The following is a 230,686-nucleotide window of genomic DNA, read 5'->3' as shown; positions in this document are numbered from 1 at the left end:
ACGGATGTTTTTTTCAAAGTCATATTTTTGATACAAATAGTCTAATAGAGCAATGAACAATAAAGCCACGGCAGCATAAAATCCTGCTTTAATCGTAATATCCGCCAATGTTGCCATCGCTGCTTCCACAGAAATCTGTGATAACATCATAATCTCGCCCATGCGCTGCCATAGTACATAAAAGGCAACAAAACCAACAAAAGATATTTTGAGAATGGATTTTAATAATTCAACAATGGCCCGCATTGAAAAAATACGTTTGAACCCTTTAATGGGATCCAATTTTTCAAGTTTAAACTGAATGGATTCAGTCGAAAACAAAAAACCAATTTGCATGACATTAGCCAATACCCCAGCCACTATCGCGGCAGCAAAAACGGGTCCAAGGACGAGACCCATCTCCTTTAAAACCTCAATCATGATAATTTGTACATTCTCCTCGCTGAATCCAGTCAATGTAAAATGTTGCAGATATTCTTTCATTAGACCCAGCAAATGATTATACATGTACGGCCCCATCAGCAATAGCACTGAAAACACTGCAATTAAATTCACAGAGGTATTTACATCCTGACTCTTTGCCACCTGACCCTTTTTCTTCGAATCCTGACGTTTTTTTGGAGTCGCCTTTTCGGTCTTCTCACCAGCGAAAAACTGTAAATCCAGCTGAAACCTCTCCATATCAAACGCCTCCCATCAACTGCATTAGATGACGCATCGTCAAAAGCAAAAAATTGAAAAGTTGGGTGACAGCCGTCATCATCATCCCCATCACCAGTACTATAACCGCTAACCCGGCTATGATTTTCACTGGAATTCCGACCACGAACACATTTAATTGAGGGACTGTCCTAGCAAGGATTCCTAGCGTGACATCCACTAAGAAAATACTTCCCACTACTGGTATGGACATTTGAAAAGCAATCATGAAAGCTTTACTGAATGCTTTCGCCAAATATTCCATTAGTGTATGATCTCCGAATGGCACAAATAATTGGTCAATCGGGATGAACTGATAGCTATAAAAGATTCCATCCAAAAGCAAATGATGGCCGTTAGTACTCAATAGGAATAATAAGGCGATTGTATAAAGGTATTGTCCCATCAACGGGCTTTGAGCCCCAGTTTGGGGATCGATGACATTGGCAATTGAAAAGCCCATTTGAAAATCAATCAATCCACCAGCGATTTGAACGGCCGATAAAATCATATAGGCTGCAAACCCAATGAAAAGCCCAACAAGCGCTTCCTTTATGATTAATAAATAAAATGTGACATCCAAGTCCAGAACCGGGGCTTCAATGGTATAGTACATGATCCAGGCAAGGAAGATTCCTAGCCCCACTCGATGTTGTACCGGTATAGAACGGTAAGAAAAAATCGGCATGGCCACGAAAAACGTAGTGACCCTTACTACAATTAATAAAAAGGCGGGAAAGTGCGGAAATATTTCCTCCATGCCCTACCCTACAAATCGATTCAGATTACCGAATATTTCATTTGCGTATGATAATAGATGGCTCAGCATCCATGGAGCCAATAATATGAGTCCCAATAAGACTGCCACGATTTTTGGAACGAATGCCAAGGTTTGTTCCTGAATCTGTGTAGTCGCCTGAAAGATGCTTACTAATAGCCCTACAATAAGAGCAATTACCATCAATGGACCAGCGATAATCAAAACTGTATAAATTCCTTTTTCTGCTACATCAATAACAAACTCTGCACTCACTTTTTCTCACCTGCTTAAAAACTCTGTAATAATGACTTCACTACTAAATACCATCCGTCAACAAGAATGAAAAGGAGGATTTTAAATGGAAGGGAAATCATGACTGGCGGCAGCATCATCATCCCCATCGACATCAGGACACTTGCAACGACCATATCAATAACCAAAAATGGAATGAAAATCATAAAACCTATTTGAAAAGCCGTTTTGATTTCACTGATTGCAAAAGCTGGTACAAAGGCAGTCAAAGGAATGTCCTGTATCGTTTCCGGTTTATCCATCTTGGCATACTCCAAGAATAACGCCAGATCCTTTTGCCTTGTATGGGCACTCATGAATTCCTTAAAAGGTATCGAGGCCTGTACATATGCCTCTTCTAAATCTATTTCCTCATTAAATAACGGAGTTAATGCCTTTTCATTCACCTCCTGAAAAGTCGGTGCCATTATGAAGAATGTCATGAAAAGAGCCAGGCCGACTAGCACCTGATTCGGCGGCATCTGCTGTGTAGCTAGCGATGTTCTCACAAAGCTCAGGACAATGATGATTCTTGTAAAACAGGTCATCAAAATCAATATGCTAGGGGCCAGTGATAAAACGGTCATTAGTAGAACAAGTTTGACGGAAGTAGAGACATTGGCGGGGTCACTGTTATTAAAAAACTCCATGAACTCATTCATTCATTGCCTCTTCCTTTCCTATCAAGCTCGTTCAACAGCTTCTTCCTGCTATCAGACATTTGATCGAGTTGATTTTTGAACTCTGCAGGGAAACTGGCGGTTTCGGATTCTCTTTTATTCAACCACTTATTTTTCAACTTCATTGCAAATTCCCCAGGCTGGATCATTTGATCGATCTTATCGTTGTGATCTCTCAAAAGCTGTTCATATTCCTCAGGATTATCTATTTCTTTCAAGAGTTGAATATTTTCGCCAACCCCAATCACCAATATTCGCCCGCCGACTTTAACAAGCTGGACAGAACGGTTTGCACCAAGGCTCGTACCGCCTAAATTCTCAACTGAATTTGCTTTTTGATACGATTTACTTTTTTTATTGATGAACTTTAATAGGATATATAGAAGAGACACTACAAAAATAGTAGCAAATATCATCCTAAGAAACTCCCAAACGGTTATCCCAACTTTATCCGGATTCGAAGCCTGTTTGGTAGATTGCAAGTCTTTTGATTCACCCTTATCCACTTTTAAATCATCAGGCTTTTTATAAACATCCTTCACTGTTTTTTCAAGATCTTCCGCATAGGCCTGTATGGCCCCAGAGAAGAATACTGCAATCATCAGTGAGACCTGAAGCCATTTTTTAATAAAAAACAATATGAAGACACCCTCTTAACTTAATGCTTTATTTATGGCTTCCAATACCCGGTCTGCCTGGAATGGCTTCACGATAAAGTCTTTTGCGCCCGCCTGGATTGCATCAATGACCATGGCTTGTTGCCCCATCGCTGAACACATAATGACCTTAGCTTGAGGATTTACCTTTTTAATTTCCTTTAATGCAGTAATTCCATCCATTTCAGGCATGGTAATATCCATCGTTACAAGATCAGGAAGCGTTTCTTTATATTTGTCCACTGCTTGGGCTCCATCTGCTGCTTCCCCTACAATTTCAAACCCATTTTTAGAAAGGATATCCTTTATCATCATTCTCATAAATGCTGCATCGTCCACAATTAAAATTCTATTAGCCATTATTTTCGTCCCCCAAATTATCTGATTTTATTTAATCGGTCACTTTGACTCATGATATCCGTAACACGTACGCCAAAGTTTTCATCAATCACCACAACCTCACCTTTTGCTATCAAGCGACTGTTTACCAGGATATCCACTGGCTCGCCGGCTAATTTATCCAATTCGATGATAGATCCGGAGGACAGCTCCAGAATATCCTTGACAGAGCGCTTCGTTCTCCCAAGCTCCACAGTTACCTGTAGAGGGATATCCATCAGCATGCTGAGATTTTTCGTTTCAGCCTCTTGAAGCTGAAAGGGCTGAAAACTAGTGAAACTAGCAGGCTGAACATTTACCGGCTGCCCTGTTGGAACGGATGAAACTCCAAAATGTTGCGGCATATTCGGTATTTGGTTCGTAGGGTGGGTTTGGTAACCGCCTTGCCCAAAAGATTCATTTGCCGATTGATTAGACCCGGCGTCTTGGAATGGGACCGGCTCCCGAGGTGGAATGTTCGTTACTGGATCACTTAGTACTTTTTCCATTTTCATATCGGTCGGTTCACTATCGCCCGTTCCATTCAATAATTCAGAGACTAACCCTTTAGCAAACTCTAAAGGCAACAATTGCATAATACTGGAATCAATTAAATTACCGACACGGAGACGGAACGAGATTTTTGCAAATAAATCTTCGTCCGGTATCGCATTTTCCCCTTCACCATTTAAAAAGTTAAGTAAATCTATGCTAGGAGGGGAAATATCCACTTTTTTACTGAAAATGGTCGACATCGATGTAGCAGCAGAACCCATCATTTGGTTCATGGCTTCCTGGACTGCACTCAATTGAATTTCTCCCAGCATGTCAGAAGGATTCTCCCCATCACCGCCAAGCATCAAATCTGCAATGATTGCAGCATCGCTCTGCTTGATGACCAGCATATTAACACCTGAGAAACCCTCGGTATATTGCACTTGAATCGCTACATACGGATGCGGAAACTCTTCCGCAATCTGTCCCCTTTCAATTAAGGTAACCGTCGGGGTGGTGATCTCCACTTTCTGATTCAACAAAGTGGATAAGGCAGTGGCCGAACTTCCGAAAGAGATATTACCAATTTCCCCGAGCGCGTCGAGTTCCATAATTGATAAATAATCGTCAATCATATGAGACTTCATCTCATCTTCTATATCACTTGTACCTTTTAAAAGGGCATCTATTTCGTCCTGTGAAAGCATTTGATCACTTACCATCTTCGTCTCCCCCTTTCAAAATATCAAGAATCTGGATGGCGTGTTTTTTTCCTACTTTTCCTGGCTGCCCATTGAATTTTGGGACCCCTCCAATTTTAATTGTCAAAGGTTCATCGATTGCCTTATTTAAATCGATGACATCACCAACATCTAACAGTAAAAAATCCTGGATGGTGATATCCGTAGAACCAAGTTCGGAAATAATGGGAAGGTCTGCATTTCGAATACGCTTTTCCAAAATCATGATTTCCTCTGGAATTTTTTCCTTTTGGGAATTTTCCAACCAATAATGAGCAGATAACTTTGGTATGATTGGTTCTAATACGACGTGAGGAATACAAATATTAATCATTCCACTCGTTTCGCCGATTTGTGTATTCAAGGAAATGACAACAACCGTATCGTTGGGCGAAACCAATTGAAGAAATTGTGGATTCACCTCAAACTCTGTCATCACCGGTTCGATTTCAACAATCGTTCCCCAGGCCTCCTGTAAATTTTCAAAAGCCTTCTCGAATAAATTCGACATGATTTTCGTTTCTATTTCCGTTAAAGTATCTACCTTATTCACGCTTTTGCCCCGCCCGCCCAAAACTCGATCCATCATGGAATAAGCTATATTCGGGTTGACCTCAAGAATGATACGGCCATCCAACGGCGGCACCTCAAACACATTCAGGATGGTAATTTTCGGGATCGATCTAATAAACTCTTCGTATGGTATTTGATCTGCCGAAGCAACGGATATTTGAACATATGTCCTAAGCTGAGCCGAAAAGTATGTGGTCAGCAACCTTGCAAAGTTCTCATGTATCCTGGTCAAACTTCGGATTTGATCCTTTGAAAACCGAAGTGCCCTTTTAAAGTCGTACACTTTCACTCTTTTTTCTATTTCTTCTTTCTTTAAATCATCTGCATCCATTTCACCTGTGGAAATGGCCGATAATAAAGCATCGATTTCATTTTGCGATAATATTTCCCCGGACATTAACACTCACCTCCAAAGCTTCCCCTTCGTATTTAATGAAGCAAGGAAGTTCTTATTGAAGAATCGAGGAGGTTATATAAACCTTTTCAACTTTTCCTTCTTCCATTAATTCATTCATTCTAGTCTTTAGCTCTTCTTGAAGCTTTTCCTTGCCTTTTTTACCGGTTAACACTTCCGCTTTCATTTCGGATAGTTCGGTAATAATGATATTTTTCACTTGAAAACTTCTTTTTTCCAATTCTTCTTTTGCTTTTTTATTTTCTGTTTGGACCATAAATGAGATTTTGATATAATCATTGCCAGCAAGATTCGTTGTAATTTCGGGAATTTCAACTGATGATTTGACAATTTCGTCAATGCTAGGTTTTTCTTCTGCAGATGTGGGGTCAGATAACTTTGTCACAACCACGAATGCTATGACACCAACAAGCGTTATGGCCACGAATATAATCAACATAATTGATAATAGACTTTTTTTCATGATTTTCCCTCCACATCATTACGAAAACCGAGAATATTCACGGTACGATAAAATTGTATAATAGCTTCAACCATTTCCTCTTCTTTCTCAAGCACAACGATTTTCTTACCATTTGTAAAAGTAATGGTCGTATCTGGCAATGACTCGACTGTATCTATGTACAATGCATTGATATGAAAGCATTTTCCATTGAGCCTTGTGACTTTGATAATGATATTTAGGAGCCAGAGCAATAAGCACCTGGCTCCTCCCCCCTTAACCTATCGTTTTAAGTTAACTAATTCTTGTAAAATTTCATCCGATGTCGTTATAATCCGGGAATTCGACTGGAAACCACGTTGCGCAACGATCATTTCAGTAAACTCTTCCGATAAATCCACATTGGACATTTCCAAGGAACCTGATGCAATCAACCCCCGGCCCTCACCTGCGATATTGATGTTTGCAGTACCTGAGTTGATTGATTCCTGAAAAGTATTACCACCTGTTTTCGTCAAGCCTGATGGATTGGAAAACTTGGCAACGGCCAGTTGGCCTAATGTTGTGATCATACCGTTGGAATAAACGCCATTTATTTCCCCTGATGCACCAATATTAAAGCTTTCCAGTTTCCCTTCTTTATTACCATTTGGATTGACAAGAGCAGTCGTAGCACCTTTAGATTGAGTAAGTTTCGAGAAATCAAAATCCAATTTGATTTTTTGAACGCTTTCATCAGCTTCCGTATCCGGGTCATTCTCTTTGCCACTTGAAATGTTAATGTTTAGGCCTTCCTGAGTTTTATCAGCTTCCACTATCTGACCATTAGCATCGAAATTCAGAGAAGTGAACGGTTTTGGTTTAGTAGCCGAAGTATCCCCCAAAGCAGCAGGTTCCTCATCAAAAATCTCCCATTTGTTATCAGCTGTTTTTTGGAAAAAGATAGTTGCCGTTTGTTCTTTACCCTTTGCATCCACGACTTTTATTTGCTGACTAAATACAGTACCGTCAATTGCATCAGCAGCTAAATTTTCACCTACTGTTATTTTAGTTGTTGTTACAGCAGGTAAAATTGCATTGACGTTAACAGCCACATCACCGATTGTTTTTGATTGTTTTCCGTTTTCATCAATCTTGTAAGCCTGCACTTTCAAACCATTCGAGTTGACAAGTGTACCGTTATTATCAAGATAAAAGTTTCCAGCACGAGTGTATGATAATGCATCGCCTTGCTTGACGATGAAATAGCCATCACCAGAAATTCCCAAGTCAAGATCACGGCCGGTCGTTTGCAAGCTTGACTGTGTATGGATGGTATCGATTGTAGCAATCGTGGAACCCAACCCAATTTGTTTAGAATTAGTTCCACCTCTATTGGCTGTTGCTGCACTTGCCCCAGATACCGTTTGATTCATGGCATCGCTGAATGTTACACGGCTTTTTTTGAAACCATAAGTATTGACATTGGCTACGTTATTACCGATAACATCCAATTTTGTTTGTAAGTTTTTTAACCCGCTTATTCCCGAATACATTGAACGAAGCATGTAAAAGCTCCCCTTTCATATAGCGACTGCTTCAGTCATTCCACAGTCTAGACTTCCTATTCTAGGTCCAGCCTATTAATCCAAAATTATCGTTCCATTGATGTTCGTAAAAACTTGAGCTGATGCTTCATCCCTGTCCATGACTGTGATGACTTTATTTTTTTCGTGCCTACTATGAGTGCCGCATTATTTGTAATGATAAGAGATTCGGTCACGCCCATCTTTTTAGCCTCATTAGCTTTATCGGTTATTTGTTTCCAGGTTTGTCGTGGTATTTCTATATTTCTTTCATTTATCCGCATTTGAGCATGTTAACTAATGGTCAATTTTTCATTAGTGGAAACAGCTGATTGAAAATGCTATTGAAAACCTTGTTGGATCAACTGCCCTTGCCTTAACGGTAATTTTGTTTGAGCCATCATCTGAGCGGAATTTGCCTGAAAATCAAGTTTACTCATATTCCCGCCCATTAAGCTTCAGCGATTTTGATCAATTGCTCTGATGATAGCTTGGTGTTGCTTTCATCATCCACTTCAATTTGCAGCCTGCCATTATTCATGGATACAGCGATAACGACAGCCGATGACTCTCCATTTTTTTCATCCATCCAGGAAACACGTTTGCCTATTAATTCACTTGCCGTCGTTAAGCTATTTGCCGTGGAACTTGTTTGTTTCATTTGTGAAATATTGGCGGGTACAAGCTTTGTGCCATCTTCTAAAATGAAATAAACACCATCACCTTTATATTGAATCGACTTCACGATGCCTGTTCCTTCTTCTACCGCAAGATCACCATCGCCATCATCCAATTTATGCCAAGTGACTTCCTTACCGACAAAGGAGTTAAAGTTCATGATACTATTTTGTTGACTGATCCCGATTATTTCTTCCATTTGGGCTCCCATATTCATCATCTGTTCTAGAGATGAAAAAGTGGCCATTTGGGCGATGAATTCCGTGTTGTCCATCGGATTTGACGGATCTTGGTTTTGAAGCTGTGTAAGCAACAATTTCAAGAAATCATCCTTTCCTAATGCATCACCGTTTTTTCTGTTTTCAGTTTGAAATTTTGATAATAATAGTGACGTATCAATGGTCGTCATTTTAACACCTACACTTCCAGATTTAACAGCGCTTCGGCAAGGGATCCCATAAACTCACTATCCGTCTCGTCATTGCTTTCTTCCTTACTCTCTTGTTGTTTATTTTGTTCATCCGCATCTTTCTGGCTGAATTTCTCGGGGTTAAAAGCATTGAAGGCCTGTGATATTTCAATTTTTTCAATTTGAATATTTTGACCGCTAAAGGCTTGTTTTAAGCCATGAATCTGTTTCTCCAGCATATCTTTGGCCTGAGAAGTAGTAGCCATAATCTTGGCTGACAGCATACCATCCTTTTGAATCAACTCGATTCTAAGTGCCCCTAGATGTTCGGGATTCAATCTGATCAACAGTTTATTTACACCGTTTTTTCCGCTAAAATTCGCCTTACTCAAAATATTTTCAAATTGTTTAACAAACTCTTCATGACTGACAATTTTCTTACCTATGGAAGCAGTCAAGACGAATTGCTCCAACTTAGTCATGAGAAAAAAAGGCATACCTGAACCTTGATGGTCACCGCTATCCGCATTTTGCAAAGTCACACTGCTGGTTATTGTCCTGCCTTTACTTACCTTGTCACTCCCAGATAATTGCAAGGGTGGGTTTTTCAATGTTTCTATTGTTTTATTTTGCCCTTTTTCCGAAATGTTGGATTGACCATATTCTGATTTTGGTTCTGACTGATTGGACAGCATTTTATCCAGTTTCCCCGTTATCCCTTCAAGCAGGTTTTTCATTTGTTTCTGGATGGCCGCTTCATCTTGTGTCATATCCTTACTCTCTGAAAGAAGATCTTGAATCTTAGCCAGTTTCAAAAGATTCACCACACCAGATAGTGGGAGCTCATGCCATTCTTCTTCATTCAATACAGTAACCTTTTTTAGAATTGTATACAGTTCCATGACATTGGCAGATAACAAACTTTGTGGATTCAGGCTGAAGTCATCCAATTCTTGTTCTACATCCATTTCCTCTATGCTCGCAAAGAAATCCTTAAGGGCACCCTCATCATTGCCGGCTACATTTTTTAGTACCTGTAATAGAAGGGTGCTGAATTCTTCATGGTTGTTTACAGAAATATCTTCAACAATACTCTCTTTCCCTTTATCACTTAACCTTTCAAGTTTCAGAAAACCAAGCAAATCCTTTATAACAGACAATCGTCCTTCAGTGATGTCGCCTATATCCGCTGGAGCGGGAGGTTCTGCCACTAAGGAGGATTGAAGGACTGAACCAAACCCGGAATTGGTTTGCTGATTTTGTTTAATTGGTGCCTTTTGACTTAATGATGCCAAGGGGAGTAAAGAATTAATGGCTGAATTCATATATTATTCACCTCCTTAATCTCTTCTCTTAAGGACTTTGTTCCGTTAGTTTCTTCGTTAACCTTGCAGCATCAGACGTTGTCATTTGTTCCAATACCTTAGCTAAAGTGGCTGCTTTCATACTTGAGAGAATCTCCACTGCGTCATCATCATTCATTTCAGTAATGATAGGTGCAGACTTCTTAGGAGCCATGGTTTCATAAGTGCGGATTATATTTTTGAACGCCTGTTTACTACCATTCTGACTATCCTTAAGTTGATTCATTTCAGTTTGAAGCTGCTGTTTTTCCGCTCCTGCCTTTAAAATGGCCTTGTCACGTTTATCAATGATGCCCTCAAGCTTGTCTATCTCTTTTTTCTTGTTTTCAATCTCAGTTTCTAATTTTTCGAGCTTCATCGAAACTTTCTCATTTTCCTTGGCTGGATTACCTTTCTCTTCATTCTTATGATCCGATTCAATGAAGGGTATTTTCTCAGACATTCCTTTGGCCTTTTCCACAACATTGACACCTGCAACTGTAAAAACGATCAACGCTACAGTTACCGCAAAGATTAAAGAAATGAAGATGACAAGGAACCATTGGAACTTACTTATCTTGCTTTTTTCCAATTCTTCCAATCCATTAGATTCACTTTTTCTACGCATTCTATCACCTAACGCCTTTGCTTAAGAATTGCCGGATAGAAATTTCATCCATTTGTTTATTCTCGACTTCCTTTAAGACATCAAGGAATTTAAGAAAATCATTTTCTTTCATTTTCTCGTACTTTTTAACCTCAATATTTCTATCCATTAATAAATCCCGTTGAACATTCATCTTGTATCGAGCTTCAATGACTTCCTGTTGACAATGGCTTAAGAGTTTTTCCAAGTTGTCCATAAATAACTGATGATGGCGAATTTCCTGAACGGATAATCCATTTCGCAGCTTTTCCTGTTGAAACTCAAGCAACTCTTCTTTTTTCTTTAAAAGCTTATATAACTTTTCTGCCACTTCTTCAAATTTTTTTAACGCAGTATTATATTTAGCTAGTGCATCTTTTTTTTCTTTTTCCTTGATGTTCAGGATCTTCTCGAATTTATATTGATAAATCATAACTAATCACCTTTCCCCATCAAATCGACAAGGGCGTTAATACTATTATCTTTTGGAGCTTTTTCATGGGTGCCTTGCTTTAAAAATGAAATGATCTCAGGATAGCGTGTAATAGAGTTATCAATTGGTTTGGAAGAGCCCTTCTTATACGCTCCTATATTAATCAAATCTTCTGACTCCATATAGGTTGATAAACTTGCCCGTAATTTTTCTGCGGAACTTTTATGTATGTCCCCAACAATATTGTTCATGACACGGCTTATACTCTTCAAGACATTGAGCGCTGGAAACTGTCCTTTATTGGCTAAGTTACGATCTAGTATGAAGTGACCATCCAATATTCCCCTGACAGCATCAGCAATCGGCTCATTCATATCATCACCGTCGACTAGAACCGTATAAAACGCTGTAATGGTACCCAGCTGATTTGTTCCCGTTCTTTCGAGTAATCTTGGAAGGATGGCAAAAACGGAGGGCGTATAACCTTTGGTCGTCGGCGGTTCCCCGATAGCAAGCCCAATTTCCCTCTGGGCCATTGCGACCCTCGTGACCGAATCCATCATCAGCATCACGTTCAATCCCTTATCACGAAAATATTCAGCGATGGCAGTTGCCGTTAAAGCACCTTTTATCCTCATCAACGCTGGCTGATCAGATGTCGCCACAACAACGATTGATCGTGCCAGCCCTTCTGGTCCAAGATCTTTCTCAATGAATTCACGAACTTCACGTCCACGTTCTCCAACAAGACCGATTACGTTCAAGTCAGCCGTCGTATTCCTTGCTACCATGCCAAGCAACGTACTTTTCCCAACACCGCTCCCAGCAAAGATACCAACACGTTGACCTTTTCCAACTGTTAATAAACTATCAATCGCACGCACTCCTACATCTATCGGCTCATTAATGGGAGGGCGTTTCATCGGATTTGGCGGATCTTGATCCACAGGAACGGTAGCTAGACCCTTTGGGAGCAATGAATCATCAATGGGATGTCCCAATGGATCGACTACCTTGCCAATGAGCCCTCCTCCCACCTTTATCTCAAGGCTCCGTCCGCTTCCTTCCACGATACATCCCGGTGCTATATCACTAACAGCTGTAAATGGCATTAAAATAACCATTTCATCACGGAAACCGACAACTTCGGCTAATATTCGGTTTTTCTTTTTTTGTATACCTGTATAGATATAACAAACGTCGCCAACAGAGCTTTCAGGGCCTTGAGATTCTATCATTAACCCTACGACACGTTTGACCCGTCCATAATGTTTGAATGAATCAACCTCATCAACTAAGGGCAATAGGTCTCTAGTTTTCATCGTTACTCCCCTCCCACAGCAGCTCAGTTAGTTTCACTTTTATTTCCTGCAGCTGACTGTTGACACTGGCATCTATCCTTCCATTTTCTGATTCGATAATACAGCTGTTTTCTTCAATTTCATCATCCGGAAAGATATACAACTCAGTATCTTTTGGAAAGATTGCAATCAACTCTTCCTTATGAGATAGAATCGATTGATATTGGACCGGATGGATATGCAATTGCACTTCACGGTAATCCCTCGCCTCTTTGATGGCTCTCTTGACAATGGATAAAAAAGACTCTTCATCTTTTTCAAGCTGGTGCCCGATAATTTTCTCCGCGACCTTCACGGCAAGATTCAAAATAACGGTTTCAGATGATTCGATATGTTGACGATAATCTTTTTTAGAGGACTCCACCACTTCTTTTGCAAAAGCTATATCCCCTGCAATCTCGTTATAACCCTTTTGGAAGCCATCTTCGACTCCTTGCTGATACCCTTCCTTTTGAGCTTGTTCAATAAACATCACTTTTTCTTGATTCTCCCAATGTTCTCGGTCTTGCTGGATTTCAGCAGCTATCGCTTGGGCTTTTTGTTTAGCATCCAGTAATAACCTTTCGGCTTCCTGTTTAGCATCCCTCTGAAATTGATCAGATTGAAAATGTTGAAGGTTTATCCCCTCATCTGCATTTTCATTTTGAAGAAAGTCAAACGTGCGAACTTTTATCGCTATCTTTTTGCTTTTCTCCTGATGAGCTTGCTGGGATTTTATAATCCTAGACAATGATATCATCCCCTCCGCCGCGGGCAATCACAATGTCCCCAGTTTCTTCCAAACGACGAATAACAGCAACGATTCTCGATTGTGCTTCTTCTACATCACGCAAACGTACAGGCCCCATATATTCCATTTCTTCCTGGAACGTTTCGACCATACGTTTTGACATGTTTCGGAAAACGATTTCCTTCACTTCATCACTTGCCACCTTAAGAGAAAGTTTAAGGTCTTCGTTATCAGATTCCCTGACTACGCGCTGAATCGCTCTGCCATCAAGTGTCACGATATCCTCAAAAACAAACATGCGTTTCTTGATTTCCTCGGCAAGCTCTGGATCTTGAATTTCGAGTTCTTCCAAAATCGTTCGTTCCGTCGAGCGATCAACACCATTCAACACATCTACAACCGCTTCTACTCCACCAGTCTGTGTATAATCTTGGGTCACGGTCGCAGAAAGTTTCCTTTCGAGTATTTGCTCCACTTCATTGATGATTTCTGGCGACGTGCTATCCATCAAAGCAATCCTTCTTGCAATATCGGCCTGCACCTCTTGCGGAAGTTCAGACAATATTTGTCCAGCCTGTGCAGGATCAAGATAGGATAAGATTAATGCAATAGTTTGCGGATGCTCGTTCTGGATGAAATTCAAGATTTGTCCAGGATCCGCTTTTCGTGCAAAATCGAATGGACGAACCTGTAAGGAAGATGTTAACCGGTTAATGATCGCAGTTGCCTGATCAGAGCCTAGTGCCTTTTCAAGTACCTGCTTTGCGTATCCTATCCCGCCCTGAGAGATGTAATCCTGTGCTAAAGCAATATTATGGAATTCTTCCAGAATTTCTTCTTTATCATGGGAGTCCACTTTTCTCACCCCAGAAATTTCAAGGGTCAATCTCTCAATTTCCTCTTCGGAAAGATGCTTATAAACGGATGCAGAAACATCCGGCCCTAAGGAAATAAGGAGGATGGCAGCTTTTTGTTTACCAGTCAATCTGGCCTTTTTTTTTCTATCGGTCACTTTCTAAAGCCTCCTAGTCTTCTGCTATCCAGCTTCTTAATAATTTTGCAAATTCATCTGGCTTTTCTTTTGCAAGTTTCTCAAGTTGTTTTCTTTTTAAAGATGCTTCCGTTTCCTTCTCTTTGTTTAAATCAGGAAGATCGAATGCGACTTCCTCTTCTTCGACCACGTATTCCTCTTCCAATTCAACTTGCTTTCGGGAACGGAGGAATAAGATTAAGAGAATGATAATGGCAAGTATTAGCACTCCACCGACGATGTATGCCCATATTGGTAACAATGGCCTCGTTTCCTCTATTGGCAACGTCATTTTTCCGTTAAACGGTTGAACGGAAATTGCAATTTTATTATTAAGCTCCTCGTCCGTAAGTTCTTCCCCTTCAGCTTTTTTCTCGATTGTCGTTCGTATTATCGTACCAAGGATTTGTGTGATATCATCCACACTCTGTTGAGTTAAAGAATTCGGATCGTCAGCGGTGGGCGGTTCGACCATTACCTGAATACCTAAATCCTTAACTTTATACGGGCTTTCGACTATTTCCTTCTTGATTCGGTTCACTTCACTATTTATCGTTTCATCCACTTTTTCATAATCACCGGATCCGGTTGTGCCTTCAATATAACTTGATCCTAATGAATCAGAGGAATCCTCACTTTGCGGAACGCCTCCTGCACCTGCAGCGTCCCCACTATACGATTCATTGATCCTTTGCGCAGAAATCTCGATTCCAGCCATATTTTCTTCATCGACCGGTTCGACTAAATTCTCTTCTCGGTTTTCTTGAGTGAAATCAATGTCTGTCGTGACAGAAACAACAACTTTGTCTCTACCCATTATCGTTCCAAGCATATTCTGTACCTGTCTTTGAATATCGCGTTCTATTTCTTTTTTTATTTGATTTTGAGTAGCAAATGCGGACGCGAAAGATGAATTTTCATTTTCAAGGTCAAAGTACTCAAAGTCTTGATTCATAATGACGATATTATCTGTAGGAAGATTCGGTACACTTTTTGAGACCAGATGATAAAGGGAGTTGATTTGACTTTCTTCAAATTTATAACCGGATTTCGTTTTCAATACAATGGATGCGGACGCTTCCCCAGTCGTATCACTGACAAAAACTCCTTTATCAGGAAGAGTGATCATTACGCTGGCATCTTCTACTCCATCAATCTTTTTTATTAAACTGGCCAATTCCGTTTGCATCGAGTCCAGTTTTATGACGTTGAATTCATTTTCAGTCATTCCGATACCAGCACTTTGACTAAAAAAAGAATAGTCGATACTCCCCGAGTCCGGAACTCCTTCAGCTGCCAGTTCCACTTTAAGTGAATCCAGGCTTTCTTCAGGAACCTTTATGGTCGTACCATTTTCAGAAACTTCGTTTTTAATCCCTTTACTGTCCAAATTTTCTTTGATGCCCCCTGTCTCCGATGGAGTTAAATTTGAATATAAGGGCACCAGCGTCGTACGCGTGGTTAAAAGTGAAACAGCCGTAATGATGATGATAATCAATGCTGCTGATCCAATCATCATGATTTTTTGTTTTTTACTGCGGCTCATCCAGTAAGCAGCCACTTTATTTTTAAACTCTATTACTTCATTCATTTAAATCCCCCGGTCAGTCTATGAATTTATGAGTGGGGGATTCGTTTTCCCCCTGATCATTTTTTCTCTATATTAATGAGGTTTAAAAATGAATGCTATATGCTCATTCTCATCATTTCCTGGTAGGCTTCTACAACCTTATTCCGAACCTCTAATGTAGCCTGCATGGTAATGCTGGCTTTTTGTGAAGCTATCATCACCGAATGTAGCTCAACATCATCTCCATTAACCAGTTTGGTCGTAAGGTCATCAGATGCCATTTGTGTTTCGTTAACTTTATTTATTGATTCTTTTAATACGGACGCAAAATTTCGCTGTGATTCGTATGGTGTATTAGTCTTGTTCTGATCTTTTTTCAGCACATTACCTGCATTATTCACTGCCGAAAGAGAAATCCCCTCCATATCAACACTCTCCTTTCAAACTGTTATTTTCCGATTTCCAACGCTTTCATCATCATTCCCTTTGATGCATTTAAAACTGTTACATTTGCTTCATATGAACGTGTTACACTCATTAAATCGACCATTTCCCTAAGTGGGTCGACATTCGGCATTTCAACATAACCATCTTCATTGGAATCAGGGTGTTCCGGATTGTAATCCAGTTCAAAGGGTGTTCTGTCCTTTACTATTCCAGTCACCTTTACTCCATTCCCTATCCCGCTAGTTTTTCCGGATGCTGCGTTTAAGAAGCTTGAAAAACCTTCTTCCTTACTTTGCAGCACTACCGCTTTTCTTGTGTATGGCTTCCATGTTTTCAACTCCGCGTCATATTCCGCCCTGGTCGTATCGGCATTTGCCATATTCGCAGAGATTACATCCATCCTTAACCTTTGACTGGTCAAGCTAGATCCAGTCATGTTCATACTTTGGAAGATTCCCATCACTTACCTCCTCTAATTACATTCTCCAATGATTGAAACTTTCCTGAAAGCCTATCAGAGACTGCATTATAATAAATCTGATTTGCAGCAAGATCCGTCATTTCCTTATCAACGTCCACACTATTTCCGTTATTGTTATATTGGACATTTTTCTGAAATACGATGGGAGAAGCATGACCCCTTTCTGATTTGAAGGTATAATGTCTTTCATCCGTCCGATATGACTTTAGGGAAGATCCCAGCTCTGCTTTAAATGATTGTGTTTTGTCGACCTCTTTAGCTTTATAGTTAGGCGTATCCGAATTGGCTATGTTCTGTGAAATGACTTTTTGTTTTGTATTAGAATAATTAAGAGCATTTTCTAGTGATTGAAAAGTATTTGAAAATAGTTCCATATCGCTCACCTCTTTCAATATTTAGTAAATAGTTGCTTTATCAATAAATTAACCCAATTCATTTATGGTTTAATTTTAAAGAAACATAATAACTATGTCCATAAAAACACAAAGACTTTAGACCTATTATGGTCGAAAAATGTCACATTTTGCTCGAATTTGACGTTTTTCTTAGTATTATTCAAGGATTAACATTACCTTATATTACATTTTATTAGTGCATTCTACATTTTAACCAAATTTTACTTGTATTAGCTTATTTAGCATATCGAAAAACGAACCAATATACCTGATACTTTAGAACTAATTTTAACGATTAATTTCAAGTAATTATTTCCACTCACCTGATTCCACCCTTTAAAATAAAGGATTATAAAAAACAAATGGTACATGTACTTTTTTGTTAAAAACATTTTTTTCAAAATGGCGATCCATTCGACAAATTCCTCTTATCATAAAGAAAGGCCGTCCCGTTCTATTATCACTGTTTGCATATTTCAAAAGTTATAATAATATATTTACCTTTTCATAAAAAACCACGCATATATTCACATTTCCATTTAAGATCTTTATTCCGAATTACCTCTTTTTTCTTCCTTCCTTTCGCTCTCCACCATAGCTTTTCAGTCCTAGACAACTTACCCCAATATACGCACACAAAAAAAGGCAGCCCTATTTAAAGGACTGCCTTTTTTTGTTTGTTAATTATTTTTAAGCTTTTCTAATTCAAGTAGGAATTTATCGTTCAATACTTTTATATAAGTACCTTTCATTCCAAGAGAGCGTGATTCAATTACTCCTGCACTCTCTAGCTTTCTAAGCGCATTGACGATTACGGATCGAGTGATGCCTACACGGTCTGCAATTTTTGAAGCTACAAGCAGACCTTCATTACCTTTAAGCTCTTCAAAAATGTGCTCAATAGCTTCCAATTCGCTGTACGATAACGAGGAAATTGCCATTTGAACAACAGCTTTACTACGAGCTTCTTCTTCAATCTCTTCTGACTTTTCACGAAGGATTTCCATACCTACCACTGTCGCGCCATACTCAGCCAAAATTAAATCATCATCATGAAATTTTTCTTGTAATCGAGCAAGAACCAATGTTCCTAAACGTTCTCCCCCACCCATAATCGGTACGATAGTTGTTAATCCCGTTGCGAAAAGCTCTTTGTTTTCAACTGGGAAAGCAGTGTATTCGCTTTCGATATCAAGATTGGAAGATGTTTCGGGAATATTAAATAGGTTTTTTGTGTACACTTCAGGGAATTGTTTATCTTCCAACATTTTGTACATGCGTTCATTTTCGATTTGCTGACTTACCGCTATGCCTAGTAATTTCCCACGGCGGCTGACGACGAATACATTTGCTTCGATAACTTCACTTAAACTTTCAGCCATTTCCTTAAAGTTAACTGCTTTACCTGCTGCTTTTTGGAGCATTGCATTGATTTTTCTTGTTTTTGCTAATAAGTTCATTTGATTTGTTCCTCCTAAAAATACCATGGTTCACAATAACTATGAAGTTGTATTTCCGTAATTTTATTTTCATACTAGGCAAATTATTGCCATTGTTTCTTAATTAAAGGATAAACTGGCTTAAATCTTTGTTCCGGGCGATAGAACCAAGCTTTCCTTCGACATATTGGGGAGTAATTGTAATCTTCTCCATCGTAATTTCCGGTGCTTCAAAAGATAAGTCTTCAAGCAGCCGTTCTAAAATGGTATGAAGTCTTCTTGCACCAATATTATCTGTGTTTTGATTCACTTCGAAGGCCACTTCAGCTATCTTACGAACAGCATCGTCAGAAAATTCAATTTCTATACCTTCTGTTTCTAACAAAGCAACATATTGTTTTAACAAGGCATTATCCGGTTCATGAAGAATCCTTACAAAGTCATCTACTGTCAGTTTGTTCAACTCTACACGGATCGGGAATCTACCTTGTAATTCAGGGATAAGGTCGGAGGGCTTAGCCATATGGAAGGCCCCTGCCGCAATGAATAAGACATGATCCGTTTTAACTGAACCGTATTTAGTCACGACTGTCGAGCCTTCGACGATTGGCAGGATATCCCTTTGGACACCTTCCCTTGAAACATCCGCTGATGAACTTCCGGACTGCTTACTGGCAATTTTGTCGATTTCATCAATGAAAATGATCCCATTTTGCTCAGCTCCGTATACTGCATCAGAAGTGACTTCATCCATATCGATCAATTTTGCCGCTTCTTCATTTGTTAAAACGATTCTCGCTTCACTTACTTTCAATTTGCGCTTCTTGCTTTTTTTCGGCATCAGGCTTCCTAAAGCGTCCTGCATGTTCATCCCCATTTGTTCCATTCCCGAACCTTGGAGCATATCAAACATCGAAGCAGCCTGTTCTTCCACTTCAACCGTAATCATTTCACTTTCCAGCTCACCATTAGCCAGCTTTTCGGCGACGATTTTCCTTTTTTCCTGCAAACTTAAATCTTCGGAATTATCTTCCGAATCCTGTTCGTCTTGATTGTTATTGCCTCCAAAAAAGACTTCAAGAGGATTCTTGAAATTACTCTGTTTTTTTGTTGATGGCACTAATAGCTCTATTAAACGGCGATTTGCATTTTCTTCTGCCCGTTCCTTTACGCTCGCCATCTTTTCTTCCTTCACGAGGCGAACGGAAGTCTCCACCAAATCACGAACCATGGACTCCACATCCCGGCCGACATATCCGACTTCCGTAAATTTCGTTGCTTCAACTTTTATAAAAGGAGCACCTACCAATTTAGCCATTCTCCGAGCTATTTCTGTTTTCCCAACGCCTGTCGGTCCAATCATTAATATATTCTTCGGAACGACTTCATCACGAAGTTGGTCCGAGAGAAGGGAACGTCGGTAGCGATTCCGAAGAGCCACTGCCACTGCCCGTTTTGCTTCACGCTGCCCAACGATATACTGATCCAGTTTTTCAACGATTTGCCTCGGTGTTAAATTAGCTTTTTTTGACATTTGCGCTCCTCCTTACAACTCTTCCACGATTATATTCGTATTCGTAAATACACAAATTTCCGCTGCAATTTGTAAAGATGATTGAGCGATTTCCTTTGCCGATAAATGGTCACTTGAAAACCGCATTAATGCCCTGCCGGCAGCCAGTGCATAATTCCCTCCAGATCCTATGGCGAGAATCCCGTCATCCGGCTCAATTACTTCCCCGGTACCAGAAACGAGCAGTAAATGGTTCTTATCCATCACGACCAGCATGGCTTCCAGCTTTCTCAGTACATTGTCACTTCTCCATTGCTTTGCCATTTCGACGGCAGCACGCTGAAGATTGCCATTATACTCTTCAAGCTTAGCTTCGAACATCTCAAATAAAGTGAATGCATCTGCAACAGAACCTGCAAAACCTGCAAGAACATTACCTTTAAAGATTTTTCTTACTTTCCTTGCTGTATGCTTCATCACTACTGAATTTCCTAAAGTAACCTGCCCATCACCGGACATGGCACATTCACCTTTATGATGCACTGCAAATATCGTTGTCATAAAGTGTCCCCTTTCAACATTTAAGGCCGCGGATGTGTTGCATTATAGACTTTTTTTAATTGGTCTTTTGTAACATGCGTATACACTTGCGTTGATGAAATTTTAGAATGACCAAGCAATTCCTGAACCGTGCGAATGTCCGCCCCATTATTCAATAGGTGTGTAGCAAAGGAATGCCTTAGCATATGGGGATGAAGACTTCCATCTGCGGCTGACTTTTTAATCAATTCATTCAATATATAGCGAACTCCCCTAGGTGTCAGAGGGTCTCCACGAAAATTAACAAATAAATAAACATGCGCTTTGGCGTCAGACGAAGTCATTTCCATCCTGGCTGTACGTATGTATATATCTATCGCTTCTTGAGCATATCTACCAACCGGAACGTAGCGATCTTTTTTTCCTTTTCCATGAACCAGTACTGTACCTAAGGAAAGATCGATATCCTGCAATTTAATCTCACAACATTCACTTACGCGAATGCCTGTCGCATACAGTAATTCCAGTAATGCATTGTTCCTTATTCCTATCGGTGAATCTTTATTTAAAGAAGAAAACAACTGTTTCATTTCCTTCTCATATAGAAAACGTGGCAGTCTTTGATCCTTTTTAGGTAAAGAAACAAGAGAAAAAGGATTATCCTTCACATCACCTTCACGTAATAAAAATTTATAAAAGCTCCGCAAGCAAGAAGTTTTTCTTGCTACAGTGCGCTTAGAAAGTTTTTTCTCATATAAATTCGTTAAAAACAACCGGACATCAAAATATTCAACAGACGTGATATCGATGATTCCCTGTTCATTTAGGAACAGGAAAAATTCGTGAATATCACGTTTGTAATTTTCAATGGTGTAATGTGAACTGTTTTTTTCAATTTGTAAATATTCGATGAAGGATGATAATGCCTTTTTTTGATTAATCATGGAAACACCTCGCAAAGGCTAATAAATAGTATCATACTTTAAAACAGCAGGCAAATATTTTACAAATTTTTCACAAAGTTCTGAATTGTGTCCAAAGCGCGTTTAGCATGTGTTTCGTTCCGTTCTTTTTTTGATTTGATTCTCACTTCAAGGTCTGGAAGCAATCCGAAGTTGGCGTTCATCGGCTGAAAGCTCTTTCCATTTGTCGATGTTATATACCTTGCCATGCTGCCCATTGTCGTCTCAGCAGGAAAAATGGCAGGCTCCAATCCTTGGACGATCCTTGCAGCATTGATACCTGCAACCAGTCCTGATGCTGCCGATTCTACATAACCTTCGACGCCAGTCATCTGACCTGCAAAGAATAAATCGTCCCGATTTTTGAATTGGTACGTAGGCTTCAGAACATTAGGTGAGTTTATGAAAGTGTTGCGATGCATAACTCCATAACGGACAATTTCCGCATTTTCCAATCCAGGTATGAGCTGCAATACTTCTTTTTGCGGCCCCCATTTCAAATGTGTCTGAAAACCAACAATGTTGTAGAGTGTTCCTGCCGCATCATCTTGGCGCAATTGAACTACTGCAAAAGGGCGCTTTCCTGTTTTCGGATCTTCTAATCCGACAGGCTTCAATGGACCAAATAACATCGTTTTCTTCCCACGTGATGCCATTACTTCAATCGGCATGCAACCTTCAAAAAAGATTTCTTTTTCAAATTCTTTAAGTGGGACTGTCTCGGCAGCAATCAATGCTTCATAAAAGCGGTCAAACTCCTCTTCCGTCATCGGACAGTTCAAATAAGCTGCTTCCCCTTTATCGTAGCGGGATTTTAAGTATACTTTATCCATGTTGATGCTGTCTTTTTCAAGAATTGGAGCGGCAGCATCATAGAAATACAAGTATTCTTCATCCATGATTTGCTTTAAGCTGTCAGATAGTGACTGACTTGTAAGTGGTCCTGTTGCAATGACGGTAGGGCCTTCCGGAATTTCCGTCACTTCTTCATTAATGACCGTTACATTGGGATGATTTTTGACCTTTTCCGTCACAAGACCGGCAAATTCATGGCGATCGACAGCTAAAGCACCGCCAGCCGGTACAGCACAAGCATCTGCTGCGGACATGATGACCGAATCCAATATACGCATTTCTTCTTTTAAAACACCAACCGCATTTGTTAACGTATTTGCCCGAAGTGAATTGGAACAAACAAGTTCAGCGAATTTATCGGTATGATGTGCTGGCGTTTGTTTTACCGGGCGCATTTCGTATAGATCGACTTTGATTCCTCTTTTAGCTAACTGCCACGCCGCTTCACTTCCAGCAAGCCCAGCACCGATTACACTTACTTTTGTTTCTTTCATTTTTCGAACCTCCATGTATAGATATGATAAGACAGGAGCATTTATCATTAAAATTGCTTTCATAAGTGTTTCATTTTTAACGATATCTATGTATTTATACCCAAAATCCCCATTCCTGCTACGAAAATTTCAAGCATATGCCACAAATCCAGCATTTCATCTGTACTAAAAGGGATAACGGACACAAACAGGAATTATATCTTTAAAATAATGCACTTGTCCACTGAATTTTACATCACATCACCTAAATAAAAAAGTTTCAAGCTTTATCCATTTTCTTCAAAGAAGTAAATCCACACGTTACCATGATATCATACTTCGCTGAACATAAAGAAACTCGGCAAATGCCGAGTCAATTTATATTTAGAGTTTCTCAAATGTACAAAGGGAAAGTAAACGATTTCACAGACTTTTCTATGCTTGAGGAGTTTCTTTGAAGTCACAATCCATGCACTGGACCTGGACTCCTTTTTTGAGTTTTTTCTCAACAAGTGTACCTTCACATTTTGGACAACTCCGCGGTAGCGGTTTATCCCAAGAAATGAAGTCACATCCAGGGTAGGTATCACACCCGTAAAATAAACGGCGTTTTTTACTTTTCCTTTCAATGATGTTTCCTTCCTTACATTTCGGGCATTTCACACCTATTTCTTTTACGATTGGTTTTGTGTTACGGCAATCGGGGAAATTACTGCATGCCATGAACTTACCATAACGCCCCATCTTAAAGACCATCTCATGTCCGCATTCTACACAATCTTCACCTGCAGGCTCATCTTTGATTTCAATTTTCTCCATTTCGACTTCAGCTTTAGCCAAATGAACAGCAAATTCTTTATAAAATTCATCGATGACCTTAATCCATTCGATGCTTCCTTCTTCGACGCTATCGAATTCCTGTTCCATCTTGGCAGTGAACTCTGCATCAAGAATATCCGGGAAGAATTCACGTATCAATTCAAGAACGATCTCACCAAGCTCTGTGGGGATGAACCGTTTATTATCCAAAGTAACATAACCACGTTTTTGAATCGTATCCAAGGTAGGAGCATATGTGGAAGGACGGCCTATTCCCAGTTCTTCTAGGGTTTTGACAAGACGTGCTTCTGTATATCTGGGTGGAGGCTGTGTGAAATGCTGCTTAGGCTCTACATCTTTTGAAAAGAATTGATCTCCTTTTTTCACATCAGGGAGAGCATTTTCCTTTTCTTCCACTGAGTCATCGGATCCCTCAACATATACCTTCATGAAGCCCGGAAATTTAATTTTTGAACCATTGGCCCTGAAGATGACATCTCCGTTATGCAGGTCGATGCTCATCGTATCCATGACCGCCGAAGACATTTGACTTGAAACGAATCGCTCCCAAATCAACTTATATAGACGGAATTGATCTCTGGATAAGAACTCCTTGACTACACCCGGTTCACGTAATGTACTCGTTGGTCTTACCGCTTCATGGGCATCTTGGGCATTAGTCTGTTTTTTCTCTTTCCGCTGCTCAACCTGAACATAATCTTTACCATAACTATTTTCAATGAAGGTATGGGCTTCCTGTTTCGCAACATCGGAAATCCGGGTCGAATCGGTTCTCATATAAGTGATTAACCCGACTGTCCCTTCCTTTCCAAGCTCGATTCCTTCATAAAGCTGCTGAGCAAGCATCATTGTTTTCTTTGCACGGAAATTCAATTTTCGAGCCGCTTCTTGTTGCAGGGAAGAAGTCGTAAAAGGTGCAGCTGGATTACGCCTTCTTTCCTTTTTAGCCACTGCCCCTATCGTAAATTCGCCGCCATTTAAAGAACCGAGTACTTTTTTGACGTCCTCTTCTGTATTTAATTCTTTCCGCTCACCGCCCAGGCTGAAAAAGGAACCTTCAAACTGTTCTTTTCCTTTTACAAAATCTGCCTTGATTGTCCAATACTCTTCCGGGATAAAATCTTTGATTTCTTTTTCCCGGTCAATGATCATCCGTACAGCAACCGATTGGACCCGTCCCGCACTTAAGCCTTTTTTCACTTTTTTCCACAAAAGCGGGCTGATATTGTATCCGACCAAACGATCCAAGACCCTTCTTGCCTGTTGCGCATCAACCAATTTCATATTTATTGGCCTCGGTGATTTAAATGATTCTTTGATAGCCTCTTTCGTGATTTCGTTGAATACCACGCGGCAATCAGAATTAATGTCAACATCGAGACTGTGAGCCAAATGCCAGGCAATGGCTTCCCCTTCTCTGTCGGGGTCAGCCGCGAGATAGATTTTTTTCGCTTTTTTTGCAGCAGTTTTCAATTCTTTTAAAACCGGGCCTTTGCCGCGGATAGTTATATATTTAGGTTCATATTCATGTTCAACATCGACACCCATTTGGCTTTTAGGCAAATCGCGTACATGCCCCATGGAAGCCTTTACTTTATATTTTTTTCCCAAGTAACGTTCTATTGTTTTCGCCTTTGCGGGCGATTCCACAATCACTAAGTATTCTGACATCCAATAAATCCTCCTCAAAGAGGTAATATAAATCTTCACTATTATTAATCATTCAAAAAACATTTGTCAACACCTCTTTACTTTTCAAAGCATGTCATTTTATTTATTTATAAGTATTTTGACAAGAGGTGCCATTTGCAAAACTTATAACAGTTTTACAATATTTTCAACCTTTTTGTCTAAAATTTCAACCATTCCTTTAAAAAAAACACCTTTTTTTTCTATTTTTCCGTTTAATTCTCCGTCTATCTTCTATATTATATTGTTCAAAATTCTTCCTCAATCTGCTTAGAACTCAAAACAAGTTTGGCACCATCTTGAATCAATTGATTGGTCCCTAATGATTCTGGACTCGTTACATTGCCAGGAAGCGCAAATACCTCCCTGCCATGTTCCAAAGCGGATTGTGCCGTAATAAGGGAACCGCTTTTTTCTTTGGCCTCGACCACGAATACTCCCAGTGATAATCCACTGATGATTCGATTCCTAAGCGGAAACATCCAAGGTTCTGCTCTCTTTTCCGGTGGAGTCTCAGATAAAAGTAACCCTTTATTGATGATTTCCCCTGCAAGGGAAATATTGGATTTTGGGTATATTTGCAAAAGACCTCCTCCTAAAACCCCAATCGTATCTCCGCCTTCCCCCAAAGTGATTTTATGTGCCTCTGCATCGATTCCAGCCGCCACCCCACTTATGATTACGATTTTTTTCTTTACAAGTGGTAATAGAATCGTTTTTAAGGCCTCCAGTCCATACGAGGTTGGCTTACGTGTTCCAACAACACCTAGCGTGCTCCTCTTCGTTAGAAGCTTCTTATCGCCTTTTAAATAAAGAACCCATGGGGGATCGAATATTTGCTTCAGCAAAAAAGGATAATCATCATCGAAGATCGTCAAGCAATGAATTTGGCAATCTTCGTATCGTTTAAGTTTATCGATGGTATTGAGTGAATGTAAATCTTTGAGAAAGAGGGTAAGCTTATTTGAAGGGATAGGGAGGATTTTTACCCATTCCTCGTGATTCATAGTGAAAAGGGAAGATAAGGACGGGTCATTTGACATGATAATTTGGATTGTTTTCCATCCTGCTCCGCGGCAATGATGGAGGTGGATTAATTTTTCTGTTTTATTCAATTGGAAGCACCCCTAATCGGATATTTTTAAAGGTAGGTTGATTGTGATGGTCAAAGTAATCGAAATGTGTTTCCCGAGGAATTTGGAGTGAAATAAAGGCCGACCCAAAAAACAGGTCGGCCCAACTTAAATCAATGCGTTTTACAAGGTTCGTAGATTTCTTTTTCCTTCAGGACGGAGATCAATGTTTCACCCATTACGGATGGAGTCTCGGCAACTTTAATTCCACATTCGTTCATAACGCGGATTTTCTCGTCAGCTGTACCTTTTCCTCCTGAAATTATGGCACCAGCATGTCCCATACGTTTACCAGCTGGAGCTGTACGGCCACCAATGAAACCTACAACTGGCTTAGTCATATTTTCTTTCACCCAGATTGCCGCTTCTTCTTCTGCCGTGCCGCCGATTTCCCCGATCATGATCACCGCATGTGTTTCCGGATCTTCATTGAATGCTTTCAGTACATCAATGAAGTCCGTTCCGTTAACGGGATCCCCACCGATACCGACAGCCGTAGATTGCCCAATGCCTGCTTGTGATAATTGGTGAACGGCTTCGTACGTTAAAGTTCCAGAACGAGAAACTACACCTACATGGCCTTTTTTGTGGATATATCCTGGCATGATACCAATCTTACATTCTTCGGGGCTAATGACACCCGGGCAGTTCGGTCCGATCAAGCGAGTCTTTTTACCTTCCATGTAACGCTTCACCTTGACCATATCCAGGACAGGAATATGTTCCGTGATACAAATAACAAGATCTAGTTCTGCGTCAACGGCTTCAAGAATCGCATCTGCAGCAAATGGAGCCGGTACGTAGATAACCGATGCATTCGCTCCGGTTTCAGTGACAGCTTCGGAAACTGTATTGAATACAGGTACCCCTTCCGCTTCTGTTCCGCCTTTGCCCGGAGTGACTCCTCCAACGATTTTCGTGCCGTATTCCAACATTTGTTTTGTATGAAATAATGCTGTTGAACCAGTGATTCCCTGAACGATCACTTTCGTATCTTTATTAATATAAACGCTCATTATGTTCCCCCCTGCCTATTATCCTACAAGTGATACTATTTTTTGTGCTCCATCTGCCATTGATTCAGCAGCCGTAATATTTAAACCTGACTCTTTAAGTATCTTTTTACCAAGGTCCACATTCGTACCTTCAAGACGAACAACAAGAGGGACATCCAGGCCAAGCTCTTTAGCAGCAGCTACTACGCCTGTCGCGATGATGTCACATTTCATGATCCCCCCGAAGATATTAACGAAGATGCCTTTAACATTTTGATCGGATAGGATGATTTTGAAAGCCTCTTTTACTTTTTCCTCAGTAGCGCCGCCACCAACGTCAAGGAAGTTAGCCGGATCTCCCATATAATGTTTAATGATGTCCATCGTTGCCATAGCAAGTCCGGCACCATTAACCATACATCCGATATTTCCGTCAAGCGATATGTAACTAAGGCCATGTTTTGATGCTTCAATCTCTTTCGCATCCTCTTCATCCAAATCACGGTACTCCGCGATGTCTTTATGGCGGTAAATCGCATTATCATCGAAATTCAATTTAGCATCCAGTGCCATTACATTGCCATCGCCCGTTACCACTAATGGGTTGATTTCAGCGATTGAGCAATCTTTTTCAACGAAAGCTGTATATAAGTTAACCATCAGTTTGGAAGCTTTATTTATAAGTGAAGCCGGAATATTGATATTGAATGCAATCCTACGTGCCTGGAAGCCAGTCAGGCCGACAACCGGATCGATTACTTCTTTGAAAATTTTCTCTGGTGTCTTTTCAGCCACTTCCTCAATTTCCGTTCCGCCTTCTTCAGAAGCCATCAATACGACACTGTTCGTAGCACGGTCAAGGACCAGCCCGATATAATATTCCTTCGTAATGTCGCAGCCTTCTTCAATAAGTAAACGCTTAACTTCCTTGCCTGCCGGTCCTGTTTGATGGGTCACCAGCGTCTTACCAAGAATCTCTTCTGCATATGTACGTGCTTCATCAAGATTTTTCGCTACCTTAACTCCGCCGGCTTTCCCGCGGCCGCCCGCATGAATTTGAGCTTTGACGACAACAACTTCCGTACCTAATTCCTTCGCTGCTTCCACTGCTTCATCTACAGTAAAGGCAACCCGGCCATTTGGAACGGATACCCCGTATTGTCGCAATATCTCTTTTCCCTGATACTCATGGATATTCATTTCCCATCCTCCTTATCTACTAAAAACCAACTTTTAAATTTAATGCCTGTTTTCTCTACCATATTACAACAAAATTCTCCTTGGTGCATAATATTCTTTCACATAATTTTGTGAATATTATCATAATATACTTTTTTTACTCTTGTATTAAATGGAAAAAAACTGCTTGGCCGTTGTGTTTCTTTCTAGTGAAAATCAATTATATTTTTTCTATCATTCTATTCTTTTAAAAAGCCTTTTCTCTTATAAATCCAGTGAAAACACACCCTTCTACACCCTTTTCCACCATATTAATCCAGAAAACACCTCAGGGAAATTACGTGTATCCTTTTTTTGACTCAAAGGAAAAGCAAAAGGACAAAGCCATGGCTTTGTCCTTTTTCTGATAGTTTAGTATGTTTTTAATATAATGAAAATTTATTAACGATTTCCCTAATTTTCTACAAAAACCAACAAGAATCCATTTTGGTGAAATCACGTGCATAATCAGGCCCCTACCGATTCATGTCCTTGTCGACTTTATAAATGAATGCAAATACCTCCGCAACAGCTCCGTACAATTCTTCCGGTATCGTTTGATTTATATCCAATTGACCTAAAAGTGCAGCAAGCGACTCATCCTTTTGGACCGGTATATCCAGCTTCATAGCCCTTTCCAGGATATTTTCAGCCGTTTTACCTTTCCCCTTCGCCAATATGACGGGAGCTTTGGATGTCTTTTGATCATACTTTAAGGCAATCACTTCTTTTCGCCTATCATTTTTCATATTCGAATATCCACTCCACTATATGAACCAGATTCTGAAAAAGGAACGGATTTCAACCCGTGGCCCCTCTCTTTTCCGCTTCCCATGTTTACAAATGAAACACCTGACAATCTGTAATCCATTTTTTCCAGATTCTCTCTCAGGAGTTCAAGATATTGATTTGCTGTCTCTTCAAGGACTGCTCCATGCCCATTAATGACCGTCACCTTTATGATTCGATTTTGCACCTGCATATCGATGATAATCTCTTTAAGGCGTTCTAATTCTAAATAAAATAGGACGCGGCAGTATTCCGGGTCTATCTTGCCATCTTTTGTTTTCCTTCCGCTCCATTGTAACGTTAGGTCCGTTTGTGTAGAGCCCAGATTGATTGGAAGTGTAAGGAGCAAATTCTGAATCGGCCCATTTTCTTGTGCAAGGATCTGTTGGGCAGTGACCCGATTTAGGATTTGTTCTGCGATCTCCTTAATGGCTGCCGGAGTTTGCGCATTCAGCAATTTAAGCAGCAGCGGTTTAAGTGTATCCAAATCCTTCGAGAACTCCATTTCATCTCTAGTAAGATTAACAAGTGCATGTTCCAGCTGAAGACCAAGGATCTTCGTCCACTCTTTTAGTTGGTGTGCAACAGATGGACCATTAGTAAAATCGATTGTTTGAAACTCAGCTTCAAATACCTGGGCTAGGACCAGCCTCTCATTATTCGTAACGAACTGAGCCTCAGACAGCTGTTTAAGTGACTGAAACAGTAGTTTGGCCGCCTTACCCTTCGACTCAACTACCTGCTCTCTATCCATATTCAAATAGCCTAAAAGGTCATTCACTTCTACATTTCCGCCTAATGCTTTTTTTCCGGCTGTTGCTTCTGCAAAAGCACTCTCAAGCAAACGAAAGGCAAGAGGGGAAAGTTTTTCTGCAGAAATTTTTTTCTGAAACGATTGGATATCAGTTGGCATTTTTGTCGCTTTATGATCAACGCCGTTCAATATCCGATTTATATTAATTTCGATTTCGTCAATTTTTCCAAATGCTCCACTTTTTACCTTGGAAAGTACATGCAATCCTTGGTGTAATTTTTCAATCGCTGAGTTCTTAGGAATCCCGGACCTCGCCTCAGCTCCATCAATTAACTTCTCCAGAAAGACAGATTCTGTAATTCCCTTTGGGACGAAACCTGTCTTTTTAAGCAGGGAAAATGCGCCGGATTTCATTTCAGGTGTTGAATCCGAATCCAGCCAAATGGTCACTAGTTTTTGCAAACCGAATTGTTGAAGCTGGCTCTGTTTAGCCACATGTAAGGAGTCCAATACCTCCATAAGCTTGAAAGCCGTCCTCGTTACCACTCCCCCATCCTGCAGTTGCTGCTTGAGGCCGCTGAGCAATTTGTGAAAAGGTTCGCCTTTGGCATGTGAAAATAATGCATCATATACATCTTTTACAAACGGCAATTGCTGAATGAACATTGTTTTTATCAGAGGCAGACCAACTTCTGCATCGGCAGTTTTCAGCCATTGCAAAGCGGACTGAAAAGTTTCCTTGGTTATCGGGAGACGGTTTTTCAGGAGATATTCGGCAAGCTTTGCCGCCGCAGGTTCGGGCGTTATGCCGAGATGAGCGATCAATTGTGCAGCTGTGCCATCTAAGCTGGAACAGTTCAAATTCGGGGAATCTAAAGCTTTTAACACGACCTTCCCCTCATTTGGTGGCTGAATTTGAAACCAATACCTTTCTCCTGCCCGAAGCGGGATATCTAGAGCGGCAATCATTTTTTGATGGCCAATCTGTACCTCGGCCGTTTGGTTAGGAAAAACCTTATTCACTTTCCCGAAAAGGATTTGACCGTTTTTCAAACTCGCAGTTCCTTGTATTTCAATTGGTGAAGATACGGGTTGACCGCTTGTTGTCGATTGCATCACTCATCCTCCCTAGTCCTTCGTACGTGCAGCGATTTCCTTAACTGGTGCAAAACTTCTTCTATGCCAAGGTGTAAGCCCGTGCTTCTCGAGCGCTTCTAAATGTTGGCTTGTCCCATATCCCATGTGCTTTCCGAAACCATATTCCGGATATTCTTCACCATATTCCTTCATCATCCTGTCACGAGTCACTTTCGCTATAATGGATGCCGCAGAGATGGTAATGCTTCTTGCATCCCCCTTTATGAGTGAAAGCTGCGGAATCGGCACATCCAGTTCCATCGCATCAATCAACAAATGATCAGGAAGTTCTGACAAATCGTTCACTGCGGCCACCATTGCCTTTTTCGTAGCTTGGTATATATTGATTTCATCAATTACTTCGCTATGTACAACACCCACACCTATGGAAAGTGCTTCCTTAAAAATCATCTCATAAAACAGTTCCCTTTTTGACTCTGGAATCTTTTTAGAATCATTCAGTCCTGGCAAATAAAAAGATTCCGGCAAGATGACAGCACTTGTCACAACTGGTCCTGCCAACGGTCCTCTTCCTACTTCATCGATACCTGCAAGAATGGAAAACCCTTGTTTGCGCAATTGCCGTTCAAACTCCGTCATTTCCGTGAAAGCATCCTTTACCTGTCGCTCTTTTTCATAGGCTCTTTGCCATTTGCTCACTAAGTCAGTTACTCCCTTTCGGCTGTCTTCCCGGCATTCTTGTAAAAATAAATCTTCTGGCTCTCTTATAGTCTTTAACTTTGAGGAGATTTCCTTAATGCTCATTGCAGTTTTCATCATTTATCACCCATCATATTAATTATCGGCAGTCTTGCTCCTTTTCTACAGTTCAAACAAAAATACGGAGCGGAAAAGAGACATCAAAAGTTAAAAACCTTTTCGACATCCAACTCCAGCTCCGTATCAACCCTTTTCACCGACCTTCTTCAAAAATCAGGTCAGTGTCTTGCAATCTCTACTTAATGTTATTCGGGGATATTATCCTCTTCATAATCCTTAGGGACCTCAAACGTAAGAGGGCCCATCTTTTCTGAACGGATTTCACGTACGACCAACTCTGCGGTTTTGTCATAATCAATGAAGCCACCAGATGCTAAACAGCCCCTGAACTTTCCGACGGCATCGAATAGTTCAAGCGTTTCCTGAGGAATTGCATCCAGGTTATAACGGGATTTCAATCTATCCGGATATTCCTTTTCCAAAAAGCGCAGACCGTATAAAGAGACCTCGTGCAAGTTTAAGATCGTATCCTTGATCGCTCCCGTCAATGCAAGCTTCAAGCCCACTTCCTGATCCTCGAATTTAGGCCAGAGAATCCCCGGCGTGTCCAACAGTTCCAATTCCTTACCAACTTTTATCCATTGCTGCGCCTTCGTGACACCAGGTGTATTCCCTGTTTTGGCAATGTTCTTTTTGGCAAGTCGATTGATTAAAGTTGATTTCCCTACATTCGGAATCCCGACTATCATGGCGCGGATGGCTCTTGGCTTTATTCCTCTTGATTCCATCCTGTCATACTTATCTTTTAAAAGTTTTTTAGAAGCAGCTGTAATCTGGTTTAAACCGCTTCCTGCCTGCGAGTTAATGGCAATCGCCGTTTTCCCCTGTGATTTATAATATTCAAGCCACATATTCGTTTTCACCGGATCGGCCATATCAGCTTTATTCAAAAGGATAACCCTCGGTTTATGCTGTATGATTTCATCGATCATCGGATTTCGTGAAGATGCCGGAATCCGGGCATCCACAAGTTCAAAGATGATGTCGATCAGTTTTAATTTCTCTGTTACTTCCCGTCTTGCTTTGGCCATATGGCCAGGGAACCACTGTATTGTCAATGGAATCCACCTTCCTACTATTCCGCCAATCGAAAGTCTTCAATCGGCCAATAAACTAATTTAGTTTTTCCTAACACTTTATCGTAAGGAACGACGCCAACGCTAATATAGCGGCTATCCTTACTAACACGACGATTATCCCCTAAGACAAATAGATGGTCTTCAGGCACCGTTCCTTGTTCTATGACATCACTTAATGTAAAAGGTTCCGTCAAAGCCCCGCCATCTATCAATTGTTTTTTATATTCATCCAAGTATGGCTCATCATAAGCTTTTCCATTCACGTACAGAGTATCATCTTTATATTCCACTTTTTCCCCTGGCAATCCGATGACCCGCTTTATGTAATCTTTGCCTTCTGGAGCTTCAAAAACGATAATGTCGAATCTTTTCGGTTCACCAATCGAATAGGAGATTTTATTAACGAGCATGCGGTCCGTATTCTTTAATGTCGGCATCATGGAATTACCGTCCACAACAATTGGAGCCAGGAGGAAATAACGAATCAGTGTCGCAGCTATAACCGCGATTATGACCGCCTTTGTCCATTCCCACAATTCATTTTTCTTTTTCGCCATCCTTACCCACCCTTTTAGAAAGCATATCAACAATTATTTTAACATGTTGCAGACGCTATAGCGAGCGGGATTCTATATAGTTTTCACCGTATATGTGCATTAATGGTTTCTTGCAGTGCAAAAAGGGAGCCTGAAAAACAAGCTCCCTTTTTGATACTGTTTGGTTATTCACCTTATGTGGATCATGGTAAACCCGCATGAAGATATTCGAAGAATTAACGACGAATTTCTTTAATACGTGCTTTTTTACCACGAAGTTCGCGTAGGTAATAAAGTTTCGCACGACGTACTTTACCGTGACGGATAACTTCTAGTTTCGCAATTTTTGGTGTGTGAACAGGGAAAGCACGTTCTACTCCAACGCCGTAAGAGATCTTACGCACTGTGAAAGTTTCACTAACTCCGCCGCCACGACGTTTGATTACAACGCCTTCAAACAACTGGATACGTTCGCGAGTTCCTTCAATAACCTTTACGTGTACACGTACTGTGTCACCAGGTCTGAATGATGGAAGATCTGAGCGAAGTTGTTCTTTTGTGATTTCGTTAATAAGATTTTGCATCGATTTCAACTCCTCCTGGACGCTCTTGCAAATACTTATTGTTTGCAGCGGAACATCGTTATAAGACTGAGCATTTTGCCCAAGTCACAAGGTATATCCTATCATACTATAAACGTCGATGCAATAGGCATCAGTCTTCTTTTTTAATCTCGGACAATAATTTTTTTTCAAGTTCCGATAGTTCATAACTATCGAGCAAATCAGGACGTCGCATCCACGTTCTGCGCAGAGATTCCTTCATCCGCCATTCATCGATTTTTTTATGATTTCCGGATATTAGCGGATCGGGAACTTTCATCCCCCGAAAATCTGCAGGTCTAGTATAATGGGGATGCTCTAACAAACCAGAAGAATAGGAATCAAGAATCGGGGAGTCAACATTTCCTAGAACGCCGGGAAGCAAGCGAACTACGCTGTCAATAATGACCATTGCGCCCAATTCCCCGCCTGTAAGAACAAAGTCACCAATCGATATTTCATCCGTGACGACATGCTCCCGGATGCGCTCATCGTATCCTTCATAATGTCCGCATATGAAAATGAGATGTTCTTCATTTGCATACTCTTCAGCTTTTTTCTGCGTGTAACGCTCTCCCTGAGGACAAAGCAGGACTACCCTTGGGGTTAGCTCAGCTTGGCCTTTTAGAGCTTCTACAGCATCAAAAATCGGTTGTGCCTTCAATACCATTCCGGCACCTCCGCCATACGGATAATCGTCTACCGTCGAGTGCTTATTATCTGCATAGTCTCGAAAATTGGTCACCTTATAGCTGACAGCCTGCTTTTCCGCAGCCTTTTTTAAGATGGACGAGCCAAATACCCCTTCGAACATTTCTGGAAAAAGCGAAAGCACATCGATTTTCATCAGTCTAAAAGTCCTTCCATCGGTGTAATGATGACCTTTTTAGCGGAAATATCTACTTCTTTTACAATTTGTTCAATATACGGGATCAGAATATCCTTACTGCCAGCTTTCTTAATGACCCAAACATCATTGGCACCAGGCGTAAGAACCTCAATGATTTCCCCAACTTCCAAACCTTCATCCGTAAATACAGAACAGCCGATGATTTCATGGAAGTAGAACTCACCTTCGTCCAATTTACCAAGCTGTGCTTCCTTCACTTTTAGTACCCCGTTTCTAAAAGCCTCGACCTGTCCGACGTTATAATAGTTCTCGAACGTCAATAGGTTAAAGTTTTTATGGGTACGATGTGACCTGATGATAAGCGGCAAAGGCTTTTTATCAGTGTCCCTAAACAAATGCAGTGTATTTCCCACTTTGAATCGTTTTTCCGGAAAGTCTGTTGAAGAAATGACACGCACTTCTCCTAAAAGACCATGTGTGTTGACAATTTTACCTACATTAAACCATTTTTCCATTCTTTCACCTCTAACGAATTTCCGAGACGATTCCATCTTTAATGACAATAGTCTTCGTTGCCATAATATCGTCCCAATCTGCCCCAATTTCCACATCAATGATACTTTGAACTTCCCGTTCCTTCAATTCGCTTCCGGTGGGAAGGATCTCCAACTGCTCCATTTGAAATTCAAGCAGTTTAATTTTTTCTTGCCTCTGGTTTATTTCTTTTTCGAAATGAGCACGGAGACTAGCAGGCTGGAGATTTCTTGTTTTTTCAAGCTTTTTCAGTTCAAAGCGAAGCTGTTCACTCTCTTTTTGAAGCTGAAGGCGTTTTGACTTGTACTTCTCGAGGAGCTGATTCTTGCTGGATTCCGTTAATACTTGGTTAACGATTACATTTTGGAGAATTTTCATTCCAGCACCTCCTATTATCTATGATTTCTTATTTCCTTCAAAAAATATGTATGATAGGGTAATCTTTTTGAAAAAGGGGGTCATTCTCTTAAGTATAACGTAAATCGATAAAAGATGCGTCTTAAAAAGGTGTAAAGTTTAAACTCCGGGTCAGATCCAAATAGGATCAAAGTCGGAATTTCACTTTCTTGAAGTACAAAAAAAGGAGGGGTATTAGCCCTCCTTATTCGGAAATCTCCAAATAGATTTTCTTCTGCTGTGAAGATCCTGCTGCATATACCACAGTCCGAATCGCCTTAGCAACACGCCCTTGTTTACCGATGACCTTGCCCATGTCCTCTTTATGAACGGAGAGGATATAAACAATCCGGTCGGACTCTTCCTTGGAGGTCACGATGACCTCTTCCGGATAATCCACAAGTGCTGAAACAATCGTTTCAATTAGTGCTTTCATCAACTAACGTCGATTACTTGCTGTTTTTTGCAACATGGAATTTTTCCATGATGCCTTGTGTTGAGAATAAGTTACGAACTGTATCAGATGGTTTAGCTCCATCTTGTAACCATTTAAGAGCAAGCTCTTCGTTGATTTCAACTTTAGCTGGTTGAGTCACCGGGTTATAAGTTCCTACCACTTCAATGTAACGTCCGTCACGTGGTGAACGAGAATCTGCAACTACAATACGATAGAAAGGAGATTTTTTAGCTCCCATACGTTTTAAGCGAATTTTTACTGCCATTTTAAATAAGCACCTCCGAATAGTTTCACACAAGATAGTATAATATCAAATGTCTTGTATGTTTGTAAAGGTTTTTTTCTTAACAGGTGAAAAAAGTGTTGAAACACATGGCTTTAACCCGTATTTCTCCTTAGTTTCAACCTAAAATAAACCTTACATGAACGGGAATTTGAATCCCTTTTTCTTCCCTTTTTGCATGTTCGTAACCTGTTTCATCATCTTTTTCATTTCTTCGAATTGCTTCAATAGGCGGTTCACTTCTTGAATCGATCTGCCGCTTCCTTTGGCAATCCGTTTCTTACGGGATGCATTCATGGTTTCTGGATGTTCCTTTTCCTGCGTCGTCATTGAACGGATGATAGCTTCGACATGACCAATCTGTTTCTCATCGATCTGAAGGTTATCCATCCCTTTCATTTTGTTCGCACCAGGAATCATTTTCAGAATATCATCAAGCGGACCCATATTCCGCACCTGACCAAGCTGATCAAGGAAATCATCAAAGGTAAAAGTGGCTGTACGCATCTTTTTTTCTAATTCTTTCGCTTTTTCTTCATCTACATTGGCCTGTGCTTTTTCGATAAGGGTCAATACATCACCCATGCCGAGGATCCTTGACGCCATCCGTTCTGGATGGAATGCTTCAAGTGCATCCAATTTTTCTCCCATACCGACGAATTTTATCGGCGTGTTTGTGACTGAACGAATCGAAAGCGCCGCACCACCACGTGTATCCCCATCAAGTTTCGTAAGTACGACTCCAGTCAGGCCTAACTGTTCATTAAAGCTTTGGGCCACATTGACCGCATCCTGACCTGTCATCGCATCGACAACCAGGAAGATTTCATCGGGTTTTGTCAATTCTTTGATATCCTTCAGTTCACCCATCAAGTTTTCATCAACATGAAGGCGGCCTGCGGTATCAATCAACACATAATCATGATGTTCTTCCTTAGCCTTTTCAATCGCCTGTTTGGCAATTTCAACAGGGCTGACCTGGTCCCCAAGGGAGAAAACAGGCATGCTTAATTGTTTGCCAAGTGTTTCAAGCTGCTTAATCGCCGCCGGACGGTAAATATCAGCCGCAACGAGCAATGGCTTGCGGTTGTATTTTTTTCTAAGAAGATTGGCAAGCTTTCCGGTGGTCGTCGTTTTACCAGCACCTTGAAGCCCTACCATCATAATGACGGTCGGTGGTTTCGAGGCAACGGCAATCTTGCTTTGTTCGCCGCCCATCAGCTCCGTCAATTCTTCCTTAACTACTTTAATTACCTGTTGACCGGGGGTTAAGCTTTTCAGCACTTCCTGACCTACCGAACGTTCACTAACACGTTTTACAAAATCCTTCACGACTTTAAAGTTAACATCCGCTTCAAGCAGGGCCAATCGAACTTCACGCATCATTTCTTTAACGTCCGCTTCGTTGACCTTACCTTTTCCACGGATCTTTTGCATCGTGCTCTGCAGTCGGTCGGCCAATCCTTCAAATGCCATATTGCCGCCTCCTAATCCAACTTCTCAAGCGTTGTGATTGCGTCTAGCAGCTTCTCTTTTGAAAAGGAATCCTTTTCTATGAGTCCCTTCATATTCGCAATCCACTGGTTACGCTCTTGAAATTTTTGAAATAACAATAGCTTCGCTTCATATTCCTCAAGCATCGCTTCTGTTCTTTTTATATTATCATAGACTGCCTGCCTACTTACTTCGTATTCATCGGCAATCTCGCCAAGAGAGTAATCATCCAGATAGTAGAGGGACATGTAGCTCTGCTGCTTCTCTGTTAACAACGATTGGTAAAAGTCATACAAATAATTAATCCGCGTTGTCTTTTCAAGCATCTTAGCAAGCCTCCCTGCTGTTAAGTGAAAACCCTTTACAAGTTTATATTGTAAAGCCTTGTTTATTTGATGTCAAGTCAAACTCCTTACCACTTGTTTGCAAAGCATTATTTTTTTCGTTTTCTTGCTTCTAGAAGTTCACAGTGAATCCTGTAACAATGTTGGTGCCTCATTCAAAAATGGCAAAAAAACCAGAAGAGAAAAATCTCTTCCGGACATTTTTTGCTTAAACCTCTTCTTTATCGATGATATCAGCAAACAGGCCATAAACATATTTCTCTGCATCGAATTCCTGCAGATCGTCCATTTTTTCACCAAGCCCGACAAATTTAACGGGAATGGCCAGTTCATTGCGAATTGCCAAAACAATTCCACCTTTTGCCGTGCCATCAAGCTTTGTTAAAACAATACCGGAAACATTGGTCGCTTCCTTGAATGTCTTGGCCTGAATAAGTGCATTTTGTCCAGTTGTTGCATCAAGGGCAAGCAACACTTCATGTGGTGCACCAGGTATTTCACGTTCAATTACACGTTTCACCTTTTCCAATTCCTTCATTAAATTCACTTTATTTTGTAAACGTCCAGCTGTATCACAAATCAGGATATCCGCTTTACGAGCCTTGGCGGCCTGAATGGCATCGAACATGACCGCAGCAGGGTCAGAGCCTTCTCCTTGCTTGATTACACTGACACCAACACGTTCTCCCCATACCTCGAGCTGTTCAATTGCACCTGCACGGAACGTATCCCCGGCTGCCAATACGACAGACTTGCCTTCTGCCTTGAATTTATGAGCAAGTTTACCGATTGTCGTTGTTTTACCTACCCCATTAACCCCTACGAACAAAATGACCGTCAAACCTTCTTCTTGTATATTCAGGCTCGGAGTCCCTTCTTCATCACCTTGGTAGATTTCGACAAGCTTTTCGGAAATGACGGATTGCACTTCCCTTGTATCAGAGATATTGCGAAGCTTGACTTCCATTTTTAATTGATCAATTAGTTCCATCACAGTATCAAAGCCTACATCAGCCTGTATCAGGATTTCTTCAAGTTCTTCAAAAAAGTCCTCATCCACTTTCCGATAACGGGCAACAAGTTCATTAACCCTTCCAGTAAAGGAATTCCTTGTCTTTGTCAAACCTTGCTTGAATTTTTCCCCTATGGATACTTCTGCTTCAACTTCTTTTTCTTTTTCTTCCTGGTTCGTAAATTTCTCTTTTAGCTTTTTGAAAAAACTCATTGTCCCACTTCCTCTAATAATGAATTTAAACTTCAATAAAGTTTTCTGATTCTTCCATCCGGACGGAAACAAGTTTGGAAACCCCTGACTCCTGCATCGTAATGCCATATAGTACATCAGCCTCTTCCATCGTGCCTTTACGGTGAGTAATCACGATAAACTGTGTTTCCCTGCTGAACTTCCTTAAAAATTGGCTGAACCGGACTACATTCGCCTCATCAAGGGCTGCCTCGACTTCATCAAGAATACAGAAAGGCACCGGCCGCACTTTCAGAATGGAGAATAAAAGGGCTATGGCTGTCAGTGCCCGTTCTCCTCCGGATAAGAGGCTCAAATTCTGCAGTTTTTTCCCAGGCGGCTGTGCAATGATATCTACCCCTGTATTTAGTAAATCATCCGGGTTCGTCAGTTTAAGCTCAGCTCTTCCTCCGCCAAATAATGCTTTGAAGACTTGTTCGAATTCTTCACGGATCGAATAAAAGGTATCTGCAAAGCGCCGCTTCATTTCATCATCCATTTCATCGATGACTTGGAATAATGTATCTTTCGCCTGTTGAAGGTCTTCCTTTTGACTAAGGAGGAATTCATAGCGTTCAGCTACACGTGCATATTCATCAATCGCACCTAAATTTACCGTCCCTAATTCCTCTATTGCAAGCTTGATGAGCTTCACTTTTTTTTGGGCTTCTTCTGCAGGCATCATCAATGGATACTGTTCTTTTGCACCTTCAAAGGAAAGCGTATATTCTTCTCTCAAGTGGTCGAGACGATTTTCCAATTCCACATCCAGACGGGTTAATTTTACTTCTTCGTCCTTCATCACTTCAACAATGCCTCTATAAAGTCGGTTTTCTTCTTTCAAGGCCAGTTCAAGTGTTTCAACTTGTGTTAGAAGCTCGTTTTTTTCCTGTTTTTTTATAGTGATTCCTTCAATTGCCCCATTTTTATCGAGCAATTTCTGCTGTGCCATATCTTCCAGGGATTCTTCCCCGCTTGAACTGTCTGTCATTTCATTGGTCAGGAGCCCCAAATCATCTTTATTTTCGTCAAGCCTGCTAGTTTCCTTTGAAAGGTCCGAATCAATGCGTTCCATCTTCTCTTTTTGGTTTTGTAGCTGCCCACGCTTAGAGGCCAGTGTTACCCTCAGTTCATTCGTTTCTTCGGCAAGGCTCTCTTTTGAGGATTGTTGGGATTGCTTTTGTTCCGTCATGTCGGAAATCAGCCGGTCAAGCCCTTCAATTTCCATTTTACATGATTCCAAAAGCTCTTCCAGCTCTTCAAGTCTTGCCGTTTTTTGCTGTTGTTCTTCTAAATATGAATTTTTATCCAAATCATAAAGATGCAGCCGTTCATTCACATTTCTTTCCTGTAGCTCCACTTCACGAAGTTCGCCCTTCAGGGTTTGTTCTTGCAATCGAAGGCTCTCCCCTGTTTTTCTGGTTTGTTCAAGCGTTTGCTCTTGAACACCCACATCCACTTTGAGCTGTTTGACCTGCTTTTCTAGCTGATTCGTTTTCGCTTCCATGGCGGCTAGTTTTTGATGGAGCTCTTCCAGTTCCGTTTTCCTCGAAAGCAGGGAGGTCGTTTTTTGCTTTAACGCGCCACCAGTCATTGAACCACCTGGATTGACGATATCCCCTTCGAGGGTTACGAAGCGGAAACGGTGCTGCATCATTTTCGCCAAGTCATTTGCACCCTTTAGATCTGTCGTGATTATGACAGTCCCTAACAGGTTTTCCGCAATTGCTGCATGCCTGTCATCATATTGGATCAATGAGGAGCCCGTCCCCACAAAAGCTGAGTGGCTCTTTAGCATCGATAATTGGCTTACTGAAATCTCTCTTGCCTTAATGACTGATAAAGGCAAGAACGTCGCACGTCCATACTTATGTTTCTTCAAGAAGGAAATGGCTTCTCGTGCATGCTCTTCGCGTTCAACGACCACATGCTGCATCGCTCCGCCCAGAGCCGTTTCGATGGCCGTTTCATATTCCTTTGGAACCTTTATCAATTCCGCAACTGCCCCTTCTATGCCTCGAAGGGTTTCTTTCGCTTTTAAAACTTCTTTAACTCCCTGAAAAAAGCCTGCATAATCCTCTTCCATTTCTTCAAGAAGTTCCTTACGTGATTTTGCCTGTTGAAGGAATTGATAGGCCTTATAAAGGGTGGTTTCTTGTTTTTGATACGTATCCTTTGCCGCATTCAATTTGTTCTGCTGATTCCGGAAATAAGAGACATGCTCTTCAAGCTGCTTGGTCACATTTTCCATTAGCTTTGAATATTCCAATTTTTTAGCAGTGATACCCATTCGCTCGGTTAAGAACTTTTCATTTTCCATATCAAGTTTAGCATTTTTATGTTCCTGCTGTGTTAGCTGCTGAAGCAGGTACTGTTTTTCGTTTTTAGCCGATGCCTGCTTGTTCAACCACTCGATATAGTCACTCTTTTTCACTTCAATCATCGCTTCGATATCACTATTGAATAGGCCTAAGCTTTTTTGTTTTTCATTTAAGGTTTCCTGTATCCCTTTCACTTCCGAGTTCAGAGCATTCAGGAGTTCCGTTTCTCGTTCCTTTTGCAGGGACAGGCGTTCGACAGCAGCCTCACCTTCCACAATCGCTTTTTCAAGCTGTGACTTGTTTTGGGCGGCATTTTTTTTCCGTTCTTTCAAAACTTCTTTACGGCCTTCAAGCTTTTCAAGTTCTTCACTGGCATTCAGGAGAATTTCCTGAAGTTCATTGATCGATGTCTCAAGAGTCGCAAGACTATCCCGAAGCTTTTTGAGATGCGCTTCCCTGTCATGAAGCTGCCCTGCCATTTGCTGTTCCATTTCATTATGTTTTTCAAGTTCCTGGGATAGGTTTTCCCATTTTTCATAAAGTTCTTCTATTTCAAAAACGGTTAAAGCTACTTCTATTTGCTCAAGCTCTTCTTTCTTCTCCAAAAATTCCTTGGCGAGGGAAGACTGAATTTTCAGCGGTTCCACTTGCCCCTCCAATTCATGGAGGATATCATGGACACGGTTTAAGTTATCCTGCGTTTCCGTCAGCTTCGATTCCGCTTTTCGTTTTCTTGTTTTATATTTCAGGACACCTGCTGCCTCTTCAAAGATCACTCGTCTTTCTTCTGCCTTACTGCTTAGGATTTCTTCCACTTTCCCTTGGCTGATTATGGAAAATGCTTCACGCCCAAGACCAGAATCCATGAAAAGATCTATGATGTCCTTCAGTCGGCAACCTTGATTATTAATGAAAAATTCACTTTCTCCCGATCGGTATACCCGTCTAGTCACACTGACTTCATGAAAATCAATCGGCAGGGAATTCGTCTCGTTATCAAGGGTTAATGAAACTTCTGCAAAATTCAACGCTTTCCTCGTGTCACTTCCCGAAAAGATGATATCTTCCATTTTTGCTCCACGCAGCGATTTCGCAGACTGCTCTCCAAGTACCCATCGGACTGCATCGGTCACATTACTTTTGCCGCTTCCGTTTGGTCCAACCACTGCCGTGACTCCAGGTACAAAATCAATCGAAATTTTCTCTGCGAAAGATTTAAATCCTACAACGTCCAAGCGTTTGAGGAACATGACCTTTCCTCCTCTACTGTTCAACTATCTTGTTGATTTTTTTTCTTTTAAAACGATCAATGCATGCTCGGCAGCATGCTGCTCCGCTTCTTTTTTTGACTTTCCTAAACCAGAGCCCAGTTCTTCCCCATTCAGAGAAACGGTCGAAACAAACTCCCGGTTATGGGCTGGTCCTTTTTCCTGCAAGATCTTATATTGCAGGACACCGATAGCATCACGCTGAATCAGCTCTTGAAGCTGGCTCTTATAATCCATCACATGAGAAAAAGCACCCTCGTCTATCTTCGGAAATACAACATGCTTCAAAAACTGCACAACTGGCTCTAATCCTTGGTCAAGGTACAAAGCCCCAATATAGGCTTCGAATACATCCGCAAGCATGGCAGGGCGTTCTCGTCCACCTGTCATTTCTTCCCCTTTTCCGAGTAAAACATATTCCCCGAAAGAAAGGCTATTGGCAAAAGCGACAAGTGAAGGCTCGCACACAATGGCTGCCCTTAATTTGGTAAGTTCACCTTCGCTCATCATCGGATATTTTTGATACAAGTATTTAGAGATGGTCAGTTCAAGCACAGCGTCTCCCAAGAATTCAAGCCTTTCATTATCTTCATAAGGCTTACGGCGATGCTCATTCACATACGATGAATGTGTAAAAGCTTGTTTCAATAAATTTTCATCCTGAAAATGAAAACCCAGACTTTCCTGCAACTGTTTAAATTTATTATCCTTGATTGATGGTTTACGATTATTTCCGTTCCTACGCATCACACAAAACCCTCCACAACGGTTCAAAAAGCATATTTTTCTAATATATTAAAAAGAAACCTGGCAGGAATTCCTGTCAAGCTTTCCTATGTACATCATACATTATAATCCGCTTAAAGAAAACTAACGGCAAAGACCACTGCAATGCAGGCGGGGCTACCTGGGGCATGCTTATTCCCTTATATCTGCCGCTGCATCAAACCTTCTTTAAGAATAAGAGAAAGCCCCGTTAAAAAACGGAGCTTTTAGTCAAACGACAATACATTACATAGTGCTTTGTATGTAATTCACAGCATCACCTACTGTGGCGATTTTTTCAGCGTCATCGTCCGAAATTTCCATATCAAACTCGTCTTCGAATTCCATGACTAGTTCAACTACATCTAGGGAATCGGCACCAAGATCTTCTTTGAAAGAAGCTTCAAGTTTAACCTCTGATTCTTCTACGTTCAAACGATCTACAACGATTTTCGTTACTCTTTCTAATACATCTGCCAATGTGTTCACCTCCCCTCAAAACATTATAAATTAATTTCGGAAAAAATCAAAGAAAACTTACATGACCATGCCGCCATCTACATGAAGAGTTTGTCCAGTCATATATTTGCTTGCCTCAGAAGCGAGGAAAGACGCCACTGCAGCGATATCTTTTGGGTCACCGAACCGTGCAAGCGGAATTTGGTCCAACATGGCTTTTTGGACATCTTCAGGCAATTCCCCGGTCATATCCGTCGAGATGAAACCAGGAGCAATCGCATTTACCGTAATCCCTCTTGAAGCAAGTTCCTTTGCCGTAGTTTTGGTCAGTCCGATTACACCAGCCTTGGCCGCAACATAATTTGCCTGACCTGCATTTCCGCTGACGCCGACGATCGATGCCATATTGATGATCCTGCCGCTACGCTGCTTCATCATTTGTCTTGTGACCGCTTTTGTGCAAAGGAAAACTCCTTTAAGATTCGTATTGATCACTGAATCCCATTCCTCTTCTTTCATTCGCATCAATAGGTTATCTCGTGTGATACCGGCATTATTAACCAAAATATCCACTCTGCCAAACTGTTCGATGACCTCTTTGATCATGCTTGTCACCGAGTCACTATTTGCAACATCGCACTGGATGGCAAATGCTTTACGGCCCAATGCCTTGATTTCATCCACCACTTCATTCGCTTTCGTTTCACTGCCAGAATAGTTGATGGCAACGTCTGCTCCTTGACGGGCAAGTTCTAATGCAACTTCCCTGCCAATACCTCTTGACGCCCCTGTTACAAGTGCTTTTTTACCTTCGAGGATCATGCTTTTGCCCCCTTCAATGTTTCAATTGTTTTAGTTAGTGTTTCTATATCGGAGACCGAGTGAATTTGAACGGAACGATCGATCTTCTTTATTAATCCACCCAATACTTTCCCAGGGCCTACCTCGATGAACGTATCCACTCCCAATTCAAGTAGGGTTTTCACACTGTCCTCCCAGAGGACCGGTGAATACAGCTGTTCGATTAATTTTTCTTTTATTTCAGCAGGTGCAGTAATGGGCTTAGCCGTTACGTTTGAAATGACAGGAATTTGTGCCTGTTTAAAGCTTACTTCATCAAGGACACCCTGTAACTTTTCTGCCGCTGGTTTCATCAATTCCGAATGGAACGGTCCACTCACTTCAAGAGGAAGAGCCCGTTTAGCCCCATTCTCCTTGGCTTTTGCACTTGCAAGTTTAACCCCTTCTGAAGTTCCAGAAATGACGATTTGGCCTGGACAATTAATATTGGCTAATTGAACGGATTCCCCTGTTGCTGTTATTTCAGAAGTCACTTCAGATAGAGCTTCACGGTCCATTCCCAGTATCGCAGCCATTGAACCTTGACCATTCGGTACCGCAGCTTCCATGAATTCACCGCGCTTACGCACAGTATAAACGGCATCTTCAAAAGAAATTGCACCTGATGCCACTAAAGCCGTATATTCACCTAAACTATGCCCTGCTGTATAATCAGGTTTGATTCCCGCTTCTTCTAACTCCTTGACAAAGGCATAGCTCGTGGTCAATAAAGCTGGCTGTGCATTATAGGTTACCGTTAATTCTTGTTGTGTGCCATTAAAGATCAGTTCGGAAAGTTGAAAATCAAGTTTTTCATCGGCTTTTCGAAAAATATGCTGAGCACGCTCGTTTTCCTGAAATAAGCCATGACCCATTCCTATTGACTGTGAACCTTGTCCTGGAAAGACAAAAGCAATTTTAGCCATCTGTTACTCCCCTGCCTCTTTGATTTATTTTTGTTTTTCTATTGTCTTTGCAATGGTCGATATGACGTCATTCCCCACCATATCGCGAGTCTGGCGTATCGCATTATAGACCGCGTTCGCATCTGAAGAACCATGCGCCTTTATGACAGGGGCCTTCAAACCGAATAGGCCAGCACCGCCATACTCCGAATAATCCATTTTAATTTTAATGCCCTTTAGTTCCGGTTTGACCATTGCTGCAGCCATCTTACTCTTGAAGTTGCTCATCAAGGCCGTTTTCACCATTTTAAATACACCCATAGCAGTACCTTCAAGTGTCTTCAACACCATATTTCCCGTGAAGCCGTCCGTAACGACAACATCTGCCGGTCCATTTAGAAGGTCCCTGGCCTCTACATTACCTATAAAGGATATCTCCGATGATTGCTGTAGCAATGTAAAAGCCTGCTTAGTCAGTTCATTCCCCTTTTTTTCTTCTGTTCCGATATTCAGGAGTCCGACCCGTGGCTTTTCAATTCCCCGCACTTTTTGTGCATAAACAGATCCCATTATGGCGAATTGCAGCAGATGCTCCGGCTTCGCATCAGAGTTCGCACCTACATCCAGAAATACGAAACCTTTACCATCAATTGTCGGAAGGGTTGGAGCCAATGCCGGACGTTCAATGCCTTCTATCCTTCCAACAACAAACAAGCCTGCAGCCATTAGCGCACCAGTATTGCCTGAAGAAATGCATGCATCTGCTTCTCCATCAGCCACTTGTTGTGCAGCTAATACCATCGAGGCACTTTTCTTGCGGCGAACCGCACGAACCGGTTCATCGGTACTTAATATTTTTTCATCAGTATGTACAACCTTTATTCGGCCATGTTTCGTTAAGTATTGATTTATCTCCGCTTCATTGCCCACCAAGGTAATTTCCACATCGGAAAAAGCCTCAACAGCTTTCATCGCTCCTAAAACCTGTGCCTTGGGAGCATTATCGCCACCCATTGCATCTATCGTTATCTTCATTTTCTTTCATCCTTTACTAGAAAGTTAAGAGCGATACATTTCGAACTCGCCTTTAAAAACCAGTTCATTACCAACGTAGCTTCTGACTTCCACCACGGAACGATCGTTGGTGTGGTCCACGTTTTTAACCTTCGCTTTAGCTACCACTCTTTCATTTTCCTTTACAGAACGAGTAAATAAAATGGATGCTTTTGCAGTTAATGCCAGTTCGTCATTAATGACCGCTACAGCCAATGAATTCGCTTGGGCAAAAAGATGATGTCCCCTTGCAATTCCATTCCGCTTAAAGACATGCTCTTTATTTATATCCAAAATCGAAATAGCATTGTCATCTAAATTAAGATCAATTACTTCCCCGATGATTTCATCCAAAGGCAAAGCCCTAATTTCGTCACTGAATTTCTTCTCAGCCACGCTTTTAATACGTTCACGCAGTTCCGGTATCGATAATTCAAGACGATCAAGCCTAATAGTCTGGACGCTCACCGAATATTTTTCAGCCAGCTCCTCATCCGTTACAAAAGGATTCTGTTTAATCGTTTCGATTAATAATTGCTGGCGTTCCTTCTTACTTCTTCGCATCTGAAGGTCACCATCCGTAGTATTATGACTAGGTACTAATAGTAGTATATATATTTTAAAAACAGATTGCAAGATATTGAAGAAATTCTCGCAATCTGCTAATGGATTTTCATTCAGATCAGTCCAGCTTTTCTCCCGTAAATACGCCCGTACCCTCTAAATAGTTCCGTAGCGGTGCATACTCCGGGGAATGCCAAAAGCTTTGTGAGGCGATCAATTTTGAAGCATCCATCCTTGCCACTTCCAAGGTCCTGTAATCATGGACCATGTCGGCTACTTTAAACTCAGGAAGGCCGCTTTGTTTTTTACCGAAGAAATCACCAGGGCCCCGAAGTTCCAAATCTTTCTCGGAAAGAGCAAAACCATCGTTTGTCTCGGTCATGATTTTCATCCGTTCTTTGCCGACTTCCGTTTTCGGGTCAGCCAGGAGGATGCAAAAGGACTGATCACTCCCCCTTCCGACTCTCCCCCGTAACTGATGCAACTGTGAAAGCCCAAAGCGCTCCGCATCATAAATGACCATTACCGTTGCATTAGGAACATTCACCCCAACTTCAACAACCGTTGTGGAGACAAGGATTTGTGCTTCATTGGCACTAAACTGCTGCATCACTTCGTCTTTTTCATCCGTAGGCAGACGTCCATGCATGAGCCCCACTTTATACATGTTCGTAAAGTATTGTGTAAGCATTGCATGAACATCAAGAACATTTTGTAATGAATCAAGTTTCTCCGACTCCTCAATCAAAGGACAGATGACGTAAGCCTGTCTCCCTCGCCTTAGTTCCTTTTCGACGAAAGTTAAAATCCGATCGAGCATTTGGTGTTTCGCCCAATAGGTTTCTATCGCTTTACGCCCTGCCGGCATTTCGTCTATCGTTGAGACGTCCATTTCCCCAAACACTGTAATTGCCAGCGTTCGGGGAATCGGTGTTGCCGTCATGAATAGAACATCTGGATTTGCACCTTTTTCACGAAGGATCCGGCGCTGCTCCACTCCGAAACGATGTTGTTCATCCGTTATGACAAGACCAAGGTTCCGAAAATTCACTTCATCCTGTATCAATGCATGTGTTCCTATCAAAAGATCAAGCTCCCCGGACTCTAGCAATTGCAATAGTTCCTTGCGCTTTTTGCCTTTTACTGAACTAGTCAACAATGCGACCTTTACTCCACTTGGTTCCAACATGGCCCTAAGGGATTGTGTATGCTGCTCAGCCAAGATTTCCGTCGGGACCATAAGTGCACCTTGAAAACCTGCTGTAATCGTCGCCTTCAAGCATATGGCGGCAACCACCGTTTTTCCTGAACCGACATCCCCTTGAAGTAGGCGATTCATCCGATAGGGAGATTTCATGTCGTTCAATATTTCCTCGACGACCCTTTGCTGAGCGTTCGTCAATGGAAAGGGGAGAGTCTCAACGAAGGCCGCCACTTGCCCCACATCAAACTCCTGACCAATCCCTTTTGACTGTTCTCGCTGCACTTTACGAAGCGCCTGCATTTTAAGTTGAAACAATAAAAATTCTTCATATACAAAACGGCGTCGAGCCTTTTTTACATCATTAGCCGAAAGAGGGAAATGCATGGTACGAAGAGCATCGTTACGCGGCATCAGTTTGTATGTCGCCAACAATTGCGGGGGCAGATTTTCTTCTATCATTGCTCCGTACTGAGAAAATGCATTGGAGATAAAGCGGCGTAGCCCTTTAACAGTAATGCTGCCCTTTACTGAATACACAGGTTCGAACTCTTTCTCCCTGCTATGATCACCAACGTGGCATTCCGAGCCTGTAATGGTTTGGCGATGACGATCCCATTTCCCAGTTACAGTAACAGTTTCGCCTATTGCAAGCTTGGGCTTCAGATATGGCTGATTAAAAAAAATGACATTTATTAAATATCTCCCAGTCAATAATTTAATCGTAAGTCTGGATTTTTTCTTCCCAAAGTATCCTAACGTGGGCACCGTATGAACCTTTCCTTCTACAGTAACCCTCTCATCATGCTCGACCGTTTCTAAATCCCTCAATCGATAATCTTCATAGCGATATGGAAGGTGCTCAAGGAGATCCGCGACGGTATGGATCTCCATTTCCTCCAAAGCTGCCGCTGTTTCGCCCCCAATGCCTTTTACTGCTGTTATGGGTTCCTGTAAAGTGGAGTTCACTTCTTATTCAGCGGCAAGCCAAAGATTTTCGCTTCCAACTCCCGTCCAGTCGGTGTAGCCGCTAATCCTCCTTGTGCAGTTTCTCTAAGAGCCGCTGGCATCGTTTGCCCGATTTTGTACATCGCATCAATCACTTCATCACACGGTATGCGGCTTGTGATACCCGCTAGCGCCATATCTGCGGCAACCATAGCATTGGCTGCCCCCATGGCATTCCGCTTCACACAAGGCACTTCCACAAGCCCAGCAACAGGATCACATACAAGACCTAGCATGTTCTTTAAGGTTATTGCCATCGCTTCTGCACTTTGTGCCGGTGTCCCTCCTGCCATTTCAACAATTGCTGCCGCTGCCATGCCCGAAGCAGAACCGACCTCCGCTTGACAGCCCCCTGCGGCTCCAGAAATCGAAGCATTATTCGCTACAATAAAACCAAATGCCCCTGCTGTAAATAGGAACTCAATTTTCTGCTCCCGATTCGGTTTTAATTTATTTTGCAAAGCAAACAGGGTTCCAGGCACAACACCCGCAGATCCGGCAGTGGGCGTCGCACAAATCGTTCCCATCGCTGCGTTCACTTCGTTTGTTGCCACGGCTTTGCTGACCGCATCCAACAGCATCTCACCGGATAAGGAATTTCCGGATTTAATGTAATTCTGAAGAAGGACTGCATCCCCGCCCGTCAGCCCGGAAACGGATCGTACACCTTGGAGTCCCTTTTCAACTGCCTGTTCCATTACATCCAGATTGACTCCCATCTGGTGGATGATTTGTTCACGGCTTTTTCCCGTTACTTCTATTTCTTGTTCTATCATCAGTGTAGATATTTTTTTCTGCTTTGAATCAGCCAATTCTACTAATTCCGCTACATTTCGAAACATGATACCTTCTCCTTCCTAAGTGGAAACGATTGCCCTATCAATCAACAATCCTCGCTACTTGAGTGATATTGGGGAGCGCTGTTATTTCGTTGATGACCTGATCCTCCAAGTTATGATCCACTTCAATGGTCATCAAGGCCATCTTCCCTTTCTCTTTACGGGAGACTTCCATCTGTCCAATATTGATTTGATGCTTGGCTAAAATGTTTGAAACATTGGCAATGGCACCAAATCGATCATCATGAACGACGAGTATGGCAGGATTGTGGCCGGATAGCCTCAATTTAAACCCATTCAGTTCGACAATTTCAATTTTCCCCCCGCCAATCGATATACCGACAAGTTCCAGTTCGCCATCATCATCCCCCACCGTTATTTTTGCTGTATTGGGGTGTTCCGGCACGGCTTCTTCTTCACGAAAAGTGATTTTCATTTTCTTTTTCCGGGCTATTTCCAGCGATTCTTTGATTCTCTCATCAAATGTATCAAAATCAAGTAAGCCTCCTACAATGGCTACATCCGTTCCATGGCCTTTATAGGTTTTAGCAAACGATCCGTAAAAAGAAATATGGGCCCATTTAGGTTCCCGGTCGAATAAATGCCTGGCAACCCTACCGATTCTTGCAGCTCCTGCTGTATGGGAACTAGAGGGACCAATCATAACAGGACCAATTATATCGAACACACTTCTATATTTCATGAATCGCTCCTCCTTTTTTAGAACTGAACCCAAGGGAAACACTGGGAGTTAGTTTAATAATAACGCCAAATTTATTGTAATTCCATTCACGCTGTTCGTAATCCTTCATTTCACAAAAATAAAACTGCATAGCCTAATGACTTATGCAGTTTATTGCCTTTTATTTTTTTCAGGTCCTTCAAACAAAGAGTCGATGAAGTCTCACTTATCTTATGATACTCTTTTTATTCAATTGAAAAAATGAAAGAATATAAAGGTTGTTTCCCATTATGGACTTCAACTTCAACGTCTTCGAAATTCTCATTACAAAACGCAACAAGACCTTCGACAACTTCTGCCGTTGCATCCTCTCCATATAAAATGGTAAGGATTTCGGAATCTTCGTCAATCATATCGGAGAGAAGGTCTTTTGCCGCTTGAGTCATGTCTTTATCCTTGACTTTGATGGTTCCTTCAGCGATTCCCATGAAGTCACCGGTCTCAATTGCAAGGCCGTCAATGCTGGTATCCCGCACAGCATAAGTAATCTGGCCCGTTTTCACATGCGAAAGAGCTTCAATCATCGCTTTTTTATTCTCTTCAGCATCTAGTGAAGGGTTGAAAGCCAACAATGCTGCCATTCCCTGTGGTACCGTTTTCGTTGGTATAACAGTCACATGATCACCAAGTACATCTGCAGCTTGATTGGCCGCCATGATGATATTTTTATTGTTAGGCAAGATGATGACATGATCTGCATATGCCTCTTCAACCGCTTTAACAATATCTTCCGTGCTAGGATTCATCGTTTGCCCGCCTTCGATGACGGACTTAGCGCCGATGCTTTTGAATAACTCGCTTATGCCAGCACCCATAGCTACGGACACTACACCGTACTTCTCTTTGGTTGACGGTTTCGTTTGAAGCGATGTATTCGATTCACCTACTATCGCAGTATGCTGTTCACGCATATTATCGATTTTCAGTTTGATTAAACTACCGTATTGCTGTCCATAATTCAGGCACGTGCCAGGCTGTTCAGAGTGAATATGTACTTTGACAACTTCATCATCAGAGATGACTAATAAGGAATCTCCGTATTCACTTAAATCATTTCGGAATTTTTCTTCATCAAACGATTTATTGGCAAGTTTTTCACTTTCCAATCGGACCATAAATTCCGTGCAGTAACCATACAAGATATCTTCCGTATTCATATGCCCTTGTACGTTCATGTGGTGTTCGGCATTGATCATGTCATCCATGCTTGGGCCATTAGCAGAACGGATTGGAAGGGCCTCACCTTTCAGCACAGCAAGGAAGCCTTCATATACAAACACTAACCCTTGCCCGCCGCTGTCTACGACTCCCACTTCTTTTAGGACCGGAAGAAGATCCGGTGTACGTTTTAATGAAGCATTGGCCTCCGTAACGATTTCTTCCATTACCTGAATAAGGTCTTGGTGGTTTGCTGCTGATGAAACCGCTTGCTTTGCTGCATCTTTTGCAACCGTTAAGATGGTTCCTTCAACAGGTTTCATTACTGCCTTATAAGCTGTCTGAACCCCAGCTTCAAAAGCTTGGGCGAATTCTTCACTATTGATTTCCGATTTATGTTCAATCGCTTTAGCAAAACCGCGAAAAAGTTGAGAAAGGATAACACCTGAATTCCCGCGAGCGCCCATTAACAGTCCTCTTGAAAGAGATGTACCCACTTTACCAATATGTTCCTGGACGTTATTTTGCACTTCCTTCGCTCCGGAAGTCATCGATAAATTCATATTCGTCCCAGTATCTCCATCTGGAACAGGGAAAACATTCAACGCATCAACCATTTGGGCGTTAGCCGCTAAATGGTTGGAACCTTGAATGATCATTTCGGCAAAGCGCTTTCCGTTTAAACTTGTAATTGACACAAAACTTTCCTCCTATTACTTAAGGGTTCGTCACACGAACACCCTGTACAAAAATGTTAACGGAATCAACAGCCAATCCTACAGTTTTGTTCAAAGTGTATTTTACCTTTGATTGCACATTATGAGCAACTTCCGAGATTTTCGTTCCATAACTTACGATAATAAACATATCGATATGAACTTCTTCCTCTTCTTGACGGACTATTACACCCTTAGTAAAGTTTTCTTTTCTTAAAATTTCGGCAATGCCGTCTTTAAATTGTTTTTTGGAAGCCATTCCTATAATTCCGTAGCAATCCACAGCTGCGCCGCCTGCTACAGTAGCGATAACATCATTAGAGATATCAATTTGTCCATATTTCGTTTGTAATTCGATAGACATTTTCTTTTCCCTCCCAAAAAATCAAGTCAACTATAGACATTTTACTATAATGTCAATGGTTTTAAAAGTAAATGTCGTACGGCACTTTATATAATTCAATTTTAAAGTATGTATGTCAAGGTATTTTTCTTGAAAGTAATTAACTGAAGTATTGCATTCTAACGGTAGGTATGATAAATTATTAAAGTATTTTACAAAGACTTAAGACGACTGCGAAAAACTTAAGCTTGTTGTAGTTAGGAGGGAATTTAACATGGCACGTAAATGTGTAATCACTGGAAGAAGAACTCGTTCTGGTAACAGCCGCTCTCACGCAATGAACGCTAGCAAGCGTACATGGGGCGCTAACCTTCAAAAAGTACGTATTTTAGTTGACGGTAAACCTAAACGTGTATACGTTTCTGCAAGAGCTCTTAAATCGGGCAAAGTAGAACGCGTATAATGTTACGGCATCCTCTTAGGATGCCTTTTTACTTGTATTGGCCGGCATTTTAATGGGGATGGTTTTATTTTCGATGATCAGGTCTAGTCTGCATCAAGAAAAGAAGTCATCACCCATTAATAGATGGCCAACCCCTTTCATCATCCCCCAGAAATCCCGAAGAATAACACCTCCCTGAATTTGAGAGGTGTCATGGAGATAAGTATCAGCCTTTTTTAAACGCTCCGAGCATAGCCCTTACCAAACTGCCCAGAACTTTTGGCAATTTAATCGTATAAAATTTCATCATGCCCCTCCTCTTTGCATTCCACAATAAAAGATGAAGTGGAATTTTTCTATTACAACATAAGCTTTTAAGCGGATATAGGATGATTGAAAATTATATCCGAATCTGCTCTAAGCATGAATTTTAATCACTGCTTCTTATCACCATTAATATGCCTTTCTCAAATGAAACATTCCCAGATTCGGAAATTAGTTCATTGCTGATGCAAAGCGTCGAACCCATTTCCAGGCTTGCATCACTCAGTGGGTATTTGAAGCCTGATAGTGTAATGCCGCTGACTTCCGCCGTTACTGGGAGCAATGACATGTATTTCTTATCTTTCAAAGCAGCGACCTCATATGAACCCGCTGTTTTCACTGTGAATATATTTTGCTGATCGACTATGTATATATCAATGTCTTCATGAAAAGGGAGGACACTTTCTTTTTGGAGCAGCTGGATATTACCAAGAAAATGATCCATTCTTCCCCCTGTAGCGCCCAGAATGTGAATTTCACTTGGTTTTTGCCCTAGAGCCCATTTAAATGCAATTTCTAAATCCGTTTCATCCTTTTCTGAAGAATATAGATTGATTTGTTCCAGTGTTTGCTCAATCTTCTTATATTCATCTTCCGAAACTGAATCAAAATCCCCAAAACCGTACTTAGGTTCGATACCTTTTTCAAGCAAGGCCCAGACTCCCCTGTCAACCCCGACCCAAAGATCAGTCATCTCCTTATACCACGTCAGATCCGGCCAAAAACATTCCGGACCTCCAGCCATTATACTAATAATCATCGAAATCATCCTTTTCTATGTATATTCATATCCAAGATGCCTTTGTTTAATTGATAAAAAAAGCCGATCACTATCATATGAATATGATAGTGTCGGCTTATATCACTTTCCCCGAATCTTTTGAATCGCTGCGTGTCGATCTTCTTGATTATAGATTGCCGATCCGGCCACCAGGACTGTCGCCCCTTGTTCAATACATAGTTTAGCCGTTTCTTCGTTTACTCCACCATCAATCTCTATTTCCAGATTTTGATTATACATTTCTGCCATCGCCTTCACCTCGGCAATTTTGGGCAGTACGGATGTAATGAACTTTTGCCCGCCAAAACCCGGGTTAACTGTCATCAACAATACCATATCAATATCTTCAATTATAGGTTGGATCAAGGAAGCTGGTGTGGCTGGATTAAGCACCACTCCTGCCTTTACACCAAAAGATTTAATCAATTGGATCGTCCGATGCAAATGGGTGCATGCCTCTAAATGCACAGTTATATAATCGGCTCCTGCTTTCGCAAATGCCTCGATATAACGATCAGGTTGTGCAATCATTAAGTGAACATCAAGCGGAAGTTTCGTCACCGGTCGGATAGCATCGACGATTAACGGACCTATCGTAATATTCGGCACGAAATGTCCATCCATGACATCTATATGGATTAAATCCGCTCCGCCCCTTTCTACATCTAGAATTTCTTCCCCCAATTTTGCAAAGTTAGCTGATAAAATGGATGGTGCGATTTTAACCATTTTAATACCTCGGCTTTCTATCTCTGATTTCCTCTAAGAATTGCATATAATGCTCATATCGATAAAGTGGAATTTCCCCGGAATCCACCGCTCCCTTCACAGCGCACTTCGGTTCTTTATCATGCAGACAAGCCCGAAATTTACAGTCCTCCCCATGCTTATGCATTTCCGGGAAGCAATAGGATAACCGTTCAGCTTCCATTTCCATGAATTCAAGTGAACTGAAACCTGGTGTATCCGCGACAAGCCCAGAGCCAATGTGAATCAATTCAACATGGCGGGTGGTATGCTTCCCACGTCCTAGGTGTGACGAAATATCATCCGTCTTTAAAGCCAATTCAGGATTGATTGCATTCAGCAAAGACGATTTCCCAACACCGGACTGACCGGCAAATACACTCGTTTTTCCTTCTAAATACGGTACTAGTCCTTCAATGCCTCCAGCGGTAACTGAAGATGTCTCCAGTACAGTATAGCCAAGTTTCTGGTAGTCCTTGATATACTGAGACAATTTCTGCTGGTTTTCAGAAGTAACCAAGTCAAGTTTGGTCACAACGATAATGGGTTCGATCTCGTTATCTTCAATTAGTACGAGAAATCGATCAAGCAAAGCTGGACTGAAATCAGGTTCTACTGCCGAAAAGACTAGGATGGCTTGGTCTACATTTGATATTTGCGGTCGGATCAATTCATTCTTTCGCGGTTTTATTTCGGTAACGGTCCCATCCGTTTTATTTTCCGCTTGAAAAACAACATAATCACCTACAAGTGGAGTTACCTTATTTTTCCTGAATACTCCCCGTCCCCGGCATTGATAGACCTCTTCTCCATCAAGGACATAATAAAATCCACTTAATGCTTTGATAATTTTTCCTTCGGGCATAACCACACTCCTAATTATTAAATTTATTCTGGATAAGAGACGGCCTGGTCGATGATGACCTGATTATCCCGCATGACTTTATATCCTGCTTTCTTATCCGGGGAAACCGTTAATTCGATCGTTCGCTTGGCATTTTCCACGATAAAGAATGTTTCTTTAGGCTCCGTCATGCTATTGTTGATATCCTCAATGAAAATTTGTATCTTTTGGGCTTTGCCCGGCTCAACCGGATCATACTCGATTTTGATTTCCTCCGTTACCTTCTTAGGAGGAATCTCTTCTTTCCCTTTTGAAAGGACCACTTTCACCGTACTGCCCCTTTCCACCTTCGTACCCGGTTCTGGTGATTGGGAAATGACAAGCCCCTCTGCAACGGAATCATCATAGACTTCTTTTTCCACATCGACCTTTATTCCACTATCACTGGAATAATCATTAAGGCCAGTTTCATTGAACCCTGTTAAGTTCTTCAAGCTCAATAAATCTTCCCCTTTACTGACCGTTAACTCAAGCTCCGTTTCCGATGGTACGATATCAGTGGCACCCGAAGGCCTTTGTTCTATGATTGTACCGGGAGCACTGTCATCATATTTTTCGGTCACGATTATGTTTTTGAATCCCATTTTATCAAGCAATGATTTAACATCTGAGTAATCTCGACCTTCATAGCTGGACAATGAAATCGTTTCTTTACCAATGCTTTGGTAAATATCGACTTCTGCGCCTGCCTTGACAGTCTTACCTGCCTTAGGGTTGGTTTTGATCACAAGGTCCGCATCAACTTCTTCATCTTCAATCTCAATCGTATCTCCGATGACCAAATCCAATTTAAGCAATTCAGTAATGGCATCATCCAATTCTTCCCCTTTAAGGTCAGGGATCGTCACTTCCTTCGAACCAAAGAGGGAAGGTAAAACAGTGACAGATAAAACAGCAAGTAGGGCAAGTACTAAAAAGGTGGTCACCAAAATGGCAGGCATTTTCTTTCGTTTTTTATCTTTTTGTTCCGACTTCGTTTTTTGTTTTTTCTGTTTCTTCTGTTTCTTTTGTTTCTTCGATTTACTCTCTGCTTCTGATCCACTTTCCCCATCATCCGCATAGACTAAAGTATTTTTTTCCGGACCTCTAATGATAGTCTCATCTATGCTTGAAAGCTGATCGTCCGTAATGACAGGGATGGCTTTGGTCGCATCATGATCTTCAGGAATCGTAAAAGGCAGTTCATTTGAACGTTCAGGATTAAGTGACGTCCGAATGTCATCTTCCATTGAGTCTACGCTCTCATAGCGGTAATATGAATCTTTGGCTGTCGCTTTCAAGATGATATTTTCCACACTCTGAGGTATTTCAGAGTTCCAGCGTTTTGGCGAAGGAGTTTCCGATTGTAAATGTTTAAGAGCTATCGAAACGGCAGATTCACCCGAAAAAGGCAATCTCCCCGTCAGTAATTCAAACATGACGATGCCAAGTGAATAAATGTCCGACTTTTTATTGGCCATTCCGCCTCTAGCCTGTTCTGGAGATAAATAATGAACAGAGCCTAAGACTGCGTTAGTCTGAGTTATATTTGTTGCACTCAGGGCCAATGCAATTCCAAAGTCCGTAATCTTGACGGTTCCTTCTTTATCAATCAAAATGTTCTGTGGCTTGATGTCACGATGGATGATCCCATTATGATGGGCATGAGAAATAGCTGCCGTGATTTGCTTCATGATATCCAAGGCTTTATCAACTGGAATGGGATAATATTTTTGTATGTATTGCTTAAGTGTAAAACCGTCCACGTATTCCATTACAATATAATAGATGGACTCTTCTTCACCGACATCATAAATGCTTACGATATTGGGATGGGCCAAACTGGTTGCCGATTGAGCTTCCCGATTGAAGCGCTTGATGAACTCTTCGTCGTTATTAAAATCCATGCGAAGGATTTTCAATGCAACATCCCTATCTAAAATCATATCCCTTGCAAGGTAAACATTCGCCATACCGCCGCCACCGACCTTCTCGATCAGTTTATAACGGCCGTTGATTCTTCTACCAATCAACATTCAATTCACCTGCTTTCACTTTCTTCAGTAAATTGAACAAGCACAAGAGTGATATTATCTTCCCCACCGTAGTGATTGGCCATATCTATTAATGAATTCGCCTTTTCTTCAAGTGGCTGCCCATTGGTTATCGTATCTTCAAGTTCCTGTTCACTCACTTTATTCGTCAAACCATCCGAACAAAGCAATAGTAAATCATTTTCCTCAAAGATGACCGTCGTAATGTCCATTTCCACTTGCAATTCTGTCCCCAAGGCTCGTAATAAAACATTTTTTCGTGGATGGTTCTCGGCATCTTCCTTCGAAATCTGCCCAGAACGGACCAGTTCATTAACAAGTGAATGATCTTCCGTGACCTGCTTAAAACCGCTCTCATTATACAAATAACATCGGCTGTCCCCGATGTTGGCAATGGTAGCAAACTTGTCGGTGCAGATGGCTGCAACAATCGTTGTCCCCATACCCTTACATTCCGTATTTGCTTCGGCATGTTCAAAAAGCAACTGATTGACCAAGACGATTTGCTGTTTCAGCCAATCCTCAGCATCATTTGCCGTTTCGATCCCGCTTGATACTTCCCAGCCTTTTTTCAAAAGGTCTATCGTCATTGCACTCGCTACATCCCCGGCACGGTGGCCGCCCATGCCATCTGCAACGATGGCAAGGCGAACGCCTTCCGAGTTCTTAAAAATTCCGCCATTATCTTCATTATGCTGGCGGACTTTTCCACGGTCTGTTTTAAATATTGCCCTCATAGGGTCACCTCGTCTCTTCTTTGCGCTCCTTGGCCCGAAGCTGGCCGCAGGCTGCGTCAATATCACTGCCTTGTTCCCTTCGGATCGTTACATTAATGCCGCGCTTCTTCAATGTTTTTTCAAACTCAAAAATTTGGTCCCGAGGTGTACGTACATAGTTGCGTTCCGGTACATAGTTAACCGGAATTAAATTGACATGGCATTTTATCCCGCTTATTAAATCTGCCAATTCTTCGGCGTGTTCCACTGTATCATTTTCGCCACCGAATAGACCATATTCAAAACTTACACGGCGCCCTGTTTTTTCTGTATAGTATTTGATGGCTTCAATCAAGTCGGGAAGTTTGTAGGCCTTGTTGATCGGCATCAATTTACTTCTCAATTCCGTGTTCGGTGCATGCAGGGAAACAGCAAAGTTGATTTGCATGCTTTCTTCGGCAAATTTGTAGATTTTTGGAATGATTCCACTTGTGGAAACGGTAATATGACGTGCCCCGATGTTCAAGCCCTTTTCATGATTTATATTCTTCAAGAATGACATCATATTATCGTAGTTATCGAACGGTTCACCGATTCCCATGATTACGACAGAACTAACACGTTCTTCCACTTCGTCAAGTGCTTGCTGAACTTTTACGACTTGGGCAACAATTTCTCCCGATTCAAGATTTCTCTTCAAACCGCCAAGTGTCGAGGCACAGAATGTACAGCCAATTCTACACCCTACCTGTGTTGTCACGCAAATGGAGTTTCCGTATTCATGGCGCATCAGCACCGTTTCAATCGAGTATCCATCATGAAGTTCAAATAAAAACTTCATCGTTCCGTCATTGGACGTTTGCTGAATCAAAGTTTTCAATGTAGTGAAGGTGAATTGTGATTCCAGCTTATCTCGTAAAGATTTCGAAAGGTTGGACATATCTTCAAAACTGGAGACACGCTTTTTATAAAGCCAGTCATAAACTTGATCGGCCCGGAATGCCTTCTCGTCATTTTGAATAAGCCATTCTTTAATTTGGTGAAGCTCTAATGAGTAGATCGATGGTTTTTCTGGTGTTGTGTCTTTTTTTACTCTAGATGATTTTGTGATTTCTGCCATTACAGCACCTTCTTTCTAAAACTCGCAATAAAGAATCCGTCACTGCTAAAATATTGCGGAAAAACTTGCAGTGTATGACCCTCGATAAATGGCTGAACGCTTTCAGGCATTCTTGCAGACAGGGTCGCATCGCTTTCAAAATCCGGATGGCTTTCCAAAAATGCTGCAGCGACTTTGTCATTTTCTTCTTTATCCACCGTACAGGTACTATATACTAACCGTCCGCCTTGCTTTACGAGCGGGGCGGCAGCTTCCAATAATTGTTTTTGTATACTTGAGAGTTTCATTATATCATCTTTTGTTTTTGTATACTTTACATCAGGCTTCCGGCGCATGACTCCCAACCCTGAACATGGTGCGTCGATCAGGACCCTGTCAAACCCTTCCTCATTAAAGTGTTCTCGCACTTTTCTGCTATCAAGGGCCATTGTCTTAATATTATTTCTGAGTTTCAGGCGCTCCGCCTGCTCTTTGATGAGTTTGACCTTATGCTCATGAAGGTCAAGAGCATATACTTGACCAGTGGTCAAGCCTTCTGCGATATGTGTCGTTTTCCCTCCAGGTGCAGCACAGCAATCGAGTACAGCATCATTTTCATTTGCACCCAATGCATGGGCTACAAGCATTGAACTTTCGTCCTGAATCGATAAATACCCCAATTTATAGCTTTCTGAATGAGCAAGATTACCTTTATAGCTGACGATGGCTTCGGGAACGACTTCACTTGCTTCAACATCATATCCTTCTTCCGTTAAAATGCTGATTAGTTCGCTGCGTGAAATCTTCTTTAAATTAGCCCGTCCCGTCTGTAATGGTGCAGTCAAGTTGATTTCACACATTTCCTTGGTTTTTTCATAACCAAATTGCTCTACCCAACGCTTGACCAACCAAATTGGATGACTTACTTCGATTGAAAGCCGTTCCAGATCATCTTTGATATCATCAAAAGATGGAACCCCATTTCTTTGAATATTACGAAGCACGCCATTGACCATTGAAGAAGTCCCTTTATGTCCGCGCTTTTTTGAAATTTCGACAGCTTCAAAAATGATCGCATGATCTGGCACTTTATCTAAATAGACCATTTGGTAAACGGAAAGCCTAAGTAAATTGATGACCCAGCTTTGCGTTTTTTTAGGTTGTTTAATAAACGGGTTCAAATAGTAATCCAAAGTCATCTTCCGCTGTATGGTACCGTAGCTTATCTCTGTAAGCAAACCGCTGTCCACACCGGATAACTGATGCTTTTTAATCAAGTTGTTCAGTAATAGGTTACTGTAGGATTGGTTTTTCTCCACAGATTCCAAAATATCGAGAGCGATTTCACGTACTCCCTTTTTAGTTTGCTTCATTCTGTTCTCCTAACTTCATGCCTGCTTTAATGAACGACCCGGCTCCGCGCAAGTAATCTTTGGCCGGCATTTTTTTCTTTCCTGAAGGCTGCAATTCAGTAACTAGTATTGCCGTCTCGTTGCCTGTCGAGACGATGAAACCATCATTTCGTACTTCAATGACAGTGCCTGGCACGGCACGATTGCCCTCTTCACGTTTCTTTGCCTGCCAAATTTTTAAAGTGGATCCGTCTAAGGTTGTATAGGCAACAGGCCAAGGATTCAGGCCACGCACTTGGTTATAGATGACTTCCCCTGATTTCGTCCAGTCGATTTTTTCCTCAGACCGTTTAATGTTAGGCGCAAAAGTCGCTCTATTCTCATCTTGCTTGATCGCCTGTAAACCCCCATTTAAAAGTTTTGGCAGAGTCTCTGCAAGTAAATCTGACCCTATCTTGCTTAATTTATCATGCAGTGTGCCGACATTGTCTTCTTCCCCTATGGCAACTTCCGCCTGAGTCAATATATCCCCGGCATCCAATTTCTCCGCCATATACATGATGGTGATCCCAGTCTTTTCTTTCCCCTGCAAAATGGAATAATGGATGGGCGCCCCTCCACGTAGTTCAGGAAGCAGGGAGGCGTGTACATTAATACATCCGTACTTAGGAGCATCCAACAATTCATTCGGAAGGATTTGTCCAAAAGCAGCCGTCACCACTAAGTCAGGATTCAATGCAATGATCTTTTCAAGTTCTTCTTGTTCACGGATTTTTTCTGGCTGATAAACAGGAATCCCCTGCTTTTCGGCTTCGACCTTAACTGGCGGCGGCGTTAGCACCTTTTTGCGGCCTACTGGACGATCGGGCTGTGTGACGACAGCAATCACGTCATACCCTTCATCGATGATTCTTTTCAATACCGGCACTGAAAAATCCGGTGTTCCCATAAAGATAATTTTTGTCATTCTTCTTCATACCTTTCTAACTCTTCTTCCGAAATATAACGAGAGACCTTACTCGTGAATAAAACCCCTTGAAGATGATCGATTTCGTGCTGAAGGGCCCTTGCGAGGAAATCTTCCGCTTCTAACTCGAAAAAAGATCCTTTACGGTCTTGTGCCCGCACTTTTACGCGGTATGGGCGAGTAACTTCACCATATAAACTTGGGAAGCTCAAGCATCCTTCAACACCAGTCTGTTCGCCTTCCATTTCCAGCACTTCTGGATTAATCAGTTCGATTACACCTGATCCTTCCTCTATTTCGACGACGGCCACTTGCTTTTTCACGCCAACCTGAGGTGCTGCAAGACCAACGCCATCCGCCTCCACCATCGTTTCGTACATGTTATTTAACATCTTTGCCAACTTTTTATCAAAACTTGTTATTTTATCGCATTTTTGTTGTAAAATTTTTTCAGGAAACATGACAATCGGTAAAATAGCCAAAATTAAAGGTACCCTCCTAGATATGAAAAACAGCACTTCATTATATAAAAACGCAAGCTTTAACAGCTCGCATAAACCATCCATTTCTTAATCAATTACATCATGATCTGTGGATTTAAATCTATTGAAATCTGCAGAAGATTTTGAGCCGTTTCTTTTTGATAATGCTCTAAAAGTGTACGTAAATGCTGATTAAGGTCCGGCTCTCGTTTGTATTTTATCAGACATTGATAACGATATCTATTGTTGATTCGGCTAATGGGCGAAGCAACAGGACCGAGAACGATAGAATCCCGATTCAATCGAGAACCTAAATAATTGGTTATTTTCTCAGTAACACTCACCGTCTTCATTAAGTCTTCATGAGAAACGGTTATAAGGACAACGTAATAATAGGGAGGATAATGACTTTGCCTCCGTAGATGCATCTCCCGTTCATAAAAAGCATCATAATCCTGCAAGGCAGAAAGCTCGATGCTATAGTGCTCAGGTGTATAGGTTTGGATGACCACTTCTCCCGGAAGCTGATGACGTCCCGCCCTTCCGCTGACCTGTGTCAGCAGCTGGAATGTCTTTTCCGAAGAACGGAAATCAGGCAGATGAAGCATAGTATCCGCTGAAAGGACTCCAACAAGCGTGATATTAGGAAAATCAAGGCCCTTGGCAATCATTTGGGTGCCTAGCAATATATCAGCCTTTCCTTCACCAAAGGCATTCAGCAAACGCTCATGTGAACCCTTTTTACTCGTTGTATCGACATCCATTCGTATCACCCGTGCATCAGGGAGAATTTTTGCAAGCTCTTCTTCAACCTTTTGGGTGCCTGTACCGAAGAACCTTATATGTTCACTTTCACATTCAGGGCAAACGGAAGGCATTCCCTCTTCAAACCCACAATAATGGCATTTCATTATATCATTAAAGCGATGATAGGTGAGTGAAATGTCACAATTAGGGCAGTTGATGACCAATCCGCAGCTTCTACACATCACAAAGGAAGAATGTCCCCGTTTATTTAGCATCAATACTGTTTGCTCCCCTTTTTCAAGCCGGTCTTTCAGCTTGGTGAAGAGCAGCTCCGAAAACATGGAACGATTTCCCGTCCTTAGTTCTTCCCTCATATCTACAATATCCACTGCTGGCAATGCATTTTTATTCATCCTTTGACTAAGGGTCAGTAATTTATAGACGTTTTTCTTGGCTCGCGCAAAAGATTCAAGTGTAGGAGTGGCGCTACCTAGAATAACCGGACACTGATAAGATTTCGCTCTTTCAATGGCAACATCCCTAGCATGATACCTTGGCGTTTCTTCTTGCTTATAGCTGGATTCATGCTCTTCATCAATGATGACCAGTCCCAGGTTTTCAAAAGGAGCAAACACGGCTGAACGCGCGCCCACCACAACTTTTACCTCTTTGCGGTGAATTTTCCGCCATTCATCATATTTTTCACCTACGGATAAACCGCTATGCATGACAGCTACCTGCTCCCCAAATCGTTCTTTAAACCTCTTCACCGTTTGTGGCGTCAAGGAGATCTCAGGTACCAGCATGATGGCTTCCTTCCCTTTTTCAATGACAGAGGCAATTGCCTGCAGATACACTTCCGTCTTCCCGCTCCCGGTCACACCATATAAAAGGAAGACATCATGTTCATCATGATTTATTTTCTCATGGATGGGCTTCAAGGCAGCTGCTTGCTCTTCTGTTAAAGTAAAGGGATTGGATTTTTTGAACACACGATTTTCATAAGGATCACGGTATATTTCCTGATCCATTTCCGCCAAGGCCCCTTTTGACACTAGGGATTTGACGGTACTGCTTGATGTGTTGATCAATTCAAGCAATTCCTTTAACGGAACTGGCTCTTGATGTTCAATAAAGTATTGAAGGAGTTCCTGTTGTTTTTTTGCATGGCTGGAAATGGCTGATGCCATTTCTTTCAGTTCCTTAGAGGAAAGCAGGGATTTAATGACACGGACGGTCTTCTTATTAAGTCGGTTTTTCACATTATACACAAGCTCTAGATTGCCATTTTGTATTTCCTTTTGAAAAAGTGAGGCATTCTCCCCTTCAATCACTTCTTTCCAAGATAATGCATCATTCTTTCCGAAAAGACTTTGAATGAAGGGTGGGAGCTGTTTCTTTTTATCTTCAATGACATTGATCACTTTTTCATACTTTGCTTTCATCGCTGCCGGAAGCATGGCCTGTAGGGCTGAAATTTTAAAACACATGGCCTCTTTGGTCAACCAGTCACCCAGCTGAAGCAATTCATCATTAAGGATGGGCTCCAAATCCATTGGTTCTTTTATATATCGTAATTTCGCAAAGTCGCTTTTAGCTTTTAATCCGGTGACGAACCCCTGCACCATTCTTGGACCGAATGGCACAATGACCCGCATTCCAGGCTTGATGACTAGGTTCCACTTTTCAGGTATACGATAGTCAAATTCTCGATCCGTTTGTTTAGCAGGTACATCCACTATGACCGATGCAATATCCATAAGACATCATTCCTTTTGCATGCGAGATACTTCTGCCAGGATGCTTTTAGCTATATCCGCTTTACTCATTTTTGGAAGTTCTGTAGCACTTCCATTTTTATCGTAAATGGTCACGATGTTCGTATCCGTTCCAAATCCTGCCCCAGCGACGGTAACATTATTGGCAACGATCATGTCTGCATTCTTTTTCACTAATTTCCCTCTTGCGTATTCTTCAACATTGTTCGTTTCAGCCGCAAAGCCTACCAAAATCTGATGGGTTTTATTTTCACCAAGTTCCTTAAGGATATCCTTTGTACGTTCAAATTCAATTACATTTTCCCCTGGCTGCTTTTTCATCTTTTGAGCATGATAATTCTTCGGTTTATAGTCTGCCACCGCAGCCGTCATGATTACAACGTCACTGGAATCGAACTGACCGAAAACCGCTTCATACATATCTGCTGCCGATTCCACTGGTATTACTCTGGCCTTGGAAGGCGGCGTCAAGTTCACAGGGCCAGTGATCAATGTCACCTCAGCGCCCAATTCAATTGCCTGCTCAGCTAGGGCATATCCCATTTTTCCGCTGGAATGATTCGTCACGTAACGCACCGGATCGATTGCTTCACGAGTCGGCCCTGCCGTTATTAAATATTTCTTTCCTTTAAGAAGCTGAGGCTGTGATTTCCGTTCACCAAAATAATGAATGAGATGTGCCACGATCGTTTCCGGTTCCTCCAATCGTCCTTTTCCTACATAACCGCAAGCCAAATACCCTTCACCTGGTTCAATGAATTGATATCCGAACGTACGAAGTGTCTCCATGTTTTTCTGAACCGCCGGGTGGGCGTACATGTGCACGTTCATTGCCGGCGCCACCCAAACAGGTGCCACTGTTGCCAGAAGTGTGGTCGTGATCATATCATCCGCGATTCCATTGGCTATCTTGCCAATGACATTCGCTGTAGCTGGAGCTACTAGGATAATGTCAGCCCAATCAGCCAAGTCGATGTGGGCAATGACTGAAGAATCCTTCTCATCAAATGTATCTGTGTACACATCATTTCTCGAAAGTGCTTGAAAAGTAAGCGGCGTCACGAACTTTCGTGCCGATTCACTCATGATCACTTTAACATGCGCACCTTCTTGAGTTAATTTACTTGTCAGGGCAGCAGCCTTAAATACAGCAATCCCGCCGGTGACACAAAGAAGTACTTTTTTATCGATAAGCATGCAAATTTCCCCTAACTATACATTCTATTTTTATTAATTATGAACGATAACTGAAGATATTTCATTTGAAATGCGCAATAACTTATGGATTTCCTTAAACATTTCATATCTATGCCTGCTTCATCAATGGCATCGTTATCTTTGAGAAATCAAAACAAACAGGCCTGACACCTTGGCCGCAGGAAGGAAGCAACTTTCCAAATGTAACGCATCCTGTTTGCTTTAGGGTGTCAGGCCCGATGGGTCAAGCTTATTTGTTCTCTTAGTTTTCTTCGTAAGAATTATCGTAAGTCAATTTACCGGTATGAATTTCTTCTAGGGCACGACCTACGGATTTATGGGAAACCGGTTTGGTTATAAGGCAATTATCTTTAATTTGCATTTCCCTTGCACGTTTAGCTGCCACTGATACAAGCGAGTATTTAGAATCGATTTTAAGTAATAGCGAATCAATTGATGGATATAACATAGTTTATTCCGCCTCCAACATTTTTTTATATAAAACAGCAACTCTTTCCCGACGGCAATGCTCAGCAATTACAATTGCATTAATTCTGGCACATGCAGCATCCACATGATCATTTTCAACAACATAATCATAAAGATCCATAAGTTCTATTTCTTCCTTGGCCACTTTCATCCGTCCTTTTATCGCTTCCTCCGTCTCGGTTCCGCGAGTAACGATGCGGCTTTCGAGTTCGGTCAAGCTTGGAGGAGCAAGGAAAATGAAAAGTCCTTCAGGGAATTTCTCCCGGACCTGTTTAGCTCCTTGAACTTCAATTTCCAGAAATACATCTTTTCCGGAATCAATTGTTTCACGGACATAATCCACGGGCGTTCCATAATAATTCCCGACGAACTCTGCATATTCTAGCAATTTGCCTTCTGCGATCAATGCTTCGAATTCCTCGCGTTTTTTGAAGAAATAGTCCACTCCGTCAACTTCCCCATGGCGGGGCAGCCGTGTCGTCATCGAAATTGAATATTCAAATGCCGTTCCAGGCTGAGAAAAAATCGCCTTCCTTACTGTTCCTTTACCAACACCGGATGGACCGGATAAAACGATTAATAAACCTTTTTCTCTCATATTGTTTCAGTTACCCCTCTTCTACGCTGTCATCTCTATCTTGAAGCCGTGCGGCAACCGTTTCCGGTTGAACGGCAGATAAGATAACATGGTCGCTGTCTGTAATTATAACGGCCCTGGTTCTTCTACCATATGTAGCATCTATTAAGGATCCGCGGTCTCGGGCATCTTGGATAATCCTTTTAATCGGAGCAGACTCAGGACTCACGATGGATACGATCCGGTTTGCGGAAACGATATTGCCAAAGCCAATATTAATGAGCTTAATTGACATTTTTGTCCCCCATTCATATTTCTATTGTCACCTTGTTAGGTTCATCATAAACCGACTACTCGATATTTTGAACCTGTTCTTTTAATTTTTCAAGCAGACTTTTCATTTCCACCACATCTTTGGTAATGGCCGAATCATTTGCCTTTGATCCAATCGTATTAACTTCCCTATTCATTTCCTGGACAAGGAAGTCGAGTTTTCTTCCAATTGGTTCACTATGGGTAAGCGTCCTTGAAAATTGCTGTACATGGCTTTCGAGTCTGGTCAGTTCTTCATTTATATCACACTTATCGGCAAAAATGGCCGCTTCTGTCACAATACGGCTATCTTCAATCAATCCTTCTGTCAACTCGGCTAGTTTGATTTCCAACCGGGCTTTATATTTCTCGACGACTGAAGGTGCATAGTTTTTGAGCCCTACAACAATCTCACCAAACTTTTCAAGCTGGTATTTCATGTCCAGGGCAAGTTCCTGACCTTCCAGAGTCCGCATTTTTTTCAGATTTTCCAATGCCCCCATGACAGCCTTCAATAACAAGGCTTCCAAATCGGCAGGAACTGCAGGTACTTCTTCCGTCATGAAAATCGATTCAAGTTGCAGTAAATCCTGTAAGGTAATGGAACTTTCCAGATTGTATTTTCCCTTGGCTTCATCCATCAATCCCACATACTGATCAGCAAGGTCCCAATCGATCTTCACCTTTTTGGCAACCAGGCTCTCACCTTCCACCGTAATGAAGATTTCCACTCGTCCTCTTCTTATGTATTGATTCGCCTTTTTCTTCACCTTTTCTTCCAAAACCAAAAGCTGGCGCGGCATTCGAATCGTATATTCACAAAAACGATGGTTCACCGTCTTAATCTCGACAAAAACCTTGACCTGTTCGTTTTCCGCTTCTTCTCTTCCATAGCCCGTCATACTGGTAACCATGGTTCCACATCCTATCAAGCATAATGTAGTAATTTCGCGTTAACATTCATTATATATTAGCTACAGCATGAAAACTTTAGCTTACAAATAAAATACTACAAAAATAAAAAGGCAATAGAGCAAAACTCTACCACCTTAAAGATTATATCATATTTCATTGTGCTTTTCTTGCTAAAAAGGTTCCAGCCAGTAAAAAAGTTGGGATGGATGACATTCCTATTACCAATAGCCAATCTCTTCCTGAAATCGGTACAGTGTGGAAGATGGTTTGCAAAGGCTGCACATACATGACTGCTAGCATTAATAACAGGGAGGACAGTACTGCCCCCACTAGATAAAAATTACCGAATGGATTTCTCGAGAAGATCGAACGTTCACTTCGGCAATCGAAAACATGTATTAGCTGAGCTAGTACCAGGGTTGCAAACGCGATTGTTTGTGCATAAGCAAGGTTACCCGGATTTGCACGATATACCACATAAAATGCTATCAATGTAGAAATGCCAATCAGAAAACCGCGTGAGATGATCTTCCAGCCAAGCCCTCGTCCGAAAACCCCTTCGTTTGCATTTCTTGGATTTCTTTTCATTACATCTTCTTCTGGGGAATCCAGGCCCAACGCCATCGCAGGCAGACCGTCCGTAACAAGGTTCACGAATAAAATCTGGATTGGTATCAAAGGTAATGGCAAGGCACATAGCATCGCAAAAAACATGACCAAAATCTCCCCAACATTGGAAGCAAGCAAATAACGGATGAACTTCCTGATGTTTTCATAAATATTCCTGCCTTCTTTGATGGCCGATTTAATGGTGGCAAAATTATCGTCAACCAATATCAAGGAAGATGCTTCCTTAGCGACATCAGTCCCAGTTATACCCATTGATATACCTATATCCGCTGATTTTATCGCAGGTGCATCATTGACACCATCCCCTGTCATTGCGACGACATGTCCTTTATTTTGCAAGGCTTTTACGATTTTTAATTTATGTTCTGGGGAAACGCGGGCAAATACCGACACACTTTCAACAACTTCCTCAAGTTCCCCAACTTCCATACCAGCCAATTGCCTTCCTTCAAGTACACGGTCTTTTCCTTTTAAAATACCAAGTTCTTTAGCTATTGCCTTTGCGGTTATTACATGGTCACCAGTAATCATGACTGTTTTGATCCCAGCATCCCTGCATTCCTTAACTGCCTGCTTCACTTCTGGGCGGGGGGGATCAATCATGCCCTGCAGTCCCATAAAGGTCAAATTGCGCTCAGCTTCTGTTTCATGAAGCAAAATCGTTCCTTTGGGAAGGGGTTTATAACCAACAGCAATCATTCGAAGTGCCTGTGAGGCAAGCTCATTCATGTCCTGTTGCACCCTTTCCTTACTCTCGCGATTCAATATTTCCGACTTTCCTTCCCATAGAATCGTGTCACTCTGGGCGATCAATACGTCAGGGGCCCCTTTTACGATGACAAAATGATTATCTTTATCATCCTTCACTATGACACTCATCATTTTACGGCTCGAGTCGAATGGAAACTCCTTGACTACCGTAAACCGCTTAGATAAGTGTTCCCTTGTCAAACCCGCTTTCATTGCCGCGACCAACATCGCCCCTTCTGTCGGATCACCTTCTAATATATATCGTTTGCCATTCTCATTTAACTCAGCTTTGTTACAGAGCATGCCGAATGTAATTATTTGAAGCAAGGCATTTTGGTTTTTCGGAGCAACTGAAACTCCCTCTAAAGAAAACTCACCGACAGGATTATAACCAGTCCCGCCGACATCCCAAGTTTTCCCCCCACTCCAAACCTTCGTCACCGTCATTTTGTTTTGCGTCAGTGTACCTGTTTTATCTGAGCAAATTACCGTTGCACAGCCAAGCGTTTCTACTGCAGGAAGCTTGCGGACTATCGCTTTTTGTTTGATCATACGTTGTACGCCCAAAGACAAGGCTACAGTAACAATGGCTGGCAAGCCCTCGGGAATCGCCGCAACAGCCAAAGATACCCCGGCTAAAAACATCGTATAGAGGTCATGTCCTTGAATGACGCCAGTCAGCACCACGATCACGGTTAATATTAAAGCCGTGACGATCAAAATTTTCCCTAACTGCTCCAATCGCTTTTGAAGAGGTGTTTCTTTTGTTTCTGCAGTCTGCAGGAGGTTCGCAATCTTTCCCATCGCCGTATTCATTCCTGTAGCGATTACGATTCCAACTCCATTCCCTCTTGTAACCATCGTTCCCATAAAAGCCATATTTTCCTGATCACCGATACCTTCGACCTCATTCATCAATGGATCAGAACATTTAACAGCCGGGAGTGACTCACCGGTAAGGGCAGACTCTTCAATTTCAAGGCTTGAATGGTCGACGATCCGTAAATCGGCACCAATTCGGTCACCGCTCGAAAACTTCAGAATATCCCCCACAACAACTTCTCTCGAAGGGATTTTCAGCCAGTGTCCATCCCGAAGTACGTTGACCTGCGGCGCTGCCATTTCCTTTAGGGCATCCAGGGATTTTTCAGCCTTCCGTTCTTGAAAAAAACCAAGTAATCCATTCAAAAAAACAATAGCCATGATGGCAATCGCATCGATATATTCGCCCAAAATCCCGGAGACTAAGGTCGCGGCAAGTAAAACTATGACCATGAAATCCTTGAATTGTGCGAAAAATAACAGAATGGCTGACTGTTTTTCACCTTCCTTCAATTCGTTAAAGCCATTCTTTCGCAGCCTGTCCTTTACTTCATCATCGTCCAAACCGTGTGTAACGTTTGTTTGAAGCGCTTTCTCCATTTCTTGATTATTCATTTTCCTGAACTCCATCAAGTATCACACATCCCTTTGAATAGAATGAAATAGGCTCCTGTATCCATCTCAACAGGCGCTCTCGCTTTACTCATCCAACAACACCTGCCCGCTTACCGATACATAAAACAACCTGCTCTTCTTCCATGATTATTCAGACTCGTCCAAAATAATGCTATAATTAAACAGAATTGCGGAAAGAAGAACGATCCGGATAATATAATGAATGGACAAACTTTGTAATTAATATCACGAATCTATTAAAATCGCATCCATTCAATATTCCTGAACTGCAACTCCAGCTTTTCACCCAGTTCAACTGAATTAGTGAATACAGTTAAAATGGGCCGATCCTGATACATCGATAACGCCCTGCAGAATTTAGTATCATAGAAAATCTTATGTAAAGGAAGTAAAAATAGAATGTCATTTGATGGATTATTTACGAAAGCGATGACGGAAGAAATCGCTTCTATATTAAAAGGTGGACGAATCAATAAGGTACATCAGCCTTATAAAAATGAAGTAATACTGGTTGTTCGTGCTGGAGGTAAGAACCATAAACTCTTATTATCAGCCCACCCAAGTTATTCAAGGGTGCAATTGACCGAAGAAAGTTATGAAAATCCTAAAGAAGCACCCATGTTCTGTATGCTTCTTAGGAAGCACCTCGAAGGCTATACGATAGAAGATATTTATCAATATGAACTTGATAGGATGATCATCTTTGAGGTGAAAGGCCGCAATGAGCTTGGAGATGTTTCTCAAAAGCAGTTAATCATTGAAATCATGGGGCGTCACAGCAACATTGTTTTAGTCGATAAAGAACGGAATATGATTTTAGATAGCATTAAGCATGTTTCCTATGCAGTGAACAGCTATCGGGCGATATTGCCCGGCCAGGAATATAAGGTGCCACCCGCACAAGAAAAGGATAATCCCTTCAATGCTACGGAGGACGATATCAGGAAGAATATTGACTTCAATGCAGGAAAACTAGATAAACAGCTTGTTGCCCATTTTTCAGGAATTTCACCTTTAGCTGCAAAGGAAGCCGTTTACCGGGCTGGATTGGCCAACAGCACCACCCTTCCATCAGCTTTTTCAGGGCTTATCCAAGAAATCTCAGAACATAACTATGCCGCGACGATCAAACAAGATGGCAATAAAGAAGTTTTTTATATGCTTTCACTAGAGCATCTGACAGGAAAACAGCGTACTTTTTCTTCATTAAGCGAGATGCTCGACCGTTATTATTTCGGAAAGGCAGAACGTGATCGGGTTAAGCAAAAGAGCCAGGATGTAGAACGTTTCATTACTAATGAAATGGAAAAGAACTCAAAAAAAATCGGGAAGCTTGAACGAACATTAAAAGATACGGAACGCGGGGAACAGTATCAATTGTTCGGTGAGCTGCTTACAGCTAATCTATATCAAATGAAAAAAGGCATGAAGGAAATTGAAGTCGTCAATTATTATGATGAAGAACAAGGTACGGTCATCATCCCGCTTGATCCATTAAAAAATCCATCCGATAATGCACAAAAGTACTTCTCGAGATACCAAAAGTCTAAAAATGCAGTCGGTGTCGTTCAAGAGCAAATCGAAAAATCAAAATTGGAATTGGCCTACTTTGATGCCTTGCATCAGCAGCTCCAATCAGCTTCCCCCAAAGATATAGAGGAGATTCGCGAAGAACTTCAGGAAGAAGGCTATATCCGGCAAAAAAAGAAAAAAGGCATGAAAAAGCCAGCCAATGCAAAACCGCAGCTTGAAACATATTATGCTACCGATGGAGATCTCATTTTTGTTGGGAAAAATAATAAACAAAATGATTACCTAACGAATAAGTTCGCACGCCGTGATGAGATTTGGCTTCACACCAAAGATATCCCTGGCTCACATGTAGTGATTCGAAATGAATCACCAAGTGAAAAAACGATTAAAGAAGCGGCCGTATTAGCAGCTTTCTTCAGTAAAGCAAAGCAATCGAGCTCAGTGCCCGTTGACTTTACACAAGTTCGCCATGTTAAGAAACCGAATGGCTCAAAGCCTGGTTTCGTGATCTATGATCAGCAGCAAACCTTATATATTACTCCAGATGCCGATATTGTCATTCGCTTAAAGGAAGAAGTAAAGGATTGAATGGTAAAAAAATAGAGGTGATCCAATCCTGAGTGATTGGGCCACCTCCATTTTCATGCTGAAATCCAAGCGGTATCCGCCGGATTCTCCCGCCATTTTTTTAGCTTTTCCAATTCATCTGCTGTGATATACCCTTTTTCATTTGCGACTTTTATCAAAGTCGAGTAGTCACTCAACGAATGGTTAGTGATACCCTCAGCATTGAATTTTTCTTTTCCCTTTTCCAATTCGTAAGTAAAGATCGAAACGACTCCAAGAACCTCACAGCCAGCTTCTTTTAGTGCGTTAACAGCAGTAATTACACTGCCTCCGGTTGAAATCAAGTCTTCCACAACTACAACTTTTTGTCCTGGAATAGCTCGGCCTTCGATTTGATTGCCCTTTCCGTGCTCCTTAGCTTTCGAGCGAACATAGCACATGGGTGCATTTAATTTTTCACTCACCCAAGCTGCATGCGGAATGCCGGCAGTTGCTGTGCCTGCGATCAGTTCAGCCTCAGGGAAATGCTGTTCAATCAATCCTTTCAACCCTTCCGCTATTTCCTTCCGGACTTCTGGGTACGAAAGGGTCAAGCGGTTGTCGCAATAAATGGGTGATTGAATTCCAGATGCCCAAGTGAAGGGGTCATTCGGCTGTAGGTACACTGCTTTTATTTCCAATAAATGTTCAGCTATCTTTTGATTTAACATGAAATTCCCTCCCAAGCTGCTTTCATATCCAAATAGGCCTTTAATGGATCTTTAGCTCCCGTTATGGCTCTCCCGACAACGATGGCATCCGCTCCAAAATCCCTTGCCTGTTCAGGCGTGGCGATTCTATTTTGATCATGCGTCTGTCCACCTGCACTTCGGATTCCAGGTGTGACTGTTAAGAATTCAAGTCCGATGCGTTCATGTATGTTCTTTACTTCATGAGTGGAACAGACAACGCCATCCAATCCTGCCTGTTGAGTAAGCTTTGCATAATGGAGGACCGAGTCCTCCAGAGAACCGGCAATGTTTTGCTCAACGTTCATTTGTTCTTGTGACGTGCTTGTCAGTTGGGTAACCCCTATGCATAAAGGACGTTTTTTTCCAGCTGACGTTCCTTTATCCAGACCCTCCATAGCTGCTTCCATCATCTTTTGACCACCCGCAGCATGTACATTGACCATGTCAGCTCCTAAAGTTGCCAAACCTGTCATGGCCATTTTGACCGTATTCGGAATATCATGAAGTTTCAAGTCCAAAAACACATCATGGCCTTGCTCTTTTACGTAAGAAATAATTGCTGGTCCATTCTGATAAAATAATTCCATCCCCACTTTTACAGCGAGTTTTTCGGAGGGGAACTGACTCAAAAATCTTTCCGTTTGAATGAGGTCCGGGAAATCAAGGGCGATAATTAGTGACTGCTTCATTCTGCTTCCAGCTCCTTCCGGTACATTCTGAAATATGGTCAAACCCAAGCTCATCCAACAATTTCGGTAATTCTTCGATGATGGTCGGGCATACAAAGGGATCCACGAAGTTGGCGGTTCCCACCGCAACAGCACTGGCACCTGCATAGAAAAATTCAATGACATCTTCTGCTGTAGCGATTCCGCCCATTCCGATTATTGGAATCGACACTTGCTGGCTCACCTCATAAATCATCCGGAGCGCAACAGGTTTTATTGCAGGACCAGATAACCCACCCGTTCTGTTCGAAAGAATCGGCCTGCCGGTTTTTAAATCCAAACGCATGCCGACTAATGTGTTTATCATTGTCAACCCGTCAGCCCCGCCTTCTTCTACAGCTTTGGCCATTTCCACAATATTACTGACATTCGGTGAAAGCTTCACATATACAGGAACCGAAGATACTTCCTTGACCGCCTTGGTTACCTCTTTGGCAACTTCCGGTACCGTACCGAAAGCTATGCCACCTTCTTTAACATTCGGACAAGAGATATTCAATTCGAGTGCCTTTACATTCCCCACCTTACTTATGTCACTGGCAACCTTTACATAGTCAGCTATTTGTGAACCCGCAACGTTAGCGATGATAGGGACATCATATCCACCTAACCAAGCCAGTTCTTCACTGATGACTTTTTCTAAACCTGGATTCTGCAGACCGATGGCGTTCAGCATTCCCGAAGAGGTTTCCGCAACACGCGGAGTCGGGTTACCGAACCTCGGCTCAGGAGTGGTCGCTTTAATCATGATCGCCCCAAGAATATCCAAGTCAAAAAATTGACTGTATTCACGGCCGAACCCAAAACATCCAGATGCTGGCATGACTGGATTTTTCAAGTGTAATCCTGGTAACTCAACTGAAAGCCTGCTCATAATACCACCTCTCCTGCCCGGAATACGGGTCCATCGCTGCATACCTTTTTGTAACTGAAACCAGTTGGATCATCCCCTGTATGACATACGCAGGCAAAGCAAGCACCGATGCCGCACCCCATCCTTTCCTCGAGGGACAGGTAAAGCTTTTTTTCACGATAGCCCGCTTCCAATGCTTTTAGCATTGGTGTAGGCCCGCATGAAAAGATCGTTGCAAACTCCTGTTCCAGGTTGTCAATCACAGTCGTAACAAATCCCTTTGTCCCATATGAACCATCCACTGTGGCAATATGGGTATCACCTAATTCACTAAACTCTTCCTCGTAAAAGATGGCTGACTTGGTCTGGAAGCCCAATACATGGATCACCCTGACACCATTTGCAACCAACATCTTTGATAATTGATACAGGGGTGGGACACCAATCCCACCACCAACCAATAATGCCGTTTCGCCTTTTTTCGCTTCATGAACAGGGAATCCGTTGCCAAGAGGACCTAAGATATCGACCGCTTCTGCCTGTTTACGCTGTGATAACAGCGTCGTTCCTTTACCTTCAGCCCGGTATATCATCGTGAACTGTTTTTCACTGCTGTTATAAGAAGAAATTGAAATCGGGCGTCTTAACAATGGCTCTGTGCCTTCTGTTGTCTTGACTTGGACAAACTGGCCTGGTTGTTTCATCTCTGAAACCAGTTCTCCTTGAAGAGTAAGTTCAAAGATGGATGGGGCCAGTTCTTTATGAGTTAACACCTTCATTCTTTCCTTCTTGATCATATATGGCTCACCTCACGACTTTTTTCCGTTTTTCCCATTGCCTCTGCCGAGAAGGTCATGGATTCTATCACTCTTAATATGGCTTCTGCCGTATCGAGGGATGTAAGGCATGTTACTCCATTCTCAACCGATTCACGTCGGATTCTAAAACCATCGCGTTCCGGCTGCTTCCCTTTGGTCAAAGTGTTTATGACGAATTGTGCTTCCCCGTTTCGGATAACATCCAAGAGGTTTGTGCCTTCTTCGCCAATTTTACCAACAATCGCAGTCGGTATTCCGGATTGCTCCAATAAGGCAGCAGTTCCGCTGGTGGCTATCAGCTTGAAACCGATATTATGGAAGCGTTTTGCTAAAAGAAGCGCTTCTTGCTTATCTTTATCAGATATCGTCAATAATACCGAACCATGCCCCTCAATCTTGAAGCCGGAAGCGACCAGCCCTTTATATAAAGCCTTTTCAAGTGTGCTATCTTTTCCCATTACTTCACCAGTCGATTTCATTTCAGGTCCGAGTGAAATGTCCACACCTCTTAATTTTGCAAAAGAGAAGACCGGAACTTTTACATAGACCCCAGTTTGTTCTGGCACTAATCCGGATTCATACCCCTGGCTTTTAAGTGAGTGGCCCAGGATGACCTTGGTGGCTAAGTTAGCCATCGGCACATTCGTAATTTTACTTAAGAATGGAACGGTTCGGCTCGAACGTGGATTTACTTCAATGACATACACTTCTTCATTGCTGATGACATATTGAATGTTCAAGAGACCAATTATATTCAAGCCTTTTGCCAATCTTGTCGTATAGTCTATGATTACTTCTTTTTGTTTTTCCGTTAGATTTTGAGGCGGATAGACTGCAATCGAATCACCGGAATGGACGCCGGCACGTTCGATATGCTCCATTATTCCTGGGATTATGACCGTTTCTCCATCGGAAATTCCATCGACTTCGACTTCCTTACCTGTTAAGTAGCGATCTATCAGGACAGGATGATCTGGATTTATCTTCACAGCATTTTTCATGTAATGCAGTAATTCCTCTTGTTTATAGACGATTTCCATCGCTCTTCCCCCGAGTACATACGAAGGCCTTACTAATACCGGGTAACCAATGTCTTCAGCAATGACGATCGCTTCATCAACCGATGTTGCGGTTTTACCCTTCGGCTGCGGAATGTCTAAATCCTTAAGTGCCTTTTCGAACTTATTACGGTTTTCCGCCCTATCCAGGTCTTCAAGTGAAGTACCAAGGATCTTCACTCCTCTTTCAACAAGACCATCTGCAAGGTTAATCGCCGTCTGTCCACCAAACTGGACAATGACCCCTTCTGGTTTTTCCAAATCGATGACATGCATGACATCTTCAAGAGTCAATGGTTCGAAGTAAAGTTTGTCGGAGATACTGAAATCCGTCGAAACTGTTTCGGGATTGTTGTTGATGATGATCGCTTCATACCCCGCTTCTTTGATGGCCCATACTGAATGTACTGTCGCATAATCAAACTCTACACCTTGGCCTATACGAATTGGGCCAGACCCCAGGACAATGACACTTTTCTTTTCGGTAACGATGGATTCATTTTCATCTTCGTATGTCCCATAAAAATACGGTGTTTCCGATTCGAATTCCGCAGCACATGTATCGACCATTTTGTAAACAGGGATGATCCCTTGTTGTTTCCGGTACTCATAGACGTCAATTTCGGGAACTTCCCAAATTTCTGCGATCGTTTTATCAGAAAATCCTAGTTCTTTAGCCTTTTGCAGAACTTCACGATCAAAAGAATGTTCTTGAAGCTCCTTCTCAAAGTCGATTATCTTTTTCAACTTGTGCAAGAAGAATAAATCGATCTGGCTCCATTCGTGAATGGTTTCGATCGTTTTCCCCCTTCTTAATGCTTCGCCGATATAGAATAACCGTTCATCTCCCGCTTTTCGGATCCGCTTCTCTATTTTTCCATCCTCAAACTCGTCATTCAATTCAAGATGGTATATACCTGCTTCAAGGGAACGTACAGCTTTTAAGATGGATTCTTCGAATGTACGGCCGATTGCCATAACTTCTCCGGTCGCTTTCATTTGTGTCCCAAGCCTGCGATTTGCGCTCTCGAACTTATCGAAAGGCCAACGCGGAATCTTCGTAACTACATAGTCTAGTGCCGGTTCGAAGCTCGCATAGGTTTTGCCTGTGACAGGGTTCATCATTTCATCAAGCGTTAAACCGACGGCTATCTTTGCTGCTAGCTTCGCAATTGGATATCCTGTTGCTTTTGAAGCAAGTGCTGACGAACGGCTGACCCTAGGGTTCACTTCAATGACATAATATTGATAGCTGTTCGGATCAAGCGCAAGCTGAACATTGCACCCACCTTCAATTTTCAAGGCACGGATAATCTTTAAAGACGTATTTCTAAGCATTTGATACTCTCTGTCACTTAATGTTTGGCTTGGTGCGGCAACTATTGAATCGCCTGTATGGACACCTACAGGGTCGAAGTTTTCCATATTACAAACGACAATTGCATTATCATTGGAATCACGCATCACTTCATATTCCACTTCTTTGCAACCGGCAATGCTCTTCTCAAGCAGACATTGGTGAACCGGACTACTTTTCAGGCCACCCTCAACAATCTCGATCAGCTGCTCTTCGTTATCACAAATCCCACCGCCTGTTCCGCCAAGCGTGAAGGCCGGACGAACAATGACCGGATAACCGACTCGTTCCACGAATGTATAAGCCTCTTCCAAATTATGAATTATGTCGCTGTCAGGTACTGGTTCCCCAAGATCGTTCATTAGGGTACGGAAAAGGTCACGGTCTTCGGCTTGTTGGATAGCGGAAAGTTTCGTTCCAAGAATTTGCACATTGCATTCTTCAAGGATTCCTGCTTCGGCAAGCTCGACTGCCATGTTCAATCCAGTCTGTCCGCCCAGGGTAGGTAATAGTGCATCTGGACGCTCTTTACGAATGATTTTGCTGACAAATTCCAATGTGATCGGTTCGATATAAACCGCATCGGCCATTTCACTGTCTGTCATGATTGTAGCCGGGTTAGAGTTAATCAGGATCACTCGATAACCTTCTTCTTTTAAGGCTATACATGCTTGGGTTCCTGCATAATCGAACTCGGCGGCCTGTCCGATGACGATCGGACCGGAACCAATTACTAGGATGCTTTTTATATCAGTGCGTTTTGGCATGTTTTTTCCCCCTTGGTGTTTGCAGCTTCAATCATTTGTAAGAATTCATTGAATAAGTAGTTGGCGTCTTCCGGTCCTGGTGATGCTTCCGGGTGATATTGTACGGTGAAAGCCGGATATTTTTTATGGCGCAGCCCTTCAATCGTATCGTCATTTAATGCTGTATGTGTCACAATAAGATCAGTCTTTTTAATGGAAAGCTCTTCAACTGTGTATCCATGATTTTGAGATGTGATGGATATCTTCCCGGTACGAAGGTCTTTAACCGGATGATTAGAGCCTCGATGACCGAATTTTAATTTTTCCGTATCCGCCCCGTTTGCAAGTGCGAATAATTGATGTCCTAAACAGATTCCGAATAACGGCACTTCCGTTTGGATTGTACGGATCATTTCAAGCGTTTCATGAACACTTTTCGGATCTCCAGGACCGTTTGAAAGCATCACACCATCTGGGTGATATTGCATCACTTCCTCAGCGGTAACGTTATAAGGCACAACCACGACATCACAGCCCCGCTTCGTTAACTCACGTAAAATCCCATGCTTCATGCCATAGTCTACAAGAACTACCCGCGGGCCTCTGCCCGGGCTTGAATAAGGTGTTTTTGTTGAAACCTGTTTCACTTGATTAGAAGGAATTACCGTTGCTCTCAATTGGGAAACAACCTCTTCGGCATCTTTATTGATATTGCAGAGCGCTCCTTTAAGTGCACCAGATTTCCTGATGATCCTTGTCAGCTTTCTCGTATCGATTCCGCTTATTCCAGGTATGTTCTTCATTTTCAGATATTCATCAAGAGATGATTGGTTTCGCCAGTTTGAAGGAAGTTCTGCTGTTTCCTTAACGACGAATCCTGATATCGCCGGATTTATGGATTCAAAGTCATCCCGGTTTATCCCGTAGTTCCCGATCAATGGATACGTAAGTGTAACGATTTGACCGCAATAAGATGGATCGGATAGAATCTCCTGGTATCCTGTCATTCCTGTGTTAAAAACGACTTCACCTATTTTTTCTACGTCCCCTCCGAATGCTTCCCCAAGGAAAACCGTACCGTCTTCTAAAATTAGTTGTCTTTTCATCCTTGAACACGTCCTTTTTCCCAAACTGTTTTTCCTTCTGCAATCGTCATGACTGGCCAGCCATAACATTTCTTTTCATTAAAAGGTGTATTTTTTCCTTTTGAAGCAAACTCTTCATTATTAATTCCTTTTTCCGTTTCCAAATCGATGAGCACGATATCGGCCGTAGCACCTTCCTTTAGCTCTCCATAAGGAAGCGAGAAACTTTCAGCTGGTTTGACCGTCAGGAAATCGACCAATTGCTTTAATGTTATGACGCCCTTTTTAACCAATTCGGTGTAAAGCAACGGGAAGGCCGTTTCCAATCCCACTATTCCGAAAGGAGCTAGCTGCATTCCCTGCGCTTTTTCCTCAGCCGCATGCGGTGCATGGTCTGTTGCTATAAAATCGATTGTTCCATCAAGCAGTCCCTCTATCAGCGCGTCCCGATCTTCACGACCCCTTAATGGCGGGTTCATTTTATAATTCGTATCAAGTCCCGGTATATCATCTTCACACAATAATAAATGATGCGGTGTAACTTCTGCTGTGACACGAATACCTGCACGTTTGGCATCCCTCACCGTTCTAACCGATTCCTTCGTGGATATATGGCAAACGTGATAATGACAGTTTGCCGCTTCCGCAAGGAGGATATCCCGGGCAATATGTACAGCTTCACATACTGACGGAATTCCATTGATCCCCTGTTCCTTTGAGAATCTTCCTTCATGGACGGAGCCTTTATTGATCAAGCTATTATCTTCACAATGAGCGACTATGGCCATATCCTGTGCGGCTGCCCGTTTCATCGCTTCAAACATCATCCCGGCTTCTTGAATTCCTACGCCATCGTCCGTAAAGGCGAAAGCACCCGTTTGTTTTAATGAAGAAAAGTCGGTCAACTCCTTGCCGGCTTCCCTAATCGTTATGGATGCATAAGGGAGGACCCTGACATGCGCCGTTTCTTCAATTTTCCGGTTAAGAGCTTCAAGATTTTCCACTGTATCAGGAACTGGCCTTGTATTAGGCATTGCCGCTACCGTAGTGAAACCGCCTCTTGCCGCTGCAAGCGTTCCACTTGCGATTGTTTCCTTATGTTCACCGCCCGGTTCGCGCAAATGGACATGCAGGTCAATAAACCCTGATGTAATAAGTAACCCTTCAGCGTCAACAACCTTACAATTTTCCGTTGATAAGTTCTCGCCGATTTTTGTGATGACCTTTCCTTCTATTTCAATGTCCGCTTTTTTGAATGAATTTTGATTATCTAGCAATACTCCATTTTTGATTACAGTTTTCATGGTTGATTCCCCCTTCGGATTGTTCAAGCACATTTTTCAATACGGCCATTCTTATGAACACGCCATTTTCCATTTGTTTAAAAATTCTTGAGCGGCTGCATTCGACTAATTCACTGTCTATTTCAACACCACGGTTTATTGGTGCAGGATGCATGATGATCGCACCCGGTTTCATATTTTTTTCACGTTGTTTGGTCAGACCAAAATTCTCCAGATAATCTCCATTTGCCTGGTCGTATTTTTCGATATGCCTTTCATGCTGTATTCTAAGCAGCATGACTACATCCGATGTCGCCATCGCTTGATCGATGTCTTCATATCCTCCTAAACTGTTGGTTCTGTCAAACCATCCAGGCGGACCTGAAAATACGACATTCGCTCCTAAACGAGTCAATGCTTCTGCATTCGATTTTGCAACCCGACTATGCCTCACATCCCCGATTATCGCAATCTTCAGACCCTCGAAACCTTTAAACTCTTGTTTTATCGTCAATAAGTCAAGTAATGACTGGGTTGGATGATTTCCGCATCCATCCCCTGCATTGATTATCGGAATACCGATTTTCTCTTTCAACTCGTCAAAATAATTATCCTGCTCATGACGGATGATCAAGGCATTGACGCCTATTGCTTCGAACGTTTTAACAGTGTCATATAAGGTTTCCCCTTTTAACACGGATGATGTACCCGCATCAAAAGGAATGACCTCAAGACCCAGTTTTCTTTCAGCCATTTCAAAGCTTGATTTTGTTCGTGTGCTTGGTTCAAAGAACAGATTGGCAACTGTGGTCTGCTGTTTTGGATTCCAGCCAGATCCGTTGGCAAATCCTTCAGCCTCATGTAATATTTTTTCAATGTCAGTTATAGTCAATTCATTCATCGTAAATAACATTTTCATCGATCCTGCTCCCTTCACATTTGTGATGCGGGGGATAAAAAAACACCCCGCCATTAAGGATAGGGTGTAGGTCATAAAGAATTGTGAGTACGAGGAATGGTTCATCATTTTATCCCGTTCTCATTCATCTTTATAGCAACACCCTTTTAAGCCTCTCTGGACTTCTTTTAAAAGGTGATCTATTGTTTTGATGCAGTTTCACTTATTTTTCAAAGATGTCTCCGGATATTTTTTCCCGGTCCGGAAGAATCAAGTTAAGAAGAATCCCGACGATGGCTGAAAGTGCCATGCCGGAAAGCGATACTGTTTTCGATAGTTGTACAAACGCGCCTCCGATTCCTAACACCAGTATGACTGAAGCTATCATCAGGTTTCTTTTCTTGTCAAAATCAACCTTATTATCAATCAGCATCCTTAAGCCACTTGATGCGATGATTCCGAAGAGTAAGATGGAAATGCCGCCCATCACTGCTGTAGGTATCGAGCTGATGACTGCTGAAATCTTACCGTTAAAGCCAAAGATGATTGCAGTTAACGCTGCCCCCCCGATGATATAAACACTAAATGCCTTTGTCATGGTCAGGACCCCAATATTTTCACCGTATGATGTGAGCGGTGGCCCACCGATTAAGGAACCAATCATGATTCCTGCCCCATCTCCTAAAATCGAGCGATGCAAACCGGGCTTTTCCAAAAAATTTCTTCCGACTACTTTGCTCAGTACCATCTGGTGCCCGATATGCTCTGATAAAGTGACGACGGCCACAGGGACCATGATCGCAATGACTTCCCATGAGAAGGTCGGTGTATAGGTTATATAAGGAAACATGAATTTCGGCATTTCCCACCATTGTGCAGATTTAATTGGTTCATAATCTATAATTCCCGCAACTGCTGAACAGCTGTAGCCAACTATTATTCCCATTAATATAGGAATCAAGTTAATGAATCCCTTAAAGAACACGTTGCAGATGATGGTTACCGCTAAAGTTATTAGCGCTATTATAATATAAGTGACACTGTAATTTTTTTGCGGATCATACATCGCCATGTCCACGGCCGTTCCAGCGAGGCTTAACCCGATTACAATGATAACTGGGCCAACCACAACCGGAGGAAGCAAATTCATTAGCCAGCGCAATCCTACTTTTTGGATAATCAAAGCTACTATCCCATATATGAACCCTGCTGCAAAACAGCCGATCATGGCCGCTTCCGGTCCTCCTAAAGCCTTTGCCGCGATGATTGGCGTAATGAAGGCAAAAGATGAACCGAGATATGCAGGAATCTGACCTTTGGTAATCATTAAGTATGAAAGTGTTCCTAATCCGCTTGAAACCAGTGCTACCGCCGGGCTTAACCCAACCAAGAATGGCACCAGTACCGTTGCTCCGAACATGGCGAACAAATGCTGGATGCTTAACGTAATCCACTGGCCAGCCTTTGGCACGTCCTCGACATCCAGTACGATGTCCCTTTTTGTTTCTTCCATTTCCGAATCCCCCTCATGAAAATTGCATCAAGACTGCAAAAACCCTCTTTGCAGTTTATACAAAGAGGGTTTCTCAGAAGGCGGAATGCCTATACATAGACACAACTCTCCCGATTGACTCCCTTTGCCAGCCTCTCTGGACTGTCTTTAAAAGGGTTATGAAATTTTCATGTTGTTTATTTTTCTAATATAGTGACTTGATCTATTTCATCTACTTCTGTTAAAGTAACTGTAATTTTTTCAGATTGGGAAGTCGGAACGTTTTTTCCGACGAAATCCGCACGTATCGGCAGTTCCCTATGTCCCCTGTCAACTAATACCGCGAGCTGGATTTGCGAAGGTCTTCCCAAATCCACCAGAGCATCCATTGCCGCTCTAACGGTTCTGCCGGTAAAAAGAACATCATCCACTAAAATCACTTTCTTGTTGCTGATATTGACCGGAATGTCTGAACCTTTTACTACGGGTTCCCCATCATTGGACTTTTTCGAGAGGTCATCGCGATAAAGTGTAATATCCAGTTCACCCAGCTCTATTTCCTTACCTTCTATTTGATTGATGCGCTTTGCAAGCCGGTCGGCGAGGAAAATCCCGCGTGTTCGGATCCCGATTAAGACGCAATTTTCAATACCCTTATTTTTTTCAATAATTTCATGGGCAATTCTCGTCAAGGCTCTGCTAATGGCCTGTTCATCAAGTACTATGGCTTTCTCATTCAACATGTCGGCCACCCCGATTCCCTATTTCTGATTGGTTTTCTTCAATAAAAAATCCTCATGCCAAGAAGGCATGAGGATTTTATCGCCATGGGTAGAATTATCCCAATTTGCGCATCCGTTTCCTTCTCAGTCTCTCTGAACTGTGTTAAAGGTTCTTATTAAGTTGTTATTATAATATATCAGAAAAACGTATTTGTCAATCCTTACTTCTACGCAATTGATTAATTAGATTTTCAAACTCTTCCGGAATCGGAGCTTCGAACTCCATATACTCATTTGTACGTGGATGAATGAATCCCAGAAGACCGGCGTGCAATGCTTGTCCATCTAATTTCAGGGTCTTTTTCGGACCATATTTCGGATCTCCGGCAAGTGGGAACCCAATGTATTTCATGTGAACACGGATTTGATGCGTCCTGCCTGTTTCAAGCTGGCATTCCACCAAAGTGAAGTCATTGAAACGTTCAATGACCCGGAAATGTGTAACAGCATTTTTGGAATTTGAATCTGTGACAGTCATGCTTTGGCGATCCTTTTTATCCCGGCCGATCGGTGCATCAATTGTTCCGAAGTCATGAGGAATCACTCCATGAACTACAGCTTGATACTTACGGGTAACCGTTTTGTCAACAAGCTGCTGCACAAGTTTTTCATGTGCCATATCATTTTTTGCAACCATCAATAGACCTGATGTATCTTTGTCGATTCGATGGACGATTCCAGGTCGCATCACACCGTTGATTCCAGAAAGATCGTTGCAGTGAGCCATCAAGCCATTTACAAGCGTGCCTGATACATGTCCAGGTGCTGGGTGGACGACCATACCGCTCGGTTTATTAACCACGAGTACATCAGCATCTTCATAATAGATATCCAAATTCATTTCCTCTGCTACTGCATCCAATTCCTCAAGTTCAGGAATCGTCACTTCGATTGTATCGCCAGGAATAGCTTTGTAATTCGTCTTTATAGCCGAGCCATTTACTAAAACATGGTCATCTTTAATCCATTGCTGGACCTGAGTACGTGACCATTCCTCATTCAAAGTGGAAAGAGCCTTATCAATCCTAACTCCTTTTAGTGTTTCATCGATGCTGTATAACCTTTTATCCATTATCTTTCTCCTTAGCGTTTTTTTCTTCTAAAAACATATGAATCACGAGCAATCCGACACCAATTGAAAGCGAAGCATCAGCAACATTAAATACCGGGAAACTGTAGCTGAAAATATAGGTATGAACGAAATCCACTACTTCCTGACGAGCAACACGATCGATGAAATTACCAATCGCACCGCCTAGCATGAGAGCAAGTGCAACTCCAAGCAAACGGCTTTCCTTCGCCATCTTCTGAATATAATAGACAAGTCCAATAATGACAGCGATGGTGATGATGTAGAAAAACCACATTTGACCTTGTAGAATTCCCCATGCTGCCCCACGATTACGATGCGAGGTGATATATAGAAGGTTTTCAATAATTTCAATGCTTTCTCCGTACTCCATTTTTTGCACAATCATCCATTTTGTCAGCTGATCGAAAGCTATGACCAAAAGGGCTATTAAATAATAAAACACACTTTTTCCCCCAAACTAATCAAATCTTCACTTTTGAATTGTAGCATAAACTAGAAATAATAACTAATACGAAAAACAGAAGTCTGTTTTTTATAGTACGGATAATATTGGATAATGAAGAAAAAGTCAACATTCCCTAATGTAGGATGCTTACAGCCCTTTCTGTTCTCTTTCCCACAAAAAAGCCGGTCCCTTCATAAGGGACCGGCCTTCCTTTTGGAATTATTGATTCACATAATGCTTCTTCACGACTGTTGCACAACGTGGGCAAAGTGTTGGATGTTCTTCCACTTGACCTACTTCTTTCGAAACATTCCAGCAACGTTCACACGTTTCACCTTCTGCTTTTGTAACAAGGATCGCTATATCCTCAAGTTTAACCGCTTCTGCCGGGGCATTTGCAACATTGCCAGCGATTTCAAATTCGGAAACGATGAATAACTGTTCAAAGCTTTCCTTAATGCTATCGAGCAAATTCTTCGTTTCTTCATTAACATATACCATCACTTTTGCGTTCAGTGATTTTCCGATGACTTTTTGGTTCCGGGCTTCTTCTAATGCTTTCAGTACATTATCACGGACATTCATGAACGCCGTCCATTTTTCTTCAATGATTTCAGCATCATCGATGGAAATTTCCTTAGGCATCAATGTCAACTGTACACTTTCTTCCGTCACTCCCGGAATGAAAGCCCATACTTCATCAGCTGTATGAGAGAGGATTGGTGACACCAATTTCGTTAAGCTGACCAATGATTCGTAAAGAACCGTTTGAATGGCCAAACGCTCTTTTCCATTTGGTGCTTCACAATAAAGAATGTCTTTCGCATAATCAAGGTAGAACGAACTTAAATCCTGTGTGCAGAAATTATTGACCATATTATAAATTGTGGCAAACTCATAATTTTCATAACTTAGCTTCGATTGTGTGATCAGCTTATTCAATTTAACTAGCATGTAACGGTCGACTTCAGGTAATTCTTGGACTGCCACTTTATCGGTTTCTGGATTGAATCCATCCAAGTTCCCTAACAAGAAGCGGAATGTATTACGGATTTTCCGGTACACTTCAGAAACTTGTTTTAAAATAGGATCGGAAACCCTGACATCCGATTGGTAATCCACCGAAGCAACCCAAAGGCGTAAAATATCCGCACCAAGTTGGTTCATGACCTTAGATGGCAGGACGACGTTCCCAATCGACTTACTCATTTTACGACCTTCGCCATCCAATGCGAACCCGTGGCTCAGCACGCCTTTATATGGAGCTTTGCCTGTGACCGCAACACTTGTTGAAAGTGATGAGTTAAACCAGCCGCGGTATTGATCGGAACCTTCTAAATAAAGATCAGCAGGCCGCTGCAGGTCGTCTCTTTCTTCAAGTACCGCCTGATGAGAAGAACCGGAGTCAAACCATACATCCATGATATCCGTTTCTTTTGTAAAGGTACCATTCGGGCTGCCTTCATGTGTATAGCCTTCAGGCAGAAGATCTTTCGCTTCACGCTCAAACCAGATGTTTGAACCGTGTTCGCGGAAAAGGTTTGAAATATGGTTGATGGTTTCATCCGTAATGATCGGCTCGCCATTTTCTGCATAAATGACTGGAATTGGCACGCCCCATGCACGTTGACGGGAAATACACCAATCCCCGCGGTCACGGACCATATTGAATAGGCGCGTTTCACCCCAAGCGGGTACCCATTTTGTTTCTTCAATTGCTTCCAGAAGTTCACTGCGGAAGTCTTTGATTGAGGCGAACCATTGTGCCGTTGCACGGAAGATCGTTGGTTTCTTCGTCCGCCAGTCATGTGGATAAGAGTGTGTAATGAACGTCAAGTTCAATAACGCGCCTGCTTCTGTTAATTTTTCAGTAATTGGTTTATTCGCTTGATCATAAAATAATCCAGCAAATTCTCCTGCCTCTTCCGTCATGACCCCTTTTTCATCTACAGGACAAAGTACGTCCAAGCCGTATTTTTGCCCAATGATAAAGTCATCTTCACCATGTCCAGGTGCAGTATGAACACAACCCGTACCAGCTTCAGTTGTTACGTGCTCACCCAACATCACTAAAGATTCGCGGTCATAAAGAGGATGTTTGGCAACAGCGCGGTCCAACTCGCTCCCTTTTACTGTTTTCAAGATAGACGGGTTATCCCAGCCTAAAGTTTCTGTAACCGATTCAAGTAGCGCTTCGGCAATTAAGAATTTTTCATTTTCGACAGCCACTACTACGTAATTTAATTGCGGATGCAATGAGATACCAAGGTTAGCCGGGATCGTCCAAGGAGTTGTTGTCCAGATGATGATCTTTACGCCTTCTTCGATTACACCTTTGCCATCTGTGACTTCAAAAGCAACATAGATCGATGCAGAACGTTTGTCTTGATACTCAATTTCAGCTTCAGCAAGGGCCGATTCACTTGATGGAGACCAGTAAACAGGTTTTTTCCCTTTATAAATATAGCCTTTTTTCGCCATTTCACCGAAGACCTTGATTTGCTGTGCTTCATATTCAGGCTTTAATGTGATATAAGGATTATCCCAATCACCACGGACCCCAATTCTCTTAAACTGCTCACGTTGATTGTTAATCTGAACATAAGCATATTCTTCACAAAGCTTTCTGAATTCGGCAACGCTCATTTCTTTCCGTTTCACGCCTTTTTTTGTCAATGCCGTTTCGATTGGAAGCCCATGCGTATCCCAGCCAGGTACATACGGTGCTTGAAAACCGCTCATCGATTTAAATCGGACAATGAAATCCTTTAAAACCTTATTCATTGCATGGCCCATATGGATATCGCCGTTAGCATATGGTGGTCCATCATGCAAAATGAATAAAGGCCGTCCTTCCGTTTGTTCTTGCACTTTTTTATAGATGTTCATTTCATTCCATTTTTCTTGGATTTCCGGCTCACGTTTCGGTAAATTCCCCCGCATTGGAAATTCAGTTTTAGGCATCAATAAGGTATCTTTGTATTCCATTATAAAATCCTCCATCCATCTTTATAAAAATTCATTCGAACCGATGACTTGATATCCGGCCAAAATAAAAAGCCCCCTCATCCCTAAAAAAGGGACGAGAAAGCTTTGCTTCCCGCGGTACCACCCTGGTTAGAAAGATTCACAAAGTGAATCCAACCTCTCGAGCATTCGTAACGTGAATGAAACGCTTCATTTACTTTCTGCAAAAGCAGGTTCAACTCAGAACTCAAGGGTGATCTTCAATATCTTCGCTTATTCCGGGCTTTCACCATCCCCGGTTCGCTAAAAATAAGTGTGTGAAGAATTTACTTTCCCTGTCATCGTCTAATGTCATAATGAATAGTATTGTTAAAAAATTATATGCGAAAAAAGTGTTCAAAGTCAAGGAATCGTTTAAATTTCCTCTTCCACTTTCTCATTTAATTCTATTTCAGTCGCATCTACTTCATAATCCAGCAGATGGTCCCAATCGTCATTGTCCAGCAAATCCAGCTGCGCTCCGACAAGCATTTTAAAACGTGTCCGGAATACTTTGGATTGCTTTTTCAAATCTTCGATATCCATCGCTATTTTCCTTGCTTTCACAAGTGACTCATTGACGATCCGGTCCGCATTTTTCTCTGCTTCCTTTATGATCAGTTTCGCTTCTTTTTGGGCATTGCGCCTTAATTCTTCGGCTGCCTCTTGTGCGACAATAATCGACTTATTAAGTGTACCCTCGATTGTCGTAAAATGTCCCAAACGATCATAAGTCTCGTTCAGCTTATCCTCAAGTTCTTTCTTCTCTCTCAAAATCAATTCATAATCCTTAATGACCTGATCGAGAAATTCATTTACTTCATCTTCATCATACCCTCGAAATACTTTGTTAAATTCCTTGTTATGTATATCTATCGGGGTTAAGGGCATTACGGCACCTCCAGAACGGTTTCTACTCTAGTATGTTAAAACTCTATATTCGACAATAAATGTATGAATCCTGCTTGATATTGAATTATTTTTGTCTGCCTAACGAGATTCTCCACTTATCCTTCTTGGTTTTCCCATCAATTGAAGCTATTTTACATCTGCCAAAACCTCTGATTGAAAGTGTATCACCCTCACGGCATTCTTCCGAGACGTTTTCCGTTTGCTTGAAATTAACCTTTACTTTTCCTGATGTTATCAAGGCCTGGGTTTTTTGACGGGACATATTCAGGACGGACGATAGCACACTGTCAAGCCTAAGGGAACTGACTGTGGTGACTTGCTCTTCCCATTTTTCATTAACTTGGATGATATTCTCGATTGGAAGCCTTTTGATCGAAACGGAAGCGCTACCTATTTTCTCCAGGTTTCCTGTGAGGTATAAATCCATCTCTCCGGCAGCGATAAATTGAATATGCTCCTCCGTCACTATTATATCACCAAATTTTTCACGTTTTACCCCTAGTGACATCAAGGTTCCAAGTATTTGCCTATGTTCAAGCGTAACAAACTTTTTTGGATAGGAGATATCGTATAAGGAGATATTGAAATCCGATGGTTCAGGAGAGTAATAATCAGGGTAAATGAGCACACGCTTTCGCTCTACGAAATTGCTCCCGCCATTAAATTGCAGTTTCGCATCCGGATCATTCCCTAATAAGGAAGTAAGGATTTCCTGCTGGCGCGGATCAAGAAAATCAGATAGTTTCGGAGCGTAGGAATTCTTGACCTGATCGATCCAATTCATTGCCTGATCAATAAAATCTTTTTCCTCCGGCCTGAAATGCTGATAAATACTCATGATTGAATAAATGCTCCTTAGTTATCAAATTAATGGTCGATCATAAGGAATTGATTAAATTGTTCTTCGTTGCTACTACACAGCGGAAATTTTCCGACTGTGTAGTAATATGCATGTCAGGTTAATTGTTGTTGATCATCCTATTAAAGTCTGTAGGTAATAGATTCCATAACCGCTGGCAAAGTTAAGCACCAGCAGGGCCACAAGCGGTGAAAGATCAATCATGCCAAGTGGCGGTATGAACTTTCTGAACGGTTCTAAATACGGTTCGCAAATCTTTTCCAGGAATTGACCAATCGATGTCTCCCTTGCGTTGGGGAACCATGACATCAATATGTAAACGATTAATGCCATTGAATAAATTTCAATTAAATAATATAAACCTTGAAGCACTAAACCCATTAACCATTACCACCTCGCTTCTTCGTACTCCTCATCGGCGGCGAAGCCGGTAATATTACCGGAAACATCGACGTTGTCCGGGGTACATAAGAATATATCTGTTCCGATTTTTTGGATGTCCCCGCTGATTGCATAGACAGTCCCACTTAGAAAATCGATGATTCGCTTTCCTTGATCATGCTGGATTCGTTGAAGGTTTACAACTACTGCACGTCTATTTTTTAAATGGTCAGCTACCTCCTGGGCTTCTGCATAAGCTCGAGGCTCCAATAATACTACTTTAGAAGATTTCTGTACGCTTTGCAAACTTACGATATTCTGATTGGTATTATTCCCTGCAGAAGCGGGCTGCTGTTGTTTAGCTGACTTCACGGCTTTAGGTTCAGCCTCCTCTTCTTCCAACTCTTCATCCTTGTACTCATACTCATCATCCAGCGCGAAATAAGATTTAAATTTTGATACGAACGACATCTATAGCGTACCTCCTTAAAATTATTCGCCTACAAGTGCAGTACCAATCCTAATCATTGTAGCGCCTTCCTCAATGGCAATCATGAAATCATTGGACATCCCCATGGACAATTCAGTGCAGGGAGCATGCTTCAAACCGGCATTTTGTATTTCCGCCTGGATGCCCTTTAGTTTCCGGAAGCACTCCCGCAAAACCTGTTGATCATCAGTCAATGGAGCCATCGTCATCAATCCTGCAACATTCACCTTATCAAAATGAGATAACCCTTTTATGAAATCCATTGTAGCTTCAGGATTCAAGCCATGTTTTGATTCTTCACCTGAAACGTTCACCTGCACTAAACAGTTTATCGGCTCATTTGCGCGTTTTTGAATTTCTTCTGCCAAAGAAATGCGATCCAATGAATGGATATACGCAATTTTATCGATGACATTTTTTACTTTGCGTGTTTGCATGGAGCCAATATAATGCCAGTTGGGCTTGTCCTTCAGCACTTCATATTTATTCAATAGCCCTTCGTCACGGTTTTCACCCAAATCGCTTATTCCCGCTTCCAATGCTTCCTTTGCTCTCTCGACCGAAACATATTTTGTCACTGCGATTAACTTTATACCTTCACGGTCCCTGCCACTATTTTCACATGCTATATTTATTTTTTCTTCGATGTTTTTTAAATTGTCCACTACTTTCACTGTTACCCTAAATCCTCCTTCCAACCGATAAAACTCATCAATCTACCTGTCTTTCCGTTATCGCGGCGATGTGAAAAAAACAATTCATGATCACAGCTTGTACAGTATGATGAAACGTCGATCTGACTTTTTGGAATTCCTGATTTTTGAAGAATCAATGCATTAAGTTGCTTAAGATCCAATCGATATTGTCCTTCACTGATTAAATTATAGGGCTTTTCGTCATTATCTACCAGCAAATTCTGCACTAAATCGATGACTTTAGCATCAACTACATAGCACTTAGAACAAATCGACGGCCCAATAACAGCAAATATCTCCGTTGCCTTTATACCCTCATTTAGCCATGCCTCAACCATTTTTCGTGCAATTCCATTAACGGTACCCTTCCAGCCGGCATGTGCCACCCCAATCAAACCATGTGCCGGAGCAAGAAAGTATAAAGGCACACAGTCCGCATAGCAAAGAGTCAATAAAACATTTTGATCTTTCGTATAGAATCCGTCAGTTGCCTTAAAGGCTGAATCATAATCCATTGAACCCCTCCCGCCATCGCGTTCGGTAACATGATGGATTTTCGTTTCATGCGTCTGCTCGGCCCCTACCCATTCATTAAACGGAAACAACAGCTTATCGGCTAAAATCCTGCGGTTTCCCTGGACATCTTCAAGCTTATCCTTGACATGAAAACCGGTATTCAATGTTTGGAAATCCCCTGTACTGACTCCCCCATTCTTTGTGGTGAAGCCCGCTACGAGCTGGAGATTTTGTTGTCTCCAGCTGTCAATGAGCATATATTGGTCTTTTATTAAAACAAATGGCTCTTTCATCCTTTAACCTCTTTATTTTTTAGTCTAGTGTATCATATATTTGCGCCATGTACCTTTAAAACCGTTCATCTTTCAGCTCAGCTTGAAATACTGTCTGATGTTCAACAAGAATGACATCCGCACCTATTTTTTTTATTTTGCGCCATGGGATTACTATATCCTGTTCCCTGCCGAAGAAGCCCATTAGCCTTGTTCCATTTGAAACGATGATGGCCTCTATTTTCCCCGTGGACGTATTGATTTCAAGATCTGACATATTACCTAGTTTCTTTCCATCCGCTATATTGACGATATCCTTAATTTGAAATTCGGAAATCCTGGTCACATCACTCAGCTCCTCAAAATTTCATCATAGATGTTGGTCCTATTCCTATGTATATGACATGATTCACTCAAGGATGAAGAATACGATAAATAAACGTCCATTCATTTCATGACTTACCTTCTGAAAGGGGTTTTTCACAAAATAAAAAAGCCGCTATGGAAAAGTTGCTGATAAGCGGGTAATCGGCATTTGCCCTACCCGCTTCAGCTAACTTTTTCTCATGTTCAGCTTCTACTGTTGGATATTTTTATTCATTTGCTTGATTGCCGCTTTTTCCAATCGGGATACCTGCGCTTGTGAAATGCCAATTTCCTCGGCTACCTCCATTTGCGTCTTCCCTTGGAAGAAACGTTTGCGAAGGATCATTTTTTCCCGGTCATTCAACCGTCTCATTCCTTCATTTATAGCTATCTCATCAATCCAGGTACTATCTTTATTTTTTTCATCACTCAGTTGGTCGAGTACATAAATCGGATCCCCGCCATCATTATAAATCGGTTCAAAAAGGGAAACTGGATCTTGTATAGCATCTAGTGCAAAAACAATTTCTTCATGAGGTACTTCCAACACCTTGGCGATTTCTTCAGCTGTCGGCTCACGAAGGGTCTGGCTTATGAGCTTTTCTTTTACCTGTAAAGCTTTGTAAGCGATGTCTCTCAAAGAACGGGATACCCGAATAGGATTATTGTCACGAAGATATCTTCTGATTTCTCCAATAATCATCGGTACAGCATACGTTGAAAACTTAACATTTTGACCTAGGTCAAAGTTATCTATCGACTTCATCAACCCTATACAGCCTACCTGAAATAGATCATCTACATACTCTCCCCGATTGTTGAAGCGTTGAATGACGCTTAGAACGAGTCGAAGATTCCCGTTTACCAGTTTCTCTCTTGCTGAAATATCGCCATTTTGCAGTTCTTTGAAGAGTTTTCTCATTTCTTCATTCTTTAAAACCGGTAATTTTGATGTATCCACACCGCAGATTTCAACCTTATTACGAGACAAAATTATTCCCTCCTCACAGGAGCGCTGTACAAAAAACAGTATTTCCGCGGGAGGAAAAAATATGCACATGGCTAGAACTGAAAATCACCATTATTTTTCATTATGGCTGCCAAAGTATTGATTTAATTGGCATTTATCCACTTTATTTTTTTACACCATTTTATTAAATTCTTTCCGAAGCCTCTTAATAATCCTTTTTTCCAAACGTGAAATGTAAGATTGGGAAATCCCCAGCATATCGGCAACATCCTTTTGGGTTTTTTCCTCTCCACCTGCAAGTCCAAACCGGAGTTCCATTATCTGTTTTTCACGCTCGGATAACTGCGTAAGTGCTTTCGTCAACAGCTTGCGGTCAACGTTTGCCTCGAGGTCTTTCGTGATAATGTCATCGTCAGTTCCAAGAACATCGGATAACAGAAGTTCATTTCCATCCCAATCAATATTCAGGGGTTCATCAAAAGAAACTTCAGAACGGATTTTATTATTTCTACGTAAATACATTAATATTTCATTCTCGATGCATCTCGAAGCATATGTAGCGAGTTTAATTTTCTTTTCAGGATTGAATGTATTCACAGCTTTGATCAAACCTATGGTACCAATGCTAATTAAATCTTCAATATTGATGCCCGTATTTTCAAATTTCCTGGCAATATAAACAACCAGCCTTAAATTCCGTTCAATTAAGATCGATCGTGCAGCTTCATCGCCCTTGGGTAATTTATTGATCAGTATTGCCTCTTCTTCCTTTGAAAGGGGCGGTGGCAGTGCCTCACTCCCTCCTATATAAAATATTTCGTCCGTTTTCAATCCGAGCTTGAACAATAGTTTGTACCAAAAATAAGTGAGCCGAAGAATGAATTTCTTCAAAATAATTCTCCCTTCTAATAAACGGATTATGGGTCTAAATTTAGAGTGAATCAAAAAGTTCAGGAGGCATTTTGCACCGGTATCCCGGTTAACATTTTCGGATGAACGATAGATTGATAGCTATTGTCGGGAGAGAGTTGCTGAAAGGTAAACGATACGAGACCCTGCTTAACATGATATTCTTTTTCTCCCTTTAAGATTTTAATGTAATCCGGTTTAATTGCGGTTAACAGCTGGTGTTCATGACCAACGACTTTAAAAGGGATGACACGCATTCTACCAGTCCATGAATACTCGGGCTGTACTTCCTGGCTAATCAGGTTATCAGGGTTTTTAAAGAGCTCTAGCATATCGTCTGGAATTCCCGCTTCCCCGCCTGAAAGTGAAATGATCATGACTGGGGAACGTGTAATCGGATCATATAATTGATTGCCGCTATCCACCAATCCATAAAACGTACCTTCAAAGTCAGAAATTTTAACCGAGACCGAAACCATTTGTTCATGCGAAAGCTTTGTCATCTCCATCCCTTCAAGTGTCCTCTTGGAAAATTGCCAAGCGAGCGGGAAGCCAATCATTACAAATATCCAGCTGACAGGGTCACCAAAACGATTGATTCCTGCATATTGGCCAGGGTCCTTGGAAACGATTTGAAATTCAAATAGGTAGTGAAGTCCAAGAAGGATTCCTCCCGCTAAAAACGTCACAAAATATAAGGTGGCCACCGATTTCATAAAAAGTTTTAACCTATTAAACCCAAAGGTTGCCAGCACCATGACCAGGGATACTAAAATCTTCATGTACACTCGGTCGGCAATTGCATAAAAAGGAGTGAATGCCAATACGATAATGAGGGAGCCTATCAGCCCGCCGATGCATACCCGCCAAAGAGCTACCCTTCGTTTGAGGATGATGGCGGTCCAATATAAAAGGAGGCAATCAAATAACCAATTCAATAACCAGATCACATCTAAATATAAGGTCAAATACCTACCCTCCTTTTATGAGCTAACCTTCCACTAGCAAAAAGTATAGCGTACCTGCCCTAAGAAAGTGTGTCACTTTTTGTACTGAAAACTTAAGAGTTTTTCAGTCATTTTTACCCTTTTTGTAGAAAAACAGCTATTGATATTTTCAATACTGTCTTAGAGTCTATCCTGCTCCCTTTTACTTCTGTCGATTTATGTTTTAAAAGTTTAATAATTTCTCGATGCTCTTTTCTTTTTTCATTTACGTATGAAAAGTGAACGAAAGCTTAACGAAAAGAGGGTACTTACCCCAGATACTCCATCATGCAGCGGAAACAGGTCTTCCACCGCATAGGGACATTTAGACATCAATCAAGGATGCTATTATTAAGATTTCAGCTAGCCTTGGAATCGAGTGACACCGCTCGAGAAAAGTCCCATTATTCCAAAGTCCTTGGAATCGAGTGCTTTTTTTAGGCATGCATCTTTTAAACGGCAAAAAACCGTCCCCAAATGGGAACGGCATATGACGTCTATATTAACGACGTCTATTACGGTTACGGAGGAAGGTTGGAATGTCCAAAGCCTCTTCACCTTGATTAGCATTACGTGCAGGCTGTTCATTGACTTCTTCTCTCTTCACTTCACGCTTCACGTTTGACTGTGGCGTTTGTTGTGCCTGAGGTCTTGATTGCTGCTGTTGTCCGAGTGTGGGACGTCCAGTAGGCCTTATTGAAGCTTCAACCTCGTTAAAGCCTGTGGCAATCACTGTAACGACGATTTCATCTTTAAGGTTTTCATTGATAACCGAACCAAAAATCATGTTTACGTCTTGATCGGATGCAGTAGCCACGATATCGGCCGCTTCCTGGACTTCAAAAAGACTTAGGTTCGTTCCACCTGTTATATTCATCAGTACGCCTTGGGCACCATCAATCGATGTTTCAAGCAGCGGACTGGAGATGGCTTTTTTTGCCGCCTCTGCTGCACGGTTTTCCCCGGAGGAAATCCCGATTCCCATAAGAGCGGAACCTTTGTTGGACATGATGGTCTTAACATCGGCAAAGTCCAAGTTAATAAGACCTGGAACTGCAATTAAATCTGAAATCCCTTGTACCCCTTGACGTAGAACATTATCGGCTTCACGGAACGCTTCAAGCATTGGCGTGCTTTTATCGACGATTTCAAGAAGACGGTCGTTCGGAATGACGATTAGTGTGTCAACCGATTCCTTCATGGATGAAATGCCGCCTTGAGCCTGTGTTGCACGTTTTCGGCCTTCGAAAGTAAATGGACGAGTAACAACACCCACTGTAAGAGCCCCTAAATCTTTAGCAATGCCAGCGATGACAGGAGCCGCTCCCGTTCCAGTACCGCCGCCCATTCCAGCAGTTACGAATACCATATCGGCACCTTTAAGCGCTTCTTCAATCTGCTCTTTGCTTTCTTCTGCAGCTTTTTTTCCTACCTCCGGATTGGCGCCTGCACCTAAACCGCGTGTAAGCTTTCCACCGATTTGCATTTTAATTTCTGCTTTTGATAGATTAAGTGCCTGTGCGTCTGTATTGACAGAAATAAACTCGACACCCTGTACACCATGCTCGATCATTCTGTTTACCGCATTGTTTCCGCCGCCGCCAACACCTATTACTTTTATCGTTGCTAATTGTTCTAAATTAGAATCAAACTCCAACATGACAATCCTCCTATTTTGACGAAATTCCCGATTCTTAATGATTGTTATTCAAAAAAGTAACCCAGGATTTTTTTGAATTTAGATTCACCTTTTTCACCTTGATTTTTAGCCGTGTTCTCTTTGCTTTTCTGAGAAACCTTTTGGCTGCGCTGGTCATTATCTTCTTGTGCTTGTCCAGCTGCTACAGGAGTTTTATTAGCGGTGTTTTTTTGCATTCTCTCTTTCTTGCATGCGTGTTTAATCAGACCAACAGCTGTCGTATAATGTGGTTCCCTAACACCGATGTAGTTCGGTTCAGCTGTCCTGACGCGGTTTTGGAACACATATTGAGCAAGCTCCAGGACTCCCGGCATCTTAACTACGCCCCCGGTCAACACAAAACCACCCGGAATATCCTGGAAGCCAAGTCTTCTCAAGTCATCTTGAATCAACTCGAATATTTCGGTCACACGCGCTTCAATGATATCCGAAAGCATTAACTGGTTGCAGGGCTGCTGCTGGTCGCTGCCGATGATCGGTATTTGGAATACTTCATCTTCAGACGCGTCATCATAAAAGGCATGTCCATGCTTTACTTTTATTTTCTCAGCTTCTTCCATCGTTGTCCTTAGAACGATTGAAAGATCCTTCGTAAGTGTTTCCCCGCCTATCGGTATCACAGACGTATATTGTAAATAGCCTTGTTCGAAAATTGCAAGAGTCGTGGAACCTCCCCCAATATCGACAAGTGCCACACCAAGTTCTTTTTCATCCTTGGATAAAACAAGGGAACCTGCGGCTAAGGGCTGAAGAGCGATATCGGTTATTTCTAACCCTGCCCTTTCCACACAACGCAGCGTATTATGTAAAATTGTCCGAAGACCTGTGATTAAAATCCCTCTCATTTCCAACCGAACACCTATCATGCCCCTTGGATCACTGATTTCATCAAGTTCATCAACTTTGTAATGAATCGGCACCACGTCGATAATTTCCCTGTCGGACGGTATCGTGATTAACTCCGCCGCTTCCCTGACACGGAAAACGTCATGCTCAGTAATTTCTTTATTGTCACTGGATACCGCTACTACCCCATGACAAGGCTGAAGCGTCACGTGATTTCCACTTATACCTACGATTACCTTTGTTATCTCCATCCCAATCATCCGTTCTGCTTGTTCGACAGCCTTTTGAATGGATTGGACGGTTTCATCTATACCGACGATTGAACCCTTTTTGAGCCCTTCTGATTTAACATTTCCAACGCCGATTATATTTAATGTGTCATTGACCATTTCCCCAATGATAACTTTTACACTGGATGTACCGATGTCAAGACTTACGTATATTTCGTTGCTGTTCATTCCATGGCACCTCCTTCAGGTTTTACATGTATTAGTAGAATAACATTTTTATATCTAAAGACTTATTCATTATAAAATAACAGAACTGATTACAACAACTCGCTAATTCATTATGCGGTTCATTTATCATTTCCCAAACAAACTCGTAGATTCTTCTGTTTTCAAGTGCTTATTGTTCGCTTCTCAACATAACTGATATCATTTCTAAACTAGATACTGCCATAAACTATTCGTCATTTACAACTTAATTCCCTTTAAAATTATAGATTTTTTTTCTGCTTTTTCCGGGAAATGGACCATTTTTCAATTAGTATCCTTCTAATCAGGGCGATATTTTGAAAGAGCCTTACGCCGAACACAAAGATTGCGGCTAAATACAAGTCTACACCAAGATGTACACCTAGAAAAGCCAAACCTGCGGCCAAAATAATATTAAAGAAGAATCCTGTTACAAATACAACTTCATCATAAAGGTTTTGCAGATGAGCCCTTATGCCTCCAAATAAGGTATCAAAAGCAGCAAGCACGGCAATGGAGAGATAATTTGAATATTCATGGGGGATATCGAAATCCACCAAAAAACCAAGGGTGATTCCAATCAAGAGTCCAAAAACTGGCAACCACATTACGATTCCCCCCCATCCATAATGGGTTCCATATGTTCCACATTAATAGCATTTTGGTAGGCCGGCAATGTCAACTCACCTGAAGGTGCCTTAATCAGCACTTCAAAATTATCTATAAAGAAATCATCCATAAGTTCAGATCCTTCAATACGCTGCTTCAATTTCGTTGGATTAACGGTAATTGCCTTTATTTCGACCGGGTAATCAACTAGAGGGTATCCGTCTATTTTCGGCTGCCCATTTATATCACGAATAACCGATGTTGAAATATACCTTTGTCCTGAAATGGAAATTTCGTCAGCGCCAAACCTATACATTTCATTTATGAGCCGAATGATCAATACAGGTGAAATATACTCGATCCTCTTACCAAGAAGGATTTCTTCTTTTATGGGCTGTATAGACACGATTACCCCTTTACCTTTTATTTCGGTCAAACCTGCATCAGTCTTTAATTCGGTCAGGGTGTCACGTAATACTTCCTCTTTACTCTCATTTTTCTTTGTTTCATAGGATGCAATTTTCCCCTCAAGCTTACTGATACCCTCTATTAATTCCGCCTGGGTCTGCTGTTCTTTCAATAAATCATTTTTCAGCTCCCACATATCCCTTGTATCGGAAACGACAGGGTGATTCACCAAATTGAATTGAATTGCGAGCATGAAGCCAGCAATCAACGTAACCAAACTAAAAGAAAGCTTTTTTTTCATTTCCAGTTTCTCACCAATCTTTCATCGAATCCGGCGATCTAATCACCCTCCAATAATTGGATCAAAAATGATATTCTTTTGCTTTTCCACTGTAAAGATAATATTCTCATTAACCAGCTGTTCCTTTATGCCACCGGGTAAGTCCAGTGAAGCACCCAGGACATCAGGGTCCCCAATCGCAGAAATGATAAATGGAGCTGGATGCTGATGGCCATCAATTGTGATCACAGGCCCATTACATACTATGTAAGAATCATGATTTAACCTTTGACCGTTAATCGCAACAGCCTCTGCACCTGATATGTATAGTTCATTGACGACCTTGAAGACATGCTGTTCATGAACCAGGTAGTTATTAACATTGGCCTCTGAGTCCATATCTGTACCATCTTCAAGAGTCACCTGAAGGCCTGTGCCTTTCACTTTCACTTTTCCAAGAAACATCCGGTATTTTTCCGTATCCTTGGCCAAATTGAAAAATAACTGCTTTTCCTGCGCTAGGTCTTTTTCAATTTTGGATACATTTTCTTGCTTTTGAAGGAGTTCATTCTGAAGATCCCTGTTCTGTTTCTCTTGTTCGATCAGTTGCTGCCTTAGCTCATATTCCTGATCCCAGGCTTTATCCTTCACTACTCCTTTACCATCTTTGGTCAGATTGTAAGAGAAGGCAATCATAAATCCGAGAACAACGCAAACTAGGGGTAAGACCACCCGTTTGCCATTAATTTTCCTCATTGGTGCCTTCCTTTTGTTCAGCGTCTTCATATGCTTTAAAATAAGAACCCACTTCCAGATCAATGACTCCCTTTACCTTTGGATCCAACTGGCTGACAATCGATGGGTAGTGGATCATTTTCTCGTATAAAGTCCGGCTTGTCGCACTTACTTCAAACCCATCGTTCATAAACATGACGATATGGTAGTCATCGGTTTTGGTTGGAGCATAATGAATTTCAGATATGGCATTCTGAATCTCGACAGGAAGCTTGTCCAGCTCTTCTAAAAGCAACTTTAATGCTTTACCCTCTTTGAAACCAATTAAAACCGGGGCAAATACTGGAATTTCGCCTGTTGCTAATTCCTCCAAAACCGAACCGTTTTCCAAAATTGGAGCAAACTTACCATTATTGGACAGATATGCCATCCTATTATGTTCCGAAACCGTGATTTTAATGGAATTAGGAAATACAGGTGTTACCTGAACGCTTTTTATTTCCTTATTTTTTTTGATATTAGCGGCGGCGGTCCCTGTATCAACCTTCCAGATGCTTTGATCCTTCTTCACCTTACTCAATTTAATGATCTGCTTTGAAGTAAAATAACGATTCCCCTCTACCTGCACGGATTTCACGTAGCTCAACGGGGATAAGAAATACAGCACACAAGCAACCAGAATGAAGAAAAGGGAAAGCAAAAGAACAAGTCGCCTGTTTGCTTTGCTTTTTCTTAATTGTTTTAATTTCGGGATGCGGTCCTCAATGGAAACGATTTTTCCCTTTTCCATCCCATTCACCTCTTCCTGAAAAAATGGATGGTTTATGACACAGTACGGTTCAAGACAAACTTAAAATTTGTTTTTAATAAACTTTAAAAGGCATCACATTATAACACAATATTTGGATATAAAGAATAAATCCTCTGTTATTTCCGGCCGATTATTTCCACTTCTGTTTCCATTTCAATTTCAAATTTATCATACACAGTATCCTTCACATGCTGTATCAAGGCTTGAACATCCGCAGCACTTCCAGTACCTGTGTTAACGATAAAGTTTCCGTGCATCGGTGAAATCTGCGCTCCACCAATCGAGTGTCCCTTCAGGCCGGCATTCTCCACCAATTTACCTGCATGATGTGGAAGTGGATTCCTGAATATGCTACCGGCACATGGCAGATTATACGGCTGGGTTTCTTTTCGATAATTCTTGTTATTCTGCATTCTTTCAACGATTTCGGTTTTATTACCCTCTGTCAATTGAAAAATGGCCTCCAGTACGATTCCAGGTCGTTTCTTTTGAAGTAGAGAGGTTCGATATGAAAACTCCATTTCTTCCTTCGAAAGCCAAGCTAGGGTTCCATCTTCAAAAAGAACATGCGCCTTCTTGAGGATTACACTCATATCGGAACCGTGCGCACCAGCGTTCATATAGACAGCTCCGCCGACCGAACCAGGGATCCCACTGGCAAATTCCAATCCTGCATATCCTTTTTTACTGATTTGAACGGAAAGGCTGACAAGTGACACCCCAGCTCCCGCTTTAATATCGCAGCCATTCAACTCGAAATGATCAAGTCCTTTATCCAATTTAAGTACGGCACCTTCAATTCCGCCATCACTTACAAGTAAGTTCGAGCCCCTGCCAATCGCCCTCCATGGTATCCCATGTTCTTTGATGACCTGCATCGTTTTTTCTATATTTTCAATGGATGATGGCACGATGAATAAATCAGCCGGCCCCCCAATTTTCATAGTTGTATGATTCGCAAGCGGTTCTCGTTCAAGAACTTTGCCGATTTTCATTTCAGTTAATTGCTTTATCACTTTATCCATGATAAACCTCCTTGTTGTTCCAAAAATTCCAAGTTATGATTTTCATTTCCTCTTACATGAGGTCATTTATTTTACAAGATTGATAATACCTTTTAAACAGAAAAATGAGCAGAAGCAAGCCCCAGTACGGCCTAACCCTCTTATACTATAGTCTAAACAAAGCAGTATTGCCAATATTTATTATGGATTCCCCCACATTCATACATGGTAATATTTAAGCGGCATTTCATTTATTTCTAATTTCCGGCAAGATATCCTCCAAAATCAGTTTCCTGCAAGGGTTTTCATCGTAAGAATAAAAAAAGGAAAACCCTGCGTTTAACAGGGCTTCCCTTTGCCAACCATATATTTTCCTGATGTCAAAACCTTGAATAACGGCTAATATTCAGGAGCACTCCGATCGCCATCAACATAAGTGTCAAAGATGAACCGCCATAACTTAAGAGAGGCAAGGTGATACCCGTAACTGGCATCAATCCCGTTACTACCCCTATATTGATCATCACTTGAATGGCGACCATTGCAATGATTCCCACCGCTACAAGGCTCCCATATAAATCAGGGGCACCAAGTGCGATCCGAATGCCCCGCCAAAGCATGAGTGCAAATAACAATATGACCAGAGAGCCTCCGATGAAGCCAAGTTCCTCGGAAAGTATGGCAAAAATGAAATCGGTCTGCGGTTCTGGTAAATAGAAAAACTTTTGGCGGCTCTGCCCGAGTCCCAGTCCGAACAATCCACCGGGCCCGATTGCATAAAACGATTGAATCATTTGAAAGCCACTGCCCAAAGGGTCTTCCCAAGGATCCAGAAAAGATGTGATCCTTTTTATCCTGTACGGCGCTGACAAAATCAGGCCGATAAAACCTACTACCCCTATTAGCCCCAAGCCGACAAAATGGCTGATTTTTGCCCCGGAAATAAAAATCATAACGATGCATGTTCCTACCATTACCGTTCCCGTTCCAAGGTCGGGCTGTAACATGATCAATCCAAATGCCAAAAACACTAAACCCAAGGATGGAAGCATCCCTTTTTTAAAAGAGGTGATCAGCTTTTGCCGTTCGGATAAAAACTTAGCCAAAAAAGCGATCATCGCTAGCTTCATGAACTCAGATGGCTGTACCGAAAAGGCACCTACACCAATCCAGCTCCTCGATCCATTTCTTGCCATCCCTATACCTGGTACAAGCACCGCCAATAACATAATGAAACATATGATGATGAGAATCTTGGCCCAAGTCCGCCACGTCCAATAATCCACATTCATGATGAAAAACATGGCTATGACACCAACGCAGGCAAACAGCAACTGCCTTTTAGCAAAATAAAACGAATCATCAAATTTATATGTTGCCCAAATGGCACTAGCACTGTAAACCATGATTAATCCAACGGTCAAAAGACTTAAGGTGACGATAATGAGAATAAGATCGGGATTCGATTTTTTTAATGGCACGGACATCCACCTCGAGGAAGTTTTTCGAGCCTGTACGAATATAAACATCAATGCTGATTGCTTGTCAGCACTTTAGTCAAAAAAAAAGCGATAACGGCTCATTATCGCTTTTTTCCAAGGTGTCAACGTAGAAGCAGGTTCACTTCTCTTTTGCGAAAGCTCTTACTTAAGTTTATGCACGGCCTCCATAAACATGTCTCCTCTTTGCTCAAAAGTTTTATATTGATCCCAGCTTGCACAAGCAGGGGAGAGAAGAATGCAGTCGCCTTCATTTGAAAATTCAAATGCTGCCGGTACGGCCTTTTCTACATTATCGACACGTTTTATATTCGCTATTCCTATTTCTTTGGCTACCCGCTCAATTTTTTCTGCCGTTTCGCCAAAAGTTATCACGGCTTTGACATTTTTCATAGCCGGTTTTAACTCATCGAATTCATTTCCGCGATCCAACCCGCCTGCCAATAAGATGACAGGTTCCGTAAAGGATGTTAGCGCTTTGGATGCAGCTAGGATGTTCGTCGCTTTCGAATCATTATAAAACTTACGGTTTTCGATCGTCGCTACATACTGCAGACGGTGTTCCACACCAAAAAATGTTTTTAGGACAGTCTGAATGGCTTCGTTAGCGACACCCTTCAGTTTGGCCGCCGAGATGGCTGCAAGCACATTTTCCAAATTATGTTTTCCAGGAAGGGCTATCTCTGAAACATCAATGACTTTTTCTCCTCGGAAATAAACGGCACCTTCTTCCACATAGGCGCCATTCTCATGTTTCACTTCAGTTGAAAAAGGAACAAGTTCAGCCTTAGTCTTTTTCGCCATGGATAAAACGGCATCTTGATCTGCATTAAAAATCATGAAATCTGAGCCTATTTGATTTTTCGTAATCGCAGCTTTTGCTTCTGCATATTCCTGTTTGGAGCTATGATAATCCAAATGCGCATCATACAGATTAGTCAAGATCGAGATTTCAGGACGAAACTCCTCTATCCCCATTAACTGAAATGATGATAATTCAATGACGATCGAGTCATCGGATTTTGCTTTTTCAGCAACACCAGAAGCAACTGTACCGATATTTCCAGCAATAAGCGGGGATTTTTCACCGATTTTCAACATTTCGAATACCAATGTTGTCGTAGTCGTTTTTCCATTTGTACCAGTGATGCCTATGAAAGGGGCCTCACTGATCTGATAGGCCAGTTCAACTTCCGTGATAACTGGAATCCCTTTTTCCAATGCCCCTTTTACAATAGGATTCCGATAGGGGATTCCCGGGTTTTTCACGATCAACTCGAAACCTTCATCAAGTAGCTCGATCGGATGACTTCCGCAGATGACTTTGATTCCCTGTTCAAGAAGTCCTTGGGCTTCAGGATTTTCCGATAATGGCTTCATGTCATTAACCGTCACGAAAGCACCTAATTTATGTAGAAGCGAAGCTGCCATCACTCCGCTTTTTGCCAATCCTAATACCAATATCTTTTTCTCTGAATACTTTGCAGTCTCTTTCAATTATATCCACACCTCTAAATAGATTCCGAGTACCGCACACAGCAGCCCCACTGTCCAGAAAGTCACGACGACACGCCATTCCGACCAGCCAGAAAGCTCATAATGGTGGTGAAGCGGACTCATTTTAAAAATACGTTTACCAGTCGTTTTAAAAGATCCTACCTGTAAGATGACAGAGAGGGTCTCAATGACGAAGACTCCGCCAATGATTACCAGGAGGATTTCAAGCTTGGTTAACAGGGCGATGGTAGCGATGGCTCCTCCAAGTGCCAAGGAACCTGTATCCCCCATGAATACCTTTGCAGGATGGGCATTGAATACCAAAAATCCTAGTACTGCACCGACAACCGCAACAGAAAATATAGCGACATCATATTGTGACTGACTCCAGGCCAAAATGGCAAAAGCACCAAAAGCAATGGCTGATGTGCCTGAGACAAGTCCATCAAGCCCATCCGTCAAATTGACGGCATTCGAAAAACCTACCAGCCAGAAAATAACGATGAAGAGATAAAACCAGCCAAAATCAACAGCATAGTCTGTACCTGGAATCGTCAATTCAGGATTAAAACGGTCTGTCTGCTTAAAGACGAAGTAAAAGATGACCGAAATCACAATTTGTCCAAGCAGTTTTTGCTTTGAAGTCAGTCCTAGATTACGTTTCATCACCACTTTGATGAAATCGTCCAAGAAACCTAATAAACCAAATCCTAAAGTAACGAATAATAATAAATAAGTTTCGGTTGATGGTTCCGAAAATTTAAAAGTCATGACAAGTGTAGCGATAGTAACAGATAGTAATATGACCAAACCGCCCATGGTGGGTGTTCCCGTTTTCTTCAGATGCGATTGTGGGCCTTCTTCCCTGATACTTTGCCCGAATTTCAATCTTCGTAAAAACGGGATGAAAACCGGCGAAAGAAGAACGGTTACTAAGAACGCCACCAAAATCGTATAAAAAATTACTTGTTCCAACATTCCTTATTCCCTCATTCCTAACACAATTCAAAATAAAATTCTGCTTGTTGTCATTTCTTGTTTGTTGACGGGGCAAATTCACCGCTGGTTCAAACTGAACCCAAACGACTTTGAATCGCCTTTACTGCTTCTTCACGGTCATCGAAGTGAAGCACCTCGTCACCGACCAATTGATATGCTTCATGACCTTTTCCAGCAATTAAAATAACGTCTCCCTCTTCCGCCTTGGCAACTGCATAATTAATCGCCTGCTTGCGGTCTTCGATAACCGTATATTCTTTGCCTGCTACACCAGCTTCCATATCCCGCAGGATTTGGGCAGCATCTTCACTGCGTGGATTATCCGAGGTGAAAATCGGGTCAGTCGCCAACCTGCATGCAATTTCGGCCATGATAGGACGCTTTGTCTTGTCTCGGTCCCCGCCGCAGCCCACTATCACAAAAATTTTCTTTTCAGCAAACTCACCAACAGTCTTTAGGACATTCTCTAAACTGTCCGGTGTATGGGCATAGTCAACTATGACCGGGAAGGACTGATTTGCTGTAATAAGCTCAAAACGGCCTGCAACACCTTTTATATCCTCAATTGATCTAATGGTCTCATCTAGATCGTTACCCGCGCACAGAGCGGCTGAAATGGCTGAGAGAACATTATAAACACTGAATTTACCAATTAGCTTCAGCTGAATGAAACGCTCCTCTTTGCCCACTGTCAAGGTGAATGATGTGCCATTTGCATCAATTTTTATGTCCTTGGCCCTGATATCCGCTTCTTTGTCTATCCCGTATGTAACGACTGTAGCAGCGGTCACTTTAATGAAATCAGCTGTTGCCTCATCATCAACATTAAGAACAGCATATTTTGGACGGTTTTCTATGTAGGCATTGCCGAGCTGGGAGAAAAATAATGATTTTGCCTGCCTGTATCTGTCCATGGTTTTATGGAAATCCAAATGATCCTGTGTGAGATTCGTAAAAACGGCAATATCATAATCACAGCCATGGACGCGACCAAGCTCAAGTGCATGCGAAGAAACTTCCATAATGGCCGTGGAAACAGACGCTTCGGCCATTTCATGAAAAGCCTTCTGCAGTGTAACGCTATCTGGCGTCGTATTCTTAGTTTCGTATACCGTATCGGCAACTTTTGTATACATCGTGCCAATCAATCCTGTTTTTTCATTTCGATCCTCGAAAATCTTTTCCAATAAGTGACTGGTGGTCGTTTTTCCATTCGTACCTGTAATTCCAATCAAGCGCATCTTTTGCGTAGGATGGCCATAAAATGCATCGGCAAGCATTGCCATCGCCCTGCTTGAATCCCTGACAACGATCACGGGAACATCGAGGTCAAGCGGCCTTTCTGCAATGACTGCTGCAGCTCCATGTTCTACAGCAGATTGGGCAAAATCATGACCATCGACTGTATAACCTTTTATACAAACAAATAAACTTCCGTCTATGACTTTACGGTTATCATTTTCAATGGAGGTGATTTCAGGATTTTCTCCTTCATACGTAAATAAGGAGTGTAAATAAGATAGTAATTTGTGAAGCTTCATTTTTCCATCCCTCTCAACTTAATTTGAGGATTCATTATATGTGATTAGTCTTGGCTTGTCGAGAAGCCAATTTCAATTATACGGGGTTATCACGACTCCGTAAACAAAGCGGCTGATGATTCTTCAGCCGCTTTAACTATTCATATATTATATTATACTTATTCTGTATTTTCGCCAAGATAAATTCTTATCGTAGACCCTTCTTTTACTTTAACACCTGGATCCGGAGCTTGATTTATGACTTTATCCCCATTGCCGGCAATATCCAGCTTAAGGTCGATGAGCTGGGTTTGCAACTCTTTTTTGCTGAGTCCCACAACGTCAGGTACCTCAACCATGACAGGATCCGTCCAAACAGTTTCCTTCTCAATCTGGTTTTTTCTTGGCTTGATGCCCATGGCCCTAAGTGAATCCTCCATGATATTCCCTACGATCGGAGCAGCAACGACCCCACCGAATTGTACTGTTCCTTTCGGATTATCCACCGCTATATAGACAACGATTTGCGGATCATCCGCTGGAGCGACACCAATGAATGAGAGAATAAAATTATTTTCAAGGTATCGGCCATTTTCAGCTTTTTGTGCTGTACCCGTTTTCCCGCCGACTCGGTACGACTCCACGAATGCTCCTTTACCGCTCCCTTTAGCAACAACGGATTCAAGTGCTTCTCGGACTTTCTTCGAGGTTGCTTCTGAAATTACTTTTTTCTTCGCCTGCGGGGTCTTTCGCATCAGTACTTCTCCATTTTTTGGATCTACCAGTTCCTTTGCGATATAGGGCGTATACAACGTACCTCCATTCACAGCCGCCGATACCGCTGTCACCTGCTGAATGGGCGTTACGGCAACACCTTGTCCAAATGCAGTGGTTGCCTGCTCAACAGGACCCACTCGATCCATGTTGAACATGATTCCTTTTCCTTCTCCGGTTAAATCAATCCCCGTTTTTTGTCCAAACCCGAAATCATTTATATATTTAAACAGCTTGTCTTTACCAAGCCGGTTCCCTAATTCTACAAAACCAGGGTTACATGAGTTCTCGACGACTTCAAGAAAAGTTTGATCCCCATGTCCTCCGCTTTTCCAGCAATGCAGTGTAGAACCTGACACTTCCACATGTCCGGAATCATAAAAATGTTCCTTTTGTAAGTCGACCTTCCCTTCCTCCAGCGCTGCAGCAAGGGTGATGATCTTAAAAGTCGAACCTGGTTCATATATACTCCAAACTGGTAAATTGCGGTTATACACTTCTGAAGGTACATTTTGAAAATTAGCTGGGTCAAAGGTTGGCCTGCTCGACATCGCCAATATTTCCCCTGTATTCGGGTCCATGGCAATGGCAATTAGACCATCGGGGTTATATGTCGCCTCCGCATTATCGAGCTCCCTCTCCACGATTGTCTGGATTTTGCTATCGATCGTAAGCTTCAAGTTATCACCATCAACAGGGGGCTTATAGTCATCGGCCATATTTTCGAGCCTTTTCCCTTTCGCATCAGAATAAAATTTAACAAATCCTTTTTCCCCACTTAGTTCCTTATCATAAGACAATTCAATTCCCATCAACCCTTGATTATCGGAGCCCGTAAAGCCAAGAACATGCGAAAGATATTCACCAAATGGGTAATGACGCTTTGAATCTTCAGCGATATAAACACCCTTTATCCCTAATGCTTTAATTTCCTTCGCCTTTTCGTGAGATATCTTTCTGCCTTCCGGGATTCTGACGCTCATCGCCTGTTTCGTTAACCATTGATAAGCCTTTTCCTTTGTCATATCCAATATTGAAGCAAGCTGTTCCGCCGTTTCCCCAGGATTCTCAATCTGTCTTGGGATGACATAGACTGTTGGTGCAGAAATATTCGTTGCCAGCTCGACACCATTCCGATCCAGGATTTCACCTCGTTTAGCTTCAAAAGGAATATTCCTGCTCCAGGAATCTTTAGCCAGTCCCGTCAGCTTATCCCCTAAATAAAATTGTACAATTCCCAAACGGACATCAATGATAAAAAAAACAACAATACCCACTGCCAATGCGATTGCCAGCCGTTTTCGGACAGTAACATTCGAAACACGCAAAAACAGGCACCTCCATTTCATACATGGTTCAATATATGCTTGTCTGCCCGATGCTAGACTAAGAAACTTTTAAAGAAATAAAAAGGGAATCCGTTTGGATTCCCTCTTTATCATCACTCTGTTTTCTCTTTATTCGGTATATCCTCTGCAGCTTTAGGCTGGGTTAATTCAATATTGAAGGTATCTCCTTCCTTCATCTTTTTCCCAGCTTCGATACCCTGTTTACTCACATAGCCAGTTCCTGTAGTTTTCAGATCCAGTTTTGCAACCTTAGCTAATTTCATGACATCGCGCAAGGACCATCCCTTCATCTCAGGAACTTTCATTTCCCCTTCGGTTTTCAAGATTATTTTTTCACCCTGTAATAGGGTACTACCGGCTTTCGGGGATTGATCGAGCACTTTACGCCCACTTCCGATCGTACTTACATCATAGCCAAGATCCTTCAGTTCTTTGACCGCTGAACTCTCGGTTTGATTCGTATAGTCAACGATTTTATTGGCTTTTTGTTTTTTAACATCAGAAGGTTTTATGTTCAGATATTGCAGGCTATTTTGCATGACAGGGTTAAATATCTCTGACAAAGGATCAGCCCCGACATAAGATACACCTAATTTCGGCTGCTTGACCGCCACATACATGACCAACTCCGGGTCATCTTTTGGAGCCATACCTAAAAAGGAGAATACATAGTTATTTTTCCCTTCTAAATATTTACCTGTCGGACCAGCAATTTGTGCCGTTCCTGTTTTCCCTGCTACTTCATATCCATCAATGGCATATTTTTTCCCTGTTCCTTTTTTCGCAGAAATTACCGTTTCCAAATAGTCTCGGACTTGTTTTGCAGTTTCTGCCGAAATCGGTTGCCCTGTCACTTTCGGCTTTGTCGTTTTCAAAACTTTTCCGGTATCCTGATCGGAAATGCTTTTTATCACGTACGGCTGCATCATTTTACCGTCATTGGCTATTGCGGAAGCAGCCTGGATCTGTTGAATCGGCGTAACGGTCGAACCTTGTCCAAAGGAAGTGGTAACTTTTTCAAGCTTATACTTGTATTGAATTTTACCGGTTATCTCGTTCGGCAAATCTATCCCAGTTTTTTTATCGAAACCGAACTTTGTCAAATACTCACGAAAAGTATCCGCTCCGATCTTATCCATTGCAAGAGTAGCAAAAGCGACGTTAGAAGAACGTTGAACCCCTTCAAGAAAGGTCATGCTCTTCCCTCTTTCGATTCCGCTATGATCATGAATTTCCCCTGAACCCGCTTTGTAAGTTCCTGCAACAAAAGTTTCATTTGGATTAAAGACCCCTTCCTCAACAGCCGCGGCAAGGGTGAATGTTTTCATGGTTGATCCCGGTTCAAAGGAGTCTTCAATAGCCAGGTTACGCCATGTATCCGTTAGCCCGACTCTCGTTGTTGGGTTGAAGGAAGGCCTTTGCCCCATCGCCATAATCTCCCCTGTTTTGGGATTGGAAACAATCGCTATGATTTCCTCGGGATCGTATTTTTGTTGCACTTTGCTCATCGAATCTTCCAGGAGCGTTTGTATTTTCTTGTCGATGGTAAGCATGACATCATTGCCATTATCCGGAGCAACCACCTTTTCCTTTGTATCCGGCAAAAGGAAGCCCCAAGAGTCACTGTCATATGTCAGCTCCCCGTTTGTTTCCTGCAATTGTTTATTGAGGTACTTTTCAATGCCGAACTTACCAGCCGTTTCTCCCGTTTTTTCATCTTTTTCTACATAGCCAATCAGATGGGATGCGAAGATTCCATTAGGATAAAAACGTTTATTGGTTCTTCCGAATGTAATTCCCGGCAGTTCCAATTTTTCTATTTTCTGCTTGACGACCTGAGTCAGATCCTTGCCGGCACTACCGAACTCTACCTGGTATGCCTCTTTTTTCGTTAACCTTTCATAGATGTCCTGTTCATCCATGTCGATATATTTAGCAAGCTTTTTCGCAGTCATCTCCGGATCTTTGACATGCTCAGGTTCCTTTTTACTGAGTACAGCCCTTAAAATATAGGAGGAAGTATCCTCGGCGATGACTTCACCTTTTGTATCGAGTATGCTACCTCTTTTTGCTTTTATGCTCTGTGTTTTTTGATATTTCTTGTCGATTTTCGAAGCCAGTACTTCCCCGCCTGCGGTACCAGTCACCTCAATATACAAAAAGCGGCAGATTAATACAAAAAAGAGCAGGCCGAATAAGAAAAATAATCCGGCTGCCCCATGCTTCATATTTTTTTGTTTCTGCATTATCACTGCACACCCTTCACATTATTCTCATTTAACTTGAACCCTAGAGCTGCAGCTTTTTTCCAAATTCTTTCGTATGTACTAAGTTCAGCAACCTGCACTTTCAAATCATCATTCACTTTTCCTTGTTCTTCAATTGAATTTTCCACTAGCTGTATTTCTTTATTCGTTTCATAAATGTCCGCTTGATTAGAGACTATTTTCACTCCCATAAAAGTAACCATGATAGCAAGGGCACATAGTAAGAAAACTTCACCAATGGATATCTTCGCTTTACGGATGACCACTGTCTGATGTGTCTGTTGCTGCTGTTGGTCTTCATTTTGCTGTTCTTGTATTTTTTTGGCTATGGAACTCATTCATGTTCCCCCTTACTGGTTTTTTTCTGTAATTATTGCTTTTCGGCGATTCTTAGCTTAGCCGATCGGGAACGATTATTTCCTTCCAATTCTTCTTCTGAAGGTAAAATCGGTTTTCTCGTAATTATTTTCATAGGCGGTTTGAATTCATCCGGGATAACTGGAAGTCCCGGTGGAAGGTCTGGCAAGCTACTTGCTTTTTTAAATACCGTTTTACAAATTCTATCTTCAAGAGAATGGAATGTAATGACAGATATTCTTCCTTCTTTATCCAAAAGCGATATGGCTTGCTCTAAGGAATCTTCAAAGACACCAAGTTCATCATTCACAGCGATTCTTATTGCTTGGAACACTCGTTTCGCAGGGTGTCCGCCTTTACGCCTTGCTGGGGCCGGTATCCCATCCTTAATTAGTTCTACAAGCTCAAACGTCGTTTCAATCGGTTTTATTTCACGAGCCGCTTCAATTTTCCTGGCAATTTGCTTCGAAAACTTTTCTTCTCCATATTGAAAGAAAATTCTCATCAAATCATGGAATGACCAGGTGTTCACGACATCATAGGCAGAAATGGCAGCACTTTGGTCCATCCTCATATCCAAAGGAGCATCATGATTATAACTGAAACCACGTTCCGGTGTATCCAATTGTGGGGATGACACACCTAAATCATAAAGAATCCCGTCTACTTTCTCGATTCCCCGGGCATTCAACTCTTCTTTTAAGTATTTAAAATTATTAGGAACAAGAACTATACGTTCGCCAAATCTTTCCAACTTTTCCTTAGCATTCCGAATTGCCGTTTCGTCCTGATCAAAAGCATAAAGCCTACCATTGTCAGAGAGCTGTGAAAGTAAGTATTCGCTGTGACCGGCTCCTCCTAAAGTACAATCCACATAAATTCCATCAGGTTTGATGTTCAATCCATCAACCGTCTCTTTTAATAACACTGTTGTATGTTGAAACATGCTAGACATCCTTCCAATCAGTTATTGAGTGACTCTATTTTTGAGGGCAGCTTTAAATATCAAAGCCAATCATATTTTCTGCTATCTCAGCGAAAGAATCCTCCGAAGCTGAAAAATAGTTTTCCCAAAGGGATTTGCTCCAAATCTCAATACGATTGGTAACACCAAGAATTACACATTCTTTTTCCAATTGGCCATATGAAGTAAGCGGCGTGGGGATATTAATTCGCCCTTGTTTATCAATTTCGCATTCTGTAGCTGCAGAAAAGAAAAAACGGGTAAAGGCACGGGCATCTTTTTTTGTTAAAGGCAGGGCTTTAAGCTTTTCTTCAAGCAGCTTCCACTCTTCCATAGGGTAACCAAATAAACATTGATCGAGTCCGCGGGTAAGGACAAATTGCTCCCCGAGATCGTCCCTGAATTTCACTGGAACTATCAAACGGCCCTTTATATCGATGTTATGATGGTACTCTCCCATGAACATACCCACTACCCCCACATTCTAATCTCAATGTACCACATTCCCCCACCTTTCTCCACTTGTTTTTACTTTCTCCTTCCAAGTAAAAATTACCTTCTTTTCAACTTAAGTTTATTTAGTCAATTTATTTATTGAAACCTGCATTCCACTCGAATGGACTCAGACTAAGACGCAGTCCCACTATTTCTGTCGAAGTACTGCCAGTCAAGTGCCCTGGAACCAAAAAAAGACAGGCTTTAACGAGGCTGCTGAAAAACTCACGTTTTTCTAACTAGTACGGTAAATCAAACTAAAAAAAGACAATTCTCATTCGATACTTGAATGGAAATCGTCTTTTTTTGCTTCTGTTTGTCACTTTTTCAGGCCATTAATTTCAATATTCTTTTCAAGTTAACGGTGAAAATAGCCAGTGCTCCTTATAATTCCATGCCAAGTAGACCCGAGGATTTTGCAACATCAAACCCGTGTCTTTGTTTCAATTCACTGTTTTTCGCTTCTATTTTATAACGTTCTTTTGATTTTTCTTTAAAATACTACTCACTATCCCGGAATGTAGCCTGTTCTGTATGTTCATTGGATTTAATACTGACAGAATAGGTCTTGCGTAACATGTTATCCTTTGAAACCACTACATCATAAATGGCCATATATGGACTAAAAACCATAGACGTTTGTTTTTGAATCATCGTACTCACCCACATAAATATATTACCTTTGATTATAAAACAAAAAAAGGTAGATTTCCTCAGAATAAACTGAGAAAATCTACCTCTATTGGTCCGAAGGGACTTTTTCAGTGCCCTCGCTTTAACGCCTGTCTTTTTTCCATTTTTCAATCCCTCCGTCAGATAGGGATGTGGAAATCCTCATTCAAAATGATTAGTCCACCACTTTTCCCCAAACGGGTGGTTTTTCTACATGAAAATCAATTTATGCTGATTATTGAACCGGTATTCCAATTTCATGATATCCCGAACGAACTCTGGTCCATATAGATTCAAGTAATAAAAAACATTCCAAATCCTCTCCTGGGGTGATCCAAGAGGATACATCGAATTTGCTATCCGTTCATATTTTTTCAATATGACCGAATGACGTTCCTTTGTACGGTCACCAATTTTCCCATACATAAAATCCAGTTGCTTTTGGATGAATTCCATGTTTTTATTCAACATTGGCTCAAGTCCTCTATCTATAGAGACAGCGCGGACAAAAAGCTTTCCATGGTTCTCTTCAAGCTGTGATTTCAGCGTCCCAAACAGCTGGTCAATCGTCTCATCTTTCACGGAATCGAGATAACTTTTTACTGCATTAGCGGTTCCTTCAGTCAGAACAGTTTCCAAACTGAGTTCCATTTCTTCAAGATCTGCATGGACACTGCGCTCCACAAGCGTGATGTTTAACCTAGGAATGATTGGAGGCATCTTCATGGAAAACAGCTCAAAAGCCTGTTTTAATTCTGCCCAATAGGCTATTTCCCCTGGCCCAGAAATGAAAGCCAAAACAGGGAAAAGCATTTCCTGCATAAGTGGGCGTGTAATGACATTGTTGCTTAATCGTTCTGGATGGTTTTTGGCTATCTGCAGGAGTTCCTGCCTGGAAAAAGATACCTCGCCGTTTTTCCCGCTGAAACCGCCTTCTACACGTTCGAGTAAACATCGATCTTTTTTTTCTGGATCATAATAAAATAAATTCGCTGCCTGTTTATCCATTTCTATCATTTTTGCATACCCTTTAGCATGCATGAATGACTGCTGTTCCTCGACCACTTCAGCAATCCTTTCACTTTCATTGATCATCGATTCGAAGTAGGCCCTCTCGATTCGCCTTAATTCCGGATCTCCCGCATCGACTAGTAAAAGTCCATATTCTTTGAACCATTCATGAATCAGCCGGGCGAAAAAATCGACGAAGGTTTTTGATTGCCTGATGGTTTCTTTCATATCAATCAGAAGTTTATTCGTAAAGGCCGTTTCACCATATGTTTCAATGATTTCTTCAAACCACTTCTCTGCCTTTTCCGTTTCCAGTTCCACATCAGAAACCATTGTTTTATACGGCTGATAGGAAGGATAGGTTTTTTTGTAGGGTTTACCGTTTTTCATTACATAAACATGATTGACTTCAGCTAAATCATGATCTTCTCCAGCTATCCAAAAAACTGGAATCACTGGCTGCCCTAGTTCTTTTTCCTGTTCTTCCGCAAGCTTAATGACCGAAATCACTTTATGAATGGTATACAGCGGACCAGATAATAACCCAGCCTGCTGTCCCCCGATAACGACCACGGAATCATCCCTGCGCAACCTTTCAATATTTCCCTTAACGGACTCACTGCTTGAAAGACGAGACATGTATTGTTGTATGTAATCCGACAATTCACCACGTAAAAAAGAGCGGTTCATCAATTCATTATATCTATTGCGATAAATGTCAGGCTTAGACAAGTCATAGTGAAAATAATCTTCCGTTTCAAGGCGGTTTTGTAAATAGTCCGATGCAAAACGGTTTAACGATGGTAACGCGAGATCTTTCATCTCCATTTCTGTTCTCCCTTTCTCTGCAACTACAATTCTTTTTAGAGTATAACATTCCGGTTTAAGAAAACAAAAGAAGTTGCCCAGCAGCAGAAAATTGATGCGATGTTCTATGTTATGTAGTCAATATCTTAGTAATACTTGTAATTAAACCAATGGAAAATAACAGAAGATAAGCTAAGAAAAAGAAGGCGAAGTTCACTCTCCAAAAACCCTTTAATACCTTACGGAAAATGATTTCTTCCTTCACCTTGTAATGGACAAGGACCACCACGAATGCGTTGATGATCATGATGAGCATGATCACCCAAAGAATTTGCTTATCCCAAATTGTAATAATTAAATAATGGACGGATATTACGAACAGCAGCGTACTCATGTCCATTGCAAATTGAACGGAGCGCCTATGGTTTCCAGTGAATTGTTTGGCACTTATAAAAAAAAGTATATACCCTACGAAAGGCAAGGTAATGAATATCGCGGCAAGGCTTGAAACAACGTTCGGCACACTCTCATCCCCCCTGAGACTCTTTTCCTTTGACCATCTTATATAGAGAAGACGTCAGGCAATGACTTTTCCCTTTACTCTTTGCCTCCGAGAGGATATGACCCAAAATAGCATCAATTTCCGTTTTTCGGCCATTTTCTAAATCTGTTAGCATCGACGATCGATTTTCCGCTGTCGCCATACAAACGGATTTCACATGTTCAAATGACTCTGTTCTATTTTGGATTTCCAAAATACCAGAGATTTCTTCAAAAAGGGCTTGAAACAATTGATAATAATAGGCATTAGTGATTAGAACGCCATTTTCCACAGCAAGGATCGCTGTTAATGGATTTATCACTGAATTAACGACAAGCTTATCCACCAGCATCGTATGATAATCTTCACTCTTAGTGAAGGGGAATTGATCGAACATTTCATTAACTAACGAGAGTTGTTCAAGTTCCCCTTTAAATGAAGCGATCCTTGTAATGCCTAATCCAGTGTGTTCTACGGTATTCAAATCATGTTTCAATGCCCCATGCTCCACTACCCCCACATAGATGGCTTGGGATTGAAGCTGCTTTAAATAAGAAATATGCCCGTAGCCATTCTGCAAGAATAGCAACGGAACCTGGATATCATTGATCCTAGACAGTATTTGCGGCAGGTGATATTGCTTAACGGCCATTATAAGAAGATCCTCATCCGAAATCCCCTCATCCAAGCTCTTTGAAACGATGCCTGCCAGCAGACGGCTTTCACCATCTACAATAAGACGTATACCTTCATGATTGATGATGGAGGCCTGTTCCGCAGTATGGGTATAAAGAGTCACTCTATGGTTTTCACTCAAATGAGATGCAAACAGCAGCCCGATGGCCCCTCCCCCAATGATTCCAATTCTCATAATAACCTTCCTTACTATTTGAAATATATTAACTATTTTAACACATTATCCTTTTTACCCTGCATCAATTTTCACATCAACAACTTTGGAAAACCCCGCTAATCAACTTAAATGAAGTTCCCCAGCCCATCAACAAGGGTCGCAATGGAATTCAATGAAAAGAATTTTAAATACCCATTAGAAGATATATTTCCTTCTTCAAGCGATAATTTAATGGTATATTATATAGGAAAAGCTTACATTCTTTAGACTATATAGGAACAAAGATACCCCCAATCTCAACCATCGAGAAATCGAAGGGAATGGGCGGGGGATAAAAGGCTGTAGGCATTTAGTCAGCAAGGATAAATCTGTCGATGTCATACTAGATTTAGCCTTTAGCTGGAATTCCACATGGTAAAGAACGGTGGGATGACTTTCAATGGGTAATGGGAAGAGGTTTATCAGAATTAAGGGGGAGCTTTTTTATGGAATACAAGGTGGAACGATTACTTGTTAATTTTAAAACGCTTGAGGAATTCAAAAAGTTCAAAGAATACGGGATACAGGAACTGTCAATGCTAGATGATTTAGAGGGTAACATCATTGAAAATGACAGCCAGTCACCTTTTTATGGAATCTTTTATGGCGACAAACTTGTAGCACGGATGAGCCTGTATAAAAGAAGCGCTAAATTTGACCAGTATTTTGACAATTCAAGGGACTTCCTTGTTCTTTGGAAACTTGAAGTCCTGCCTAACTATCAGAAAAAGGGGTATGGAAAAGCTTTAGTCGAATTCGCCAAAAGCCTGAACATGCCTATCAAAACCAACCCAAGAGTCCATTCACAAGACTTTTGGAAAAAAATGGGCTTTTCTGCAGTTTCCTATGATATGGAAAGGGACCTTGGAGAAAACCCACTGATTTGGAGCCCATTTGACAAACAAGAAAATAAAGAAATAGATACACAAGGATAAGGAAAAATAGAAAATGCGGGCGGATTTTCCCACCCGCATTTTCTATTTACTTACCCTTTCCAAATTGCCATTCTTATCCATTTGAAAACTCACCTTCGGATTCGTTTTTTCATCTTCTTGTACACTAAGCTTTCTTGCCCGCTCCATAATCTGCATTAACGCACGATAATCTTCCTCTACCGCTTTCAAGTTTTCTTTAAGCAGTGAATTCTCTTCCAGTAATCGTCCATTTTCCCGGTCAAGTAATAGGGACCGCTCAAAAATCCGTTCTTTTTCCTTATTTTCAAGCTGAAAAAATTCATCCATTTTGGTTAAATATAATATAACTTCCTGGAGGGTGATAGATTCTTTTTCTTCCTCCTGGGGCGATTTTTGTTCAATAGTGTTATTTTCCACCACTGGAACGGAATCCCTTTCCAAATCAGGATCATTGACCACCTGTTCTTTCCTTTGTTTTTTTGCCAGCTCAATCCCTGATTTATATTGCTTCCTTACAAATGAATTCCAACGGAATCCACATGCAGCGGATGTCCTCGATAATTGTTTCCCCACTTCTTCAAAAGCCTTTAATTGTGTACTGCCTTCCCGTATATGCCTTAGTACCACTTCAGCCAACAACAAATCTTCATCGTGAGTCCATGCATCTTGTCTCGCAATCGACATCTCTCTACCTCCTTAGCAAGTTTTAATTCATAATATGCACATGCTAGGAAAGATAGAAGATATATAGAGCGGGTAATATTTATTTTTTCTTATTTAAAAAACGGTCAACTGCAGCATGATGCTCATCACTCGCCCACAGTTTAGAACATTCCCGGATTTCCGCATCCATCCTTCCTCTAAGCCCGCTATACTCCCATTTATGGACAAGCAATCTTTTATAAGCCATCAATACCCCTGTCTCATGGCGAAGAAAATCTTCTGCGAACTTCTCCCACCCATCCAATCCTTCTCCGACTATCTCATCTACGAAACCAAATTCCTTTGCTTCCTCAGCTTTATGTATTTTTGCATCCAATAATAGCTTCAGCGCTTTTTGCTCTGGTATTTTTTCAAGCAAAAGTGAAGCTCCGCCCCAGCCAGTCGTGATTCCTAGAGTTCCTTGTACAAATCCTAGCTTAACTCCGCTCTTTGCCAATCTGAAATCACAAGCTGTCGCTATTTCGCATCCCCCGCCGACTGCGCTTCCGTTGATGAGCGCAAATGTTGGTTTAGGAAAAACTGCTAGTGTATAAAGTATTTCACCCATTTTCGATAACATAGTAAAGGCCTCTTCTTCTGTATGCAAATCCTGAAATTCACTTAAATCCCCACCTGAACAGAATGCCTCAGAGCCCGCCCCTGTCAGGACCAGTAACTTAACTTCGTCATCGTGTGCCGCTTCTGACAATATCGACTTAAGTTCGTCCATCAATTGATAATTCACGGCATTCCTTTTCTCCGGTCTATTAATTAGGACCTTCATGATACCGCGTATATCCTTTTCAACCTTAATCATCTGATACACATATTCACCTTCTCCAAAATCATCATCGAATATAGATGATTCTAAATATTCTGCCAAATGAATTTGTAAAAAAAGCACAGAGATATATCTCTGCGCTTTGATTAGCGTGTTGCATCAAGAAAGCAAAGCTCTCAAGTAGGTCAAGAAATTATTTTGCGACAACTTCTTTTCCTTTATATGTTCCACATTCTTTACAAACGTGATGTGAAAGAGTCATTCCACCACAGCTCGGGCATTCTACCATACCAGGTACTTGAAGCTTGAAGTGTGTACGACGTTTTCTTTTTACAGTTTTCGACGTTCTTCTAAAAGGTACAGCCATTATTCCCACCTCCTTAAAAAATATAAAAAAGCTGGAAAAATCGGATTAGCGATTTTTCGTTCCAATCAAGATTCTTTATTGTTGTCAAAAAAGTCGGCAAGCTTTGCAAATCTCGGATCAACCTTATGCTCATTTTCTACTTCAGAAATAACAGCCCAGTCTTTCCCAGATTGAGGAGCAGCTTCGTTCGAATCGACATCCTCACAAAAAACCTGCATCGGAATTTCTAGCAATAAATTTTCTTTAATTACCGGTATAAGGTCTACAACGTCACCTTCCACAACAGTGACATCATCTCCGTAGAAATCAGTGCCATCTGCCTTTAAAAGAAAGGTTTCCTTTGTATCAATATCAATCGGATATTTAACGTCTACCAGTGTACGGGAGCAAGGTAATGTTAATTCACCTGAAAGATGCAAGTGAAAAGTAATCTCGGTAGAGCTTATATCAGCTCTTCCTGCTACTCTAATCGGAGAAACATCGCGAATTTGCGGGTCTCTTTCTCTAATGTCTAAGACATCCACCAGTTCATCAAACCGTAAATCTTTGTCCCGAATTTTTTGAAGTTGACTAATTGTCCATTTCAAATGAAATCACCTCAAGGCAACAAAAATAATTATAGCTTTCAATTATAAGTTTGTCAATATTTTTTCTTTACACTATAATGTAGTCATCCTAACTGATTATCCAAGGTTAAGAATCTTTTCAAACAAAAAATCAAGACGAATCATTATAGTAATTTTACTTGAAATACTATTTTAGCACTAAGTTGAAAAAATACAAAGTTTTTCTCTGAGGTGAACGAATGAAAGCTTGCGGTTTAGTTGTCGAATATAACCCTTTTCATAATGGACATGTTTTACATGCAAGAGAAAGTAGAGAAAAAACAGGGGCAGATATTGTTGTGGCAGTTATGAGTGGACCCTTTTTACAACGTGGCGAGCCTGCTATCGTCAGCAAGTGGACACGTGCCGAAATGGCCTTGAATGGCGGCATAGATCTTGTCATCGAGCTTCCCTATGCTTTTGCAACACAGAAGGCGGAGATATTTGCAAAAGGATCTATCTCTCTTTTGGAATCCCTTGGCTGTGATTCTTTTTGCTTCGGAAGTGAGGATGGCAGAATTGAACCATTCATCACCGCCCATAGAATTCTTACGGATAATTCCGCTGCATTCGATGCCGCCATTAAATCGTACATGGATGCCGGTAATAGTTATCCGTCCAGTGCTGCCAAGGCCTATCGATCGATCACCAATGGTGATGCGGCACTGGATTTGACGAAGCCTAATAATATTCTTGGAAAGGAATATGTAAGTGCAGCCCTTTCTAACGGCTTTTCCATTCGCCCTTATACGATTCAAAGGGTTGCTGCCGGATACCATGAAACAAAGTTGTCTAAAGACCCTATTGCCAGCGCAACTGGGATACGTAAAGCCATCCATGAACAGCAGGAATTGAATCCCGTTTCCAGTTATATTCCTCAACCGACAATGAGTGCTCTTGAGCAATATTTATCGAACTATCATGCCTTACATGACTGGGAAATGTATTGGACCATGTTGAAATACCGAATCCTGTCTTCCTCTTTAATCGAATTGGCAGAGATTTACGAAATTGAAGAAGGCATAGAACACCGAATAAAGGAGATGGCCAAACAATCTTCGAGCTTTACTGGATTCATGGCCGCTCTGAAGACAAAACGCTATACATGGACACGCCTTCAGCGGATGTGTGTCCATGTATTGACTCATACATTAAAGGAACAAGTGATTCACAATGACCAACCAGCCTATATCAGACTTCTTGGCATGAATGGCCGGGGACAAGAATATCTTCGTACCGTTAAAAAAGGCTTACCTCTCCCGCTCATCTCTAAACTTTCGTCCTATCAGAAGCAGGACATCGATATGGACTTACGAGCGGCACAGGTGTATGCATTGGGCTTGTCCGAACCGTATCAAGCTGACTTGATGAAACGGGAATATGAAGCCCCCATCATTATCGAATGAAGATGCATTTAAGCTTGGCCTGCCCGGTCCTTACATGTAAAATCAGCTAATCAAAAAAAGCGGAAACAGAAGATGACTGTGAAGTGAACACAAAAAGTTAGACACTTCATTTAGTTACGCTGCTCCTAAGGATTGAGTTCGGTATTGCACCGGACTTAGTCCTATTAATTTTGCCTTGATCCGTTTGTGATTATAGTATTCGATATAGTTTTCCAGCTCTTGTTTGAAATGGGACATCCTGTAGTATCCTTGCAGGTAATGTAATTTTGATTCAAATTTTTGATGACCGCGTCATCGAGACAGTTTCCTTTACGGGACATACTTTGTGTAATCCCATGGTCCTCGAGAGCTTGTACATATTGCCTCATTTTATTTGCCACCCTTGATCCGAATGAAGGACAGGGGTCTCTAAGCAAGCTTGATCTAACATCTTGGACACAAGCTCGAAAGACAGGGCGTGTTTCAATCGTATAAGAAATAATTTCACCATTGTATAGATCGAGAATAGGTAAAGATATCATTTTTCAACAAAGAGATGAAACTCTGTCACATCTGTCGCCCATTCTCGTTCAGGTTTAATGCCGTGAAATTATTGAAGCTGGGCTCACGGAATGAGATGCATGGTACTCAGCGATTTTACGGGATCCTATCCTTCCAAGTACTGCGAAACCACTTCTACTTTATCTTCAAATAATCTCACCATAAAAAATACACCTCCAATTGCTAGACTTTTGTCTAACAATTGGGGTGAGGTTCACTGCATGCGCTTTTTTTATTTTTCTTTTTCTTTTTCTTTTAGATTAGTTAAATAGGCTAAAGCATCCTCAAAGTTGTCAACCGGAACGATCTTCATGTCCGTTCCAATGTCCTTTGCTGCAATGAGTGCATCTTCATAATTCGAACCAGCCGCTCCGTTTTCATTTGGGGCAAAGAATATTTCTGCCCCAGATTTATCGGCAGCCACTATTTTCTGTTGAATCCCGCCAATTGGACCGACTGTACCATCATCCGACATCGTTCCTGTACCGGCAATATCATATCCTTTTGTAAGGTCGCCTTCTGTTAATTGATTATAAATCTCCAAAGAAAACATTAAACCGGCAGAAGGTCCGCCTATTTGTTCTGAATCTATGGCAATCGCCGGTTTTGTGGTCACCTTTCGATTATCATCTAGCGAAATGCCTATTCCAACCCTATTTGGGTCATCTTTAAAAGGCTGCAATGAAAGAACGGCTGTTTTCTTCTTCTCCTCCCGCTTATACACTATTTTTACTTCATCTCCAGCTTTTTTTCCATTAATGTAATCCATGAATTCCTGTGCAGACTTGAAATTAACATTATCGACCTGAATGATTTGGTCGCCCGCTTTCAGTACTTTAGCTGCCGGCATTCCTTTAAGCACGTCCAAAACATAAACACCCAGGTACTTGTAATCAACTTCTTTCCCTGCTTTTTCATATGCTATCTGAATGGCATTATTTTTAGATTCATCCATTAAGTGAAGCTGCCTGATATTATATTCTTCATCTGTTTCATCTTCGCTTCGAATGGAGGTTTCCGGATAAAGCTCCTGATATTTGCTCCACTTCGCCAGCATATAGGAATAAATATTCGCCCGGCCCATCCTTACAGTGGTTAACATAAAGCTGCCTTTCGCTTCATCTCCTCCGGAAACCTCTATGATTGGCTCCAATTCTTTAGCCATTCCTGGTTTTGTTACATAAAAAGGTAGGGAATAAAGGGCTGATGCTATGAGAAGTATAGCCACCACCAGGAAAGTGCGTACATACATTTTACGGCTCATTTTCAAAGGACTCCTTCCAAGTAACAATGCTTTGCTTAATTTGATCTATCTTTCCTCTTGCAGCTTCTTCTCCAATACTAATTATTTCCTGAACGTTTGTAAATGATTTCGAGCTGTATTTCTCAACCCTGGGGCGGATCATGACGTCTGAAGCAAACTCCCTGCTTTTAACCAGCTCCATTTGCAGGATATCGAGGCTTTGCATAATGACATCATATATGGAGTTTATCTCCATATCCTGTTTCACGTGGGCTACATCCACTCCAATTATGATATCGGCTCCCATATCCTTCACGACGGAAACAGGGACCCTGTCAACAACCCCACCATCAACAAGCAGCCGATTTCCAATTTTCTCGGGAATGAAAATGCCTGGAATGGAGATGCTTGCCCTTACAGCTGGAGCGATGGGACCTTCCTGAAAAATGACCTTTTCCCCCGTTTTTATATCAGTGGCGACCACTGCCACAGGAATATCGAGTTCTTCAAATTTCTTACCATATGTAAATACCCTGATTAAATCCTTTGTCCGTTTACCTGAAATGAGGCCCATTTTAGGTATGGTAAAGTCTAAGTAATACTTTCGCTTAAATGCACGGGACAACTTATACAGCCTCTCGATATCCGAACCTGCTCCATAAAAGGCCGCAACCATAGCGCCCATGCTGCTTCCAGCAATCATATCTATCGGAATGCCTTCTTGCTGTAATACCTTTATCACTCCAATATGTGCAAAACCCCTAGCTCCTCCTGACCCAAGTGCAAGCCCGACCTTTGGTCTCGACAAAGATATCCCCCCCGCTGAAATAACACTCATTCAAAGTTATGGTCTTAAACGGATTTATAGAAGCATATTATTTATATTGACAGTGAAACAAGCATTGCAGTAAAAGCCTATAACCATGTAATTGAATGGCTACATTGAAATTTCCATTGTACGGATCATCCTCATTTCATCCTGTACATTACTTTTCGAGAAAAGGGAATTCATATTTTATTATATACGAAACGGACTGCCCTTATTTAGTAACCTTCAAGAGGAGGCTGAATTTTGCTAAAATCAAAATCTAAAACAGTACTGTTAGCTACCTCCGTCACGATGATGGCAGTTGGCTTGATCATCTTCCCCCAAGAATCTTTCGAAGCTTCCAAAAGCGGGCTGAATATGTGGTGGAAAATTGTTTTCCCTTCTCTTCTACCTTTCTTGATTTTCTCGGAGTTATTAATCAGTTTTGGGGTTGTCAGGTTCATCGGCGTCATTCTCGAACCATTTATGCGTCCATTGTTCCGTGTACCAGGAGTGGGCGGGTTTGTTTGGGCGATGGGACTTGCATCAGGGTTTCCAGCTGGAGCGAAGTTCACTGTAAGGTTGCGTCAGGAGGAGCAATTGACCCGCATTGAAGCTGAAAGACTTGTTTGTTTTACTAATTCATCAAATCCATTGTTCCTGTTCGTTGCCGTCGCCGTAGGGTTTTTCCACAATCCTCATTTAGGGATCATCCTTGCGCTTTCCCACTACCTAGGAAATTTTTGTGTAGGCATCATCATGCGTTTTTACCGTTGGAAAGAAGAAAAATCCCCTACAAAAGTAATGAACAAGCTCCCCTCCATTAGACAAGCGTTTAGCCAGATGCACAGAACCCGAATAAAAGAAACAAGACCATTTGGCAGTTTACTTGGAGATGCCGTGATCTCATCCATTCAAACCTTATTAATGATTGGAGGATTCATCATACTCTTTTCGGTGGTCAACAAACTTTTATTTCACATGAACATTACCGGATCGCTCGCATCGTTGGTCGCAGGGATTTTACATATTTTTAATTTCCCGGATTCCTTAAGCCTACCGTTCATATCAGGCATGTTTGAAATGACTCTTGGTTCAAAATTAACCAGTTCGGTCGAAAATGCAAATCTCTTTCAGCAAACTGTGATGACAAGTTTCATCTTGGCTTTCAACGGATTCAGCATCCAAGCGCAAGTTGCCAGCATCATTGCAGCAACAGACATTCGTTTCACTCCCTTTTTTCTGGCTAGGATAGCACATGGCCTTCTGGCATCCATAATCACCGTCTTGCTTTGGGAACCATTCTATAATGACAATAGGTACAGCGGCAACCCGATACACGCCTTCCCAGTCAGCGGATCTGGTGAACATGCGCATTCCCTTTATCAGAACATGCTTGATTTCGGTCCTATTCTTACCCTCGCGTTTTTGATCCTATACATCATCATAATTACCAAAAGGCTGTTCAAAGGCCTTTCTTAAACCGAAAAAAGAGCATTGCGCGGTTAGCAATGCTCTTTTTTCTATTCTTTTTGTTCCTCGTACTTTTTGGAAAGTGCTTTCTGGACAACAGGTGGCACTAGTTCAGAGATATCCCCGCCATATTTCGCAACCTCTTTCACGATACTTGAACTCAAGAAAGAATATTGATTTTTCGTCATGATAAAGAATGACTCTATTTTACTGTTAAGGAAACGGTTCATTGAAGTTCCCTGCATTTCATATTCAAAGTCGGAAGTCGCCCTCAGTCCCCTGATAATGGCATTCGCGGAAACGCTTTCAGCATAGTCGACCGTCAATCCTTGATAGAAATCCACTTTAACATTTGGCATATGGGCCGTTGCTTCAGTAATCAATTCCAGCCTCTCCTCCACTGTGAACAGTGAATTTTTCGCTGAATTGTTCACGATGACCACATATACTTCATCAAAAACATTCGCCCCCCTTTGAATGATATCAAGATGACCAAATGTTATTGGATCAAAACTCCCCGGACAAATCGCTATTTTGGACATTCATAGTTCCCCCTGTTCGTGTACGTTTCCCCATTGATAAATCGTAACGGCAATGACGCCATAAACCTCTTTTCTCTTAACGGTAAAATCGCCAACTCTTTCTGGCAATGTAACATCATGGCCATGTTCACAAACAATATATCCCATATCGCTCAGCAATCGGTATTTATGTATTTCTTCAAGAATCTCCACAAGCTTTTGTTTCTTATAAGGTGGATCAAGAAAAATTAATTCAAAAGTCATTTCCCTTTTCACCAAAGCTTTCAATGCACGCTCTGAATCATTTTTATAAACTTCAGCACGGTCTGAAAACTTACATAGTTCCAAATTGGCCTTAACCGTTTGATTTGCTTTAAAATCCCGGTCAACAAATATGGCTTTATCCATGCCCCTGCTTAACGCTTCAATTCCCAGTCCACCGCTCCCGGCAAACAAGTCCAGGACTTGCCCTCCTTCGAAATAAGGCCCAATCATATTGAAAATGGATTCCTTAACTTTATCAGTAGTCGGCCGGGTTCCTGTACCCGGTACAGCCTTAAGTGGTCTTCCTTTGCAAATTCCGGAAACGACCCTCATCATTCTCACCACATTTTTTGACAAATTTCTGTTACTTTCCTATCCTAACATATTAGAAAAAGCTAGCCAATAATAAAAGCCATTTCCTTCAATTCCAAGATGAAAATCAACTTATCATTTCGTACCTTGGATAGATGATATCCATTCTTTAGATAAATCACTTACATTTTGAATAATAAAGTGGTTTTTGGCAATAATAAGAATAACAACATTCCTTTTTAAGGTGTTGTTGCCAACCGCGGAGAAGGCTTACGTTTCCCCATAAGTTCTTCCTCCGGTTTCTCCTCTCCCTTTGCCTTCTGGTCCTTATTTAGACATAGAAGGACCCTGCAAATTTTTGCAGGGCTTTTTTTATTGATAAAACCTATGATACCTAAGTTTCTTTTTCATGATTCGTCAATGAAGTTGTCCTTCTCTTTTATGAGGGATAATGATAAAGTAATGAATAAAAGTTAGTTAGGAGAGGTTTAATTGATTCAACGTTTTATTGAACTTGGACAAGGATATTCCGATATATATGAGTTGCTGGAAGTAGGACGCAATCAGAAACATCGGGTCGCAAGGCTTTTGGCTTTGCATACTACAATAAATGATAAAAAGGTAACGTCATTGGTTATCGTCATGCAGCCTACAGATCCAGGGAAATTCCAGCCGCTTTACATTTGCCGTGAAGGTATACCGAACCCCCATGCCACCAAAAACAAACGCTATGAGCTTTTTGAGAACTTGGCGGAGGAACTGGATAAATCCATAATTGAAATCGACATGAAACCTTCGGTGCTCTTTGCAGAAATCGAGTTGTATTACCAACACTTAATCGGAATTTTGCGAATGAACAGATATCTGCCTCCATTAGGTTGAGAGATATTGATGCACTAATTGAAAAAGGCTGACTCCGCAAGAGTCAGCTTTTTTAAATCCCCATTTTATAATCATATTCTTTCGCTTTATCCGGTTTGGAGTTTTCGAATTCCACCTTCAAAAAAGGCTTGTAAGAAAGGTCCACTTTTTTTACGAACGAATAATTATTCAGCTTTTCCACCAGTGGTTCCACTTCATCCATATTCGTATAAAGGACTACGTATTTCAACTTTTTTGAAACATAATGGATATTCCCAAATTTCCTAAGCATTTTGGCTTGTTTTAATGTATGTAAATAGACGATGATTCCCTGTCTCGCTCCAAGCATATCAATAACTCCCTTTTATAAAGGTTTTAACTAAGTGTAGCATAGCAGAATCTTTACTTTCAACCAAGAAAAAAGATTATAAACGAAATTCTCTTACTATTATGAATATACATACTGTGAAGGGGACCGGAAAAACGATGGATTTAGACCAAATTTGGCAAAAATTTATGGATCATCTATTAGATAATGATGAAATCACCCAAGTTTCGATAAAAAAATTCACAGGTATACCATTTATATATATCGATTTTCATCCGGCACAAAATGATATAAGTAAGCTTTCTATCATAATAAAAAAAGCCGCAGGCCTTTCAATGCGTGGCAAGCAGCTCCATTGTGAAACCATTTTCGTACGGCAGGAAGAATCTTTATATGTATTCCGTCATCGTTTTTATGTGCCGCAGCAAAAGATGTTTTGCTGCGGCAATCTTTGTCCGAACTGTATCCTATACCGTAATTAACCCTTTTAGTTTTCAATCGCCTTTGTAACCTATCCATAATATAAAAAAAGGCGAAAAACTGGTAAAAGGTTCAAAGAAGGAATTTTTTATACATGCATCGTTTCATTCCTAACACTTCCTGTAGAAGGTGCCGTATATGAAACAGCCACCGAACTCCGAAATAATATCGAATTTCGATGGCTGCAGGTTCTTTCCATAAACCATAAAAGCCGGAAAATAATGGTTATGACCTGGCTATTTCATTAAGCAGAGCATCCACAACTTCCGCCGGTTCCGCAACTTCCCGTCGAACATCCACCTGATGATACAAAAAATGGATTGCCCGCAGGGGTTTTGACCTGTTCTGAAACCGCTCGTCCTATTCTTCCGCTTATTTCATCAAGAACGGATTGCAATTCGGTCTCCGCCCGCTTAAACTCGGCAACGGCAGGATGCATATCCATGTCTCGTTTAGCTTCCCTTGTCTCTAAATTGATACGCTTATAATCCGGATGATATTTACCGAACCTATGAACATCTTCAAATAGATCCTTTAGTGAAGTAAACTTGGAAATTTTCCGCTGTGCCTCTTTGTCGCTCTGTAATTTATATAAACTAAGGAGATATTCTTCCCCTATTTCAGAATGAAGGATCATTTCAGCTAATCCTTCAGCCTGTTGTAAAATGTCGATGATTTCCATAGTAGCAAGCATTAACAAGCTCACCTCCATCACCATTTTACCATTTCTCTCTTTCACATGCTAATGGTTTGATTAAATCGAGGAAGTGATATGTACTTCAAACTCTTTTTGAAGCCCTGTTTTTTCACCTGAAGCATTCAAAATCTCCAGCTTAATTTTATGCATGCCATTCGGGACATCCTTTAAGATAAATGCAGCCGTTCTCATATCGACTTTCTTTTGATTATCAATAAATACAGACACAGTTGCCAATTGTTCAGAATTCGTTTCAGAAAACACATAGTTTTTCAAGTAGCACTCCACATAGACGGAGTTGCCTTTCACAAAAGTTTTTACCCGAAAGTCCTCATCTGAGTTTCGGACGCTCGATACAGTGGTGGCAGCTTTAAGGGAAGGTTCACCTTGTAGGGCTACTCCTGAATTTTCAGGTTCCGGTATTTTCTTTCCACACCCCGATGCTGCCATCAACACTGTTAGAACCACAATCAACTTTCTCATAACATCGTCCCCCTTTTGCCTTTATTGTTCGCCAAAAGGAGTAATTTACTCTTTTTTTCTTTATTCACCTGGAACATTCATCGCTTGAAACATATGAAGCATCATGGAGGCAACCTGGACGCTTTCCGAAAATTTAGAAACCCGATGTGGAATAGACTTCTCAAAAAAATATTTCGCTTCAGTTTCAAATACATCCACTTCATGAGGATTACGCATTAACCTTTTGTACCAGGCAGGTTGAATCCTCAAGTAATTTCGCATATCATCATTCGTTTGAATGAATTCATATATATTCTGACGCATGAAAAACCCTCCTTAATCTTTAGTGAATAAAAAAGGGTTAGCTCTCTGCTCTCTTTCTTTTTTAGGGGGACTGGTATCTTCTGATTTATTCCCTTGGAAAGCAGATAGCACTCCTTGGATTGCACCAATGGCCTGATTGGCATTTGTAATATATTGTTGAATCTGGCCCATATCCATATTTTTAACTGCACTCATTAACGAACCGATCAACTCAGTACTTTGGTCTCCCTTTTCTACCGGCGGTGATGGGGCTTCTGAATTCACTTTGGACTTATCCACGCTTACATCAGCCTGCCAGCGTGGATGATCTTCTCCGAGTAAATACCATTCTTCAAAAAGTTCCTGCCATGTTGCTTGCTTGTTTCTCACTTCATTCACTAAAAAAGGATGCTCCTTGACAAACTCCCGAAATCGATCGACGGAGGGGCGCTTTCTTTTTGCCATTACTCTCACCTCACACTTAGACATCGCCTATTGCACCATATGCTATAAGCAAATAAAATGTGCATCAAATTCCGCTTCAAATGCAATTGGATTTCATATAGTAAAAAAGGATGTATTTTCATGCCGGATACAAGTGAACTAAACAAGGATTTCCAGAACCCGGTTCAGTCTGTAGATGTAACGGAGTTATCGGTTTTATCTGGAATTGACTCAGATTTAAAAGCCAAAAGAGACCCAAAGTAAATATTCTTGTATTTCTAACCTACTGCAATTAAAAATTGCAAACAGGGGAAGACACTTACAATGATCATGCCTAAAAAACCCCTCTTGTACATAATGTATTGAAAATTACATATGGGGGCATGATTGCTACCATGATAGATTCGGGGATGGGTGCCTTGCAAACTCAACATGTCCACAAGGGTACCGTTACTACGGATTTCCAAGTTCGATATGTGAAACCCTCCAATGGTGATCGATTAAAGTGTACGAGTAAATTAATAATAGAGGTAGTAAAACGATCATCATCGAGGGGAAGGTCAACCATAATGATGGGGAACTTTATGCTGTATAGACAGGAAATTTTTTAGAACAAGAAAACGGACCCCAAACGGATCCGTTTTTTTATTTTTTTATAAAATTCTGGGTGTAATACCTTTTATAAACCCCAACACCCAGACCTGTAAATTCCTCGTTCAGCATCGCATCCCGATGCCCTTTACTATTTAGCCAGCCCTCCATGACTGCAGCCGCGTCCACATAATTAGCCGCAATATTTTCACCTGCTGCCTTGTATTTAACATGACCTGCATCGAGACGTTTTTCCAAATCCCCTTTTGTTTCAGAAACATGGGTTCCTTCAGGAGCGTCCGTCATTTCCCGGCTATGAAGGTAGGCAACCTCAGCAGTTGGACCATCCCATTCTAAAGGATTAAGTTTAAACCTGCTGCGCATTATATTTGTAATATCGAAAATTTGCTGCTCATTGCCAACTTCCACTTTCGCCAAGTCTTCTTTAGAAAGTTCCTTGACGGTCACAAGTTTGCCATGATAGGTCAATTCATACGGCTTTTGTTTTAATAGGGCGGAATCATTCAAAAATCGGACGCTTGAAACAGTCCCTGTGAATTTATCCAAATAAAGCTGAACATAAATGTTCCCTAGATCAATCAATGGCCTCATGTTCATATCTTCCTCCGACAATTCAAAACGATAGGAACTGTCGCCAACTTCAATATCAACAGTAGGTTCCACATATAAGCTGGAATAGATGGCATCAATCGATTGTCCAATTTTAAAAGGAGCGACATTAACCTTATCACCGATTCCATAAGCAGATACCACTTTTCCATTCTCTACGGCCAGTTGAAAATAATTGTTATAGTCCTTTTTATAAACCCACCATTCATATCCATAGGCGGACATATCAATTCGATCCGGCTTACCGTATTCCTTTTCTATTTCTTTTGCCTTTTTTCCAATTGTTACTCCCAGACCTTCTGTCACTTTAGTCACCCCTTCTTTTTCGGAAGAAGTACTTTTTTCATTTATATGTCCATTGGGGTTAACGCCTTTGTTACCATCAATAAGAGGGTTACCTTCATTTTCATCGCCGATATTAAGATAAATACCGATTACGAAAAAAATAACGATTAACACCAAAACCTTTCCTAATCTGCGCAGAGGAACACTCCCTCTCTCTATCTAATTTATGTATCCAATGCAAAAACCATTCTGTCCTGATTATATCACTGTTCAATCATAATTTTCTAATTTACGATAGACTGCCCCTTCATTAAATTTATTTTAAAGTGGAACTTTTGTGAATCATTAAAATACCGTGGTTGAGTTCATTGCAACTTCCACCATTTCGTACTATTATAAAATATAGGATAAAATGGTATATTATAAACATACTTGGAGATTTTTAATATATTCATGTACATAATATTTTCCCGGTATGTCATTTTAATTCCCAATAGAAACATAGGAGGTACTACTCGTGAAATTTGAAAGCTTTGGAATCGAAAACATCACAGCCGACTTAAACCGATTAGATGACCTAATGCCGCAATATGGTTTAATACGTGCCGAACAATGGGATTACGAAAGAGTCAGTTACGATCGTAAGTTCGAATTAAAAGAAGGAACGTTTTACCTGCGAATACTTGGCTATGCTACAGAGGGCGATGTAGGCGCTCACAGAGCCGTCATCAAACTAATGGTTCCTCTATTAGGAAAACATTATTATCCACACGGAGTTGAATATGGCGAAGGGGAGGACTTCCCTGCATCATTAGTTAAACAAAGTGAAAAAATCCTCGCTCAGATCAAAGAAGAACTTACACAATTCACCGGCCTGTAAAAGCCGTTAGTAAAAAGTGCGGTACAAGGGAGCGGATCATGAGTGATGCTCTCTTTTTTCCATTACAAAAGCCTGATGCTTTTTTTGCATCAGGCTTCTTCATCATTTTAAAATCCTAGGATCGCCTTTATTAAAGATGTTGTTTCGCCGCCATGATAAATGACATAAAGCAGGATGTAAACGGCTACTCCAGTAATCCCAGTGAAAAACCAAATGATGCTTGTCGTAGGTCCGATTTTTTTATGAATGGCGAATTTACCTTTAAACCCAGTGGTAAGCATGATGATCCCCAAAACAGCTCCAGTTGTAGCAAGTGTTATATGGAAGATTAAAAAAATCGTATAATAAATTTTAATGTCATCCGGTCCACCAAATGACGTACTGCCAATAAAGACCGTACGAGTAAGATATATAGTGAAAAAGATTACCGCAAAAACCGCAGCTACCATCATGGTTTTTTTATGAGTCTCGATTTTGCGTTGTTTAATTTGATACCAGCCTATTGCAACAGTGATGGCACTTAATACAATGAAGGCTGTACTTATCGTTGGAAGGATTGGTAAAGACATATGAATTGTAGTCCTCTCTTTATTTATTAATCAACTACCATTTTATAAAAGGTAATCATAAATTTCAATAAAATCAAGTATTTTTAACAGAATGCTCACTTTTATGGTGATATCCAAGACAAAACACTGGCTATTTGCTTAGAAATTGATAATCCGATAACCATTTACAATCGTCACCGGTAAAACCTAGCAGGCAATGACAACATATAAAAAACTTGCCTCCCCCCCAAGACAAGTCTTTTATGGTACAACTATTCCACATGCTGAAATTCCGAAGGTATCGGATCGATTTCATTTTGTCCGCCATTCTCCTTTTTGAACCAAGCAAAGAAAATGACACCTAATACATAGCCTAATACGATTTCTTGGATCACCTTCATAAGAACCCCACCAAGCTGTTGATCCTCAAGCAATGGCAGTCCATTGAACATTTCTGGACCGCTGAGTGTCAAACTCGACAGTGCTGAAGCGGGAACGCAAAGTTCCATGGCACTTGCCCAAGATTCCGCATTGGTAAACGTATCATACATCGGATCATTAGCAAAAATGATTAAAGCGCAGGCTGGGGTCATTAAAATGCCACTGCCGAAAATATAAGCTACTTTTTTTACACCTGTTAGACTTTCGTGTTCTGGCAATTGATTGACAAGTGGGAACCACATCAAAACTGCAGTCGTAAATAATAGCACCGTATATCCGGCATGTATCCACATCCCCGTTTTGATAAAGTCGAACACTAACGGGATATGGTACAACGAGAAAAGAACATTAAATAGTAAAAGGGCGACAAGCGGTCTCGTGAAAAATTGAAATAACGCCTTCACTCCCCTTGAATTTATGAAAGTTCTCAATAGCCAATCCGGAATCGCAATGATAAATAAAGGCGGAATCACAAGATAGAGCAATGCCATTTGAAACATGTGGGCACTGAACATAATGTGACTCAATAAATCCAGTGGCGAACCCTTTACCACATAAAGCAGGAACATGGCTGTTAAAAAATAAGTTGTCTGTTTAACGGAATGCGGTGAACTGCCTGAAAACGCCTTCCCTTTTTTTGTCACAAACAAAAAATAGCCAAGGGTTATAAGTACGAGGGCGGCAAAATAATAAGGACTCCACAAAGCGCGAAATCCGAAAATATCAATGGACAAAAAAATCACCTCGTTCAAAACAATTTTCTTACTTTCATTATAACTAAAATGAAACATGATAACAAATATAGATAAAGTTGGATTCTTTTTCTAGTAAATCAACACATAAAGAAAACCGGCTATCATTCAATAGCCGATTTTCTTATGGTTTATAACCAAACGATCGTTGTGAAAACAAGGACAGTTATTAAGCCGACTGCAAGACCAGAAAATAAAAACAATGCAATGGTACCATGCCCTTTGTGCTTCATGTGCATAAAATAATACAATTGGAAAACCACTTGTATGACTGCCAGTAGCAAAATGACTGGTTTAATGAACCAATGTGAAAACCCTTCGATTCCTACTGCAGCAAAAGCAAGTAATGTAAAGAAAATCATTAGTATAAATGTTATCACTTGATGTTTCATCTCTTCAGCATTTTTCTTACGGCGATATTTTAAATCGACATTCGGGTTCGCTGAATTTGATTGTTCATTCGCCATCAGTTATCCCACCATTCCCATTAAGTATACGACTGTAAAGATAAACACCCAGACTACGTCAATGAAATGCCAATAAAGACTCGCAACAAAAAATTTAGGAGCGTTATATAAATTCAAACCCCTTCCTGCATTACGTACCATTAGAGTTATGATCCAAAGCAAACCGAAAGCAACGTGTCCTCCGTGAAAACCAACTAAAGTATAAAACGCAGAGCCGAAGGCACTACTCGTAAATGTATGATGGAATTCATGAACATAGTGATTAAATTCATAAATCTCGAGGCCTAAGAAACCAAAACCAAGGGCAACCGTAATAACAAGCCATGCCTGCATTTGTTTAAAGTGGTTATTTTTCATATGATACATCGCATACACACTAGTCAATGAACTGGTCAATAATAGCATGGTTGCAACAAAAGTAAGCGGTAGCTCGAATAAGTCTTTTGCTAGGGCTGCGTCACCATTTGGAACTTTATCCTTCAATGCAAGGTAAGTTGCAAATAGTGAGGCGAATAATACCGTCTCTCCACCAAGAAACAACCAGAATCCCAAATACTTATTTTTACCTTCTAAAGTCGCTTTCTCGGGAGAAGCAGGCCAAGTAGCATCCGTGAATCTTTCATCTGCTTGCATTATGCCTTACCTCCCTTGTCTTTATCGTCCATAAGATCTTCTTTATGAATATGGTATCCATGATCGTCTTTAACGGAACGGATAAACATTGAACCAAATGTTACCAAAAGTCCAACAATGATAATAGGCAGTGTCCACGACTTATCATCCATATGGTATAAAGCACCGAATGCGGCTATAAATAAACCGGAAGCAGTCGTCAAAGGAAGAACGGATGAATTTGGCATATGGATATCCCCAAGTGGTTCTGCAGGAGTCATTTCCTTTTTACCTTCCATTTTTTCAACCCAATAAGGATCTAATCCGCGGACTAGCGGCAATTGTTTAAAATTATAAAAAGGCGGTGGTGATGGAATGGCCCATTCAAGCGTACGGCCATCTCCCCATGGATCATTTCCGACTTTTTCATTTTTCACAGATGTAATGATTATATTTATGACCATAACCAAGACGCCAAATGCCATCAAAAAGGCTCCAACAGTACTAATCATATTACCTGTATTGAGACCTTGATTGTCCAAGAATGTAAATACGCGACGAGGCATCCCCATCAGACCTAAGAAATGTTGGATGAAGAATGTTAAATGGAAACCAATCAAAAACGTCCAAAATGTGATTTTTCCCAATTTTTCGCTTAACATAGTTCCAAACATCTTCGGCCAATAGAAATTGATTCCAGCCAGTAAACCTAATACAACCCCACCGACGATTACATAGTGGAAATGGGCAACAACGAAATAACTATCATGGTATTGATAATCAGCAGGTGCTGAGGCAAGCATGATACCTGTCACGCCACCCATTGTAAAAGTAGGAATAAAGGCAACTGCATAAAGCATCGGGACCGTGAACTTAACGCTTCCTCCCCACATCGTAAAGATCCAGTTGAATATCTTAATACCAGTTGGTACAGCGATAGCCATAGTCGCCACGGCAAAGATTGCATTGGCAATAGGACCTAGACCAGTGGTAAACATATGATGGGCCCAAACCATGAAACCTAAGAAACCGATTAATACGGTTGCAAAAACCATCGATGAATAACCAAATAATCTTTTTCTGGAGAATGTAGCAAAAATTTCTGAAAAAATACCGAACGCTGGAAGAATCAGAATATATACTTCCGGGTGACCGAATATCCAGAATAAATGCTCCCAAATAATCGTATTTCCCCCTGCTGCTACATCAAAGAAATTCGCGCCAAACATCCGATCGAACATCATTAACACCAATCCCACGGTAAGCGGAGGAAAAGCGAATAATATCAATGCAGAAACAACGAAAGTTGACCATGTAAACAGCGGCATACGCATATATGTCATACCAGGCGCACGCATATTAATAATGGTTACAAGGAAATTGATCCCTGCAATTAGTGTTCCAAAACCCGATATTTGTAGTCCGAGGACATAAAAATCAATGCCATGGCCTTCGGAATGCAAGGAAAGTGATGCATACGATGTCCAGCCTGCATCAGGAGCGCCCCCTAAAAACCATGAAAGATTTAAAAAGATTCCCCCAAAGAAAAATAACCAAAAACCTAATGAGTTCAAATATGGGAACGCAACATCACGTGCCCCTATCTGTAATGGTACAACCGCATTCATAACAGCAAATACTAATGGCATGGCCGCCAGAAATATCATTGTCGTACCGTGCATGGTCAAAATTTCATTATAAAATCCGGCACTTACGAAGTCATTATTTGGGATTGCAAGCTGGATACGGATAAACATCGCTTCCAAACCGCCGATTACAAAGAATAACCCGCCAGAGATAAGATATAAAATGGCGATTTTCTTATGGTCTACCGTCGTCAGATAATCCCAAATCGTAGCGCCAAATCCTTTTTTATTAGCGTACGTACTCACGATTTAACCTCCTTAATCAATGTTCTATTTTTCTTCCACCTTAAGCTCTAAAAGATAGGCAGCCAGTGCATTAATATCTGAATCTGAAAGTTGGCCGTAAGTACCGGTCATTGTGTTACCCGGTTTATACTTCTCAGGATCCTTGATCCATTTTTTCACATTTTCTTCAGTGTGATCCAATACGCCAGCTATTTTTTGACGTTCACCGAATGTAGCCAGATTCGGTGCCTGACGAGCAGCCTCAGGCCTGCTGTCATTTGGTGTCACCGCATGACAACCTATACAACTTTGATTAAAGACATCTTCACCCTGTTTTGCTAGATCACCTTCCACGACAGGTTCTTTCGCGGCTTTCATATCTTTAGTCCAAGCTACAAAGTCGCTTTTAGACTTCGGTACGACCTTAAAATCCATCAAGGCATGGGAAGGACCGCAAAGTTCAGCACATTTCCCGTAAAATAAGTTGTTCGAATCTTCTGCCTTTTCACTATCGAATTCTAAGAAAAACTGATTGACCCCATCTGTATTTGTATCCATCTTTCCTCCGGCAGCCGGTATCCAGAATGAATGCTTAACATCAGAAGCAGTAAGATTGAAGTACACTTTTTGATCGGTAGGCACAACCAGATCCTGACTTGTGACAACGCCAAGGTCAGGATATTCAAACTCCCACCAATAAAGATTTGCCCTAACATTCACGACAAGGGCATCCTTCGTTTTTCCATCCTTATCTTTCTTATCCATTGCCTTTGTGTCAGCTAGGTCGAATGTAGTGACGACGGTTGGAACAGCCAGAACAATTAAAAGAAGGATAGGAATAACAGTCCAGATAATTTCAAGTTTATGACTTCCTTCAATTTGTTTCGGTATTGTTTCGTCGCCTTTCTTCCGACGGAAGCGCAGTAAAACTACAACGAACAAAATAATCACAACAATAATTACCAGAACCATGATTAGTGTACTCAATATCAGTAAGTCATACTGAGATTGCGCAACATTGCCTGCTGGCTTCAGTGCGGATAGAAATGGTTCGCCACAGCCCGAAAGGACAAGTCCTACAATTCCCAGCAAAGCAATTAGGCGCCATTTGTGCAGCCTTTTTTTCATAGCTTCAGAAACCCCTCTTTCGTCAAAATTTTCTCACAAAAATAAAAATGGGCGCAATTGCGAATATTCTCTCTATGTCAATTTCTAAAAAGAAAGAATCCCTAATTTAAGGAATTATTATGATGATTCATGTAACCACCCTTATGAATGATCCTGTTGAAGTTCTCCGTTAATATGTATGAATGGCGGTCAATGCATTATATATAAGTAAGCTGCAGCCTGTAAAAAAACAGGCCGCGCAGCAACTTTTATTTAACAAAAACTAGATGAGTGTGACTATAACCATAGCTACAAATAAAATGGTCATATAATTTAAAGAATAAACAAACATGGATGTAGCCCATTTAACATCATCTTTCTTCCTATACCCCTTAATCCCCAAAATAAGCCAACCTGTGCTCAATAATGCAGCAAGAATAACCAGTGGAGTTCCTAATGGAGTTAAAAAGAAAGGAACGAACATTAAACAGATGATCCATAACATGATTGATCTTTTTGCGGCCTTGAACCCTTTTACAACCGGAAGCATTGGTACCCCCGCTGCACGATATTCTTCGACACGTCTCATTGCAAGTGCATAAAAATGAGGAGGCTGCCACAAGAACATGATCGCGAACAGGACCCAAGCGATCGTATCAAGGCTCGGGTCGACGGCAGCCCACCCGATAAGTGGAGGCACCGCTCCTGATATACTGCCTATTATCGTATTCGAGACAAATCTCCGTTTAAAAACCATGGTATATAAGACAACATAGGCGAAGACGCCGAATGCACCAAGTATAGCAGTTGTCATATTAGTCAAAGCAAGCAATACCAGTCCTGCAGCAATTAAGCCAAAGCTTAACGCCAATACCTTTGAAGGCTGTACTTTACCAGTTACCGTTGGCCGGTTTTTCGTTCTTTCCATTAAATGATCGATATCACGGTCATAATAATTATTGAAACTGCAGGAACCTGCCATTATGAGCGCCGAACCTGCAAGTGTATAAAACACTACATCAAGATTACTTAAGAAGCTAAGCCCCGAAAAATGAAGGGCCAACCATACGCCGGTAAAAGCTGTAATTATATTTGAATTGACAATCCCCACTTTTATGAGTGCGAGAAAATCCTTCCAAGCTGTTGTTTCCGGTATATCCGATTGAAGGGCGGCTTTACTGTCCTTCATGACAGCATCTGACAAACCCCTTGTTTCTGACATTTGTTTTCCTCCTTTAAATCATTCAGCACAGACGCAAATGCAAAAAATACTTACTTACATATGCTATAGAACATTATTTCATACTTTTTGATATTTGTAACCAAGGAAGCGTACACAAAAAGTAAATTATTTACCAATGGCCGTTGTAAATGGAATCCATCGAGAGCTATCATTCTTAATATCATGCTTAAAAACAGTAAAATTTAGTAAAATCATTTCTTCAATATATTAAAACACATTTTTGGAAGGTTTTGTGAAAATTTTTCGGTTATTTTTTGACCAATTTGTGTCTCAATACTTTCAATTCACTTGTAAGATGTTCATCAAGAACATGAATAGTATGCTGTTATCATCATCCCCTAGGCTCTGTCCCTATTTTGGTCCTACTTGAAGGTTTACACTCCCTTTATTTCTATCAAAGTCTTTTGTAACTTTCAACTATTTCCGGCATTTTAATTAATAGCAATAATATTAACTGAACTTGTAAAATCATTCTAAATTGTGTAATATCGAGGAAGTTCGACAAATATTATGAAAAATCTTATGCTATTATTAATTTTATTGAACAACCTAATTTGGCTACAGAGAAAAAGGTGGGACTACTAGTGAAATCGTCTCTTAAATGGTTTGCTGTTTTAACTACGATTGTAATGCTTTTCATCTTACTTGGTGGAGCTTTAGTCACGAAGACGGATTCCGGCATGGGATGCGGCAGGTCCTGGCCATTATGCAATGGCCAATTGATTCCAGACAAAATCACGTTAGAATTGGTCATTGAGCTTTCACATCGACTCGTATCAGGTGCCGGGGGTTTCTTGGTTTTAATTTTATCGTATTTGTCCTGGCGAAAAATCGGCCATATCCGTGAAGCACGTTTCTTATCCGTCCTTTCTTTTGGTTTTCTGTTATTACAAGGGTTGATTGGAGCTGCTGCCGTCCTTTGGTCTCAATCCGATTTCGTCCTTGCCCTTCATTTTGGCATATCACTCATTTCCTTTGCTGCCGTCTTTTTACTGACACTATTGATTTTTGAAGTCGACAAGAAGTTCGAAGCCGAAAAACTTATAGTTGATAAACGAATGAAATTCCATATTATTGGCGTATTGATTTTTTGTCTGGTAGTCGTATATACGGGTGCTCTTGTAAGGCATACGGAATCCAGTCTAATCTGTAAGGATTGGCCTTTATGTGTAAATGACAGCCTCGCGCTCCCCTCCAACCTTTATGAGTGGATTCAGATGGGGCACCGTGCAATTGCTGGCGCTATTTTCATTTGGGTTTCTTATGTGGCTTATATTGCAAAAAAATATTACAGGGTTCAAAAAGTGTTGTATGGCGGTTGGATTGCTGCATTCATTCTCGTTTTTTTACAGGTTACCGCTGGGGCCTTTATAATTTTCTCAAGGCAGAACTTATATATCGCATTGGCACACGCTTTATTCATTGCCTGCTTTTTTGGTGTAATGAGCTATTTGATGCTACTGACTTCAAGAAGCAAAAAAAATGCCCTGGCCAAGCAAAAAGGGAGCCCCACCCACATGGTCAAAAGGCAGGATGAACACGATATAACGCCAACGATACCCGCCCGTTAATGTCTGATTGTTCAATCAATAAGATAATAAGGTAAAACAAAAACCACCATTATGGTGGTTTTTGTTTTACCTTAAAGAGAGACTCGAGTGACCGTACATTGCCTAAAAGAGGGTACAGAGCAGCTTGAAACCTCAAGCATACCATTTATACCCGAAATCATTTACAAGCTCACAGTCACGATATTACTTAGTTATTTCAATCAATAAATCACCAGTACTGATCGCTTCTCCATCTTTTACATAGATGTCTTTAATGGTCCCAGAGAATGGCGCTTGTACGGTAGTTTCCATTTTCATCGCTTCCGTAATGATCAGGTGATCACCCTGTTTGACCTGATCGCCTTTCTCTACTACTACACGAATAACCGTACCTGGCATTGTCGCACCGATTTGTTCTTTATTTTTAGGGTCAGCTTTCATTTTTGATATAACGGAAGATTTAATGTTTTCATCCTTGATGATCACTTCACGTGATTGACCATTCAACTCAAAATACACGACCCGTGTTCCATCAGCCAATGGTTGACCGATTGAAACTAATTTAACGATGAGCGTTTTACCCTTTTCAATTTCAACTTCGATTTCTTCACCTAGCCTCATACCATATAAGAAAGTCGCGGTATCAAGGTTGGAAACATCTCCAAACAGCTCAATTGTTTTATTGTAGTCCAAGAACACTTTTGGATATAGGGCGTATGCAAGCGCATCGAAATCAGTGACAGCCCGTCCCAATTCCTTGAATAATTCTTCTTTAAGGGAAGTAAAGTCCACTTCCTCCAATAATTCACCCGGTCTTACTGTTATAGGTTTTTTCCCTTTCAGGATAACCTCCTGAAGCTCTTCAGGGAATCCACCAACAGGCTGACCCAGATAGCCTTCGAATAACTCTATGACTGAATCAGGGAAATCGATGGATTTGCCTTTTGTCAGAACATCTTCTTCAGAAAGGTTATTTTGCACCATGAATAGGGCCATGTCTCCTACAACTTTGGATGAAGGCGTTACTTTTACGATATCTCCGAACATTGCATTGACGCGCTGGTACATTTCTTTCACTTCATTCCAGCAATCTCCCAGCCCCACAGCTTTAGCTTGCTGCTGCAGATTACTATATTGACCGCCAGGCATCTCGTGTTTGTACACTTCGGTATGAGGTGCATTCATGCCACTTTCGAAGTCATGGTAGAATTTTCTTACCTCTCCCCAGTATTCGCCTAACCGCTCTAGTGAATCGACTTCCAATTTAGGCTGTCTGCTTGACCCCTCCAGAGCATAATGAAGCGTTTGTACACTTGGCTGCGAAGTAAGGCCAGCTAAAGACCCAATCGCCGTATCAACGATATCCACACCAGCTTCAATCGCTTTTGAATACATGAAAATTCCATTTCCGCTTGTATCATGAGTATGCAAATGGATCGGAAGGGATGTAGTTTCTTTCAGTTCCGATACAAGTCGGTAAGCAGCATCCGGTTTCAAGAGGCCAGCCATATCCTTGATCGCTAAAATATGGGCACCGGCATTTTCTAATTCCACCGCCATATTTTTATAGTATCCGATATTATATTTACTGCGTGATGGATCATTCAAATCCCCGGTATAACAAATGGCCGCTTCCGCAATTTTGCCGGATTGACGGACTGCATCAATAGCCACTTCCATCCCTTTAACCCAGTTTAAACTATCGAAAATCCGGAAAACATCAATGCCAGCATCCGCTGATTTCTCGACGAATTCACGAATGACATTATCAGGATAATTTTTATAACCAACTGCATTTGAAGCCCTTAAAAGCATTTGTAAAAGGACATTCGGTGCTTTTTTCCTGAAACTTAACAGCCTGTCCCATGGATCTTCTTTCAAGAATCGATAAGCTACATCGAAAGTTGCCCCGCCCCACATTTCCATTGAAAATAAATCAGGAAGGAGTTTTGCTGTAGGCTCAGCGATATCAAGGATATCCTTCGATCTAATTCTCGTCGCCAGTAAAGATTGATGTGCATCACGGAAAGTCGTATCTGTGATCAATACCTCTTTCTGTTCTTTAATCCAATTGACCAGTCCCTCTGCACCTTGCTGTTCAAGTATATTTTTTGTACCCGAGATAAGCGGCAGGCCACCAACATTCGGAATTGGAGCTGGATCGAAAACAGGTTTTTTCTTTTTCTCGACGCCTGGGAAACCATTCACAGTTACATTTCCGATATATGAAAGCATTTTGGTCCCACGGTCTTTTCTGATTGGGAAGCTAAATAATTCCGGTGTTGAATCGATGAATGATGTATCGTATTCCCCATTTATGAATTTTTCATGTTTAACAACATTTTCAAGGAAGGGGATATTTGTTTTAATTCCACGAATCCTGAATTCCTTAAGGTTACGAACCATTTTAGAAGCTGCCTGCTCAAATGAAAGTGCATGAGTAGAAAGTTTAACGAGAAGGGAATCATAATATGGTGTGATGACTGCACCTTGGAATCCATTCCCAGCGTCCAGACGGACACCAAATCCTCCACCTGAACGATATACCATCATTTTCCCGGTATCAGGCATGAAATTATTCAACGGGTCCTCAGTGGTCACCCGTGATTGAATTGCGTATCCATGCGTTTTAATCCCTGCTTGTTCGGGGATCCCGATCTTTTTGCCATGGAGCTCATGCCCTTCGGCTACCATGATTTGAGTTTGAACGATATCAATGCCCGTAATCATTTCAGTAATGGTATGTTCAACCTGCACCCGTGGATTGACTTCAATAAAGTAAAATTCGCCATTTGCCACAAGGAACTCGACCGTACCAGCATTTACATAATCAATATTCTTCGCCAACTTGACCGCTGCCTCACAAATCCTTTCCCTTAAATCCTCGGAAAGGGATACGGAAGGTGCCACTTCCACAACTTTTTGATGCCTTCTTTGAACGGAACAGTCACGTTCATACAGATGGACGATATTCCCATGAGTATCAGCCAAAATCTGAACTTCGATATGCTTTGGATTCTGTATGAATCTCTCTACATAGACTTCATCGTTACCAAAGGCTGCTTTAGCTTCTGATTTTGCGCGATCATATGCCTCTTCAACTTCTTCGATTTTTTCGACAATCCGCATTCCACGTCCGCCGCCGCCCAAAGATGCTTTTATAATAATTGGAAAACCGTATTGTTTTCCAAATTCCTTTACTTCTTCAACATTGGTCACCGGTCCCTCGCTACCAGGGATGACCGGAATATCAGCTAGTTCAGCTTGTGTTCTAGCTTTCACTTTGTCACCAAACATATCTAGGTGTCTTGATTCTGGTCCGATGAAGATGATTCCTTCTTCCTCACAACGTTTCGCAAAGTCAATATTTTCTGAAAGGAAACCATAACCGGGATGAATCGCATCAACTCCGCTCATTTTGGCAATCGCGATTATGCCTTCAATATCCAGGTATGCATCAATCGGCTTTTTGCCTTCCCCAACCAAATATGCCTCATCCGCTTTATATCGGTGATAAGAACCATAATCTTCCTTCGAATAGATTGCAACTGTATGAATGTCTAATTCCGTACATGCCCGAAAAATTCGTATCGCTATTTCTCCACGATTTGCCGCAAGTACTTTTTCTATACGTTTCCCCATTGCTACCACCCTAATCAATATGTATTTTTATTGAATATATAGAAAAAAAAGCGTGATAGATTCACCACTTTTTATTCATAAGTTTATTTCCCCAAAAGGGAGACCGATCTGATAAGGCTCTTTTTGTTGCTAATGTAATTATTTCGATATATATTAATATTTTCGTTTTTTCATCCATAAATACAAAATAGGAACCTTACCAAATTAGCAAAAGAAAATTTAGTTATTATAATATATTATCAAAAGGTAATCAGTTGGATTTAAAATACAATTAATATAACCATAATACTAAAATAAACTGAATACAATAAAAAAATGAAAAATTACGAACATTCGTAGGTAAACACAAGGAATTCGCTGTTCTTCCGCCTAACGGATCGATTGTTAATTCAACAATGCCACCACCAGGTTTAAATGCTGGATTGAAAGAGTCGATGGGATTAAACCCTACATTGAAAATTCAAAAAACAAAAAATAAAAAAAGCCCCATTAAGCATATGCACATTTAATTAGTATGACATTATTAAATATAGTATAACACTTTCGACTACACTTTCGACTAATAGATGTACATAAATAAAAAACTCAAACAATCATCGAGATTTGTTTGAGTTAGTATGTTTTATTTATTATTTTTTTAATGATGCTTCATGCAAAACTGACAATTCCTGTTCAAGGGTTTCCAAAAGAGATTTGCCCTCGGTTTCCTCTACCAAGCCTAAGCGTACGGCAAAATCAATTTCTCGTGATAGGCCGAACATTTGTGTATCAAGTACCTCTTCATATAAAGGACATTGAGGCATAGTGAGATTTTCCATTTGAACTTTTATCAGTTTTAGAATCTTGTCAGCATCTGCTTTTAATAAAGCATAAGCTTTTTCTCGATGATTGACAAGCATATCAGATGCCATGTTAAATCCCCCCGCTCAGAGCGATTAAATCTTATCTTTAAATTCTACCTTTAGTTTTATGAAAAAGCAAGGACATTGACAAACAATTTACCATCGAGATAGCACACACACTCCTCAGCTGAAAATAGCCAGATATAGAAATTGTTCACCATCGTGCAGATGTGACATTTCAATTATAATTGATTATAATTATTAAAGAGCAACAGAAAGGAATGAGATATTTGGAACCCATCGTATTTATTAATGGAAAAGTGAAATATCCAATTACGCTAGATCCTGGAGTGTGGATTTTTGATGATCGTAAAGTTGAAATTGATACATATTTCCACGCTGAAAGAGTCCAAGTCAATGAATTAGAAGAATATACGATTGCCGCCTCCAAACACTGGCAAAAAGAAATACAGGAAGGCGCAACAATGCCACCCACATTAAAAACGGAACGAAAATTCGAGAAGCAAAGATTGCTGGAAGGGACCTTCGGCATCCCGTTTGAACCTTTTTTAAAAAATGCGGAACTTGAAAATGGGGTAACTGAAGTCATCGTTACGACCGATGATAAGGAACTTACATTCCCGTTGGAAGTGGCACTTGAATTTTTCCTTGGCTTTTCAAAGGATGGAAAGCCGCTTAAAGTATCCGAGGGTGGTCCTTTGGAAATTTATTTCGGAGATGCTTCCAACATCAATGATCCGATAAAAAATGTACGGTCTTTCACTGTTAAATAAGACTTAGCCCATAATGATCACAAAACTTTAAGGCAATCGGCAAGGGGGACTCCCTTGCCGATTGTATTATAAAAGTGTTGCAGCGAGTTGGGCCAATCCCGATCTTTCCCCTTTTATCAATTTAACATGGCCCGCAATACGCTCGGTCTTGAATTTTTCAACCACATAGGTCAACCCATTATTATATTCATCTAAATAAGGATGATCTATTTGCTCAGGATCTCCCATTAATACAATTTTGCTCCGCTCCCCGACTCTCGTCAATATGGTCTTAACCTCATGTTTTGTTAAATTCTGGGCTTCATCGATGATGATGAACTGATCTGGGATGCTCCTTCCCCTGATATATGTCAGGGCTTCCACTTCAATCGAACTCATGCCAGCTAAAATGGCATCCAATTCCCCTGGTTTTTTCGTATTGAACAAAAATTGAAGATTATCAAAAATAGGCTGCATCCACGGTCTTAACTTTTCTTCTTTTTCCCCTGGCAGATAACCAATATCCTTACCAACCGGCACAATTGGCCTGGCGACCAGAAGTTTCTTATATTGTGACAAATCTTCAGTTTGCATTAATCCTGTTGCCAATGCCAATAAAGTCTTACCTGTCCCTGCCTTACCAATAAGCGTCACAAGTTGAATATCCGAACGAAGCAACAAATCGAGGGCCATCGTCTGCTGGACGTTTCTCGGTTTAATTCCCCAAATATGTTCCCCTTCATACATCAATTTCTTAACCAACCTGCAGTTCTCATCCACAATCCCAATCGCAGAAGCTGAACTGCCCAGCGTGTCCTTCATCAAAAGGAATTGATTTGGATAATAGGAATCTTTTGTAAGTTCTTCAAGTGCCAAAAAACTTTTCTCATAAAACTTATTCAGATTATCAATTGATACAAATACTTCTTTATGGCCACCGTATATATGATCCATTTCTACGACACGATCATTTAAAAAGTCCTCTGCCTCGAGTCCGATTGCATCGGCTTTTACCCTGACGAGAGTATCTTTGCTAACCAAAATGACCGTTTTCCCATTTTCCTTTGTCTCTTCTTCCAAAGATAAATTTTTTGCGACAGCCAATATTCTGTTATCGTTCGTTTTCTCCACGAAAATTTCCTGAAGCTTATGAAATGAACGGTGATTGAGTTCAATTCTTAGGCTGCCCCCATTATGAAGCGGAATGCTTTGATGAAGCTTCCCTTTTTCACGGAAGCTGTCGATCAATTTCGATACTTGCCTGGCATTCCTTCCGATTTCATCCATATACCTTTTCTTCGAATCCAATTCTTCTAGTACGACTGCTGGGATGACAACTTCATTATCTCCGAATGAATAAATCGAATATGGATCCTGCAACAGGACATTCGTATCTAAAACATAGATTTTTTTCCCCAATATGACGCCTCCTGCCTGCTCTTTAGGATATGCCTTACCATTTACTACACTAAGCAGTTATGTAGCGGACGAGACTGTTGATAAAATATATGTTCCTTTGCATAAAGATAGAAGAACATTTACAGACTATAAAGAAAACTTCCAGCAAAGAATGCTTTACTCAACATGGATTACACCCTGCTTCGCTTCATTTTATACTTATATGCATCAGACTTAGCCGGTGTGGACAGGCTGTAACTAATGATAAACATTAAGGAGGTTGTACATTGCAAAAAATCATATTGTCACTCGCTGCTGTTCTGCTGATGACAGGTTGCTCAATGAATAATAAAAATGGAGCGTCTGAAAATAATGCTAAAAATAATATAACAAAAGTCAATAACTCGACCATCCAGGAAACAGACAGAACTACAGGTCAGGAAACAGCACAGAGACTCACAGGTTTGGCTAAATCCATTCCGGAGGTGAACGATGCCACGGCAGTCGTACTTGGCAAATATGCCATTGTCGGAATAGATATTGACCAAGATATTGAGCGTTCACAGGTAGGAACGATTAAGTATTCAGTTGGAGAAACTTTAAAACACGATCCTAACGGTGCAAATGCCATCATCGTTGCGGACCCAGATTTAAATGAACGGGTCAGGGAGGTAGCCAAGGATATTAAAGACGGTAAACCGGTAACAGGGATACTAAATGAATTGGCTGATATCACAAGTCGAGTCATTCCTGAGGTTCCTGGTGATATTTTAACCCCAACGCCTTCAAAGGCCATTGATAAGGAAAAAAATAAACTTGATAATTCGGAAAGGAAAAAACTTGATAAAGAGCAAAATGATCAATCCAATCACTATAAAGAATGAATTTTCCCAACCCGAAGTGAAACTTCGGGTTTTTGTCTATATCCGCCATGAACCCAATAACGTGAACGATCAAATGTAGTTTCACTTTATCCTCGTTTTACCATAAAATTATTGGTATACTTAAAAGCATATTCAAATTGAAGTGGGGTTCAAATTATATGAAGGTTAAATGTGTAATATGCGATCAAATCGAATCTATACCTGACGATAGCCCAGAAGCAAAGAAACTTCGTAACCGTCCTATACATACCTATATGTGCAATGCATGCAATCAACGCATAGAAAAGCGTACGAACGAACGGATTGCAACTGGAAACTTCCGTCTTTACCGGACAATCAAAAATGAAGATGAATGGTAAAACATTTTATAAAGTTTCCCTGATTGGTCTCATAAATGGAATCATGCTTGGATTGGCAATGAAGTTGGTTGAAATGTTTTCTGGTAAACAAGTCTATAAACTGTTATTGAATGTGGATTTCCTTCCTGTAATCGGAGCTGTTCCCTGGAGTGAGGCATCATTGTACTTTTTCCATCTTCTATTCTCATTGGCAATTACGTTTAGTTACGTTTATATCCTTCATCCCTTGAAGTTTTTTAGGGAATGGAACAAATACACACTTGCTTTTCTCACGATTATTCCTGCCATCATGCTTTACTTTCCATTATCGGCGCTGTCCATAACAGAAGTTGTCCTTCCTTCTGATTTGACAGCCTTCTTTTTGTGGTCACTCTTACATCTTTTTTATGGACTATTCCTCCCTAAAGCAATATAAAAAGAACCGTGCGGGAAATCGCACGGTTCTTTTTATCATCACTCGATATTTTTATACTTTTCTGGCTCAAGCTGAATTTGGTCTAGCATGATATCAATCAATTCTATCGGAAAACGCTGCTTTTTCATTTCGTCTCCCAATAGATACTCGACGAAATAAAAAGGTTCCGTTTTTGAAACTGAATCGATGATTACCTGATGATCGGCTTTCAACATCTGCATGAAAAACATTTCTGTATCGCGGGCAGCTGTATCATCAGGCCTTGCATCACAGACAACTTTGATCGTCAACCAATTGTATAAAGCATCCTGTAATGATTTCATCGTCTTAAGCCTGTTCTTCTTTTCTCGAATTATGAAGACGGATTCTATAAATCCCAAGAACAAGTGAAGCGATGACTAATGCTTCCCCCATAGGAAGAAACACCGCAAAGAAAGAAAGAAGGGTACATCCAAGTGCCATTACCGCATAAATGATCACATTTTTTAGCAAAGGTAACTTTTTGGCAAAACCTAACTGATAGACAAGGATGCATAATCCAAAGATCGTCAAATATAGATACCACATTCCTGCTTCAGGATTTTCATCCACTCTGTACAATGCTGCAAAAAATGATAATCGCTCTTGGATATCCAATCTTTTCTCCTCCTCTTGCTATTTATTTTTCTTCAACAGCAACTTTTTTTCTTTTAGCTGCTCTTTCACGTTCGTTTTTATCAAGAATTTTTTTACGAAGACGGATTGACTCCGGAGTTACTTCACAGTACTCATCGTCGTTCAAATACTCTAGAGCTTCTTCAAGAGACAAAATTCTTGGTTTCTTCATTGAAGAAGTTTGGTCTTTATTAGCTGAACGCATATTTGTCATTTGTTTCGCTTTTACGATATTAACAGTCAAATCGCTATCACGGTTATGTTCCCCGACAATCATACCTTCATAAATATCAGTACCTGGCTCAATGAAAATGACGCCGCGGTCTTCTACTTGCATCGTACCATATTGTGTAGTTTTCCCAGATTCCATTGAAACAAGCACACCTTGACGTCTTCCGCCGACTTGACCTTGGGCCATTGGTTGGTAGCTGTCAAATGAGTGGTTCATGATACCATAACCACGTGTGATTGTTAAGAACTCAGTAGAATAACCAATAAGTCCGCGAGCTGGGATCGTGAATAGTAAACGAACTTGACCGCTTCCGCTATTAATCATATCCAACAATTCACCTTTACGTGCTCCCATGGATTCCATGATAGAACCAGTGTGCTCTTCAGGAACATCGATTTGAACACGTTCAACTGGCTCACAACGCACTCCATCAATCAAACGAACGATAACTTCAGGTTTAGAAACTTGCAGTTCATAACCTTCACGTCTCATGTTTTCAATTAAGATAGAAAGGTGAAGCTCTCCACGACCTGAAACAATCCAGACATCTGGAGAATCTGTATTTTCAACTCTTAAGCTAACATCAGTTTGCAATTGGCTTTTCAAACGCTCTTCAATTTTACGAGCTGTTACAAATTTACCTTCACGGCCTGCGAATGGGCTGTTGTTTACAAGGAAAGTCATTTGTAATGTTGGCTCATCGATACGTAGAATTGGAAGGGCATCAGGATGTTCAATAGGACAAACTGTTTCCCCAACGTTAATATCTTCCATACCAGAAACAGCAATTAAATCACCGGCAACAGCTTCTTGGATTTCAACTTTTTTCAAGCCAATATAACCAAAGATTTTCGTTACACGGAATTGCTTAACCGATCCATCAAGTTTCATTAATGAAACTTGTTGACCTACATGCATTTTCCCACGGAATACACGGCCAACACCAATACGTCCTACATAATCATTGTAATCAAGTAAAGCCACTTGGAATTGAAGTGGTTCATCAGTGTTATCAATTGGTGCAGGGATCGTTTCGACGATTGTTTCGAATAATGGGGTCATGTCTTTTTCTTGTTTGGCAGGATCTGAATCCAAGCTTGCTGTACCAGCAATACCTGAAGTAAAGACAACAGGGAATTCTAATTGTTCTTCTTCAGCTCCAAGTTCGATGAATAAGTCAATTACTTCATCTACAACTTCGTTTGGACGGGCAGAGTCTTTATCAATTTTATTCACGACAACGATTGGCGTGATCTTTTGTTCCAATGCTTTTTTCAACACGAAACGAGTTTGCGGCATACATCCTTCATATGCATCAACAACAAGTAAAACACCATCAACCATTTTCATGATCCGTTCTACTTCACCACCAAAGTCGGCATGACCAGGTGTATCCAAAATATTGATTCTTGTATCTTGGTATTGAACTGCTGTATTTTTCGCAAGAATCGTAATTCCGCGTTCTTTTTCAATAGCATTAGAATCCATCGCACGTTCTTCCACATGTTCATTTTCACGGAAAGTACCAGATTGCTTAAGCAACTGATCCACTAATGTCGTTTTACCATGGTCAACGTGGGCAATGATGGCTATATTACGAATATTTTCTCTTAATTTCAAAAAATTCACTCCTAAAAAAGTTTGTGTTTAACGTATCACTAGTATTAACTTACATATTATATCACAAACATACTAGAAACAAATACAGAAATTATGTACAATAGATATATTAGGGGTGATATTAATGAATATTAAATGGAATTTCTTAATATTAGCGGTATTGGCAGCATCCAGCATTGGCTCCATTGGCATCTTCATTGCTGAAAAAAGCTTGCTTGGAATATTAGCTGCAATCGTTATACTTTGCGGAGTTATGGGGTTCGGTTTCACTCAAAAGAAGAAATTACGCGAAGCAGGAAAGTTATAATATTAAAACTCGCTGTCGGACAGCGAGTTTTTTTTGTTAATTATTTGAAATTTAGTTTTTCACCCCATACTTGCCGGAACCTGGAAAAACCATAACCTTTTCGGCTTACCATTAACTTTGGCCATGGCACTAATTGCCGGAAGTACCTGATAAGTATTTATCGAATACTTCTTTATGCAGCCTTGGTTTAGAAACGAAAAGTGAGTCACCTTCTAAAAAATCCAATTTGTCACCCTTAATATTACTAACTTCCCCGCCCACTTCCTCAACCAGTATAACTCCCCCGGCAAAGTCCCAGGGCATGAGTCTCATGGTTATGTATGCATCGATCCTTCCAGCTGCCACGAATGCAAGCTCCAATGCTGCCGAGCCATAGGAACGGGTCCCTCTTGCATCCCGAACAAGTGGTGCAAGAAGGCTCGGATCAATCCTACGGTTTTCCGTTACCCAGCTTGCATTAATGGAAACGATGGCTTTGCTTACTGATGCCTCTTCAAGGGATGGAAGCCTTTGATCATTCATGAATGCTCCCTGCCCCTTAATCGCATGATATAATTCATCGGTAACCACATCATAAACCATTCCAATTTTTCCGATGCCATCCTCATAAACCCCAAGAGAAATTGCAAAATTCCGCTGTTGATGAATGAAATTCAAAGTTCCATCAATCGGATCAATAATCCATACAGTTCCTTTTAGGTCTTTAATATCATTACCCATTCCCTCTTCCCCAAAAATCCGGTGTTCAGGAAAGACTTCGCTAATCTTTTCACAAAAAAATTTTTCTATCGCTTTATCCATATTTGTAACTAAATCATTGGGATTCGTTTTCATTTCAATATTCAACTTGGTTTTAAAGGACGCCCTTAGCCTCGTACCCGCTTCTTTCATCCATAACTTAGCATATGTATCCATTTCACTAATCGATACCATTATAATATCCCCGTCCTTTTATGATCAGAAACTACATTAAAATGATCCTCTACTAAAGATTAAAGCAAATAGAGCTTGTCTTCAAGTTTTTAACATCTTAAATTTTCCATTATTAAAACAAAAATGAGGAATGATGGTTATCTTCCTCACCCATCCATTACGATTTCCCAATCATGAATAAGCCAGTACAAATACTTTCAAATCACCCTACCGGTTCCCTTCCTTATTAAATGGAGCCGCCCCAATGATGCTTGATAAAAAATACGCGGCCTTATATATATTGGACATTTAATGAAAAACGGACACATTATTTTTTAAATAAAATAAGTGTCCGTTCATCTATAATAAAATTCCTTGTATTGAAATTAATTCATTTCTTTCACTCATTCTCCTTCAAGATCTATGCAGCCAATCATTACAAGGCTTTCAGTTTCAACAATTCCAACCGGATGCGTTCAAGCCTTTGCTTACATTGTGACCTCTTTTGGTCATTCTCTTCACCAATTGCTTCAAAAAGGGTTGCTAATTCATAGTCCATTTCCATTCTTAACACTGCAGCTCTATGTCTTTCAACTTCTTTAGCTTTTAATGCTTGGTTCATGACTTGTTTCATAATTAACATTCTCCCTTCATCAATTAACTTAATCTTCTGAATTTATTTTATTTTATCATATGACTTCCTACCACAAATAGCAACTAATTTGTGCTTTAACCTATAAGGAATTTTGCAGTGCCAATCCAAATCATATTTTTTAAATTTCACTTTTACTTATGCTACAATATGTGCAGATATTACGGTAGGAGAGATGATTATGAATATAGCTAGTTTTACAGCTGATGATTTTAATGTTTTTAAAATTGATGGTTTGGAACCCCGAATGGATGCTTTAAAAGAACATATCCAGCCTAAACTACAAGCTCTTGGAGAGCAATTTTCACAACAACTGTCAGTTTTGACGGGCGATGAAATGTACCCTCACGTCGCAAAGCATGCCAGACGGAAAGTGAATCCTCCTAATGATACATGGGTTGCTTTCGCTGCCAACAACAGAGGTTATAAAATGATGCCGCATTTCCAAATTGGGTTGTGGGAAACACATATGTTCATTTGGTACGCCGTCATTTATGAAGCACCTAATAAAATTGAAATCGGAAAGCATCTTGAGCAGCAGGCGGACCGGTTAGTGAATAGCATTCCCACCCATTATGTTTGGTCAATGGACCATACAAAACCTGATGTCATTCCTCACGATGGTCTTGGAGTCGATGATTTAAATTCAATGTTCACTCGCCTGCAAACTGTAAAGAAAGCCGAAATCCTATGCGGCTTAAGAATTTCCCGTGATGACGCGATTAAGTTAAATGATAATGATTTCATTCAAACCATTCAAGATGCGTTTGAACATCTTTTACCCTTATATAAATTAAATTAAACACCTTTGATCAGTTTTCAGATTGAATTATCGGAATTAAACTGATTAAGAAAAAAGGAGAGCCCTGAAGGCCCTCCTTTCCTTATTTACGCACTAACCCTTTGCTAGCTTGTATCAAGTCACTAATTTGATCTTCTTTACCTGTTTCAAAGCATTCGATGATCTTGCTGCCTACAATGACACCATCGCAGTATTGCATTGCATCACGGACATGATCTGGCGTCGATATGCCGAACCCAGCAAGAACGGGAACGGGACTTAGCTCTTTTACCTTCTTTAAATAGCCTCCAACCTCTTCCCCGAAGGCTTCACGGGTGCCTGTAATGCCTTTGACTGTAACTGCGTAGATAAAACCCTCAGCCCCTGCGGTAATCTCGGTGATACGTTCTTTCGAAGACGTGAGTGTCACAAGTCGAATAAGAACGATCCCTGCAGTTTTGATTGATGAAAAGATGGCTTCTTCTTCAATCGGTAAATCGGGGATGATGCACCCGGAAATTCCTGCTTGAAGACAATCATCCGTAAACTCTTTAAGTCCATATGCCAGGATTGAATTCGAATAACCCATTAAAATAATTGGAATGTTCACATCATCTTTGATTTCCATAACTTTTTTCAGGACATCTTTTAACGTTGTTCCATTATTCAATGAACGGATGCCAGCCTGTTGGATAACCGGTCCATCTGCGACAGGGTCAGAGAATGGTATTCCTAGTTCAACAGCTGTCGCCCCGTTGCTTTCAAGGAAAAGAAGCTGGCTCCTTAAGCGTTCAAGACCGCCATCACCTGCCATAATATAAGGAATGAATGCTTTTTCCTGCTTTATTTGACATTCTCCAAGCGCTTTTGTCAATTTATTCATGTTCACTACCCCCTATTAATGATTGGACCGTTTCTACATCCTTATCACCACGGCCAGACAGGCAAATCACCAGTCCTGTTCCTTTCTCCATTTGTTTAGCAAGTTTTAAACCATAGGAAATGGCATGTGAACTTTCCAAAGCAGGGATGATCCCTTCTTCCCTTGAAAGCATCACTAGAGCTTCCAATGCTTCATCATCGGTTACGGAAGTATACACCACCCGATTGGTATCCTTTAAATAACTATGTTCAGGCCCTACCCCCGGATAATCCAACCCTGCTGAAATTGAATGTGCCTCCTGTATCTGACCGTCCTCGTTCTGCAATACATACATGAATGCCCCGTGGAGCACCCCAGGTTTCCCCTTCGTCAAACTTGAAGCATGTAATGGTGTTTCCAGTCCATGACCTGCCGCTTCCACTCCATATAATTTTACCGTTTCATCCTCAATGAAGGGATAGAACATCCCCATGGCATTACTGCCTCCACCTATGCAAGCGACTACTGCATCCGGAAGGGAATGAACAGTCTCCGAATACTGACGCTTTGTTTCATTCCCTATCACACTTTGAAAATCTCGTACAATAACGGGGAATGGATGCGGTCCAAGTACTGATCCCATTATATAATGGGTGTCATCCACGTTCGCAACCCAATAACGTAACGCCTCATTCACTGCATCCTTCAGTGTCCCGCTTCCTTGTGATACAGATATGACCTTGGCTCCCAAAAGCTCCATCCTGAACACATTCAATTTCTGTCTCCTGATATCTTCTTCTCCCATAAAAATGATGCATTCCAACTTCAGCAAAGCGCACACAGTCGCAGTTGCAACGCCATGCTGACCTGCACCCGTTTCGGCAATCACCTTTTTCTTGCCCATTTTCTGAGTCAGCAAAGCCTGACCGATCGTATTATTAATTTTGTGGGCTCCGGTATGATTCAAGTCCTCACGCTTCAGATAAATATCTGCACCACCCGCTAGTTTCGTTAGGTTCTCCGCAAAATAAAGTGGTGTTTCACGACCGATATATTGTTTCAGGTAATAGCTTAGCTGTTTTTGGAATTCCGGATCCTCTTTAGATTGTTCATATGCATCTTCAAGCTCCATAATCGCCGACATTAAAGTTTCCGGAACGAAACGGCCTCCATACGCTCCAAAATGTCCAGTTTTATCAGGCTGTGTATAAGTACTCATCTATTCATTCCTCTTTTCCGGCTGTATATTTCGCCTCATTTATAAATGCTTTTATTTTTACAGCATCTTTTAATCCGTTTGTTTCAACACCACTAGCTACGTCAACTGCGAATGGTGAAACGGCACTGATCGCTTTTCCGACATTTTCAGGAGTCAGCCCACCCGCTAGAATCACCTTTCCCCGTGGCAGATCCGCTTTTCGGATCATTTCCCAGTCCAAAGTCAGCCCCTTACCAGATGAACCTTTAGGTAGATCCACTAAAATAAAATCTGCTGGGTACTCATGAAGGTTTTCAAGGTCTTGCTCTGATTCGATTGCAAAGGCCTTTATCACCGGTAGGGGCATTCTGCGGGCGAAGCTGGCAGACTCGTTGCCATGAAGCTGAATATAATCCAACCCTGCAATTTCAGCACTTTTTATCACTTCTTGTTCAGTTTGATTGGCAAACACTCCGACTTTTTTCACATGTCCAGGTAGATTAGCTCCGAATTCACCTACTAAATCCGGCTCGACTTTCCTGCTACTCTCGGCAAAAATGAATCCAATAAAGTCTGCCCCGGATTTAACAGCAGTCTGAGCAGCTGCCAATGTCTTAATCCCACAGATTTTCACTAACATATTAATCTCCTTATATACTCATTTGCAGTTCTGCCATCGTATGTGGAAGATTTGATGAAGTCATAAGCGTCTCCCCGACTAAAATCCCTTTTGCACCAGCTTCCTTCACACGCATTACGTCTTCTTTTGTCTTGATTCCACTTTCACTGATAATGATGTGGCTTTTGGGATCAAGTAAATTCGCCAGTCGTTCCGTTACAGCCAAATCCACTTTGAAGGTCTTTAGATTCCGATTGTTAATCCCTATGAGCTCTGCGTTTAGTTCGAGCGCTCGTTCCAGTTCGGCTTCATCATGGACTTCTGTTAATACCTCAAGCCCTTTATTTTTTGCATATTGATATAATTCATGAAGGCGTCCTTTAGAAAGTGCTGCGACAATTAATAGAATGATGGTTGCACCACTTTGATAGGCACGATCGATTTGGATTTCATCGATGATGAAATCTTTGCACAACCTGGGAATCCGTATGGCTTCGCTTACGTTTCTCAAATCGGCAATGGATCCTTTAAAGAAAACCTCATCCGTCAATACGGATATCGCTGCCGCTCCTCCCCTTTCATATGAAAGAGCCTGCTCGATTGGATTTACATTGATTTTAATGTCCCCTTTTGAAGGGGACGCCCGTTTTATTTCAGCGATAACCGCCATTGATTTTGCCATTTTCAAATTTTCTACCAGAGATGGTCTGACTATGTTGATCATTACCGAATCATCTAAATCCATTTCTTTTTTTAATTTTGCTACTTCGACCTTTTTCTGTTCGATGATTTTCGTTAAAATATTTTCCATTTACATGACCACCTTATTTCTTTTGCCATAAGCAATTATATTTTCTAACTTTTCAAGAGCCGATCCGCTATCAATGCTTTCTTTGGCCATGGAGATTCCTTTTTTGATCGTTGCTGCCGTACCATGTGCGTATAATCCCAATCCAGCATTCAATAAAACGGTATCACGATAGGCCCCTTTTTCCCCTTTAAGAAGGCGGAGCATAATATCGGCATTTTGTTTGGCGTCACCGCCACGGATGGCATCATTTCCGTAAACCGGCAGATCTACTTCTTCAGGATGCAGCGTAAATGGGATAATGTCCCCTTGTTCCATCAGCACAAGTGAATTTTCACCCTGGAGGCTTGCTTCATCCATAAAACCGGCACCATTGATCACGACCGCACGTGTCCTGCCTAATTTATGCAGGACTTCCGCAAATAGCTCGAGCATATCGCGTCGATTAATTCCCAATAATTGAGTGTCAAGTTGGACTGGGTTTGTCAAAGGTCCGATAAGATTAAATATTGTCGGGATTTTCAATTCTTTTCTGACTTTCATGATTCGTGCAATATTAGGGTGGACGGATGGTGCAAATAGGAATGTGATCCCATTTTCCTCCAACAGTTCTTTTAACATGTAAGGCTCCAAGTACAAATTAACACCTAGCTCTTCCAATACATCCGCACTGCCCGTTTTACTTGAAATGCTGCGGTTTCCATGTTTGGCAACCTTGACACCTGCCCCTGCCAGTACAAAAGCCGATGCGGTACTTATATTGAAGCTTTGTGATCCATCTCCTCCCGTCCCGCAATTATCCATTACATTAAGGGAGCTTGTTTGCACACTTCTTGCTTCTTTTCTCATTACTCGGACAAGGCTTGCTATTTCACCTGCCGTTTCCCCTTTGGATTTTAGGGCTATGATGAAAGCTGAAATTTCGCTTTCGGTGATATCTTTAGAAAATAACGCTTGGGCTGCTCTGCTCATCTCTTCTTCCGTCAATGTTTGACGCTCTGCTAACTTCGCTAAATACTCCTTCACCGCTAACTCCCCCAGTCGTTTTTTATAAAACGGATTTTTCCTTCCCTGATTGGAAGGTTCCGGCAATCTTATAAAATTGATGTAATAATTCCTTGCCGATTTTCGTCCCTATTGATTCAGGGTGGAATTGTAAACCGTATAGCGGGTAATCTCGATGTTTTAGAGCCATGATTTCCCCATCATCCAATGCTACTGCCGTCACAGTCAGTTCCTTTGGCAAACTCGCCCTTTCAACTACGAGGGAATGATATCGCATTACCGGGAATTCTAAGTCCTGTTTGGCAAATACCCCTGTTCCCTCATGCTTGATAACCGATGTTTTCCCGTGCATGATATGTTTTGCCCCAACCACATTCGCACCAAAAACCGCACCAATGGCTTGATGCCCCAAACATATGCCTAAAAGCGGGACCTTTTCATAAAAATTACGGATGATCTCCATACTGATACCGGCATCTTCCGGCCGGCCAGGTCCCGGAGAAATGACGATTGCCATTGGATTCAATTCCTCAATTTCAGCAAGAGTGATTTCGTCATTCCTTTTTACTAAGATTTCATTTTCTACTTCTCCTAAATATTGGTATAAGTTGTAAGTAAAAGAGTCATAGTTATCAATTAATAAAATCATTTTGTGTGAACCTCCATAAGAGCGCGTGCTTTATTTTGTGTTTCTTCATATTCCGTTTTTGGATCTGAATCATATACAATACCTGCTCCTGCCTGTACATATGCCTTGCCATCTTTTATGATCATCGTCCGAATGGCTAAAGCCATATCAAGATCCCCTCCAAAACCTATGAATCCTATCGATCCCGAATACATCCCGCGTTTACAATTTTCCAGTTCATTAATCAGCTCCATTGCCCTGATTTTAGGAGCACCCGAAACTGTCCCAGCAGGGAGGCAGACCGTCAGCGCATCTAAACTCGTGAACCCTTCCCTAAGCTTTCCGCTAACCTTTGAAGCAATATGCATGACATGCTGATATCTTTGAATTTCCATTTCCTCGGTAAGGTGGATTGAACCGATTTCGCAAACCCTGCCAAGATCATTCCTACCCAAATCAACAAGCATCTTATGCTCGGCAAGTTCCTTTTCATCCATCAGCAGGCTTTTTTCGAAGCCTTTATCTTCTTCATCCGTTTTCCCTCTCGGCCGTGTACCGGCAATGGGATTAACATGAACCATTCCTGATGAAACATTGATCAAACTTTCTGGAGACGACCCGATAATGGTATATTCACCAAATTCAATATAAAACATATAAGGAGATGGGTTAGCTAAACGCAGACGACGGTAGGCATCGAAAGGCTCCCCATCGAAGTCCGCCTTAAATCGTTGTGATAAAACAACTTGGAACACCTCACCAGCCACAATCGCCGCTTTAATTTCAAGGACCATTTTCTCGAATTCATCCTGACTGAAATTCGACTTGAATTCCAAATATTCCGACGATATTTCCTTTGACGGTTTGCTTGCCTGATTGATTTTTTCCTTCATCCCCAATAAACTTTTTTCACCATCTTCTTCCGCGGTCAACAGATGAATCTTCTGCAGGACATGGTCGAATATATACAGTTCTTTAAAAAAAAGAAAATGTGCATCAGGCATCTGCAGAGAATCAGGAGGCACCGGGCCAATATTTTCATATAGGCGAATGATATCATAACCCATATATCCAATCGCGCCTCCATTAAATGGAGGAAGATGTACGGGGTCCTCACCTATCTCCACTAACAATTCACTTTTTAGAAACTCGATGATATTGATGCTCTTTACGAATTCTTCACCTGTTTCAGGGTCTTTCACAATTACTTGATCAGCAAGTGAAGTCACCTCCAGGTATGGGTTTGAACCTAGATAAGAGTAGCGGCCGTTGTCATGATGAGAATTCGAACTTTCCAATAAAAATTTCTGTTCATCATTTAATTTTTGAAATATTGCGATGGGTGTATGAATATCCCCTTCAATTGTTTCCATTTTAAAGCGAAGTATTTTTTTTTCATCCAAATTGTTCATCCCAATTCCCTCCTGATTCTTAAACGATCATGTAAACTGCCGATGAAAACCCTTTTGTTCTCCAATGTATATTGAAAATCCATAAAAAAATCCCCTGCAAACACAAATATGTGTCTGCAGAGGACGGTATACCGCGGTGCCACCTCAAGTTGGAAAAACTCATCATTTTTCCCTCTTAAGCAAGAAATCAAAATTTCTTGCCAATACCCTTTAACGGTGGCAGCCGAGTTTCCCTACTTATTTCAAGAAACCACTCATAAGTCCATTCATCTTCTTATATCGTACCGGTTTCCACCTATTCCGGCTCTCTGTAACGCATCTAAAAAGATTACTACTCTTATTCATAGATTTAAGTATCATTTTCATAAAAACGCAAAAAGGGCCCTCATCCAAAGGACGAGGAACCCGTGGTACCACCTTAATTAGCTAAATTAGCTCACTTTACGGCATTAACATGCCTATCTCCAATAACGATGAGATAATCGCCAAAGCCTACTCCGTCCATCCGTTTCGGTTTGGGGCTCGGAAGTCCATTCGCTTAAATTCGTTCACCAGTTTTCAGCAACCACTGGCTCTCTGCAGAACAGCATTAAGGTACTCTTCTTCGTCACTGCCTTTATCTTTTTCTTGATTATTATGTTAAAACAATCTTTTCAGTAAGTCAATGGAGTTCTCTAAAAATTATATTTTTAATTTTTCATTTTTATCCATTCTCCGTCTTCTATTCCTTTTGCCTTCTTAATTACAAGATATGATGAATAGTTGCTGACTGACTCAAACTCATCCGTATACTTTTTCTCATCCGCCTTACCTGGGACTATTTCCTTGAACCTTCGGTAGGCTTTCATAAATTCTTCCTTTTGTATTTTATTTTCATAAGCCTTTTCTACAGCTTCAAAGAATTTGATCACATCTACGATTTCTTCAGTAGACCAATCAAGATCCATTGGATATTGATAATCCATACCCTAAACACGCTCCTTCTAGATAGTTTTTCATGCTGTCCGGCAGACCATGCATCATCAGTCTGCCCATTTTGAACGAATTGCTTCCGCCTGGTAGATAATCCGGCTGATTAGGTCAGCAGTCGATGGTACATCATGAATCAGCCCCATCACTTGTCCAGCCCAGGCATACCCTTCACCTTCAACACCATCATGGATATAACGCTGGTTCGCTTTTCCACTTATGTAATCCTTCAGTTGCTCATATCCGCCATTTTCTTTTTCTATTTCAAGGATCTTTTCAGTCCAGCTATTTGCAATTACCCTTGCTGGGGCACCAATGGACCGCTTAATGACAACGGTATCATTTTCTGTGCCGGAAACCAAGGCATTTTTATATAATTCATGTGCGTGAACACACTCCTTGACTGCTATGAATCGTGTTCCCATCTCGATTCCATCGGCACCAAGTGCCAACGCTGACATCAAACCGCGCCCATCGCCAAAACCACCCGAGGCGATGACTGGAATTTTAACGGAATCCACAACTTGAGGAATTAACACGGAAGTTCCAATATCATCACGGCCTAAATGTCCACCGCCCTCCTGACCAACTACCATCACTGCATCTGCACCAAGCTGTTCAGCCTTCACTGCCTGTCTTCTTGCAGCAACAAGCACCAGTTTTTTCACCTGAGTACCTTTGACGTAATCAAGAAATGGTGAAGGGTTACCGCCTGTTACGGAAACAACTGCGATATCCTCTCTCAAGGCTGCTTCAAGCATGTGTTCATAAGGCCTTCCATGCTGACCGATTGCAAAGTTCACACCAAACGGTTTATCCGTCATTGATTTCGTTTTTCTTATTTCATCTACCAGTTGCTCTGGGTTGTCCAAGGACATGGCCGTTACCTGCCCTAGCCCCCCTGCATTCGAAACTGCCGCAGCCAGTTCTGCATATGCTAAATGAGCCAGTCCCCCTTGTACGATTGGGTATTGAATCCCTAACAAATCGGTCACACGCGTATTCCACTCCAAACTCCTCATCTCCCTTTTTAATGGTTTGTTTTATTTATAAGCAATCTATATCACAGCTTTATTATGGCAAATATAATTTACCCGTTCAATTTTTAAACTCATACCCATTCAATATTTATAAAAGAAGAATTCTTGGGTCAATCCAGTTAATACTAGGGATATAGACAATTATAACCGGCTGTTATTTTTATTGGGCCCCACATCAAAGAAAATTAGAAATTGTTTATGTCAGTACATTAAAGTCACGCTAGGCATTTATTATAAGACGTGCTATAATTCATTTGTTTTATGTCTATCCAAAAGACCATTTGAATGGAATCGGAGAAACATGCGATCGTTAATATTTGGGAGTATATCTCCCCAATATTTCGTACCTATTATATTGAAAAGGGGCTACAAAGAATTGTCACAGAATGAAACACCCTTATACACTGCCTTATTGCAGCACGCAAAAAAAAATCCCGTTCAATTTCATATTCCAGGTCATAAAAAAGGAAAAGGAATGGACGCTGATTTCCGTGATTTTATTGGAGAAAATGCATTATCCATAGATTTAATCAATATAGCACCACTCGATGATCTCCATCGGCCAAAGGGCATCATTAAACAAGCTCAGGATCTTGCCGCTGAAGCTTTTGGTGCAGATCACACATTCTTTTCCGTTCAAGGAACAAGCGGAGCAATCATGACGATGGTCATGACAGTCTGCGGCCCTGGGGACAAAATCATCGTTCCGAGGAATGTGCATAAATCCGTAATGTCTGCCATTGTATTTTCCGGAGCGGTTCCCGTTTTCATCAATCCTGAAATAGATAAGGACTTGGGCATTTCACACGGAATAACCATCGATGCCGTTGAAAAAACTTTAAGTGAACATAGTGATGCAAAAGGATTGCTTGTAATCAACCCCACCTATTTCGGCATTTCGGCTGATTTGCAAAAAATAGTGGAAGTTGCTCATTCCTACCAAATCCCAGTACTCGTAGATGAAGCACACGGTGTCCATATTCACTTCCATGAGGACTTGCCGATGTCAGCCATGCAAGCCGGAGCAGATATGGCTGCTACGAGTGTTCATAAACTGGGCGGTTCACTAACGGGAAGTTCCATATTAAATGTTAAGAATGGACTGGTTTCTGCAAATCGTGTTCAATCAATTTTGAGCATGCTCACTACTACCTCAACCTCCTATATCCTTCTAGCTTCTCTGGATACAGCTAGAAGACAACTTGCGACGGTAGGCAGGGAAATGATCGATGAAGCCATAAATCTTGCAGGATATATCCGTGAGGCCGTGAATGAGATTCCTTATCTATACTGTGTCGGCAGCGAAATCCTAAGCAGTAAGGCAGCCTTTAGTTATGATCCGACTAAACTGATCATTTCCATTAAGGAATTGAATATTACCGGGTACGACGTTGAGAAATGGCTTCGTGAAAAGCATAATATCGAAGTGGAGCTTTCTGACTTGTACAATATCCTTTGTCTGATAACACCGGGGGACTCAAAAACAGAAGCGGACCTGCTGATTGCTGCCCTTAGAGACTTATCGAATGAGTTTAAGGAAATGGCTGCTGAACATGAAAAAATTGAAGTACTGCTTCCTGATACACCGCCACTGGCTTTATCTCCCAGGGAAGCTTTTTATGCAGAAACCGAAGTGGTTCCCATCGAGGAATCCGTCGGCAAAATCAGCGCTGAATTCATCATGGTTTACCCGCCGGGAATCCCGATCTTTATACCCGGTGAACTGATAACCGAAGATAATATCAATTACATCCGGAAGAACATCGAGGCAGGCCTACCAGTTCAAGGTCCAGAGGATCCAGAGATAAAATATTTACGCATCATTAAAAACTGATTGAATTTCATCAAACCGGAGCAGATACCTGCTCTGGTTTTTTTGCCCATTCTATTGTTTCAATTGTAATTGAGCAAAGTGCACTTGTCGGGCAACGGAAGAATACTCCCTTATTAACTCCTATAAAAAGGGTGCTCCAGGTTGCAATCCTGAAACACCCTTAAATTCTATTTATCTTTAAGTTCCTTTTTCCATTTATTTTTCAGAGGCAGCTGTATCACAGCATTGGCAGTTGTGATTGTGTGTATAAAGTACACTTACTTTTTCATCTTCAAAATGTTCAATCGTGCTATTGCAAGTTTGACATACGATAGTTCCCATTTTTACAACCCCTTCCTCTATATTGTATGCATTATTAACGTAATGTAACCGCTTCATATGAATTATAATATAACACATTTATTATTTCAAGCCAAAAAGTATAACATATATATATTTTCCATTTAATACATTTGAATTCAAAAAACACAGGGTTCTCGGGGCTGTTTTTTACATATTACGCCATTCCAATCTCAGCCAAGCAAATTGAAAATGGAATTTTACCTATAAATATACATATAGATTAGTATATAATACGAACATAAAATGTTAATATATACATACATCTATAGATCTAAGGGGGTTCCAAATGACTGAAAATGCCTATATCAAACTTGTTCCCGAGTCCGTGAAAGCGACAGTAACCATCGAAGACGTTAAAGAATTGCTGAATTATTATCAAATGATCACTGCGAAAACCGGAAAGCAACTGGATTGGGACTATGAAAAGAAAGCATTTCCATATGAAATGAAAGAACCTGAAAGAATGAAAGATAAGGCAATATACCTTCAATCCAATGAGGATCGTTACCATATGATATTGATAGGCGTTGACCAAGAAGTCGTTAGGGATGAAGATGGATTAGAGCGGATTCAATCCTATATTCAATTCACACTCCCAGAAACAGCAACTTCCGGTGATAAAGGAAAAGCAAATGAATTGTGCAAGTTCCTTGCAAAGAAATTACGGGCGCAGCTCCATCTCTTCAATAATCGAGTGATGTATTACTATCCAAGGAAATAAAAAACCTGCTGAAGCCGAAAATCAGCTCATGCAGGCGTTTCAATTAATTTTGGATCAAGGATCTTATAACCTTTCTTTTGTAACCCTTTCACGATATCCTCTATCGCTTCACTCGTCCATTTCCGGTCATGCATCAGCAAGATCGCGCCATTTCCTAAATAAGGGCTGTTCCGCATGATTTCAGTTAAAGCTTTTTTATCCTGATATTCTTTTTCCCAGTCATATCCATATGTCCAATTCATGACCAACATTTTTTCTTTCTCAGCGGCTTTTATTGAATGATCTGTATTCGATCCAAAAGGCGCCCTGAAATACTTAGGGCGTTCCCCGATAATACCCTCAACCAAATTGTTCAATTTTACGATTTCCCTCTCTTGTTCCTTTTCACTCAACTCTTTTAAATTCACATGAGAATATGTATGATTACCGATAGGAAAACCCATTTCATGAATTTCTTTTAGCATCGCTTTATTTTCATCATTTTCAAGAAAGTGACCATTCACGAAAAAAATCGCAGGTACCTCATGTCGTTTAAGGGTTTTGGCAATCTTTAGCGAATATTTATCAGGTGCATCATCAAAGGTTAACAATACAACTTTCGGATTTGCATTCCCAATGGGTTTAAATGACCAATCATCTTTGTCCAACCGATATTCTGCCTTAACATTCATTTCCCCATCTGTTTTTGATGTTTCTACTTTCAGATCTTTCTCGTGCTGGCTTTCATCTTGGACGGTAGTTGTCGTTTCCACACTTTTTTGATTCTCATGTTCAGTTTGATCGACATTGGTTTCATTGCAGCCCATAAATAAAAATGAAAATGTAAATAATACTAATACTTTGTTAATCATGGTTCCCCCGTGGATTCTTGTGTCGTTGTTGACCTTACGAAAATTTCAATAAACCGGTACAAGCGTTTCCAATAGGATTTGCAAAATTCCGTAACATAATAAACTTATCACGGTAACAAGCAAGGTGCGCTTATTGGATTTTAAAATCATTTTACCAATGTAAATGGCTAAATAAGAGAAGACCAGAAACATGAATACTTTGAAAACAAATCGATCATTAACGGAAAGCCATTCAACTAATGTATACCCACTCCAAACGATTAGTTGAAAGAGGATTACCAGATAATTTTTCAAGTGATCCACCCCATTTTAATATGAATATATCAGCAATAAACTTTTTATTGGAAAAAATATTCGTTCAGCAAATCGCTCTTCTTATTTTTTATCCTCTTTTACCTTATTCAAACCTTTTCAAGGAAAAAAGTAAGACGTCCTTTTTATAGCTTATGCCCTTTTTGTCCTTTTCATTTAACTAGTGTAAAGAAAAATTTATGAATTGGGGTAATCCTTCATTTTATCTGGCAAATAAGAAAAAGCGTACTGCATTTGCAGTACGCTTTTATAAAATAATTACTTAATGATGTGAATAGGAGTTCCAAGGGCAACTTCAGCAGCTTCCATTGTGATTTCCCCTAATGTTGGATGTGCATGGATTGTCATGGCGATATCTTCGGCAGTCATTCCCGCTTCGATAGCTAAACCAAGTTCTGCAATCATATCAGAAGCGTTTGGTCCTGCAATTTGTGCTCCTATAACCAATCCGTCTTCTTTGCGAGTGATAAGCTTCACAAATCCGTCCGTATTATTTAATGAAAGGGCACGTCCATTTGCAGCGAATGGGAATTTAGAAGCAAGAGCTTCGATTCCAGCTTCCTTCGCTTCTTTTTCATTATAACCGACAGAAGCAAGTTCCGGTTCAGAGAATACAACAGCCGGAATAGCAAGATAGTCGATTTCAGATGAATGTCCTGCAATGGCTTCAGCAGCAATTTTACCTTCATAAGAAGCTTTATGAGCCAACTGAGGTCCAGAAACGATATCTCCGATTGCATAAATGTTTTTCACGCTTGTACGGCATTGTTTATCCGTTTCGACCAAACCGCGGTCAGTCATTTTGATTCCGACTTGTTCCAAACCGATTTCTGCAGTATTAGGACGACGTCCCACTGTTACTAAAACGTAATCGGCTTCAACTTTTTTCTCTTCGCCTTTTACTTCATAAGTAACGGTTACACCTGTTTCAGTTTCTTCCACGCCTTTAGCATTTGCTTTAGTAACAATTTCAGCGCCCTTGTTTTTAAGGTTACGTTTAACAAGTGCTGCCATTTGTTTTTCAAAGCCTGCAGAAAGAATTTCTTCTGTACCTTCAAGGATGGTCACTTTAGTGCCAAAACTTGCGAACGCTCCGCCAAGCTCAGTACCAATATAACCTCCGCCGATTACCACGATCGAACTTGGAACTTCTTCCAGAGCAAGAGCACCAGTGGAATTAAGTACACGTTTTGTATATTTAAATGACGGAATCTCGATTGGCGATGAACCAGTAGCGATGATTGCGTTTTTAAATGTATATGTTTGCGCTGAGTCTTCATTCATAACACGGATGCTGTTTTCATCAACGAAGTAAGCTTCGCCAGTTACAACATCAACATTATTACCTTTTAACAGGCTGCTTACACCGCCAGTTAATTTTTTTACAACAGTACCTTTCCAAGCTTGTACTTTAGAAAAATCAACAGTAACTTTTTCTGCAAAGATACCCATGTCTTCTGAATGCTGAGCTTCATGGAAGCGGTGTCCTGCCGAAATTAAAGCTTTCGATGGGATACAGCCTACATTCAAACAAACTCCGCCGATTGTTCCTTTTTCAACGACCGTTACTTTCTGTCCAAGCTGCGCTGCGCGAATTGCGGCAACATATCCCCCTGGGCCTGAACCGATCACTAAAGTATCTGTTTCGATTGGAAAATCTCCTACTACCATTGTTTACGCCTCCATTAACAATAATTCTGGGTCGTTCAATAACTTTTTGATATGATTCAATGCATGCTGAGCAGTAGCCCCATCAATCATGCGGTGATCAAAGCTCAGTGATAATGCCAGAACTGGAGCGGCGATAATTTCCCCGTCGCGTACAATTGCTTTTTCGGCAATGCGTCCAATCCCTAGAATGGCAACTTCTGGATGATTGATTACAGGTGTGAACCATTGACCGCCTGCGGAACCGATATTCGTAATGGAGCAAGAAGCACCTTTCATTTCGTTAGGAGCCAATTTGCCGTCACGGGCTTTCGTCGCTAATTCATTAATTTCTTGTGAAATAGCAAAAGTTGATTTACGATCTGCATCTTTTACAACTGGAACGAGCAGTCCTTTGTCTGTGTCTGCAGCAATTCCGATATTGTAATAGTGTTTATGGATAATCTCACTAGCCTCATCATCAAATGATGTGTTTAGCATAGGGAATTCACGCAATGCACTTGTTAACGCTTTAACAACATAAGGTAGGAAAGTAAGCTTGATTCCTTTTTCTGCAGCAATTCCCTTGAATTTTTTACGGTGAGCAACCAATAGCGTCACATCGATTTCATCCATTAATGTTACATGTGGAGCTGTCTGTTTGGATTTAACCATTGCTTTGGCGATCGCTTTTCTCATACCGCTCATTTTCTCGCGAGTTTCAGGATATTGCCCTTCTGGAATTGAAACTTTTTGTTTTTCGGTTTTTTCCGTATCAGTTTGTTGTGAAGCTTCACTTTGAGCTGCTGGTTGCTGTGGAGCCGTTTTGCCGTTTTTGAAAGCATCGATGTCATCTTTCATGATGCGGCCGTTATCCCCAGAACCAGAAATCTCACGAATATTTACCCCTTGTTCGCGTGCATATTTTCTAACAGAAGGCATGGCGATAATACGACGTGAAGGATCCGCCTCAACTTGTGGTTGTGATCCCGCGCCCGTTTCTGCACTATTTTCTTGAACCGGAGCAGCCTCTTTCTTGACTTCCTGTCCAGCTTCAGCTGTAGCTTGAACCTGAGCCTCCGTATTCTTAGCACCTTCTGTCTTCGCTTCTTCTCCATGATCCCCTTTAAACTGAAGATCTTCATATCCTGGAGCATCGAATGTTACAAGTACATCACCTACAACGGCAACCGTTCCTTCTTGAACAAGGATTTCTTCAACGGTACCTTCCACTGGTGATGGGATTTCAACAACGGCCTTATCGTTTTGAACCTCACAAAGCACGTCATCTTCTTGAATCTTATCTCCTGGTTTTACAAACCATTTCACTATTTCACCTTCGTGTATACCTTCTCCGATATCAGGGAGTCTAAATTGGAATGCCACTGAGTTCAACCTCCTATATTAAATCATACTTAGTGCTTTGAATAAAGTCCTTTATCTTGCATTACCGTTAATGCGAAATTACTTTCTCAAGCAGGACATTCATTCCATTGATTAAGATTGTTAAAACTTCAAGACTTTAGTCGCCGTTTCAATAATGTCTTTATAATTAGGGAGCCATACTGTTTCAGCTTGTGAAAACGCGAATACCGTATCAGCAGCCGCCACTCGCAGTACTGGAGCATCCAAGCTCAAAATGGCACGTTCGTTAATTTCCGCGACAACATTCGCTGCTATACCAGCTTGCTTTTGTGCTTCTTGAACAACGATTGCGCGTCCTGTTTTTTCTACAGAAGCAATGATTGTATCAATATCCAATGGAGATACAGTCCGTAAGTCGACCACTTCTACGGAATGACCTTCCTTAGCCAATTCTTCAGCTGCCTTGATTGATTCCTGTACCATCGCACCATAAGTAATAATCGATAAATCCGTTCCTTCTCTTTTCACATCCGCTTTTCCTAATGGAATTGTATATTCTTCCTCAGGAACTTCCTGACGGAAAGAGCGGTACAATTTCATGTGCTCAAGGAAAATGACAGGGTCATTATCACGAATCGCCGAAATCAATAAGCCTTTAGCATCGTAAGGAGTGGAAGGGATAACTACCTTTAACCCAGGTTGCTGAGCCATTAAACCTTCTAAGCTATCAGCGTGCATTTCCGGAGTATGCACTCCGCCTCCAAAAGGTGAGCGAATTGTAACCGGCGCACTGTAACGTCCGCCTGAACGGTAGCGCATACGAGCAAGCTGACCGCTTACGGAGTCCATTACTTCATATATGAAACCGAAGAATTGTATTTCAGGAACAGGACGGAAACCTTGCAAGGAAAGACCGACAGCTAATCCACCGATTCCGGATTCAGCTAGAGGTGTATCAAATACACGATCTTCGCCGAATTCTTTTTGAAGATTTTCCGTTGCACGGAAAACTCCTCCATTAAGACCAACATCTTCTCCAAAAACGAGTACATTCTCGTCATTTTTAAGTTCTGTACGTAATGCTTCTGTAATTGCTTGAATCATCGTCAATTGAGCCATGGCTTACTTCGACTCCTTCTCTTTATAAATTTCATATTGTTCTTTTAAGTTATAAGGCATTTCTTCATACATGTTTTCAATAAGGTCTGTAACCTTTTGCTTAGGTTCTGCATCAGCCTTTTTGATTGCTTCTTTAATATCGTCTTTTGCTTTTTCTATTGTTTCGTTCTCTAATTCTTCATTCCAGAGTTTTTTGTTTTCCAAGAACTTGCGGAAACGAACCAATGGATCTTTTAATTCCCACTCATTATCCATATCTGAAGTACGGTAACGTGTCGGGTCATCCCCAGCCATCGTATGTGGTCCATAACGGTAAGTTAATGTTTCAATCAATGTAGGGCCTTCACCATTAATTGCACGTTCACGCGCTTCTTTAACTGCTGTATAAACAGCCAATGCATCCATACCATCAACTTGGATGCCAGGAATACCTGCAGCCACACCCTTTTGGGCCAATGTTTTCGATGCTGATTGTAAATCAACCGGAGTTGAGATTGCGAAATGGTTATTTTGCACGATGAAGATAGCTGGCGCTTTAAATGCACCTGCAAAGTTAATTCCCTCATAGAAGTCACCTTGTGAGGTTCCACCGTCACCGGTATAAGTGATTGCTACAGCTTTTTTTCCGCGTTTCTTCATACCAAGTGCCACTCCGGCAGCTTGGATATATTGAGCACCGATAATGATTTGAGGGGAAATCACATTGACATCTTCAGGAATTTGATTTCCTTTAAAATGTCCCCGAGAGAATAAGAATGCTTGCCAAAGCGGCAGGCCATGCCAAACGATTTGCGGCACGTCACGGTAACCTGGAAGAATGAAATCCTCTTTTTCCAATGCATACTGGGAAGCGATCTGAGAAGCTTCTTGACCGGCAGTCGGTGCATAGAACCCCAATCTGCCTTGGCGGTTCAGTGATATAGAACGTTGATCCAAAATGCGGGTATAAACCATACGTTGCATTAATTCCTGCAGTTGTTCATCACTTAAATCAGGCATTGCCGCTTCGTTAACGACTTCTCCCTCTTCATTTAAAATTTGGAAAGTTTCAAATTGTTCTTCCACTTTCTTAAGCTGATCTTGAACATTAATTTTAGCTTGTTTAGTTTTTTGAGCCATTTGGCACCTCATCCTTTCATTAAAAAGGTTTGCTATTATTATTCTCTAAAGCAAAAATAGTTTGCTTTATAGTTTCTTCAACAATTCATTGTTTTATTTTTCCCTTAAGACCAATCCCTCAAACGTGGATATGCTTAATATGTCTCAATCTTATTCTGTACCATAAAAAAAATCAAGGAAAATGATACAAGAACTTTTACAGATTTAGTTTACAAGATGAATTAACATCAAGTCAATCACTTGGAGTTCCTTATTTTTTTGATTTACGAGAATCTACAATACTCATACTTCTTCTCTGTATCAGTTTTCGTTTTACAACTGTACTATTAATCCCCCACCATTTTTCAATTTATGGATGAATAAAGATAATATTTCAATCCCTCAGCCTATCCAATCGATTCCAAAACCGCTTTAACTAAAGGCATTTGAGCCTTTAAGATAATATTCTAAAAAAATATTCAAACGCTTTCATATCAGTCTGCTGTTAGATTTTCTATTTTCATTTTTTTTTAGTACAGGTACTGAAATTTACCTTCGGCTATTTGCATTTAAAAATCATTCTAGAATTTTTCAGTTTATAGAAAACTGGATCCACAAAAAATGGGCTGTGAGTGAGGATCACAGCCCATCATTACTTATATTATTTTGTTGAGTCTGCCATTTCTATGCCCGAACTGTCATAAAAACTTTCTTTTTTTTGATTGGACTTTACCGTTAATGCATTAAATTGCTCATTCGCTTTCAAAACTTTTGTATAAGAAGTATTGATTTTCTCGATTTGTCCTTGTAATTCATCCATTTTCAAATCCTCTTTTTTAAACAGTTCATATAATTCACGATCATTTGCCAGACTTTGCTGATAGGCATCATATAAGTTGTCGTAGGTGCTATAACGTTCACTCATGACCTTTTTCATTTCAGTCGCTTCTTTTTTTACCTTTTCATCCTCTATTTTCCCGATTTGTTCATCTATTTTATTAAATTGTTCTTTCGAGGATTGCATGCTGCTTTGTTCCTTTTCAATTATTTCCTCCCTTTGGTCAATATTTTTAGTTGCTTCATCTGAAAGCTCGACGATTTGTTCATACTCTTCCAAGCCAAGTTTAATGATTTTCTCATACTGTTCTTTTTCTTTTTTCTCTAAATCATTAAGTGGCTCCTGATTCTCGGTGAAATCACTTTCCTTTTCTGCAGTTTTCTCTAGGATCTTGTGGATTCTTTCTTCCGGTGAACCATTAAAACAACCGGTCAAGATCGCTAAAAAAAGAAGTAAAATAACATATGGACCAAAACGCTTCAACATAGACAGCTCCTTCTGATAGTTCTTTGTAGATTCATATTTCTCTAAATTTCTGTTTAAGCACAGACACTTGTACTAATCATATTCCGAACATGAATTTTTCATTACTGGGCGTAAGCCTACACCCTTTAAACCATACTGCATAGGCTGTAGGGACCGTTTCAAATCAGAGTGGTCAACATTTTAATAATACAAAAACGGAGGTATGAAATTATGTATGGAGGTTACAACCAGGATTGTTGTTATCCGGTTTCCGTTGAACCCAGCTTTGGTTACGGTGGTCAATGTGGTGGAGGCTGCGGCTTTGGAAGCGGCTTCGCCCTAATCATCGTCCTGTTCATTCTGCTCATCATTGTCGGCGCTTGCTTTTGCTAAACAGATAATTACTTTTACCTTTACCCGAAAATGTTATCTATTTACCCTATTCACAAAAAAATTTCTATTTTTTTTAAAAGACCTCAACAAATAATGGCTGGGATAGGAATTTGTCGACCGATTCCATCCCTCCCATTAACTTTCAGCATTTTTTTTGTTAAAATAACCTATACATATTATAAGAATTTCTATGGGGTGAAAGATTATGCTTACTATGGATGATTTTGTTAAGGAAGACGATCCGATATTAAGGAAAGTCGCGCTGGAGGTTCCACTTCCGGCGTCAGATGAAGATAAGCAACTTTTAGCTAGCTTGATGGAATACGTCCAAAACAGCCAAAAGCCCGATATTGCTGCTTTATACGGGTTAAGGGCAGGAATCGGCTTGGCTGCACCACAGGTTAATGTTTCAAAAAGGATGATTGCGGTCCATTTGAAAGAAAAAGATGATCAACTGTATAGCTATGCACTTTTCAACCCAAAACTCATTAGTCATTCAGTGGAGAAAGCATACTTGACATCCGGAGAAGGCTGTCTTTCCGTTAATCGCCCCGTTTCCGGCTATGTACCACGTTATGCTCGAATAACGGTTGTGGGTACGGACCTGGAAGAAAATTCGGTTCAGCTCCGCCTTAAAGGCACCGCAGCCATTTGCTTTCAACATGAAATCGACCATCTTAATGGAATCATGTTTTATGATCATATCAATCAGGAAGAACCCTATGCCGTTCCGGAAAATTCCATTGCCGTGGAAAGGTAACGTATAAGCGACAAAAACTCCCGTCTTTTGGTTGACGGGAGTTTTTATTTAAATCAGTTCAAGTTCCTTCAAACCAAAAAGTATGCCATCATCATCGACATCCTTCGTTACAAAGTCTGCCTCTTGCTTCACAAGTTGACCGGCATTCCCCATTGCCACGCCATATCCCGCTACTTTTAACATTTCTATATCATTTAAGCCATCTCCAAAGGCGTAAACATCTTCAAGAGCAAACCCGACTTTATCCATTAATATTTTAATGCCTTCAGCTTTTGAACCCCCGAATGGAAGTACATCCGTCGAGTATTCATGCCATCTAATAAAGTGAAAGTCATTATATTTCCCAACAAAATTCCCTTCTTCATCTTCCGAGCAGAATAATAAGGCCTGGTATATTTCATGGTCCTCGTAAAAGTCTGCCACATGTTCAGGGTGTGGGAACTTCAAGGTGCTTAATGCTTCTTCAATTCTGCTATGATGTGGGACACTCGATTTCATTGTCTCCTCATTCATGAAAACGATTGGTATTTTATTATTTTCAGCATGTTCGTGAAGCCTTTTTATCTCAGTTATGCTTAAAGGGTTTTTATAAACGACTTTCCCTTCAAAAACAACGTATTGTCCATTGAAACTAACGAATGTATCGATGCCCAGTTCTTCCCTTAAAGACTCGAACATAAACGGTGCCCTTCCAGTGGCAATCGCTACGAAAACCCCGCTTTCCTGTAATTGCTTAATGGCTTTTTTCGTTGAAGCAGGTAACTTTTTTTCATGATCAAGCAATGTTCCGTCAATATCAAAAAATACGATTTTCACTAACGATTCACTTCCAATTCATTCATTTTTCCTTTTTTAATATGTACCCATTTAATAATTGTCATCAAGATAAGTCAAGTAACTCTACCGAATTCCACTCAAAGTTACGGTTTGTATTCAAGAATGAGCATATACTATTCTTAATAGAACTAAAACTCAGGTTTTCCATCTTACACTTCTCCCCTCCTTCTTGCCTCTGAAATCACAGTTGTCGGTATGAATGTGCCTTTTTTTTCAAAAATGGGCCAAGTACTTGTAAAGACATATTTACATTATTGAATAATCCTATACAATAATAACTAAGGGAGCGTGATCGCCATGTTAAAAAAGCTTCGTAAAAAGCTTGTTAAACAGTGGAATGATCTTTTAAGAAAAAAATCTATCGCATGATTTGCCATTCATATCCTGCCATGGCCGTCATCCATATGCGAATTTTTTTCGGACAGCCCTTCAAAAACTTGCGGAGGGCTTCTTCCTTGTTGTAAAGTTCTTGTTAAGCATTCTTTCTATCTTGGCATTGATATGCAAGGTGATTACATAATTCATCAAATTATTAGCCGTTTTCTTTTCATGAAACGCTGTACCCAATGGTACTATATAATTAAGAAAGAAATCGTTTGCGAAAAAGGATCCCATTTAAATAGGATAAAGTGAGTAAACTATTTTCGCTTGAAAAGAAGCTTGCAGAAACTTTTCTTAGCGATTTAAGTTTTACACATAGTAAAAACGGATAGGATATATGATAGAGGAAGCTATAATTGGATTGATACCCGATATCTGCCATCTATTTTTTTATATACTTTTTTAGACATTGGTATATTTAATTCATCAAAACCCCTTCCGTTTTTATGGCGGAGCTGGGTTTATTTTTACATGATGTTGAAAAACATGAAAAAATTGTTGTTTTTATATATAATGAAAAAAGCAATGCAAACAAGTGAGGAGAGATTAAAATGGTTTTTAAGGTATACTATCAAGTAACCATAGCAGAGGTTCCCATCAGGGAGAATACTAAAACAGTGTTTGTTGAAGGTGAATCTGTTCGTGACGTCCGTTTAAAATTAAAAAAAGAACCTTATAACGTAGAAATTGTACTACCGGTAACCGGAGCATATTTAGAATATGAAAAACAAAATGAAGATTACAAAGTATTGGAGCTATAATTTATGAAATTTGTAAAAAATGATCAAACAGCTGTATTCGCCCTGGGCGGTTTAGGCGAAATCGGTAAGAACACATATGCTGTTCAGTTTCAAGATGAGATCATCGTCATTGATGCTGGAATTAAATTTCCTGAAGATGAACTTCTCGGTATTGACTATGTGATTCCGGATTACAGCTATTTAGAGAAAAATGTAGATAAAATTAAAGGTGTTTTCATCACGCATGGCCATGAAGACCATATTGGCGGGATTCCTTATTTACTTAGAAAAGTGAATGTCCCTGTGTACGGCGGGAAGCTTGCACTTGGATTACTTCGGAATAAATTGGAAGAACATGGCCTTTTACGTCAGACAACCATGATTGAAATCAGTGAAGATGAAGTGATCAAGTTCCGGAAAACTTCCGTCTCATTCTTCCGCACAACTCACAGTATCCCTGATTCTTATGGAATCGTTGTAAAAACGCCACCTGGGCAAATTGTCCATACTGGTGATTTTAAATTCGACTTCACACCTGTTGGCGAGCCAGCAAACTTGACCAAGATGGCTGAAATTGGCAAAGAAGGCGTATTGTGCTTACTCTCGGATAGCACAAATAGTGAAGTGCAGAACTTCACTATGTCTGAAAGCCGTGTCGGCGATACCATTCAAGACATTTTCCGTAAGGTTGACGGCCGGATCATTTTTGCAACGTTTGCATCGAACATCCATCGCCTTCAGCAAGTTGTAGAAGCAGCCGTGGCTAATGGCCGTAAAATAGCTGTTTTTGGCCGCAGTATGGATTCCGCCATATCAATTGGCCAAGACCTTGGTTATATCGTAGCGCCTAAAGATACATTTATAGATGTACAGCAATTAAATCGTATGCCTGCGAACAAAGTAACCATCCTTTGTACAGGCAGCCAAGGTGAACCAATGGCAGCACTGTCAAGGATAGCAAATGGGACTCACCGTCAAATTCAAATCATTCCTGGTGATACAGTCGTATTTTCTTCTTCACCTATTCCTGGTAATACAATCAGTGTTTCCAGAACGATTAATCAATTATATCGTGCAGGTGCAGACGTCATTTCAGGGCCACTGAATGATATTCATACTTCAGGTCATGGCGGACAGCAGGAACAAAAACTAATGCTTCGTTTGATAAAGCCAAAATTCTTCATGCCAATCCATGGTGAATATCGCATGCAAAAACTTCATGCCCGTCATGCAGTCGATTGCGGTGTCCCGGAAGAAAATTGCTTTATCATGGATAATGGTGAAGTTCTTTCCTTAAGTGAAAACACAGCACAAATTGCTGGTAAAATCCCTTCAGGCTCTGTTTATATCGATGGAAGCGGCATCGGGGATATCGGTAATATCGTCTTACGCGATCGTCGGATTCTTTCCGAAGAAGGTCTTGTGGTTGTCGTTGTCAGCATAAATATGAAGGAATTCAAAATTGCGTCCGGCCCTGACATCATCTCACGCGGATTTGTTTATATGAGGGAATCGGGAGACCTGATCAGTGATGCTCAATCCTTGATCACTAAGCATTTAAATAAAGTGATGGATCGCAAAACTACTCAATGGTCTGAAATTAAAAATGAAATTACAGACACTTTATCTCCATTCCTATATGAAAAAACTAAACGCCGTCCTATGATCCTACCGATCATCATGGAAGTCCAATAAACAAAAAAACCCAGCCATCATATGGCTGGGTTTTCAGACTGTGGACAAACTCAATTATAATTGAGTTTGTCCACAGTTTTTTTAGGTTTACTAAATTTGACCGGTGATTGGAACGTAGGGCACTTGCTTTCCGGGCATGACTTGGTGAAAGATATTTATTCAAAGGTCTGCGTAACAACATGGCCGTTGGTTTAGGTTACGGTTTCCATGTTAAAGTGCCACGCTTCTCTACGATCGCGAAAAAAAATGGGCGGAGCTTTAAAGATACTGACCTGTTTGAACAGATTTTCTATCGGGTATTAATGATAGCTTCCGAAAGTAAGCGGTGACACGCTATTTTTGGCAAGAATTATGGAAGAAGCAGATCATCTGCGTCATAATGAAGATGTAAAATCTATATATGCGAAACGTAAAGAAACGATAGAGCGTGTATTCGAAAGACGCAAAAGAAGTATTGTATGCGTTGAATTTTCGCTGCAGGCTATTCTCGGTATCTGCTTCAAAACCAATAAAAAAACAAAAAGGTTTCGGAATGAGACCATTCCGAAACCTTTTTGTTTTCCTTTGATAAAAGAAACGCTGCCTGATACTAATTTAGCAGGACGCTTGCTTATTCTACAATCTTTTTTTCGAAACGATTGATGTCCGAATCCGCTCCGATGACGATCAATATATCACCTTTATGTATTAAATCACTTGCCTGTGGGGAGACATTTATTTCGTTCCCTCTTTTAATCGCGACGATATTCAGCCCATAGTGAGCGCGGATATCAAGATCAAATATCGAATTTCCATTCATCTTTTGGCTTGCAACAATTTCGACGATGGAATGTTCATCAGATAGCTCCAAATAATCGAGAATATTATTGGAGACGATATTATGTGCAATCCTTCTCCCCATATCTCGTTCGGGGTGCACAACGAAGTCGGCCCCGATTTTACGAAGAACCTTCTCATGATAATCATTTTGCGCTTTTACCGTAACATTTCCGACACCCAATTCCTTAAGCATGAGAGTCGTCAATATACTTGCTTGAATATTCTCGCCAATCGCTACGATGACGTGATCAAAATTACGAATTCCTATGTTTCTCAGCACATTTTCATCCGTCGTATCCCCTACTACGGCATGAGAAGCTATTCTGGCAAATTCATTCACTCGATCTTCATCTGCATCAATGGCCAGAACTCCTAATCCCTCTTCAGCCAATGTCTTGACTATACTGCCGCCAAAACGGCCAAGTCCAATCACCGCAAATTCTTTTTTCACAATAAGCCCTCCAACATCATTCGTTCTCTCTTTAATGTTCCGTCCTGAAAAGCGTTTTTTAAGCTCTGTTTCCTTTAAACGTTATATAATCCGTTAAATGGTTAATCGCGAGTTCGATCGCACTTTCATCCGGACTTAACTTAGCATGGTGCAATCCGTATTCTGATGAAACCCCTAGCCAAAACATGAAACCTGGAATCTCCTTTAACATATATCCAAAATCTTCACCGGTCATCGCTTCAGTACAGCGATGCAAGTGAACATCCGATGCCTTGTCTGTAAATTCCATGAATTCCCGGGTCAGCCTTTCCTCATTATACACCTGGTGATACATCGCACCATAGTCGATTTCTGCCAAGCACTCATATCCAACTTGTATACCATCCACAAGCGCTTTAATTCTTGACTTGACCTTTACCATCGATTCGGGGTTAAGGGTTCGTATTGTGCCTTCTAGCCGCGCTGTCTCCGCAATAATATTTTGAACGGTTCCTCCAGTAATCTTCCCAACTGTAATGACAGCTGAATCAAGTGGATTTACATTCCGCGAAACGATGGTTTGCAGTTGCCCTACAAGCGAGCAGGCCGCGATGACCATGTCTTTTGTTTCATGTGGATAGGCTGCATGCCCTCCTTTACCTTTCAAATCGATGTACAATTCAGATGTATTGGCAAATAGAAGCCCTTCTTTAACGGCAATCGTTCCAACTTGATACTCTGGAGCAATATGTAAAGCAAGGATCATGTCAGGCTTCCATTTTTTCATGGTCTCCGATTTAAGCATGGGTTCCGCACCACCAGGGCCCTCTTCTGCCGGCTGGAAAATGAATAGCAAGTCATCATCGATTTGATTTTCGGCGAAATACGTCAATAATCCCAAACCGATGCTCATATGAAAATCATGGCCGCAGGCATGCATATGTTCCTCATGTTTGGATGCGAAGGGCAGCCCAGTTTCCTCTTTTATCGGCAGACCGTCTATATCTGCCCTATAGCCAATTATTTTCCGAGGGCTCCTTCCCTTCACTTTCACGAATATCCCCGTTCGCCAAGTTTCTATTTCTATTCGCTCAGAGGCAAGATTCGTTATGTAATTCAATAGATATTGCTGCGTCTTATATTCTTTAAATCCTATCTCCGGTATTTGATGCAAATCACGCCGGATCTCGGCAAAAGGATTTGTTTTCACATTATTCCCTCCTATACAGAAAGCGTGGATAATTATATCCACGCTTAAGGCAATATTCACTTAAGAAATTAAAGTTGGCGAAGTTCTTGCATGATCTCTGTTTTTGATTTAGTTTTTTCATCAATTTGTTTAATGACCTTCGCCGGGATACCAGCAGCCACTGAGTAAGGCGGAACGTCTTTCGTTACAATTGCACCAGCCGCTACAACTGAACCTTGACCGATTTTCACACCTTCAAGAACCACCGCATTAGCTCCGATTAAAACATCGTCTTCCAAAATGACCGGTTGTGCAGAAGGAGGCTCGATGACACCTGCTAATACTGCACCTGCACCAACGTGACAGTTTTTACCCACTGTTGCACGTCCGCCCAGTATTGCATTCATGTCAATCATTGTGCCTTCACCAATGACGGAGCCAATATTGATCGATGCTCCCATCATGATCACTGCATTGTCACCGATCGATACTTGGTCACGGATTATTGCTCCAGGCTCGATACGGGCTTTGATGCCTTTTAGGTCCAATAAAGGAATGGCAGAGTTACGGCGATCGTTTTCAACTACATAATCCTCGATTTTTGTCCCCGCTGCCTCGATTGCCTCTTCGACCTCAGACCACTCACCGAATACAACCCCTGTATTTCCTGTAATGAAGGTTTTAGAAGCTGGTCCAAAATCCATACCTTCTAAATCACCTTTGACATATACTTTTACTGGTGTCGATTTTTTACTATTTGAGATAAAAGAAATAATTTCATTTGCATCCATTTTATTCATTCCGGGTAAAACCTCCTAAATATGTATCATTACTCGTCTTAAATTTAACAGACAAATGCCGGCAAGACAAGTTGAATGTCACTCTTAAATATTATTCTGCCCTATTGACATTTTCGTCATCGGACTCATAACATTCCTTGTTGGCGAATATGCTCTTTTACCACTTCCGTGAATGCTTGGACTTGCTTTAACTGGAAAGCAGATTCATAGCCGCAAAGCCATGTATCCCGTTCGATTGAGTGGTTATGCCCATCTAGAAGAGGGATTTTAAAAACATTCGTATCTTTATCATGTAAAGTGATGGCAGGCAGGATTGCATATCCAATGCCGTTAAATACCATTTGTTTGCATGTTTCGATTTGATCCACGACTATGGTGTTTTTGGGTGTCGTTTTAAATTGTCGGTGCCACCAGTCCTGAATTTCCTGGTAATAATTCGAATCGCTTTTAAACTGAATGAATGGCCGGTCCGTTTCAAACACTTGATTCAGTTCCTTCATTTCAGTATCCACCAAATAAAGCATATCTGTAAATAAATGCTGTTTAACCCCTTTCCAATCCGGGGCTCCCCTTATGATTCCAATATGTACTTGTCCTTCATACAAAGACTTTAAAATCTCACTGCTCCAGCCAGTGATTAATGAAATTTTGGCATAGGGATATTTTTGGACGAATTTTTTTAATACTTGCGGAAGCCAATTTTGACCGACAATCGAGGCACAGGCTATTTTCAAAGTACCATATACTTCATGATCCATAGCTTGGATGCTTTCCCTGACCTTTTCTTCTTTTTCTATTACCTCATTGGCCAAACGGATTACCGCTTCCCCTGCAGGCGTCAGCGACAGCCCTTTTTGTGAACGCAGAAACAGTTTCGATCCCCAATCCTTTTCTATTGATTGTAAACGCTGTGATAAAGCCGGCTGGGAAACGAACAACCGCTCAGCTGCTTTTCTCATATTCATTTCCTGAGCAAGTACAGATAATAAATGAAATTCTGAAAACGACATACACACCAACCTCTTGATAATTAATTCTTATCATGCTGACTTAATTTATTTACATTTAATTATCAACAAAGTCCGCATATATTACAAGGGAAAAGAAATGGAGTGAATATCCTTTTACGATCATATTATTGCTGGTCATCAGTTTTGCAGCATTCAATGCAGGCACATCGACAGCTGAAATTCAACATACGGTCTCGATCGCATGATTGATTCCATTGATCATCCGAGTCGCATTTCCCTTCCACTTAAAGGCAAGCTCCGATTATGAGTCTGCCTTATTCTCATATGCCTTCTTATTCTTTCTTAGTCTTGTAAGTAACATGAAACTGATTACTGAGAAGACTAGAACAATGAGATAAATCGTTTGTAAAGACAATGTAAGTCCTTCCTGCAAAACTTTTACCACATTTTCAGGAAGCTTCGTACGTTCTTCACTGTTCAACAGTTTATTTGCCGTATCTATCGTCACTCCCGAACCGGATGGTGCATGCTCGTTTAAATAGGCTTGAAGTCTCGTATTCATGATTCCTCCAAGTAATGCTGCACCTACCGTATTTCCTAAATTACGCATGAACATATTAGAAGCTGTCGCAATCCCCCTGCGTTCCCAGCTGACTGTTTTTTGAATGACGACAATGAATGAGGTAGAAGTCAAACCCATCCCTACACCGACAAAGAAGGATCCCATGGCAGCAATAAGGGGCCCTGCTTCTGGCTTCATCCATACTAGGATCAAACTCCCAAGGATCAGCGAGCACCCTCCAAGGAGGGAGGTCGCTTTGAAGCCTATTTTCATCAATAACTTGCCTGATACCATTGAAGCGATCGGCCAGCCAATTGACATGGCTGTCAATGTAAACCCAGCTACCGTAGGAGAGCGTTCCATCACACCCTGAACGAATGTTGGGAGGAAACTTGATAATCCTATCATCATCACCCCTGTCGTCAGAGATACAAGATTCGCAATCAAGATGGAGCGCTCCTGCCAGATTTCAAATGGCATCATCGGTTCGGTTGCTTTCATTTCCTGAAGAATGAATAAGATAAAGGCGATTATGGCCACTAATGCCAGGGAAATGACTGGTGCTGAAGCCCATGACCATTTTACTCCCCCTTCTACGAGTATCACCATAAGAGTGGATATGGATAACGTCAATAGGGTTGCACCAAGGTAATCGATATCACGTTTTTTCTTTTCAATTTTTTCATGAAGGAAAAACCAAATCCCTATAAAAGATAGTAAGCCCAGAGGAATATTAACCCAAAATACAAGCTTCCAAGTCAGGGATTCAACGAGCATGCCGCCCAAAGCCGGCCCCATTACCGCTGAAATGCCCCAAACGCTCGATAGATACCCTTGAACGCGTGCCCTCTCCTCATTTTTATAGATATCACCAACAATCGTTGAAGCTACTGGAGCTACAGCCCCTGCCCCAAAACCTTGTACAAAGCGATAAATGATGAGTTCCGTCATGGAATTGGCAAAGCCGCAAAGAAGGGAGCCAATTAAGAAAACAACGATTCCAAATAATAAGACAGGTTTTCTACCGAGAATATCTGAGAGCTTTCCATATATCAAGACTGTCACAGCGTTCATTAACAAATAGCCTGAAAACACCCAGCTGTAAAGTGAAAAACCACCTAAATCGCTTACAATGGCTGGCATAGCCGTCGAAACGATCGTTCCTTCAATAGCATTCATAAACATAGCCAACATGATGGCAGCTAAAACGAAGGGACGTTTCAATTTTTTATTCTGCACTTTTGCACTATCCACTGCTTGGCCCAATTTCCGCCATCCTTTCCTAATAAGCAATAACTGTTTTTAGATTTTACCATCAACTGGTACAAATATGTAAAAAACAAGAAAACTCGCCAACTGGCGAGTCTTAAGGTTAACCATATTCAGCCTTACATTTTTATTCAGCTGTATTTTGTTTAAATACTTTTTTCAAGATTGCTCTTCTAGTTAAGATACCTTCAAATACATGTTCGTCATTCTCTACACAGACAAACGGATGATCGATTAACAATTCCACACCCTTTGTCAAAGTATCTTCAATATGCAGGCGAGGTATTTCTATATTCATTATTTCAGAAACTTTTTTATTCTCAAGATTATCGAATTCAATTCGTTCCAGACCCAAGATTGAATCAAGAATGACTGGTGTGCTGATTAAGCCATGCAGTTTATACATCGGATCTAACACAGGAATGGCCGTATAACCGCTCTTTGTTAATACCAAAAGTGCATGTTCTAAATTATTGGTTACCTGCACGTGGGCCACGCGTTCAGAAGAAATCATTAAGTCTTTAACGCTGGATTCCAATAAATCCCCATCATGAGTACCGATCATGTTAAAACCCCTTACCATATGTTTTTATATACAGCTCTTTCATTAGTTTAACATATGTAAGCAGAAAAGGCTCATTCCTAGATCAATAAAATCCCAAACTGTGGGATTTTGACAAAGCTCCTTACCCCTTACTAGTTTTAATGTTAACCTGTTTAAAACCGCATTCCGGGCATTGATAAATCACATTTTGGTTTGATTGTGCCGTTAATACATTTTCCATTTCCCTTTCTTCTCCGCAAACAGGACAAATTACCATTGGATTTTTCATTTTTATCCCTCCAATTAATAAGATGTCGTAAAAATCACTTCTTCATTCAAAAAGTAATAATTGAACGGTTTCATGCACAATAAAAAAAGCCGCTTCCATGGGAAGGCGACTTTTAATGATTTTTTAAGATTGAAGAAGATCAAAGATTTCAATGGTAATCATATCAATATTATCGAATTGATATTTTGCTGATTTCCCTTTATCACTGTATACTTCAAGCTCGAACATTTCTGTTTTGCTGAAATATGTAACCTGGCACTTTTTCACACCATCTATTTCAAAAAAACGTTGAGCAGATTCAGATTCCTTCGCTTGCTCTTGAAGACTTTTCAATCTGGTAAGAATGCCCTGTAATTGAGACATACTCCCTCTCCTTTCTGAATAAAACCTTTTCGATAGGTTTCACTATACCATACTTTTCTATCCAGTAGCCACGCTGAAATAAATTCAGAATAATTTAAAACTTCATTCTTTACATGGTACTATTAACAGAATAAAATAAGGAATGGATTTTGTACATGAAAAATTTTCTGGAGGTAGATTCTAGTTGCAAAACATTAGTGAACTTGGTTATCGCATTTCATTGATTGATGGTTTTGATTTGAATAGAAGAAATCGAACAGGAACATATGTAATTGCCGATACAGACATCACTTTAGTCGAAACTTCCGCCAGCCCTTCCATCCCCCATTTAATGAAGGGTCTTGAAGATTTGGGAATCTCCCCTGTGGATATTACATATATCATTCTTACCCATATACATTTGGACCATGCAGGTGGAGCGGGACTTTTTTTACAGCATTGTCCAAACGCCAAAGTGATCGTCCATCCAAAAGGTGCACGGCATCTAGAAGACCCAACACGTTTGATCGCTGGGGCTAAAGCTGTCTATGGTGAAGAATTCAATGAGCTTTTCAATCCGATTTTACCTATTCCATTTGATAGAATGCTGACTATACATGATAGAGAAGCCCTAAAGATCAGTGATAATTCCTCCTTGACCTTTTATGACACCCCAGGGCATGCAAACCATCATTTAAGCATTTTCGATTCCGTATCAAAAGGCATGTTTTCAGGTGACACCGTTGGCATTTTTTATCGTGAACTTGATGAAGAAGGTTTGGAATTTTATTTACCATCCACATCACCAAACCAATTTAATCCCGATGCGATGCTTGCTGCAGCGGAATTGTACGAAAGCATCGGCGTCGAGCGTATATATTTTGGTCATTACGGCGTATCGGAAAACCCTAAGGAAGTATATAAACAACTTCATTATTGGCTGCCCAAATTTGTGGAGACTGCCAAATCGGCATATAGGGAATATGATAGCTTTGAGGAACAAGTAGCGGCAACCAGTAAAAATATTTTCACGGAAGTCGCGGTTCATTTAGGTGAAAAAGGAATCATTACTGATCATCCCGTTTTTGAAATCATCGCCATGGACGTAAATGTTTGTTCCATGGGGCTGATAGACTATCTGATAAAACAGGAAAAGGTTAAGTAAAAAGGTTCCTTCAAGGTTTTTTCCTATTCAAATGTCCTGCGATTCTCTATAATGAATAAGTACATCTTACATATAGCATACATGGAGGAATGAAATGAAAGACGTAACGCTTTATACCCAACCTGATTGCCCTCCCTGCAAAATCATGAAAATGTTCTTTGATGATAATAATATCGTATACAAAGAAAAGGATATTAAAGCAGATGGACATGCACGTAAAGAACTAACGAATAAATATGGCGCCTATTCCACGCCCACGGTCGTCATCGATGGGAAAGCCATTATCGGTTTTGAACTGGACGAAATAAAAAAAGAACTGAATATATAGCAAAAAGTCTAGAGAAGGCTGCCCTCCTCTAGACTTTTTCAGGCTCCATATTTTTCAGATGAAGGAAGACTTTCCTTTTGAATACTTCATCTCATTTTTTCGCTTTCATACTTTACGTCCATTACCTTCCAAACGTCATTCTCCTTTTTCAATGTAACTGATTCAACATGTTTTTCCATCGATACCGGTCCGTCCCCAGTGCCCTGGAATTCCTCCTGAACATAAATGACATCACCGTTTTTCCCATATACAATTTCCGTATTCTTGTCATAACTGAAAAAAGGGATATAATACGGAGCGAAATCTGATCCAAATGTGGTATAACCGCCATCGACTTTCACTACATTCGCTTGGACAAACTTCTTGATGAAATCACCTGTGAAATGTTTATCCAGCTTCCCTTCAATCGCTTCCTTAGTACGTACTTCCTCACTGATCGAGCCTTGGTTCTCCATGGCATCTTGTACTAAAGATAGTACTTCCTCTCTATGTAAGCCCTCCGCTGAAGCTGTTAACCCTCCTCCTAAAAAAAGAAGGACACTGGCAAGACATGCAACTAGATATTTCCTCATTACAATCATCTCCTAGTTATAGAATTTCTCCTAATGGTTCTGATTTTTGCCTATGCCTTTCAATACCCGTCAAAATCAAAGCCAAACTACAAAATCAAATTCTCCGGGATACCTTGATATCATTGCCCATTCCTTCACAATAAAAAAAGAAGATTTCATGAAATCGAAATCTCCCTCTTACAATTATTGAAAAGCATAGTAAAAAATAAAACCGGCAACCAAAACCGTCCCGACAAAAAGGGAAACGAATACCGGGTTCTTTAAATACGGATGTTCTTTAACCGAATCATCAATAGTCGAATCATATCTGGCTTTCACTTTCTGTGCCCTTGCTACAGAAAAAGTATAAAAGAGCAGATATAACACCATGACTGTAACGACTATGATTAAAATCCAGATGTACGTGCTCAAAATATGTCTCCTCCAAGTGCATCATTTCTGCTTATCGTTACACACTTCAAGCGATTATATACATGAACCGTTTTTCTATAAAAGGGCTTCATTTTCATATAAATAACTATAAGAAAGATCAAAGAAAATGTATTCCTTATCATTCAGGGGATATGAAAAGGTCCGGATGGTTTCTCCCGTTTCGATATCACTGTATAAATCGGATAAAATTCCTTTCTTCTCATTACGCATCTTTACGATGTTTTCGAGAAAATAAGGTCTCCAGCTCCAATTTTTATTCATATATTTGGGTTGTACTAACCATTGCCCGTCCTTATGGAGGATATTGGGTGATTTTTGATACCCTTCTTCATCACAAATATAAAGCCGAAAACATATGTAATCCAATTTTTTCGCCAAACTACGAAGAAAATCTTCATGGGAGCCAACTCGCTTTTGCTGTTTTAAGAAGCTTTGCATATTTTCGTTGAATTGCGAAGTCTTTTGATAAACGGCTTCAAGCTTCTTGGTCTCAAGTGAAATGAAGGACTGACATTCTTGATGAAATTTTTCACGCAGTAAATCCTTATTGATGAACTCACCTTCCGGTTTCGCCAAAAAATACCCTTGATAATATCGTCCACCGTTTTTCCATGCAAAGCGAAGCTGGTATTCAGACTCAATGTTCTCAAATAGTAGATTGGCGCCTATTTTTCGCGCAAGCATGCTTAGAGAAAACAGTATGACCTGATAGGCATCTCCACCTGATATGCGAAGCTGGTCCAGGTTAACTTTTAAAATATTCGGAGAAATTTGTGCAATTCGGTCCAATTGCGTGTCTTGTCCTAAATGATCGAGAGCTATCTTAATCCCATATGTTTTAAAATAAGCGAGCACATGCTGCAAAGGGTCTAAGTTTTCCGGACTGATCGTGTCTGATAATTCCAGCACAATCCGGTGCATTTCCTCCGGTTGAAAATGACGATGTAAAATCTCCATGAATTCTTCGCCATGATCCAGCATAAGCAAATTTGGATCTCTGTTAATAAAGATAAGAAAATCTTCACCATAGTCTTTTATTCTTTCCAAGGCTATTTCAAGAACGTAATTATCCACTTCCACCCTGTACTCTTCCGGCACTGCAGAATCGTGAAAAAAAGGGCCAAGGCTTTTATATTCTGATTGTTCCTCATAGCGCCCTAAAATTTCATATCCGATTACCTGATGTTGATCTGCACTGAAAATCGGTTGAAAGAATGGTGTCACCCTGTCTAAATTCTTCAATATTTTTTCTGTATCCATGATGCATCTTCCCCCTAATTACGAAACACCAATATGCAAAAATTATACCATTAGTTTCTAGTATTGATAATATATAATTTTAATTCCTACAACATAACTCTTTTTTCAGTCATGATTTTTGAATGAAACTAAACGATTCCTCGTCGAAAAGGCATTGTTCATAAATCGAACAATGCCTTAATGACTAATTAAAAAGGGAAGAACCATGGGATGGTGATCACCATGATAACGCCAATGAAGATCTGTATGGATATCCCGATCACGATAAAGTCCTTATACTTGTAATCACCTGCTGTCATGACAAGCGCATTTGTAGTGGCAACCCTAGGCGTGGATAACGCCAAACTGCCTGCAACTGCAAGGCATAAAAATACAGGAAGAGGATCGATTCCTTGATTCACTGCAGACGTCAGGGCAATGGGCGTCATGATTACCGTCGCTGCTCCATACGGGATGAATTGGCTTAGGATAAGTGTCAGGAGGTAAAAGAAAGCTAATATGCCATGTGCCCCGATATTACTGAATAGAACGGCCAGCCAATCACTTATCATTCTTACTCCACCCGTATTATCCAATGCTGCCGTTATTCCGAACATGGCGGCGATCAATAGAACAGGTTCCCAGTTAATCTTTTGGTAAGCATCTTCCATCGAACGGACACAGCCAGTGATTACCATCAACAATGCGGCCGTCAATACTGATAGCACAGCAGGGATTGACTCCATCGATAAAAGAATGACCATCAATGCAGTGATGCCCAAGGCAATCCATGTTTTACCTTTGGAGTTGACCGGAGAGCCATCTTCCGAAGTACTGCCAATAACGATGACATCCTGTAAATCCGAGGATATCCTCTCAATGTTCTCCCATTCTCCATGTATCAGGATTGCATCCCCCGGTTTCAGACGTTCCGTACCGACATCCGCTTGAATATATTCACCATTCCGATTGATTGCCAGCACATTACATTGGTATTTCTCACGAAAATGCACATCTATCAAGGTCTGGTTTTCATAATCCGAATTCGGAACGATCAAAATTTCCGTCAAACCAAATCTACTGCTTAGAAAATGTTTTTTTATTTGTTCGGTATTGAAATGCTTAAACTCCAGTTCATAGTTAAGTGCCAATCTCTCAACTGCTTCTTCTTCCCCAAACACCAAAATGATATCTTCAGGATGAAGAACTTCATCCGCTCTGGCTGGAATCGTCAGCTGTCTTTGCAACAGCGGCAATTGCTTATCCTTTGGCTTCCGCTGAATTTCAATCAAAGTCAATTCATACTGGATAGGAAGCTGAAGGTCTGACAGCCTTTCCCCAACAATATCGGAAGTAGCGGGTATATGCAGATAATGCAATCGGTCATACACTTTGTACATGCCGGCAAGCTCCCCTGCAGACAGTCCCTTGACACTATTGTTCGCGGCAATCGTTTTCTCGGGTAGTAACAGGCGCCCAAGTGTCAACATGAACAATAATCCTGCTGCAAAAGCGATTAAGCCCACTGGTGTAAAGTCAAAAAATGATAATGTTCCTATCCCGTTTTGCCGTAATACATCAGCAACGACCATATTGGAGGGTGTACCGGTAAGTGTTAATAGTCCGCCAATACTGCTTGCATAGGCAAGGGGCAATAAATACCTTGTCGGACTTGTTTTTTGTTGTAAAGCCATGCTCATAACGAGCGGAAGCAGTATGGAAACAATGCCCGTTCCACTTAAAAACGCACTTAATATTCCAGCTGTAAGCATGACGATAAGCAGCGATTTCCATTCACTGCCCCCGCATAAACCTAACAACTTATTTCCTGCCTTTTCCACGATTCCTGTATTTAAAAGGCCGGCACCGACGATAAATAGCCCAGCCAGCATGATCACCGCTTGATTCGCAAACCCGGCCACTAGCTCATCCAATGTAAGTATCCCCAGTAAACCAAGTATGGAAAGTCCACTAAGTGCAATTAAATCTGCGCGGAATTTTCCTTGTATAAAAAGCGCAATGGCGCATAGAAGTATAATCAGTGTAATAAACATTGGTTCGGTCATCATGTTACCTCCGTATAGATGTTCAATTTCAAACCGGATACGGTTTCATTAAACCCCAGTTTACATGTTTTTCATGTGCGTACAGAAGATATTTTCTTCATTTTATGAATATTGTTTGTTAGTATGAGGAAGTAACATTTTTATATTAGATAGGTTGATTAATTTGAATAAACCCATATCCAGAAGAACATTTTTAAAAAAAAGCCTTGGTACATTGGCTACCTTAACCGGTTTAGGTATTGGCGGCAGCTATTATGCCCATAATTTGGAGCCGAAATGGTTAGAAACCAAGCATAAAATCATTCGACATCCCCTTATCCCTGAAGGTTTCCATGGCATGAAAATGGTCCAATTCAGTGATACTCATTTAGGTTTTCAATTTCAGCTTAAAGATTTACAAGCAATTGTCAATAAGATAAACCAACTCGACCCGGATGTTATTTTATTTACCGGAGATTTAATGGACCAGCCTAATAAATACAAGGCTCAACAGAAAATCCCTCCTGTTTTGAATCAGCTCAAAGCGCCGCTTGGAAAATTCAGCATCTATGGCAATCATGATCATGGGGGATATGGCTCGGAAATTTACAGCGATATCATGAATAAATCTCATTTTACCATGCTGCAAAATACCTCGACTAAGATTACCTTATTAACGGCAGAAGAAATATTCATTGCCGGGGTTGATGATGCTATGCTTGGAAAACCGGATTTTGAAAAAGCCCTTTCAGGCATTCCAGAAGAAGTGTTCACCATTATGCTTTCGCATGCTCCTGACCTTGCCGACATATCAAGGACTTACGACATCCAGTATCAAATAAGCGGTCACAGTCATGGAGGCCAAGTACAAATTCCCTTTGCCGGAGCACTTGTAACTCCCCCATACGCTGAAAAGTACCGAGAAGGCACGTATGAAATCGATTCGTTAACGTTACATGTTAATAGAGGGCTTGGCACTACCCGACTCCCTTATCGTTTTCTTTCGCGTCCTGAGTTGACGGTTTACGAATTCCAGGCCGAAAAATGATAAGAAAAGAACACAGGGGAAAACCGCCAGACTTATTAACAAAACCTGTGCGACTAAAACAACTTGTTCCATAAATCATTTGTAATGTATTCTTATGAATTATAGCATTAGATGTATATCTGAGAAAACCAGGTTTTTTTTACCAGCAAACATAGGTAAGCGGCATAAAGTCATAACATGCTTAAGTAGCCACACAGGAAAGTTCCGATACAACCTATAACCGACACCGTTATATAGATAAGACTATCTATATAACGGTGTTTTCTAATAAGTTCTAGTGTTTCCATACTGAACGTGGAAAAGGTCGTAAAAGCTCCTAAGAAACCTATTGTAATGAAAACTTGTAAAGATAAAGCCCAGCTTTCTTTCTGTGGAAATGCCATTCCTAAACCGAAAGATCCTATAAGGTTAATCAGTAAAATACTAATGGGTATTGAGCCACCTGGCAATAGCCTATTAAAAATAATCTGTAAGACATATCTAGAGGATGCTCCAAAAAAGCCTCCTATAAAAACTGAAAAAACTTCTATCATAAGGTCTCACCTCTCCTTATATTAGAAAGGCACAGTCCGAGGAAACCGGCGACCAAACCAAATAAAAGCGTGGACACAAGATACAGTCCTGCAAATGGCAGAGAAGTCTGTAATAGATTCACCATTTCTTGGGAAAACGTGGACATCGTGGTGAAACCGCCGCAAAACCCGCTTCCCAGAGCCAAAAAAACATACGATTTCTTTTTTGAGGCGAAATAGCCACTTATCATCCCAAGTAAAAAGCTGCCTACTATATTTATTAAGAGGGTTCCAAACGGGAAGAAGGAATGGGCAGTGGTCAAGATTACGCAATAACGCAATAACGCTCCCGCTGCTCCTCCAAAACCGACGGCAATAAAGCTTTTTAACCGATCCATTACGCTCACCCCAAATTTTTCTCACAAGTAGATTCATTATAACAGATTAAGATGAAACAGGCTCTTTTCTAAAAAAAATCCATACTATGTAAAGAATTAGAGAAAAGGAGGCTAATTATGCAAGTACAGCATTTTCCTTACTACCACTATCCACAAACCATGATGCTACAGAACGAATACAGAAATGCATATGGGAATGAATATGGACCTGAATATTGGAATGACGAGCGCTTCTTTCCTTTCTTTCCTCTATTGGCGCCTGTAGCTTTTGTTGCAGGATTGGCAATTGGACCGTTGCTATTCAATAACCGTCCACCAGTCTACGCTCCATATCCTCCCCCATTTCCACCCGCTTATCCTGCTTACCCTGCTTATCAAGGTTTTCAGGGCTACCCGCAACAACAATTCGGCGCACAGGCTGGAGTATCCGAAAATATCAATATATACACTAGATAAGGATTGGACAGAAGGCGTCATTAAACGCCTTCTTTTTCTTAGCTTAAAAGGCATCCGATTGAATTTTACTTCCTTATATATTTTGAAGTGGTATAATATGAAATGCATAGATGGTAAAGTGTTGGGAAATGATTGTCATAGCCTAGATATGTACATGCATTAATTTTTAACTATTTCTTGCCTTATTGGCACACGTCTATATTTCACCCATTATAAAAACAGGTTTTTATTGAAGGAGTCTGCAATGCCCTTCTAACCTTATTAAGAAAAGGAGTTTCCATAATGAACCAAACGAAAGGACATTCTGAAAGGGATGAGTTTTCGATTAACTCCCTTGCCCAAGCCGTGTTTATTGTTAATAAGCACGCAAAAACTGCGTTGGAGCCTAAAAATTTATATAATTTGAAACGGCTCGCATTAAGCAAGCTTATGCAAGAAGGAAAAGCGAAGAAGAGTGGACTTCATTTCTCTGATAACCCTCGCTTTGCAGCACAACAATCCGACGTGATTGTCGAATGCGGATCATATGTTTTTCATCTGCCTCCCACTAAGGAAGATTTGAAAAAACTACCCCACCTCGGCAGCCGGGCAGCATCCATACGTAATCCTAAAGCTGCGTTGTCATTATCCAAGGCCAAACAAATCCTGCAATCTTACGTTGGACAAGCAGGTGAAAAACAACCGGCCCCAACCAATACCGAGAAAAGGGCTTACGGGCGTGGGTCGGTCAAGCAACCTTTTCACAATCCATTCCCATCCTCCTTTTTAGGAAAAGGTTCCAAGTATTAAGTATGAATTCCGGATAAATCAAACGGGCCGTGAGGTAATGCCTCATCGGCCCGTTTTCACATTTATAATATAAACCTGTCTATCAATTTTATTAGCTCAGCAATTTCTGGTTTGCTGATTTGGGCGTCAGCCCCTACGACCTGCCCTTTATGACGCAGGCTGTCCGTAATCAAGGAAGAGAAAATAATCACCGGCAATACTGCGAGTTCACCGCTTTCCTTTATTCTTTTAGTCAAATGATGACCATCCATTTGGGGCATCTCAATATCGGTAATCACAAGTTGCACTTCTTTTTCGACCACTTTTCCTGAATCAATCAAATTCTCCAGATAATTAATTGCATCAAGTCCATTTTCATAAAACTCCAAGTACTTGAATCCAGCTTCCGACAATGTATCAAAAAGCAGCTTTCTCAGTAATGGAGAATCTTCTGCAATCAGGATTTTCTTATCTGAGTTTTGTCGGCTACCGAGCTTTTTAACCTGCTGGATGTTTATTCCCGATTCCGGATTGATTTCGACCACTATTTTTTCAAAATCGAGTAACAGTAACATTTCGCTTTTTAATTTTATTACTCCGATAATCTGACTTTCAAGCCCTTGATACATATCCGAAGGCTTCTCTATTTGAGACCAGGAAATACGATGGATCTGTGTTACAGTGTGAACATGGAAAACCACTTTTTGCTGATTGAATTCAGCGACTATGAATTTATCCTGCTCAGGGGTTTCAGATGGCGGAAATCCTAAAGCATCCGCTACATTCACAACCGGCAGGACTTCTTCGCGAAGCTCAATGATCCCCTCCACATTTGGATGGGAATGAGGTACAAGCGTGATAGGAACAGGATTAATGATTTCTTTCACCTTAATTACGTTAATGCCGAATTTATTTTTACCGATGCCGAATTCCACTATCTCCAGCTCATTTGTACCACTTTCCAGTAATATCCCTTTATTAGTTTCCATTTCATCTCGCCCTTCTCTTACTTTTTATAATTCCCTAAATCTTTTAACCAGCATAAAAATCCTGCTTGTCAGTTACATGGACCTATCATGTTTTTTTATCATCAACACATACCTAATAATTCGGTTAATTTTGTCTTTTGTTTAGCGCAATGATAAAAAAGGATTAAGATGTGTTTATCTATTAAGGCCAAACAAAAAAGGGACCCATACAGGTCCCCTTTTTACCCAGCTCATTTTTTTACCATTACCGTTCCGCAATCATATCGTGAAGTGCCTGTTTCTTCGACGTAAACGCTGCCATGATATAACCAATATAAATGATCATACCTGATAGGATCGTCGCAAAATAACGCCCTGCAGCCCTTCCAAACCCGATTCGTTCTCCATATAAATCCGTCACTTTAATATTCAGGAGTATTTTACCGACACTCCCTTACCATTTAGAGGAATGCAACAAACTATAATAAAGAAAGCTAAGCATGGATAAAAATAAAGGATCCATTGTCTTTTCCTCTAATTCCATCGGCTCCACTCAAAAAAATACTCATAAAAACCGATAAGATTCCAGTAGGGATTCCTATTATAATTCCATCAATGATATTCGCGCCAAAGCGTAACCAAAATCCAGCATACAGCCCGCTTTCCTCTGGACTGTCAACAGCCGAAACTTCCATTTCAACACCTAGCACTCATAAATTCGGTATTTTTCCCATCATATAACTAACAGGTCAGTTGGGTATTTTTAGCTCTTTCATGACCTTTTCCTTGGATTGAGCCAACCTTTTTTAACAAAGTATAAAAACATCATCAAGGCAATTCCGCCCATCATTCCAAGGATGAGGAAATAGCCATAGTGCCAATTCAATTCCGGCATATACTTAAAATTCATCCCATATACGCCTACTATGAAGGTCAGCGGCATGAAAATGGTAGTGATTACAGTCAATGTCATCATCGTTGAATTCATATTATTAGAGTTCACCGACAAATAACTATCCCGGATATCGGAGGAGAAATCCCGATAGGATTCCAGCATTTCAGTTAATTTAAGAAGATGATCATACACATCATTAAAATATAGATGCTGGTCTTTTAAGTAATTCAGGCGCTCTGATGAAATCATCCTGTACAATAAATCACGCATCGGTAATATGGTACGACGGAGCCTGGACATATCCGTACGTAAATCGAATAGCTGATCCATCAAATCGTTTATCGTTTCATTTTCAGTATTGTCCTCAATGCTACCCAACTCGCCTTCTATTTTATAGACGGGAGGGAAAAATTCATCAACAATCCTGTCAATTATCCTGTGCATCAAGAAAAAGGGACCATGCTTCAACATTTTATTGTCAGAAATCTCTTCCCAGACCTTTTCAAGTTCAAGCATTTCTTCCTTATGAAAAGTGACTATCCATTTTTCGCCAACGAACATATCCAATTCAATCGCTCTAAAGATCTTTTGCCTGAGAGCATGTATTACAAGAAATTGGTAGTCCTCATAAAAATCCATTTTGGGACGTTGGTTAAAATCATCCAGGCAGTCTTCAATTGCCAGCGGATGAAAGTGAAAATGACTGGATAAAAGTTTGATTTCATTGTTTGTGGGATTGGAAAAATCCACCCAATACCACTCGATATCCGGATTATTCATTTCTGATAGAGGTAAACCGAAACTGATTTCTTGGTTAGTAGTAATTGCACAAGTCCTTATCATTTGTATCAACCCTCAAAATTTTCTTATCATTCATTATACCTTTAATTCAATAATCTCAAAAAGTATTTCTCCCCCATCCAAACTAAATGATAAAATAGAATGAATCCGTCAAACATAATACATAATCTCATGAAGTATGAAAAGGGAGGATATTCATCATGGAACATTTAATAAACCCTTTAGTAAAAGACGTTCAAATATCAGGGATCCGTAAATTCTACAATATGGTCGCTGATATCGAAGGCACCATTTCCTTAACGATAGGACAGCCTGACTTTCCCACTCCAATGCATATAAAAGAAGCGGCAAAAAAAGCCGTCGATAATGATTATACTGTTTATACTCACAATGCCGGTTATCTGGAATTAAGGGAAGCTGCCTCTGAATATATAAAGGATAAATACAAGCTTGGTTATGATCCAGCGAATGAAGTCATCGTGACCTCAGGTGCCAGCGAGGGCATTGACATTACCTTTCGAACGATTCTCATTCCAGGGAACGAAGTCATATTACCAGGGCCGGTATATCCAGGATACGAACCTATCATCAAAATGTGCGGTGCAACACCCATTTACGCCGATACAACAAAAAATGGATTTCGTTTAACTGCAGATATAATTGAAAAGTACATAACTGATCAAACTCGTTGCATCGTTCTTCCATATCCATCGAATCCGACTGGGGTAACATTGTCTGCCGAAGAATTATTGGACATTGCCGAACTTGTAAAGGGCAAGGACATCTTCATATTGGCTGATGAGATATACAGTGAACTTGTATTTGATCAGGAACATGTATCGATTGCCACTTTCTTAAAAGAACAAACCATCGTCCTGAACGGTTTATCCAAGTCCCATTCCATGACCGGGTGGAGAATAGGCCTTCTATTTGCGCCGGTAGCCATCTCTCAGCATATTCTGAAGGTCCATCAATACAATGTGACTTGTGCCTCCTCCATATCGCAGAGAGCTGCCTTGGCTGCATTGACGGCAGGTAAGGATGATGCCATTCCCATGAAGATCGAGTATGCACGGAGACGGGATTACGTATACAGTCGATTACAAGCGATGAAACTGGAAATAGTCAAACCAAATGGTGCCTTTTACTTCTTTATAAAGCTACCTGAGGGCTATACCTCTTCCATTGACTTTTGCCTCAATCTTGTCAAACAGGAAAGAGTGGCGGTAGTCCCTGGTGACGCTTTCTCTCCACTTGGGGAAGGGTACTTTAGGATTTCCTATGCCTATTCCATGGAAACATTGGAAAAGGCTTTGGACCGTATAGAAGCATTTTTATCTTGAGCGATTCGGACAAAAAAAGTGGCCTTCAATGGAATGATTGAGGGCCACTTTCCTATTCTCAAAGATTTCAGGCTACTGATGGTTTTCACCATGCCGGACAACTAATACAATCTCCGTAAAAAACGAATTTCCCGATATCCTTCTTCTTTATTTGTGGTGGTAAGGCTCACTTCAACGATGGAACCGAGTAAGTCAGCCATCACTTCTTCAAATTCCTTTGCGGAGCGCGGCTTAGAAAGACCTAAACTTTTCAATTCGCGCATCAGGATCTGGAAACCGGCATTCGTTTCGATATGACTGAATTTCACCGGCAAGATTAGCGGACTTTCATTCATTAATTTCAGATCCCAACGAATGGGCTTTGTTTGGTGAATGGTTTTTTCGCGTTTATAACCTTCAATCCTGACAATATATCGACCATCTTCTAATTCCTGGAATTTCATGTTGATATCATCGAATTCGCCCATATCGATCGCTCCTTTTTATAAAGGCTGTCGCTATCAGCTTATTCATGAAAAAGAAATGCTAGCACTTAATTATAGTGTTTATATAATGCCTGGGTACCGCTATTTTCCTCGCCAGCTTCTGCCAGCCCCTCATATAGGGATTTGCTCAGGCTTAATCCAGGAGCCTCCATTCCCATTCTTTCCGCTTCGTCAAGTGCAATCTTCATATCCTTAATAAAATGCTTGATATAAAAACCTGGTTCAAAATCCCCTTTGACCATTCGCGGCACAAGGTTGGACAGTGACCAGCTACCGGCAGAACCCGATGATATGCTTCTTAGAACCCGGTCTGGATCCAATCCCGCCTTTTTGGCATAAGAAATCGCTTCAGTTACTCCGATCATATTAGATGCAATGGCGATTTGATTGCACATTTTCGTATGCTGTCCTGACCCAGCTGGGCCTTGATGTACAACATTGCTGCCAATAATATCAAAAATGGGCCGAACCGCTTCAAATGCCTCACTATCCCCGCCCACCATGATCGTAAGCTTCGCATCACGAGCACCGATGTCTCCTCCGGAAACCGGTGCATCCAATGATTGCATTCCTCTTTTCTTGGCTTCCTCTGATATTCTCATGGCCAAGGATGGAGTGGAGGTCGTCATATCGATTAAATGGGTTCCTTTTTTCCCATTCTCGATAAGCCCATTTTCTCCAAAATAAATTTCTTCCACATCGCTAGGGTATCCTACCATGGAAATGATCACATTAGCTAACTGTGCTATTTCCTTAGGTGAAGATGCCCACTTCGCGCCCTGTGAAAGCAATTCACTTGCCTTCTCTTTCGTCCTGGTATAAACAAATACCTCAAACCCCGCCTTTAGTAGATTTACGGCCATGCTTTTTCCCATAACTCCTAAACCTATGAATCCGATAACTTCGTTTGATTTCGTCACTGCAAATTCCTCCCAATCATTTTGTTTCAAAAAACCTTAAATGGACTTTATCATTCCCCCGTCAACCAAATAGGACTGGCCGGTTAAATATGTATTCGCACCTGAAACAAGGAAAGTAACGAACTTAGCAAATTCCTCGGGTTCCCCGTAACGGGCAAGAGGGATTTTATTTATGGATTGTTCAGTTATTTTCTCGGGAGTGACGCCTTGTTTCTCTGCATTCATTTTATCAAGGTGCTGAATGCGGTCTGTTGCAATTCTTCCAGGACCGACTGTATTGATCAAAATCCCGTCTGGAGCTAACTCGGAAGCAAGCGTCTTTGACAATCCCACGATTGCGGTGCGGAATGTATTCGATAATATCAATCCTGGAATAGGCTCCTTAATGGATGAAGATGCAATATTAACAATTTTTCCGCCCTGTTTTTTTAGATGCGGCAAGCTCTCACGGATCGTCCTGATGAAGCTTAATAAATTAAGTTCAAAAGATTGTTGCCATTCTTCATCATTGAAATCTGAAAATGAACCCCCGGGAGGACCTCCGGCGTTATTAATAAGAATGTCGATACCGCCGAACTCCTCAGCTGTTCGCTCAACCAGGCTTTTAATATCTTCAGCTTTTGTTATATCCGTTGCCATATAAGCCACTTTACCCGCCCCAAGCTGTGATAATTCCCTTTGGACGGCGGCAAGCTTTTCTCCATCACGGCTGGCTAGCATGACATTTGCTCCTTCTTTAACCAGTTCAGCTGCCATCGCCTTCCCCAAACCTTGGCTTGAAGCTAAAATCAAAGCATTTTTCTTTTTCAAATGTAGTTCCATATACTATCAATCCTCCATTTTCGTAAAATAAATTATAATTCCATTATATCGTCATAATCGAAAAGTGAAAAATCTGAATAATCATTCCCGTGTTTTTTTATTTCCCTTGGATAAACTCAAAAAAACTGCCGGTTGGATTATCCAACCGGCGACAAAGGGGGAAATTGAGAATGTCAGCTGCCCTAATAGAGCCAAACAACTGTGCTTGCTTCTTATTTACCCCCATTTTGTTGCAATAAACATTCTTTCTAAAAGATTTAAGAAAAATTCACAGGACAGCACCCAATCCGAAGGGGATGGGGTGCCGTTTGTGATTATTTATTGCTTCAAAGCGTTAACTACCGCTTCTTTCACATTATCATTCGTATCCAGCACTAAAACTTCTTGAGATAGTTTTTTCATCTCTTCAAGTGAAAGTTGGCTGATTAAAGAACGTGCTTTTAAAATAGAAGTGGCACTCATTGAGAATTCATCAAGGCCCATTCCGATCAAGATCGGGATGGCCACTTCATCTCCAGCCATCTCACCGCACATTCCGGCCCATTTCCCTTCTTTATGAGCTGCATCTATAACCATTTTAACCAGGCGTAAAATCGCTGGATTATATGGTTGGTATAAATAAGATACTCTCTCATTCATTCGGTCAGCGGCCATCGTATACTGAATCAAGTCATTAGTGCCTATGCTGAAGAAATCGACTTCCTTAGCAAATATATCAGCCATCACTGCAGTTGAAGGGATTTCAACCATAATTCCGACTTCAATTTTTTCAGCAACTTGAACACCATTATCAAGCAATTCCTGTCTAACTTCAGCCAAGACGGCTTTTGCTTCGCGGAATTCGCCTAGTGTCGCAATCATTGGGAACATGATTTTCAAATTTCCGTAGATGCTTGCACGAAGCAGGGCACGGAGCTGTGTCCGGAAAATCTCCTGCTCATTTAAGCAGAGGCGAATCGCTCGGTATCCAAGGAAAGGATTCATTTCCTTAGGAAGCTCTAAATAAGGCAACTCCTTGTCTCCGCCTATGTCAAGCGTTCTGACGACTACAGACTTTCCTGACATTCCTTCCAGCACCGCTTTGTATGCCTCGAACTGTTCTTCTTCACTTGGAAAGTCATTTCTGCCCATATAAAGAAATTCCGTACGGTATAACCCGATGCCTTCACCGCCATTTTGATGAACGCCTTCTAGATCTTTCGGCGTACCAATATTTGCAGCCAATTCCACATGATGGCCATCTTTTGTAACCGTTTGTTCATGGACCAGTTTCGCCCACTCAGCCTTTTGCAAAGCATAGGCTTCCTGTTCCTCTTCGTAGCGTTTTACGAGTTCAGGAGTAGGGTTGATGTGCACTTCACCTTTTAACCCGTCAATAATGACCAAGTCACCATTTTCGATGGACGAGGTTACTGACTTTGTCCCAACGACTGCTGGAATTTCCAATGAACGCGCCATTATGGCTGAATGGGATGTACGTCCACCGATATCGGTCGTAAAACCTTTGACGAAAGCCGGATTCAACTGTGCTGTATCGGATGGAGTCAAATCCTCCGCAATGATGATCACTTCTTCAGCAATCATGCTTGGATTTGGAATATGAACACCTAAAAGATGTGACAATACCCGTTTGGTGACGTCTCGGATATCTGCTGCACGTTCCTTCATGTATTCATTATCCATTTGTTCAAACATCGTAATGAACATGCTTGCGGTTTCATTTAAGGAGAACTCAGCGTTGACGTTTTCTGATTGTATTTTATCCTGAATTGGAGTTATAAGTTCCGGATCAGCCAAAACAAGTAGGTGCGCGTCAAAAATAGCGGCCTTATCGGCCCCTAAGTCCTTTTCGGCTTTATCCCTGATTATCTCCAATTCAACTGTTGACTTTTGAATAGCATCCTTAAAACGGGATATTTCGGCCCCGACATCTTCTATGCTTCTTTTTTCAATCGATAGATCTGGCTCAGTCAGCCGGTAGGCTTTAGCGATGGCTATTCCGTTTGAAGCTGCTATTCCACTAATCAAAGTGGACATTATTCTGCTAATCCTTCTCTGTTCAATGTTTCAGCAAGTGTGTTCAGTGCATCATTTTCATCGCTTCCTTCAGCAGAAATCGTAATCTCTGCCCCTTTGCCAATTCCTAGTGACATTACACCCATAATGGACTTAAGGTTCACTTTTTTCTCTTTATAAGAAAGGTTTATTTCTGAATCAAATTTTCCTGCAGCTTGTACGAGCAATGTAGCCGGACGAGCATGAATTCCTGTTTCTGCAGTTACTGTAAATGTTTTTTCTACCATATAAATCAATCTCCTTTAAGATAAAATAACAAAAATAGGTTATGTAAGGGATTTTCTCTATCCAATCAGGAAAGAAATGAAAAAACCCTTTTCCTTATCAGAATAGCATTATCATTCCCAACAAACAAACCATAACTATCTGGTACCTAAAAAATAGTACAAAAATATAGATAGAACTGCAACTATTACTTTTCAGATTCTTCAATGATTAAATGGACAGCTGTGCATTTTTAGTGAAAAAAGCTCTGAAACTCAGCATAATGAAAAGGACAACTGTTAATGAAACACTCCCGAGAATCCCAATAAGTATGGCAATCTGGTATTCAATTGCGACGAGCGGGCTTATCCCCGACAGGATTTGCCCTGTCATCATTCCGGGAAGGAAAATAATCCCCATTCCGAGCATATTGTTCAAAGTTGGGAGTACTGCCGAATCGAATGCAGCATCCACATATTTCTTCACGGCCCTCGCTGGTGTCGCTCCAAGCATTAACATCGCTTCTACCTTTTCGCGATTACTGCTAATCCCATCATGGAGGTTTTTAAGCGCTAATGTCACTCCAGTCATCGCATTCCCCACGATCATCCCTGCTATTGGAATGAAATACCTTGGCTCATACCAAGGCGTGAAATGGATCACGACCAGATTAAAATAAAACAGGGCGGCCATGGGACCTGTCAACATACTTAGGATAACCATCCTTTTGATTTTCTCATTAAGCGTATAGGGCACTTGCTTAAAAATATTATGGATGGAGAACAGAGCCATTGCACATAGAAACCCTATAGAAAGTAAAGGGTGGGGATTTTCAAAGATATATGTCAAAACGTAACCGGCAAGAATGAGTTGGACCGTCATCCGTACCGTGGCTAGAATGATTTGCTTTTCCCGTGAAATCCCTCGCCATTTCACGATAATGAGCAGAACTACAACAAAGACGTAGGCCGCACAAAGACGCCAGAACTCAATATCTATTATCCCATTCCCCTCCATTAATAGTCACTCCCCTTCGCCTTTTTGAGAACGATCAACTTTTCAGCACAGATGTCCGCAAGTTGTTTTGAATGCGTTATCATGATGACCGTTCCTTTTTCCCGTTTTACTTCTTCTAAAAATCGGCTCATGACCCTCAGTTCGGTTTCCTCATCAAGAGCTGCTGTCGGCTCATCCAGTAAATACACTTCGGGTTTCAATAAAAGTAACCTCGCCAGTGCGAGCCTCTGTTTCTCCCCGCCAGAAAGATTCTCCGTTCCCTCGTCTAATGACTTCTGTAACTCGACGGTTTCAAGCGCCTTCACCAATTCGGCTTTATCCTTTTTTTTCCGTTCTGTCAATTCCAGGCCCAGCTGGAGATTTTCTTCAATCGTTCCGGGTAAAGTGAACGAGGTCTGAGACAGCATTGTGACTTTACGCCGGAGTTCTATCGGGTTGAATTTATCCAGCAACTGATCTTGATAATAGATCGAACCGCTATCCGGGTCATCCATCCTGTTCAATAATCGGAGCAATGAGGTTTTTCCTGCTCCGCTTTCCCCAGTCAAACAAGTAACCATACAAGCGGATATTTTCAACTCATCAATATGCAGAATCCCTTTATACCTAATATTTTCAAGCCAAAACATCATTTTTCACGCCTGCCTCTCATATTCCACCCTATCATTATAAGAAACTATCATGATAGGGAGTAGCGATCCGTGTAAAAATTTTTATGATTTTTCATTTTCTTTCCCTTTTTTATAGGTTAGTATTATTCCTGCCGAATATATCCATGACGGACATGGAAAACACCTTTGAAATGGAGGAACTTATCATGAACAAAAATTCCTTTTTACATTCTTATCTGTATGTTTTTTTCCTTACTGCCATTTGCCTGATCTCTTTGTCTGGCTGCCAGGCCGCATCAGATAACCTGATTAATGAATCCAAACAGGATGATTCGTTGGTAAATGAAGACATCCAATCCAAAACGGATTCTTCCAAAGAAGAAAAAGGCAAGACATTCACAGCCAAGATCGTCAGGGTTGTTGACGGAGATACAGTAAAAATCAAAATGACTAACGGAAATGAAGAAACGGTCAGGCTCCTTTTGGTAGATACCCCGGAAACCGTGCACCCTTCCAAGCCCGTTCAGCCTTTTGGACCTGAAGCAAGCAAGTTCACCAAGGATTTAATGCCTGCTGGTTCTAAAGTGGAAGTAGAAACCGGCATTGGTGAAAGAGATAAATACGGCCGGCTGCTTGCCTATTTTTATGTTGATGGAAAAATGGTGAATAAGCTCCTGCTTGAAAAAGGACTGGCCAGGGTAGCCTATGTATATGCACCGAACACTAAATATCTTGATGAATTTGAAGATATTCAGAAACAAGCCCAAAAAGACGAAATCGGTATATGGTCAATTGAAAACTATGCAACTTCAAGAGGGTTTGATGATTCGAAGTCCGGGGAAAAATCAGAGGAAAAAACCACTGTGAACTCATCTTGCAGTAACCCAAAAATTAAAGGCAATATAAATTCTAAAGGCAATAAAATATATCACATTCCTTCGGGCCAATATTACGAAATAACTAAACCAGAAGAAATGTTTTGTACCGAACATGACGCACAGGATGCTGGATTCCGAAAATCGCAGAGTTAACAAAAATAATGGTTTTATCAATATGCCTACTTTGGAAATTGCAATAGAAATGTTCAGGGGGATACATAATGAAATACAACAGGAATGAAGCTTGTCAGCTTTTCTCCCCCACTTCCTGGTTTTTTTCAAAATAATAAAAGTGCCCAATATAGATAATGAAAGCCGAAATGGGACATGCCCGTTCTCGATATCAGCCTCCGTGGAGTAACCCAGTGTTATCTTGAGCTCCATGTGAACGGAGACTTTGAGATATTGCTGACGTTTATACTAAATGATGCTTGCGAGGAAAAGTATCTGTAAAAGAAAAGCACATCATCTTCATATGAATATAGGTTTAATTTGAACGAATATGAAAACGAGAAGGAGTCACCATTAAAGAACTTAAAATCTTTCGAAGAAGAATTGGCACATCCACTATCCGGATGTGTTTTTCTTTTGGTCATCCCCACGCTCAAAACACTTTCAATACTCCCGAATCTCCCTTTTCCTTTCAATTTAGTTTCTGGTTCACGCCTGATAACCCACTTTTCATCCCATACATTTTTCCGTTATGCCATTTCGCAATAGCCGAACGGATCATTTATGGTAGAAGCACCCGGGAATACTGAAAGTGCACTTTCTAAAGGAAGCTGCTTAATGGATGATTTCTCAGCTCTAAAGACTGAATTCACCCCTATGATCCATCATATTATCCGTTCACTTTCCATCTATAAAAATAAGGAAGAATATTTTCAAGTAGGATTGATTGCTTTATGGGATTCATTTAGAAGTTTCAATGAGGAATACGGACAATTCTCTAACTATGCCTACACAGTAATCAAAGGCAAAATCCTGAATGAATTGAAGCATCATCATAAATATGAAGCCCACAGCAAACCATTTGATTCCACCATACTAGAGATTAAAGATCCTTTTTCAATGCATGAAGAGGCCTTCGCCATCGAAAGCATCTTACACTATACTGAAGGCTTGACATTGAATCAGCAACGCTGGCTTTTGCAAACCTACCTGAAGAATAAAACAGTGACTGAAATTGCTGAGTTATATCAAGTCACTACAGCATCTGTAAAATCGTGGCGAAAGTCCACTTTAATTAAATTAAGGAAGCAAATGATTTTCCACTGTAAATAATAATAGGGTGGCCCAGTCATGAGCCACCCCAATATATCCGGGCATTAACTTCTCGCTTCTTCTAAATACGTATAAATTATCACACCGTTATGTTGAGCATTCCCCCGAAAATGTTTAAAGTCGTCCCTTTTTACAAGAACCTCACGAAAAGCTAAAAATTCTTCCTTTGTTATCCTGAATTCATCCATTTCCCGATTTGCCAGTTTATCGAGTACATCTTTTGCTTCTTCAGCATTCATAATATTATCCTCCTTAATTATCAAATGTTCTATCCATATTCATACAGGAGAAATTCCGTTTCCATTTTATCATAAACATGCCGCTTAATATAAATTGGAATTTTTTAAGGCCCTCTTGCTACATTATTCTTTACGAATGCTTTAAAATAGTGCAAACTGTATAGTAAAATATCATAATGTAAAATGTTTGGCATTTTTTGTACATAGGATTACATACTGGTATGCATAACTGTGCTCTCAAGATATACCAAATTATGCCACATCATTACAACTGCTCCATACAAGAATTGCACCTCCTTTAACAGTTTAGCTTACTGTACCGACAGAAGAGAATCTAATTCTCTTACTTGCACTCCCCACGTCAATATCTAAACGGCAAGATGTTCGAATAATCCAATTACTCCATAGTTTGATCATTGGAAACGAAATGGGAAAGGATGATTACCATGAAGAAAGCGGAAGTTGGAAATATCATTGAATTTAGAGAAGGCTTAAAAGGAATCGTCGAGAAAGTGAACGAGAACTCAGTAATCGTGGACGTCACGTATATGGAAAATTATCGTGATTTGGAACTTGAACAGAAGACCGTCGTCAACCATAAAAATTATAAAATCATAGGATAAGTCAATGTAAACAAACGGGATGGTTTCTTAATGACTATTCCGTTTTCACTTTTTAGAAGCATGCCAATTCATTCTCCTGCTTTTTTGTAACAATATTCACTCCATACCGTCTATTTCATTAAAGGTCCTGCATTTGTGATTGCGGGGATATCTATTATATGAATTTTTATTTCTATCAGAGAGATGAGGGAAAAGAAATGACTAGTTGGGCACGTTCTATTGGCTGTGCCGCATTCGCCGCTTTGCTGACTGGCTGCGGTATGACCACAGACAAAAATGCAGATGGGCCACAGGGAGATTCAGTAAATGAGGAGAACGAAGGCAATTCTTCTCAAGGTGGCAATGACGGAAACAACAACAAAGTAAGACTGATGGAGCAAAACCTGCAATATACAAGTAATGGGAAAGAAATAGTAAAAACAGCGTTCTTAAAAAGAAGTGATAATCAACCGTTCAGCCTCTATGTTTTGCAACAATTTAAATTAAGTGCCGAAGAACCTGGAAAGGATATTATTTTCCTGACTGAAGATGACTCCATTTATATGAGAATCGAATTGTTGACAGCGGATGTCAATTGGGATGAGGTGGAAGAAAATGTTCATACCCAGCTGAAAAGCCATTCAAAAACGATTAGGGATCCGGCACTTGATATAGAGAACGGCGCGGGATATGAAGTCGAAAGTGGGGATGATGTGATCACTTCCATATTGCTCAAGGATGAGAAAGCACCCGTCCGCTTAACTATTTTCACGAAAAAAGATATGGATTTCCGGGATGCTTTTCTAGAAATGGCTAAGACGCTTATGAAAGGATGAACCCCCATTTCCCCTGGGACGGAGGGCAAATGTCTTGCCCCCCGTACTTCATTACTTCTTTCCTGCCTTGCTTTTCCAGACCAGAATTAAAAAAAGCAGGCTTATGTATCCAAAAATCGGATAAATGTATCCTAATAACCTTCCATATCCGAATTCACTAATGATCAAAGCTATTAAAAAAATCATAGCTATGATTAGCATGCTTGGCAATTTGATATAACTGCTGATTTGCCTTTGTAATCCATATATGTTTCCGATGACCGAAGTGAATATCTCCCCGTAGATCACCAAAATGAACATCCAATATAATTGACCGGCTGCCGTTCTCATAATAACTGCCGAAGGAATTTCATAACTATTCACGTCAGGAAGTGTCATAAGTGAAAAATGCCCCGATAATAAAATGATGGTTAGGAATATCCCCCCAAGGATTGCTCCATGTTTAATGACCTTCTCATCTCGGACTTCATAAGCCACCGGAACCAGCACAGCCTGTGCCAAAGCAAGATTAAAGGCTGTATAGGCAAATGGTGACAAAATCACTTTCAAGGTAATCACTTCATCGGGAACTTTAGTAAGGGTCTTGAAGAAATCCCCATTTCCCAAAGTCGAGAAAAAAAGGATCAAACTAAAACAGATCATGATTGGTACTACAAAAGAGTTTACAGTGAATACACCGCGCATACCCATCATCAAGACCAAGGATGCCAGGATGATCGTAGACCAGCTTCCTATACTTTTCGGCACGCCAAGTTGTTCCTCGAAAACGGCGCCTGAACCGGAAATCATGACAGCCGTCACCCCTAGCAGCATGATAAGGAAAAAGATATTGATGATTCCTGCTATTTTCTTTCCAAAAAGAAATTCATTGAATTCCTCATAAGAAGATGCTCTGATTCTTGCGGAAATGAGCATGATTTTCGTTCCAGTAAAAATGAAAATATAACCTGCTATTAAAATACCAATAAAGCCATAAAAGCCATAACGGGTAAAAAACTCGACAATCTCTTTTCCAGTTGCAAAACCTGCACCGACGACTGTGCCTACATATACCGCTGCAATCTGAAAAATCCCTGACCACCTTGACAGCATACTCTCCCCTCCTCCCTACATTTATATGTAAGGAAGGGACATTTAAGACAAGCCAAGCAATATTCCTTATGTCAGCTGTTTTTTACCATGACTTAAAGGCATTAAAGAAAAAGTTCTCTCCATCATTGTACCCTATTCACCTCTTATGCATTTCCCTAGGGCTTAAGCAGTTGATTTGTATGTGCCCTGCCTAACTTCCTGAATGTGATGAAAGATTAAAAACGCTTAAGGAGTAATTCTCAAGCGTTTTTTTAAAAGCATTCAATTTATTACCGTATCATATAAAATCTCATCTTTTATAATGCTTTATCATCGACAGTTGAAAGCCATTCGTCTATCACCTTCACAACGGACTGAACAGTACCTTCAACAAATGGGGATTTCAAATTCGCAGATTCAATGAGACCAAGGAAAGATTTGCTGCCTCCAAGTTGGCACAGGTTCAAATAATCCCTCCAAGCCGTTTCATCTTTTTCAGCCGACCTTTTCCAAAACTGGAAAGCGCAAATTTGAGCCAATGTATAGTCGATATAATAAAAAGGTGCCTGATAAATGTGGCTTTGCCGCTGCCAATACCCACCATTCTCCAAGAATTCATTCCCTTCATAATCACGATGCGGCAAATATTCCATCTCGATCTTACGCCAAGCCTGCTTTCTTTCAATTGGGGAGGCATCAGGATTCTCATAGACAAAATGCTGAAATTCATCAACGGCTACCCCATACGGGAGAAATGTAAGTGCACCACTTAAATGGGAAAACTTATACTTTTCCGTATCTTCCTTAAAAAATAGCTCCATCCATGGCCAGGTTAGAAATTCCATACTCATCGAATGGATTTCACACGCTTCATAGGTAGGCCAATAATACTCCGGAATGTCAAGATTACGGCTGCGATACACTTGGAATGCATGGCCTGCCTCATGTGTTAAAACATCTATGTCCCCTGAAGTCCCGTTGAAATTTGAAAAGATGAATGGAGCTTTATAGTCTTCTATAAAAGTACAGTAGCCCCCGCTTTCTTTTCCTTTCTTCGCCACAAGGTCCATCAGTTCATTATCGATCATAAAGTTGAAAAACTCATTCGTTTCAGGTGAAAGCTCTTGGTACATCTTTTTCCCATTTTCGATGATCCACTGAGCATCGCCTTTTGGAACGGCATTACCCGTTCTGAAATGAAAATTCTCATCATAATAGTTCAAATTCTCCAAGCCAAGCCGTTCACGCTGACGTCCCTTCAGCCGGGTTACAAGCGGTACCACTTCTTCTTTCACCTGCTTGCGGAAAGCAGCAGCCATTTCAGCATTATAATCAGTCCTTGTCATTCGATAATACCCAAGCTCCACGAAGTTTTCATAACCTAGCGCTATCGAAATCCCATGCCTCACCTTGACAAGTTCATCGAATATACGATCCAAATCCTCCTGCTTTTCTTCAAAGAAACCGTAATATGCCTTACTTGCATTTTTCCTTAACTCACGGTCCGCCGACTCCATAAAAGGCTGAAGCTGCGCAAGTGTTAGCTCTTTTCCATCAAAGTGAATTTTTGCAGAGGCAATTAATTGCGAATATTCACTTGACAATTTATTTTCTTTTTGCAGTTGCGGTATGATTTCGGGCGAAAATGTTTTAAGCTGTGCCTCAGCCAAGTCAAATAGTTGATTTCCCCATTTCCCCTCAAGCTCCTGACGATATTTCGAGCGGACGAGTTCTTTGTAAAATTTTGATGTTAACTCTTCCATTTCAGGGGAGAATTCATCTAAATAATCATTCTCCGCTTTATAAAATTCATCATTGGTATCAATGGAATGTCGAATATAGACCAAATTAAACATCGTACCCACATAATTTCGAATTTCACTTATTTCTTCCATGGATTTTATTTGTGCAGCAGCATTTTCAGCGTCCGTAAACTTTTCCAAGGCCTTCATGAACCGGGTTTTAATCTCATCCATTTCAGGACGTCTATACTCATACTCATTAAATTTCATATATACACTCCTTTTCACGATATAACAAGATTTTTTTTGACTGTAAAATCCGGATTAACGTCAAGACACATTCTTCATTATCGCGGTTATCGTAATATAATTTAATTCGCCACAGTGTTAGTAAAAACCTTCATGTCCTTTGAACAAATTAAGGTTGTACCAGCATTGCACAACATCCAATTAGACATAAAAAACCAGCACCTGCAGTAAAATCGGGGTGCTGGTTCTTAAGCTAATTTTGAGCGGAATATCCAATCTTCTTAAGTAATTCTATCACGGTGGCCTTTTCATCTTGAGTAAGTACACTCATGATATCATCGATTCTTTTTTCATGCTCAGGAAATACTCCTTCAATAAAGGCCTTTCCTTTATCCGTTATTTTTGCAAAGGTTACACGGCGATCCTCTTTACATGCTATTCTCTGTAGATATTCCTTCTGTTCAAGTTTATCCACGACATAGGTAATGCTGCCGCTCGCTAGCAGGATTTTTCCGCCTATTTGCTGAAGAGGCTGATCGCCTTTATGATAAAGTAATTCCAGTACGGCAAACTCAGTTGGATTCAAACCTTCTTCGGCTATATGTTTATTCACCACATCATTAATTGATCGATGAGCTCTAGACATCACAATAAACAGTTTCAAAGACTGTTGGATGTTATTATTCTCCATAACTTCACAACCTTAAAGTTTTTAATTAAAATATCTTGAATTAAAAGTTATTATATGGCATTATGACTTTTTTGTCAATCTGCTCTGTTAGTATGCACTATTGTTTAATCACTCAGTTTGATATACTTGAAAAAAAAGTTAAAGTAGTGACGAACATGAAAACAAGGCATAAATTCACCACATATCTACTTATTGTTATTCTACCATTAATTATTCTTTCCATCATTTATTGGATGTATTTAGAACGTTCCATTCAAAAAGAAAGACGGGAACAAGCTGTATGGGCGGGAACGGTTTATCAAGAATACATAGATCAAGTTATCAGTGAAACAAAGGAAAACCTTGAGCTGCTTAGCCTTAGCAGTTCTGTTCTTTATATGGATGATAAAAAAACCGAACACCTTATGAAATGGATCAAAGATACAGATTCCAGGTATGCCGGAGTATATTGGCTAAATCAGGATGGCGTTTCCATCTCGGGGACGAATAAACATTTCAATAATTACCATTTAATTGAACAGGATGATATAAAGCGTGCAGTAAAAACTCAAAAAGCCGTTGTTGTAGGAACCCAGGAGCTGTATGACCCGGATTTCAATTATTTTTCCATTTTTGCTCCCATTCTGGATCATGATAAAAAGGCGCAAGGGTTTTTATTGGCACATATTAGGCTGGATCATATGGAAAAAATATTAAAAATGCTCAGCCCTGGTCATACCTTTAGATTGGAAACAAACGATAAAACCCGAATTTTAGATATAAATGCCGAAGAATTTACTGAACATCCAACATGGGTGGATGTTCCTTTAACCGAAGTGGACTGGAAACTGTCCGTGAAGATACCTGACAAGATTAACACAAATAACATGAATGTCTTTTTAATGCTTGTCTTTTTCACCTTCTTCTTTACTCACATAATCTATACCGTCGTGGAGGAACTGATCGTACGCAGAAATACGAAAAACCAAAAGTTATTAAACGATAAACAAAAAATAGATTTTGTCGGCACATTGGCTGCTAGTACTGCACATGAAATAAAAAACCCACTAACGGGCATAAAGGGACTGGTACAGTTACTGGTTGAAAAACATCCTGAAGAACAAGATCAGTTTTATTACTCTGTCATCATGAAGGAAATTGAACGGATCAATAGTATCGTCAGCGAGTTTTTGATTTTAGGGAAGCCCATGGTCCAGACCTTATCCTTATATGATATTCGCAGTATCATTGCCGAATTGAGACCAATAATAGAATCAGAAGCACGTCACTTCAATATTGAAGTGGAATGGAATATCGTAAAGGAACCGATCCTGGTTCATTATACAAAGGACCAACTCAAACAGGTCATTCTTAACATTGCCAAAAACGGATTCGAGGCCATGGAAGTTGGAAAAAAGTTAAGGATACGAATCCACCATGAAAATGAACGGGCTAAAATCATAATCATCGACACCGGGCAAGGACTGAATGAACAAGATATCGGTAAAGTATTCGAACCATTCTATACATCAAAAAAGGAAGGAACCGGATTAGGACTTTTTGTGTGTAAACGAATAATTGAATCTTTTAACGGAACCATCGAGCTTACAAGTAAACCTCTCAACGGTACAACCGTGACAATCAGCCTACCACTAATTAATGACCATCCTTAGTAATGCATTGAGGAGTTTCATTTATAAATGAAGCCAGGACTAACGATTCCGATTTTTTTAAAGGTGTCATGCATACATACCTTATCGAATCTATTTTAATTATGGAATGGGTAAAATTCTTAATCAGGAAGAAGGAAATAAACATATGGGACGTATCGCTGCCATTAAAGCAAAACCCCAAAAACAAGATATGACTCTGAAAATCATGATCATCATAGGCATATGCCATTTAATGAATGATTCTCTTCAAGCCGTTGTACCGGCCATGTTCCCAATCCTCGAGAAATCAATGTCTCTAACGTATACTCAGCTGGGGATGATTGCATTCTGCCTGAATATCGTCTCATCCCTTCTGCAACCCGCAGTTGGGTTCTATACGGATAAAAAGCCCCTCCCTTATGCATTGCCCATTGGATTGACCAGTACATTAATTGGGGTCATCATTCTTGCAATTGCCCCAAACTATACCATAATCCTTGGTGCAGTCATCTTGATGGGCTTTGGATCAGCCATTTTCCATCCGGAAGGCTCTAGGGTTGCCTACATGGCAGGCGGCCCCAAAAGAGGCCTGGCACAATCAATTTATCAGGTAGGCGGGAATAGCGGGCAGGCCCTTGCCCCACTCATCACAGCCATCGTGCTTGTTCCATTTGGTCAAAAAGGTGCACTCTGGTTTGGCCTAGTTGCCTTAACGGCCGTTATCCTATTGCTGTATATTGCCAAGTGGTATTCTCAAAAATTAGTTCATTTCCAGCCTAAAAAGGTTGCGGCAAAAGTAATCAATAAAGAGCGGTCCCATAAAGTGGCCAAAGCCTTGGTATTAATTTTATTCATTATATTTGCCCGTTCCTGGTATGTATCATGCATGACGAACTTTTATAGTTTTTATTTAATCGAGCAGCATTCATTCACGATAAAATCCGCTCAGATTTTCCTATTTGCCTTTTTAGCCGCTGGAGCTGTAGGTACGTTTTTCGGTGGTCCGCTTGCGGATAGATACGGTCGTAAAAATGTGATTCTCTTTTCGTTCGCTGCCAGTATGCCATTAACCGCACTTTTACCATTCGTACCACCTACAGCCGCTTTTATCCTATTATTGATGGCAGGCTTCATTATAATGAGCAGTTTTTCTGTCACAGTAATATACGCACAGGAATTGGTCCCGGGAAAAGTCGGAACAATGGCCGGCTTGACTGTAGGGTTAGCCTTTGGAATGGGAGCCATTGGATCCGTTTCACTGGGTGCCATTGCTGATATAATTGGGATCGAATCCATGATTAAGCTAGTGGGATTCCTGCCATTGCTGGGGATCATCAGCGTATTGCTGCCGACTGATCTAACATTGAAAAAATGGTATGCAGAAGAATGATACAGATCATTCATGCACGACTGCAAAATGGGTGTTTCCTGGAACATATTTTTTTACCATCCCATACAATGAAGTATTGTTTAAGTTGATAAATAAGTTGATATGGACCATACAAAGGAGAAATTCATGAGTGGAGTTCTATTAGGCAGCATCCTATCTGCCATGTCTACAGGGTTCGGTGCGTTACCGATCTTGTTTATTCAAGATTCAATCACACATCGATTCAGAGACACGCTTCTGGCATTTACCGCTGGTATTATGATGGCTGCTTCGTTATTGAGCCTGATCCCGGAGTCTATAGCCACCGGAGGGTATATACAGCTTGTCATTGGGGTTTTTCTCGGGGTAATGACATTGACGATCATGGAAAAAAACATTCCGCATATCGATCTCAGCCATACGAAAAGTGGTATTCAGTTTGATGAAAAGGCTTTGCTTATCATCACTGCCATTACACTCCATAATATTCCTGAGGGCCTTTCTGTTGGTGTCAGTTACGCCTCTGATTCAGCTGATACAGGTAACTTGATCGCCTTTGCCATCGGCCTGCAAAATGCTCCGGAAGGTTTACTAGTCGCTTTGTTTTTAATTAATCAAAAAATCGGTAAATTCACTGCATTCCTGATAGCAACCTTAACTGGTACCATCGAAATAATTACGGGCTTATTGGGTTATTATTTAACCTCTTACATTGGGTTCCTGGTTCCTTACGGCCTAGCTTTCGCCGCCGGAGCCATGCTTTTCATCGTTTATAAGGAGTTGATTCCTGAAAGCCATGGGGATGGTAATGAACGCACCTCAACCTATTCCTTCATTGTTGGTCTTTTGTTCATGGTAATATTATTGGAAATTTTGTGATTTCCGGACCTGACAATGGCTGGCTCCATTATTTGGGTCAGCCTTTAGTTTTTGTTTATCAGTGTAATCCACTCAGTTAAATTCGACTTCTAAACTACTCCCGATGTTAGAAAGGACACCTTCTGGTGGCCTCCCCTCAATGTATGCCTCATACCCATAGGAATTTCAAAAGAAAATGATTGTCCTTTATATGAGTCTTTCTTGACATTATCTATGAAATGTTTGTAAAGTTCATTTCCATCAGAAAACGGTCACCTGATCATTAGCCCTAAAGGTGATTATCTCCAATACCGCCAATTTAAGAAGACATGGTGCATTCTCAGTTCCATTTAAATTGTAATATCATCATTAAAGGGCTTCTGTACAATAACAACCATTTCTTCGCGCTTATTTCTCACTTCCACTGACGAATGATGTTGAAGGATCAAATACTCATTTATAAGTTTATCAAGTTGCTCGCTTTGGCGAAGGGTAAACTCATGGCCTATTCCATACATTTTTGCCAGCTCCATCATTTCCCAACGCTTCATTTGAATCTCAGAACAAATTTCCGTTGCACACCTAGAATTCATAACTGCATTCACTACTCCTGCCCTTTTAAAGTTACATCATAATAAAGAAGTATTACAAAATATGCCTTATATGTAAATAGATTCGCAAAAAAAGACAAAACTTCTTAAATTGCGATAAAGCTTGACCCACCAGCAGACAGGATATGACGGAAATATCTAACCCATATTCCTCTTATAATGATTAGGAGGATTTGATATGAAGCCAGCTCCGTACCTCGATTCGAAAGTTCTCCCATTTGATTTTTCACTGTTCGTTTCCTCTTAAATAATTCAGCAGTTTAACTCAATATCAAACCGGACAAGTTTATCAAAAATGATAGTCCCTTTAATGTGAGCACAATATTTTTTGGACAGGTACAACCTCAGTCGTGAATCCAAGATAATAATGATGGAAAATGGAAACTAAAAAAAGGAATCCAATGAATAAGGACCCCCATATACTATTAGGATTTTCCATGCTTTTCTGGTTACTGGGCAAAGGTCTAGAACATTTCCACCTCTCACTCGAATGGCAAATATATATGAAAGCTCGTCCCTATATCTACTTCGCTTTCCACTTCTATAAAGCCCTTGTGCTCTTCAATGATTTTATAGCTGACCATGAGCCCCAGCCCAGTTCCCCTATCTTTCGTCGTATAAAAAGGTTCACCTAATTTTTTTAGCTTTTCCGTTGAGATCCCCATGCCTTGATCGGTAATAGAAATACAAATATATTTCTCTGAATATCGGGTTGTTTTAATTCGTACAGATCCGCCATCCGGCATGACTTCCAATGCATTTTTGATTATGTTAATGAACACTTGCTTTAACTGGTTCGCTTCACATAAAACCTTAAACTCATCTTCTTCGAAATCTGTCTCGAATTGAATATTTTCCAACAATGCCTGAGCGGCCAGTAATTCTAGCGTCTCTCTCAAAATGGTATGGACATCCTGTTTAAAAACTTTTAGCGCCTGGGGCTTTGCCAGTACCAAAAATTCCGTGATAATGGTTTCGATTCGCTTAATTTCAGATGTAATCACATGAAAATATGTGGAGAAATCTCCCTTAACACCATCCTCAAGCAACTGGATAAACCCTTTTAAAGCAGTCATTGGATTCCTGATTTCGTGGGCAATCCCTGCAGCCAATTCACCAACGACATTCAAAGTATCTGATTTCCGGATCTGTTCCTGCATTTCGAGATTTTTACTCACATCACGGAAAATACTTAGATTCAAGTTCGAATATAAATTCTTTCTCGTTAAAAATTCAATATGCTTAATTGTTCCGTCTTCGAATGTTATCGGAATGATGGATGAGTAGACCTCATGCTTGTAAACATTATCAATATGTGCGTTCAAGGCAGGAACATTTCCAGGGATTTTCTCGATGAATCCCTTTACAGATAAAGAAAGCAGTTTACGCTTCGATATTTCCAATATTTCCTGACCCGCTTCATTAATATCCGTGAACCCTTCATGGTTCCATAAAATCAAGCCGTCTAATGTCCCCTCAAAAATCTTCCTGAATTTCTTCTCACTATCCCTTAATTCCTTCTCAATCAGCCAGCGTTCACTGACATTTCGAAATATCGTTACGTTATACCCATCACCCTCATGTTTTTTGGCAGTCAATTCAAGTAATTTTATTTGGTGATTCGGCATTTTATAAATCAGTTCCCCCCTCACTTGGGTGTCCCTTTCAAACGTCTCCATTATCTGCTCAAAATGATGTTTGTTGCTGTATACGTATTTCCAGATATAACTGCCTATCAATTCCTCTCTGCTTGATTCAAATATTTTACATGCTGATTGATTGACTCGAAAAATGATTCCGTCATCATTCCAGAATATGATCGCATCCATGGACTGGTCGAATAATTCCGCAAAAATCCGTTCGCTCGTCTCTAACTTCTTTTCTATTAAATTTGATTCTGTAATTCTTCGAAGCACCGACATGTATAATTCATTTCCTACCGCTGAGCTGATAGAAAAAGTAAAATGATGCCGCTCAACCCCGATCATTATCTCCACCTCTCCTTTGAAGTTCGACTCAACAAATGCTCTTTTTATGCTCTCGTCCCAATATGCCTTATAATCAGGGGAAATGAGGTCCCTCATATTCTTGCCGACAATCTCTTTTTTCGGGATGCCCATGACATGGATAAAAGCATGGTTCACTTCCATGATTATTCCTGAACCATCGAATAGGACGATGCTTTCTACGGCCGTATCAAAAAGGTCCAAAAACATCTGCCTTGACATTCTTGTTTCCCGGGATGATGAAAGATCCAATGTCACATCCCCTAAACGATAAAATTGCTGTCCTTCGGAAGGAGCCCCTATTGGTATAAACTCTATATGCTTTAGGGCACCGGTATGGAGCTGGATCATCTGTCTTTCACTTTCACTCGGCTTTTTTGGAGTACCGGACTCTTCCTGATCATTTAAAGGGCTAACCTCGAGAAAATCAGTTATCTTCATGGACAACAGCTGATTTTTCGATGTTTCCAGCAGGGCACAAGCGGCATCATTTACATAAGTGAGCCTTAGTTCCTCATCAACCCTAATATAAGGCTCTGGCATTGAATTGAAAATGTTCAAAAACCCTTCGATCTGTTTATTCAATTTTAAAATTTCCTGTTTATTTTCCGTTTCATTCCCATAACCGATATTCATATTGACACCCCTTTTCAAAACCCATACTTACCAAACTTTATTCGACACCCATCTTGATTTTCCTCGGTATTATCGAAAATCCGTGCATTCATCGAAAACCTAAATTATCCTTTATGTCAAATAATAGTATGTTGAATCACTTAAAACTTAGCGTTAAGCTTAATTTAATGTTATTTTTATAAATTTTATAAATATTGATTTAGTTCATTGTATTTAGGGTATAAGAAATAACAATGCTCTCTAGCTACCTTAAAAATTTTTAGGAGGCAACTATGAAACAACGTGATTTTTTCTTTGATAACGCCAAATTCATTCTCATGGCTTTTGTCGTCTTTGGACATTTGCTGAATACGTATATACATGATAGTGAAACGATTTACGCTTTATATAAAACCATTTATTCCTTTCACATGCCGGCCTTTATTCTAGTTTCAGGTTTTTTTGCGAAAGGTTTTTATCAAAAAGGGTATTTAGCTAAAATTACAAAAAAACTAATTTTACCCTACATCATTTTCCAATTGATATATACCGTTTACTATTATTTTTTATATGAACGTTCTGCAATCACTGTTGACTTGCTTGATCCCCAATGGTCGCTTTGGTTCTTGATCAGTTTATTCTGCTGGAACATCATGCTGCTTGGTTTTTCAAAGCTAAAGCCATCAGTAGGCATAGGTTTATCCATTTTAATCGCTTTATTGATTGGGTATATTGACAATGTCTCCAATTACCTTAGTCTCTCGAGGACATTCGTTTTTTTCCCGATGTTTTTGATCGGGTACCATTTAAGCAAGGAACACTTAAAGAAACTGTTCACACCCAAGGTTCGTTTGGCTTCACTTAGTGTCATGTTAGTGATTTTTATCGGTTTTTATTTAAATGCCGATGTCAATTATAAATGGCTCCTCGGTTCGAAACCATATACCGAGCTTGAAGATGCGACAATCGTATCCATGTTTAAACGCCTGGGGTTTTATGGATTGAGCGTAATTTCAGTGTTCAGCTTCCTTTCATTCATCCCACGCGGACAATATTTCTTTACGAATTGGGGTAAACAAACCCTTTATGTATATCTGCTGCACGGATTCTTCATCCGCTTCTTCCGTGAAAGCACTCTACATGACTACTTCAGCAATACAGAGAGCTTTATCATGCTTGCCGGTCTATCCTTCTTGATTACCGTGTTATTATCAAGCGAAATGATTGCCACAATGGCACAGCCGATCATCGAATTGAAGGCGACCAAAACAAAACGATTCATGACTAAAACGAAAGAATATATAAAACAAGCATTTTAAATAAAACGGATAAAGCATTTTCTGCTTTATCCGTTTTTTTCAAAAAGTAATTCCAGTTCGGCTTTAAAGCTGAAAGATTTCCGTTCATTCAATAACTCATTTTTCAAATGGAGCGCACTATGGTAAAATTACTCGTTAGTGCTTGTTGGCTTAAAAAGATATGTACACGAAAGGAGCCAGGCGTTTCTTTTACGCCCTTTAACATGAATATAATAATCAGTACTCTTAATGCAAAATATATCCATACATCGCTATCCATCCGCTATTTAAAGGCTTATGCCCAGCCAGATTATAATGTACATCTAGCAGAATATACGATAAAAGATCCGATTATGAACATAGTTGGTGACCTTCATTCCAAAAAACCAGATGTCATAGGATTCAGCTGCTATATTTGGAACATCGAGGAAACAATGAAAGTAGTAGCCATGCTGAAGAAAATCAATCCAGAATTGGTCATCATTCTCGGAGGACCTGAAGTCACATATGATGTTGGAGAATGGCTTGATCAGATTCCTGGGGCTGATTTCATCGTAATTGGCGAGGGTGAGGTCACCTTCAAGTCCCTTTTATCTGAAATTGAAGGTTCGAATGACTATAAGAAGGTCGGAGGCATTGCGTATCGACTGGATGGAAAAAAAATCATCCAGCCTCAAAACGGCAAGGTTGATTTGAAATCGCTCCCTTCTCCTTATCGTTTGGAGGAAGACCGTGGCGATCTATCTAAACGTGTCACCTATATCGAAACTAGCCGAGGATGCCCGTTCAGCTGCCAATTTTGCCTGTCATCGATTGAAGTGGGTGTCAGATATTTTGATCGTGAGAAGATTAAAGAAGATATCAGGTACCTTATGGCTAATGGTGCAAAGACCATTAAGTTCGTTGACCGAACCTTCAATATCAGCCGAAGCTATGCCATGGAAATGTTTCAATTCTTAATCGATGAGCATCTTCCCGGTGTGGTTTTCCAGTTCGAAATCACGGCGGACATCATGCGTCCGGAAGTTATCCAGTTCTTGAACGATAATGCCCCTGCAGGATTGTTCCGCTTTGAAATAGGGGTACAATCGACGAATGACCATACAAATGATCTAGTTATGAGAAGGCAGAATTTCGAAAAACTGACCAGGACCGTAACTATGGTAAAAGATGGGCAGAAAATTGATCAGCATTTAGACCTGATTGCCGGTTTACCTGAAGAAGATTATCATTCTTTCAAAAAGACTTTCAATGATGTTTTTGAGCTGAGACCCGAAGAGATGCAGCTTGGCTTCTTAAAGATGCTCCGAGGTACGGGTTTACGGATACGTGCCAATGAACACCAATATATTTACAGTGATCATGCTCCTTATGAAATCCTAGGAAATAATGTTTTAAGCTTCGATGACATTGTCCGCATTAAACAAGTTGAAGATGTCCTTGAAAAATACTGGAACGATCATAGAATGGATCACACCACGGAATACCTTGTCAAAACGGTATTTCAATCACCATTCGACTTTTTTCAGGATTTCGGTACCTTTTGGGATGAACAAGGCTGGTCACGAATCGGACACCAGCTGGAAGACTTGTTCAGACGCTTACAGCAGTTTTTGGCTTCCCGGGAATCTGCTGAACTGAATAACATTATCGGACTCATGAAATTGGATTATTTCATGAACCAAAAATACAAACCACGTAAACCTTGGTGGGAAGCTTCCCTGGATAAAAATGGACGGAAAGTGATATATGAAGATATTCTGAATAAACCTGAACAGCTTGGTTCCTCTTTCACAGCCTTGGCACTTAATGAAAAAGAAATACACAAACATACCTTGCTCGAGGCACTACCCTTTGATTTGGAAACGTATCTAGCAGAGGGTACAATCGTCGAGAAACCATCGATCATGCTTGCCTATTTTGATCCGAGTGGAAAGGGATCAAACATTTTCCCGCTCCCAAAATCTAGAAATGCCATTTTTTAAAGATTAAGGGCGGACCCAAAATGGGTCCGTCCTTATTTATTTATTATCACGTTTTTTATTTTCTTTTGCTAATATTTCATAAATTTTGGTTGCGTTCATATCGCCACTGAATTCGATTCCAAATTCAGTTCGTACATGTTCCCCCACCTTTTCCTGGGAGTTCCGTTTTTCTTTTTCCATTAACTTCTTCCTTTTCTGCCTTGCTTTGAATTGCGGTTGGCACCTTTTATTGGGTTTTCCTCTAATGCGAACTCATTGGAAAACTCATTTTCAGCTTGGTTTCTTTTTGGCGTTTTACTTGCTTTGACAGCACCATCTACATTAGCTTTCCGTTTCATTTTCATCCACCCTTTTTAATATAGTTTACGTTTTAGAATGGGGTAAAACTGCCGAAAATTATTCAGGGATATTATAGGGACAGACGAGAAAAAATAACCGTAAAACGGAAAGGGAGATTCTAGATGAAAAAGAAATTGGATTCACCAATTATCGATGATACACAACCCCACCAAATTAACGCACCAAGCTATAAAGGGACCGGCATAAAACCACGAGCTCCATTTGTCAATGATTATGGAGTCGTCATTGGCGACAGTAAATATGCATCTGAAAACTCACCACTCGAAAATTGGAGCGAAGATACAGACCCGGAAATCATGGCTGGAGACGACTGGATACACCCCACCAATGATATAGGCTGGAATTCAACTGAAAACCGTGAACTGTTAGAGGCTAAAAGAACGCCGCAGCCTTCTTTTATGCATCCTGATAAAGATGTTAGCATTGATACGGATTGAGTGATTCTTGAAGGGTCAATGGTACAAGTGAAATCCTTATTAACAACCAAGGGGTGTATAGCTCATTCAGTATATACCCCTTATTCTCATTTAACTTGTAAAATCCACTTTCCTTTAGTTTGACGAGCGTTCATTTCTGCATGGTCATCTGCCGCCTTTTCAATCGGATAAATGACGCCGATCGCAAGCTTAAGCTTTCCAGAATCCACGTAAGAAAAAAGACTTCAATGCCAGGCAACAGCATATCTGGGTGTTTAATGATCCAATTTTTTCCTGAACATCCTGAAGAATCGTTTCGTAACCTCCAAATGCAGCAAGCATCGCAATTTGATGCCCCATCTGCCCAGCCCCAATTACGGTTATTGATTGAATTTGCTTGTTGGTCATGCCCTTCTACTAATTGGTTAGTATGTAGCCTGGTCAAGCTTCAATGCCCTGTAGAATCATCCCCATAAAAATATCTGCAACTTCCTGTTCGGTTTTTTCACCTCCAGAGTCGAACCAATTATAGCTCCAATTGGCCACACCCAAAATAGCAAAAGAGATGATGGATGCATCAAGGTTGGAACGTAGTTCTCCGCTCTCGATGCCTTCCACCAGCACCTGTTTGATTTTATTACGGAACTCATCCCGCTTAGGAAGGATTTGTGCAAGTTTTTCGTCACTTAGATTTTTCATTTCACGGAAAAAGACCGTGGCGCTTGATTTTTTTGTTTTGATGCTTTTTAAAAACATATATACCATAACGAAAAGCTTTTCCTTACAGTTTTTCCTAGTATCCGAAATGATGATTTCCTGCTCACTAAGCAACTCGTCTATATAAGCAATATGAATATCCATAAGCAACTGCTCTTTGCTCTTAAAGTAATAATAAAATGTTCCCTTTGTCACTCCAACCGATTCGACGATATCAGAAATCGAAGTTTCACTAAAGCCCTTCTTTTCGAATAAGCGCATGCTATGTTCTTTCATTTTTTCTTTCATGTAAGCATCCTCGCAATCTGTAAAAATTCAGCTGAATTAATATCATACGCTCCGCACTATCAAAGCCTTCTTATTTCTTGGAAATTTCCTCCCTTAAAGCACGCCTTAAAATCTTTCCGACATTTGTTTTTGGTAACTCCTCACGAAATTCAACGAATAGCGGAACTTTATAAGCCGATAGGTTTGCACGGCAGTACTCGATGATTTCCCGTTCACTTGCCTTTTTATTATTTTTAAGTACAAGCACCGCTTTTACCGACTCCCCTCGGTAAGCATCTGGAACTCCAAAGACAACCGCTTCCTGGACAGCAGGATGTTCATAGAGGACTTCCTCGACATCACGCGGGTAGATATTATACCCACTTGCAATGATCAAATCTTTTTTCCTGTCAACAATATAGAGATACCCTTCTTCATCAACTTTGGCGATATCACCCGTATAAAGCCAACCATCCCTAAGAGTCACCGCCGTTTCCTCTGGCATATTCCAGTAACCCTTCATCACTTGAGGTCCTTTGATGACAATTCCCCATTACGCCTGGGGCCACTTCTTTAGTCCCGTCTTCTAGATCCATTACTTTATATTCTGTCGAAGGGATTCCAATCCCGACACTCCCATGCTTCCTTTCAGCAAATACCGGGTTGCAATGCGTAGTTGGCGAAGCTTCCGTAAGACCATAGCCTTCATGATCCTTCCTACAGTCTGGCTCATGATAAAAGTTCCGGTTACATTGACATTCTTCACCTTCTGCCAGGCTTCAAGGGGCATGTCGACGGCCAGAGCCCCCAAGGATGCCCCGCTATTGTTCACTAAAATGTCAATGGCACCGAATTCCCGGTAAGTTTCGTTAACCACTTCCTGTACATCTGACGGATTTTTGATATCACACTTGAAGGACAGCGCCCTGCCTCCAAGTTTTTCAATTTGCGAAGCAACTTCATCGCATGCTTCCTTCTTCCTTGAACAAAGCACAACATTCACCCCTGCTTCGACAAATCCGGTCGCTATTTGTACTCCCAATCCTATCCCTCCACCAGTTATGATCGCCGTCTTTCCAGTTAGATTGAATAGGCCGGTACCTTTCATACTTTCACCTCATGCTTTTATTTTCGAAGTTCTATTTTAGCTACTTGTGAACGGTTCATCAGGACCATCAGCAAGCCTCAACGTCCGTGCATTTGCCCAATTGTGCAGCAAACGGGAAATCGTTGAAATCCCTGCAGCTCCAAACCCTTGAATTGCCCTGTCCAGCACTTTTAATGCCCTAGTTGGTGCCACCACTTTTTTCATGGCTATCTCCCGCCTTCTCTCCCTTGTTCCCGACAGTATCCATCACATACAGCC

General features: G+C 40.9%; 236 protein-coding genes, 9 pseudogenes and 3 other annotated features (2 of these 248 only partly in view). Of the genes and pseudogenes, 39 read left to right on the top strand and 206 right to left on the bottom strand.

The window, feature by feature from the left end:
• From flhB to N9I19_RS01180, 58 genes are all read right to left on the bottom strand, one after another.
• Positions 1 to 681 carry the 5' portion of a flagellar biosynthesis protein FlhB gene (gene flhB, locus N9I19_RS01460; protein WP_317776789.1) on the bottom strand. Its footprint begins 402 nt before the window's first position, so 681 of the gene's 1,083 nt are visible here — the first part of the coding sequence; it begins with the start codon at positions 679 to 681; its stop codon lies off the left edge, out of view.
• A 1-nt stretch (position 682) separates the two neighbouring features.
• Positions 683 to 1,459, bottom strand: coding sequence for a flagellar biosynthetic protein FliR (gene fliR, locus N9I19_RS01455; RefSeq protein WP_317776788.1), 777 nt, complete (start codon positions 1,457 to 1,459; stop codon positions 683 to 685).
• Positions 1,460 to 1,462: 3 nt separating this feature from the next.
• Positions 1,463 to 1,732 (bottom strand): flagellar biosynthesis protein FliQ, encoded by a 270-nt coding sequence (gene fliQ, locus N9I19_RS01450; protein ID WP_089362478.1) that lies wholly within the window; start codon positions 1,730 to 1,732, stop codon positions 1,463 to 1,465.
• Between the two features lie 14 nt (positions 1,733 to 1,746).
• Positions 1,747 to 2,412 (bottom strand): flagellar type III secretion system pore protein FliP, encoded by a 666-nt coding sequence (gene fliP, locus N9I19_RS01445; protein ID WP_089362477.1) that lies wholly within the window; start codon positions 2,410 to 2,412, stop codon positions 1,747 to 1,749.
• The gene (locus N9I19_RS01440) at positions 2,409 to 3,068 is read right to left on the bottom strand and encodes a flagellar biosynthetic protein FliO (RefSeq protein WP_317776786.1); all 660 of its coding nucleotides are present in this window, start codon (positions 3,066 to 3,068) and stop codon (positions 2,409 to 2,411) included. The genes fliP and N9I19_RS01440 overlap by 4 nt, the downstream gene beginning before the upstream one ends.
• Before the next feature lie 15 nt (positions 3,069 to 3,083).
• A complete protein-coding gene (gene cheY / locus N9I19_RS01435; RefSeq protein ID WP_125161940.1) occupies positions 3,084 to 3,446 on the bottom strand; it encodes a chemotaxis protein CheY in 363 nt (120 codons plus the stop codon).
• A gap of 17 nt (positions 3,447 to 3,463) precedes the next feature.
• Positions 3,464 to 4,681, bottom strand: a complete 1,218-nt coding sequence (fliY, locus tag N9I19_RS01430) for a flagellar motor switch phosphatase FliY (protein ID WP_317776783.1) — start codon at positions 4,679 to 4,681, stop codon at positions 3,464 to 3,466.
• Positions 4,671 to 5,669: a flagellar motor switch protein FliM gene (gene fliM / locus N9I19_RS01425; RefSeq protein ID WP_089362473.1), complete on the bottom strand. Its 999-nt coding sequence runs from the start codon at positions 5,667 to 5,669 to the stop codon at positions 4,671 to 4,673. Before fliM ends, fliY begins: the two co-directional genes overlap by 11 nt.
• A gap of 52 nt (positions 5,670 to 5,721) precedes the next feature.
• Positions 5,722 to 6,150 carry a flagellar basal body-associated protein FliL gene (gene fliL, locus N9I19_RS01420; RefSeq protein WP_284471276.1) on the bottom strand — a complete coding sequence of 143 codons (429 nt, stop codon included), beginning with the start codon at positions 6,148 to 6,150 and terminating at the stop codon, positions 5,722 to 5,724.
• Complete coding sequence (locus N9I19_RS01415; RefSeq protein ID WP_061462414.1) at positions 6,147 to 6,362, bottom strand: flagellar FlbD family protein; 216 nt, start codon at positions 6,360 to 6,362, stop codon at positions 6,147 to 6,149. The genes fliL and N9I19_RS01415 overlap by 4 nt, the downstream gene beginning before the upstream one ends.
• A gap of 48 nt (positions 6,363 to 6,410) precedes the next feature.
• On the bottom strand, positions 6,411 to 7,676 hold the full coding sequence (gene flgF / locus N9I19_RS01410; RefSeq protein WP_317776781.1) for a flagellar basal-body rod protein FlgF: 1,266 nt from the start codon (positions 7,674 to 7,676) through the stop codon (positions 6,411 to 6,413).
• Between the two features lie 75 nt (positions 7,677 to 7,751).
• Positions 7,752 to 7,817: a hypothetical protein gene (locus tag N9I19_RS25115; protein WP_411730392.1), complete on the bottom strand. Its 66-nt coding sequence runs from the start codon at positions 7,815 to 7,817 to the stop codon at positions 7,752 to 7,754.
• Between the two features lie 328 nt (positions 7,818 to 8,145).
• Positions 8,146 to 8,781 carry a flagellar hook assembly protein FlgD gene (gene flgD, locus N9I19_RS01405; RefSeq protein WP_317776779.1) on the bottom strand — a complete coding sequence of 212 codons (636 nt, stop codon included), beginning with the start codon at positions 8,779 to 8,781 and terminating at the stop codon, positions 8,146 to 8,148.
• An 8-nt stretch (positions 8,782 to 8,789) separates the two neighbouring features.
• Positions 8,790 to 10,106: a flagellar hook-length control protein FliK gene (locus N9I19_RS01400; protein WP_317776777.1), complete on the bottom strand. Its 1,317-nt coding sequence runs from the start codon at positions 10,104 to 10,106 to the stop codon at positions 8,790 to 8,792.
• Positions 10,107 to 10,134: 28 nt separating this feature from the next.
• A complete protein-coding gene (locus tag N9I19_RS01395; RefSeq protein WP_317776775.1) occupies positions 10,135 to 10,752 on the bottom strand; it encodes a MotE family protein in 618 nt (205 codons plus the stop codon).
• Positions 10,753 to 10,756: 4 nt separating this feature from the next.
• Complete coding sequence (gene fliJ, locus N9I19_RS01390; protein WP_289320713.1) at positions 10,757 to 11,203, bottom strand: flagellar export protein FliJ; 447 nt, start codon at positions 11,201 to 11,203, stop codon at positions 10,757 to 10,759.
• Between the two features lie 2 nt (positions 11,204 to 11,205).
• The gene (gene fliI / locus N9I19_RS01385) at positions 11,206 to 12,525 is read right to left on the bottom strand and encodes a flagellar protein export ATPase FliI (RefSeq protein ID WP_089362466.1); all 1,320 of its coding nucleotides are present in this window, start codon (positions 12,523 to 12,525) and stop codon (positions 11,206 to 11,208) included.
• On the bottom strand, positions 12,515 to 13,294 hold the full coding sequence (gene fliH, locus N9I19_RS01380; protein WP_176431881.1) for a flagellar assembly protein FliH: 780 nt from the start codon (positions 13,292 to 13,294) through the stop codon (positions 12,515 to 12,517). The genes fliI and fliH overlap by 11 nt, the downstream gene beginning before the upstream one ends.
• Positions 13,287 to 14,306: a flagellar motor switch protein FliG gene (gene fliG / locus N9I19_RS01375; protein WP_317776769.1), complete on the bottom strand. Its 1,020-nt coding sequence runs from the start codon at positions 14,304 to 14,306 to the stop codon at positions 13,287 to 13,289. Before fliG ends, fliH begins: the two co-directional genes overlap by 8 nt.
• Positions 14,307 to 14,319: 13 nt before the next feature.
• Positions 14,320 to 15,915: a flagellar basal-body MS-ring/collar protein FliF gene (gene fliF, locus N9I19_RS01370; RefSeq protein ID WP_317776767.1), complete on the bottom strand. Its 1,596-nt coding sequence runs from the start codon at positions 15,913 to 15,915 to the stop codon at positions 14,320 to 14,322.
• A gap of 95 nt (positions 15,916 to 16,010) precedes the next feature.
• Positions 16,011 to 16,319, bottom strand: coding sequence for a flagellar hook-basal body complex protein FliE (gene fliE, locus N9I19_RS01365; RefSeq protein ID WP_061462403.1), 309 nt, complete (start codon positions 16,317 to 16,319; stop codon positions 16,011 to 16,013).
• 23 nt (positions 16,320 to 16,342) lie between these two features.
• The gene (gene flgC, locus N9I19_RS01360) at positions 16,343 to 16,801 is read right to left on the bottom strand and encodes a flagellar basal body rod protein FlgC (RefSeq protein ID WP_089362461.1); all 459 of its coding nucleotides are present in this window, start codon (positions 16,799 to 16,801) and stop codon (positions 16,343 to 16,345) included.
• Positions 16,801 to 17,196, bottom strand: coding sequence for a flagellar basal body rod protein FlgB (gene flgB, locus N9I19_RS01355; RefSeq protein ID WP_317776764.1), 396 nt, complete (start codon positions 17,194 to 17,196; stop codon positions 16,801 to 16,803). The genes flgC and flgB overlap by 1 nt, the downstream gene beginning before the upstream one ends.
• 701 nt (positions 17,197 to 17,897) lie before the next feature.
• Positions 17,898 to 18,677: a GTP-sensing pleiotropic transcriptional regulator CodY gene (gene codY, locus N9I19_RS01350; protein ID WP_053345318.1), complete on the bottom strand. Its 780-nt coding sequence runs from the start codon at positions 18,675 to 18,677 to the stop codon at positions 17,898 to 17,900.
• A 103-nt stretch (positions 18,678 to 18,780) separates the two neighbouring features.
• A complete protein-coding gene (hslU, locus tag N9I19_RS01345) occupies positions 18,781 to 20,190 on the bottom strand; it encodes an ATP-dependent protease ATPase subunit HslU (RefSeq protein WP_089362459.1) in 1,410 nt (469 codons plus the stop codon).
• 12 nt (positions 20,191 to 20,202) lie between these two features.
• Positions 20,203 to 20,730 (bottom strand): HslVU peptidase proteolytic subunit, encoded by a 528-nt coding sequence (hslV, locus tag N9I19_RS01340; protein ID WP_054396900.1) that lies wholly within the window; start codon positions 20,728 to 20,730, stop codon positions 20,203 to 20,205.
• Positions 20,731 to 20,750: 20 nt separating this feature from the next.
• Positions 20,751 to 21,653, bottom strand: coding sequence for a tyrosine recombinase XerC (gene xerC / locus N9I19_RS01335; protein ID WP_317776762.1), 903 nt, complete (start codon positions 21,651 to 21,653; stop codon positions 20,751 to 20,753).
• A 59-nt stretch (positions 21,654 to 21,712) separates the two neighbouring features.
• Positions 21,713 to 23,020 carry an FADH(2)-oxidizing methylenetetrahydrofolate--tRNA-(uracil(54)-C(5))-methyltransferase TrmFO gene (gene trmFO / locus N9I19_RS01330; RefSeq protein WP_061462399.1) on the bottom strand — a complete coding sequence of 436 codons (1,308 nt, stop codon included), beginning with the start codon at positions 23,018 to 23,020 and terminating at the stop codon, positions 21,713 to 21,715.
• Between the two features lie 414 nt (positions 23,021 to 23,434).
• Positions 23,435 to 25,510: a type I DNA topoisomerase gene (gene topA, locus N9I19_RS01325; RefSeq protein WP_089362456.1), complete on the bottom strand. Its 2,076-nt coding sequence runs from the start codon at positions 25,508 to 25,510 to the stop codon at positions 23,435 to 23,437.
• Between the two features lie 266 nt (positions 25,511 to 25,776).
• Positions 25,777 to 26,643, bottom strand: coding sequence for a DNA-processing protein DprA (gene dprA / locus N9I19_RS01320; RefSeq protein ID WP_317776761.1), 867 nt, complete (start codon positions 26,641 to 26,643; stop codon positions 25,777 to 25,779).
• Between the two features lie 131 nt (positions 26,644 to 26,774).
• Positions 26,775 to 27,677, bottom strand: coding sequence for a succinate--CoA ligase subunit alpha (gene sucD, locus N9I19_RS01315; protein ID WP_061462396.1), 903 nt, complete (start codon positions 27,675 to 27,677; stop codon positions 26,775 to 26,777).
• An 18-nt stretch (positions 27,678 to 27,695) separates the two neighbouring features.
• A complete protein-coding gene (gene sucC, locus N9I19_RS01310; RefSeq protein ID WP_061462395.1) occupies positions 27,696 to 28,856 on the bottom strand; it encodes an ADP-forming succinate--CoA ligase subunit beta in 1,161 nt (386 codons plus the stop codon).
• A gap of 494 nt (positions 28,857 to 29,350) precedes the next feature.
• Positions 29,351 to 29,623, bottom strand: a complete 273-nt coding sequence (locus tag N9I19_RS01305) for an EscU/YscU/HrcU family type III secretion system export apparatus switch protein (RefSeq protein WP_317776760.1) — start codon at positions 29,621 to 29,623, stop codon at positions 29,351 to 29,353.
• A complete protein-coding gene (locus tag N9I19_RS01300) occupies positions 29,620 to 31,533 on the bottom strand; it encodes a hypothetical protein (protein ID WP_317776759.1) in 1,914 nt (637 codons plus the stop codon). The genes N9I19_RS01305 and N9I19_RS01300 overlap by 4 nt, the downstream gene beginning before the upstream one ends.
• 12 nt (positions 31,534 to 31,545) lie before the next feature.
• Positions 31,546 to 32,331, bottom strand: coding sequence for a ribonuclease HII (locus tag N9I19_RS01295; protein WP_284471294.1), 786 nt, complete (start codon positions 32,329 to 32,331; stop codon positions 31,546 to 31,548).
• 188 nt (positions 32,332 to 32,519) lie between these two features.
• Positions 32,520 to 33,392: a ribosome biogenesis GTPase YlqF gene (ylqF, locus tag N9I19_RS01290; protein ID WP_284471295.1), complete on the bottom strand. Its 873-nt coding sequence runs from the start codon at positions 33,390 to 33,392 to the stop codon at positions 32,520 to 32,522.
• 17 nt (positions 33,393 to 33,409) lie between these two features.
• On the bottom strand, positions 33,410 to 33,970 hold the full coding sequence (lepB, locus tag N9I19_RS01285) for a signal peptidase I (protein ID WP_284471296.1): 561 nt from the start codon (positions 33,968 to 33,970) through the stop codon (positions 33,410 to 33,412).
• Positions 33,971 to 34,185: 215 nt separating this feature from the next.
• Entirely contained in the window at positions 34,186 to 34,533 is a 348-nt protein-coding gene (gene rplS / locus N9I19_RS01280; RefSeq protein ID WP_034313702.1) for a 50S ribosomal protein L19, read from the bottom strand.
• 130 nt (positions 34,534 to 34,663) lie between these two features.
• Positions 34,664 to 35,398: a tRNA (guanosine(37)-N1)-methyltransferase TrmD gene (trmD, locus tag N9I19_RS01275; RefSeq protein WP_061462386.1), complete on the bottom strand. Its 735-nt coding sequence runs from the start codon at positions 35,396 to 35,398 to the stop codon at positions 34,664 to 34,666.
• Positions 35,398 to 35,916 carry a ribosome maturation factor RimM gene (gene rimM, locus N9I19_RS01270; protein WP_061462385.1) on the bottom strand — a complete coding sequence of 173 codons (519 nt, stop codon included), beginning with the start codon at positions 35,914 to 35,916 and terminating at the stop codon, positions 35,398 to 35,400. The genes trmD and rimM overlap by 1 nt, the downstream gene beginning before the upstream one ends.
• Positions 35,917 to 35,926: 10 nt before the next feature.
• Positions 35,927 to 36,313, bottom strand: a complete 387-nt coding sequence (locus tag N9I19_RS01265) for a YlqD family protein (protein WP_061462384.1) — start codon at positions 36,311 to 36,313, stop codon at positions 35,927 to 35,929.
• Positions 36,314 to 36,536: 223 nt separating this feature from the next.
• A complete protein-coding gene (locus N9I19_RS01260; protein WP_048684915.1) occupies positions 36,537 to 36,767 on the bottom strand; it encodes a KH domain-containing protein in 231 nt (76 codons plus the stop codon).
• Positions 36,768 to 36,780: 13 nt separating this feature from the next.
• The gene (rpsP, locus tag N9I19_RS01255; protein ID WP_034313715.1) at positions 36,781 to 37,053 is read right to left on the bottom strand and encodes a 30S ribosomal protein S16; all 273 of its coding nucleotides are present in this window, start codon (positions 37,051 to 37,053) and stop codon (positions 36,781 to 36,783) included.
• A gap of 153 nt (positions 37,054 to 37,206) precedes the next feature.
• Positions 37,207 to 38,547, bottom strand: coding sequence for a signal recognition particle protein (ffh, locus tag N9I19_RS01250; protein WP_061462383.1), 1,341 nt, complete (start codon positions 38,545 to 38,547; stop codon positions 37,207 to 37,209).
• 11 nt (positions 38,548 to 38,558) lie between these two features.
• Positions 38,559 to 38,891 carry a putative DNA-binding protein gene (locus N9I19_RS01245; protein ID WP_061462382.1) on the bottom strand — a complete coding sequence of 111 codons (333 nt, stop codon included), beginning with the start codon at positions 38,889 to 38,891 and terminating at the stop codon, positions 38,559 to 38,561.
• Between the two features lie 226 nt (positions 38,892 to 39,117).
• Positions 39,118 to 40,134, bottom strand: a complete 1,017-nt coding sequence (gene ftsY, locus N9I19_RS01240) for a signal recognition particle-docking protein FtsY (protein WP_061466019.1) — start codon at positions 40,132 to 40,134, stop codon at positions 39,118 to 39,120.
• Between the two features lie 25 nt (positions 40,135 to 40,159).
• Entirely contained in the window at positions 40,160 to 43,723 is a 3,564-nt protein-coding gene (gene smc / locus N9I19_RS01235) for a chromosome segregation protein SMC (RefSeq protein ID WP_317776758.1), read from the bottom strand.
• Positions 43,724 to 43,747: 24 nt separating this feature from the next.
• Positions 43,748 to 44,488 (bottom strand): ribonuclease III, encoded by a 741-nt coding sequence (gene rnc / locus N9I19_RS01230; protein ID WP_061462380.1) that lies wholly within the window; start codon positions 44,486 to 44,488, stop codon positions 43,748 to 43,750.
• Between the two features lie 264 nt (positions 44,489 to 44,752).
• Entirely contained in the window at positions 44,753 to 44,986 is a 234-nt protein-coding gene (locus N9I19_RS01225; protein WP_034313729.1) for an acyl carrier protein, read from the bottom strand.
• 57 nt (positions 44,987 to 45,043) lie between these two features.
• Complete coding sequence (fabG, locus tag N9I19_RS01220; protein ID WP_317776757.1) at positions 45,044 to 45,787, bottom strand: 3-oxoacyl-[acyl-carrier-protein] reductase; 744 nt, start codon at positions 45,785 to 45,787, stop codon at positions 45,044 to 45,046.
• On the bottom strand, positions 45,784 to 46,731 hold the full coding sequence (gene fabD / locus N9I19_RS01215) for an ACP S-malonyltransferase (protein ID WP_317776756.1): 948 nt from the start codon (positions 46,729 to 46,731) through the stop codon (positions 45,784 to 45,786). Before fabD ends, fabG begins: the two co-directional genes overlap by 4 nt.
• A 24-nt stretch (positions 46,732 to 46,755) precedes the next feature.
• Positions 46,756 to 47,745 (bottom strand): phosphate acyltransferase PlsX, encoded by a 990-nt coding sequence (gene plsX, locus N9I19_RS01210; RefSeq protein ID WP_061462377.1) that lies wholly within the window; start codon positions 47,743 to 47,745, stop codon positions 46,756 to 46,758.
• A gap of 24 nt (positions 47,746 to 47,769) precedes the next feature.
• Positions 47,770 to 48,327 carry a transcription factor FapR gene (gene fapR, locus N9I19_RS01205; protein WP_089362437.1) on the bottom strand — a complete coding sequence of 186 codons (558 nt, stop codon included), beginning with the start codon at positions 48,325 to 48,327 and terminating at the stop codon, positions 47,770 to 47,772.
• A gap of 118 nt (positions 48,328 to 48,445) precedes the next feature.
• Positions 48,446 to 50,497 carry an ATP-dependent DNA helicase RecG gene (recG, locus tag N9I19_RS01200; RefSeq protein ID WP_317776755.1) on the bottom strand — a complete coding sequence of 684 codons (2,052 nt, stop codon included), beginning with the start codon at positions 50,495 to 50,497 and terminating at the stop codon, positions 48,446 to 48,448.
• Positions 50,494 to 51,378 carry an L-serine ammonia-lyase, iron-sulfur-dependent, subunit alpha gene (gene sdaAA, locus N9I19_RS01195; RefSeq protein ID WP_317776754.1) on the bottom strand — a complete coding sequence of 295 codons (885 nt, stop codon included), beginning with the start codon at positions 51,376 to 51,378 and terminating at the stop codon, positions 50,494 to 50,496. Before sdaAA ends, recG begins: the two co-directional genes overlap by 4 nt.
• A gap of 37 nt (positions 51,379 to 51,415) precedes the next feature.
• Positions 51,416 to 52,078 carry an L-serine ammonia-lyase, iron-sulfur-dependent subunit beta gene (gene sdaAB / locus N9I19_RS01190; protein WP_061462373.1) on the bottom strand — a complete coding sequence of 221 codons (663 nt, stop codon included), beginning with the start codon at positions 52,076 to 52,078 and terminating at the stop codon, positions 51,416 to 51,418.
• Positions 52,079 to 52,302: 224 nt separating this feature from the next.
• On the bottom strand, positions 52,303 to 53,973 hold the full coding sequence (locus N9I19_RS01185) for a DAK2 domain-containing protein (protein WP_317776753.1): 1,671 nt from the start codon (positions 53,971 to 53,973) through the stop codon (positions 52,303 to 52,305).
• 19 nt (positions 53,974 to 53,992) lie between these two features.
• Positions 53,993 to 54,355 (bottom strand): Asp23/Gls24 family envelope stress response protein, encoded by a 363-nt coding sequence (locus N9I19_RS01180; protein WP_061462371.1) that lies wholly within the window; start codon positions 54,353 to 54,355, stop codon positions 53,993 to 53,995.
• A 253-nt stretch (positions 54,356 to 54,608) separates the two neighbouring features.
• On the opposite strand from N9I19_RS01180, the gene rpmB reads away from it, so the two are divergent.
• Entirely contained in the window at positions 54,609 to 54,797 is a 189-nt protein-coding gene (rpmB, locus tag N9I19_RS01175; protein ID WP_034313767.1) for a 50S ribosomal protein L28, read from the top strand.
• A 205-nt stretch (positions 54,798 to 55,002) separates the two neighbouring features.
• Here rpmB and spoVM read toward each other — a convergent pair whose 3' ends face one another.
• The 17 genes from spoVM to N9I19_RS01090 all read right to left on the bottom strand — a co-directional run bounded on the left by spoVM (position 55,003) and on the right by N9I19_RS01090 (position 73,028).
• On the bottom strand, positions 55,003 to 55,083 hold the full coding sequence (spoVM, locus tag N9I19_RS01170; RefSeq protein WP_034313769.1) for a stage V sporulation protein SpoVM: 81 nt from the start codon (positions 55,081 to 55,083) through the stop codon (positions 55,003 to 55,005).
• 123 nt (positions 55,084 to 55,206) lie between these two features.
• Positions 55,207 to 55,860, bottom strand: coding sequence for a thiamine diphosphokinase (locus tag N9I19_RS01165; RefSeq protein ID WP_089362432.1), 654 nt, complete (start codon positions 55,858 to 55,860; stop codon positions 55,207 to 55,209).
• A 102-nt stretch (positions 55,861 to 55,962) separates the two neighbouring features.
• Positions 55,963 to 56,610: a ribulose-phosphate 3-epimerase gene (rpe, locus tag N9I19_RS01160; protein ID WP_061462369.1), complete on the bottom strand. Its 648-nt coding sequence runs from the start codon at positions 56,608 to 56,610 to the stop codon at positions 55,963 to 55,965.
• Between the two features lies 1 nt (position 56,611).
• The gene (gene rsgA, locus N9I19_RS01155; RefSeq protein WP_089362431.1) at positions 56,612 to 57,493 is read right to left on the bottom strand and encodes a ribosome small subunit-dependent GTPase A; all 882 of its coding nucleotides are present in this window, start codon (positions 57,491 to 57,493) and stop codon (positions 56,612 to 56,614) included.
• A gap of 23 nt (positions 57,494 to 57,516) precedes the next feature.
• Entirely contained in the window at positions 57,517 to 59,547 is a 2,031-nt protein-coding gene (pknB, locus tag N9I19_RS01150; RefSeq protein WP_317776752.1) for a Stk1 family PASTA domain-containing Ser/Thr kinase, read from the bottom strand.
• A gap of 5 nt (positions 59,548 to 59,552) precedes the next feature.
• Positions 59,553 to 60,302: a Stp1/IreP family PP2C-type Ser/Thr phosphatase gene (locus N9I19_RS01145; protein ID WP_061462366.1), complete on the bottom strand. Its 750-nt coding sequence runs from the start codon at positions 60,300 to 60,302 to the stop codon at positions 59,553 to 59,555.
• A 4-nt stretch (positions 60,303 to 60,306) separates the two neighbouring features.
• Entirely contained in the window at positions 60,307 to 61,401 is a 1,095-nt protein-coding gene (rlmN, locus tag N9I19_RS01140) for a dual-specificity RNA methyltransferase RlmN (RefSeq protein ID WP_061462365.1), read from the bottom strand.
• Complete coding sequence (gene rsmB, locus N9I19_RS01135) at positions 61,401 to 62,753, bottom strand: 16S rRNA (cytosine(967)-C(5))-methyltransferase RsmB (protein ID WP_317776751.1); 1,353 nt, start codon at positions 62,751 to 62,753, stop codon at positions 61,401 to 61,403. Before rsmB ends, rlmN begins: the two co-directional genes overlap by 1 nt.
• A complete protein-coding gene (fmt, locus tag N9I19_RS01130; protein WP_317776750.1) occupies positions 62,740 to 63,699 on the bottom strand; it encodes a methionyl-tRNA formyltransferase in 960 nt (319 codons plus the stop codon). Before fmt ends, rsmB begins: the two co-directional genes overlap by 14 nt.
• Complete coding sequence (gene def / locus N9I19_RS01125; RefSeq protein WP_061462362.1) at positions 63,696 to 64,181, bottom strand: peptide deformylase; 486 nt, start codon at positions 64,179 to 64,181, stop codon at positions 63,696 to 63,698. Before def (N9I19_RS01125) ends, fmt begins: the two co-directional genes overlap by 4 nt.
• A 95-nt stretch (positions 64,182 to 64,276) precedes the next feature.
• Complete coding sequence (gene priA, locus N9I19_RS01120; protein WP_317776749.1) at positions 64,277 to 66,688, bottom strand: primosomal protein N'; 2,412 nt, start codon at positions 66,686 to 66,688, stop codon at positions 64,277 to 64,279.
• A 6-nt stretch (positions 66,689 to 66,694) separates the two neighbouring features.
• Positions 66,695 to 67,903 (bottom strand): bifunctional phosphopantothenoylcysteine decarboxylase/phosphopantothenate--cysteine ligase CoaBC, encoded by a 1,209-nt coding sequence (gene coaBC, locus N9I19_RS01115; protein WP_061462360.1) that lies wholly within the window; start codon positions 67,901 to 67,903, stop codon positions 66,695 to 66,697.
• A 262-nt stretch (positions 67,904 to 68,165) separates the two neighbouring features.
• Positions 68,166 to 68,372: a DNA-directed RNA polymerase subunit omega gene (gene rpoZ, locus N9I19_RS01110; protein WP_061462359.1), complete on the bottom strand. Its 207-nt coding sequence runs from the start codon at positions 68,370 to 68,372 to the stop codon at positions 68,166 to 68,168.
• Between the two features lie 3 nt (positions 68,373 to 68,375).
• A complete protein-coding gene (gene gmk, locus N9I19_RS01105; protein ID WP_061462358.1) occupies positions 68,376 to 68,990 on the bottom strand; it encodes a guanylate kinase in 615 nt (204 codons plus the stop codon).
• Between the two features lie 10 nt (positions 68,991 to 69,000).
• Positions 69,001 to 69,264 (bottom strand): extracellular matrix/biofilm regulator RemA, encoded by a 264-nt coding sequence (gene remA / locus N9I19_RS01100; RefSeq protein ID WP_034313813.1) that lies wholly within the window; start codon positions 69,262 to 69,264, stop codon positions 69,001 to 69,003.
• Positions 69,265 to 69,319: 55 nt separating this feature from the next.
• Positions 69,320 to 70,195: a YicC/YloC family endoribonuclease gene (locus N9I19_RS01095; RefSeq protein WP_125161802.1), complete on the bottom strand. Its 876-nt coding sequence runs from the start codon at positions 70,193 to 70,195 to the stop codon at positions 69,320 to 69,322.
• A gap of 154 nt (positions 70,196 to 70,349) precedes the next feature.
• On the bottom strand, positions 70,350 to 73,028 hold the full coding sequence (locus N9I19_RS01090; RefSeq protein WP_317776845.1) for a calcium-translocating P-type ATPase, SERCA-type: 2,679 nt from the start codon (positions 73,026 to 73,028) through the stop codon (positions 70,350 to 70,352).
• Positions 73,029 to 73,433: 405 nt separating this feature from the next.
• Between N9I19_RS01090 and N9I19_RS01085 the strand changes: the two genes are divergently transcribed.
• Positions 73,434 to 75,155, top strand: a complete 1,722-nt coding sequence (locus tag N9I19_RS01085; protein ID WP_061462356.1) for an Rqc2 family fibronectin-binding protein — start codon at positions 73,434 to 73,436, stop codon at positions 75,153 to 75,155.
• A gap of 53 nt (positions 75,156 to 75,208) precedes the next feature.
• On the opposite strand, the gene pyrE is transcribed toward N9I19_RS01085, so the two are convergent.
• From pyrE to N9I19_RS00870, 43 genes and pseudogenes are all read right to left on the bottom strand, one after another.
• Positions 75,209 to 75,844 (bottom strand): orotate phosphoribosyltransferase, encoded by a 636-nt coding sequence (pyrE, locus tag N9I19_RS01080; protein WP_061462355.1) that lies wholly within the window; start codon positions 75,842 to 75,844, stop codon positions 75,209 to 75,211.
• A complete protein-coding gene (gene pyrF / locus N9I19_RS01075) occupies positions 75,838 to 76,554 on the bottom strand; it encodes an orotidine-5'-phosphate decarboxylase (RefSeq protein ID WP_317776748.1) in 717 nt (238 codons plus the stop codon). Before pyrF ends, pyrE begins: the two co-directional genes overlap by 7 nt.
• Positions 76,526 to 77,467 carry a dihydroorotate dehydrogenase gene (locus tag N9I19_RS01070; RefSeq protein ID WP_061462353.1) on the bottom strand — a complete coding sequence of 314 codons (942 nt, stop codon included), beginning with the start codon at positions 77,465 to 77,467 and terminating at the stop codon, positions 76,526 to 76,528. The genes pyrF and N9I19_RS01070 overlap by 29 nt, the downstream gene beginning before the upstream one ends.
• Positions 77,464 to 78,243: a dihydroorotate dehydrogenase electron transfer subunit gene (locus N9I19_RS01065; RefSeq protein WP_089362424.1), complete on the bottom strand. Its 780-nt coding sequence runs from the start codon at positions 78,241 to 78,243 to the stop codon at positions 77,464 to 77,466. The genes N9I19_RS01070 and N9I19_RS01065 overlap by 4 nt, the downstream gene beginning before the upstream one ends.
• On the bottom strand, positions 78,240 to 81,446 hold the full coding sequence (gene carB, locus N9I19_RS01060) for a carbamoyl-phosphate synthase large subunit (protein WP_284471306.1): 3,207 nt from the start codon (positions 81,444 to 81,446) through the stop codon (positions 78,240 to 78,242). Before carB ends, N9I19_RS01065 begins: the two co-directional genes overlap by 4 nt.
• Positions 81,425 to 82,531, bottom strand: coding sequence for a carbamoyl phosphate synthase small subunit (locus N9I19_RS01055; RefSeq protein WP_061462350.1), 1,107 nt, complete (start codon positions 82,529 to 82,531; stop codon positions 81,425 to 81,427). The genes carB and N9I19_RS01055 overlap by 22 nt, the downstream gene beginning before the upstream one ends.
• On the bottom strand, positions 82,528 to 83,814 hold the full coding sequence (locus N9I19_RS01050; RefSeq protein WP_284471307.1) for a dihydroorotase: 1,287 nt from the start codon (positions 83,812 to 83,814) through the stop codon (positions 82,528 to 82,530). The genes N9I19_RS01055 and N9I19_RS01050 overlap by 4 nt, the downstream gene beginning before the upstream one ends.
• Positions 83,777 to 84,712 (bottom strand): aspartate carbamoyltransferase catalytic subunit, encoded by a 936-nt coding sequence (locus tag N9I19_RS01045; RefSeq protein WP_317776747.1) that lies wholly within the window; start codon positions 84,710 to 84,712, stop codon positions 83,777 to 83,779. Before N9I19_RS01045 ends, N9I19_RS01050 begins: the two co-directional genes overlap by 38 nt.
• A 202-nt stretch (positions 84,713 to 84,914) precedes the next feature.
• The gene (locus N9I19_RS01040; protein WP_317776746.1) at positions 84,915 to 86,204 is read right to left on the bottom strand and encodes a solute carrier family 23 protein; all 1,290 of its coding nucleotides are present in this window, start codon (positions 86,202 to 86,204) and stop codon (positions 84,915 to 84,917) included.
• A gap of 176 nt (positions 86,205 to 86,380) precedes the next feature.
• The gene (pyrR, locus tag N9I19_RS01035; RefSeq protein WP_061462346.1) at positions 86,381 to 86,926 is read right to left on the bottom strand and encodes a bifunctional pyr operon transcriptional regulator/uracil phosphoribosyltransferase PyrR; all 546 of its coding nucleotides are present in this window, start codon (positions 86,924 to 86,926) and stop codon (positions 86,381 to 86,383) included.
• A 193-nt stretch (positions 86,927 to 87,119) separates the two neighbouring features.
• Positions 87,120 to 88,037, bottom strand: a complete 918-nt coding sequence (locus N9I19_RS01030; protein WP_061462345.1) for an RluA family pseudouridine synthase — start codon at positions 88,035 to 88,037, stop codon at positions 87,120 to 87,122.
• The gene (gene lspA, locus N9I19_RS01025; RefSeq protein WP_125161793.1) at positions 88,030 to 88,500 is read right to left on the bottom strand and encodes a signal peptidase II; all 471 of its coding nucleotides are present in this window, start codon (positions 88,498 to 88,500) and stop codon (positions 88,030 to 88,032) included. Before lspA ends, N9I19_RS01030 begins: the two co-directional genes overlap by 8 nt.
• A 222-nt stretch (positions 88,501 to 88,722) precedes the next feature.
• Positions 88,723 to 91,491 (bottom strand): isoleucine--tRNA ligase, encoded by a 2,769-nt coding sequence (ileS, locus tag N9I19_RS01020; protein ID WP_317776745.1) that lies wholly within the window; start codon positions 91,489 to 91,491, stop codon positions 88,723 to 88,725.
• An 87-nt stretch (positions 91,492 to 91,578) separates the two neighbouring features.
• Positions 91,579 to 91,821 (bottom strand) — a binding site (T-box leader).
• Between the two features lie 63 nt (positions 91,822 to 91,884).
• Positions 91,885 to 92,400, bottom strand: a complete 516-nt coding sequence (locus N9I19_RS01015; RefSeq protein WP_061462342.1) for a DivIVA domain-containing protein — start codon at positions 92,398 to 92,400, stop codon at positions 91,885 to 91,887.
• An 85-nt stretch (positions 92,401 to 92,485) separates the two neighbouring features.
• Complete coding sequence (locus N9I19_RS01010) at positions 92,486 to 93,259, bottom strand: YlmH family RNA-binding protein (RefSeq protein ID WP_317776744.1); 774 nt, start codon at positions 93,257 to 93,259, stop codon at positions 92,486 to 92,488.
• A 135-nt stretch (positions 93,260 to 93,394) separates the two neighbouring features.
• Entirely contained in the window at positions 93,395 to 93,661 is a 267-nt protein-coding gene (locus N9I19_RS01005; RefSeq protein WP_034313862.1) for a YggT family protein, read from the bottom strand.
• Between the two features lie 6 nt (positions 93,662 to 93,667).
• Positions 93,668 to 94,132 carry a cell division protein SepF gene (locus N9I19_RS01000; protein ID WP_061462340.1) on the bottom strand — a complete coding sequence of 155 codons (465 nt, stop codon included), beginning with the start codon at positions 94,130 to 94,132 and terminating at the stop codon, positions 93,668 to 93,670.
• Positions 94,133 to 94,153: 21 nt separating this feature from the next.
• Positions 94,154 to 94,825: a YggS family pyridoxal phosphate-dependent enzyme gene (locus N9I19_RS00995; protein ID WP_061462339.1), complete on the bottom strand. Its 672-nt coding sequence runs from the start codon at positions 94,823 to 94,825 to the stop codon at positions 94,154 to 94,156.
• A 2-nt stretch (positions 94,826 to 94,827) separates the two neighbouring features.
• Positions 94,828 to 95,655: a peptidoglycan editing factor PgeF gene (gene pgeF, locus N9I19_RS00990; protein WP_317776743.1), complete on the bottom strand. Its 828-nt coding sequence runs from the start codon at positions 95,653 to 95,655 to the stop codon at positions 94,828 to 94,830.
• Positions 95,656 to 95,710: 55 nt separating this feature from the next.
• Complete coding sequence (locus N9I19_RS00985) at positions 95,711 to 95,980, bottom strand: YlmC/YmxH family sporulation protein (protein ID WP_061462337.1); 270 nt, start codon at positions 95,978 to 95,980, stop codon at positions 95,711 to 95,713.
• A 231-nt stretch (positions 95,981 to 96,211) separates the two neighbouring features.
• A complete protein-coding gene (sigG, locus tag N9I19_RS00980; RefSeq protein WP_061462336.1) occupies positions 96,212 to 96,991 on the bottom strand; it encodes an RNA polymerase sporulation sigma factor SigG in 780 nt (259 codons plus the stop codon).
• A gap of 150 nt (positions 96,992 to 97,141) precedes the next feature.
• Positions 97,142 to 97,861, bottom strand: a complete 720-nt coding sequence (gene sigE, locus N9I19_RS00975; RefSeq protein ID WP_053345247.1) for an RNA polymerase sporulation sigma factor SigE — start codon at positions 97,859 to 97,861, stop codon at positions 97,142 to 97,144.
• Between the two features lie 59 nt (positions 97,862 to 97,920).
• Positions 97,921 to 98,847: a sigma-E processing peptidase SpoIIGA gene (gene spoIIGA, locus N9I19_RS00970; RefSeq protein ID WP_317776742.1), complete on the bottom strand. Its 927-nt coding sequence runs from the start codon at positions 98,845 to 98,847 to the stop codon at positions 97,921 to 97,923.
• Between the two features lie 520 nt (positions 98,848 to 99,367).
• Positions 99,368 to 100,525, bottom strand: coding sequence for a cell division protein FtsZ (ftsZ, locus tag N9I19_RS00965; RefSeq protein WP_061462334.1), 1,158 nt, complete (start codon positions 100,523 to 100,525; stop codon positions 99,368 to 99,370).
• 44 nt (positions 100,526 to 100,569) lie between these two features.
• Positions 100,570 to 101,868 (bottom strand): cell division protein FtsA, encoded by a 1,299-nt coding sequence (ftsA, locus tag N9I19_RS00960; protein WP_061462333.1) that lies wholly within the window; start codon positions 101,866 to 101,868, stop codon positions 100,570 to 100,572.
• Between the two features lie 260 nt (positions 101,869 to 102,128).
• Entirely contained in the window at positions 102,129 to 102,494 is a 366-nt protein-coding gene (locus N9I19_RS00955) for a small basic family protein (protein WP_076366662.1), read from the bottom strand.
• On the bottom strand, positions 102,494 to 103,204 hold the full coding sequence (locus N9I19_RS00950) for a DUF881 domain-containing protein (protein ID WP_061462331.1): 711 nt from the start codon (positions 103,202 to 103,204) through the stop codon (positions 102,494 to 102,496). Before N9I19_RS00950 ends, N9I19_RS00955 begins: the two co-directional genes overlap by 1 nt.
• 42 nt (positions 103,205 to 103,246) lie before the next feature.
• Complete coding sequence (locus N9I19_RS00945) at positions 103,247 to 103,939, bottom strand: DUF881 domain-containing protein (protein ID WP_081108753.1); 693 nt, start codon at positions 103,937 to 103,939, stop codon at positions 103,247 to 103,249.
• Positions 103,926 to 104,708 carry a cell division protein FtsQ/DivIB gene (locus tag N9I19_RS00940; protein WP_061462329.1) on the bottom strand — a complete coding sequence of 261 codons (783 nt, stop codon included), beginning with the start codon at positions 104,706 to 104,708 and terminating at the stop codon, positions 103,926 to 103,928. The genes N9I19_RS00945 and N9I19_RS00940 overlap by 14 nt, the downstream gene beginning before the upstream one ends.
• Before the next feature lie 137 nt (positions 104,709 to 104,845).
• On the bottom strand, positions 104,846 to 105,754 hold the full coding sequence (gene murB, locus N9I19_RS00935) for a UDP-N-acetylmuramate dehydrogenase (protein WP_317776741.1): 909 nt from the start codon (positions 105,752 to 105,754) through the stop codon (positions 104,846 to 104,848).
• A 359-nt stretch (positions 105,755 to 106,113) separates the two neighbouring features.
• Positions 106,114 to 107,220, bottom strand: a complete 1,107-nt coding sequence (gene spoVE, locus N9I19_RS00930; RefSeq protein ID WP_061462327.1) for a stage V sporulation protein E — start codon at positions 107,218 to 107,220, stop codon at positions 106,114 to 106,116.
• A gap of 156 nt (positions 107,221 to 107,376) precedes the next feature.
• Positions 107,377 to 108,729: a UDP-N-acetylmuramoyl-L-alanine--D-glutamate ligase gene (gene murD, locus N9I19_RS00925; RefSeq protein ID WP_089362413.1), complete on the bottom strand. Its 1,353-nt coding sequence runs from the start codon at positions 108,727 to 108,729 to the stop codon at positions 107,377 to 107,379.
• Complete coding sequence (gene mraY / locus N9I19_RS00920; RefSeq protein ID WP_061462325.1) at positions 108,730 to 109,707, bottom strand: phospho-N-acetylmuramoyl-pentapeptide-transferase; 978 nt, start codon at positions 109,705 to 109,707, stop codon at positions 108,730 to 108,732.
• 89 nt (positions 109,708 to 109,796) lie between these two features.
• Positions 109,797 to 111,269 (bottom strand): UDP-N-acetylmuramoyl-L-alanyl-D-glutamate--2,6-diaminopimelate ligase, encoded by a 1,473-nt coding sequence (locus tag N9I19_RS00915; protein ID WP_317776740.1) that lies wholly within the window; start codon positions 111,267 to 111,269, stop codon positions 109,797 to 109,799.
• 158 nt (positions 111,270 to 111,427) lie between these two features.
• Positions 111,428 to 113,350 carry a stage V sporulation protein D gene (locus N9I19_RS00910; RefSeq protein ID WP_317776739.1) on the bottom strand — a complete coding sequence of 641 codons (1,923 nt, stop codon included), beginning with the start codon at positions 113,348 to 113,350 and terminating at the stop codon, positions 111,428 to 111,430.
• Between the two features lie 113 nt (positions 113,351 to 113,463).
• On the bottom strand, positions 113,464 to 115,617 hold the full coding sequence (locus tag N9I19_RS00905) for a penicillin-binding protein (RefSeq protein ID WP_317776738.1): 2,154 nt from the start codon (positions 115,615 to 115,617) through the stop codon (positions 113,464 to 113,466).
• A 2-nt stretch (positions 115,618 to 115,619) separates the two neighbouring features.
• On the bottom strand, positions 115,620 to 115,976 hold the full coding sequence (gene ftsL / locus N9I19_RS00900) for a cell division protein FtsL (RefSeq protein ID WP_061462321.1): 357 nt from the start codon (positions 115,974 to 115,976) through the stop codon (positions 115,620 to 115,622).
• A gap of 32 nt (positions 115,977 to 116,008) precedes the next feature.
• Positions 116,009 to 116,941, bottom strand: a complete 933-nt coding sequence (gene rsmH, locus N9I19_RS00895) for a 16S rRNA (cytosine(1402)-N(4))-methyltransferase RsmH (protein WP_061462320.1) — start codon at positions 116,939 to 116,941, stop codon at positions 116,009 to 116,011.
• Positions 116,942 to 116,993: 52 nt separating this feature from the next.
• The gene (mraZ, locus tag N9I19_RS00890) at positions 116,994 to 117,425 is read right to left on the bottom strand and encodes a division/cell wall cluster transcriptional repressor MraZ (protein ID WP_061462319.1); all 432 of its coding nucleotides are present in this window, start codon (positions 117,423 to 117,425) and stop codon (positions 116,994 to 116,996) included.
• A gap of 413 nt (positions 117,426 to 117,838) precedes the next feature.
• A pseudogene (locus N9I19_RS00885) lies at positions 117,839 to 118,027 on the bottom strand (IS5/IS1182 family transposase); the annotation flags it as partial.
• A gap of 309 nt (positions 118,028 to 118,336) precedes the next feature.
• Entirely contained in the window at positions 118,337 to 119,965 is a 1,629-nt protein-coding gene (gene bshC / locus N9I19_RS00880) for a bacillithiol biosynthesis cysteine-adding enzyme BshC (protein WP_317776737.1), read from the bottom strand.
• 109 nt (positions 119,966 to 120,074) lie between these two features.
• Positions 120,075 to 120,467: a DUF3397 domain-containing protein gene (locus N9I19_RS00875; protein WP_061462317.1), complete on the bottom strand. Its 393-nt coding sequence runs from the start codon at positions 120,465 to 120,467 to the stop codon at positions 120,075 to 120,077.
• Positions 120,468 to 120,471: 4 nt separating this feature from the next.
• A complete protein-coding gene (locus N9I19_RS00870; RefSeq protein ID WP_317776736.1) occupies positions 120,472 to 121,356 on the bottom strand; it encodes a 2-dehydropantoate 2-reductase in 885 nt (294 codons plus the stop codon).
• A 467-nt stretch (positions 121,357 to 121,823) separates the two neighbouring features.
• On the opposite strand from N9I19_RS00870, the gene N9I19_RS00865 reads away from it, so the two are divergent.
• On the top strand, positions 121,824 to 122,312 hold the full coding sequence (locus N9I19_RS00865; protein ID WP_089362407.1) for an N-acetyltransferase: 489 nt from the start codon (positions 121,824 to 121,826) through the stop codon (positions 122,310 to 122,312).
• Positions 122,313 to 122,354: 42 nt separating this feature from the next.
• On the opposite strand, the gene N9I19_RS00860 is transcribed toward N9I19_RS00865, so the two are convergent.
• The 4 genes from N9I19_RS00860 to N9I19_RS00845 all read right to left on the bottom strand — a co-directional run bounded on the left by N9I19_RS00860 (position 122,355) and on the right by N9I19_RS00845 (position 124,728).
• A complete protein-coding gene (locus N9I19_RS00860) occupies positions 122,355 to 122,975 on the bottom strand; it encodes an RsfA family transcriptional regulator (RefSeq protein WP_284471320.1) in 621 nt (206 codons plus the stop codon).
• A 79-nt stretch (positions 122,976 to 123,054) separates the two neighbouring features.
• On the bottom strand, positions 123,055 to 123,897 hold the full coding sequence (locus N9I19_RS00855; protein ID WP_317776735.1) for an enoyl-CoA hydratase/isomerase family protein: 843 nt from the start codon (positions 123,895 to 123,897) through the stop codon (positions 123,055 to 123,057).
• Positions 123,898 to 123,967: 70 nt separating this feature from the next.
• Positions 123,968 to 124,141 (bottom strand): 50S ribosomal protein L32, encoded by a 174-nt coding sequence (rpmF, locus tag N9I19_RS00850; protein ID WP_034313929.1) that lies wholly within the window; start codon positions 124,139 to 124,141, stop codon positions 123,968 to 123,970.
• Between the two features lie 65 nt (positions 124,142 to 124,206).
• Positions 124,207 to 124,728, bottom strand: a complete 522-nt coding sequence (locus tag N9I19_RS00845) for a YceD family protein (protein WP_089362405.1) — start codon at positions 124,726 to 124,728, stop codon at positions 124,207 to 124,209.
• Between the two features lie 218 nt (positions 124,729 to 124,946).
• Between N9I19_RS00845 and N9I19_RS00840 the strand changes: the two genes are divergently transcribed.
• Positions 124,947 to 126,152, top strand: coding sequence for a nucleotidyltransferase (locus tag N9I19_RS00840; RefSeq protein ID WP_317776734.1), 1,206 nt, complete (start codon positions 124,947 to 124,949; stop codon positions 126,150 to 126,152).
• Between the two features lie 114 nt (positions 126,153 to 126,266).
• Here the strand turns inward: N9I19_RS00840 and N9I19_RS00835 are convergent.
• From N9I19_RS00835 to N9I19_RS00825, 3 genes and pseudogenes are all read right to left on the bottom strand, one after another.
• Positions 126,267 to 126,741: pseudogene (locus tag N9I19_RS00835) on the bottom strand (DDE-type integrase/transposase/recombinase); the annotation flags it as partial.
• A 183-nt stretch (positions 126,742 to 126,924) separates the two neighbouring features.
• A complete protein-coding gene (locus tag N9I19_RS00830; protein WP_317776733.1) occupies positions 126,925 to 127,956 on the bottom strand; it encodes a SepM family pheromone-processing serine protease in 1,032 nt (343 codons plus the stop codon).
• Positions 127,946 to 128,743 carry a patatin-like phospholipase family protein gene (locus N9I19_RS00825; protein ID WP_061462309.1) on the bottom strand — a complete coding sequence of 266 codons (798 nt, stop codon included), beginning with the start codon at positions 128,741 to 128,743 and terminating at the stop codon, positions 127,946 to 127,948. Before N9I19_RS00825 ends, N9I19_RS00830 begins: the two co-directional genes overlap by 11 nt.
• A 264-nt stretch (positions 128,744 to 129,007) precedes the next feature.
• Between N9I19_RS00825 and ylbJ the strand changes: the two genes are divergently transcribed.
• The gene (gene ylbJ / locus N9I19_RS00820) at positions 129,008 to 130,225 is read left to right on the top strand and encodes a sporulation integral membrane protein YlbJ (RefSeq protein WP_317776732.1); all 1,218 of its coding nucleotides are present in this window, start codon (positions 129,008 to 129,010) and stop codon (positions 130,223 to 130,225) included.
• 41 nt (positions 130,226 to 130,266) lie between these two features.
• On the opposite strand, the gene coaD is transcribed toward ylbJ, so the two are convergent.
• On the bottom strand, positions 130,267 to 130,758 hold the full coding sequence (gene coaD, locus N9I19_RS00815; protein WP_061462307.1) for a pantetheine-phosphate adenylyltransferase: 492 nt from the start codon (positions 130,756 to 130,758) through the stop codon (positions 130,267 to 130,269).
• Positions 130,759 to 131,334: a 16S rRNA (guanine(966)-N(2))-methyltransferase RsmD gene (gene rsmD / locus N9I19_RS00810; protein WP_061462306.1), complete on the bottom strand. Its 576-nt coding sequence runs from the start codon at positions 131,332 to 131,334 to the stop codon at positions 130,759 to 130,761.
• 471 nt (positions 131,335 to 131,805) lie between these two features.
• On the opposite strand from rsmD, the gene N9I19_RS00805 reads away from it, so the two are divergent.
• The gene (locus N9I19_RS00805) at positions 131,806 to 132,195 is read left to right on the top strand and encodes a DUF7147 family protein (RefSeq protein ID WP_061462305.1); all 390 of its coding nucleotides are present in this window, start codon (positions 131,806 to 131,808) and stop codon (positions 132,193 to 132,195) included.
• Positions 132,196 to 132,247: 52 nt separating this feature from the next.
• Here N9I19_RS00805 and N9I19_RS00800 read toward each other — a convergent pair whose 3' ends face one another.
• On the bottom strand, positions 132,248 to 132,523 hold the full coding sequence (locus tag N9I19_RS00800) for a YlbG family protein (RefSeq protein WP_048684554.1): 276 nt from the start codon (positions 132,521 to 132,523) through the stop codon (positions 132,248 to 132,250).
• A gap of 137 nt (positions 132,524 to 132,660) precedes the next feature.
• Here N9I19_RS00800 and N9I19_RS00795 point away from each other — a divergent pair, with 137 nt between their 5' ends.
• Positions 132,661 to 132,984, top strand: a complete 324-nt coding sequence (locus N9I19_RS00795; protein ID WP_317776731.1) for a hypothetical protein — start codon at positions 132,661 to 132,663, stop codon at positions 132,982 to 132,984.
• A gap of 242 nt (positions 132,985 to 133,226) precedes the next feature.
• On the opposite strand, the gene N9I19_RS00790 is transcribed toward N9I19_RS00795, so the two are convergent.
• From N9I19_RS00790 to N9I19_RS00775, 4 genes are read right to left on the bottom strand one after another with little or no spacing between them, the layout of a single operon-like run.
• On the bottom strand, positions 133,227 to 133,676 hold the full coding sequence (locus N9I19_RS00790) for a YlbF/YmcA family competence regulator (RefSeq protein WP_317776730.1): 450 nt from the start codon (positions 133,674 to 133,676) through the stop codon (positions 133,227 to 133,229).
• Positions 133,677 to 133,736: 60 nt separating this feature from the next.
• Positions 133,737 to 134,162 carry a hypothetical protein gene (locus N9I19_RS00785; RefSeq protein WP_125162518.1) on the bottom strand — a complete coding sequence of 142 codons (426 nt, stop codon included), beginning with the start codon at positions 134,160 to 134,162 and terminating at the stop codon, positions 133,737 to 133,739.
• Between the two features lie 60 nt (positions 134,163 to 134,222).
• The gene (locus tag N9I19_RS00780) at positions 134,223 to 134,465 is read right to left on the bottom strand and encodes a YlbE-like family protein (RefSeq protein ID WP_317776729.1); all 243 of its coding nucleotides are present in this window, start codon (positions 134,463 to 134,465) and stop codon (positions 134,223 to 134,225) included.
• A gap of 12 nt (positions 134,466 to 134,477) precedes the next feature.
• Positions 134,478 to 134,909, bottom strand: a complete 432-nt coding sequence (locus N9I19_RS00775) for a YlbD family protein (protein ID WP_061462300.1) — start codon at positions 134,907 to 134,909, stop codon at positions 134,478 to 134,480.
• A gap of 120 nt (positions 134,910 to 135,029) precedes the next feature.
• Between N9I19_RS00775 and N9I19_RS00770 the strand changes: the two genes are divergently transcribed.
• Together N9I19_RS00770 and N9I19_RS25110 are read left to right on the top strand one after the other, a co-directional pair.
• Entirely contained in the window at positions 135,030 to 135,152 is a 123-nt protein-coding gene (locus N9I19_RS00770) for a hypothetical protein (protein WP_317776728.1), read from the top strand.
• 98 nt (positions 135,153 to 135,250) lie between these two features.
• On the top strand, positions 135,251 to 135,499 hold the full coding sequence (locus N9I19_RS25110) for a hotdog domain-containing protein (RefSeq protein WP_411730390.1): 249 nt from the start codon (positions 135,251 to 135,253) through the stop codon (positions 135,497 to 135,499).
• Positions 135,500 to 135,533: 34 nt separating this feature from the next.
• On the opposite strand, the gene N9I19_RS00765 is transcribed toward N9I19_RS25110, so the two are convergent.
• Positions 135,534 to 136,568, bottom strand: a complete 1,035-nt coding sequence (locus N9I19_RS00765) for a CAP domain-containing protein (protein ID WP_286140806.1) — start codon at positions 136,566 to 136,568, stop codon at positions 135,534 to 135,536.
• A 343-nt stretch (positions 136,569 to 136,911) separates the two neighbouring features.
• Here N9I19_RS00765 and N9I19_RS00760 point away from each other — a divergent pair, with 343 nt between their 5' ends.
• A complete protein-coding gene (locus N9I19_RS00760) occupies positions 136,912 to 137,274 on the top strand; it encodes a YugN family protein (protein WP_061462299.1) in 363 nt (120 codons plus the stop codon).
• A 107-nt stretch (positions 137,275 to 137,381) separates the two neighbouring features.
• Here N9I19_RS00760 and N9I19_RS00755 read toward each other — a convergent pair whose 3' ends face one another.
• From N9I19_RS00755 to cyoE, 7 genes are all read right to left on the bottom strand, one after another.
• Entirely contained in the window at positions 137,382 to 137,843 is a 462-nt protein-coding gene (locus N9I19_RS00755; RefSeq protein ID WP_061462298.1) for a DUF420 domain-containing protein, read from the bottom strand.
• Positions 137,844 to 138,094: 251 nt separating this feature from the next.
• Positions 138,095 to 138,997: a cytochrome c oxidase assembly factor CtaG gene (gene ctaG, locus N9I19_RS00750; RefSeq protein WP_411730389.1), complete on the bottom strand. Its 903-nt coding sequence runs from the start codon at positions 138,995 to 138,997 to the stop codon at positions 138,095 to 138,097.
• Between the two features lie 149 nt (positions 138,998 to 139,146).
• Complete coding sequence (gene ctaF / locus N9I19_RS00745; protein ID WP_061462296.1) at positions 139,147 to 139,482, bottom strand: cytochrome c oxidase subunit IVB; 336 nt, start codon at positions 139,480 to 139,482, stop codon at positions 139,147 to 139,149.
• Between the two features lie 3 nt (positions 139,483 to 139,485).
• Entirely contained in the window at positions 139,486 to 140,115 is a 630-nt protein-coding gene (locus N9I19_RS00740) for a cytochrome (ubi)quinol oxidase subunit III (RefSeq protein WP_125162523.1), read from the bottom strand.
• Positions 140,115 to 141,986: a cytochrome c oxidase subunit I gene (gene ctaD, locus N9I19_RS00735; RefSeq protein WP_089362392.1), complete on the bottom strand. Its 1,872-nt coding sequence runs from the start codon at positions 141,984 to 141,986 to the stop codon at positions 140,115 to 140,117. Before ctaD ends, N9I19_RS00740 begins: the two co-directional genes overlap by 1 nt.
• 24 nt (positions 141,987 to 142,010) lie before the next feature.
• A complete protein-coding gene (gene coxB, locus N9I19_RS00730; RefSeq protein ID WP_061462293.1) occupies positions 142,011 to 143,093 on the bottom strand; it encodes a cytochrome c oxidase subunit II in 1,083 nt (360 codons plus the stop codon).
• A 262-nt stretch (positions 143,094 to 143,355) separates the two neighbouring features.
• The gene (gene cyoE / locus N9I19_RS00725) at positions 143,356 to 144,294 is read right to left on the bottom strand and encodes a heme o synthase (RefSeq protein ID WP_061462292.1); all 939 of its coding nucleotides are present in this window, start codon (positions 144,292 to 144,294) and stop codon (positions 143,356 to 143,358) included.
• A 605-nt stretch (positions 144,295 to 144,899) separates the two neighbouring features.
• Between cyoE and N9I19_RS00720 the strand changes: the two genes are divergently transcribed.
• Complete coding sequence (locus tag N9I19_RS00720; RefSeq protein WP_317776727.1) at positions 144,900 to 145,886, top strand: COX15/CtaA family protein; 987 nt, start codon at positions 144,900 to 144,902, stop codon at positions 145,884 to 145,886.
• A 183-nt stretch (positions 145,887 to 146,069) separates the two neighbouring features.
• On the opposite strand, the gene pyc is transcribed toward N9I19_RS00720, so the two are convergent.
• On the bottom strand, positions 146,070 to 149,507 hold the full coding sequence (gene pyc / locus N9I19_RS00715) for a pyruvate carboxylase (protein ID WP_317776726.1): 3,438 nt from the start codon (positions 149,505 to 149,507) through the stop codon (positions 146,070 to 146,072).
• Positions 149,508 to 150,136: 629 nt separating this feature from the next.
• Positions 150,137 to 150,418: an Fpa/YlaN family protein gene (locus N9I19_RS00710; protein ID WP_034313996.1), complete on the bottom strand. Its 282-nt coding sequence runs from the start codon at positions 150,416 to 150,418 to the stop codon at positions 150,137 to 150,139.
• A gap of 221 nt (positions 150,419 to 150,639) precedes the next feature.
• Here N9I19_RS00710 and N9I19_RS00705 point away from each other — a divergent pair, with 221 nt between their 5' ends.
• On the top strand, positions 150,640 to 151,143 hold the full coding sequence (locus tag N9I19_RS00705; RefSeq protein ID WP_289320741.1) for a peptidyl-prolyl cis-trans isomerase: 504 nt from the start codon (positions 150,640 to 150,642) through the stop codon (positions 151,141 to 151,143).
• A 66-nt stretch (positions 151,144 to 151,209) separates the two neighbouring features.
• Here the strand turns inward: N9I19_RS00705 and N9I19_RS00700 are convergent, their stop codons facing one another.
• Positions 151,210 to 152,541 (bottom strand): PhoH family protein, encoded by a 1,332-nt coding sequence (locus N9I19_RS00700; protein ID WP_061462288.1) that lies wholly within the window; start codon positions 152,539 to 152,541, stop codon positions 151,210 to 151,212.
• A gap of 266 nt (positions 152,542 to 152,807) precedes the next feature.
• Here N9I19_RS00700 and N9I19_RS00695 point away from each other — a divergent pair, with 266 nt between their 5' ends.
• The 3 genes from N9I19_RS00695 to N9I19_RS00685 all read left to right on the top strand — a co-directional run bounded on the left by N9I19_RS00695 (position 152,808) and on the right by N9I19_RS00685 (position 154,178).
• Positions 152,808 to 153,404, top strand: coding sequence for a YhcN/YlaJ family sporulation lipoprotein (locus tag N9I19_RS00695; RefSeq protein ID WP_317776725.1), 597 nt, complete (start codon positions 152,808 to 152,810; stop codon positions 153,402 to 153,404).
• A gap of 158 nt (positions 153,405 to 153,562) precedes the next feature.
• The gene (locus tag N9I19_RS00690) at positions 153,563 to 153,763 is read left to right on the top strand and encodes a YlaI family protein (protein ID WP_061462287.1); all 201 of its coding nucleotides are present in this window, start codon (positions 153,563 to 153,565) and stop codon (positions 153,761 to 153,763) included.
• Entirely contained in the window at positions 153,747 to 154,178 is a 432-nt protein-coding gene (locus N9I19_RS00685) for a hypothetical protein (RefSeq protein ID WP_317776724.1), read from the top strand. The genes N9I19_RS00690 and N9I19_RS00685 overlap by 17 nt, the downstream gene beginning before the upstream one ends.
• Before the next feature lie 38 nt (positions 154,179 to 154,216).
• Here N9I19_RS00685 and N9I19_RS00680 read toward each other — a convergent pair whose 3' ends face one another.
• The 3 genes from N9I19_RS00680 to typA are packed head-to-tail and all read right to left on the bottom strand — an operon-like array spanning position 154,217 to position 156,684.
• On the bottom strand, positions 154,217 to 154,501 hold the full coding sequence (locus tag N9I19_RS00680; protein ID WP_125162533.1) for a hypothetical protein: 285 nt from the start codon (positions 154,499 to 154,501) through the stop codon (positions 154,217 to 154,219).
• A 4-nt stretch (positions 154,502 to 154,505) separates the two neighbouring features.
• Positions 154,506 to 154,814, bottom strand: a complete 309-nt coding sequence (locus tag N9I19_RS00675) for a YlaH-like family protein (protein WP_053345193.1) — start codon at positions 154,812 to 154,814, stop codon at positions 154,506 to 154,508.
• Between the two features lie 22 nt (positions 154,815 to 154,836).
• Positions 154,837 to 156,684 carry a translational GTPase TypA gene (typA, locus tag N9I19_RS00670; RefSeq protein ID WP_061462284.1) on the bottom strand — a complete coding sequence of 616 codons (1,848 nt, stop codon included), beginning with the start codon at positions 156,682 to 156,684 and terminating at the stop codon, positions 154,837 to 154,839.
• Between the two features lie 124 nt (positions 156,685 to 156,808).
• On the opposite strand from typA, the gene N9I19_RS00665 reads away from it, so the two are divergent.
• On the top strand, positions 156,809 to 156,991 hold the full coding sequence (locus tag N9I19_RS00665) for a YlaF family protein (RefSeq protein ID WP_061462283.1): 183 nt from the start codon (positions 156,809 to 156,811) through the stop codon (positions 156,989 to 156,991).
• A gap of 129 nt (positions 156,992 to 157,120) precedes the next feature.
• Here N9I19_RS00665 and N9I19_RS00660 read toward each other — a convergent pair whose 3' ends face one another.
• Positions 157,121 to 157,924 carry an inositol monophosphatase family protein gene (locus tag N9I19_RS00660; protein WP_089362386.1) on the bottom strand — a complete coding sequence of 268 codons (804 nt, stop codon included), beginning with the start codon at positions 157,922 to 157,924 and terminating at the stop codon, positions 157,121 to 157,123.
• A 415-nt stretch (positions 157,925 to 158,339) separates the two neighbouring features.
• Entirely contained in the window at positions 158,340 to 158,537 is a 198-nt protein-coding gene (locus tag N9I19_RS00655; RefSeq protein WP_034314018.1) for a hypothetical protein, read from the bottom strand.
• 199 nt (positions 158,538 to 158,736) lie between these two features.
• Here N9I19_RS00655 and N9I19_RS00650 point away from each other — a divergent pair, with 199 nt between their 5' ends.
• A complete protein-coding gene (locus N9I19_RS00650) occupies positions 158,737 to 159,357 on the top strand; it encodes a YktB family protein (protein ID WP_317776723.1) in 621 nt (206 codons plus the stop codon).
• Between the two features lie 82 nt (positions 159,358 to 159,439).
• On the opposite strand, the gene trpA is transcribed toward N9I19_RS00650, so the two are convergent.
• The 9 genes from trpA to N9I19_RS00605 form a co-directional block, all read right to left on the bottom strand.
• Positions 159,440 to 160,219, bottom strand: a complete 780-nt coding sequence (gene trpA / locus N9I19_RS00645; RefSeq protein WP_317776722.1) for a tryptophan synthase subunit alpha — start codon at positions 160,217 to 160,219, stop codon at positions 159,440 to 159,442.
• Complete coding sequence (gene trpB / locus N9I19_RS00640; RefSeq protein ID WP_317776721.1) at positions 160,212 to 161,417, bottom strand: tryptophan synthase subunit beta; 1,206 nt, start codon at positions 161,415 to 161,417, stop codon at positions 160,212 to 160,214. Before trpB ends, trpA begins: the two co-directional genes overlap by 8 nt.
• 4 nt (positions 161,418 to 161,421) lie before the next feature.
• A complete protein-coding gene (locus tag N9I19_RS00635) occupies positions 161,422 to 162,036 on the bottom strand; it encodes a phosphoribosylanthranilate isomerase (RefSeq protein ID WP_317776720.1) in 615 nt (204 codons plus the stop codon).
• A gap of 10 nt (positions 162,037 to 162,046) precedes the next feature.
• Positions 162,047 to 162,826: an indole-3-glycerol phosphate synthase TrpC gene (gene trpC, locus N9I19_RS00630; protein ID WP_061462277.1), complete on the bottom strand. Its 780-nt coding sequence runs from the start codon at positions 162,824 to 162,826 to the stop codon at positions 162,047 to 162,049.
• Complete coding sequence (gene trpD, locus N9I19_RS00625; protein WP_317776719.1) at positions 162,827 to 163,849, bottom strand: anthranilate phosphoribosyltransferase; 1,023 nt, start codon at positions 163,847 to 163,849, stop codon at positions 162,827 to 162,829. It lies immediately after the preceding gene.
• Between the two features lie 22 nt (positions 163,850 to 163,871).
• Positions 163,872 to 164,477, bottom strand: a complete 606-nt coding sequence (locus N9I19_RS00620; RefSeq protein WP_317776718.1) for an anthranilate synthase component II — start codon at positions 164,475 to 164,477, stop codon at positions 163,872 to 163,874.
• Positions 164,474 to 165,868, bottom strand: a complete 1,395-nt coding sequence (gene trpE, locus N9I19_RS00615) for an anthranilate synthase component I (RefSeq protein ID WP_317776717.1) — start codon at positions 165,866 to 165,868, stop codon at positions 164,474 to 164,476. Before trpE ends, N9I19_RS00620 begins: the two co-directional genes overlap by 4 nt.
• A 116-nt stretch (positions 165,869 to 165,984) precedes the next feature.
• Positions 165,985 to 166,222 (bottom strand) — a binding site (T-box leader).
• A 35-nt stretch (positions 166,223 to 166,257) separates the two neighbouring features.
• Positions 166,258 to 166,488: a binding site (T-box leader), on the bottom strand.
• Positions 166,489 to 166,557: 69 nt separating this feature from the next.
• Positions 166,558 to 166,833 (bottom strand): UPF0223 family protein, encoded by a 276-nt coding sequence (locus N9I19_RS00610; RefSeq protein WP_061462273.1) that lies wholly within the window; start codon positions 166,831 to 166,833, stop codon positions 166,558 to 166,560.
• Positions 166,834 to 166,890: 57 nt separating this feature from the next.
• Positions 166,891 to 167,850: an NAD(P)H-dependent flavin oxidoreductase gene (locus N9I19_RS00605; RefSeq protein ID WP_317776716.1), complete on the bottom strand. Its 960-nt coding sequence runs from the start codon at positions 167,848 to 167,850 to the stop codon at positions 166,891 to 166,893.
• 403 nt (positions 167,851 to 168,253) lie between these two features.
• Here N9I19_RS00605 and N9I19_RS00600 point away from each other — a divergent pair, with 403 nt between their 5' ends.
• Complete coding sequence (locus tag N9I19_RS00600; protein ID WP_317776715.1) at positions 168,254 to 169,711, top strand: aminotransferase class I/II-fold pyridoxal phosphate-dependent enzyme; 1,458 nt, start codon at positions 168,254 to 168,256, stop codon at positions 169,709 to 169,711.
• Between the two features lie 195 nt (positions 169,712 to 169,906).
• On the opposite strand, the gene N9I19_RS00595 is transcribed toward N9I19_RS00600, so the two are convergent.
• Positions 169,907 to 170,032, bottom strand: coding sequence for a GapA-binding peptide SR1P (locus tag N9I19_RS00595; protein ID WP_081108747.1), 126 nt, complete (start codon positions 170,030 to 170,032; stop codon positions 169,907 to 169,909).
• Positions 170,033 to 170,339: 307 nt separating this feature from the next.
• Between N9I19_RS00595 and N9I19_RS00590 the strand changes: the two genes are divergently transcribed.
• On the top strand, positions 170,340 to 170,774 hold the full coding sequence (locus N9I19_RS00590) for a DUF1885 family protein (RefSeq protein WP_061462270.1): 435 nt from the start codon (positions 170,340 to 170,342) through the stop codon (positions 170,772 to 170,774).
• A 26-nt stretch (positions 170,775 to 170,800) separates the two neighbouring features.
• Here N9I19_RS00590 and N9I19_RS00585 read toward each other — a convergent pair whose 3' ends face one another.
• The 8 genes and pseudogenes from N9I19_RS00585 to N9I19_RS00555 form a co-directional block, all read right to left on the bottom strand.
• On the bottom strand, positions 170,801 to 171,625 hold the full coding sequence (locus N9I19_RS00585; RefSeq protein WP_317776714.1) for a polysaccharide deacetylase family protein: 825 nt from the start codon (positions 171,623 to 171,625) through the stop codon (positions 170,801 to 170,803).
• A 45-nt stretch (positions 171,626 to 171,670) separates the two neighbouring features.
• Positions 171,671 to 171,928: a hypothetical protein gene (locus N9I19_RS00580; RefSeq protein WP_309145510.1), complete on the bottom strand. Its 258-nt coding sequence runs from the start codon at positions 171,926 to 171,928 to the stop codon at positions 171,671 to 171,673.
• A 267-nt stretch (positions 171,929 to 172,195) separates the two neighbouring features.
• Complete coding sequence (gene lpdA / locus N9I19_RS00575) at positions 172,196 to 173,608, bottom strand: dihydrolipoyl dehydrogenase (RefSeq protein WP_061462268.1); 1,413 nt, start codon at positions 173,606 to 173,608, stop codon at positions 172,196 to 172,198.
• A 3-nt stretch (positions 173,609 to 173,611) separates the two neighbouring features.
• Positions 173,612 to 174,562: pseudogene (locus N9I19_RS00570) on the bottom strand (dihydrolipoamide acetyltransferase family protein); the annotation flags it as partial.
• Positions 174,563 to 174,805: 243 nt separating this feature from the next.
• A pseudogene (locus N9I19_RS25105) lies at positions 174,806 to 174,913 on the bottom strand (biotin/lipoyl-containing protein); the annotation flags it as partial.
• Positions 174,914 to 175,090: 177 nt separating this feature from the next.
• Positions 175,091 to 176,068 carry an alpha-ketoacid dehydrogenase subunit beta gene (locus N9I19_RS00565; RefSeq protein WP_061462266.1) on the bottom strand — a complete coding sequence of 326 codons (978 nt, stop codon included), beginning with the start codon at positions 176,066 to 176,068 and terminating at the stop codon, positions 175,091 to 175,093.
• 3 nt (positions 176,069 to 176,071) lie between these two features.
• On the bottom strand, positions 176,072 to 177,187 hold the full coding sequence (gene pdhA / locus N9I19_RS00560) for a pyruvate dehydrogenase (acetyl-transferring) E1 component subunit alpha (RefSeq protein ID WP_061462265.1): 1,116 nt from the start codon (positions 177,185 to 177,187) through the stop codon (positions 176,072 to 176,074).
• 640 nt (positions 177,188 to 177,827) lie between these two features.
• Positions 177,828 to 178,490: a YkyA family protein gene (locus N9I19_RS00555; protein ID WP_061462264.1), complete on the bottom strand. Its 663-nt coding sequence runs from the start codon at positions 178,488 to 178,490 to the stop codon at positions 177,828 to 177,830.
• Positions 178,491 to 178,757: 267 nt separating this feature from the next.
• Between N9I19_RS00555 and N9I19_RS00550 the strand changes: the two are divergent.
• Positions 178,758 to 178,862, top strand: a pseudogene (locus tag N9I19_RS00550) (YjcZ family sporulation protein); the annotation flags it as partial.
• A 205-nt stretch (positions 178,863 to 179,067) separates the two neighbouring features.
• Entirely contained in the window at positions 179,068 to 179,622 is a 555-nt protein-coding gene (gene def / locus N9I19_RS00545) for a peptide deformylase (protein ID WP_061462263.1), read from the top strand.
• 48 nt (positions 179,623 to 179,670) lie between these two features.
• Here def (N9I19_RS00545) and N9I19_RS00540 read toward each other — a convergent pair whose 3' ends face one another.
• Complete coding sequence (locus N9I19_RS00540; protein WP_317776712.1) at positions 179,671 to 180,438, bottom strand: Cof-type HAD-IIB family hydrolase; 768 nt, start codon at positions 180,436 to 180,438, stop codon at positions 179,671 to 179,673.
• A gap of 953 nt (positions 180,439 to 181,391) precedes the next feature.
• Here N9I19_RS00540 and N9I19_RS00535 point away from each other — a divergent pair.
• Together N9I19_RS00535 and rnjA are read left to right on the top strand one after the other, a co-directional pair.
• Entirely contained in the window at positions 181,392 to 181,601 is a 210-nt protein-coding gene (locus N9I19_RS00535; protein WP_061462261.1) for a DNA-dependent RNA polymerase subunit epsilon, read from the top strand.
• 3 nt (positions 181,602 to 181,604) lie between these two features.
• Positions 181,605 to 183,275, top strand: a complete 1,671-nt coding sequence (gene rnjA / locus N9I19_RS00530) for a ribonuclease J1 (RefSeq protein ID WP_061462260.1) — start codon at positions 181,605 to 181,607, stop codon at positions 183,273 to 183,275.
• A gap of 610 nt (positions 183,276 to 183,885) precedes the next feature.
• Here rnjA and N9I19_RS00525 read toward each other — a convergent pair.
• The 8 genes from N9I19_RS00525 to N9I19_RS00490 form a co-directional block, all read right to left on the bottom strand.
• A complete protein-coding gene (locus tag N9I19_RS00525) occupies positions 183,886 to 184,545 on the bottom strand; it encodes a potassium channel family protein (RefSeq protein ID WP_063231996.1) in 660 nt (219 codons plus the stop codon).
• Between the two features lie 58 nt (positions 184,546 to 184,603).
• On the bottom strand, positions 184,604 to 185,734 hold the full coding sequence (locus tag N9I19_RS00520; protein ID WP_089362375.1) for an N-acetyldiaminopimelate deacetylase: 1,131 nt from the start codon (positions 185,732 to 185,734) through the stop codon (positions 184,604 to 184,606).
• A gap of 68 nt (positions 185,735 to 185,802) precedes the next feature.
• Positions 185,803 to 186,513: a 2,3,4,5-tetrahydropyridine-2,6-dicarboxylate N-acetyltransferase gene (gene dapD, locus N9I19_RS00515; RefSeq protein WP_061462257.1), complete on the bottom strand. Its 711-nt coding sequence runs from the start codon at positions 186,511 to 186,513 to the stop codon at positions 185,803 to 185,805.
• Between the two features lie 125 nt (positions 186,514 to 186,638).
• Positions 186,639 to 187,523, bottom strand: a complete 885-nt coding sequence (gene ccpC / locus N9I19_RS00510) for a transcriptional regulator CcpC (RefSeq protein WP_061462256.1) — start codon at positions 187,521 to 187,523, stop codon at positions 186,639 to 186,641.
• Between the two features lie 262 nt (positions 187,524 to 187,785).
• Positions 187,786 to 189,312 carry an MDR family MFS transporter gene (locus N9I19_RS00505; protein WP_284471347.1) on the bottom strand — a complete coding sequence of 509 codons (1,527 nt, stop codon included), beginning with the start codon at positions 189,310 to 189,312 and terminating at the stop codon, positions 187,786 to 187,788.
• 130 nt (positions 189,313 to 189,442) lie between these two features.
• Positions 189,443 to 189,880, bottom strand: a complete 438-nt coding sequence (gene cbpB, locus N9I19_RS00500; RefSeq protein WP_061462254.1) for a cyclic-di-AMP-binding protein CbpB — start codon at positions 189,878 to 189,880, stop codon at positions 189,443 to 189,445.
• A 121-nt stretch (positions 189,881 to 190,001) separates the two neighbouring features.
• The gene (locus tag N9I19_RS00495) at positions 190,002 to 190,148 is read right to left on the bottom strand and encodes a hypothetical protein (protein ID WP_089362373.1); all 147 of its coding nucleotides are present in this window, start codon (positions 190,146 to 190,148) and stop codon (positions 190,002 to 190,004) included.
• Positions 190,149 to 190,271: 123 nt separating this feature from the next.
• Positions 190,272 to 190,511 (bottom strand): YkuJ family protein, encoded by a 240-nt coding sequence (locus N9I19_RS00490; protein WP_061462253.1) that lies wholly within the window; start codon positions 190,509 to 190,511, stop codon positions 190,272 to 190,274.
• Positions 190,512 to 190,695: 184 nt separating this feature from the next.
• Here N9I19_RS00490 and N9I19_RS00485 point away from each other — a divergent pair, with 184 nt between their 5' ends.
• Positions 190,696 to 191,655 carry an MBL fold metallo-hydrolase gene (locus N9I19_RS00485; protein WP_317776710.1) on the top strand — a complete coding sequence of 320 codons (960 nt, stop codon included), beginning with the start codon at positions 190,696 to 190,698 and terminating at the stop codon, positions 191,653 to 191,655.
• Between the two features lie 94 nt (positions 191,656 to 191,749).
• Complete coding sequence (locus N9I19_RS00480) at positions 191,750 to 191,983, top strand: glutaredoxin family protein (protein WP_034314090.1); 234 nt, start codon at positions 191,750 to 191,752, stop codon at positions 191,981 to 191,983.
• An 86-nt stretch (positions 191,984 to 192,069) separates the two neighbouring features.
• On the opposite strand, the gene N9I19_RS00475 is transcribed toward N9I19_RS00480, so the two are convergent.
• From N9I19_RS00475 to N9I19_RS00460, 4 genes are all read right to left on the bottom strand, one after another.
• The gene (locus tag N9I19_RS00475; protein ID WP_317776709.1) at positions 192,070 to 192,555 is read right to left on the bottom strand and encodes a DUF3993 domain-containing protein; all 486 of its coding nucleotides are present in this window, start codon (positions 192,553 to 192,555) and stop codon (positions 192,070 to 192,072) included.
• A 183-nt stretch (positions 192,556 to 192,738) separates the two neighbouring features.
• Positions 192,739 to 192,966, bottom strand: a complete 228-nt coding sequence (locus tag N9I19_RS00470; protein ID WP_317776708.1) for a hypothetical protein — start codon at positions 192,964 to 192,966, stop codon at positions 192,739 to 192,741.
• 75 nt (positions 192,967 to 193,041) lie between these two features.
• Positions 193,042 to 194,247, bottom strand: coding sequence for an EAL domain-containing protein (locus tag N9I19_RS00465; protein ID WP_061462248.1), 1,206 nt, complete (start codon positions 194,245 to 194,247; stop codon positions 193,042 to 193,044).
• Positions 194,248 to 194,435: 188 nt separating this feature from the next.
• Positions 194,436 to 196,292 (bottom strand): SLC13 family permease, encoded by a 1,857-nt coding sequence (locus tag N9I19_RS00460; RefSeq protein WP_250211770.1) that lies wholly within the window; start codon positions 196,290 to 196,292, stop codon positions 194,436 to 194,438.
• Positions 196,293 to 196,455: 163 nt separating this feature from the next.
• Here N9I19_RS00460 and N9I19_RS00455 point away from each other — a divergent pair, with 163 nt between their 5' ends.
• Positions 196,456 to 197,319: a metallophosphoesterase gene (locus tag N9I19_RS00455; protein ID WP_061462246.1), complete on the top strand. Its 864-nt coding sequence runs from the start codon at positions 196,456 to 196,458 to the stop codon at positions 197,317 to 197,319.
• Positions 197,320 to 197,489: 170 nt separating this feature from the next.
• Here the strand turns inward: N9I19_RS00455 and crcB are convergent, their stop codons facing one another.
• On the bottom strand, positions 197,490 to 197,852 hold the full coding sequence (crcB, locus tag N9I19_RS00450) for a fluoride efflux transporter CrcB (protein WP_089362367.1): 363 nt from the start codon (positions 197,850 to 197,852) through the stop codon (positions 197,490 to 197,492).
• Positions 197,849 to 198,229 carry a fluoride efflux transporter FluC gene (locus tag N9I19_RS00445; RefSeq protein WP_061462244.1) on the bottom strand — a complete coding sequence of 127 codons (381 nt, stop codon included), beginning with the start codon at positions 198,227 to 198,229 and terminating at the stop codon, positions 197,849 to 197,851. Before N9I19_RS00445 ends, crcB begins: the two co-directional genes overlap by 4 nt.
• Positions 198,230 to 198,346: 117 nt before the next feature.
• On the opposite strand from N9I19_RS00445, the gene N9I19_RS00440 reads away from it, so the two are divergent.
• On the top strand, positions 198,347 to 198,685 hold the full coding sequence (locus N9I19_RS00440) for a hypothetical protein (protein WP_411730388.1): 339 nt from the start codon (positions 198,347 to 198,349) through the stop codon (positions 198,683 to 198,685).
• A gap of 282 nt (positions 198,686 to 198,967) precedes the next feature.
• Positions 198,968 to 199,474 (top strand): YkyB family protein, encoded by a 507-nt coding sequence (locus N9I19_RS00435; RefSeq protein ID WP_317776707.1) that lies wholly within the window; start codon positions 198,968 to 198,970, stop codon positions 199,472 to 199,474.
• A gap of 62 nt (positions 199,475 to 199,536) precedes the next feature.
• Here N9I19_RS00435 and N9I19_RS00430 read toward each other — a convergent pair whose 3' ends face one another.
• The 4 genes from N9I19_RS00430 to corA all read right to left on the bottom strand — a co-directional run bounded on the left by N9I19_RS00430 (position 199,537) and on the right by corA (position 202,159).
• Complete coding sequence (locus tag N9I19_RS00430) at positions 199,537 to 200,442, bottom strand: chemotaxis protein (RefSeq protein WP_125163556.1); 906 nt, start codon at positions 200,440 to 200,442, stop codon at positions 199,537 to 199,539.
• Positions 200,443 to 200,686: 244 nt separating this feature from the next.
• Complete coding sequence (locus N9I19_RS00425) at positions 200,687 to 200,842, bottom strand: RDD family protein (RefSeq protein ID WP_286140797.1); 156 nt, start codon at positions 200,840 to 200,842, stop codon at positions 200,687 to 200,689.
• A gap of 73 nt (positions 200,843 to 200,915) precedes the next feature.
• Positions 200,916 to 201,116, bottom strand: coding sequence for a hypothetical protein (locus tag N9I19_RS00420; protein ID WP_317776706.1), 201 nt, complete (start codon positions 201,114 to 201,116; stop codon positions 200,916 to 200,918).
• Between the two features lie 77 nt (positions 201,117 to 201,193).
• Positions 201,194 to 202,159: a magnesium/cobalt transporter CorA gene (gene corA / locus N9I19_RS00415; RefSeq protein ID WP_317776705.1), complete on the bottom strand. Its 966-nt coding sequence runs from the start codon at positions 202,157 to 202,159 to the stop codon at positions 201,194 to 201,196.
• Positions 202,160 to 202,317: 158 nt separating this feature from the next.
• Between corA and N9I19_RS00410 the strand changes: the two genes are divergently transcribed.
• Positions 202,318 to 203,460: an aminotransferase A gene (locus tag N9I19_RS00410; protein WP_317776704.1), complete on the top strand. Its 1,143-nt coding sequence runs from the start codon at positions 202,318 to 202,320 to the stop codon at positions 203,458 to 203,460.
• Positions 203,461 to 203,561: 101 nt separating this feature from the next.
• On the opposite strand, the gene N9I19_RS00405 is transcribed toward N9I19_RS00410, so the two are convergent.
• The 7 genes from N9I19_RS00405 to N9I19_RS00375 form a co-directional block, all read right to left on the bottom strand.
• The gene (locus N9I19_RS00405; protein WP_061462238.1) at positions 203,562 to 203,927 is read right to left on the bottom strand and encodes a hypothetical protein; all 366 of its coding nucleotides are present in this window, start codon (positions 203,925 to 203,927) and stop codon (positions 203,562 to 203,564) included.
• 65 nt (positions 203,928 to 203,992) lie between these two features.
• Positions 203,993 to 204,895 (bottom strand): NAD(P)-dependent oxidoreductase, encoded by a 903-nt coding sequence (locus N9I19_RS00400; RefSeq protein WP_284471359.1) that lies wholly within the window; start codon positions 204,893 to 204,895, stop codon positions 203,993 to 203,995.
• Positions 204,896 to 204,901: 6 nt separating this feature from the next.
• Positions 204,902 to 205,687 carry an SDR family oxidoreductase gene (locus tag N9I19_RS00395; protein WP_284471360.1) on the bottom strand — a complete coding sequence of 262 codons (786 nt, stop codon included), beginning with the start codon at positions 205,685 to 205,687 and terminating at the stop codon, positions 204,902 to 204,904.
• A gap of 318 nt (positions 205,688 to 206,005) precedes the next feature.
• Positions 206,006 to 207,724, bottom strand: coding sequence for a phosphoenolpyruvate--protein phosphotransferase (gene ptsP, locus N9I19_RS00390; protein WP_317776703.1), 1,719 nt, complete (start codon positions 207,722 to 207,724; stop codon positions 206,006 to 206,008).
• On the bottom strand, positions 207,724 to 207,990 hold the full coding sequence (locus tag N9I19_RS00385) for a phosphocarrier protein HPr (RefSeq protein WP_061462235.1): 267 nt from the start codon (positions 207,988 to 207,990) through the stop codon (positions 207,724 to 207,726). The genes ptsP and N9I19_RS00385 overlap by 1 nt, the downstream gene beginning before the upstream one ends.
• A gap of 208 nt (positions 207,991 to 208,198) precedes the next feature.
• Positions 208,199 to 208,984 (bottom strand): ABC transporter permease, encoded by a 786-nt coding sequence (locus N9I19_RS00380; RefSeq protein ID WP_317776702.1) that lies wholly within the window; start codon positions 208,982 to 208,984, stop codon positions 208,199 to 208,201.
• Complete coding sequence (locus N9I19_RS00375; RefSeq protein WP_317776701.1) at positions 208,984 to 209,616, bottom strand: ABC transporter ATP-binding protein; 633 nt, start codon at positions 209,614 to 209,616, stop codon at positions 208,984 to 208,986. Before N9I19_RS00375 ends, N9I19_RS00380 begins: the two co-directional genes overlap by 1 nt.
• Before the next feature lie 185 nt (positions 209,617 to 209,801).
• On the opposite strand from N9I19_RS00375, the gene N9I19_RS00370 reads away from it, so the two are divergent.
• Positions 209,802 to 210,626 (top strand): thermonuclease family protein, encoded by an 825-nt coding sequence (locus N9I19_RS00370; RefSeq protein ID WP_317776700.1) that lies wholly within the window; start codon positions 209,802 to 209,804, stop codon positions 210,624 to 210,626.
• A gap of 636 nt (positions 210,627 to 211,262) precedes the next feature.
• Positions 211,263 to 211,757, top strand: coding sequence for a sigma-70 family RNA polymerase sigma factor (locus N9I19_RS00365; RefSeq protein ID WP_176431871.1), 495 nt, complete (start codon positions 211,263 to 211,265; stop codon positions 211,755 to 211,757).
• 44 nt (positions 211,758 to 211,801) lie between these two features.
• On the opposite strand, the gene N9I19_RS00360 is transcribed toward N9I19_RS00365, so the two are convergent.
• Positions 211,802 to 211,996, bottom strand: a complete 195-nt coding sequence (locus tag N9I19_RS00360; RefSeq protein ID WP_061462231.1) for a hypothetical protein — start codon at positions 211,994 to 211,996, stop codon at positions 211,802 to 211,804.
• 446 nt (positions 211,997 to 212,442) lie between these two features.
• Here N9I19_RS00360 and N9I19_RS00355 point away from each other — a divergent pair, with 446 nt between their 5' ends.
• Together N9I19_RS00355 and N9I19_RS00350 are read left to right on the top strand one after the other, a co-directional pair.
• Positions 212,443 to 212,619: a YkvS family protein gene (locus N9I19_RS00355; protein ID WP_064505160.1), complete on the top strand. Its 177-nt coding sequence runs from the start codon at positions 212,443 to 212,445 to the stop codon at positions 212,617 to 212,619.
• A gap of 197 nt (positions 212,620 to 212,816) precedes the next feature.
• Positions 212,817 to 213,434: a hypothetical protein gene (locus N9I19_RS00350; protein WP_155727264.1), complete on the top strand. Its 618-nt coding sequence runs from the start codon at positions 212,817 to 212,819 to the stop codon at positions 213,432 to 213,434.
• Between the two features lie 51 nt (positions 213,435 to 213,485).
• Here N9I19_RS00350 and N9I19_RS00345 read toward each other — a convergent pair whose 3' ends face one another.
• The 3 genes from N9I19_RS00345 to N9I19_RS00335 form a co-directional block, all read right to left on the bottom strand.
• Positions 213,486 to 214,526, bottom strand: a complete 1,041-nt coding sequence (locus N9I19_RS00345; protein WP_317776699.1) for a YkvI family membrane protein — start codon at positions 214,524 to 214,526, stop codon at positions 213,486 to 213,488.
• Positions 214,527 to 214,822: 296 nt separating this feature from the next.
• Complete coding sequence (locus N9I19_RS00340; protein WP_317776698.1) at positions 214,823 to 216,517, bottom strand: M3 family oligoendopeptidase; 1,695 nt, start codon at positions 216,515 to 216,517, stop codon at positions 214,823 to 214,825.
• A 232-nt stretch (positions 216,518 to 216,749) separates the two neighbouring features.
• Positions 216,750 to 217,187: a MarR family winged helix-turn-helix transcriptional regulator gene (locus N9I19_RS00335; protein WP_034314147.1), complete on the bottom strand. Its 438-nt coding sequence runs from the start codon at positions 217,185 to 217,187 to the stop codon at positions 216,750 to 216,752.
• A 155-nt stretch (positions 217,188 to 217,342) separates the two neighbouring features.
• On the opposite strand from N9I19_RS00335, the gene N9I19_RS00330 reads away from it, so the two are divergent.
• The 3 genes from N9I19_RS00330 to N9I19_RS00320 all read left to right on the top strand — a co-directional run bounded on the left by N9I19_RS00330 (position 217,343) and on the right by N9I19_RS00320 (position 221,066).
• Positions 217,343 to 218,839, top strand: a complete 1,497-nt coding sequence (locus N9I19_RS00330; protein ID WP_317776697.1) for an ATP-binding protein — start codon at positions 217,343 to 217,345, stop codon at positions 218,837 to 218,839.
• A gap of 145 nt (positions 218,840 to 218,984) precedes the next feature.
• Entirely contained in the window at positions 218,985 to 220,208 is a 1,224-nt protein-coding gene (locus N9I19_RS00325) for an MFS transporter (RefSeq protein WP_061462226.1), read from the top strand.
• Positions 220,209 to 220,334: 126 nt separating this feature from the next.
• Positions 220,335 to 221,066, top strand: coding sequence for a ZIP family metal transporter (locus tag N9I19_RS00320; RefSeq protein ID WP_061462225.1), 732 nt, complete (start codon positions 220,335 to 220,337; stop codon positions 221,064 to 221,066).
• 329 nt (positions 221,067 to 221,395) lie between these two features.
• On the opposite strand, the gene N9I19_RS00315 is transcribed toward N9I19_RS00320, so the two are convergent.
• Both N9I19_RS00315 and N9I19_RS00310 read right to left on the bottom strand, forming a co-directional pair.
• On the bottom strand, positions 221,396 to 221,638 hold the full coding sequence (locus N9I19_RS00315) for an aspartyl-phosphate phosphatase Spo0E family protein (protein ID WP_089362353.1): 243 nt from the start codon (positions 221,636 to 221,638) through the stop codon (positions 221,396 to 221,398).
• 500 nt (positions 221,639 to 222,138) lie between these two features.
• Complete coding sequence (locus tag N9I19_RS00310) at positions 222,139 to 224,298, bottom strand: PAS domain S-box protein (protein ID WP_317776696.1); 2,160 nt, start codon at positions 224,296 to 224,298, stop codon at positions 222,139 to 222,141.
• Positions 224,299 to 224,570: 272 nt separating this feature from the next.
• On the opposite strand from N9I19_RS00310, the gene N9I19_RS00305 reads away from it, so the two are divergent.
• Both N9I19_RS00305 and N9I19_RS00300 read left to right on the top strand, forming a co-directional pair.
• Entirely contained in the window at positions 224,571 to 225,596 is a 1,026-nt protein-coding gene (locus N9I19_RS00305; protein ID WP_317776695.1) for an acyltransferase family protein, read from the top strand.
• Between the two features lie 203 nt (positions 225,597 to 225,799).
• Positions 225,800 to 227,560: a B12-binding domain-containing radical SAM protein gene (locus N9I19_RS00300; RefSeq protein ID WP_089362350.1), complete on the top strand. Its 1,761-nt coding sequence runs from the start codon at positions 225,800 to 225,802 to the stop codon at positions 227,558 to 227,560.
• A gap of 36 nt (positions 227,561 to 227,596) precedes the next feature.
• Here the strand turns inward: N9I19_RS00300 and N9I19_RS00295 are convergent, their stop codons facing one another.
• Positions 227,597 to 227,740, bottom strand: coding sequence for a hypothetical protein (locus N9I19_RS00295; protein WP_167555972.1), 144 nt, complete (start codon positions 227,738 to 227,740; stop codon positions 227,597 to 227,599).
• Positions 227,740 to 227,898: a hypothetical protein gene (locus tag N9I19_RS00290; RefSeq protein ID WP_089362349.1), complete on the bottom strand. Its 159-nt coding sequence runs from the start codon at positions 227,896 to 227,898 to the stop codon at positions 227,740 to 227,742. The genes N9I19_RS00295 and N9I19_RS00290 overlap by 1 nt, the downstream gene beginning before the upstream one ends.
• A gap of 123 nt (positions 227,899 to 228,021) precedes the next feature.
• On the opposite strand from N9I19_RS00290, the gene N9I19_RS00285 reads away from it, so the two are divergent.
• Positions 228,022 to 228,357 carry a DUF3905 domain-containing protein gene (locus N9I19_RS00285; protein WP_317776694.1) on the top strand — a complete coding sequence of 112 codons (336 nt, stop codon included), beginning with the start codon at positions 228,022 to 228,024 and terminating at the stop codon, positions 228,355 to 228,357.
• Positions 228,358 to 228,443: 86 nt separating this feature from the next.
• On the opposite strand, the gene N9I19_RS25100 is transcribed toward N9I19_RS00285, so the two are convergent.
• The 6 genes and pseudogenes from N9I19_RS25100 to N9I19_RS00260 all read right to left on the bottom strand — a co-directional run.
• On the bottom strand, positions 228,444 to 228,566 hold the full coding sequence (locus tag N9I19_RS25100) for a hypothetical protein (RefSeq protein WP_411730387.1): 123 nt from the start codon (positions 228,564 to 228,566) through the stop codon (positions 228,444 to 228,446).
• 58 nt (positions 228,567 to 228,624) lie between these two features.
• Positions 228,625 to 228,744 (bottom strand): annotated as a pseudogene (locus N9I19_RS00280) (3-hydroxyacyl-CoA dehydrogenase NAD-binding domain-containing protein); the annotation flags it as partial.
• A gap of 33 nt (positions 228,745 to 228,777) precedes the next feature.
• The gene (locus tag N9I19_RS00275; RefSeq protein ID WP_317776693.1) at positions 228,778 to 229,341 is read right to left on the bottom strand and encodes a TetR/AcrR family transcriptional regulator; all 564 of its coding nucleotides are present in this window, start codon (positions 229,339 to 229,341) and stop codon (positions 228,778 to 228,780) included.
• Between the two features lie 70 nt (positions 229,342 to 229,411).
• Positions 229,412 to 230,027: pseudogene (locus N9I19_RS00270) on the bottom strand (AMP-binding enzyme); the annotation flags it as partial.
• Positions 230,021 to 230,428: pseudogene (locus tag N9I19_RS00265) on the bottom strand (SDR family NAD(P)-dependent oxidoreductase); the annotation flags it as partial. The pseudogenes N9I19_RS00270 and N9I19_RS00265, both read right to left, overlap by 7 nt.
• A 36-nt stretch (positions 230,429 to 230,464) precedes the next feature.
• Positions 230,465 to 230,686, bottom strand: a pseudogene (locus N9I19_RS00260) (acyl-CoA dehydrogenase family protein); it runs 159 nt beyond the window's last position.

It is taken from the genome of Peribacillus sp. CSMR9 (genome assembly GCF_033141925.1).
Lineage (GTDB): Bacteria > Bacillota > Bacilli > Bacillales > DSM-1321 > Peribacillus > Peribacillus simplex_A.
Note: the sequence above shows the minus strand (reverse complement) of the source record. Positions and strands in the feature narration are given on the sequence as shown.

Excerpts from the sequence above, each read along its gene's own strand:
- fliR (WP_317776788.1), bottom strand. The coding sequence starts at position 1,459 with ATGGAGGAAATATTTCCGCACTTTCCCGCCTTTTTATTAATTGTAGTA.
- fliP (WP_089362477.1), bottom strand. The coding sequence starts at position 2,412 with ATGAATGAGTTCATGGAGTTTTTTAATAACAGTGACCCCGCCAATGTC.
- cheY (WP_125161940.1), bottom strand. The coding sequence starts at position 3,446 with ATGGCTAATAGAATTTTAATTGTGGACGATGCAGCATTTATGAGAATG.
- fliY (WP_317776783.1), bottom strand. The coding sequence starts at position 4,681 with ATGGTAAGTGATCAAATGCTTTCACAGGACGAAATAGATGCCCTTTTA.
- fliM (WP_089362473.1), bottom strand. The coding sequence starts at position 5,669 with ATGTCCGGGGAAATATTATCGCAAAATGAAATCGATGCTTTATTATCG.
- fliL (WP_284471276.1), bottom strand. The coding sequence starts at position 6,150 with ATGAAAAAAAGTCTATTATCAATTATGTTGATTATATTCGTGGCCATA.
- flgF (WP_317776781.1), bottom strand. The coding sequence starts at position 7,676 with ATGCTTCGTTCAATGTATTCGGGAATAAGCGGGTTAAAAAACTTACAA.
- flgD (WP_317776779.1), bottom strand. The coding sequence starts at position 8,781 with ATGACGACCATTGATACGTCACTATTATTATCAAAATTTCAAACTGAA.
- N9I19_RS01400 (WP_317776777.1), bottom strand. The coding sequence starts at position 10,106 with ATGAATTCAGCCATTAATTCTTTACTCCCCTTGGCATCATTAAGTCAA.
- N9I19_RS01395 (WP_317776775.1), bottom strand. The coding sequence starts at position 10,752 with ATGCGTAGAAAAAGTGAATCTAATGGATTGGAAGAATTGGAAAAAAGC.
- fliJ (WP_289320713.1), bottom strand. The coding sequence starts at position 11,203 with ATGATTTATCAATATAAATTCGAGAAGATCCTGAACATCAAGGAAAAA.
- fliI (WP_089362466.1), bottom strand. The coding sequence starts at position 12,525 with ATGAAAACTAGAGACCTATTGCCCTTAGTTGATGAGGTTGATTCATTC.
- fliF (WP_317776767.1), bottom strand. The coding sequence starts at position 15,915 with ATGAATGAAGTAATAGAGTTTAAAAATAAAGTGGCTGCTTACTGGATG.
- fliE (WP_061462403.1), bottom strand. The coding sequence starts at position 16,319 with ATGGAGGGGATTTCTCTTTCGGCAGTGAATAATGCAGGTAATGTGCTG.
- flgC (WP_089362461.1), bottom strand. The coding sequence starts at position 16,801 with ATGGGAATCTTCCAAAGTATGAACATGACTGGATCTAGCTTGACCAGT.
- flgB (WP_317776764.1), bottom strand. The coding sequence starts at position 17,196 with ATGGAACTATTTTCAAATACTTTTCAATCACTAGAAAATGCTCTTAAT.
- codY (WP_053345318.1), bottom strand. The coding sequence starts at position 18,677 with ATGAACTTATTAGCAAAAACAAGAAAAATCAATGCAATGCTCCAAAAA.
- hslU (WP_089362459.1), bottom strand. The coding sequence starts at position 20,190 with ATGTCAAAAAAAGCTAATTTAACACCGAGGCAAATCGTTGAAAAACTG.
- hslV (WP_054396900.1), bottom strand. The coding sequence starts at position 20,730 with ATGACAACGATATTTGCAGTGCATCATAAAGGTGAATGTGCCATGTCC.
- xerC (WP_317776762.1), bottom strand. The coding sequence starts at position 21,653 with ATGATTAATCAAAAAAAGGCATTATCATCCTTCATCGAATATTTACAA.
- trmFO (WP_061462399.1), bottom strand. The coding sequence starts at position 23,020 with ATGAAAGAAACAAAAGTAAGTGTAATCGGTGCTGGGCTTGCTGGAAGT.
- topA (WP_089362456.1), bottom strand. The coding sequence starts at position 25,510 with ATGTCAGAATACTTAGTGATTGTGGAATCGCCCGCAAAGGCGAAAACA.
- sucD (WP_061462396.1), bottom strand. The coding sequence starts at position 27,677 with ATGAGCGTTTATATTAATAAAGATACGAAAGTGATCGTTCAGGGAATC.
- sucC (WP_061462395.1), bottom strand. The coding sequence starts at position 28,856 with ATGAATATCCATGAGTATCAGGGAAAAGAGATATTGCGACAATACGGG.
- N9I19_RS01305 (WP_317776760.1), bottom strand. The coding sequence starts at position 29,623 with ATGAAAAATGATAGGCGAAAAGAAGTGATTGCCTTAAAGTATGATCAA.
- N9I19_RS01300 (WP_317776759.1), bottom strand. The coding sequence starts at position 31,533 with ATGCAATCGACAACAAGCGGTCAACCCGTATCTTCACCAATTGAAATA.
- N9I19_RS01295 (WP_284471294.1), bottom strand. The coding sequence starts at position 32,331 with ATGAAAACTGCAATGAGCATTAAGGAAATCTCCTCAAAGTTAAAGACT.
- lepB (WP_284471296.1), bottom strand. The coding sequence starts at position 33,970 with ATGGCGAAAAAGAAAAATGAATTGTGGGAATGGACAAAGGCGGTCATA.
- rplS (WP_034313702.1), bottom strand. The coding sequence starts at position 34,533 with ATGCAAAATCTTATTAACGAAATCACAAAAGAACAACTTCGCTCAGAT.
- trmD (WP_061462386.1), bottom strand. The coding sequence starts at position 35,398 with ATGAAAATCGATGTGCTTTCGCTTTTTCCAGAAATGTTCGAAGGGGTA.
- rimM (WP_061462385.1), bottom strand. The coding sequence starts at position 35,916 with ATGGAAAAATGGTTTAATGTAGGTAAAATTGTCAACACACATGGTCTT.
- N9I19_RS01265 (WP_061462384.1), bottom strand. The coding sequence starts at position 36,313 with ATGAAAATTCTCCAAAATGTAATCGTTAACCAAGTATTAACGGAATCC.
- N9I19_RS01260 (WP_048684915.1), bottom strand. The coding sequence starts at position 36,767 with ATGAAAGCACTAATTGAAACGATTGTTTCAGCACTTGTGGATTATCCG.
- rpsP (WP_034313715.1), bottom strand. The coding sequence starts at position 37,053 with ATGGCAGTAAAAATTCGCTTAAAACGTATGGGAGCTAAAAAATCTCCT.
- ffh (WP_061462383.1), bottom strand. The coding sequence starts at position 38,547 with ATGGCATTTGAAGGATTGGCCGACCGACTGCAGAGCACGATGCAAAAG.
- N9I19_RS01245 (WP_061462382.1), bottom strand. The coding sequence starts at position 38,891 with ATGCTTGAAAAGACAACGCGGATTAATTATTTGTATGACTTTTACCAA.
- ftsY (WP_061466019.1), bottom strand. The coding sequence starts at position 40,134 with ATGAGTTTTTTCAAAAAGCTAAAAGAGAAATTTACGAACCAGGAAGAA.
- smc (WP_317776758.1), bottom strand. The coding sequence starts at position 43,723 with ATGTTCCTCAAACGCTTGGACGTTGTAGGATTTAAATCTTTCGCAGAG.
- rnc (WP_061462380.1), bottom strand. The coding sequence starts at position 44,488 with ATGCGTAGGAACGGAAATAATCGTAAACCATCAATCAAGGATAATAAA.
- fabG (WP_317776757.1), bottom strand. The coding sequence starts at position 45,787 with ATGATCCTCGAAGGTAAAAAAGCACTTGTAACAGGGGCGTCAAGAGGT.
- fabD (WP_317776756.1), bottom strand. The coding sequence starts at position 46,731 with ATGGCTAAAATTGCTTTTGTCTTTCCAGGACAAGGTTCACAGTCAATA.
- plsX (WP_061462377.1), bottom strand. The coding sequence starts at position 47,745 with ATGAAGATAACGATAGATGCAATGGGTGGCGATAATGCTCCCAAGGCA.
- fapR (WP_089362437.1), bottom strand. The coding sequence starts at position 48,327 with ATGCGAAGAAGTAAGAAGGAACGCCAGCAATTATTAATCGAAACGATT.
- sdaAA (WP_317776754.1), bottom strand. The coding sequence starts at position 51,378 with ATGTTTCGAAATGTAGCGGAATTAGTAGAATTGGCTGATTCAAAGCAG.
- sdaAB (WP_061462373.1), bottom strand. The coding sequence starts at position 52,078 with ATGAAATATAGAAGTGTGTTCGATATAATTGGTCCTGTTATGATTGGT.
- N9I19_RS01180 (WP_061462371.1), bottom strand. The coding sequence starts at position 54,355 with ATGTCTATCGAATTACAAACGAAATATGGACAAATTGATATCTCTAAT.
- rpmB (WP_034313767.1), top strand. The coding sequence starts at position 54,609 with ATGGCACGTAAATGTGTAATCACTGGAAGAAGAACTCGTTCTGGTAAC.
- spoVM (WP_034313769.1), bottom strand. The coding sequence starts at position 55,083 with ATGAAATTTTATACGATTAAATTGCCAAAAGTTCTGGGCAGTTTGGTA.
- N9I19_RS01165 (WP_089362432.1), bottom strand. The coding sequence starts at position 55,860 with ATGATTATTAGTATAATGGCTGGAGGTCCGGAATGTTTTTGGCCGGAT.
- rpe (WP_061462369.1), bottom strand. The coding sequence starts at position 56,610 with ATGGTTAAAATCGCACCATCCATTTTATCAGCTAACTTTGCAAAATTG.
- rsgA (WP_089362431.1), bottom strand. The coding sequence starts at position 57,493 with ATGCCCGAAGGAAAAATTATCAAAGCATTAAGTGGATTTTATTATGTC.
- pknB (WP_317776752.1), bottom strand. The coding sequence starts at position 59,547 with ATGTTGATTGGTAGAAGAATCAACGGCCGTTATAAACTGATCGAGAAG.
- N9I19_RS01145 (WP_061462366.1), bottom strand. The coding sequence starts at position 60,302 with ATGAGGGCAATATTTAAAACAGACCGTGGAAAAGTCCGCCAGCATAAT.
- rlmN (WP_061462365.1), bottom strand. The coding sequence starts at position 61,401 with ATGGCAGAAATCACAAAATCATCTAGAGTAAAAAAAGACACAACACCA.
- rsmB (WP_317776751.1), bottom strand. The coding sequence starts at position 62,753 with ATGAAGCAAACTAAAAAGGGAGTACGTGAAATCGCTCTCGATATTTTG.
- fmt (WP_317776750.1), bottom strand. The coding sequence starts at position 63,699 with ATGACAAAAATTATCTTTATGGGAACACCGGATTTTTCAGTGCCGGTA.
- priA (WP_317776749.1), bottom strand. The coding sequence starts at position 66,688 with ATGGATATTGCATCGGTCATAGTGGATGTACCTGCTAAACAAACGGAT.
- coaBC (WP_061462360.1), bottom strand. The coding sequence starts at position 67,903 with ATGCTTATCGATAAAAAAGTACTTCTTTGTGTCACCGGCGGGATTGCT.
- rpoZ (WP_061462359.1), bottom strand. The coding sequence starts at position 68,372 with ATGTTATATCCATCAATTGATTCGCTATTACTTAAAATCGATTCTAAA.
- gmk (WP_061462358.1), bottom strand. The coding sequence starts at position 68,990 with ATGAGAGAAAAAGGTTTATTAATCGTTTTATCCGGTCCATCCGGTGTT.
- remA (WP_034313813.1), bottom strand. The coding sequence starts at position 69,264 with ATGTCAATTAAGCTCATTAATATTGGCTTTGGCAATATCGTTTCCGCA.
- N9I19_RS01095 (WP_125161802.1), bottom strand. The coding sequence starts at position 70,195 with ATGGTTACCAGTATGACGGGCTATGGAAGAGAAGAAGCGGAAAACGAA.
- N9I19_RS01090 (WP_317776845.1), bottom strand. The coding sequence starts at position 73,028 with ATGGAGTTCAGGAAAATGAATAATCAAGAAATGGAGAAAGCGCTTCAA.
- N9I19_RS01085 (WP_061462356.1), top strand. The coding sequence starts at position 73,434 with ATGTCATTTGATGGATTATTTACGAAAGCGATGACGGAAGAAATCGCT.
- pyrE (WP_061462355.1), bottom strand. The coding sequence starts at position 75,844 with ATGTTAAATCAAAAGATAGCTGAACATTTATTGGAAATAAAAGCAGTG.
- pyrF (WP_317776748.1), bottom strand. The coding sequence starts at position 76,554 with ATGAAGCAGTCACTAATTATCGCCCTTGATTTCCCGGACCTCATTCAA.
- N9I19_RS01070 (WP_061462353.1), bottom strand. The coding sequence starts at position 77,467 with ATGAGCAGGCTTTCAGTTGAGTTACCAGGATTACACTTGAAAAATCCA.
- N9I19_RS01065 (WP_089362424.1), bottom strand. The coding sequence starts at position 78,243 with ATGATCAAGAAGGAAAGAATGAAGGTGTTAACTCATAAAGAACTGGCC.
- carB (WP_284471306.1), bottom strand. The coding sequence starts at position 81,446 with ATGCCAAAACGCACTGATATAAAAAGCATCCTAGTAATTGGTTCCGGT.
- N9I19_RS01055 (WP_061462350.1), bottom strand. The coding sequence starts at position 82,531 with ATGAAAAGACAACTAATTTTAGAAGACGGTACGGTTTTCCTTGGGGAA.
- N9I19_RS01050 (WP_284471307.1), bottom strand. The coding sequence starts at position 83,814 with ATGAAAACTGTAATCAAAAATGGAGTATTGCTAGATAATCAAAATTCA.
- N9I19_RS01045 (WP_317776747.1), bottom strand. The coding sequence starts at position 84,712 with ATGAAAATGTTATTTACGATGAATGAATTGACTATAACTGACATTGAA.
- N9I19_RS01040 (WP_317776746.1), bottom strand. The coding sequence starts at position 86,204 with ATGGAAGAAACAAAAAGGGACATCGTACTGGATGTCGAGGACGTGCCA.
- pyrR (WP_061462346.1), bottom strand. The coding sequence starts at position 86,926 with ATGTTGAATGAGAAAGCCATAGTACTTGATGAACAGGCCATTAGCAGA.
- N9I19_RS01030 (WP_061462345.1), bottom strand. The coding sequence starts at position 88,037 with ATGGATAAAAGGTTATACAGCATCGATGAAACACTAAAAGGAGTTAGG.
- ileS (WP_317776745.1), bottom strand. The coding sequence starts at position 91,491 with ATGGAATACAAAGATACCTTATTGATGCCTAAAACTGAATTTCCAATG.
- N9I19_RS01015 (WP_061462342.1), bottom strand. The coding sequence starts at position 92,400 with ATGCCCTTAACCCCGATAGATATACATAACAAGGAATTTAACAAAGTA.
- N9I19_RS01010 (WP_317776744.1), bottom strand. The coding sequence starts at position 93,259 with ATGAGTATTTATCAGCATTTCAGGCCGGAGGAAAAAGATTTTATTGAT.
- N9I19_RS01005 (WP_034313862.1), bottom strand. The coding sequence starts at position 93,661 with ATGGGTTTAGTGCTTCAAGGTTTATATTATTTAATTGAAATTTATTCA.
- N9I19_RS01000 (WP_061462340.1), bottom strand. The coding sequence starts at position 94,132 with ATGTCGTTCGTATCAAAATTTAAATCTTATTTCGCGCTGGATGATGAG.
- pgeF (WP_317776743.1), bottom strand. The coding sequence starts at position 95,655 with ATGAAAGAGCCATTTGTTTTAATAAAAGACCAATATATGCTCATTGAC.
- ftsZ (WP_061462334.1), bottom strand. The coding sequence starts at position 100,525 with ATGTTGGAGTTTGATTCTAATTTAGAACAATTAGCAACGATAAAAGTA.
- ftsA (WP_061462333.1), bottom strand. The coding sequence starts at position 101,868 with ATGAACAGCAACGAAATATACGTAAGTCTTGACATCGGTACATCCAGT.
- N9I19_RS00955 (WP_076366662.1), bottom strand. The coding sequence starts at position 102,494 with ATGTGGTTGCCAGTTTTTGGACTCTTGATTGGAATCACCCTTGGTTTT.
- N9I19_RS00950 (WP_061462331.1), bottom strand. The coding sequence starts at position 103,204 with ATGAAAAAAAAGCTTTCTTTTAGTTTGGTTACGTTGATTGCTGGCTTC.
- N9I19_RS00945 (WP_081108753.1), bottom strand. The coding sequence starts at position 103,939 with ATGAGGAAAATTAATGGCAAACGGGTGGTCTTACCCCTAGTTTGCGTT.
- N9I19_RS00940 (WP_061462329.1), bottom strand. The coding sequence starts at position 104,708 with ATGGAAAAGGGAAAAATCGTTTCCATTGAGGACCGCATCCCGAAATTA.
- murB (WP_317776741.1), bottom strand. The coding sequence starts at position 105,754 with ATGGATAAAGTGATAAAGCAATTAACTGAAATGAAAATCGGCAAAGTT.
- spoVE (WP_061462327.1), bottom strand. The coding sequence starts at position 107,220 with ATGTCCGTGCCATTAAAAAAATCGAATCCCGATCTTATTCTCATTATC.
- mraY (WP_061462325.1), bottom strand. The coding sequence starts at position 109,707 with ATGTTGGAACAAGTAATTTTTTATACGATTTTGGTGGCGTTCTTAGTA.
- N9I19_RS00915 (WP_317776740.1), bottom strand. The coding sequence starts at position 111,269 with ATGAAGCTTCACAAATTACTATCTTATTTACACTCCTTATTTACGTAT.
- N9I19_RS00905 (WP_317776738.1), bottom strand. The coding sequence starts at position 115,617 with ATGCAGAAACAAAAAAATATGAAGCATGGGGCAGCCGGATTATTTTTC.
- ftsL (WP_061462321.1), bottom strand. The coding sequence starts at position 115,976 with ATGAGTTCCATAGCCAAAAAAATACAAGAACAGCAAAATGAAGACCAA.
- rsmH (WP_061462320.1), bottom strand. The coding sequence starts at position 116,941 with ATGTTTCAACATACAACAGTGTTATTAAAAGAGACGGTTGATGGATTG.
- mraZ (WP_061462319.1), bottom strand. The coding sequence starts at position 117,425 with ATGTTCATGGGAGAGTACCATCATAACATCGATATAAAGGGCCGTTTG.
- bshC (WP_317776737.1), bottom strand. The coding sequence starts at position 119,965 with ATGGAGATGAAAGATCTCGCGTTACCATCGTTAAACCGTTTTGCATCG.
- N9I19_RS00870 (WP_317776736.1), bottom strand. The coding sequence starts at position 121,356 with ATGAGAATTGGAATCATTGGGGGAGGGGCCATCGGGCTGCTGTTTGCA.
- N9I19_RS00865 (WP_089362407.1), top strand. The coding sequence starts at position 121,824 with ATGGAATACAAGGTGGAACGATTACTTGTTAATTTTAAAACGCTTGAG.
- N9I19_RS00860 (WP_284471320.1), bottom strand. The coding sequence starts at position 122,975 with ATGTCGATTGCGAGACAAGATGCATGGACTCACGATGAAGATTTGTTG.
- rpmF (WP_034313929.1), bottom strand. The coding sequence starts at position 124,141 with ATGGCTGTACCTTTTAGAAGAACGTCGAAAACTGTAAAAAGAAAACGT.
- N9I19_RS00840 (WP_317776734.1), top strand. The coding sequence starts at position 124,947 with ATGAAAGCTTGCGGTTTAGTTGTCGAATATAACCCTTTTCATAATGGA.
- N9I19_RS00830 (WP_317776733.1), bottom strand. The coding sequence starts at position 127,956 with ATGAGCCGTAAAATGTATGTACGCACTTTCCTGGTGGTGGCTATACTT.
- coaD (WP_061462307.1), bottom strand. The coding sequence starts at position 130,758 with ATGTCCAAAATAGCGATTTGTCCGGGGAGTTTTGATCCAATAACATTT.
- rsmD (WP_061462306.1), bottom strand. The coding sequence starts at position 131,334 with ATGAGGGTCGTTTCCGGAATTTGCAAAGGAAGACCACTTAAGGCTGTA.
- N9I19_RS00800 (WP_048684554.1), bottom strand. The coding sequence starts at position 132,523 with ATGCTTGGAGCGAGACAGGGAATCATCGTCTATTTACATACATTAAAA.
- N9I19_RS00795 (WP_317776731.1), top strand. The coding sequence starts at position 132,661 with ATGGATTTAGACCAAATTTGGCAAAAATTTATGGATCATCTATTAGAT.
- N9I19_RS00790 (WP_317776730.1), bottom strand. The coding sequence starts at position 133,676 with ATGCTTGCTACTATGGAAATCATCGACATTTTACAACAGGCTGAAGGA.
- N9I19_RS00785 (WP_125162518.1), bottom strand. The coding sequence starts at position 134,162 with ATGAGAAAGTTGATTGTGGTTCTAACAGTGTTGATGGCAGCATCGGGG.
- N9I19_RS00780 (WP_317776729.1), bottom strand. The coding sequence starts at position 134,465 with ATGCGTCAGAATATATATGAATTCATTCAAACGAATGATGATATGCGA.
- N9I19_RS00775 (WP_061462300.1), bottom strand. The coding sequence starts at position 134,909 with ATGGCAAAAAGAAAGCGCCCCTCCGTCGATCGATTTCGGGAGTTTGTC.
- N9I19_RS00770 (WP_317776728.1), top strand. The coding sequence starts at position 135,030 with ATGCCGGATACAAGTGAACTAAACAAGGATTTCCAGAACCCGGTTCAG.
- N9I19_RS00755 (WP_061462298.1), bottom strand. The coding sequence starts at position 137,843 with ATGTCTTTACCAATCCTTCCAACGATAAGTACAGCCTTCATTGTATTA.
- ctaF (WP_061462296.1), bottom strand. The coding sequence starts at position 139,482 with ATGGCGAATGAACAATCAAATTCAGCGAACCCGAATGTCGATTTAAAA.
- N9I19_RS00740 (WP_125162523.1), bottom strand. The coding sequence starts at position 140,115 with ATGCAAGCAGATGAAAGATTCACGGATGCTACTTGGCCTGCTTCTCCC.
- coxB (WP_061462293.1), bottom strand. The coding sequence starts at position 143,093 with ATGAAAAAAAGGCTGCACAAATGGCGCCTAATTGCTTTGCTGGGAATT.
- cyoE (WP_061462292.1), bottom strand. The coding sequence starts at position 144,294 with ATGTCAGAAACAAGGGGTTTGTCAGATGCTGTCATGAAGGACAGTAAA.
- pyc (WP_317776726.1), bottom strand. The coding sequence starts at position 149,507 with ATGGGGAAACGTATAGAAAAAGTACTTGCGGCAAATCGTGGAGAAATA.
- N9I19_RS00710 (WP_034313996.1), bottom strand. The coding sequence starts at position 150,418 with ATGGCATCTGATATGCTTGTCAATCATCGAGAAAAAGCTTATGCTTTA.
- N9I19_RS00690 (WP_061462287.1), top strand. The coding sequence starts at position 153,563 with ATGAAGGTTAAATGTGTAATATGCGATCAAATCGAATCTATACCTGAC.
- N9I19_RS00685 (WP_317776724.1), top strand. The coding sequence starts at position 153,747 with ATGAAGATGAATGGTAAAACATTTTATAAAGTTTCCCTGATTGGTCTC.
- N9I19_RS00680 (WP_125162533.1), bottom strand. The coding sequence starts at position 154,501 with ATGAAATCATTACAGGATGCTTTATACAATTGGTTGACGATCAAAGTT.
- N9I19_RS00665 (WP_061462283.1), top strand. The coding sequence starts at position 156,809 with ATGAATATTAAATGGAATTTCTTAATATTAGCGGTATTGGCAGCATCC.
- N9I19_RS00660 (WP_089362386.1), bottom strand. The coding sequence starts at position 157,924 with ATGGTATCGATTAGTGAAATGGATACATATGCTAAGTTATGGATGAAA.
- N9I19_RS00655 (WP_034314018.1), bottom strand. The coding sequence starts at position 158,537 with ATGAAACAAGTCATGAACCAAGCATTAAAAGCTAAAGAAGTTGAAAGA.
- N9I19_RS00650 (WP_317776723.1), top strand. The coding sequence starts at position 158,737 with ATGAATATAGCTAGTTTTACAGCTGATGATTTTAATGTTTTTAAAATT.
- trpA (WP_317776722.1), bottom strand. The coding sequence starts at position 160,219 with ATGAATAAATTGACAAAAGCGCTTGGAGAATGTCAAATAAAGCAGGAA.
- trpB (WP_317776721.1), bottom strand. The coding sequence starts at position 161,417 with ATGAGTACTTATACACAGCCTGATAAAACTGGACATTTTGGAGCGTAT.
- N9I19_RS00635 (WP_317776720.1), bottom strand. The coding sequence starts at position 162,036 with ATGTTAGTGAAAATCTGTGGGATTAAGACATTGGCAGCTGCTCAGACT.
- trpC (WP_061462277.1), bottom strand. The coding sequence starts at position 162,826 with ATGGAAAATATTTTAACGAAAATCATCGAACAGAAAAAGGTCGAAGTA.
- N9I19_RS00620 (WP_317776718.1), bottom strand. The coding sequence starts at position 164,477 with ATGATTTTATTAATTGATAACTATGACTCTTTTACTTACAACTTATAC.
- trpE (WP_317776717.1), bottom strand. The coding sequence starts at position 165,868 with ATGAACAATTTGGATGAAAAAAAAATACTTCGCTTTAAAATGGAAACA.
- N9I19_RS00610 (WP_061462273.1), bottom strand. The coding sequence starts at position 166,833 with ATGGATTATCAATATCCAATGGATCTTGATTGGTCTACTGAAGAAATC.
- N9I19_RS00595 (WP_081108747.1), bottom strand. The coding sequence starts at position 170,032 with ATGGGAACTATCGTATGTCAAACTTGCAATAGCACGATTGAACATTTT.
- N9I19_RS00590 (WP_061462270.1), top strand. The coding sequence starts at position 170,340 with ATGACTGAAAATGCCTATATCAAACTTGTTCCCGAGTCCGTGAAAGCG.
- N9I19_RS00585 (WP_317776714.1), bottom strand. The coding sequence starts at position 171,625 with ATGATTAACAAAGTATTAGTATTATTTACATTTTCATTTTTATTTATG.
- lpdA (WP_061462268.1), bottom strand. The coding sequence starts at position 173,608 with ATGGTAGTAGGAGATTTTCCAATCGAAACAGATACTTTAGTGATCGGT.
- N9I19_RS00565 (WP_061462266.1), bottom strand. The coding sequence starts at position 176,068 with ATGGCTCAATTGACGATGATTCAAGCAATTACAGAAGCATTACGTACA.
- pdhA (WP_061462265.1), bottom strand. The coding sequence starts at position 177,187 with ATGGCTCAAAAAACTAAACAAGCTAAAATTAATGTTCAAGATCAGCTT.
- N9I19_RS00555 (WP_061462264.1), bottom strand. The coding sequence starts at position 178,490 with ATGTTGAAGCGTTTTGGTCCATATGTTATTTTACTTCTTTTTTTAGCG.
- def (WP_061462263.1), top strand. The coding sequence starts at position 179,068 with ATGCTTACTATGGATGATTTTGTTAAGGAAGACGATCCGATATTAAGG.
- N9I19_RS00535 (WP_061462261.1), top strand. The coding sequence starts at position 181,392 with ATGGTTTTTAAGGTATACTATCAAGTAACCATAGCAGAGGTTCCCATC.
- rnjA (WP_061462260.1), top strand. The coding sequence starts at position 181,605 with ATGAAATTTGTAAAAAATGATCAAACAGCTGTATTCGCCCTGGGCGGT.
- dapD (WP_061462257.1), bottom strand. The coding sequence starts at position 186,513 with ATGAATAAAATGGATGCAAATGAAATTATTTCTTTTATCTCAAATAGT.
- ccpC (WP_061462256.1), bottom strand. The coding sequence starts at position 187,523 with ATGTCGTTTTCAGAATTTCATTTATTATCTGTACTTGCTCAGGAAATG.
- cbpB (WP_061462254.1), bottom strand. The coding sequence starts at position 189,880 with ATGATCGGTACTCATGATGGGGATTTATTGGAATCCAGCGTTAAAGAC.
- N9I19_RS00495 (WP_089362373.1), bottom strand. The coding sequence starts at position 190,148 with ATGAAAAATCCAATGGTAATTTGTCCTGTTTGCGGAGAAGAAAGGGAA.
- N9I19_RS00490 (WP_061462253.1), bottom strand. The coding sequence starts at position 190,511 with ATGTCTCAATTACAGGGCATTCTTACCAGATTGAAAAGTCTTCAAGAG.
- N9I19_RS00480 (WP_034314090.1), top strand. The coding sequence starts at position 191,750 with ATGAAAGACGTAACGCTTTATACCCAACCTGATTGCCCTCCCTGCAAA.
- N9I19_RS00475 (WP_317776709.1), bottom strand. The coding sequence starts at position 192,555 with ATGAGGAAATATCTAGTTGCATGTCTTGCCAGTGTCCTTCTTTTTTTA.
- N9I19_RS00465 (WP_061462248.1), bottom strand. The coding sequence starts at position 194,247 with ATGGATACAGAAAAAATATTGAAGAATTTAGACAGGGTGACACCATTC.
- N9I19_RS00460 (WP_250211770.1), bottom strand. The coding sequence starts at position 196,292 with ATGACCGAACCAATGTTTATTACACTGATTATACTTCTATGCGCCATT.
- crcB (WP_089362367.1), bottom strand. The coding sequence starts at position 197,852 with ATGATAGAAGTTTTTTCAGTTTTTATAGGAGGCTTTTTTGGAGCATCC.
- N9I19_RS00445 (WP_061462244.1), bottom strand. The coding sequence starts at position 198,229 with ATGGATCGGTTAAAAAGCTTTATTGCCGTCGGTTTTGGAGGAGCAGCG.
- N9I19_RS00440 (WP_411730388.1), top strand. The coding sequence starts at position 198,347 with ATGCAAGTACAGCATTTTCCTTACTACCACTATCCACAAACCATGATG.
- N9I19_RS00435 (WP_317776707.1), top strand. The coding sequence starts at position 198,968 with ATGAACCAAACGAAAGGACATTCTGAAAGGGATGAGTTTTCGATTAAC.
- N9I19_RS00430 (WP_125163556.1), bottom strand. The coding sequence starts at position 200,442 with ATGGAAACTAATAAAGGGATATTACTGGAAAGTGGTACAAATGAGCTG.
- N9I19_RS00420 (WP_317776706.1), bottom strand. The coding sequence starts at position 201,116 with ATGGAAGTTTCGGCTGTTGACAGTCCAGAGGAAAGCGGGCTGTATGCT.
- corA (WP_317776705.1), bottom strand. The coding sequence starts at position 202,159 with ATGATAAGGACTTGTGCAATTACTACTAACCAAGAAATCAGTTTCGGT.
- N9I19_RS00410 (WP_317776704.1), top strand. The coding sequence starts at position 202,318 with ATGGAACATTTAATAAACCCTTTAGTAAAAGACGTTCAAATATCAGGG.
- N9I19_RS00405 (WP_061462238.1), bottom strand. The coding sequence starts at position 203,927 with ATGGGCGAATTCGATGATATCAACATGAAATTCCAGGAATTAGAAGAT.
- N9I19_RS00395 (WP_284471360.1), bottom strand. The coding sequence starts at position 205,687 with ATGGAACTACATTTGAAAAAGAAAAATGCTTTGATTTTAGCTTCAAGC.
- ptsP (WP_317776703.1), bottom strand. The coding sequence starts at position 207,724 with ATGTCCACTTTGATTAGTGGAATAGCAGCTTCAAACGGAATAGCCATC.
- N9I19_RS00385 (WP_061462235.1), bottom strand. The coding sequence starts at position 207,990 with ATGGTAGAAAAAACATTTACAGTAACTGCAGAAACAGGAATTCATGCT.
- N9I19_RS00380 (WP_317776702.1), bottom strand. The coding sequence starts at position 208,984 with ATGGAGGGGAATGGGATAATAGATATTGAGTTCTGGCGTCTTTGTGCG.
- N9I19_RS00375 (WP_317776701.1), bottom strand. The coding sequence starts at position 209,616 with ATGATGTTTTGGCTTGAAAATATTAGGTATAAAGGGATTCTGCATATT.
- N9I19_RS00370 (WP_317776700.1), top strand. The coding sequence starts at position 209,802 with ATGAACAAAAATTCCTTTTTACATTCTTATCTGTATGTTTTTTTCCTT.
- N9I19_RS00365 (WP_176431871.1), top strand. The coding sequence starts at position 211,263 with ATGGATGATTTCTCAGCTCTAAAGACTGAATTCACCCCTATGATCCAT.
- N9I19_RS00360 (WP_061462231.1), bottom strand. The coding sequence starts at position 211,996 with ATGAATGCTGAAGAAGCAAAAGATGTACTCGATAAACTGGCAAATCGG.
- N9I19_RS00355 (WP_064505160.1), top strand. The coding sequence starts at position 212,443 with ATGAAGAAAGCGGAAGTTGGAAATATCATTGAATTTAGAGAAGGCTTA.
- N9I19_RS00350 (WP_155727264.1), top strand. The coding sequence starts at position 212,817 with ATGACTAGTTGGGCACGTTCTATTGGCTGTGCCGCATTCGCCGCTTTG.
- N9I19_RS00345 (WP_317776699.1), bottom strand. The coding sequence starts at position 214,526 with ATGCTGTCAAGGTGGTCAGGGATTTTTCAGATTGCAGCGGTATATGTA.
- N9I19_RS00340 (WP_317776698.1), bottom strand. The coding sequence starts at position 216,517 with ATGAAATTTAATGAGTATGAGTATAGACGTCCTGAAATGGATGAGATT.
- N9I19_RS00335 (WP_034314147.1), bottom strand. The coding sequence starts at position 217,187 with ATGGAGAATAATAACATCCAACAGTCTTTGAAACTGTTTATTGTGATG.
- N9I19_RS00330 (WP_317776697.1), top strand. The coding sequence starts at position 217,343 with ATGAAAACAAGGCATAAATTCACCACATATCTACTTATTGTTATTCTA.
- N9I19_RS00325 (WP_061462226.1), top strand. The coding sequence starts at position 218,985 with ATGGGACGTATCGCTGCCATTAAAGCAAAACCCCAAAAACAAGATATG.
- N9I19_RS00320 (WP_061462225.1), top strand. The coding sequence starts at position 220,335 with ATGAGTGGAGTTCTATTAGGCAGCATCCTATCTGCCATGTCTACAGGG.
- N9I19_RS00315 (WP_089362353.1), bottom strand. The coding sequence starts at position 221,638 with ATGAATTCTAGGTGTGCAACGGAAATTTGTTCTGAGATTCAAATGAAG.
- N9I19_RS00310 (WP_317776696.1), bottom strand. The coding sequence starts at position 224,298 with ATGAATATCGGTTATGGGAATGAAACGGAAAATAAACAGGAAATTTTA.
- N9I19_RS00305 (WP_317776695.1), top strand. The coding sequence starts at position 224,571 with ATGAAACAACGTGATTTTTTCTTTGATAACGCCAAATTCATTCTCATG.
- N9I19_RS00300 (WP_089362350.1), top strand. The coding sequence starts at position 225,800 with ATGAATATAATAATCAGTACTCTTAATGCAAAATATATCCATACATCG.
- N9I19_RS00295 (WP_167555972.1), bottom strand. The coding sequence starts at position 227,740 with ATGGAAAAAGAAAAACGGAACTCCCAGGAAAAGGTGGGGGAACATGTA.
- N9I19_RS00290 (WP_089362349.1), bottom strand. The coding sequence starts at position 227,898 with ATGAAACGGAAAGCTAATGTAGATGGTGCTGTCAAAGCAAGTAAAACG.
- N9I19_RS00285 (WP_317776694.1), top strand. The coding sequence starts at position 228,022 with ATGAAAAAGAAATTGGATTCACCAATTATCGATGATACACAACCCCAC.
- N9I19_RS00275 (WP_317776693.1), bottom strand. The coding sequence starts at position 229,341 with ATGAAAGAAAAAATGAAAGAACATAGCATGCGCTTATTCGAAAAGAAG.